Source organism: Stenotrophomonas sp. YJH_SMC_138, assembly GCF_059369855.1.
Genome location: NZ_JCAFTB010000001.1, coordinates 168,089 through 395,118, shown reverse-complemented (window position 1 = coordinate 395,118; position 227,030 = coordinate 168,089). Strand labels below are relative to the sequence as shown.

Genomic DNA, 227,030 nt, shown 5'->3' with positions numbered 1-227,030 from the left:
GGAGCAAGGCACTGATCTTCGTGTGCCTGGGCGCCGGCCTGTTCTTCAGCCTGCGCACGCGCTTCATGCAGATCCGCGGCTTCTTCGAGATGTGCCGCCTCACCGTCAAGGGTGAGAAATCCGACGCCGGCGTGTCCTCGTTCCAGGCCCTGGCCATGTCGATGGCCGGCCGCATGGGCATCGGCAACATCGCCGGCGTGGCTACGGCCATCGCCTTCGGCGGCCCCGGTGCGATCTTCTGGATGTGGGTGATGGGCTTCCTCGGCGCGTCCACGTCGTATGTGGAATGCACCCTGGCGCAGATCTACAAGACCAAGGACGCCGAAGGCCGCTACCGCGGTGGCCCGGCGTACTACATCGAAAAGGCCATGGGCCTGAAGTGGTACGCGCTGGCCTTCGCCATCGCCACGATCATCGCCGCCGGCTTCCTGATGCCGGGCGTACAGGCCAACGCCATTGCCGACAGCATCATCAACGCCTGCCGTGGCACCGCGCTGTGCGGTCCGCTCGATGGCCAGGCCTTCGGCATGGAATCGGTGCAGGCGCTGAAGCTGGGCATCGGCATCGTGGTGGCGCTGCTGCTGGGCGTGGTGATCTTCGGTGGCGTCAAGCGCATCGCCAACTTCGCCGAAGTGGTGGTGCCGTTCATGGCCGCCGGTTTCATCCTGATGGCCATCATCATCATGATCATCAACTACGACCGCGTGCCGGAGATGTTCAACATCATCTTCAGCAGCGCCTTCGGTACCCACGCCGCGTTCGGCGCGATGATGGGCCTGGCGGTAGAGTGGGGCATCAAGCGCGGCATCTATGCCAACGAAGCCGGCCAGGGCTCGGGCCCGCATGCAGCGGCCGCCTCGGAAGTCTCGCACCCGGCCAAGCAGGGCTACGTGCAGGCCTTCGCGATCTACTTCGACACCATGATGGTGTGCACCGCCACCGCGTTCCTGATCCTGGCCAGTGGTACCTACAACGTGTATTCGGCGGCAGGCGCCGGCGCCCCGCCGATCTTCCAGGGCCTGGCCGGCATTCCCGAAGGTGCGGGCTACGCCCAGGCCGGCGTGGAAGCGGTGCTGCCGGGCTGGGGTTCGGCGTTCGTGTCGATCGCCATCTTCTTCTTCGCCTTCACCACCATCATGGCGTACTACTACATGGCCGAGACCAACCTCAGCTATGTGAACCACAACAGGAAGCGCCCGCTGACCGTGCTGGTGCTGCGCCTGGGCATCATCGGCATGGTGGTGTTCGGCGCGTTCCATAATGCGACCCTGGCCTGGGCGCTGGGTGACATCGGCGTCGGCCTGATGGCCTGGCTGAACATCATTGCCATCCTCATCATCCAGAAGCCGGCGATGCTGGCCCTGCGTGACTACGAACGACAGAAGAAGCTGGGCCTGGATCCGGTGTTCGACCCTGATGCCCTGGGCATCAAGAACGCCGATTTCTGGCGCCAGCGCAAGCAGGAGAGTGTGTAAGTGAACAACCCCTGGAACAACCGCCGCCCGTCCGCCCGTCCGCCGCGCGCAACGCCGTTGCCGCGCCCGGAGGTGCCGGCCACGGGCGGTGGTGGGCGCGGTGGCAGCGACGAGCTGCGCCTGTACGGCCTGAATGCCGTGCTGGCCGCGTTCGAAGCGCGGCCACAGGCGCTGCGCAAGCTGTACCTGCTGGAGGCGCGCATTCCGCGCCTGCAGCCGCTGCTGAAGTGGTGCGTGGCCAACCGCGTGGGGTATCGCGTGGTTGAAGACGGCGATCTGAACAAGCTTGCCGGCACCACCCACCACGAAGGCGTGGTGGCCGATGTGCTGCGCGCACCGGCGCTGCCGCTGGCGCAGTGGCTGGAGCAGGTCGGCGACGGCCCGGCGCTGGCGCTGTGGCTTGATGGCGTGGGCAACCCGCACAACCTCGGTGCGATCCTGCGCTCGGCCGCACACTTCGGCGCCAAGGCGCTGCTGCTGCCGGCCGGCAGCACGCTGGCGCTGTCCGGTGCCGCCGCGCGCGTGGCCGAGGGCGGTGCAGAAGCGGTGCCGCTGGTGCAGCTGCCGGAGACCGCCCAGGCGATGACGCAGCTGCGTGCGGCCGGCTTCGGCCTGGCGGCGACCCTGGTGGAGGGCGGTGACGACGTGTTCCGCACCTCGCTGCCGGCCCGCCTGGTGTATGTGATGGGCGCCGAAGGCGAGGGCATGGACCGCAGCCTGGCGGGAGCGTGCGACCAGCAGGTCTCGATTCCCGGCAGCGGCGCGGTGGAGAGCCTGAACGTGGCCTCGGCCACGGCGGTACTGCTGGCGCAGTGGGCGAGTCGCCGCGGCTGATCCGGTATCCCGGGTCGGATCCCTCGCCGCAGGCGAGGGCTCTGACCCCTTCCAGGGTCCGTAATTGCGTCAAGCGCGCATGATGTTTTGAAAGTTTCCTTATTGGTCAGCCGCTTCCGGCAACGCAGGGTGGAACTCCATCCCACGTTGTCCAGAAGAGGCTGCCATGCATCACCCACGCTGTATCCTCATCGCATTGCTGGTCCTGACCAGCGTCCTTGCCAACGGCCGTGCCGCAGCCAGCGAACGCAGCCTGGACGGCGTCAACTTCACCGGGCCGCTGATCACCCCCAACCCGGCTGGCCTGCCGCAGGGCAACTGGTACATCGAACCCTATCTGGTGCGGATCGACAGCCGCGATCATTACGACGATGGCGGCCATCGCCGCCGCAGTGGGCAACGCAGCGGCGCATGGGCAACGGTGGTACCGATCATCTACGGCTTCAGCGACCGGGTGATGGGGCAGGTCAATCTCAGTGCATCGCGTGCTGAACAGGGCGGCGCGCGCAGCAGTGGTTTCCGTGCCGGTGACACCACCGCGCGCCTGCAGTACCTGTTGCAGGCGCCCAATGCCGATGGCACGCGTCCGGCCATCTCGGTCGCGCTGGTGCAGCGCTTCAGCACCGGCAGCCATGACCGCATCACCGGCAATCCGCTCGATGCGCAGGGCGACGGTGTGCAGCGCACCACTGCCGCATTGGGCGTGCAGCAGGTGGTCTGGCTGGGTAACGACCGCCCGCTGCGCTGGCGTGCCCAGCTTGGCGCCGGGCCTGCGCCGTCGCGGACGGCGATCTCCGGGGCCAGCGTCTACGGCACCGACGACAGCTTCCAGGGGCACATCTCCCGGGGGTCGGTGCTGGGCCTGTCGGTCGGCGCCGAGTACAGCTTCAATCCGCGCTGGGTGGGCGTGATGGAAGTGGCCGCCAGCCGCGAGACCGGCCAGCGCCTGAGGGGTTTCGCGCGCAACGCCAGCGGTGGTTTCGAACGCATCGACGAGCATCGCCCGGCCAGCCGCAGCGTCACTCTGGCGCCGGCCGTGGAGTACCACTTCAGCCCGTCACTGGGCCTGATCGCCGGCGTCGAGTTCAGCGTGGCCGGCCGCAACACCGGCCGCATCATCAGCCCCCAGGTCGCCCTGGGCATGTTCTTCTGAGGGGCCGCCGATGAACATCGAATCCATCGTCAACGCGATCCTTGGCGTCGTCTGGAGCCCCTACCTGGTGGTGCTGTGCCTGCTCACCGGCCTGTACTTCAGCGTCCGCACGCGCTTCATCCAGCTGCGTGCATTGCCGGACATGCTGCGCCTGATGTTCCGCCATGAGCGCTCCGATGCCGGCGTGTCGCCGTTCCAGGCGTTGTCCCTTTCGCTGTCCAGCCGCGTGGGCGTGGGCAACATCGCCGGCGTCGCCATGGCCATCGCCTTCGGCGGGCCCGGCGCGATCTTCTGGATGTGGATCGTCGCCTTCCTCGGCGCCTCGAGCGCCTTCATCGAGTCCACGCTCGCGCAGATCTACAAGGAGCGCGACGGCAAAGGACAATACCGGGGTGGCCCGGCGTACTACATCGAAAAGGGCCTCGGCCAACGTTGGTATGCAGTGCTGTTCGCATTGGTGACGGTGCTGGCGGGCGCGATGCTGGCCGGCACGCAGTCCAATGCGATCACCAGTGCGGTGAACGAAGCCTGGGACGTGCCGGTGATGACCACCACGGCGGTTCTGCTGGTGGTGCTGGGTGCCATCCTCATCGGCGGTGTGCGGCGCATTGCGCGCGTGGCCGAATGGGTGGTGCCGCTGATGGCCGTGGCCTACCTGCTGGTCGCGGCGCTGGTGATGGTGCTCAACGCGGACAGGGTGCCGGAGGTGATCATGCTGGTGCTGCGCAGTGCATTCGGCGTGGATGCGGCGTTCGGCGCGATGATCGGCACCGCCATCCAGTGGGGCGTGCGCCGTGGCGTGCTGTCCAACGAGGCCGGCATGGGCAGTGGTGCGCATCCGGCCGCCGCCGCGGAAGTCTCGCATCCGGTCAAGCAGGGCCTGGTGCAGTCGTTCTCGGTCTACATCGACACAATGGTGGTGTGCAGTGCGACCGCCTTCCTGATCCTGTCCACCGGCCTGTACAACGTCTACGACCCGGCGGTGAACAGTATTCCGGATGAGGCGCGCCTGCTGCTGGGCAATCTGCCGGGTATCGAAGCCGGGCCACGCTTCGTGCAGCACGCGGTGGAATCGACGCTGCCGGGCTTCGGCCGTTCGTTCGTGGCGCTGGCGATCCTGCCGTTTGCGTTCACCACCATCCTGGCGCTGTATTACATGGCCGAGACCAACGTCAGCTATCTGTGCCGTGATCGGCCGACGCCCTGGGTGATGGGCGGCTTCCAGCTGCTGTTCCTGGCGGCAACCGGCTACTCGGCGGTGAACAGTGCCACAGTGGCCTGGTCGCTGGGCGACATCGGCGTCGGCCTGATGAGCTGGCTGAACATCATCGCTATCCTGCTGTTGCAAAGGCCTGCCCTGGCCGCACTGCGCGATTACGAGGCGCAGAAGCGCAAGCAGCGTGATCCGCTGTTCAAGCCGCAGACGATCGGGGTAAGCAACACCCGGGTCTGGGAGAGCTAATACGATCAGGGGTCAGATCCCTCGCCAAGGGCGAGGGCTCTGACCCCCTGTGTCACCGCATCACTCGTTCGGCGGCGTGGTCGCCTTGGCCTCGCTGCCAAAGCTGCCGTCGGCTTCCGCCGCCAGGTACGCGAACACGGTATACGCGGCCACGTTCTGCGCCAGCGCCTTCGGGTCGATCTTGTCCAGCGTGTCGTCGGCGGTGTGGTGCAGGTGGAAGTAGTCCGAGCCATCCTGCGCCAGCCACGCCCACGCACCGCCCTTGGCGGCCAGCGGGCCGACGTCGGGGCCCGGGCCACCCTTGTCGGCCTGGTACTCGATGCCCAGCGGCTTCATTACTTCGGCAATCTGCTTCGTCGCTTCACGTGAGCCTTCCGGATTCGGTGAACCAGTATTGAAGGCATAGATGCGGCCTGCGCCGAAGTCGCTCTCGGCGGCCAGCTGGTGCAGGGCCACGTCCTTGGCGTGTGCCTCGGCATAGGCCTTGCCGCCGTAGAGGCCCTGTTCCTCGTTGGCGAAGGCGATCACGCGGATGGTGCGCTTCGGTGCCTGCTTGAGCTGGCCGATCAGGTGGCCGGCGGCCATCGTGATGCCCACGCCCGCGCCGTCATCCACGGCGCCGGTGCCCAGGTCCCACGAATCCAGGTGACCACCGATCACCACCACTTCCTTCGGCAGGCTGCGGCCGGAGATCTCGCCGATCACGTTGTACGAGGTGGCGGTGCCGTCCCAGCCGCAATCCAGTGCCACCTTCACTGTGGTGCTGCCACGCGCCAGCAGGCGGGCCAGCTGGTCGGCATCGGGCACCGACAGCGCGGCCGACGGCACCGGGGTCAGGCCGTCATCGAAACGGGTGATGCCGGTGTGCGGCACGCGGTGCGAGTCGGTACCGGCCGAGCGCATCAGGAAGCCGACCGCGCCCTTGCGGATGGCTTCGGATGGGCCCTTGCTGCGGATCGCACCGCCGCGGCCGTAATCGCGGCCATCGCGGAAGGGCAGCATCTGGTAATCGACGAAGGCGATCTTGCCCTTCAGCGAACCTGCCGGTGCGGCCTGCAGCGCGGCCAGGTCGGCGAAGCGCACCACCTCGGCTTCCACGGTGCCACCCGGGCTGCCGCCCAGTGCGGTGATCTGCAGCGGCTGCGGGTTCCTGCCGGTCACGGCGGCGTGTTCGCTGCGGCGCTCCCATTTCGGGAACGTCACCGGCTCCTTCCAGACCTTGTCGAAGCCCAGGGCCTTGAACTTGGCTTCGGCCCAGGCAACGGCGCGGGCATCGGCTTCGCTGCCGGCGATGCGCGGACCAATCTCGGTGGTGAGCGACTCGACCACCTTCCAGCCGGTGTCATCGGCCAGCGCCTGGTCGCGCAGCTGCGCGGCGGTCGCCAGCGAGGCGGGGGGCAGGGTGGTGGTGCGCGGTGCCGCGAAGGCCGGGGCGGCCAACAGGGCGAGGGAGGATGCGATGGCAAGGACGCGGCGACGCATGGACAACTCCGGGAAGGGACCTAAGCCTTGGAGCTTAACAGTCGTTCAGCCCGGCGCATGGGCGGGAGGTCATGGCTGGCGCGGATGCTGTTTTCCGCCAGATGCAGCAAAGCGAAAGCCCCGCCGGAGCGGGGCTTTCGCCTGCTTCTGTAGAGCCGAGCCCATGCTCGGCTGCCTTTTGCAGATCAGCCGAGCGTGGGCTCGGCTCTACAGGTGGGAGGGGCGCCCATAGGCGCCCGGTATCCTTACTTCTTCAGGCTGTCGCGGATCTCGCGCAGCAGCACCACTTCTTCGGCCGGCGCCGCCGGTGCCGCTTCCTTCTTGCGCGACAGGCGGTTGATCGCCTTGACCACGATGAAGATCGCGAAAGCCACGATCACGAACTGGATGACGGTGTTGATGAAGTCGCCGTAGCCAACCACCACCGCCGGGATCTCCTTGCCATCCGGTCCGAGCCGGGCTGGCGACAGCGTCCAGGCCAGGCTGGAGAAGTCCACGCGGCCGATCAGGTAGCCCAGCGGCGGCATGATGATCTTCTCGACCAGTGCGGTCACGATCTTGCCGAAGGCCGCGCCGATCACCACGCCGACGGCGAGGTCGATGACGTTGCCGCGCATCGCGAATTCCTTGAACTCGGTGAGCATTCCCATTGTTGTTTTTCTCCGGTGGGGAAGTGGACAGCGCGCAGGGTAGCGCAGGTGATGTCAGCCGGCGATCACGCCGTGGCGCTCGGCCACGTTTTCCAGGCGCGCGCTGAAGCGGTCGCCGGGCTTGAGCGCGGCCACGCCGGACGGCGTGCCCATGAACACCAGGTCGCCGGCACGCAGCTGCCACAGCTTGGACAGCTCATGCAGGATCTCCGGCACGTTCCAGATCATCTGGTCGAGCAGAGCCTGCTGACGCACCTCGCCGTTGACCTCCAGCGACAGGTTCAGCGCGGCCAGGTCGGCGACTTCCTCGGCGTGGACGATTTCGCTGATCGGCGCGGAGGCATCGAAGCCCTTGGCCGCGTCCCACGGGTGGCCCTTGTCCTTGGCGGCGGCCTGCAGGTCGCGGCGGGTCAGGTCCAGGCCGACGGCATAGCCGTAGACCAGTGCGTCGGCATCGGCCACCGCCAGCTCGCCGACGGGCGCATCGCGGCCGATCGCCACCACCAGCTCCACTTCGTGGTGCAGGTTGGCGGTCGCTGGCGGGTAGGGGATTGCATCGTCGTGGCCGACCACGATCGCATCGGCCGGCTTGCTGAAGAACATCGGGCGGCCACGGTCATCGGCCGCCGGCACTGCCGCACCCATTTCGCGGGCGTGGTCGGCAAAGTTGCGGCCGACGCAGTAGATGCGGTGCACGGGGAAACTGCCACCACCGGCTACCGGCACACGCGGCAGGGCTACGGCAGGGATCACATCGGAGACATCGGACATGCGGGCATCCAGGAAGGGCGTGCCCGCAGTCTAGAACGCATGGCGCCCGCCGTCAGCGGGCGCGCAGGAGGTGGATCAGCGCGAGGCCGGCAACACCGGCTTGCGTACCACGCGGTACTCGCCTTCGACCACGGTCGGGTCGACCGGGCGGGCAACACCCGGCTTGCGCGAGGCCAGCAGCTTCCACGCCAGGCCGACCAGGATCATCGCCGCACCGACGAACACACCGATGAACACCATCGCGGCCAGGATCGCCAGGCCAAGCAGGCCCACGGCAACGCGCACCAGCGGGTGGCGCGGCTTGCGCGGCGCGAACAGGGTGCGGAACTGGTTGAAGGCGGATGCGCGATTGAACATGGCGGCTCGATAGGCTGGGATCAGCGAAACCAGAGTATCGGGACGCGCCACTGTCATTGAGTGAAAAACTCGTTAAATATAGCCTGTGCTTATTACGGATCAATGACTTGTGTTCATGTCGCAGCCAGTCACCTGAGTGGGCATGCGACAATGCGGGTTTACCGTACGAGCCTTCGCCATGACTGCCGCTGCTGCCCTGATCGCCCTGGATGCCATTGCCGATGGCGCGTTTGCCGAGGTCGAAGCGGTGGTCGATGGCGATGCCGAATCGCTGGTGCTGTACCGCGATGGCGCGCAGGTGCGCGCATTCCTGAACATCTGCCCGCATGCCGGCCGCCGCCTGGACTGGGCGCCGGGGCAGTTCCTGAAGAGCCGCGAGGGCCACCTGGTGTGCGCCGCGCATGGCGCGTCGTTCGCGCTGGACAGTGGCGACTGCATCGCCGGCCCGTGCAAGGGCGACCGCCTGCGCGCGGTGCCGATGGACGTGCGCGACGGGCAGGTCTACCTGGCCTGAGGCCGGCTAGAGGGCGGATCCGTTTTCCGGAGGAAAACGGCTCTGACCCCATCACGCCAGGAGCAGTCGAGCATGGCTCGACGCTACAAAAGCCGTGTCGACCAAGGTCGACACCTACCAAAGCGATGCACGACGCCGTTCTGACAGATCGCGGCAACCTGCCATGCCACCGAATGCCAGCCTTTGACGTTGACGTTGATTCGGCGGGTGCAGGGCGCAGCCCTGCCAACAAACCCCAACCCTCAGAACATCAGGTTGATCATCAGCACCACCACGCAGGTGTAGATCAGCGACAACGGGCCGCCGACCCGCCACATCTCGCGCGGGGTGTAGTTGGCCGGGCCGGTGATCATCGAGATCACCGGGTTGGAGGCCGTCATCAGGTTGTTGGACGCCGACAGCGCCACGATCAGCGCGAACGCGGTCGGGTTGCCACCCGCCGCCAGTGCCAGGTTCACCGCAATGGGGACCATCACGATGGTCGCGCCCACATGGCTGATCACCAGCGAGAACGCCGTGGTCAGCAGCGCCAGCGCCACCTCCAGCACCCACACCGGAATGCCGGTCGGCAGCTTGTCGATGGTATGGCCGGCTACCCACGCGGCCGCACCGCTGGAGTCCATCGCCCAGCCGAGCGGAATCAGCCCGGCCATCATGAACACCGTCTTCCAGTTGATCGAGGCATAGGCCTCGTCCATGCGCAGCACGCCGGTCAGCAGCATGCCGGCCACGCCGGTCATCAGCGTCAGCGCCACCGGCAGCTTGCTGGTCAGCGCGATCAGGATGGTCAACGCGAAGATCGCCATCGCGATCTTGAACTTGTGCGGGCGCTGCTCGCCGGTCGGGTAGTCGGTCACCACCACGAAGTCGCGGCTCTTGGCAGCCTGCGCCAGGTCGGTCCAGATGCTGTGGAACACCAGCATGTCACCGGCGCGCAGCTGCACGTCACGCACGTCCTCGCGGATCACCTGCTTGTCGCGGTTGATCGCCAGCAGGCTGATGCCGCGCTCCTTGCGCAGGCGCAGGTCGGCCGCACTCTTGCCGATCACGTTCGAGGTCGGCGGCACCACCGCCTCGGAAATGCCGGCGCGGCTGGGGTTGAACAGGTCGCCCAGGTGCTTCAGGCGCGAGGACATGCGCAGGAACTGGTTCTGCGCGAAGTCGCTGATCTGCTGGCGCGGGCCCATCGCACCGAGCACGCTGCCGACCCAGATGCGCATCTCCGCCGGCGGCGCCAGGCGGGTGTCATTGCCGGTCTTCAGGGCCAGCAGCAGTGGCGCATCGTGCAGGGTCTCGGCCTCGCCCAGGGTCATGCCGACCAGCGGGCTTTCGGCGCTGACCACCAGCTCGAACACATCGCCTTCGATGCCGTAGGTCTTGGCAAAGTAGCTCTCGGTTCGCGCCGGGGTGACCCCGTCGTTGACCAGGTTTTCTTCCTCGATCAGCTTGCGGTCGCCGTAGTAGCGGAAGTACAGCAGCGAGGCGACCAGCAGTGCCACGCCGATCGGCAGCGGCGCGAACATGCGCAGCGGCTCGATGGTGGCCAGGCCGGAGGGCAGGTTGTTGTTGGCCGAGGCCAGCAGATCGTTCAGCAGGATCAGCGGCGAATTGCCGACCATGGTCAGCGCGCCGCCCATCACGATCGCCGCCGAGATCGGCAGCAGCAGGCGCTGCATCGTCAGCCCGGTGCGCGCTGCCAGTCGCGAGGCGACCGGCAGGTACAACGCCATCACCGACGGGTTCTGCATGAAGGATGAGTTCAGGCCGGCGATGGCCGTGGTCATCATCAGCAGCCGCTGCTCGACACCGTGGCCGCGCCGCAGCAGCCAGGCGGCCAGCCGGTTCAGCGCCCCGGTGCGGTCCAGACCCGCACCGAGGATGGTGGTGGCGATGATGCTCATCACCGCGTTACCGGAGAAACCGCCGAAGATTTCCTCCGGCGCGATCAGTCCGGTGACACCGAGCACCACCAGCACCACCAGCGCGACCACGTCGGCGCGGATGCGCTCGAACAGGAACATCGCCATCGTGAAGCCGACCAGCCCGAGCACGAGCTTCATGTCGTTGGTCAGCGTCAGCGCGGTATCCATGTGGGGCGCGGCGTCCTCAGGCGATCGTCAGGTGCGGTCGTACAGCAGGTCCCAGACGCCATGGCCGAGCTTCTGGCCGCGGGTCTCGAAGTGGGTCTGCGGGCGCCAGTCCGGGCGCGGCACGCTGCCACGCGGGCCGGCACGGTTGACCAGGCCGGCGGTGGCATCGAGCACATCCCACATCTGCTCGGCGTAGTCTTCCCAGTCGGTCGCGCAGTGCAGGCGGCCACCCGGGCGCAGCTTGCGCACCAGCAGTTCGGCGAACGCCGGCTGCAGCAGGCGGCGCTTGTTGTGGCGCTTCTTGTGCCACGGGTCCGGGAAGTAGATGCGCACTTCATCGAGCGCGCCGTCGGCGATCTCGTTCTGCAGCACTTCCACCGCATCGTGGTGGTACAGGCGCACGTGGTCGGCGTTGTCGTCGGCCAGCGCGTTCAGCAGACGGCCCACGCCCGGGGCGTGCACCTCGATGCCGATGTAGTCGCGCGACGGGTCGTGCTGGGCGGCGAAGCGCAGCGCGGCACCGTTGCCGAAGCCGATTTCCAGCACCTTGTGTGCCGGGCGGCCGAAGGTGGCGTCCAGGTCACGCAGCTGGCCGTTGTAATCGATGCCGAAGCGCGGCCAGCGTTCGTCGAACGCGCGCTGCTGGGCAGGGGTGAAGCGGCCCTGGCGCAACACGAAGCTGCGCACCTCGCGGCGGCCCTCGCTCACGGTGAAGGGCTTGGGCGGGGCCTTGGAACCGGCGCTGTCAAAAGGATTGGTCATCAGCCGATCAGCCCATCCACCGGCGAGGAGGCGCTGGCGTAGCGCTTGCGCGGGATGCGCCCGGCAAGGAAGGCCTCGCGACCGGCCTCGACCGCCTTGCGCATCGCACTGGCCATCAGCACCGGGCTGCGCGCACCCGCAATGGCGGTGTTCATCAGCACGCCGTCGCAGCCCAGCTCCATCGCGATCGCCGCATCCGAAGCGGTACCGACGCCGGCATCAACGATGATCGGCACCTTGGCGTCTTCGATGATCTGCAGCAGGTTGTACTTGTTCTGGATGCCCAGGCCCGAGCCGATCGGCGCGGCCAGCGGCATCACCGCAGCGCAGCCGATCTCTTCCAGGCGCTTGGCCAGGATCGGGTCGTCGGAGGTATAGACCATCACCTCGAAACCGTCCTTGACCAGCTGCTCGGCGGCCTTCAGGGTCTGCATCACGTCCGGGTAAAGGGTCTTCTGGTCGCCCAGCACTTCCAGCTTGGTCAGGGTGTGGCCGTCCAGCAGCTCACGGGCCAGCCGGCAGGTACGCACGGCGTCCTCGGCGGTGTAGCAGCCGGCGGTGTTGGGCAGGATGGTGAAGCGCTCCGGCGGCAGCACGTCCAGCAGGTTCGGCTCGCCCGGGTTCTGCCCGATGTTGGTGCGGCGGATGGCCACGGTGACGATCTGGGCGCCAGCGGCCTCGGTGGCCAGGCGGGTTTCTTCCAGGTCCTTGAACTTGCCGGTGCCGGTCAGCAGCCGCGAGCCATAGGTCTTGCCGGCGATCACCAGCGAATCGGGGGAGACATGAACGTTCATGGCGCGATTATCGCTTATCCGCCTGAAGATGGGGTCACGCAGAGGGCGGGGTCGAGCGTGGGGTCAGATCCCTTTGCCATCGGCAAAGGGATCTGACCCCTGAACACCCGCGCAGGCCTCAGCCCCCGCCCAGCGCGTGCACGATCTCCACCACGTCGCCTTCGGCCAGGACGTGCTCGCCATGGCGGCTGCGGCTGACGATCTCGCCGTTGACCTCCACCGCCACCCGGCGCTGCAGCAGCTGCTCGGCCTGCAGCAGGTCGTGGAGGGTCGCCGAAGCGGGCAGGGTACGGGGTTCGCCGTTGAGCTGGATGTTCATCGCCGCATTGTCGCCGATGGCCTGCGCGGATCGGAACCCTTGCAAATTTCGTTGATCGCCAGCCCCGGCACAGCGTGGTCCAGCGCCCTCAGGCGACAATCCATGCGGCGGCGCAGCGTGAGCAAAACGCGGCGCAGTGGAACCATTCACCGTGCGCCGGCGTACGTCCGCCGGGTCCTCAACGATATCCCCACAGGAGTTTTTTACATGCTGCTCAGCAAACGCCCGATCCGCTCCCTGATGGCGGCCGCGATCGCGCTGGCCGCGCTTCCGGCCATGGCAGGCGAATCCCCCTATTCCAAGGCCGTGTTCTTCGGTGACAGCCTGACCGACGCTGGCTATTTCCGCCCGCTGCTGCCGGCCGATGTGCGTCCGGTGACCGGCCAGTTCACCACCAACCCGGGTTGGGTGTGGGCGCAGCAGGTCGCCAACTACTACGGCCTCAACGGCACGCCCAACGGCAATGGCCAGAACGGTGACAACTACGCCGTCGGCGGCGCCCGTGTATCGGCCGACGAAGCGGGTGGCCTCGGAGCCATTCCGTCGCTGAAGTCGCAGGCGACCCGTTACCTTGCTGCGAATGGTGGCAAGGCTGACGCCAATGCCCTGTACACCGTATGGGGCGGTGCCAATGATCTGTTCGCGGCCACGCGCGCAGCGGCCGGTGGTGCCTCGCAGGCCCAGGTGCAGGGCATCATCGGCGCCGCGGTCACCGACCAGATCGCGCTGGTGGGCGCCCTGAAGCAGGCCGGTGCCCAGTACGTGCTCGTGCCGAATCTGCCGGACGTGGGCATCACTCCGCAGTTCCGTGGCCCCAACGCCGCCGCCGCCACTGCACTGTCGGCCGGTTACAACAAGGCCCTGTACGGTGGTCTGAAGCAGGCGGGCATCGAGTTCATTCCGCTCGACACCTTCAGCATCCTGCGTGAAGTGACCGCCAACCCGGGCATGTACGGCTTCACCAACGTCACCAGCACCGCCTGCAAGATCGATCCGGCCAACTCGACGCAGAGCATCCTGACCTGCAACCCGACTAGCTACGTCAGCCCGGATGCGGCCAACACCTACCTGTTTGCCGATGGCGTGCACCCGACCACTGCCGGTCATCAGCTGCTGGGCCAGTACGCGGTCTCGGTGCTGGAAGGCCCGCGCCTGCAGCAGGTGCTGAGCCACTCGGCACAGACCATCGGCCGCTCGCGTGCCGACCAGGTCAGCATGCACCTGGGTGGTCGGCCGGCTGACGGCCTGTCCTGGTGGGGGGGCGTGCGTGGCGACCTGCAGCGCTACGACCACGCCGACCTGTACGACGGCCTGGCCCCGGCCGGCCTGTTCGGTATCGACTGGGCCCGCGACGGCATGGTGTTCGGCGGTTTCGCCGGCTTCGGCCGCCTCAGCGCCGACTTCGGCAACAGCCGTGGCGACTTCACCCAGAAGGACACCACCGCCGGTCTGTTCGCCGGCTGGTATGGCGACCGCATCTGGGTGAACGGCCAGGTCAGCTACACCTGGCTGTCCTATGACGTGAACCGCAAGGTCCAGCTGGGCCCGGCCACCCGTGAGCATGGTGGTTCGCCGGACGGCAGCAACCTGACCGCGGCCCTGAACGCCGGTTACGAGTTCGGCACCGAAGGCGGCTTCCGCCACGGCCCGATCGCCTCGGTGATCTGGCAGAAGGTGAAGATCGACGGCTACACCGAAAGCGCCGCGGCCGGCACCCTGGCCACCGCACTGGGCTATGACCGCCAGAACGTCGATTCGACCGTCGGCCGCCTCGGCTGGCAGGCCCGCTTCGATGGCGGCGCCGTCAAGCCGTACGCGCAGGTGACCTACGATCACGAGTTCGAGGACACCAAGCAGGCCAGCGCCTGGCTGCAGACCCTGCCGGAACTGGGCAACTACCGCGTGCCCGGCCTGAAGTTCGACAAGAACTACGCCACCGTCGTGCTGGGCGCCCGCACCGAGCTGTTTGGCCTGCAGAGCAACTTCGGCCTGAGCGCTTCGACCGGCCAGAAGCGCGCGCAGGACGCTACCCTGTTCGCCAACTTCAGCGGCACGTTCTAAGCAGCACCCGCTGGGGTCGGATCCCTTTCCGCAAGGAAAGGGCCCCGACCTGTTGCGCCGGGGGTCGGATCCGTTTCCGCCAGGAAACGGCTCTGACCCCATTGCGGCATGCTGCCATTGCGCAACACTGGCCCAACCGCATAGACTTTCACCGCGCACTGCGGGCGTAGCTCAATGGTAGAGCTGTAGCTTCCCAAGCTACTGACGTGGGTTCGATTCCCATCGCCCGCTCCAGTTCAACCTCTCAGTTCACAACTGATTGAATGGGTTGAAATTTTAGGCCGATTGATGATTCCGAGCGATGCCCCTTGAGGTATCAATCGAGGTATCAATCTTGCCAAAGCCCTTGATGATTTCGCGCTCAGCGGGTCTGTATGCGCGCTTCTTTGTCCCTACAGATCTGCGAGCCCTGATTGGCTCGCGTTACATTGTCCGCTCGTTGGGAAGCTGTCGTGGGGACCACGCCAGGCTGGCGGCAGCCACGATGGGGATGGCACTATCGATTGCATTCGATGCCATGCGGAAAGGGATGACCGTGGATCTGGAAGAACTGCTGAAGAAGGTTCGCAGCGGAGCGATCAAAGAGCTGATTCTCAGTGACGTGACGCTGCCAGATGGCACGCGTATCGCCCGGGCTCAGTTGGACACGCCAGCGGATGCGGCAATGTTCGCCGACCTGATGGACCGTTCCCGGCAAGGGGAGCCGAGTGAAGTTACGTCTGCGCGGGTGGCCAAGCGGCGCGACCAGATCCGTAGCGCCAGCCAAAGCATCACCAGTCACGCTCCCAACGCTTTGATGCTGTCGAAGGCGATGGTTGATCACTTGAGCGACCTGGCTGGGGCCCGCCTGCATCAGAAGACCGTGCTGGAAAGCCGTCATACCCTGCGTCTGTTCGCTGGGATCATCGGCGAAGACGTGCCGGTGGCCTCGCTGACCCAAGACCACGTCCGGGCCTTCTTCGATGGCGTGCGTTATTGGCCGTCCAATGCGACCAAGCGGCCGACCTACCGCGACCTGTCGGTGCCTGAGGTCATCAAGCTGGCGAAAAGGAACCAAGAGCCGGAGCCGGCCGCTTGGACGATGGCCAAGCACCGTCAGCGCTTGAGCGTCTTTCTGGTGTCCTTGGTCGACGGCAAACATCTGGCAGTGAATCCGCTCGCAGGCATCCGTGCGATTTCCACGCCGGACTCGGAAGACACTGGCTCACCTTTCACCGATACCGAGCTGAAGGCGATCTTTGACCCGGTTGAGTTCCCGAAGTGGGCTTCGAAATATCCGCATCGCTGGTTCGGGCCCATCCTCGGACTTTATTCAGGGGCGCGCGTCAACGAGATCGCGCAGCTTCGGTTGGAGGACATCGACACCATCGATGGCGTGCCCGGCTTCTTCGTTCGCAAAGTTGGGAAGAAGCAGAGCATCAAAAACAAGCACAGCCGACGGTTCATCCCGCTGGCCCAGCCGGTGATTGACTGCGGGTTCTTGGACTACGTGGAAGAGGCCCGGCAAGCCGGGGTCGAACGTTTGTTCCCAGACCTTCCCAACTCGACAGGGCTGGGCTACGGGCGTCAGCTGAGCCGTCAGTTCTCCGTCTACATCAAGCGGCAAGGTGTGTCTGAGAAGGGACAGGGCTTCCACGGGTTCCGCCACACCATCGCTTCAAAGCTCGACGAGGCAGGGGTGTCGGCGTCAGCCATTGGAGCGCTTACGGGCCATGGCACTGGCCAGACCGTCCTGGAGAAGTTCTACATCGACCGAAGGAGTCTGCCGGACCGAGTTGCAACGTTGGCGAAACTGAGTGTGCTCGCTGATCTGCCCTGCTATCAGCCCGGGCAGTTTGAAAACAAGCTGAAGCGGATGAAGTAAAGGTAAGCAACGCCCAATCAGCTCGGCTAGAGGCCAGACTCCGTCCGCGCAAAGAAGAATCCCCAGCGAATGCCGGGGATTCTTCTTGTGGTGCTAGATGCTGTCGAGAGCTCGTTTCAGCTTCTCCGTCGGCCAATAGAGGTCCTTTGCCCCATCGCGGGACGCGCGCAGCACCTGTCCGGGTGTCATTCGATTTAACTTGCGCGTAGTGCTAAGAACGCTCATCTGATGAATCTTCGAAGCAATCTCCATGTCACGTTTATGGAGAGATTCAGTGGTGAATACGTGGATTTCAGGATTTCTGCTCATATTCTTCTCAGTAAGTTGGTAGCTTCACACTTAACCTAACTTATCGCCCAAGACGCTCGCCGTTGATCCATGAGTTTAGAACTTTCGCCGACCAGCGAGGGCTGCGACCCAGCATGATTGTCGGCTCAGGAAATGGCGGCATGCCTGCGAAATCATCACCTGAACCACCTAAACCTAGCGGTGATGATCGAAGTTGTAGCAACGGATTGGATTTTCGTAATCGTTCAAAAGATGAGCGAGAAATCGACAATTTTCTGCACACTGCATCAATGTCGAGTAGCACATCGTCAGAACTGAAATCGAAAGTCATATGTGGTCCGGCGCGGCAACTTGGTGCATCCTGACGCATCCTGACGCATCGGTCAAGCCCGGAATCCTTTCGTTTATTGGAGGCCTTCTTCGGAGGGGGGCTTGAACCCTTTGAAGAGCGACTTCCGGATTGCCCGCTGGTTCCCGGAAGCAAAGGGGGATACCAGCTAACTCGGGGCTGCTTAGCTGGACAACTGGTCCCACATCAGGAGTAAGGCCGTTGGGAGGCACTTCAGTAGGTGATAGAGGCCAAGTCCATGGTTAGGGCCTGCTGAGTCATTGCCCACCATTGCGCAGCGGCAAATCGTTGATTGATTTGCTGAGCAAGGGAAGGGGCCTGCGAGTGACGGCGCGCTGCTTTAGGCGGGCGCACCGGGCCGCCAACGGCCCCTTGATGAAGCCGGGCGATTTCAGGCAGAGCAAGCTGAGTCAGGAAATGCAGATCGTCCTGCCTGACGGAGGCTTTGGCTGGTCAAGCAGTAGCGCGGTCTATTGGATCAGTTGGGCATACATGACGAAGAGAAACATCGGCAGCCCGCTCAGGACAGCAAAGGCCCCCAATGCGCCCATCAGGGTCAGGACGGTCATGACCCACCACTGCCACCATGAGAAACCCGAATCCCTCGCCTGGGCCACGCGGGCTTCTGCGGGATAGAGCCGAGCCGCCTTCCGGCTTGCGCGTCGGGCCATGAGCGGCCCAACGACGAACCCGAAAGGTCCAGTGAGGAGCAGGGCACCCGAATACCACCAGAAAAATCGGTCCCGTGGCGTCATGAGATTGCGGCGGGCGGGCACCGGCTGGTCAAGCAGGGGAGGGGGCACGCTCATTTGGCGTAGGCCCTCCAGCTCCCTGACTCCTTCGCATACCTAAGGTTCTTGCTGACCGGAATGGGCACCTGGCGGCCGCCGATATCGATGGAGACTTTGCCCTTGGTGTCGCAGCGGTAGCCCTCCACGTCTTGGGCCTCGACGCATCCGGTCAGTTCGAAGTCGCGGATGTCGCCAACCCGTCCAGCCCCGCTTTCCTCCAGAAGGGTGGCGAGTGCCCTTTCGGCATCGTTAGTAGACGGCGGGCCACCGCAAGCAGTGAGGGTAAGTGCAATGGCCAAGCCGGCCAGGGGAAACCTTGCGTTCATGGGTCAATCCTTGAGGGTGATGATGGGGCGGCGGTAGGCCGCCCCGGACGGGTAGAGAAAGAGGGGGCTTACCGGTCTCGATTGCCTTCCGGCTTGAACCCCGCGATCCACATCCGGCTGTCCTTGAACGGAGTCAGCATCCCCGACGCGCCCGGGTGCAGGTCGGCGGTTTGGATGAAGGCAGAGACCCACGCCACCCTCAGGGCCACGTCGACGGCCTTGTCGGACACGCCGGGGCGAGACACGTTGACCACGAACGGCTGGCTAGCCGGGTTGGGGCCTGTGGACCGGCTGGCCCCGGTGTTGGGCTTGGCGGCAGGCACCCGAACGCCCATCAAGGTATCCCTGCCTTTCCACAGCGCGGCGCTGTTGAGCTCGGCGGTGTCGCCCAAGTCGTCGGTCTCCGTCAGGGCTGCATTGGCGCACGTCTGGAAGACCTCCGTCGTAGACGAGGTGGCGCTGGTCCAGATTTTTGCCTCGACGGTCCAGCAAGGCAGGGACGCCCCCCATTCCTGGAACGTCAACGCCACGCGGGGCCAGTCCAGCCGGCCTTGTTGTGCGAGCTGGTGGTTATCGGATTTGAACAGCCCCTGGATCTTTCCGGCCCCGCTGACCGGGGTGTAGATCGCTGCATTGCCGGCAGACTGAGTTCCGCTGGCCCCTGTGGGCTTCATCCCAATCATCTGGCCGCCGGCATCCTTCAGGCTCTTCCCCAGCTGCCGGAAGAAGCCGGGCTTCCCTGACTCCGGGCCGGGCTGGGCGGCCTCCTGGGCGTAAGTCCCTTGGACACTCAGCAACAGCGCTGCCGCCAAGGCGGCGGCCATCCTTGTGGTGTTCTTCATTTGCTGCCCCTGTAGACCGCCAAGCCGGCGGCATTTACGATAATCGCAGATGTGCAAACCGGTTCCAACAGTCAGACTTGGGAGGAGTTCAGCTTTGGTGCAAGAATCCGGATGCAGCCCAAAACGCCCACGACGGTCTATGGCAAGCGCCTGCGAAGTGCGCGGCTGGCCAAGCGCTGGACACAGGCACAGCTGGCTGAGCGTATCGGGATGGTGGACTCAGTCTCGGGGGCGACCCGGGTGAGCCGATACGAGACGGGCCAACACGACCCCGACCCGGCAACCTCTCAGGCGCTAGCGAAGGCGCTTGGACTGCCCGTGGCCTACTTTCATGCAACTTCGGACACATTGGCTGAAGTGATTTTGCTGGTGTCAAAACTGCCGGTTGCTAAGCAGAAGGAAGCGCTGAAACGACTGCGAGACATGGTCGAGGCTACCGACCGCTAAGTCCTACAACGCCAATCTCATGCCCTGATACTGGGAGCTGGGAGAATCAGCCTTGCAGGGGCGTATTGGTAGTCGCACCACGGCAATGACTCTACCGAGGACCGGGTAATGTCTGTTGAACAGCGGCGGCGTGCAGTGGAAGCGCATCACAAAGTGATAGCAAGGCTCCAAACGGAAAAGTCACGGGAGGGAGCCAAAGCGGCTGCCGAGCGGAAGAAGGCGCTGGAGGCCTCAGCGGCGGCGAGTCGAGCGACCTCTTTGTCGACTAGGATGACGAAGCTGAAAGACGCGCAGCGGTCTGAAGTGAGCGCCGTTGCTTTTGACAGGAAGGTCGCGGACTTGGAGGCCAAGATTGCGCGTGAGCAGGTAAGATTGGGTGAGGCGAACCGACAGCTTGGTGCTGCGCAGCGGCAAGAAGAGCAGAAGCGGTCCTCCATTCAGAAGCGCGAGCACGCGTCCCAAGTAGCAGAGCTTTCACGCCTCCAGGGCCGCCTCAGCCGTCACGACCAACTTCATCGAAGTACGGCCGCCACCTTGCAGCGCTTGCAGGAACTTCCCGAATATCTGACGGTGCTCTTCCTCGCGTCTAATCCAATCGATCAGAAATCACTCCGGCTGGACGAGGAGGCCCGCTCCATCTTGGAAATGGTGCGAAGATCGGAGCATCGTGACGCAGTGCGGCTTGAGTCTAGGTGGGCGGTTCAGCCTCTAGATGTGCTTCAGGCCATCAACGAATGCAGACCGGGGGTCGTGCACTTCAGCGGGCACGGCTCGGAAGAGGACGAGATTGTATTTCAGGACAGCGAAGGTCGAGCCAAGCTGGTGAGCAAGGAGGCCTTGGTCCAGACAATGATGGCCGCTTCCGGAGACATCCAGCTGGTCTTCTTCAACACATGTTTCTCGAATGGCCAAGCCGAGGCCATTGTTTCCCATGTGCCTTGCGCTATCGGGATGAACACGTCTATTGGAGACCAAGCCGCAAGAGTCTTTGCTGCTCAGTTCTACTCAGCGATAGGGTTCGGGCATTCGGTGGCAAAGGCATTCGACCAAGCCAAAGCGGCCCTGATGCTTGAAGGTATCCCTGAGGAGCGGACCCCAGAGCTATTTACGTCAGTCGGCATAGACGCTGCTTGCCTCTTTCTGGTCAATCCACCTAGTTAAGGACGGCCGCGATCTACAGCCGCTCAACGGAGGTTCTACTCGAACCCTTCAGGCTCCCTCCTGCTGGGTCTACCCAGTTCGATCATCCACTCGATGCGGCTGGAGAGTTCTTCTCGAATCCGCCTCCTCTCCTCAGCTTCCTTGTGCGTGGAGGGAGCGGGCAATGCATCTATAACGTTGATGCCGGAATTCATGTATGGAATCTCCCGGCTGGAAAACGAGCTGCTGACCAAGCGGCTGCCAAGGATGGCGATCACTTCGGCTTTGTCTGTGGCTAGTTCATAGAGCCTGCGTGCCAATGCGAAGGTAGCTTCGCCTTCTACCTCTTGGGGCGAGGAAGCCTCCAGTCGGCAGATTCTCACCGCAAAACTAGCCCTCAGCTCTGGATCCTCCATGACCCAGCTCAGAAGAGCTTCGTCGGAAACGTTGCCGCTCAATCCCCGATCTACGTTAGGACTCTCGAGCAAGAGTAGTTCGGCAGCATCCTCAGGTTGGCTCAACAGTGGGTGGCTGATTAAATAAGTCAGGCACTCACTTGGATACCTGGTCAGGGCGGGACCGATCAAGCGTCCCTTGGAGGTCCGGGCGAAGCGACTGCCTCCACTGCGGTGCTTGATGACCTTATCTATCAGCGCTTTGAGCGAATCGAATCCACTTGCATGCCTTGCGGTGTAAGCGAAGACCTCTTCCAAATCATGTTCGACCATGGTTTGGTCGACCTTCAACTCAGTCCAGTCGTAGCGCAACAAGAAGCTTAGGCAATAAGCCCCAAGTTCGGTCTGCTCAGAGTTCGCCAACTCCTTAGAGCTGTAGACTTGCATATGCAGGGTGTCGAGTGCAGTGTGAATGCCACTTATCCCTCTTGTCGCAAGGGCGTCAATAAGCCTTCCAAACTCAACGACCCGGTGCGGTGCCAGCGTGCGTCCCATGCTAAGCCAAGTGAAATCTTCAACAGGAGCCGCCCCGTGTTCAATCGCCGCTATAGTGCGCACTAAGGCGCGGTCATCAAAGACGACTGCCAACTGGAGTTCCGAATACCAGCGAGCCCAGATATTGCTGTGTATAGAGTTGTCTAAGAACGCGTTTGTCTGGTTCAGGTCGCGCTCCGACCAGCCAGACATTACGCCCCGCAGAAAAAGCGTGCTCAAGAGCGACTCATCGGTGTCGCCTAAAATCCTGCCGATGGCGCTAAGAAGGGAAGGGAAATCCTCAGTTGCGGCCGCGACACCTTGGCCGAGGGAGAAAGGCATTCCGCGGGAGCCTCGGTCCATAAGCCGAGGAAGCATCTCCATAAGTAGCGCTTTATCCTTCCCGAGTTCTCTGCCAACAGATACTGCTTCCAACTGGGATTCCTGCTCCCGCTCGACGTATTGATCTACCTCAAAATCTTCATCGTCAAAGAGCTCTCGGGAGTGAAGTTTTGCCACCACACGTTGGCGCAGCCCGCGAGGGGCAACCGTCTGGGCAAACGTGGCGACCCGTCGGCGCAGGTCTTCACTAATATTTGTTCGGCGTAGCAACAGCTTTGCCGCAGTCCAAGCCTCCGGCCAGCCATCCTCCGTCTGGAAGACAGGCGTGAGCTGAACGAGCGAATCGATAGTCTTGTCGTCCAAGTGCAGAAGGTCCTTGGCGCGCTTTCCAATCGTAGAGCGGACAAGCGCCCCGCGCTCGTTTGCGGAGGAGGCGAAATCGCCCGCAACCGCCAAGAACTCGGCGAACCAGAGCTGCTGATCGTCCAACGATTGTGGCCTCCAGCCGTAGTCTCGACTGCGAGCTCCGAATCGATGGTTACCCGAACTAGACAGCCCAAGTGTCTGGAGCGAAGCATCAAGGCAATGCAGTCCTATATCAAATACATGTTCATCATGTGAACTAAGCATCTCCCGGATCGCGCTAGTGCGCATCCCAATGGGGGCGTGTGTCCCCGAGTGCACAACTTGGAACAGGGTGGTTAGGTTCTTTCTGGTGCCATTGTTGTCGCCCTTTGTGGACTGATCCAGCCCCACCAGCGCTTGCAATGCGGATACGGACCGGCTGAAAAGATTTGGATCGTATGCGATGGCGTTCACCAAGCTAGAGAGATCCGGAATCTCATGTGCCAGGCGAATTCCTAGCTCGCCATCGTGCAAGAAGTCTTCGACTGCAGCGAGTGCCATGGAGGGGTTTATTGGCGCAACCCTTTTGAACGTGAGCATCTCCTCGTTGTTAAGAGACGCTATCTTTGAAAGAGCACCGCCTTTCGATAGCCAAGACGTGACTACCTGACTGCCAACGCTAGAGTTACCTAGGTTGCTTAGGCGATTGCCAAAAGAAGCCTTGACGCGCGATGTGGCGTTGTCAAAAAGGCTGTATGTCACCTTTGATGGACTGATTTCTTGAAGACACTCATTGGCCAGATAGTTTGCGATCGCTTGGGGCAGAATCGCGCGCATCTTTCCTCGCGACTGTAAGAGCCCTCTTCGTTTGAGGTCAGCCATTTGGCGATAGAAGGTGCTGGGCGAGACTTCTGCGAGTTCGGAGAGCACCCTGAGTTCTGAGCCTTCCTCCATGTCCTCTCCGTTGAAGGAGTAGAGCAAGCTGGCAGCACGCGCGCAGCGCAGCAACTCGTCGCCTGTGTCAGCCCGTTGATGAAACAAACGGCGGAATAGTTCGCCATCTTCAAGAGATGAGAGCTGGCCAGATTGAGGAGCCGTCTCGGCAATAGCCATGGCAAGGCGGGCGTTACCATCACTTGCTCGAACAATCACGTCGCGGTCGGGGTAGCTCAGATGCTTATAACGTTCCCGAAGGATCTCATCTATGGTCGCGTCAGATGCACCTTCCAGCTCGTAGGCCCGAGTCGATGGGGCTAGCTTGTCTCTGACGTCATATTCAATGGTAAGGAGGCCCAGGCTGATGGATGCCTTGATGCAAGCCTCCACTAGAGCGTTGTGGGTGTCCTGTCCGCAGTTATCGACGACCAGGACTGTTGGGCCTGCTGACAGGGAAATCGCTCCCAGCATCTCTTCAGGCGAGGGTGAGGGTCGGTCACCGATATCGGTATAGATCGCACTGTTGGGCGACAGGGCTGGCTCATGCGGCTCAATCCGAGGGTCAAACAGAGCTTGGGCGAGCCTCGTTTTTCCCAAGCCTGAAAGGCCCAAGAGCCGGACTGCGCTCCCAGCCCTAAGGTCGCGTCGTATAGCTACAACCGCTTCCGCAACCGTCCCCAGCTCCGTTCTCCCAGGAAGTGAAACTCGGCCTTCCTCGTCCAAGATGAACTCTCGGTCGAGAGTTGTTTCCCTGTATGCCCAGGGCCCATATCCCTTCCAGCCTGACAGTGGCTGACCGAGCACCTCTCTTAGCCAAATCGCTATAGCTGGATGCGATTCGACCCAGCTCGCAACCTCCTGCGCCCCGTAGAAGTCCACTTCTACCTTCTTGGATAGGCCGTTGCTAGCTAGGACACCTCGCATGGCCTCAACTCGAGCCGTCCTGACCTTGAATGAAGGATTCTCTTTCGTTGAGACGATAAGATAGAGGCCATGCTCCTTGGCAAGGCCAGAAATGCACGGTCGCAGGCGACCTTTCGGCTGCATCTCGCCCTTGATTCTCTGTGGCCCGAAAGGCTTCTTCTCCGCTTTAACTTGGACGATCGCTACGCTGCGGGTGAGCTTCTCGTTCAATCGCTTCGTGGGCTTGCAGGTAATCTCGACATCCACTCCATCGTCAGTCGCCCTCTGGTCGCCGCCGTAGAAGACACAGGGAGGCAACCCTGAGCGAGCTATGTCTCTCTCGCAAAGCCTGCCGATCAGTTGCCTGGCAGTCGTGTCATCCAAGCGCTGGATCATTTCTGGTTGGATTCTGAAGAAAGGATGCATGGCTTCAGCCTATAGCGGTCGCATGGATGATCGCAGTCAATCGGCCCCGGCTCAATGCCAGCAGCTCATGGCTCAAAGCAGCCACGGTCTAGGACGCGAAACGAGTCCCCATTTAGAATTGCCTTAAGGTTGAGTTTTCGCAAAGGACTTTGTGTGTTCGAGCGGACATGGCTGCGCGACGAATAGGTGCCGGGGTGCAAGGTTTGGATGTCCTCCCGCACTGGTGCTGACTGTTCGACCACAATAGTTGAAGCTGCGAGAAGTCCCCGGCTCGCGAAGGACTTCACATCTTCTACGGATGACTTAGGGGTAGAACTTGCGAGGGTCCGACAGCGCCGTCTTGAACTGCCCCGCTTGGTAGACCGGAAGCACCACGTCAGGGCGATACTTCTCCAAGACTGCGATCTGCTTCATTCGTGCCAATGCTGGCTTCTTGTGGAAGTAGGCCTCGTGCAGCACTGGGACCCGCTTGCTGATGGAGTGGCCGGTGACCAGGGCAATGTCCTCATCGGCCACCCCCATATGGTGCAGCTCTGTGGCAATCGTGTGCCGGAATGCATGGAATCCGATGCCTTTAGGAAAGCCCAAGTCTTTCATGTATCGACTGAACTGATTGAGGATACCTTGGCTGTAACGGGCGTTGGTGTCGCCATTGTCCCGTCGCACGCCGGCAGACAAATGTGGGAAGAGGCGAGGATGGCCGCAAGCTCGGATGTCCTCCACGAATGCCAGGAACCCAGCGTCGAGCAGCGGTTGGGGAATGGGGATCGTCCGGACGGCTGCTTTGCCTTTTAGGCTTTGGCGGCTCCGGTTCCTGTCTCTGTGGCTAAGGTCCGCGTCTACCGTCTTTTGAATCTTGATGCACCACACGCCGCTCTCCTGTGCGACATCTGCGAGCTTCAGCTGAGCAACCTCGTTTATGCGTGCGCCCGTATAGAGTCCAATCATCGGCACCCACCACCGGTGGGGTGCTTTCATGGCCCAGGGGATGAATGTGTTGGGGGCGAAAATGCGACGCAAATCTTCTTCGTCAAACAAGCGCTCTGCCTTGTCGGGGTCAATGACCAGGTCCTTCTTCGCCTCTGGAAAAAAGTGCATGGGAGAGCCCGCAATGGCTTTTGCTTTTTCCAGTCGGCCAAAGAACGTGACCAGGAACCTTCGGTGCTTCTCTACGGTGGCCGGTGCGGGTGGTTGCACGCAGAGCGCCTTTCCTTGAGCCAGCGCTTGCTCATACGTGTAGTTCCGATACTGCGGGTCCGACTGTAGAAGCGGTGGAGCCCAACGCATCAGCTCCCAGAGTCGGTAGATATGCACATGGTCGACCCGCGACACGGGAATATCCCCGCAGGCCATCTGGAGCAGGTTCAGTGACCGTGCTGTGGCCTCGATGGTGTTGCGGGTCAGGCCCATGCGCTCCCGGTCAGCCAAGTAGTCGCGGATCTCGATCGACAGTAGACGGGCAGGGGCGGCCACGGGGAGCGGCTCTGGGTAGCGCGTTGCGTTCTTGCCCAGGCGTGCTCGCCTGGCGCGTTCGCACGCATCGTTGATGATTTCCTGTGCGTGGATGGCGGCCTCACGGCCGCTGACAATCATCTCGCCGATGCGGACTCGGCCGATACGAACATTGGTGAGCGTGAGCGTGCCGGTGGAGTCCGACAAATACGATTTGAGGTAATGCTGAGCGGGGGAGTTCACTGCGTTGCTTCCATCTGAAGGATGGAAGTAGGGATACGACAGGGACGAAAATCGTCAATGATTTTTGGAGCCTTTTCACAACGCCTGTAGGCACGGAGATGCATGTCCTTTTTTGACGCTTCAAGCGGCGCTTTGTGCTGACCACCTTTTGGCTTCAACGCCCATTAATTCAATGACTTAAGATTATGAGTTGTTGCCTCTTACGGAGTCATTACCGTACTGTTTAACCGGCATAAGCTAACAAAGGGTGCGATTCAACATGAACGCAAGATAAATGACTTTAGATTTTGTTAGTTTGTTAAGTGCAGTTAATCAGTTGGTGACACCTATCGAGGACTGGCAGTGGTTCGTCGCCGTGCCTAGGTATCGGACGCTTTACATTCTGTGATGGCGATCTCAGAATCGATGCGTCAGGAGGGACCTGACGAGTTTTCCCACATTCGACAGAAGGAGTTTGCGATGGCTGGTGGTAAGTATTGGTCCGGGCAGGAGTGCCCGAAGACTGCGACCTATGGGCAGTACAACGATGCAACGGGAACGTATGCGGGCAGCTCGAGCGATCGCCGCGTCGAAAAGGGCGAACGTTTCCCGCCCAGTCAGAACAACCATCACTTCGAAGAGAAGTGACGGATGGGGGGAGGGCTTACGCCCTCCCTCCTTCTTGTGTGGTTAGGAAAGCGAGGGCGCGCCTCCAAGGAGGGGAGTGGCTTTTTGAGTTCAGGGGAGACCGTGGCTGGGGGAGCAGATGACCATCTTTCGGGTATACGACATCATTTGGGACGTGGATGGCGCGTCGGTGATGCTTCCGTCCGAAGTCGAGATCGCCTGTGTTGATAGGGCTTCCCTGCCGGGCGCTCTATCAGACGCCTACGGGTGGCTGGTCACAGACTTCAAAGTAGTTTCGGCAGCAGGGGCCTAGGGTGCTTCCTACAGCTGCGCTTGAACGCTGCGGTCCGGCCTGTGCGCAGGGGAGGGCAGCGACACGGAAACAGGGGGCTTTATGGGTATTACTGCGTATCGCGGCGGAAAGCCGATCACGGACGAGCTTGAGCTGCAGGCTTACCTCGCATCTCTTTTGCGATTGGAGAACGTAGGCCTGCTGTTGGGGGCAGGGGCATCGTGCTCCGCGGGCGGGCAGACGATGAGGACGCTGTGGACATCCTTCCTGAGGGACAGTCCTGCCGATGCGGAATGGCTTCTGTCCCAAAAGTTCATCACCGAGGATGAGCGGAGATTGCCGCTTCCGCCACTTCCGGCTCTGTCTGCGGGAGCTACCACGGCATCGACAAATCCGTTTATCACAGGGCTCACTGCCAGCTTGCCCAACTTTGAAGTGCTGCTGGACAGGCTGGAGATAGCCATCCTTGAGTGGGAGCGCCAAGAGAGCTCGGAAATCACCCGAGCCCAAGCCGCTAGGGCAGCGCTTTTCAGATCTGTAGTTGGTGCCGCGAAGCTGAAGGAAGATTGGTGGACGTCTCCGTTAGGTGCTGATCTAGCCGAAGAGCTGGGAGCACATCGCTCCATACTTCAGAAGCTCACTGCTGCTCGTCAGCCTGGTCAACCGGCTCCTTGGATCTTCACAACCAACTACGACTTAGCCATTGAATGGGCAGCCGAATCGGTCGACCTTCAGGTCATTAATGGGTTCCTGGGCGTGCACAGCCGCCGCTTCTCACCCCAGAGCTTCGACCTCGGGTTCCGCAATGCCCAAGCCAAGGGCGAAGCCCGTTTCGGCGTCTACAACGTCTACTTGGCCAAGCTCCACGGCTCGCTGACCTGGAAAGAGGTTGACCACAGCTTGTATGAGGTGCCGGCGTCTGAAGCTTGGCGCGATATCGATGAGTTCTTGACAGGGTTCGCGGACAAGCTGAGCTACTTGGTCCTCCCCCGCGCTGCCAAGTATCTTCAGACCGTCGGCTATGTAATGGGCGAACTGCTGCGACGATTCGCGGAGTTCATGGCCCGCCCGCAGACGGCTCTGCTGATAAATGGCTATGGCTTCGGCGACGAGCACATCAACCGTCTCATCCGCTCTGCCCTGCTCAATCCCACTCTCCAGGTAGTCGTGTATTTGCCTGAGTTCAAGGGAGACCCCTCAGCGACGGACCTTCCGCAAACCGTGCGAAGACTCCTTGCTCTTCAGACGCCACGCCTGACCATCGTTGGTGGGGGAAGTAGGGCCTTCACCAGCGCCTTAGCAAATGATCTTCCAGACCCAACGGTCTACGATCAGGAGCTGGCAGATCTGCGCAGGCGACTGATGCCTGAGAAGCCAGATGGGACCGAGGACGACGAGCCATGAGGAGCCGCCAAGCCATAGGCTATGTTGTCCAAATCGATGGCGTGGATATCACTCTGAACCTGATGGATGTCCATCGGGGCCAGTTGGCTGCTCACGTCCATGGCGTCTCGGTCGTCACTGAAGTTGGCAGCCTTCTAGGGATTGAATCCGGTGGGCGGCTGCTGGTGATGAAGGTTCAATCCCTGTCGTTCGCTGAGCCCAAAGAGGTTCATCGGGTCGGACTTTCGGGGACTTCGGCTTCCTCCGAACCCTTGCGTCACCTTACGGGCTTGGTGGTTGGTCGACTGCGCCGCGATTCTGGACGACTAACGTTCGTATCGGATTCGCTTTCCTCGCCGGCGCTGGGTGCGGAGGCCTTCCCGCTAACAGACGACGAGCTCTCATCGATCCTGGGTGGTGACGCAGCCACGCCGGCGGACATCCACTTGGGGGATGACCTCCGAGGCGGCGGCCGTCTGACCATTGATCTACAGAGTTTAGTGTCCAGGCATGTGGCGGTGCTCGGCAGCTCAGGGCAAGGCAAGAGCTGCTTTACGGCTGCGGTGCTCCAGCAGATCGCGAAGATGCCTAAGGCGCGCGTCGTCATCTTCGATATCAACGGTGAATACGAAGACGCCTTCCCCGCCAGCAACTACCCTGCGAATGTCATCAAGGTCACTCGGATCGGTGGGTCGGATTCGGACAGCTACCGCATCCCCTACTACGCATTGGGTCGCCTTGGCCTGCAACGTCTTTTGTTGCCAAGTGACAAGACTCAACGGCCCGCCCTGACCTTTGCCTTGGACCATTTGAACAAGATTAAGTGGTTTGCGTCTTCTAAGGGTGCAGGCCTCGAGAGCGACACACAGGCTTCGCTCTTTGATGACTGTAGAGGCGACAGGGTGTTGGATGCTCAAGCCATTATTCAAGGCCTAAGAGCAGGAACGGCTCCCGTCGCCTCAGCATGGCCGCCCATGCAGGCGATGGGGCCGCTAATAGCAGATAGCCACGCCATTTCGCCAAGCAACAAAGGATTGGAGCGCAATGCCTGGAACTACGGCAACATCTCTCCCCTCATCACACGCATTGCCCGCTTCACTGACGATGACATGTTCAAAGATGTCGTTGACGTCGCGGGAGGCGCGGGCTGCGGCGGCCCACTCAGCTGGCGCAACGAGTCAAAGGCGGTCGTGGAACGACTATTTGGCGGTGATGAGGTCGACTGGCGGGTGCACATCGTTGACCTCCGACGTGTATCTCATGACCTGACCCCCTTTGTCCTGGGTGCTGTTTTGGAGCTCTATGCTTTCGAGCTGTTTAGCCGTGGCCAAGAGAACAAGCGGGAGACCCTGTTGGTGCTGGAGGAGGCGCACCACTACCTGCGCCAGATGGGAACCGGCGACGAGGCCGTGAACAACGCCTTGGCATATGAGCGCCTAGCCAAAGAGGGGCGCAAGTTCGGACTGGCGCTCTGGTTGAGCACCCAGCGCCCATCGGAGATCTCTCCAACCGTGCTTTCGCAGTGCAACACCTGGGTGTCCTTCCGGCTGTCGTCGGAGAAGGACCTTTCGGCCATTCAGTCTGCTAGTGAGTGGGCGGACAAACGGGAGGTCCGGCGCATTGCTGGTCTAGCTCGTCAGAACGCCTTGGCCTTTGGTGGCAGCCTACAGATGGCTACCCTGATCCGGGCTCCGGCTGCGGACCCGCTGCCTCGTTCGGAGGACGGGCGGTTCAACCAATGGGCTGATAGTCTCGACGACGGGCTCGACGTAAACGAATTCTTGTAGGGTGGCTAGGTCCAAGTGGCAGTAAGCATCAGAGGTAGGGCAACGTGGATCATTTCGAGGGGGTAGTTCTAGACTTCCTGCGGGCTGACCGCAGGCTTTTCGTCAATCCTCAGTGCTGCATCCAGTTGAATCCGGGCAGTAATCCGGACACCAGCGGGCCCCACTGGTATTGCGACGCGGTCGCTGTGAACGTCCGGGACCGGGCTGCCTATCTGTGCGAAATCTCCTATGCGGCCCGCCTACCAACCCTGCTGAATCGGTTGAGGAGCTGGGATGAACACTGGGAACGCCTGCGGACAGCCCTAGCCAGGGATTGCGGTATCCCAGCCGATTGGACGGTTCGGCCGTGGCTGTTCGTGCCTAACGATCGCTTGGAGCGCTTGCGTTTGGGCACAGCTGCGCTATCACTTATGCCAGAGCCACGGGTTACGGCATTGGAGGAAGTCCTTCCTTGGCGCTACCGATCTTGGGACCGTGGAGACTACCAGGATTTTTTATCATGACCGATGGTTACATTGCTGCTCTCCACCCTACGTTGGTCGGATCATCGTCGAGCTGCTGGAAGCTGGCTTGCGCTCACATCTACACGGATATGTGGTGCGGGAGGCGCGGTTGAAGATGAAAAACCGAGACATTGGAGCGGAGATCGCGGCCGCGCGAGCTGCCTATCGACCGCCAACGCTTCACGCGAGGGTCAATCTCTTCGCTATTCGATGTTTTCGGGACACAGGAGACGGGGACTACATTGCTGCGCGATTGGCGATGAGAGCGAGGCTGTATCCGCAGTATCTGGCGGCAGCCGAGCAGGCGGTCGAGAAGTATCTAAAATGCATCCTTATGCTGAATCGCTGCGACACAAAGCGCCTTGGCCACAGACTGGCGGACGCGTTCGACGACGTTCGAACTAAGCTGTCACTTGATTTAGAGCTGACAGAGGTGGAGCAGGAGACGTTGGACAACCTCGTCCGCTGGGACTTTGATCGCTATCTGGTTCGCTCCTACCAAGTGGAGGATAGCGAGTTGGGTGGCCTAGATTTGCTCGTTTGGCGTCTACGACAGTATTGCGAGCCCCTTGACGTGGCCCACTACGCTGATGCCCCGTCCGCGGTGCTCTTCAGGAAGAATGTGGCTGCGATTGCCGCCCGAAGCATCGCCACACCCAAGGTAGGGCATCTCCCCAACGGTGATTTGGAGAAAATCCTGGCAGACAGGAATCATCCTGCCAGAGAAGGGCTGGTGTGGCGAAATCTCCGATTTAACAATGCCGGCCGAAAGCGCGCACGCGTGTCTGCGGGCTGGCGAGTCGTGAACTCGCCTCTTGATATGACCGATGATCAGGCTGTTGTGGAAGACGCTAAGCGTTGGATGAAGCTGCGCTGAGGGGAGGGCGTTGAGTCCTGCTGGACGGCCACTTCAGAGCGTCGGCCCATGCGACCTACTGGTGGAACACTACACCTTTCACTAACGGCTTAGCTTGAAGGTAATTCTGCGTCGGTCTTCGCTGCGACATAAGAAAGCCCTGAATTTTCAGGGCTTGCCAATACAGCATGGGGCGCCAACTGCAACTAGGGAGCCCAGGTTGCTCAGATCTCGGTTACGCCTGACATTGCCGTCTCCTATTGCTTGTAGTATGTAACGCTAGCAAAGTTCATTCCCTCTGTCAACCTGGTGAGGTCGACTTTTGAAACAAGCGATTTCCAGCCCGGTTTTAGGTGCGGAACTTGCGCGGTGGTCGTGCTCAACTGGTTGGCAGGTCCAACTTCGATGTAGATCGGGGCGTCCGTAGCGCGATTGGGGAGTGCGTCGCCGTAATGAAGTGGAAAGTCTGCATCTCGGAAGTGACTGATGATCTCCATCATTTTCGGTATCTTTCCGGGCGTTAATCTCACGGTCTGCCAGCACATACCCTCCCGCTCGTAGCGCGTCAAACCGTTGTAAATTTGTTCAATCTTCTTGATGGTGATGTCGTCCCCGGCGGAGAGGGGCTTATCTAGGCAAAGGAGCGTCGTGATTCCCCGTGGACAGTCTATACGGAATGGGAGAAGTAACGCCTTCCGGGCGTTTCCGTTCGAGTCTTGCACGGTCACATCAACCTTTCGGAGTGGGGCTATCTCCGAGTCTGGCATGTATTTAAACTCCAGGAACTGGAGCCCTGGGTTATCAATGCCGTCTAGATGGATTTCCAACTGGATAGTGTCGGGGTTGTTTGACTGGAGCGATTCATATGTTATTTGTTGCCTTATTAGTCTGGGGGAGTACTCTTTTGATTTATTTGTAGCAAAGAAATCCAGCGCGTGAACGCGCATCTGTTCGGCGGCAGATGCTACGTCGATCGCATGGGATGAGTGCCAATCGGTTCCGTTGGGCCCGTATCTGGAGCGGGTCCAGTCATGAATGCTTTCTTTCGTGCCCTCAACGTCGACCAGGAAATTTTCATGTGCATCACTTGAGAAAATGCTTTCGAAGTCAAGTGTGGTTCGCCGTTGCTTTAGGAGTAGGACATTATCTTTCTTGATGCCCTGTATCGCGCCTTCTACACGCTCATCAATGAGGCTGTTCAAGATGGCTTTTCCATACTCAAGAAGCGAGAAGCTCTCTTTGGTCGTGCCGTGATTCTTCGCAAATGAAAACGCCAAGACAGTTTGGTGAGGCTTTAGGCCCTCAGCCGCGGCCCAAGTGGGTAGATTTTGAAATAAGCCGCCGTCGAGCAGCTGCGGTTTATTAGTTGTTTTTGGCGTCCGAAAAACAAAGGGTATGGCGGCGGAGTCTACTAGTGCATCTACGAGCGATTCTGAGGAGTTCTCATCGACGTTATCAGAGGAGTTTGCCTTGAGGTCGGATCGTAAGATCCTAAGTTCGTAGCCTTTTTTGACAAGTTCTTTGACCGGCCTAGTGGCGTCTACGCCTCCGATATCGAATATCTCTATTAAGATTTTGCGGACATCAGCTTCGTTATATATGGGAAGCCCTCGTGTAAATCTGAAGAGCACGTGCCACTTTGCCAAGTGCGACGATGGAAAGAAGTCTTCGACCTTTGCCTTGAGCTTAGGTAGCCCCCGAACTATCTTTTCTACATCGCATTCCGTGGCATGCATGGCTGCCGCTATGGCGCCCGCAGACGAGCCGGAAACGCGGCTAACCTTTATTGCTCCGCTCTCGTCTTGAATCGATCTGCACGCTCTGCATGCAGCCATTAGCTCTAATACCCTAGCACCCCCACCTTGGTATGCAACCGAGACCTCCATCCATGATTCCCTTTCGTGAGCTGTGATCGCAATGGTGCGTTCAGTTTCGGCGTTAGTCAACAAGTGCGAGCCAGAGCGCGCAGAATGATTGGGCGGTGGCGCTACCACCTGACGTTTCGACTGATTTATGTGAAAGCGGTTCTCGGATCTCCTTAGCAACAGCGCACTTAGGCATCCTGACGGATGCGTGCGCCAAGGGCTTCGCCCCTGGAACCCCAAGCCGCCTTGCGCCTTGCCAAAAGCAAAAGCTGATCCATAAATGTTCCTGTTTTCAGGAGTTTTTATGGCTATCTTCCACACCTCAATCAAAATATTTAGCCGGGGCAAAGGCCAATCCGCTGTCGCCGCCGCCGCCTACCGAGGCGGCCTGCTGCTCGCGGACTTGCTCACCGGGCAGCAGCATGACTACCGCCGTAGGAGCGGCGTTGTCGAAACCTTTTGCCTCGCACCGCCAGATGCACCCGACTGGGCGCTGGTGCCCGGCGAGCTTTGGGCCGTGGCCGAAGCCGCCGAGCGCCGTAAGGACGCTACGGTGGCTCGCGAGTTCGAGCTGTCGTTGCCCCATGAGCTTTCGGACGAACAGCGCGCACACTTGGCGTTTTCCATTGCCGAGGCGTTGGTAGACCGCTACCAGTTCGCCATTCAAGCCAGCATTCACTCCCCTGGAACCCCGGACGGGCTCAACCATCACGTGCACCTGCTTGCCAGCACCAGGCGCATTGGTCCGGATGGGTTTGGACAGAAAACGCGCGAGCTCGATGGGGGCGTGTCGGGGAAAGTGCAGGTTCAATGGGTCCGGGAAATGGTCGCTGAAACGACCAACGCACATCTTGAAGCCGCTGGCCTGACGGTCACGATTGACCACCGCAGCTTGGCAGAGCAGGCTCGGGCGGCGTCGGACCGGGGAGACGAACTCCAGGCGGTGGCATTGTCTCGAGAGCCGACCAAGCACCTGGGCAAGGCGGCTGCCGCGCTGTCCCGAAAGGGCATGGACAGCCGGCTGGTAGCAGAGAATGACGCCATTGAGGCCGGCAACGCCGAACATCTGGACCATCTCACCATTCAAGCTGGGCGTGAGGGCAGGGCCGTGCCCATGCATCCGTCAGTCGGTCATGGCCAAGGTGGCCGGCCGTCCTCCATGCGGGGCTTGGCTCCTGGCTTGGAGATTCGAGGCGTGTCCGGAATGCGGCTGCCTCAGGTCTTGGGCCGCCAGCACGAAGCGAACGAAGATCAGCGGCCCATCAGCCTCGCCGAGCGCGTGGCTCAGGCCCTGCGAGACCTTCAGGACATCGCGCGCGCCAGGGCAGACCTGGCGACCCAGCGCATCCGTGCTGGTCTCGAATGGGCTCAAGCCGAACTTGGGCGGGCTGGGGAGACCGTCCCGTTACGGCAGTGGATCACCAAGGCGGTTCTCCAGGTCCGGGCACTGCGAGCGGCAATCCTGGGGCGTGCCTTGCGATTGGTGTCGCTGGGCAGGGCTGAACGCCTACATCACCTGGCTCAGCACGAATGGGAGCGCTTCAACACCGACTACCCCATGGGAACCAACGGCTACTCGCGCCCCGAATGGACGCAGCGCCGGGAGCGCCGCCTGTCTGCGCTGGAGCAACGGACCAAGGAGCTGGAGAAGGCGCGGTCGCGGGGCTCCGCCGAGGCATTGGCGGAGGTCGATGCGGATGTTCTTCGTAGAGCGACCGAACTGGAGGCCATGCCTTCGCCGTCACAGTTCGTCCTTGAGTGCCAGACCATGGCTCCGGTTGTCGCCGACTCCCCGGTGCCAGTTTTGAAGCCACGGCCGCCCACCCTCCATTGAACGAAAGAGCCCCGCAGATGCGGGGCTTTGCCTTTCAGTGAATCGTCGGTCCAGAAGGCTTTCGAGGAGCCGGCGCGGGAGCCAGCCCGCGTGCCTTGCGCCATTCGTCGGGCGAAATGAACGTTGGCGGCACCTGATCTCGGCTTACAGTCGCCGCCCGTGGGGCAGGTCGCGCCCCGGCGCTGGGCACATAGGCTTGCTGCGCTTGTCCGGCAGGTGATGCTGCGAACCGGCGCATCAGAGCGGCGGCTACATCCAGAGCGTGTTGAATATCCGCTTCGCGTTCGGCGACGTCTCTGGTCCCGCTTTGCGCCATGAGGGCGGGCAGAAGGCGGCTGGCGATGCGAAGTTCTACGTTGGCAGGCATTGGATCTCTGAAGCTCTCAGTATGAAGGGTCTTCACATCGAAGCACTTCGTCCCAGTTTGGCAAGAGACGGAATCTGCGCTGGTTCACAAATATTGAAGTTGACTCTCAATGCCTAGGGATGACAGAAGCCTGCCGGTAACAAAGTCATGCAGCTGTCGATTCGGGTTGTGGTGCCAGTCTGACTAGCCAATGCCCGCCGGGCGCTTGTGTGGCTGTCAGCAGGTCATATGTCTGGATCATGTCGAGGAGGCCGGAGTGGCCGTAGGCCTTCGGCGAGAAGGATGGGTCAGTCCGCTTCAGATAGTGGCCGAGTGTCCCTAGCACCACTTCCCCGTCCGTGGTCCCATCGGCTAGTAAGGCAACCGCGTCGACAAGGAAGCGAGGGCGGCGTTTGGGAATCGGCTTGGCCACTTCGGCTTTGCTGGGCGCGACTTTAGCAGTCGGAGCAGGCGACTCTTCGCAGGTCGCATTCGACTCCGTTGGTTGCCACTCAAAAAACTGGTCGCAGGCGTTACGCAACGCCTCTGGCGTCTTAGCTTCACCCACGATGCAAACCGTGGCTCCTCGTTCTCGAAGCTTACGACACAGGTAGGCGAAGTCAGAGTCACTGGTGACCAAACAGAAGGTGTCTGCGCGCTGGTCGAACATGGCTTCTAAGGCGTCCAGCGCCAACGCGATGTCCGCCGTGTTCTTGCCAGCGGCGTATTGGTATTGCAGGCATGGGGTAAACGCTTGCCGGACGAGTGTTTCCTGCCAACGCTTGGTCAGCGTGGAGTGGTTGCCGTAACCCCTCCGAACCACCACCCGTCCGAACTGAGCTCCCATCAGTAGGGCATGGTCAACGATCTCAGGATTTACATTGTCACAATCGACCAACACAGCCACTTTGCTATCGTGAGCGGCGGATCCGTTTGCCATTTTGTTGGTCCTTACGCTGCGATACGTGCATCAAGGCCTGCATGCTCCCTCAAGAGGTAGAGCAGGCCGCCTCCATCGATCAACTCGATGGGCTTATCCTTTGCGAACTCGAACGCCGCAGTGCCGTAGCCGCTGGTGCAAACTAGGATGCCTTTGCTGGCACCTTCGTTGAGCATGGTTCCGTAGAGGTCCCGAACCGCGCTGACGCCCACTGTGTCCTTATAGCGCTTGGCTTGAATGACGACCTTTCCACCCAGCACCGGCCGGGTGTCGAAGGCCACCGCATCCACGCCGCCGTCGCGGGAGCTGCGTGTCAGCTTCGTATCCAACCCCATTTGACTAAAGAGATTCGATACCAGCGCTTCGAACTCACCAGGGGTCAGCTCGAGCAGATTGGGCCGCGACTCCAGGCCCGAGAGCACGTCTGTCTGGGCAATGAAGCGCTTATCGACCATGTTGAACTCAACAATCGGCTTGATGGCTTGTAGCTCATCCGGCCGGCTGGATACCTGAGCGCCCAAGTTTCGGAGGCATGGGATTTTTTCCACTCGGTCCAGCCGTAGTTGCAGGAAGGCGGCCTTGGTCGCGCGGACCGAGACCACAGGGACGCGGACCTCTTGCCCAGTGGTGGGGTCGTGTGCATCGACCACGCCATTGAAGGTCACCAACGCTAAGGCATCCGCTTGGTCGGCTTCAAACACCTCGTGCAGTGTGCGCAAGGTGATCGAGGCGATGATGTCCTGGTAGAGCGCTTTGATGTCGCTTGCCTTACGCGCCTTGGCGTCGATAGCATCCCGGGTCTTGACGTAGCGGTAGTCCGATTCGGCAGGAATGACGGACACCTCTGGGAGGTCATACTCTATGACCAGTTCCTTGGATTCCTCTGCGTAGGCCAGCTTGAAGGACTGCGGGAAGCCCTCGGCGGGGTATTCCGAGCGTGTCAGCACCATGTCGTTGTAGGCGACGACGGCGTCTGGCTCGTGCGCGTTGTAAGCCTGCTGAAAGGCATCAACCTCCGCGTTCCGACGAGCCACATCGGCATCGTAGAGGGCGCGAGCCGCCTCATGTTCGGTTCGTAGGTCGGTTAGGCGTTTTCTTTTTTGCGCTTCCGCACTCTGAAACTGCTCCAGAGCCTGTTGATGGGCATCTCGTGCTGCCGTTTGAGCCGCCAAGTGCCGCTTTCCAGCGCCCGGCCAGAACCGTGCAAGGCCGGTGGGGGCGAGCACGTCAACCGGGGCTGGGGCCACGCCTGGCATCAACTCCTTGGGTGTCTTGAAGGTGGGGTGAGGATCCGTGTGCCGCAGGCTGTCGAAGCTGATGGTGTCATTCACCGAGAGGGTGTGAAGGAGCAATCCCTCCAGCTCCTCCAGCCGGTCTTTTAGCTCGGCGTTGAGGTCGTCGGCCTCCGCCTGTCGATCCTGAAGGTATTCGGCCTTGGCCAAACGGGCTGCCGCCTTTTCTTCCTTTTCCATCGCGCGCAGCTCCCGCATCTGCTGAGCGGCTGCCATACGCTGATGGCGCTCCAACTGTCTCAGCTGCGTGGCCTGCATCCGCTCTCGGCGCTTGCTCTCCCGCTGCGCTGCGGCCGCTGCCCGGCCAGCTGCCCGCAAAAATCCTTCCAGGCCGCTCCGTCGTCCCATGGTGTTGCGTCCCCCTGATGAGTGCCCAGAGAGTAGCGCGTTCCCATCTGCCCAAGAACACCGAAAGGGCTAGACGATGGGCTGAAGACATCAGGAAGGCCGTGGGGTATCATCCGAGGCATCATTTTGGATCACCCTCCTGCTGGGATAAGCTAGGGAAATCAATCGGTTGGCGTAAGAGGATTCTGTTCCCTTCGCCCGCTCCATGTCTCCCAACGGTTTGCGCCGTCTCAGGCGCTCCGCTCCCGCTGCGCCGCTTCGCAGTCCATCGCATGGCAGTGGCGTTGCAAGCGTTCTTCTTTCGCACATGCATCCCGGTTGTGGTAGCCGATGGATGGCTTTGCCGTATTCGCCGTTCTACCCCGCCGTCAGGTTCAGTCGTGGCTGGGTTTGAAGTGCTAAAAGATCGTTAGCTGCTGGTTTTCATCACCACGTTGACTGGAGCGTCAATGATCGCTGCACTTGCGCCGCTCGGGCGGTGCCTTGATTTCTCAGGGCGCTCCGACCGCATCGAATTCTGGTCGTTTTCCCTGCTGGGCCTTCTGGTGGCGGGGCTCAGCTACAGCCTGATGAACATCGGCTACTGGCTGATCGGCACTGATCTGTTCGATTGGGAGCTGTCCCGGCAACTTGGGAAACTAGGACAGGTGTTGGCGATCATCGCACTCCTCGTCTTCCTTCCCCCGATGCTGGCATTGGCCGTGCGTAGACTGCACGACATCGACGAGTCAGGCTGGTACGTCGTGATTGCCTTCATTCCATTGGGTGTATTCGTTCTGTTTCCCGTCATGCTGCTTCCGGGCAGCGAAGAAGAGAATCGATTCGGCTGACATCACGTCTGCCAGTGCCGGAATGAAACGCATCACGGCATCTTCTCCGCCAGTCGCTGCGCATAGCCCTCGGTAAACAATTCCGCCAACGCCTGCCGCTGCGATGTGTCGATCGCGCGCGAGGCGCTTGACGTGGGTTCGATTCCCATCGCCCGCTCCACATCAAGTTTCCAGGGGCCTCCACCAACTCCTTGCAAACTAGTGATCTGATTGGGTTTTTCCTCACCCCCTCAGTTCAGTGACTTCCAGCGAAAACCACTGACTACCAGCTCCAACCGGCACATTAAGTGGTACATCAATACGGCAGAGGTGCAGTTCGCATTGTTGCTGGAGGAGGAGCCACGGTACCGGAATGAACATCGCTTCCAACTCGACCTTCCAGGAGTTAGACGCCATGTTCATCGACGTCATGGTCCGCCAGGCCCGGGCCACTGGCAAACCCTACGCCCTCGCTGATTTTGACAGGCTGTCCCTGTTTGTCTCATCTGGCGGAACCAGGAACTGGTACTTCCGCTACACCTGGTTGGGCAAGCGAGCCCGGATCTCTCTCGGGACCTACCCTGAGCTGACGCTGCGCGAAGCGCGTAAGCTGCGTGACTAGGCGCGTGCGCTGGTCGCCAAATGTGTCAACCCACGGCTGGAACGCAATCTTTAACGACAGGCCCCCGGCTTGCCACCGAGAACACATTCAAGGCGGTCTATGAGAAGTGGATGGAACACCGCCGTCTGTCGCTCGAGGGAGGCCGCCAGACCACGGCGCCCATCATCCAGCGGATCTTCACCAAGGACATCTTCTCCTACCTGAAGCGCTACACCGACTACGAGATCACCCGGCCCATGCTGCTGGAGGTGGTCGCCCGCATCGAAAAGCGCGGGTCGCTATCGGTGGCCGAGAAGGTGCGGACCTGGCTCAAGCAGCTGTTCGACTACGCCATGGTGGTCATTCCGGCCATGCAGCCCAATCCTGCGACCGACCTGCGCGTGGTAGCCATCCCACTGCCGCCGGTGGCGCGCCCCCCCTCCTTCTTGCGGATGGCCGAGTTGCCGACGTTTCTTCAGGCGCTGCGCAAGTACCACGATACCCAGAAGGCCTGCTGACCGCCCGCTTGCTCCTGCTGACGCGCGTGCGTACGGGCGAGCTTCGCCTGGCCACGCCCGACCGGTTCGACTTGGAGCGCGGTCTGCGGATCATCCCGGTCGCCTCGCTCAAGTAGCGCAAGTTGCTCACAAAGAAGCGGCGCAAGCGCGTGACGGACATTCCGCCCTACATCGTGCGACTCTCGGCCCAGGCTCGGGAAATCGTCTGTTTCATGTTTGAACAGTTCAAACCCGCCCAGCAGTACCTGTTCTCCGGTGCCAAGCGCATTACCGACCGGATGAGCGAAAATACCGTCAATGCCGGGCTTAACCGCCTGGGCTATGAAGGCCGGCTCACCAGCCATGGCATGCGGGCCACGCTCTCAACGGCGCTCAACGAACTGGGCTATCCCAATATCTGAGTCGATGCCCAGCTTTCCCATTCCGATCCCAACCGCATCAGCGTCACCTACAACCACGCCGAGTACCTCAAGCAACGGGGGATGATGAAGCAGGATTGGACCGACCGACTAGACCTGTTCGAGTAGTATCAGGTCGAGGTCGCCAACATGCACCCGACGATCCACCTTCAGGGCGTACCGATCATTGCGGGGCAGCAGACCCAGCTATTGCATGCACCGGCTGAAAACGCAGCCATCACGCTGGTCACCCCCACCGAGCAGGCGATGACCCTGGCCACTCCCGAGTCCCAGCGGTTGTCAGCCGTGGTGATGCCAGATTACACAAAGCCCAAAATCTCGGACCTGCAGCGCGGGCGGCTGGAACTCCTGGAGACCTTCGAGCATTCCGAAAATCTGGTGGTGGCTGAGTGCGCAAGGATGGTTGGGAAATCGCGGAAGTGGGTCACCTACGAAATCCAGGCGGGGAATCTGCTGGCGCTCCAGTTCGGCAACAAAGGGCAGCGCGTGCCGGAGTGGCAGATGGACCCGCTGAATCGCCGCCTGGTCCAGAAAGTCATCCGACGGACGCCCCGCGCAGATATTGATTTACCACACCCCTCTGGAAGCGGTCGCAGGCCAGGGCCTAGACCTTGTGGCAGACCTGGTGCTTGAACACTGCAGCCGTAGCGAATCTACCGGCTTGCGGCCTGATTTGGGCTACTACAACTAGGCCTTGGCCTGACACACTTCCCAGCCGCTCAGTGGCGACGCGGCTGAGATACACCCCGATGTCACGCCGGGGAAGGCGTTATCGAGTGCTTCGTGCGGTGCGAGGTGAGGCCACCGGCCCGACCTAGCAGAAGAGCCGCAGCACCGCCTCCTTCACACTTGCTCCGGCATCGGGTGAATCCAGCATCCAGGGCTTTCGCAGTCGAAGAAGTCCACCTGGACCGGCCCCAGATCATCTTGAATCGTCTGATAGGCGTAGTTGCAGTAGACCTGGTCGTTGCCAAGCACCGATACCGCAACCCGCTGGATACCACTGTTGCGCATGCGCTGCAGCAAATGCCGGTCATGCTCGCCAATCCCCCAACCGAATAGCGTCAACGCCTGCCGCTGCGAAGTCAGCACCTCTCGATACACCGTCGACAGGTAATAGCTGTTCTGGATCGAGGAAACCTTCTGCGTCTTCGTCCCCTCGCTGACAAACAGCGGGACAACACGCTCGCTTCGCCACTCGTCCAGGATCGCCTCCAGCAGGCGGCCTCCGCCGGCATGAACCTTGAACTCTTGCTCCACGGCATCGCGGCATAGGGCCAGACTGCCATGGGGATAAAACACCAGCGTGTTGGTTTTCTCCTTGTAGAGTTCGCGGTACTTCTGCCAGTCATCATCGAATCTGGCGTGCCTGAGAAAGCAGTCCTTGAAGGTATGGCGATCATCAACGTTGAGCCCAAAGGTCATCGTCCAATAGACCAGCAGGTCGTAATTGAGCGACAGGACCGTATCGAACGACTTGAGGAACTGGTACATGAGCGGGAGATGGGCTTGCACCTCGCCGTGCTCTGGATGGACCGCTCGAACGGCTTCAATCAAGCAGTCCCGAACATGCAGGTAAGCTGCCCGTGTACGCTCGTCGGGAATCTGCAACGACTTGTTGACGGTGGTGGCCTGCCAAACCAGCCGCAGGACCAGCTCGAAATCTTGCGTGCCGAAAAAATCGAAAAGGCGGCCCACATCCTCTGTAAGCAGACCGTCTTGCTGGGCGTGGTCGAGCAATGAGCCGTAAGCAAAGCGGCGCGACACGGCGATACTTGCCCCGTTCCCAAGCACAATCGTGCCACGGTGGTACTGTTCGGCAATCTCGGCCCATCGAGCAACCTGATGCGGCATGTCGGCTCCCTCCTGTTTTTCTGGTGAGGGGATGATATCCGATCGGTTTGCAGCCCACTATTATCGTGCCACCTGCGTATCCAACAAATCCAAGGATGAGTGAATGAAGGACTACTTCAGTGATCGTGAGCACGGAGCCCGCCCCAGAACGGAACAGGAAATGACTCCGACAGCCTGGGCCGGCATCGTTGCGCTCGTGGAAGCCTTGGCCAATGGCGGTGCCTTCGGGCATAGCTATCCGGAGCAATGTGCAGATGGAGGGGTGTGCGGCAACGACATTCAGCTCCTGAACGGCGCCATTGAGGCCGAACTTCATGGTCTGTCGTGGCCATTGCAGACCCAGCACGATCGTGAGCCAGAAAGCTACCGACGCGAAATGGCGCCATGGTGCCCGCCCACACTGCTTGCCCTGGACCTAATTGAGTTCGTCTGGCGCAAGGTCGCCAAGCCCATCCAAATCGGCAAGTACCATGAGTACGCTCGGCATTATCACCTGACGTTCAACCAAGATGGTGGGCGAACCGAGTTTCGCGAGGAAGTGAACCTTATCCTTGCCCGCAACGGATTGGCATATGAGCTGACCGCCTACGGGAGCATTCGTCGCTTGCTACCCGCGGTAATTGGCGAGGCCTTGGCCAGGACGTACTTTCGTACTGGGGAGCGAACTTTGGACGTCCTGTTGGAGGAGAGTTGCGTGAAGTTCTCCGATCCTGATCCACTCATCCGTCGCGAGGCCCTGGAACGCTTATTCGACTCATGGGAGAGAATCAAGTCCATGGCCGACGACAACGACAAGGCGAAGTCCATCGCGATCATCCTAGACCGGTGTGCCACGGAGCCCGAATTTCGGAAGATGCTGGATGCAGAGGCGCGCGAGCTTACGAGAATAGGCAACAGCCATCTGTTCCGTCACCACGAGATGAAGCAGACGCCTGTCGTCGATGTGCAGCAGGTGGACTACCTGTATCACCGCCTGTTTGCGATGGTCGAACTTGTCATTCGTAAGAACGCACCTCGCTAAGGCGCGAGCGCATCACTCAGCTCATCCGTACCTGGACTCAAGAGATTCTGCCTAGGAGCCACTTGTGGGAACCATTATTGACCTGACCGTTGGAGGTCTCGAAGTCGATTGGAGCAAGAACTACAAGGGGATTGATCACGGTGATCTATTCCAAGAGCAGGATCGGGAACCGGATGGGGAGTTCAGACGCCCCTTGCGCACGATCGTCCCCCGCCTGGAGCTTCTCGGCTATCGCATAGAGACGGTCCGCCATCTGTATGAGCAAATGGCAAAGCAATGGGGGGAGGACCAAGCCGATTTCGATGATGCGGATCCAAGGGGTGCGGAGCCTTTGAGTTTTGAAGAGCTGCTCGTATTTGTGAGAGCCCATCCCATCCAGGCATTGGACGACCGGTTTGTTGAAGAGTTGGACGCTGGGAAGATGCGTGGCCGTTTTGACGGCTCCGAGATCGTGGCGCGGATCCCTGCGAATCCTGATCACGCCTCTAATGCTTACTCCGAGCGCAGCTACTTCGGTGTGCTAATCGATTTTTTACCCGCCTACGCCGTCCTAAGGCTGCTTGCCGAAAACCCCGCGAACTTGGATCTGAGCGTCATCTGGCGCTACGGCCCATTGGTTGAGGCCGGCTGGGCCGATGCCTCGGACTTCGTACCCTGTACCCGCCGGGAGCAAACGGTTTTGATTGCCACCGAGGGTTCATCGGATGTGCACATTCTGAAGCTTGCAATTAAGCTGATTCGCCCTGAGGTCGCGGACTTCTTTCGATTCATCGACGTGAGCGAGCGACATCCCTTTTCAGGCACCGGCAGTCTCGTGAAGTTTGCTGAAGGCCTAGCCAAGATCGATGTGCAGAACCAAGTCCTGGTTGTCTTAGACAATGATGCAGAGGGGATGGATGCACTGGAAGCCATAAAGCGCTTCAGACTCCCCAGTAACATGCGTGCATTGTGCCTCCCTGAGCTCGATGAGTTTCGAGACTTCCCCGCTCGCGGCCCAGACGGGGTTACCAATAGCGATATCAATGGCCGAGCCGCCGCGATTGAATGCTATTTGGACCTGTCGCTGCCTAATCACGGTCCCGCGACCGTCGTATGGACCAACTACAAGGAAAAGCGAGAGGTTTACCAAGGGTCTCTGGAATTCAAGGACACTTATACGCGAGCGTTCCTGAATCAGACAGCCGAAAGCCTGCGAACAGGCACTTACGACGTTCGCAAGCTCCAATACGTACTGGATGCTCTCATCGAGGAAAGTAGCCTGCTAGCGGCCTCAGTGAGGACCACCTGCTGAAATGCGCCAATATGTGCCATGGCTTGCGACTAAGGCCGGCACTCTGGCGCGGGCTTTCGGTCGGCCGATAAGCGACGCCAAACGGCGCAGTGCACGCACAGTGTCACTTATCCATCGCATCTTCACTGGTGCGCTCAAGCGCTTCCTTGTATTGCATCAGATCGGCAAACCTCACCCTGCGGTGCTTGCCGGTCCGATGAAATGCCAACACCCCATGTTCGAGCAGCTTGACGAGATGGGGCGGGACACATTGAGCAGATCTGCAGCCTCCAGCGTGGTCAGTTTCGCATTGCGAACTGACCATGTGGCGCATGGGTCGTGGCGCTTCGCGGAGCCATTCGACATCACCCAATGCCGGAGCAAAGAGCGAGAATCAAAGACCCGCCTGTCCGAGGAAGACGGGCCGATCACTGATGTGCCGATGCTGCTGGCGCGGGAACTGTACTTTGCATGGGATCGGGATCAGGCATTGTCCGTCCTAGCCGAGGCGCACGCTGCAGTTTCGCGTTGGCGGGAATCGCCCTAGGTGCCGATGTTGGATTGCGTACAAAACGAACTGGATGAGTTCGTAGCTGGAGTGAGGTTTTCTTTAATTATCATATAGTTGCGTGCGAGTTTAAATTCCCATCGCCCGCTCCAATCACGCCACGCGCGTAGACAGAAGGCCGCTCATCAGCGGCCTTCTTCATTTCTGATTAGTTTCATATCCACGGCCATACGCGCCCGGTTAGCGTTGCCGCATTTCCTACACGGAAGCAGCGCATGGAAACGAAGGACGACGTCGTCGGCAGCCTTCATGAGATCTACAAGAACTCCGGTGCCGGCACCTCCCGCCAGCTGGCGGCAGTGCGCGCACTGGGTCGCGCCGGTGGGCCGAAGGCCGCGCAGCTTCTGTGGCAGATCTATGAGGGGACCTCGGCCGGATCGGTCACGCAGATGGCCTGCATCGCAGCGCTGGGTGAATCCGCGCGCGGGTTCTGAAGCGGACCCAGCCCGCATGGTGATGCGGGCCTGTGGTGTATCCGGCGACGGTTACTCTTTCGCCGGAATCGTCGCCGCAGGAGCCGGCCACTACCGGCGCAGGCGGCACGGGCCAGGCATCATCCACCCGCCACACGCCCGCGCTATGCTTCGCGCCTGCCGACCGATCCCACCGCGATGAAGCTCGCCATCCTGTCCCGCAACAGCTCCCTGTATTCCACCCGTCGGCTGGTCGAGGCGGCGCGCGCGCGCGGCCACACCGTGCGCATCCTGGACCCGTTGCGCTGCTACATGCGCATCGCCGCCGATGGCTTTTCCATGCACTACAAGGGCCGGCCAATGACCGGCGTGGACATGGTCATTCCGCGCATCGGTGCCTCGATCACCCGCTACGGCACCGCGGTGCTGCGCCAGTTCGAGCTGATGGGCGCGCGCACGCCCAATCCGTCCGACGCCATCCTGCGTTCGCGCGACAAGCTGCGCGCGCACCAGCTGCTGGCGGCCAAGGGCATCGACATGCCGGTCACCGTGTTCGGCGACAACCCCGACGACACCGTCGACCTGCTGTCCATGCTGGGCCCGCCGCCGCACGTGGTGAAGCTCAATGAAGGCACCCAGGGGCGCGGCGTGATCCTGACCGAGAAGGCCAGTGCCTCGCGCGGCATCGTCGAAGCGCTGCGCGGCCTGTACGCCAACTTCCTGATGCAGGAATTCATCGGCGAGGCCAAGGGGGCCGACCTGCGCTGCTTCGTGGTGGGCGACCAGGTGGTGGCGTCGATGCAGCGGCAGGCACCGGAGGGCGACTTCCGCTCCAACCTGCACGCCGGGGGTACCGCCGTGGCGGCCAAGGCCAGCCGTGCCGAGCAGCAGGTGGCGGTGCGTTCGGCCAAGGCGCTGGGCCTGTCGGTCTGCGGCGTGGACCTGATCCGTTCCGCGCGCGGCCCGCTGGTGCTGGAGGTCAACTCCACGCCCGGGCTGGAAGGCATCGAAGCGGCCTGCGGGGTCGACGTGGCGACACGCATCATCGAGCACGTAGAGAAGATCAAAAAACCCTGATTATCCATGGGGTTATGATTCTCACCGGCAAATGATCCGGGCCTTTAACGAGGCTTTAATCGGATCGGGCGTAGGCTTCAGCGAACCGCAGCTCTGCCTCTCAGCAGGATCGGTATCGGGATACGACTTCAGGCCCAGGCGGGTGCACCGTCTGGGCCTTTTTTATGCCTGTCGGCCCCATGCCCAAGGTCTCTTGTGGAGGCCGCGTGACGGTCGTAGAGTTGGCCCTTCGTTCCGGGATGGATCGGGAGGTTGGCGATGTACCGCATCATGATGATCGCGTTGCTGCTGGGCCTGTCTGGCGCTGTTGCCGCCAAGCCGGAGAAAGTGGCTGTACAGATGGACCGGCAGGGCTCGGTCGCCGAGCAGATGCGTCAGGTGGAAACCGCCCTGGCCGCCCCCGACTATGCCGAACTGTCCGCCGAGGATCGCGGCCAGGTGCAGCAGTCGCTGTCGCGTATCCGCCAGCACATGGGCGAACGCCAGACCGTGCAGGAGCTGCCGCCGCAGCTGCAGGCCGAGGTCTTCAACGAGCAGGAACGCATCAACACCCTGTTGGCGCGTGGCCATGAAGACAGCCGGCAGATCTGCAGGTACGAACGCACCACCGGCAGCAACATGCCCAAGAGCCGCTGCCTGACCGTGGCCGAACGGCGCCGGATCGAAGAGAAAGGCAAGGCGCTGATCAACGACCAGCGCAGCTACAACACGCTCAGCCCACCGCCCGCCGGGCGTTGACCGCACCGCCCTTCGGCCCATCGAGCGTGCTGTGACGGCGCATCGGTGGCACCGCAGGATCGATGTTCCACTCATGGAAGAACCTGGAGGTAACGATGCAGCGCATGACCCCCTTCGCCCTGATGTTGGGCCTGGCCCTGGCCACCACCGCCCACGCCAAGCCCGAGAAAGGGCAGGTGAAGTTCGACGCCAACGCACCGGTGGCCGAACAGATCCGCAACGTTGAGACGGCGATCAACAGCGAGGACTACAGCGAGATCGGGCTGGAAGACAAAAGCCGCGTGCAGCAGGCGCTGGGCCGCATCAAGATCAAGATGGGCGACCACGAACGCGTGGAGCAGGTCAGTCCGCAGGACCGCACCGAGATCTTCAACGACCAGGAAGTGATCAACACGATCATGACTCGCGCCCACGCCGACAGCCGCATGGTCTGCCGTCGTGAACGCACCACCGGCAGCAACATGCCGCAGAGTGTCTGCCTGACCGTGGCCCAGCGCCGCAAGGCGCAGGAAGACAGCCGCAAGGCGCTCAACGACAACCAGCGCTTCAACAACTACAAGCCCTGATCGCTGCCGGACCGATCGCATGCCGCCATCGGTCACCCTGCCGTGCGTCCCTTGTGGGCGCATCGGCGGAATCGTACAGTCGAGACCCTATTCATGGACGAACATGGAGCTCGTCATGTACCGCAATACGACACTTGCCCTGATGCTGTCGCTCGGCCTGGTAGCCACCGTGCAGGCCAAGGCGCAGAAGGACACCGTGCAGATGGATGCCTTCACCCCGGTGTCCGAGCAGATCCGCCGCGTTGAAACGGCCATGGGCAGCGAGGACTACAGCGAGATCGGGCTGGAGGACAAGAGTCGCGTGCAGCAGGCACTGAACCGGATCCGGATCAAGATGAATGGCCGGGAGAAGGTGGATGAGTTGGCCCCGCAGGAGCGCAACGACCTGTTCAACGAGCAGGAGATCGTCAACACCATCATGACCCGCGCCCAGGCCGACAGCCGCATGATCTGCCGCCGCGAGCGCCTTACCGGCAGCAACATGCCGACCAGCGTCTGCCTGACCGTGGCCCAGCGTCGCAAGGCCCAGGAAGACAGCCGCCGGGCGCTGACCGACCAGCAGCGCATCAGCCGCTGACCGCTCGCCGAGGGGGCTTTTGCCGGTGTCGGCCCTTCGGTACGAAATGTTAAGAATGGAACCTGTATCGTTCAGCAGGTAGACGTCGCGTCCACCCACGCAGGGGCATCCTGAGCGGGTGGGCCTGGCCCCCCGACGACCCTTCAAGAACCAGAGGTCCCAGTGCGCATTCTCGTAATCGAAGACAACAGCGACATCGCCGCCAACCTTGGCGACTACCTTGAGGATCGTGGCCACACCGTGGACTTCGCCGCCGACGGCGTGACCGGCCTGCACCTGGCCGTGGTCCACGAGTTCGACGCCATCGTTCTGGACCTGAACCTGCCGGGCATGGATGGCATCGAAGTGTGCCGCAAGCTGCGCAACGAAGCGCGCAAGCAGACCCCGGTGCTGATGCTGACCGCCCGCGACTCGCTGGACAACAAGCTGGCCGGTTTCGATTCCGGCGCCGATGACTACCTGATCAAGCCGTTCGCGCTGCAGGAAGTGGAAGTGCGCTTGAACGCGCTGTCGCGCCGCGGCAAGGGCGTGCAGACCCGCGTGCTGGAAACCGGCGACCTGGAATACAACCTTGACACGCTGGAAGTGCGCCGCCAGGGCAAGCTGCTGCAACTCAACCCGACCGCGCTGAAGATCCTGCAGGCCCTGATGGAGGCCGCGCCGGCCGTGGTCACCCGCCAGGAGCTGGAAACCCGCGTGTGGGGCGAGGAGCTGCCCGACTCGGATTCGCTGCGTGTCCACATCCACGGCCTGCGTGCGGTGGTCGACAAGCCGTTTGAAGTGCCGCTGATCCAGACCCGCCATGGCATCGGATACCGCATCGCCACCCCGGAAGCCTGATTCCGTGGCAACCAAGGGGGAGCGCCGGCGTTCGCCGTATCGGCGGCGCCTGCGCAGCCGCATCATCGTCTCGTTCGTGTTGTTGGGCTTCTGCCTGACGACACTGTTCGCGTTTGCCACCAACTGGGCCCGCATGCGCGTGGAAAACCAGCTGGTGGAAGACGTGATGAACCGCAACATCAACGAGTACGTGCGGCGGTTCTACGAGAGCCCGGATCGCAACCCCGACCTGCCCGTGCAGCAGATGCGTGCGCGCCTGATCAAGCCTGACAAGTTTGACGCGCTGCGCGAGGAAGAGCCGGACTGGTATGAGTTCAAGGATGGCCTGTACAACATGGGCGGCGTGGACGAGCGCGGCCAGCGCTATTCCTACAAGCTGGCCGTGCGCAAGACGCCCGACGCCTGGGCATTCCTGGCCTACGACATGACCGACAGCGTGCGCGGTGGGCAGCAGCTCAACCGCGCGCTGGTGCTGTCGGTGCTGGTGTTCAGCCTGTTGTCGCTGGTGCTGGGCTGGTGGTCGGCATCGAAGGTGATGAAGCCGGTCTCGGACCTGGCCGCGCGGCTGCGTGCCTATCGCGGCGGCACCAGTGATCCCGAGCCGCTGGCGCCGCGGTTCCCCGACGACGAAGTGGGGCAGCTGGCGCAGGCGCTGGATGATTATTCGTCGCGACTGACCGAAGTGGTGCAGCGCGACCGCGAGTTCAATGCCGACGTCAGCCACGAACTGCGCACGCCGCTGGCGGTGATCCGTGGCGCCACCGAACTGCTGCTGACCCGGCCCGGCCTGGATGAGAAGGTGCTGCAGCGGCTACAGCGCATCCAACGCGCCGAACAGCAGTGCAGCGACCTGATCGGCGCGCTGCTGCTGCTGTCGCGCAACGAGCGCGGGCAGGGCACCAGCAACGTCGCGCGCGTGGCCGAACAGCTGCTGGACGCCCACCGCGCCCAGCTGGGTGGCAAGCCGCTGGAGCTGGCGCTGGAAGGCGAGCGCAACCTGGTGATCGATGCGCCGGAGGCGGCCTTGTCGGTGGCGCTGGGCAACCTGATCGGCAACGCGGTGAAGTACTCGCAGGATGGCGAAGTGCGCGTCTTTGTCGGCAGCAATTCAGTGTCGGTGACTGACAGCGGCCCGGGCCTGAGCGAAGAAGACGCCGCCAAGCTGTTCCAGCGCGGCTATCGCGGCACCCATGCCGGCCATTCGCAGGGTGGTGGCATCGGCCTGTCGATCGTCAGCCGCCTGTGCGATCTGTACGGCTGGCAGGTCAGCGTGCGCCCCGGTGGCGAGCGCGGCGTGATCGCCACGCTGACGTTCTCGCCGAAGCCGTTGTAAGGGCCCCTGCTTGGGTGGGTGCTCCACTTGTAGAGCCGAGCCTGCGCTCGGCTGCCGTGGCTTCCCGAAGCCGAGCATGGGCTCGGCTCCACAGCGGGTTCGTGTCGCGCCCTCTGTCGCTTGTGCCACCGAATTCCCCTCGCAGGAAGGATGGGCCAGAAGCCCAACACGACATCACCGTGACCGTTGCCACGTAGCGCGCGTGTCCGCATGCACGCATTCGTACACCCAACAGCGGCTTGAGAATTTCCTTACAGATCACAGCGCTGCGTGATGGCCAGATGGGGCGGCCGGGGCAGGTGCCCTGGCCGGGATTGGCGTCCTGAAAAAAACCAACATTCAGCTCTCTTCGACGGCCCCTCGGCCAGTCGTTGAAAATGCACCGCGTGCCTTGCTTCGGCGGGCGGTGCGTGGGGATTCATCAGAATCCGCTGGAGTATTTTTGCTGAATGTCGGATCTCCGGTACGCCAACCCGCACCGTCCGCCACCTCGCATCCGCAGGTGGCTCGTCGTCTGCGAGGAGATTCACCATGTCCGCACGCCCCGTGTTCCCCCAACTGTACGCACTGATCGGCGAAGCCGCTGACCTGCTGCCGGCCGACGTCGCCGCGCGCATCGAAACCCTGCTCGATGATCCGAAGGATCTGCTGCCTGCGCTGCTTGCCCGCATGGACGGCCGCGATGCCGCCGACGGCCGGCGACTGGAAGCGCAGGGCCTCAGCCCTGCCCAGGCGGCCACCATGGCCGGTCTCAGCCGCACCCTGGCCGGCTTGAATGCACTCATGCAGGTGCTGCACGCCGCCGAAGCCGCCCGCGAACAGGGCGGTGCCCACCAGCAGCTGAGCCCGGATGTCGTCGACGGCCTGCTGCTCGGCGCACGAGAACTGGCCCGTTATGCCCGCCTGCAGCTGGAGTAGGTCCACGCCACGCGTGAATGCAGAACGCTTTGTAGAGCCGAGCCCATGCTCGGCTTGATGATCGCAGCCGAGCGTGGGCTCGGCTCTACAGCAGTTCCGCGCTGGTGCAGGGTAAATCGCCGCAATGCGTGGATGCGTGTGGTAGTGCCGGCCGCTGGCCGGCAACCAAGCCTCAACCCCCAGCCAACCCCAGATACCGCTCATGCAGCGCTTCCACCTGCGCCTGCAGCTCTTCCGGGTGACCATCGTTGACCACCACATCATCGGCAAGTGCCAACCGCTGCGTGCGGCTGGCCTGGGCGGCGATCATCTTGTCGGCCAGCGCGGCGTCGATGCCGTCGCGCTGCATCAGCCGGGCGTGCTGCACGGCTTCGGGCGCATCCACCAGCAATACCCGGTCCAACCACGGGTAGGCCTGCCGCCCACCGACCTCGGTCAGCAACGGAATGGCGGCAATCGCATAGGGGCTGGCGGCCTGCTCGCACTGCTGTTGCATCAGCAGACGGATGGCCGGGTGGGTGATCGCTTCCAGCGCCGCCCGTTCGGCCGGGTCGGCGAACACGTGGGCCCGCAGGCGTGCCCGGTCCAGGCTACCGTCCGCCTGCAGCATGCCGGCGCCGAAGCGCTCGGCGATACGGTCCAGGGCCGGGCTGCCGGCGGCAACCACCGCGCGGGCGGCCAGATCGGCGTCGGCCACCACGATGCCCAGCGCGTCGAAGCGCCGGGTCACCTCGCTCTTGCCGGCGGCAATGCCGCCGGTCAGGCCAACCACATAGCGGCTCATGGGGATTCCCCTCAGCGCAGTCCGCTCAACACCAGGTACTGCTCCACCACGGGCGCGCCCCACATGAAGTACAGCCAGCCCGCGATCGCCAGGTAGGGGCCGAACGGGATCGGCGTGGCGCGGTCACGGCCCCGGGTGTACAGCCAGATCGAGCCGATGATGGCGCCCAGCACCGACGACAGCAGGATGATCGGCAGGATGCCCTTCAGCCCGCACCAGGCGCCGAGGGCGGCCAGCAGCTTGAAATCGCCGTGGCCCATGCCTTCCTTGCCGGTCAGCTGCTTGAACAGCCACCAGACCATCCACAGCGACAGATAGCCCACCGCCGCGCCGACCAAGGCAGGCTTGGCCGGCATGTACAGGTTGTCGATGTTGCCTATCAGGCCCAGCCACATCAGGGACAGGGTCAACTGGTCGGGCAGCAGCTGGGTGCGCAGGTCGATGCCAGACAAGGCGATCAGGAAGCAGGTCAGCACGATGGCGCCGAAGCCCTGCCAGCCGAAGCCGAACTGCCAGACGCAGGCCAGCACCAGCACCGAGGTCAGGGCCTCGACCAGCGGGTACTGCAACGAGATCGGCGCCTTGCAGTGGCGGCACTTGCCGCCCTGGATGATCCAGCTGAACAGCGGGATGTTCTCGTACCAGCTCAGCTTGTGCTTGCAGTGCGGGCAGTGCGAGGGCTCGACCACGATCCCCGGTGGCGGGGGTTCGTAGAAGTCCGGTTCCTCCAGGACCTCGCGCGCATCGCGCTTCCACTGCCACTCCAGCCGCTTGGGCAGGCGCAGGATGACGACGTTGAGGAAACTGCCCAGCAGCAGCCCCAGGGCGGCCGCGGCGGGGTAGCCGAGGCCGGGATGCTGGTCGAGAAATGCCATGTAGTGATTATCCGACGACGGAAGCGAGCTTGAAGATCGGCAGGTACATGCCGATGACCATGCCGCCGACGATGGTACCAATGATCACCATGATCACAGGTTCCAGCAGGCTGCTCAGGGCGTCAACGGCATTGTTGACCTCCTGCTCATAGTACTCGGCCACCTTGAACAGCATGGCGTCCAGGGCGCCCGCCTCTTCACCGATGCCGGTCATCTGGATGACCATGTGCGGGAACAGGGCGGTCTGCTTCATGGCCATGTTGACCGGGTAACCGACCGACACGTCGTCGCGCATGCGCAATACGGCATGCTCGTAAACCGTATTGCCGGTAGCACCGGCCACGATACTCAGTGCCTCCACCAGTGGTACGCCCGCCTTGAAGGTCACGGCGGTGGTACGGGCAAAGCGGGCGATCGAGCTGTTGTGCATGATCTGCCCAATGACCGGCAGCTTCAGTATCAGCCGATCTATGCTGTGCTGCAGTTTCGGTGAACGCTTATAAGCGGCGATGAAGCCTACTACCGAGCCAATGATGACCAGCAGGATCAGCCACCACCATGAGACCATGAATCTAGACATGTTGACGATCAACTGCGTGAACGCCGGCAAGTCTGCACCGAAGCCTTTGAATACGTCTTCGAACTGCGGTACGACCCAGACCAGCAGGATGCCGCTGACCAGCAGGGCAACCGCAAGTACCATCGCCGGGTAGAACATCGCCTTCTTGATCTTGCCCTTCAGCGCCTCAATGTTCTCTTTATAGTTGGCAACAGTGTCCAGCACCGTCTCCAGGACACCGGCGCCTTCACCGGCCCGTACCAGGTTGCGGTAGAGCTCGTCGAACTGTACCGGGTACTTGCTGACAGCCTCATAGAGCGACGAGCCGCCCTCGATGTCGGTGCGCAGGCCATCCACCATCTTCTTCATGCGCGGGTTCTTGTGCCCGTTCGCGATGATGTCCAGCGACCCCACAATGGGTACGCCTGACTTCATCATGGTGGCCATCTGCCGGCTGAAGAAAGCGATTTCCTTGGGTGTGATCTTGCTCCCGGCCGCGCCAAACAGCGGCTTGGGCTTGGGTTTGACCACGCCGGGATTTATGCCCTGGCGGCGTAGTTCAGCCCGCAGCAGGTTCGCGTTCTTCGCGGCCTGCTCCCCTTTCATCTTCACGCCCCGCTTGTCGGTCCCCTCCCAGACAAACGGCTGCAGTTCCGTGGTGCTGCGCGCCACGGGCTCCTTCTTGATCGCACTGCGACTGACAGACATATCGGCTCCCCAAGACCCGCCATCCCCAGGCGGGCGTCTAGCCGTCGATGGTAGCGGGTTCATGCCCGTCTGGGCAGTTGCCAAGGGGCCCATGATGCGAATTCGTGCCGGTTGCCGGCCAAAGGTGACGCACTGCGTCACATTGCCGCGTCCATCGCAGATTCGCATCCGGGGGGTTCCCATCCGTGAAATAGCTGCCATCATGGGCGCGGGGAAATCCAGGGGGAGGCGTGCCGGGGTTGGCACGCAACCTGCGTTGATCCACCCGCAGGGGGCAGGACCCGCTCAGCTGGCCGCTGGTCAGACCGATCCTGACTTCTGAAATCAACCACCACTTATCTTGGGGATGTACCAAATGAAGAACCAGAAGGGCTTCACCCTTATCGAACTGATGATCGTCGTTGCGATCATCGCCATCCTGGCCGCCATCGCCCTGCCGATGTACCAGGACTACGTGGCCAAGTCGCAGACTGCGGCGGGCCTGGCCGAAGTCACCAGCGGCAAGACCGCTGCTGAGGTCGCACTCAACGAAGGCAAGGATTTCGCTGATCCGGCTGACATCGGTCTGAAGGTTTCGACCCGTTGCCCGACCGTCACCGTGAAGGGCACCGCGTCTTCCGGTGCAGCGTCGATCGCCTGCACCCTGGCTGGTAACTCTCAGGTGAAGGACAAGACCATCACCCTGACCCGCGCCACTGCTGACGGTACTTGGACCTGTGCCACGACCGTACTGAAGAAGTACGCCCCGACGGGCTGCACCGGCGCCTAAAGCGCTCCGGAAGAAGCCCCGCGAAAGCGGGGCTTCTTTCGTTTGGAAGGGCGATAACTCACTCATGAGCTGGGGGAGCCATGAAGCGAACTAGGGGTTTCACACTGATCGAGCTGATGATAGTAGTTGCCATCATTGCCATCCTGGCAGCTATTGCATTGCCGATGTATCAGGATTACGTGGCCAAGGCTGATTTGGCTGCAGCTTTGTCGGATATCCGGCCGGGTAAGACCACGATGGAGTCCGTTGCCCAGGACAACCAGAACGCATCTCTGGTTAACGCGGAATACATTGGGCTCAAGCCGAGTACGAGGTGTTCTGCGGTTTCAGCGGAACTGGCGGCGACGGGCGTGGGCAGTATCACGTGCACTCTCGTTGGAGGGGCGCCAGTATCGGGCAAGAACTTGGTCCTCCGTCGCGCAGCCGACGGCACTTGGACCTGCGACGGCAGCGCCTTCGAAGCGCGCTATCGCCCAACCGGCTGTTGATCACACTTCGGCCTGCCAATGGGATGTTGGCGGGCCGTTGACGGGGCTATCATCCCCGGGGGAGTCAGGATCGTGCCTGCCGGGCTGGGAGTGCCGGGCGAGGCAGTCATGCTGAAGGATTGGCGTCGTCGTCGGCCATCGGGTCGCGGCAGGTTCTGCTGCCCTGTGCGGTGCCTCTGGAAGGCGCGCCGCACTGCCTGACCCATGATGAGCCAAGGATCCATATGAACGCCGTAACCACCGCCAATCTCGTCGGCATCACCGGCCTGGCCCGTCGCCTGGTCCAGGATGGTGCGCTGGACGAGGCTTCCGCCCGCGACGCCATGGCCAAGGCCGCTGCGGCCCGGCAGCCGCTGCCGACCTGGTTCGCGCAGAACAAGGTGGTCGGGGCGGCCCAGTTGGCGGCGGCCAACGCGGTCGAGTTCGGCATGCCGCTGTTCGACGTGTCCACGTTCGACGCCAGCCAGAACGCGATGAGCCTGGTCAGCGAGGAGCTGCTGCGCAAGCACAACGTGCTGCCGCTGTTCAAGCGCGGCGGCAAGCTGTTCGTGGGTACCAGCAATCCGACCCATTCGCTGGACGAGATCAAGTTCCACACCAATCTGGTGGTGGAGCCGATCCTGGTGGATGAAGACCAGATCCGCCGCACGCTCGAGCAGTGGCATGCCAGCCATGACACGCTGGGCGACGCGCTGGGCGGTGACGACGATGGCATGGGCAACCTGGATGTTGCGGCCGGAGACGAGGATCTCGGCGCCGGTGGCGACTCCGGCATCGATGCCAAGGGTGATGACACCCCGGTGGTGAAGTTCGTCAACAAGGTACTGGTGGACGCGATCCGCAAGGGCGCCTCGGACATCCACTTCGAGCCCTATGAAGACGACTATCGCGTGCGCCTGCGCATCGATGGCCTGCTGAAGATGGTCGCGCGCGCGCCGGTGAAGCTGAACCAGCGCATCGCCGCGCGCCTGAAGGTGATGGCGCAGCTGGACATCGCCGAGAAGCGCGTGCCGCAGGACGGACGCATCAAGCTCAACCTGTCCAAGACCAAGCAGATCGACTTCCGCGTTAGCACGCTGCCGACCCTGTTCGGCGAGAAGGTGGTGCTGCGTATCCTGGACGGCAGCGCGGCCAAGCTGGGCATCGACAAGCTGGGTTACGAGCCGGACCAGCAGAAGCTGTTCCTGGACGCCATCCACAAGCCCTACGGCATGGTGCTGGTGACCGGCCCGACCGGTTCGGGCAAGACGGTGTCGCTGTATACCGCGCTGGGCATCCTCAACGACGAGACGCGCAACATCTCCACCGCCGAAGACCCGGTGGAAATCCGCCTGCCCGGCGTCAACCAGGTGCAGCAGAACAACAAGCGCGGCATGACCTTCGCCGCGGCATTGCGCTCGTTCCTGCGACAGGATCCGGACATCATCATGGTCGGCGAAATCCGCGACCTGGAGACGGCCGAGATCGCGATCAAGGCGGCGCAGACCGGCCACATGGTGCTATCCACGCTGCACACCAACGATGCACCGCAGACCATCGCGCGCCTGATGAACATGGGCATCGCGCCGTACAACATCACCAGCTCGGTGACGCTGGTGATCGCCCAGCGCCTGGCGCGCCGGTTGTGCAACAACTGCAAGCGCCCGGCCAACCTGCCCGAACATGCGTTGCTGGCCGAGGGCTTTACCCAGGCGCAGCTGGATGCGGGTATCGAGCTGTACGAGGCGGTCGGCTGTGACGAGTGCACCGAGGGGTACAAGGGCCGCACCGGTATCTACCAGGTGATGCCGATGACCGACGAGATCGCCACGATCGTGCTGGCCGGTGGCAATGCGTTGCAGATTGCCGAGGCCGCACAGCAGATCGGGGTGAATGATCTGCGCCAGTCGGCGTTGAAGAAGGCGGCGGCGGGTGTCACCAGCCTGGCCGAGATCAACCGCGTTACCAAGGATTGAGGTCGATCCACGCCATGCGTGGATGCCGCGATTCATGAGGTTGCCGGCCAGCGGCCGGCACTACCCGTTGGTGGCCCGCGTCGGGGCCCTGACCTTACTCCATCCCCAGCTTCTTCAGCTTGTAGCGCAGCGCGCGGAAGGTGATGCCCAGCTGCGCGGCGGTGCGGGTCTTGTTCCAGCGGTTCTCTTCCAGCGCGCGCTGGATGGCGCTGCGCTCGAGCTGTTCGATGTACGAGGGCAGGGCGGCGCTGCCGGGCTGCAGGTCCACCACGGCCTCGGCGTGTGCTGCGCTGCCGGGCGTGCGCGGGGCATGCTGCGGCAGGCGCAGGTCGTCGGCGCCGATGCGGTCTTCTTCGGCCAGGGCCAGCGCGCGTTCCAGGATGTTCTCCAATTCGCGCACGTTGCCAGGGAAGGCGTACTGGGCCAGTGCGTCCAGCGCCGACGGCGCCAGCAACGGCGTCGGGCGGCCATGGCTGCGGGCCAGCCGTGCCAGTACCGATGCGGCCAGTTCCGGCAGGTCCTGGCGACGCTCGCGCAGCGGCGGCACCCTCAGTTCGATCACGTTGATGCGGTAGTAGAGGTCGTGGCGGAAGCGCCCGTCCTCGACCAGCTCGGCCAGGTCCTTGTGGGTGGCCGAGAGGATGCGCACGTCCACCGGCTCCTCGGTAGCCGCGCCCACCGCGCGCACTGATTTTTCCTGGATCGCGCGCAGCAGCTTCACCTGCATCTGCAGCGGCAGCTCGGCCACTTCGTCGAGGAACAGGGTGCCGCCATGCGCGGCCTGGAACAGCCCGGGCTTGTCGGCGTGGGCGCCGCTGAAGCTGCCTTTGCGGTGGCCGAAGAATTCGCTTTCCATCAGCTCGCCGGGAATGGCGCCGCAGTTGACCGGCACGAACGGGCCGGCCGCGCGGGCGCCCTGGGCGTGGATGGTTCGTGCGACCAGCTCCTTGCCCACGCCGGATTCGCCGAGGATGTAGACCGGCGCCTGGCTGCGCGCGACCTTGCCGATGGTGGTACGCAGCACGTCCATGGCCGGCGAATCGCCGAGCAGGCGTGCGCCCTGTTCGGCGGCGGGGCCGGGTGCAGGGCGCTCGGTGTTGTTCAGTTCCAGCGCGTGCTTGACCAGGCCGCGCAGCACGGCGATATCCACCGGCTTGCTGACGAAGTCGAAGGCGCCGGCCTTCAGCGCTTCCACGGCCAGGTCCATGCTGCCGAAGGCGGTGATCATCGCCACTGGCGTGCGCGGGTAGTGCTGCGCGATCTCGCTGACCAGCTCGATGCCATTGCCGTCCGGCAGGCGCATGTCGGTGATGCACAGGTCGTACGGATTGCTGGCCAGCAGTTCGCGCGCTTCGGCAAGGTTGGCTGCCGTACTGATGCGCAGCCCCATGCGGCCGAGCGTCAGTACCAGCAGTTCGCGGATGTCGCGTTCGTCGTCGACGACGAGGGCGCTGCGGGTTTCGTTCATGGGCGTGAAAGATAAACGAGGGGGCTGGAAGCGACAAATGTTTGACGCACAGAATCGAGATCAGGTGGGCAACAGCGTATGCGGGCCGGGCAGCACCAGGCGGAAGCAGGAGCCTCCAGCGGGAACCGGGATGTAGTCCAGCCGCGCCTGGTTGGCCCGGCACAGCTCGCGGGCGATATACAGGCCCAGCCCGGTGCCATGCTCGGACGTGGTGAAGAACGGTCGGAACAACTGTGCGGCCACACTCTCGGGAATACCGGGGCCACGGTCCATCACGTCGATGACCGCACTGCGCTCGTGCTGCGCCACGCGCAGGCGCACCCGCGCCGGCTGCTGGCCGATGCGGCCATATTTGAGCGCGTTGTGCACCAGTACGGTCAGCACCTGGTAGAGGTGCTTGGTGTCGACCTGGGCCAGCACCGAGGTGTCGTTGATGATCGGCTCGATGCTGTCGGTCTCCAGCGTCTGGCCCTGCTTGTACTCCAGCACGAAGCGGCGCACGAAGGCCGCCAGGTCGACGTTCTCCGGCGTGGCGCGCTCGCGCCGGGCCAGGCCCAGCACGCTTTCGACGATGCCGTTGGTGCGCTGGCACTGCTGGCGGATGATCTGCAGCAGGCGGCGGTCGCTTTCGTTGAAGCCGGTGCCTTCTTCCAGCAGCTGCACCGCGTAGTTGATCGCGGCCAGTGGGTTGCGGATCTCGTGGGCGAGGCTGGCCGAGAAGCGGCCCATCGCCGACAGGGTGAGCGATTCGGCGCGGCGCGAGACCACGCTGGAGTCGTCCAGGAACACCAGGGCCAGGTCGCTGCCGGCCAGCAGGCGGGCAAAGCGCGGCTGCACTTCGGGCTGGTCGGGGTTGAGCTGCAGCGGTAGTTCGTCCTGCGCCCAGCCATTGCGCCAGCGCTGCAGGCGACGGGCGAGTTCCGGGGCGGCGCTGGCCAGGTCCAGGCGGCCGCTTTCGCCGCTGCCATCACTGTCACCGAGCAGCATCGAGGCCGCCTCGTTGGCCAGGGTGACGCGGTTGTCGGCGTCGACCACCAGCACGCCGGTACGCATGCGGCGGATGATCAGCTCGTTGATCTGGAACAGGTTGGCCACTTCATCGCCGCGCTGGTTGGCCAGCTGCTGGTTGCGGCGCGCGCGGCTGCCGACCTGGTAACTGATGAAGGCCAGCGCCAGGTAGCTGGTGGCGAACATGGCCAGTTCGGCCAGGGTACGGGTGGGATCGCCGCCTTCCAGCAGCTTCCAGGTGTACTCCACGCCGGTGGCGAGGCTGGCGGCCAGGGCCAGGCCCAGCCCCAGGCTGAGCGGCAGCAGGGTGGCGGCGGCGGCGATGTTGAACAGCAGCGACATCGAGATGCCGGCGCTGGCACCGGGCAGGGCATGTGACAGCAGGGTGGCGGCGACGATGTCCACCAGCACGCCGCTGACCACGATCGGGCGCAGCCAGCGTTCGTTGCGGCCGATCACCAGGGCCAGCAGGGACAGCACCAGGTAGATGGCGGCGACGGTGTCGGCCAGCCGCGGGTGGTGCGCTTCGCCGACCATGGCCGACAGCGGGCTGTAGAGCAGGGCGGCGATGACCGAGGCGATCAGCACCCGGTACAGCGCGAAGAAATACAGCTCACGCCGCGGAATCGATTCGATGCGGTCGATCAATGAAGCACTGGGTGACACGCCGGAACTCCCCTTCTGGCTGCCTGGGTCTGGAATCTGCGGCAGGCCTGCCCGGCGTCCCCTGAGGCCGGGCGGGCACGTCGCTTCGATGTGGCCTGCGGTGGAAGCAGCAGGGCAAGCCCGACTCTACACACCTTGGTCGGCCAGTATAGGGCCCCGGGCAGGGCGCCGCCGGAGCCGCCCGGATCGCGCATTTGGCCCGGGATGGATACCGGTGGCCAGTGGGCCGCCGGGCGCAACTGCCTGAATGACGGCGGAAATCTGGCCGGGTCTGGCGTTTTGTACAGACTTCTTTGCGCCCCGGCGCCGGCTCGGCCACAATAGTGGGCCCGCCGCGGTCCATGCCGGCGCCCCGCCGGGGCCCTGAGGAATTGCGTGCGGTCGTTCCTATTCCCACGGTGACGCATGAATTTCCACGAATACCAGTCAAAACAACTGCTTGCCGAGTACGGCATCCCGGTCCCGGCCGGCAAGGTCGCTGCGACCCCGGACGAAGCGGTTGCCGCTGCCAACTCCCTGGGCCAGGGCCCCTGGATGGTCAAGGCGCAGATCCACGCTGGCGGCCGCGGCAAGGCTGGCGGCGTCAAGTTCTGCAAGACCACCGACGACGTGAAGGCCGCTGCGGCCAAGATGCTCGGCACCAAGATGGCCACCTACCAGACCGCAGGCGTTGAACTGCCGGTCAACCTGGTGCTGGTGACCACCGCCGGCGAGATCGTCAAGGAACTGTACCTGTCGGTGCTGGTCGACCGTGGCACCAAGACCATCACCTACATCGCCTCTTCGGAAGGCGGCGTGGAAATCGAGCAGGTCGCTGCTGAAACCCCGGAGCTGATCCACTCGCTGAACGTCGACTTCGTCGAAGGCGTGCAGGGTTACCACGGCCGTGATTTCGGCTTCAAGCTGGGCCTGACCGCCAAGCAGGCCGGCCAGTTCGCCAGCATCATGGTGAACCTGTACCGCCTGTTCAACGAAAAGGACCTGGCCCTGGTTGAAATCAACCCGCTGGCCATCCTGGACGACGGCAACCTGTACGCGCTGGACGGCAAGTTCGACAGCGACGACAACGCCGCGTTCCGCCAGAAGGCCCTGGTCGCCATGCGCGACAAGACCCAGGAAGATCCGACCGAAGTGATCGCTTCGGAGCTGGACATCAACTACGTCACCATGGACGGCAACATCGGCTGCATGGTGAACGGCGCCGGCCTGGCCATGGCCACCATGGACGTCATCAAGCTCAACGGCGGCGAGCCGGCGAACTTCCTGGACGTGGGCGGCGGTGCCAACAAGCAGCGCGTCATCGAAGCGTTCAAGCTGATCCTGTCCTCGGACAAGGTCGAAGGCATCTTCGTCAACATTTTCGGCGGCATCGTCCGCTGCGACATGATTGCCGAAGGCATCATCGCCGCCGTGAAGGAAGTGGGCGTCAAGGTTCCGGTCGTGGTGCGCCTGGAAGGCACCAACGTGGAAGAAGGCAAGCAGCTGCTGCGCGACAGCGGCATGGCCATCATCCCGGCTGACAACATCAACGATGGCGCCAAGAAGATCGTTGAAGCTGTCAAGAACGCTGCCTGATTCGACACCAAGGAATTCCCATGTCTGTTTTGATTAACAAGAACACCAAGGTGATCGTGCAGGGCTTCACCGGCCAGCAGGGCACCTTCCACGCCACTCAGATGATCGAGTACGGCACCCAGGTTGTTGGCGGCGTGACCCCGGGCAAGGGTGGCACCACCCACATCGACCTGCCGGTCTTCAACACCGTTGCCGACGCCGTGCAGAGCACCGGCGCCAACGCTTCGGTCATCTACGTGCCGCCGCCGTACGCGGCCGACGCGATCCTGGAAGCCGCTGCTGCCGGCATCAAGGTCATCGTCTGCATCACCGAAGGCATCCCGGTGCTGGACATGCTGCGCGTCAAGAACGTGCTGACCCGTTCGCATCCGGACACCGTGCTGATCGGGCCGAACTGCCCGGGCGTCATCACCCCGGGTGAGTGCAAGATCGGCATCATGCCGGGCCACATCCACCAGCCGGGCAAGATCGGTATCGTGTCGCGTTCGGGCACCCTGACCTATGAAGCGGTCAAGCAGACCACCGAAGTCGGCCTGGGCCAGTCCACCTGCATCGGCATCGGTGGTGACCCGATCAACGGCCTGAACTTCGTCGACTGCCTGAAGCTGTTCAACGAAGACCCGCAGACCGAAGGCATCATCATGGTTGGCGAGATCGGCGGTGACGCTGAAGAAGCCGGCGCCGAGTACATCAAGAACCACGTGAAGAAGCCGGTCGTCGGTTTCATCGCCGGTGCGTCGGCTCCGGCCGGCAAGCGCATGGGCCACGCGGGCGCGATCGCCTCGGGCGGCAAGGGCACCGCGGAAGGGAAGTTCGCCGCCATGGAAGCTGCCGGTGTTGTCACCGTCCGCTCGCCGGGCGATCTGGGCGCTGCCATCGCCAAGCTGGTGAAATAAGATCGACTGCCTCCGGCAGACGATGCTGTAGAGCCGGCCGCTGGCCGGCTGCTTGAACACAGAAAGGCCGCCTCCGGGCGGCCTTTCTGCGTCTGGTGTGGGGCCAGATCCCTTTTGCTACGCAAAACGGATCTGACCCCGGCGTTACAATGGCGGCATTGCAACCACAGGCTGGAATCCCATGGCTTCGATCCGCATCGCGATGGCGCAGTTCGACTTCCCGGTCGGCGATGTCGCCGGCAACACCGAGCGCATCATCGAGATGATCGGCCAGGCGCGCGACGAGTACGGCGCCGAGCTGGTGATGTTCCCCGAGCTGGCGGTGAGCGGCTACCCGCCGGAAGACCTGCTGCTGCGCCCGGGCTTCCTGTACGAGTGCGAGCAGGCGATGGCCCGCATCGCTGCCGCCTGCCGCGGCATCACCGCCGTGGTCGGCTGGCCGCAGGCGGCTGGCGCGGTGGTTTACAACGCCGCCAGCGTGCTGCGTGACGGCCTGGTCGAGCAGACCTACCGCAAGCGTGAGCTGCCCAACTACGCCGTGTTCGACGAGCGCCGCTACTTCGATGTCGATCCGGATGGCGGCAGCTGCGTGTTCGAGGTCAACGGTATTCCGGTTGGCCTGCTGATCTGCGAGGACCTGTGGTTTGCCGAGCCGCTGGCCGACACCATGCGCGCCGGTGCGCAGCTGGTGGTGGTGCCGAATGCTTCGCCGTACGAGCGTGGCAAGCATGCCCAGCGCGACGCCGTGCTGGCTGCACGTACCCGCGAGAGCGGGGCGGCCATCGCTTACCTCAACGTGGTTGGCGGCCAGGACGCGCTGGTGTTCGACGGCGCCTCGGTGGTGGCCGACGGTGATGGCACGGTGCACCCGGCCGCTGCTGCCTTCGTCGACCAGTGGCTGGTGGTGGAGTACGACGGCGCCACCCGCCGCTTCATGCCGCACGTGTGGATGGACGACGGCGACGAGAGCATGGACGCGCTGGCCTGGCGCGCGGTGACCCGTGGCATCCAGGACTACTGCCGCAAGAACGGCTTCAAGAAAGTGTGGCTGGGCCTGTCCGGCGGCATCGACTCGGCGATCGTGCTGGCCATGGCGGTCGACGCGATGGGCGCGGAGAACGTAACCGCCGTGCGCCTGCCGTCGCGCTACACCGCGGGCCTGTCCAACGACCTGGCGGCCGAGCAGTGCCAGGCGCTGGGCGTGAAGCTGGAGGCGGTGTCGATCGAGCCGGCGTTCAAGGGCCTGATGGAAGCGTTGGCGCCGATGTTCGAGGGCACCGCGCCGGACGTGACCGAAGAGAACCTGCAGTCGCGCAGCCGCGGGGTGATCCTGATGGCGCTGGCCAACAAGTTCGGCGGCTTGCTGCTGACCACCGGCAACAAGAGCGAGTACGCGGTCGGCTACGCCACCATCTACGGCGACATGTGCGGTGGCTATGCGCCGCTGAAGGACCTGTACAAGACCGAAGTGTTCGGCCTGTCCAAGTGGCGCAATACCGTGGGCGGCGCGCCGGTGATCCCGCCGGCGGTGATCAGCCGCCCGCCGTCGGCCGAGCTGCGCGAGAACCAGCTGGACCAGGATTCATTGCCGGCTTATGACGTGCTGGACGGCATCCTGTACCGCTACATCGACCAAGAGCAGTCGCGCACGGAGATCGTGGCGGCCGGCTATGACGCGGCCGTGGTCGACCGCGTGCTGCGGCTGGTGCGCATCAGCGAGTGGAAGCGGCACCAGGCCGCGCCGGGGCCGAAGGTCTCGCGCCGCGCCTTTGGCCGCGAGCGTCGTTACCCGATCAGCAACGGCTACAAGGGCTGAGGCAGCGGTTGGCAGGTAGTGCCGGCCGCTGGCCGGCAACGCCCTATAGCGCGTATCCACGCATGGCGTGGATCTACTGCATTCGGTAGTGCCGGCCGCTGGCCGGCAACTTCCTGGATCGCGTATCCGGCATGGCGTGGATCTACCGGGCTTCGTCGAGCCGTTGTTCGAGGCCTGCGATCTCCGCAGCGTCGTTGAAGTGGTCGCCCTCCAGTCGTGCACGCACGAACGCCAGGGCATCCGCCGCCGCCGCATCCAGCGTGCCGCGATGATCGACCGGGTAGCGCCGGAACGCGACCGGCTCGCCTCGCACGGCCAGGCTTGCGGCGTACAGCAGGGTGGTCAGATAGGGCACGTCGCGGTCCTCGCTGCCATGGGCCAGCATCAGCGGCTGGCTGAAGCCGCGGCGCGGTACACCCAGATAGTCGTACAGCACCGCCCAGATGCCCGGCACGCTGGTCAGTGGTGCAGTAAACATGCTGCCGGTATCGGCGCCGTCCAGCGTGGCGGTCAGTTCGCTCAGGCACTGCTCGCGGGCCACTGCCACACGGGCACGGCCTGCGTCGCTGAGGACGCGGTCGATCTGAGGCGCGGCCTGCAGCAGGCCGTCGAGCAGATACGCGTGATATGCGTTGGGTGCGCCAGGATTGGCGGTGCGGTTGCCGGGATTCATCACCAGCGCGGTCAGTTCGACTGCGGTGGGCGTTCCGGCGGTGAAACTGCCGCGGTATTGCAGGGATGGGCCGCCATGGGAGGCGGCCAGATGGCCTGCTGTCAATGCGGCCGCGCCCCCCTGCGAATATCCGACCGAGACCCAGCGCGGCGACAATGTTGCCGTACCCAGGTACTGGCGGCTGGCCTTGACCATGTCGATGGCGTTGCGCGCCGCGGTACGCACGTGCAGGTAGGCATGATTGCCTGGGCTGCCCAGGCCCTGGTAGTCCGCGGCGGCGACGGCATAGCCCTGGGCCAGGAACACGTCCAGGAAGCGTCCGTCGCGTTCGGCATGGGTGGGGCCGGAGACCGAGGGCGCACAGCGATCCGCAATGCCCTGGGTGCCATGTGCCCAGGACACCACCGGCCACCCGCCCGCAGGCGCCGCGCCGGCGGGCAGGTACAGCAGGCCGGTGCCTTCGGCCAGCTGGCCGCGGTGGTCCGGGGTGCGGTAGTGCAGCTTGTAGGCCTGCGCGGCCTTCGACGGCACCCATGACGCGCGATAGGGGGCAGCAGACAGCAGATCGCCCGGCGCGGCCGGTGCAGCAGCCAGGGGGCGCGGGGACAGCGCCAGCAGGGCGGTGGCGATGAGGCAGGACAGGGGACGGAAACTGCAGCGCAGTGGGGCCATGGGACGCTCCGTGATGGCCGGTGTGGCCGTTGCGCCGCAGTGTGGAGCGCCTCGCCCAGGCGGGCTGCGACCGGCGTCGCATCCGCGCTGGATTCGTAGCATTCCTAGGTGCCGGCCCCGGCGCGGGGAGGCGGATGAGGAAAGCAGTCGAGCGTGGCTCGACTCCACAAAGAAGAAGGGCCCCTTTCGGGGCCCTCTCTTACTTCTTCTCCAGTCGCGCGTTGCGCTGGCCCGTGCTGGCGGACTTCTCGCCGGCGAACGGGTTCAGCTTGCGGATCATCCACGGGTACTTCGGCCACTTGCCTTCCAGCCACGGGTGATCCGGCTGGTTCAGCTGCAGGACGCGACGGGCGTCGTCGGCCAGGGTCTTGTTGCCCAGGTGGGTGTAGGAATCGGCCAGCACGGCCACGGCGTCGTACTGGAAGGCGCTCTGCGGGTAGGTTTCCAGCAGGTAGTTGGCGCGGCCCACGGCCGAGACCCAGGCGCCGCGGCGCATGTAGTACAGGGCGTTGTCCAGCTCGTGCTGGGCGAACACGTCACGCAGCTCCAGCATGCGCTGGCGCGCATCGGCGGCGTAGCGGCTGTTCGGGTAACGATCAACCACGATGTTGAAGTCCGAGTACGCCTGGTGCGGCGTGGACAGGTCGCGGCGGCTGGCATCCAGCGACCATACGCGGCGCAGGAAAACCGTACTGCGGTTGGAATTGGCCAGGCCGCGCAGGTAGTACAGGTAGGCGATGTTGCGGTGCGTCGGGTAGGTGCGGATGAAGCGGTCGATGCTGGAGACGGCGTCATCGTGCTTGCCGGCCTTGTACTGGGCGTAGGCGGTTTCGATCATCGCCTGCTCGGTGTACGGGCCATACGGATACTGGGCCACCAGGCGGCGGAAGCTGGCTTCGGCGCCGCTCCAGTTGCCGCCCTGCATCAGCTTGTGGCTTTTCTCGTACAGCTGTTCGACCGGCACGCCTTCGTCGGGGCGATCACCCTTCTTGGCGCCGCGGTGGCAGCCGGTTGCGGCGATGACCAGCACCAGCAGCAGGGCGGTGAGGCGGACGGGCGCGGAGAGCATGGCGGAGCGTCGGATCATGGGGTCGAGGCGGGACGCGGCTGGAATACGAAGGGTCGATGATAGCCTAGTGTCCTGTCCAGCGACTGAAACCGGCCGCCGGGACCCCAAAATTTCAAAGAATGCCCCCTGCCATGTCTGAACAACCCTCTGAATCGGCCCGCCAGGCCATCGTCCCCGACACCGCCGCCGGCCGTCGTTTCGATGCCGTCGTGGCCGAACTGTTCCCCGAATATTCGCGTTCGCGCCTGACCGAGTGGATCAAGTCCGGTGACGTCCTGCTGGACGGCGCCCAGGTGCGCCCGCGCGATCCGCTGCGCGGCGGCGAGGTGGTGACCCTCCACGTGGTGCTGGAAACCCAGACCGACGCCCAGCCGGAGGACATCCCGCTGGACGTGCTGTTCGAGGACGAGCATGTGCTGGTGATCAACAAGCCGGTCGGCCTGGTGGTCCACCCCGGCGCCGGCAACCACAGCGGCACCCTGGTCAACGCGCTGCTGTTCCGCGACCCGTCGGTGGCGGTGCTGCCGCGCGCGGGCATCGTGCACCGCCTGGACAAGGACACCAGCGGCGTGATGGTGGTGGCCAAGACCCTGGAAGCGCAGACTGCATTGGTCGAGCAACTGGCGGCCCGTGACGTGCACCGCCAGTACCTGGCCATCGTGATGGGCGCGCTGGTGGCAGGCGGTACCGCCGATGCCCCGATCGACCGCCACCCGCGCGACCGGCTGAAGATGGCGGTGCGCGAAGACGGCAAGGAAGCGGTGACCCACTACCGCCTGCGCGAGCGCTTCCGTGCGCACACCGCGCTGGAGTGCCGCCTGGAAACCGGCCGTACCCACCAGATCCGCGTGCACATGGCACACGTGCGCCATCCGATCATCGGCGACCCGCTGTACGGCGGTGCGCTGAAGCTGCCCAAGGGTGCCAGCGACGAGCTGGTGGCCGCGCTGCGCGGCTTCAAGCGCCAGGCCTTGCACGCCGAGACCCTGGAGTTCATGCATCCGATCACCGGTGAGCCGGTGCGCAATACCGCGCCGGTGCCGGAGGACATGCTGCACCTGATGAAGGTGCTGCGCGAAGACAGCGAAGCCTTCGCCGCCCGCGAGCGGGATCGCTGGTGATGGCCGCCGCGCTGCCGTTGCTGCAGGCGGACTGGCCGGCGCCGGCAGGCGTCCATGCGCTGACCACGCGCCGGCATGGCGCGGGCATCTCGCCGGCGCCGTTCGCGCAGTTCAACCTCGGCAACCGGCACGCGGCCGATGGTGATACCCCGGCCAACGTGGAGCACAACCGCAAGCTGCTGCAGGAGGGGCTGGCACTGCCCTCGGCACCGCACTGGCTGCGCCAGGTGCACAGCAGCACCGTGCTGCGCTTCACCGCGCCGCCGGTGGCTGGCGCCAGCGAACCGGTGGCCGACGCCGCGGTGACTTCGGTGCCGGGCGTGGTGCTGGCGATCCTGACCGCCGACTGCCTGCCGGTGGTGTTTGCCGCGGCCGATGGCAGCGAGGTGGGCGCGGCCCATGCCGGCTGGCGTGGACTGGCTGACGGCATGCTGGAGGCCACGGTGGCCGCCCTGCAGACGCCGCCGGCGCAGCTGCGGGCCTGGCTGGGCCCGGCCGCCGGGCCGTCCGACTATGAGATCGGCGAGGAGGTCTATCACGCCTTCGTCGGCCATGATCCGGCCGCCGAAGCGGCGTTCGTGGCGACCCGGCCGGGCCACTGGAAGGTGGACCTGTTCGCGCTGGCGCGGCAGCGGTTGCAGGCGGCGGGGATGGACCCGGCGCAGGTGTATGGCGGCACGGTGTCGACCATGGCCGATCCTGACCTGTATTCGCACCGGCGCGACCGTCGTACCGGGCGCATGGCGACCCTGGCCTGGATCGCGCCCTGACCCCGCCGCTGTTTGCGCGGGTGCTGGGGCCGGCCTTCGCCACCCTGGCAGCGCCGGTGCAGGCGCTGCATGCCGCGCCGTTGCCCTGCCGTTACGTGGGGCAGGCGCGCATCGTGAGGGGGCGGCACTGGCTGGTGCCGCTGCTGGCCGCGTTGGCGCGGCTGCCGAAGGACGGCGACGCGCTGCCCACCGAAGTGGCGTTCAGTGCACGCGGGCAGGGCGAGCAGTGGGCGCGACGGTTCGACCGCTGGCCGATGGTGTCGCGGCTGTGGGCGCACGAAGGGCTTCTGCGCGAGCAGCTGGGCGCGGTGCGCTTCGAGTTCGCGTTGCAGGCCCGCGAGGGTGGCATCGACTGGTCGGTGCGGCGGGTCTGGGCGTTCGGGCTGCTGCCGCTGCCGACGCGTTGGTTCGGCGGTGTGCGCTGCCGTGAAGCCTGGCGCGGCGAGCGTTACACTTTCCGGGTTGATGTGAGGTTGCCTTGGGTGGGAGCCCTGATCCGCTATGAAGGCTGGCTCGAACCACAGTGACGGCGCCGCCGGGACTGGCAGCGCGGTGATCGTGTTCGACGGCGTGTGCGCCCTGTGCAACCGCTGGGTGCGCTTCCTGCTGCGTTTCGACCGCAAGGGGCGCTACCGTTTTGCGGCGATGCAGGGGCAGCAGGGCAGCGCGATGTTGCGCGCGCACGGGCTGGACCCGCAGGACCCGATGTCGTTCCTGCTGCTGGACGCGCAGGGCACCTGGACCGATACCGATGCCATCCTGCGTGTACTGGCCGGGCTGGGCGGTGGATGGCGCCTGAGCGGCGTACTGAAGGTGCTGCCGCGCGGCTGGCGGAATGCCGCGTATCGCGCGCTGGCCCGCAACCGCTACCGCTGGTTCGGGCGGCATGATGCCTGTCATCTGCCCGCACCGGAGCAGGCAGCGCGATTCCTGGATTGAAGAAAAAGGGGACGGAGGGGATTAAGTCGTTTGTGCACAAACGACTTAATCCCCTCCGTCCCCTTTTTCCTCAGCCTTCCAGTGCGTCCAGGTAGCTGCGCCGCCAGTGGTTGATGTCGTAGGTGCGCAGGTGCTCCATCATGGCGTGCCAGCGCTCCTTGCGCTTGCGCAGCGACATCGTCGCCGCGGTGGCGATTGCGTCGGCAACGCCATCCAGGTCGTGCGGGTTCACCAGCAGTGCCTGCTTGAGTTCGTCGGCGGCGCCGGCCAGCAGCGACAGCACCAGCACGCCCGGGTCCTCCGGGTCCTGCGAGGCCACGTATTCCTTGGCCACCAGGTTCATGCCATCACGCAGGGGCGTGACCAGCCCCACCGCCGCTGCACGGTAGAAACCGGTGAGGGTGGCATGGGTGAAGTTCTGGTTGACGTAGCGCAGCGGTGTCCAGTCCGGCTCGGCGTGGCCACCGTTGATGTGGCCGGCGATCTGCTCCAGCTGGCTGCGCAGCTGCCGGTACTCGGTGACATCACCGCGCGAGACGGGGGCGATCTGCAGGTAGGTCAGCGACCCGCGCTGGTCGGGATGGCGCTCAAGGTACCGTTCGAAGCCGAGGAAGCGCTCGGGCAGGCCCTTGGAATAATCCAGGCGATCAACGCCGATCGCCAGTTGGCGATCCCGCAGGCTGGCGCGCAGGTTCTTTACGGCGGCCTTGGTGGCGGCGGTACCGGCCTGGCGCGCGATCAGCTCGGTGTCGATGCCGATCGGGAACGCCGCCGCGCGGAAACGACGCCCGCCCGGTGCCTCCAGCTCGCCGTTGGCGAGTACCCGACCGCCGCCGAACAGGCGCAGGTAGGTCTGGAAGCGATCGGCGTCGCGCTGGGTCTGGAAGCCCACCAGGTCATAGGCGTAGAGCGCGGAGAACAACCGCAGGTGGTCGGGCATCGCCTGCAGCAGGTCGGCCGAGGGCATCGGGATGTGCAGGAAGAAGCCGATGCGGCAGCCGATGCCACGCTCGCGCAGCAGTGCGCCAAGCGGGATCAGGTGATAGTCGTGGATCCAGACGATGTCATCCTCGCGCAGCAATGGCGCGAGCTTGTCGGCGAACAGGGCGTTGACCTTGTGGTAGGTCTCGCGGGTGGCACGGTCGTAGTCGACCAGATCCAGGCGGAAGTGCAGCAGCGGCCACAGCGTGCGGTTGGCAAAGCCGTTGTAGTAGCCGTCCACCTCGCGCTTGCTCAGGTCCATGGTGACGTAGTCGATGTCACCGTCTTTCTGCCTGTGCAGCGTGCCGCTGCCGTCCTTTACCGTCTTGCCGCTCCAGCCGAACCACAGGCCGCCGCGTTCCTTCAGGGCGGCCAGCAGGCCGACAGCCAGGCCGCCGGCGCGGTTCTCGCCGGGTACGGCCACGCGATTTGAAACCACCACCAGACGACTCACGATGCCTCCTGCCAGGACCGCGACAGGCGCATCGCGGCAGTGATCAGGCCGACGTGCGAATAGGTCTGCGGGAAATTGCCCCAGGCCTCGCCGCTGTCGAAGGCCAGATCCTCCGACAGCAGGCCCAGGTGGTTGCGCTGCTTCAGCAGCAGCTCGAACATCTCGCGCGCCTCGTCCATGCGCCCGATCGCCGCCAGCGCATCGATGTACCAGAACGTGCAGATGGTGAAGCTGGTTTCCGGCTCACCGAAGTCATCCGGCGCGACATAGCGGTACAGCGAATTGCCATGCTTGAGGTCGCGGCCGATCGCATCGACGGTGGCGATGAAGCGGGCGTCCATCGCATCGATGAAGCCGATGTCGGCCAGCAGCAGGAGCGAGGCGTCCAGGCGATGGCCGCCGAAGGTATCGGTGAAGTGGCCCAGTTCCTCATTCCAGGACTCGGCCATGATGCGCGCATGGATGGTGTCGGCGCGCTCGCGCCAGTAGTGTGCACGGTCATCGCGCTTCAGGCGCACGGCGATCTTGCACAGGCGGTCGCAGGCGGCCCAGCACATCGCGCTGGTGTAGGTGTGTACCTCGGTGCGGCCACGGAACTCCCACAGGCCCGCATCGGGCACGTCATGCAGGGCGAAGGCCTGTTCGCCCAGCGGTTCGAGGCGGGCGAATGTGTGCGCGTCGCCGGGATCCTGCAGGCGGCGGTCGAAGAACAGCTGCGTGGAGGCCAGCACCACGCTGCCGTAGACATCGTGCTGGCGCTGCACCCAGGCCAGGTTGCCACGGCGCACCGGGCCCATGCCGCGGTAGCCGGACAGGCTGGGCACTTCGTCTTCGTCCAGCTTGGCTTCAAAGCCGATGCCATACAGCGGCTGCAGCGTGCCGTCGGTGGTGGCCAGGTTGAAGATGTAGCCGAGGAACTGTTCCATCGTGCGCGTTGCGCCGAGACGGTTCAGTGCCCGCACCACGAAAGCCGCGTCGCGCAGCCAGCAGTAGCGGTAGTCCCAGTTGCGCACGCTGCCGGGTGCTTCCGGAATGGAGGTGGTCATCGCCGCGATGATCGCGCCGCTGTCCTCGTACTGGCACAGCTTCAACGTGATCGCACTGCGGATGACCGCGTCCTGCCACTCCAGTGGAATGGACAGGTAGCGCACCCATTCGCGCCAGTAGTCGCGGGTGCGCTGGAAGGCTTCCTGCACGTAGCCGCTGATCGACCGGTTGAGTGACTCATCCACGCCCAGGATCAGGTGGATGGGATGGTTGAGCACGAACGGCAGGCCATCGCGCACGAAGCGCACCGGCACATCGGTGGTCAGCCGCAGCACGTGCTCCGGCAGGATCCAGCGCACATGGTTGCTGCCCCAGGTCGACTCTGGCACGCGTGCGCCCCAGTCGGCCAGCGGGCGCGCACGCACGGTGATGCGCGGGCTGCCAGCCAGCGGACGCACCTGGCGGATCAGGCTGACCGGCCGGTAGAAGCGGTCGTTCTGCCGCCAGCGGGGGGCGAAATCCAGGATTTCCAGTTCGCCGCCGTGCGCGTCGCGGAGCACCGTGCGCAGGATCGCCGTGTTGGTGAGGTATTCCTGCTCGCTGCTGGCGAAGTCTTCCAGCTCGATGGCGAAGTCGCCACCGGTCTGCTGGTTGGGGCCGAGCAGCGCACAGAAGGTAGGGTCGCCGTCGAAGGTGGGCAGGCAGCTCCAGACAACGCGGGCACGTTTGTCGACCAGGGCGCCGAAGCTGCCGTTGCCGACCACGCCCAGATCAAGATCGGGTTGGGTCATCACGCGGTACATCTCGGTTGCGGCCGTGGGGGTTGGCCGGGTCAATAGGCATTCTCACGCAGCCAGGCGTGCACGCTGCGTATGTCGGGCAGCGCGAACACCGCCGCGCTGGGTTCACGTTCACCCACCAGCACGCTCCAGCCATGCTGGCTGTTGGCGGCGTCGAAGCCGAATTCATCGGTGAGGTCGTCACCGAGAAACACCGGCAGGCGGCCGCGGAAGGGCAGGTACTGCATCATCCGGCGCACGGCACGGCCCTTGTCGGTGCCGACGGGCACGAACTCGACCACATGGTCGCCGGGTTGCAGGCGGTAACTGGCGCGGCCCCGCACGTGGCGATCGGCGAAGGCGCGCACATCACTTGCCGCGTGCGGCGCACCGCGCCAATGCAGGGCCAGGCCGACGCCCTTGTCTTCCACCAGCACGCCGGGATGGCCGTGGGCAAAGCGCATCGCCTGCTGGTGCAGCGCGTGCAGCCACTCGGCGGTGTCGTCGTCGTGTTCGTCGCGCAGCACACGACCATCCTCGCCGCGCAGTTCGTGCCCATGCAGGCCGGCGGCAGGCAGCTGGAGGGGAGCGAACAGCTGGTCCAGCTGTTCAAGCGGTCGGCCACTGACCAGTGCCACGGCGCCTTCCAGGCGGTCACTGATGCGGCCGATGGCTTCGCGCACATCCGGCAGGAGCTGCACGGCATCCGGTCGTGCAGCGAATTCGATGAGGGTGCCATCGACATCGAGGAACAACGCACAGGCGTCGTCCAGCAATGGCGGTGGCGGACGCAGGGGGAGCGGTTCAGCCATGACGACCAGCCTGCCAGCCTGGGCGTGTACGTGGGGTCGAGGGCAGGCTGCGGATCAGCTTCGGTGGGTGCCGACCGTTGGTCGGCACGGCAGGTCAGCCTGCATCCAGCCCAAACAGCGCGGACCAACGGTCCGCACCCACCCAATGCGATCAGAACGTATAGCGGACGCGGCCGTAGTAGTACGCGCCGTTGCTGCCGATCGGCGACAGCACGTCGTACGGCAGGTTGCCGAAGTAGTGGATATCGCTGTTGGATCGATCCGGGTAGTTGTCGGTCAGGTTCTGGCCACCGATCGCCACGCTCCATTGCGGGGTGATGCGGTACTCGACTTCGGCATCCAGCTGCCATTCGGCCTGGTAGGTCTGGCGCGGGATGTAGCCATCACCGAAGTTGAACACCCGGGTGGCGCTGCCGTAACGGTTCACGCGGGTGCTCAGCGACCAGTGGTCGTTGCTCCAGGCGGCCGAGAAGCTGCCACGCGTGCGCGGGGTGGCATCGGTCAGGGTGTTGGTCTCCTCGATGCCGAACAGTACGTAGTCCGGGTTCAGCGCGCGCAGCTGCGCCGGCGTGGCCAGCACATTCTTCAGCGTGGTCTTGGTGTAGGCGTAGGTGCCGGTCAGCAGCAGCTGGCCATCGCCCAGCGACTGCCGCCAGTTGCTTACCAGCTCGGCGCCACGGGTGCGGGTATCGGCGGCATTGACGAAGAAGCTGGCGCTCTGCAGGCCACTGACGCCGTAGCTGGCGGCCACGTAATCGGTCAGCGCATCGCCGGTGATGCTCTCCGACAGCGCGATGCGGTCGTCGATATCGATCTGGAAGAAGTCCAGCGACAGGTCGAAATGCTCGCCGATGCGGCTGGTGAAGCCCAGCGAGGTGTTGATCGACTTCTCCGGCTTCAGGTTCTGCGCACCCAGGCCACGCGCGATCGGATTGTTGACCGACAGCAGCCGGCCCTGCACCAGCTGGCCGCCGACGTTGTAGCCGGTGGAGGTGGATTCGTAGCCGATCTGCGCCAGCGACGGAGCGCGGAAATTGTTGGAGATGGCACCGCGCAGTGCGAACGCCGGGGTGAATTCGTAGCGCAGGCCGAGCTTGCCGGTCAGTTCGCCGCCAAAGTCGTCGTTGTGCTCGTAGCGCGCGGCCAGGTCGGTGGAGAACTTCTCGCCGAACTGGCTGGACAGGCTGGCATAGGCGCTGGCCACGTCGCGCGACAGGGTGGCGGCGTCCTGTGGGGTCAGGCCGCCACCGGCCTGCGAGCCGGTCGGGCGGTCGGTGTACGGGCCCGCCGCATAGCTGGCCGGGTCGCCGGGGCGGGTCTGGTAGCGCTCATGGCGCGCTTCCACGCCCAGGCCCAGCGTGTGGCTGATGCTGTCGCTCTGGGTGAACACGCGGCTCAGATCGAGGTTGCCCACGGTCTGCGCGTACTCGTAGTCGGCGGTCTTGAAGCGGGTCGGGCTGGTCGGGCCCAGCGACGCGTTGAGCGAATCACGCAGGCGGTAGGTGAAGTCGTTCTGGCCGTAATCCAGGCTGCTGTCGTAGCTCCACTCGCCCCACTGGCCGCGCACGCCGGCCACGGCCTGTACGTCGCGGTTCTCGCCTTCGGAGATCGGTCGGTAGCCGTTCGGATAGACCTGCTTCCAGTTGGCCTCGCCATCGGGATAGCGGAAGTAGTTGGCGCCTTCGGTATCGCGCTGGTTGAAGGTGCCGAACGCGTAGAACGTCGAGGTCTGGCCCACCGGAATCTCGGTGTTCAGCCACAGGTTGATGTCCTTGCTCTTGCCATCGCCCAGCACATAGTTGCGCTTGCCCTGCAGCGCCAGGTTGTCCGGCGTCTGGTCCCACGGCGGAATCTGGTCAAAGCCAGCGCGGTTGGTGCCGTTGCGGTGCTTGTATTCCAGGCCCACGCGCAGGAAGCCGCCGTCTTCGCCCAGCGAAGTGCCGACCTTGGCGCTGATGTTGCCGGTCTGGCCATCGGTGAGGGTGCGGCCGATCGGCTTGAGGTCGGTGTGGTTGGCACCGTAGCTGGCCTCGATCTCGCCGCCGTCGCCGCCGTTGTCGAGGATCACGTTGATCACGCCGGCCACGGCGTCCGAGCCGTAAAGCGCACCGGCACCGTCGCGCAGCACTTCGATGCGCTTGATCGCGCTGACCGGGATCGCATTGAAATCGACCGGGGTGGTGCCCTTGCCGATCTTGCTGTCGGTGTTGACCAGCGCGGTGTGGTGGCGGCGCTTGCCGTTGACCAGCACCAGCACCTGGTCGGGGGACAGGCCACGCAACTGTGCGGCGCGCACGTGGTCGGCGCCACCGGAGTTGGATTGGCGCGGGAAGTTGAACGACGGCAGCAGCGCCTGCAGCGCGCTGCCCAGTTCACCGTTGACCACGCCGGCCTTGCGGATGTCCTCGGCGGTGAGCACATCCACCGGCGAGGTGGATTCGAGCACGGTGCGATCGGCGGCGCGGGTGCCGGTGACGATCACGGTGTCCAGGTTGGTGGCGTCCTGGGCCAGGGCCGGGATGGCAGCGGAGGAAAGCGCGAGGGCGATGGCGAGGCCGAGCGGCGACGCGGGCAGGCGGGCGGACATGGAGGGCTCCAGCAACAACGACGACGGGGAAGGGGGAGATAGTTTCACTTACATCCATCCGGATGAAGCGATATATTATCTTCGCGTGATGGCCGGTGCCGATGCAAGTCCCTGCCGGTCCGGCATGAGCTGATGCCCGGTTGGCATCAGCACGCCGGGCCAGTGGCGCTGTACGCTGCCGGCTCGCCCTGTTCCCCTTCCCCGGAGCTGTACCGATGAAACACCTTGGCCTCGTCTTCGCCGTGCTGCTGGCCACCAGTGGCTGCGCCAGCCTCTCTTCGCAGGCGCCCAGCGCCTATGCCACGGCCACCACCGCCGAACTGAAGGGCGATGCCGCGCGTCCGTCCGCCGGCCACGGCTGGGTGCGCAGCGAGCTGTACTTCGGCGTAGGCGAAGAGCAGGGCGCCGGCAACCGCCCGCAGGCCGACACCATCAGCGAGGCGCAGTGGCGCACCTTCCTGGACAAGGAAGTGACCCCGCGCTTTCCGGATGGCCTGACCGTGTTCGATGCCTACGGCCAGTGGCTGTTCCGCGGTGATGCCTCGCCCAACCGTCTGCGCACCAAGGTGCTGGTGGTGCTGCACGAAGACACCCCGCAGCGCCGTGCCGATATCGAGGCGATCCGCCTGGCGTGGAAGCAGCAGACCAAGCACCAGTCGGTGCTGTGGTCGCGGCAGCCGGTCGAGGTATCGTTCTGAGTGGAAGGTGCCGCCGAGGTGCCGCAGGGAGCAATGATGAACTACAGGGAATGCATGCTCGGCCTGGTACTGGCAGGCGTGCTGGCACCGACGGCGCAGGCGGGTGGGGACGGCGGCGAAACGCTGCGCTTCCAAGTGGCCGCGCACGTGCAGGCGCACGCCGATCCCCAGCAGGACGGCAGCATCGCGGTGCAGCTGTCACCGTCAGGCAAGCGCCAGACGCTTGAGGGCGCGGCCGATGCCGACGGCAATTCGCGATGGTCGCTCGAAGATGTCGATTTCGATGGCTACCCGGAACTGGTCGCGCGCGCCTCGGTGGGCATGGTCAACGAAGCGGTGACGGTGTACCGCTTCGATCCGGCCAGTGCCGGGTTCCGCGCGCTGCAGGCCGATACCCACGGCAAGGACAGTTGCGGTGACCTCATGGGGCTTACGGTCGACCGTCCGAGCCGCACGCTGACCAGCAGCTGCCGCAGCGGCCCGATGTGGTACACCGATCAGTACCGGTTTGCAGGCGCGAAGCTCTATCTGTACCGCGCCGAGAGCGTGCTGATGCTGGGCGATACGTTGAACGCCGCGCTGCAGTGGGAACAGACCGGCGAGCAGGGCCCGCTGGCGGTCTGGCGCACCTATGATGCCGCCGGCCGGGTGCTGGAAAGTGCCATCGCCGATGGCCTGGGTGCACCGCCGGATGGACCGTTGCGTGGCCAGCAGGCCACCGTGGTACCCGCGCGGCTGTTCCTGTTCGATCGACCCGGCGCATCCAGCACCAGGCGTTACCTGGTGCAGGGAGACCGCGTGGAGATGCTGGATGAACAGGATGGCTGGGTGAAGCTGCGCTACCGCAACCCGAAGCAGGGCGCGGTGGAGGGCTGGATCAACGTCAACGATTGACTCGATCTCCGCCGGTAGTTTGCCTATCGAGGTGATGTGCGCCTTGCCCACGGAGGCATCACTTCTTCGGGTCTAGCCTCGGATGCTCTCCCCTCGAGGATGTATCCGATGAGCAAGCGCGTTGCCGAGATCGTTGTCGATACCCTGCAGCAGGCGGGCGTCCGCCGCTGTTACGGCATCGTTGGCGATACCTTGAATCACGTCACCGATGCCCTGCACCGCAGTGAAATCGACTGGGTACATGTACGCCACGAAGAAGTGGCCGCCTTCGCTGCCGGCGCCGATTCGCTGGTGAGCGGCGAGTTGACCGCCTGTGCGGGTTCTTGTGGTCCCGGTGGCCTGCACTTCATCAACGGCGTCTTCGAGAGCAATCGCAACCGTGCACCGATGGTACTGATCGCCAGCCAGGTGGTGACCAGTGAGCTGGGCATGGAATTTCCGCAGGAAGTGGACTTCAAGGCGGTGTATGCCAGTTGTTCGGTGTTCTGCGAGCAGGTGCACAGCCCGGAGCAGGCGCGGCGCGTCGTGGCCCTGGCCTGCCAGGCCGCGATCAGCCGCCGTGGCGTGGCGGTGGTGATCCTGCCGGCCGACATCAGCCAGGCCGAGGTGAAGCACGATGTGCCGTTCTCGGTGCACTACACCCAGCCGGTGCTGCGCCCGTCCGATGCCGAGCTGCAGCGCATCACCGAACTGCTGGGGCAGGGCAAGCGCATCGGCATCTATGCCGGTGCCGGTTGCCAAGGCGCGCACGCGCAGCTGCTGGAGCTGGCCCGGCGCCTGCAGGCGCCCATCGCGCATACCTCGCGCGCCAAGGATTTCGTCGAGCCGGACAACCCGTACAACATGGGCATGACCGGCATCTTCGGCATCGAATCCGGCTTCCACACGCTGATGGAGTGCGACACGCTGCTGCTGCTCGGCGCCGATTTCGCCTGGGGCCAGTTCTACCCGGACAAGGCCACGATCATCCAGGTCGACCGCGATGGCAGCCACCTCGGCCGCCGCCACCCGGTGAACCTCGGCGTGGTCGGTGACATCGCACCGACGCTGGACGCGCTGCTGCCGATGCTGCCGCCGCGCGAGGACAGCAGTTTCCTGGACGAGTGCATCGGGCATCGCGACAAGGCGCTGAAGAAGCGCGAACAGGAAGAACAACCGGGCGAGGGTGAACTGATCCATCCGCAGCACCTGACGGCATTGCTGTCGAGGCATGCCAGCGACGATGCGCTGTTCACCGCCGACGGCGGTTCGCCGATGGTGTGGGTGCTGCGCCATATCCGCGTCAACGGCCGCCGCCGCACGCTGACCAGCCTGCTGCACGGCACGATGGCCAACGCGATGCCGCAGGCGCTGGGCCTGCAGAAGGCCTTCCCCGGCCGGCAGGTGATCTCGCTGTCCGGTGATGGTGGCCTGGCGATGCTGCTGGGTGACCTGCTCACGGCAGTGCAGGAGAACCTGCCGATCAAGGTGGTGGTGTTCAACAATGGTTCGCTGAACTTCGTCGAGCTGGAGCAGAAGGTGGAGGGCCTGCTGGACAACTACACCGACCTGAAGAACCCGGACTTCGGCCGCCTGGCCGAGGTCATCGGCTTCCACGGCCGCACGGTAACCCGCAGCGAGGACCTGGAGGAGGCGGTGCTGGATTTCCTGTCCCAGCGCGGCCCGGCGCTGCTGGACGTGCATACCAGCCGCGCGGAGCTGGTGATGCCGCCGCAGATCGAGGCCAAGCAGGTGGCCGGTACGGCGTTGTACGCCGCCAAGGCAGTGTTGAACGGCCGCTTCGACGACGTGAAGCATCTGCTGGTGGACAACTTCCTGAAGAAGTAACGGGGTGGGTTTGATGCAGGGCTGCGCCCTGCACCCGCTACGAGCCGGAGCCAGAGCAGAAGCGGCCTTCCTGAGGGATGGCGGGGTGGGTCCGGTTGCGGGGGACGCCGTAAACCCGTCCCTGGGGGCTTGGCCGCGGCATCCATGCCGCGGACACCCCCGCAACCGGACCCACCCCACCTTCGACAGTTTCCTGCGATCTGTCGGTAGATCCACGCCCTGCGTGGATAGCGTGGAAATGATCGAATTGTTCGTGTAGAGCCGAGCCATGCTCGGCTCAGAGCGAAGCGACCCGCTTTTGCTTTTGATCCTTTGATTCCTTTCCGTGGCTGGCACGCGCAAGGAATTATCAGGGGCCGGTCGGGATGGGCTGCGCAGGACCGTTGGCGCCATGGATGGCGCCATCGAGCCCCCAGGGATGGGTTTACGGCGTGTCCTGCGCAGCCCATCCCGACCGGCCCACTCCGATAAAGCTGCTTTGACGACCCCCCCCAGCCACGAGGGGCCCCGCCGTTGGCTGGAACCCATCATTCCACGACGGAATTGGCGCGCCGGCCCCGCTGGGCCTACCATCGGCGCTCCCCACCCCCACCGCCCCTTCCATGTCCGCTCCCGCTTCCGCCGTACCGCGTCGCTGGTTCGTCGCCGGCGACTTCAACGGCTTCTTCGGCCTGGTCGTCGACAACCTCTCCATCCTCGGCTTCATCGCCATGGCCCTGGTCGGGATCTTCCAGTTCCCCGCCGACGTGGTGTTCGGCCGAATGTTCCCCGGCACCGCCTTTGGCGTGCTGGTCGGCAACCTGCTGTACACCCTGATGGCGCGCCGGCTGGCGGCGCGTACCGGCCGCGACGATGTCACCGCCATGCCGCTCGGCCTGGATGCCCCCACCAGCATCGGCATGGCCCTGCTGGTGCTCGGCCCGGCCTTCCTCGCCTTCAAGCAGCAGGGCATGGATCCGCATGCTGCGGGCATCGCCACCTGGCAGCTGGGCATGGCCGCGCTGGTCATCATGGGCGTGCTCAAGTTCGTGCTGTCGTTCTTCGGTGAAGCAGTCACCCGCGCGCTGCCGCGAGCTGCGCTGCTGGGTTCCATCGCCGGCATCGCGCTGGTGCTGATGGGCCTGCTGCCGCTACTGGAAACGCTGCGCTCGCCGCTGGTCGGCTTCACCACGCTGGGCCTGCTGCTGTATGTGCTGATCGCCAAGGGCAAGCTGCCGGTGCGTGGCCCGGGCGTGCTGCTGGCCTTCGTGTTCGGCACCGTGCTGTATTACGGGCTTGGACTGGCCGGGCTGGGCGCGCCCGGCTTCCATGTGCCGGAATGGGTGCCGCCGCAGGTGGTGCTGCCGCTGCCGACGCTGGGCTTCCTTGAGGGCCTGCCCACGGCGATGACCTACCTGCCGCTGCTGCTGCCGTTCGGCCTGCTGATGGTGGTGGGCGGCATCAATGTGTCTGAGAGCGCACGCGCGGCTGGCGATGACTACCGCACCCGCGACATCCTGCTGGTGGAGGCGGTGGCTACGCTGGTGGCAGGCGTCTGTGGCGGCGTCGCGCAGACCACGCCGTACATCGGCCAGCCGGCCTACAAGCACATGGGCGCGCGCAGCGGCTACACGCTGCTGACCGGCCTGTTCGTCGGCATCGGCGGCATGCTCGGCATCATCTCCGGGCTGGTGCAGTGGCTGCCGCTGGCGGTGCTGGCACCGATCATCGTGTACGTGGCCATCGACATCACCACCCAGGCCTTCCAGGCCACGCCGCGCCACCATACCGGCGCGATGGTGTTCGGTTTCCTGCCGTCGGTGGCCTACCTGCTGGCGATCAAGGCGCCCGGCTGGATCGCGCCGGACCAGCTGCCGCAGCTGCTGACCAAGCTCGACGGCCATGGCCTGCCCGAGCTGGCGGTGATTTTCACCCTCGGCAACGGCTTCATCATCACCTCGATGCTGTGGATCTCGGCAGTAGCCGCGATGGTCGATGGCCGCCTGCGCCGTGCCTGCGGCTTCCTGCTGGTGGCGGCGGGGCTGACCCTGTTCGGCCTGATCCACTCGGTGGATCCGCGCGGTGGCATCTACCTGCCGTGGGACCTGGAAGGATTGGCGCGCATCATCAGTTTGCAGTTTGCCGGCGCCTACGTGGCATTGGCGCTTCTGCTGGGCCTGCTGTCGCTGCAGAAGCAGCCGGTGAAACCGCTGGATGATCGCACCGATCATTGACCGGTGACGCCGGGCATGGCCCGGCCTTACCGCTCCTTCCACTTCTGGTGCTCTGTAGAGCCGAGCCTGCGCTCGGCTGCTCTGAGCCGAGCATGGCTCGGCTCTACAGGGGCGTGTTGCAGGCGGCGAATGATCACAGCGCGCTCTGCCGGCCAGCGGCCGGCACTACCGTTCGGCGTCCAGTTCCGGGTAATGGCGGAAGATGCCGTTGGTGTTGAACGGCAACCGCCGCTCAGACGCCAGATAGGCGGCGATGTTGGTTCGTTTCGCCACTCGTTCCTGCAGCGCGCGCAGCCGGGGCAGGGTGGGGCCGAGCGCCTGCATGCGGCGCGGAAACATGTAGTCCAGCCCGCTCAGCAGCTGGAACAGTGACAGATCCACATAGGAGTGCTCGCGCAGTGCATGGCGGCCACCGTTGGCGGCCATCACCTGCTCGAAATAGCCGAGGAACTTGGGCAGGCGCTCGCTGCGCAGTGACGCGGCTCGTGCCCTGGCCTCGGTCTTCTGCTGTTCGTAGTACTTCGATGCGGCGATCGGATGGTGGGTGTCGTGCACCTCGGCTACCAGGTCGGCGATGGTCAACTGCAGTTGCAGCGCCTGCATGCGCCGCGATGCGGCCTGCGGCACCAGGTCCAGCGTCGGGCCGAGGAAATCCAGGATCGCCGCGACCTGCGCGATGACCTGGCGGCCGGCCTTCAGGAACGGCGGCGCAAAGGGCTGTGCCCCTTCGTTGCGACCCTCCAGAAACGGCTGCATCACCGCATCGCCGTGCACCCGCGCCATGTCGATGTAGTCGGCGCCGGCATCTTCCAGCGCCAGGCGCACGAACTCGCCACGGCCCTGGATGCCGGTCCAGTAGTACAGCGCGTACTGCATGGCAGAGTCTCCACGGGACAGGACTCCTAGCCTCGCGCGGGTGGCGCAAAGCAGACGTGAGCGTGGACGACGCGTGCCTGAACCCGAACGGCAGCGGAACAGGCGGGGAACCGGCTGCAATCGATGGGGTCACACCTTCTCCATTGCGTGTGAAACGAGGTGCTGCATCATGCAGAGTGGAAAGGCGGTCTGGCCCTGGGTGTTGGGTGTGGTGGTGATCGGTGGCGCGGGCGGCTGGTTGTTCCGCGATCAGCTGAAGAGCCTGGCCGACGGTGTCCCGGTGCCGGTGCAATCAAACCCTGCCAGTACCAGTGCACCGGCACAACCGCAGGCGGCCGCAGAGCCCGCGCCAGCACCACCATCGATCAGGCATCCGCTGGATACCGAGGCCGCCGCCGACCCGGCGCTGCCGAAACTGGCTGACAGCGACGCCGCGGCCTGGGGCGCACTGAGCCAGCTGTTCCAGGGCGAGGGGCCGCTGACCCTGCTGCTGCGTGATCACCTGATCCAGCGCCTGGTCACCCAGGTCGACAACCTGGACAAGCCCAGCGTGCCGCCGACCACGCTGGCCGCGCGGCCGCTGCCGGGCAACCTGCAGGTCGATACGGGCGAAGGCGGCGAACGCATCGCCGCCAGCAATGCGGCACGCTATGCGCCTTACGTACAGGCGTTCACTGCGCTGGACCCGGCGGCAACGGCTACCGCTTACAAGCGCTTCTATCCGCTGATCCAGCAGGCCTATGCCGACCTTGGCCGGCCCGAGGGCTATTTCAACGACCGCCTGGTCATGGTGATCGACCACCTGCTGGACACCCCGGAACTGGCCCAGTCGCCGCTGGTGCAGCGCGATGAGCGCGGCCGCTATCGCTTCGTCGATCCCACCCTGCAGTCACGCTCGATCGGGCAGAAGGCCCTGCTACGCATGGATCCTGCACAGGCGCGGGCGATCAAGCAGCAGCTGCGGGCGATCCGCAGCGCGATCACCCGCTGAGTCCGTCCACCGTGCGGAACTGATCGGGATCAACGCGCCGACCACACGCGCTCCGGCATGCTGGCCGCAGGCTGACTGGCCCCGGGGTGCAGTCGCAGCCACCCTTGAAACCGGGTGGGGCAACCGCATCTTTCCAGCATTGCCGGCCCAGGCCGGCCCTGAAGACCGATGAGGATTCGCAATGCGGATGGACAAGCTCACCTCGCGTTTCCAGCAGGCGCTGGCAGACGCACAGTCGTTGGCCGTGGGCCGCGACAACAGCATCATCGAACCGGTTCACCTGTTCAGCGCGCTGCTGGACCAGCAGGGTGGCAGCACGCGCCCGCTGCTGGCCCAGGCCGGGGTGAACGTGCCGGTGCTGCGCGAGCGCCTGACCGAGGCGCTGGACGCACTGCCCAAGGTATCCGGCCAGGCCGGCAACGTCTCGATGGGCAACGATCTGGGGCGCCTGCTGAACCAGACCGACAAGCTGGCGCAGCAGCACGGGGACGCCTTCATTGCGAGCGAGTGGTTCGTGCTGGCGGCGCTGGACGATGGCGGCACGCTGGGCATGGCGCTGCGCGCCGCTGGTGCCGACAAGACGCGCCTGCAGGCGGCGATCGACAAGCTGCGTGGCGGCGAGAACGTGCAGTCGGAGAATGCCGAGGAGCAGCGGCAGGCGCTGGAGAAGTACACCATCGACCTGACCGCGCGGGCCGAGAGCGGCAAGCTCGACCCGGTGATCGGCCGTGACGAGGAAATCCGCCGCACCATCCAGGTGCTGCAGCGCCGGACCAAGAACAACCCGGTGCTGATCGGCGAACCCGGCGTGGGCAAGACCGCGATCGTGGAAGGGCTGGCCCAGCGCATCATCAACGACGAAGTACCCGAGGGCCTGCGCGGCAAGCGCGTGCTGTCGCTGGACATGGGCGCGCTGATCGCCGGGGCCAAGTTCCGCGGCGAATTCGAGGAGCGACTGAAGGGTGTACTCAACGACCTGGCCAAGAACGAAGGCCAGATCATCCTGTTCATCGATGAACTGCACACCATGGTCGGCGCGGGCAAGGCCGACGGCGCGATGGATGCCGGCAACATGCTGAAGCCGGCGCTGGCACGCGGCGAGCTGCATTGCATCGGTGCGACCACGCTGGACGAATACCGCAAGTACATCGAGAAGGACGCTGCGCTGGAGCGCCGCTTCCAGAAAGTCTTCGTCGGTGAGCCGTCGGTGGAGGACACCATCGCGATCCTGCGCGGGCTGAAGGAAAAGTACGCCGTGCACCACGGGGTGGAGATCACCGACCCGGCCATCGTGGCCGCCGCCACGCTGTCCAACCGCTACATCACCGATCGCCAGCTGCCGGACAAGGCCATCGACCTGATGGACGAGGCTGCCTCGCGCCTGCGCATGGAGATCGACTCCAAGCCGGAGGAGCTGGATCGCCTGGAACGCCGGGTGATCCAGCTGAAGATCCAGCGCGAGATGCTGAAGAAGGAAAAGGACGAAGCCTCGCGGCAGCGGCTGGCCGACCTGGAGAACGACATCGACGGGCTGGAGCGCGAGTTCTCCGACCTCAATGAAATCTGGAAGTCGGAGAAGGCTGCGCTGCAGGGCGCCACCAAGATCAAGGAGCAGGTCGAGCAGGCCAAGCTGGAACTCGAAGCCGCGCAGCGCCGCCAGGATTTCGCCAAGATGAGCGAGATCCAGTACGGCCTGTTGCCGCAGCTGGAAAAGCAGCTGGCCGCGGCCCAGGAAGCCGAGCACAAGGACTTCAAGCTGGTGCAGGACCGGGTCACCGACGAGGAGATCGCCGAGGTCGTGTCGCGCTGGACCGGCATTCCGGTCAACAAGATGCTCGAAGGCGAGCGCGACAAGCTGCTGCGCATGGAAGAAGTGCTGCACAACCGTGTGGTCGGCCAGGAGGAAGCGATCAAGGTCGTCTCCGATGCCGTGCGCCGTTCGCGTGCAGGCCTGTCCGATCCGAACCGTCCGGCCGGCTCGTTCCTGTTCCTCGGCCCGACCGGCGTCGGCAAGACCGAGCTGTGCAAGTCGCTGGCCGAATTCCTGTTCGACAGCGCCGACGCGATGATCCGCATCGACATGAGCGAATTCATGGAGAAGCACAGCGTCGCCCGCCTGATCGGCGCCCCCCCGGGTTACGTGGGCTACGAGGAAGGCGGCTACCTGACCGAGGCGGTGCGCCGTCGCCCGTACTCGCTGATCCTGCTGGACGAAGTGGAGAAGGCGCATCCGGATGTGTTCAACATCCTGCTGCAGGTGCTGGACGATGGCCGCCTGACCGATGGCCAGGGCCGCACCGTGGACTTCCGCAATACCGTCATCGTGATGACCTCGAACCTGGGCTCGCACCAGATCCAGGACATGAGCGCCGACGACAGCCCGGAGGCCTACACGCAGATGAAGGCAGCGGTGATGGGCGTGGTGCAGGCGCACTTCCGTCCGGAGTTCATCAACCGCCTGGACGACATCGTGGTGTTCCACCCGCTGGACAAGCAGCAGATCAAGCAGATCGCGCGCATCCAGATGCGCGGGCTTGAGAAGCGGCTGGCCGAGCGCGGGTTGAAGCTGGCGGTCTCCGATGCGGCGTTCGACCTGCTCGGCAACGTCGGCTTCGATCCGGTGTACGGCGCGCGCCCGTTGAAGCGTGCGATCCAGTCGCAGCTGGAAAACCCGCTGGCGCAGCAGATCCTGTCCGGCGCCTTCGTCAACGGCGATACCATCGAAGTCGGCAACGACGGTGGTCGCCTGGTGTTCGCCAAGGCTTGAACCGGTGGCGCCCCAGCCATGGCTGGGGCGCCATCAGAGCCTTGGCAGCGCACGATGGTCCTGTTTCACTTTCGCAAGGATGAGGAGAACCGCATGGACGTTGCCCGCAGGGCTTCACTCTGCATGACGCTGGCGTTGGCTGCTGTTTGTGGACACGCCGCGGCCGCCGAACAGGTCCAGCTGCCGCCGATGAAGGGCTACCAGCAGGCCCACCAGAGCACCGACGCGCAAGGCAACCGCATCACCGAGTACGTGCCACAGGGCCAGACCGTGCACGACTGGACCGACATGGTCACCGTCAACGATGCGCCGAACAGTGGCCATGTGAGTCCGCGTGAGTTCCTCGGCATCATCGAGGCGGGGTGGCGCATCGCCTGTCCGGCGGCGCAGAGCCACTGGATCCGCGAAGGTGAAGAAGGGGGACGGCCCTTCGCCCTGCTGATGCTCAGCTGCCCGCGGAATCCGGGGACAGGCAAGCCGGAGTTCACCTGGATCAAGGGCGTGCAGGGCAGGCAGGGCTTCCACACCGTGCAGAAGTCGTTCCGCTCCGAGCCGGAGAAGGAGGACGTCGTGCAGTGGATCGGCTGGCTGCGCGAGGTCGGGTTGTGCGGCAACGGCGACGCACCGGCCTGCCGCTGACCGCAGAGGGAAAGGGCGCCCAGCGGCGCCCTTCATGCATCAGAAGCGGTGGGTGTAACCGCTCATCAGCCCGAACTGGTCTGCCTTCTGCACGATCGGGCTGTTGGCCGCATCGCCGAGCAGGCGCGTGCCTTCGGCCGAGATGTACCAGTTGCCGTTGCGGCCCACGCGGTGGCTCCACTTCAGGCCGACACCGGCACTGACCAGGCCGGCCTTCGGCCTGTGCTCGGCGAAGCCCGTGCGTTTGGCCTGTTCCGGGCTGACGCCGTACCAGGTCTGCATGTAGCCGCGGTTGCCGTAGTCGGTGGAAACACTGCCGCTGACCACGCCACCGGCCAAGTCGAACAGCGGCATGCTCAGGTTCAGATGGATCTGCTGGGTGGCCAGGCCGTTCTCGGCCTTGTCCTCGTCCTTGCGGGTGAACTGCCAGGAGCCGCTCAGCACGGCTTCGCCCAGCGTATAACCAGCCGAGACGCCGACCAGGGGACGGGTATCGATATCACCCATGCCGCGCAGGAAGTCCGAACCGCCCAGCAGCGAGTCCTTGTCCTTGCGGATGCCGCTGGCGCCGACATAGGCACGCACGCGCGTGTGCTCGCCGAGGGAGGTGCCCCAGCCGATGCCACTGGTGCCCAGAAACCATCCCCCCGGCGAGGTGACATCAAATGACAGCGACGGCGTCGCACGATACTCCTCGCTGCCGCTGTAACGCGGTGCCACGCCGCCACCGGCGGCGAGCTCGAAGGTCCAGTGGTCATCCTTGGCGTGGGCGATCGGGGCGGCGAACAGCGGCAACACGGCCAGGCAGAGCAGGGCGGGGGAACGGCGAAGCTGGGACATGGAAACTCTCGGCAATGGGAGGAAAGCAGCGCGCGCATCCGGCGAGTGCTGCAGGGTTGCCAGCGTGGCGATATGCCGGCGACCGATCCGTCCGCAGTTGTGCGGGAGTTGTAATCAACTGTAATCGCGCCGTTGGGAGTTCAGCTGGCAGCCAGCGGCCAGTGCATTTCCAGGCGCGCGCCGCCCAGCGTGGCGCGACTGATGCGCAGCTCGCCGCCGTGGCGGGCTGCAATGCGGCCGACAATGGCCAGGCCCAGGCCGAAGCCGCCGGTATCGCGGCTGCGGCTGTCGTCCAGGCGGGTGAACGGGCGCATCACCTTCTCCCGATCGGCTTCGGCGATGCCCGGGCCGTCATCGTCCACGCGCAGGCAGGCGCGGCCGCTGATACCGACCAGCGAGACCTCCACCTGCGAACGCGCGTGGCGCAGCGCATTGCCGACCAGGTTGCTCAGCGCCAGCTGCAACAGGCGTGGCTCGGCATCCACTCGCGGCAACGCGCTGGGCTGCACGCGCAGGACAATGCCGGCACGTTCGGCATCGCGGCGGGCATCGGCCAGGCAGGCCTGCAGCCAGTCGTTGGCTTCGATGCGCTGCATCGGTTCGCCCTCGCTGGGATGCTCCAGCCGTTCGTAGGCCAGCAGTTCGCTGACCAGCCGGTTGAGCTCGGCCAGGTCGCCGTGCAGGCCCTGCGCCAGCCGTTCGCGGCGTTCGCGGTCATCGCTGTCCAGCATCAGGTCCAGGCCGAAGGCCACCCGCGCGATGGGCGTGCGCAGTTCGTGCGAAATGGCATGGGTCAGGTCGCGCTGGCGCTGCACCAGTTCGGCCACGCGTGCCGCCATGCGGTTGGAGTGTTCGACGATGACCCGGATCTGCGAGCGGGGCGAAACCTGCGCGCGTGCCTGCAGGTCGCCGGAACCGATGCGGTCGGCGTGCCGGCGCAGTGCTTCCAGGTCGCGCCAGAGCAGGCGCACCCAGGCATACAGGCTGGCGCCCACCAGCAGCAGGATGCTGAGGTAGGCGGCGATGGTCATGTACGTCGTCATCTGCACCGCGCCGGGCAGGCGCAGGTGCAGCCAGCGGCCGCCGATGCCGTCGATGGGCAGCAGCACCTGCTGGTACTGATCGCGCACGATGAAGCCATCGGCCTTCACGGCCTCCTGTTCCTGCGCGTCGAGCGCGGGAGGTTTGTCGAGCAGGGTCAGGGCGATGCCGTAGTGTGGCTGCCACTGTTGCAGCCGCTCACGCTGCTGGACGGCGTCCAGGCCGGCCAGGCCACTGCGCAGGGCGTACACCTGCCCGCGCACCTGCTGCACGAACACGCGATCCTGCACGGGCGTGTAGATGCCATCCAGGATGTGGTTGAGAAAGAACACCGACACCAGGAAGCAGGCGCCGGTGATGAACCACAGCCACAGGAACAGCCGCTTCATTCCGACCAGGCCGCAGGATTGAACTGGTAGCCGCGCCCCCACACGGTCTTGATCCGCCGCGGTTCGCGCGCATCGTCGCCGAGCTTGCGGCGCAGCTTGCCGATGCAGACGTCGACGCTGCGGTCCAGACCGTCGAAGCCGATGCCGCGCACCGCCTGCAGGATCTGGTCGCGCGACAGGATCTGCCCCGGCTGGCTGGCCAGCAGCCACAGGATCTCGAATTCCGTGGTGCCCAGCTCGACCGGCTGGCCGTGCAGGTGCACCTCGCGCTGCATGCGATCGATCAGCAGCTCACCATGCATCAGCCGGCTGGGCGTGCCGGTATTGCTGCTGCCGTGGCGGCGGCGCAGCAGGGCGCGCAGGCGGGCCAGCAGCAGGCGTGGCTCGATCGGCTTGTGCACATAGTCATCGGCACCCGATTCCAGGCCCAGCACCTGCTCGATGTCGTCCTCACAGGCGGTCAACATCAGGATCGGCACATCGGAGAAGCTGCGGATCTGCCGGCACACATCGATGCCCCCCAGGCCGGGCAGCATCAGGTCCAGCACCACCAGTTCCGGTGCATGCTGGCGGCAGGCGGCGCTGGCGAGGTCGCCGCGTGCCACGTGCTGCACGGCGAAGCCATGTTCGTGGAGATAGTCGCTGACCAGTTCGGCCAGGCGACGGTCGTCCTCCACCAGCAGGACCGACGTGGGCGAACTGCTGGCAGGGGGAGTCCAGGGGGATGGCTGCATGCGTGGGGCCTCCGTTCCCAGGCAGGAGCGCCCGGCGGCGCAGCCTAGCAACGCCCCATGACGACTGCCTGAATCGCGGCCAACCTGATAACCGCGGGTACGGACGTCATCGCCAGCGGCTTTCAGCGGGCGGCCCCGGCTGGCCTATGGTGGCGGTTTCCCGGATGGAGCCTGGTGCAATGAGCGACCCGCAGTGGCAACTGGAAACCCTGGCCGTGCACGGCGGTTACCGTCCCGACCCGACCACCCGCGCGGTGGCGGTGCCGATCTACCAGACCGTGGCGTATGCCTTCGATGACACCCAGCACGGCGCCGACCTGTTCGACCTGAAGGTTCCGGGCAACATCTACACGCGCATCATGAACCCCACCACCGACGTGCTGGAGCAGCGCCTGGCCGCGCTGGAAGGCGGCATCGGCGCGCTGGCGCTGGCCTCGGGGCAGGCCGCGATCACCTATGCCATCCAGACCATCGCCGAGGCCGGCGACAACATCGTCGCCTCCAGTGCGCTCTACGGTGGCAGCCTCAACCTGCTGGCGCACACGCTGCCGCAGTACGGCATCCAGGCGCGCTTCGCCGACCCGGCCGACCCGGCCGCGTTCGCCGCGCTGATCGACGAACGCACCAAGGCGGTGTTCGTCGAATCCATCGGCAACCCGCGCGGCAATGTCACCGACATCGCCGCCATCGCCGAGGTCGCGCATGCCGCCGGGGTGCCGCTGATCGTCGACAACACCGTGGCCACGCCCTTCCTGCTGCGCCCGTTCGAGCACGGCGCCGACATCGTGGTGCATTCGCTGACCAAATACCTCGGGGGACACGGCAACAGCCTGGGCGGCGCGATCATCGATTCCGGCCACTTCGACTGGACCGCACAGCCCCAACGCTTCGCACGGCTCAACCAGCCCGACCCCAGTTACCACGGCGTGGTCTATACCGAAGCCCTGGGGCCAGCGGCCTACATCGGCCGCGCGCGGGTGGTGCCGCTGCGCAATACCGGCGCTGCGTTGTCGCCGTTCAACGCGTTCCTGATCCTGCAGGGCATCGAGACCCTGGCCCTGCGCATGGAACGCATCAATGCCAATGCGCTGGCCGTTGCGCAGTTCCTGAAGGCGCATGCCAAGGTCGCCTGGGTGCGCTACGCCGGACTGGCCGACGACCCCGAGCATGCCGCCGCGCAGCGCTATCTGGGTGGACACGGCTCGGGCGTACTGACCTTCGGTCTGCCCGGTGGGCGCGAGGCCGGCGCCCGCTTCCTCGATGCGCTGAAGCTGTTCACCCGCCTGGTCAACCTGGGGGATGCGAAGTCACTGGCCACCCATCCGGCTTCGACCACGCATCGCCAGCTGGATGCAGCGGAGCTTGCCAAGGCCGGTGTCAGCGAGGACACCGTGCGGCTGTCGATCGGCATCGAGCACATCGGCGACCTGCGCGCGGACCTGGAACAGGCCCTGGCCGGCGCCTGATAGCTGCGCGCTTGGTCGTCATCGCCACAGGCGATCACCGCCGGCACCGCGATGGGTTACGGTGGAACTACCTCTCCAAGGCATGGCAACGTGGCGATCCAGATCCCCGGTCGATGCGGGTCGACCGGGGATTTTTTGTTTCCGGGGTCAGATCCGTTTTCCTGTGGAAAACGGATCTGACCCCGCGCGCCGCCGTGTCGACCAAGGTCGACATCCACCAACAGCAGCAGGGAACTGTCGAAGGCGGGGTGGGTCCGGTTGCGGGAGTGTCCGCGGCATGGATGCCGCGGCCAAGCCCCCATGGAAGGGTTTACGGCGTCTCCCGCAATCGGACCCACCCCGCCATCCCACGCTATGCCCGCTTTTGCCGTTGCCGTTGTTTCGGCAGGTGCAGGGCTGCAAGCCCTGCCGCACGCATACCCCTCACACCACCGGAATGCTGTGCTGCCCCAGATTCCGGTACGGCGGCGTGGACATGATCATCTCCGCCAGCGAATACGCCAGCTCGCGCTCGGCCATCACCGTGCCATCGGCGCCGTGCTCCAGCAGATGCTTCACCTCGGCATCGCTGTGCGCGCGCGCCAGCAGGGTCAGGTCCGGATTGATCGCCCGCAGCTTGGCCAGCGCCTCACCGGCTTCCAGCGGCTGCGGAATCGCCAGCACCGCGATCTTGGCGCGCTCCGGATGGGCCTCGGCCAGCACCCGGTCGGCGGCGGCACTGCCGCGGATCGCCGCCAGGCCCTTGGCATGTGCCTGCTCGACGTGTTCCTTGTTGTCATCGATCACCAGCACCGGCACGCCACGGTCGCGCAGCACCTGCGCCAGTTCGCTGCCGACGCGGCCGTAACCGATCACGATGGCGTGGTCATGCAGGTCGCGCGACGGGCCGATCGCTTCGGGCGGCTCGGGTACCTGCGGAGACTGCTCCTGCTTGGCCTGCCAACGGTCCAGCAGGCCGAACACCAGCGGGTTGAGCATGATCGACACCAGCGCGCCGGCCAGCACCAGCGACTGGCCTTCCTTCGGCAGGATCTGCAGCGCCACGCCGAGGCCGGCGATGATGAAGGCGAACTCGCCGATCTGCGCCAGGCTGGCCGAGATGGTCAGCGCGGTGCTGGTCGGGTGGCCGAACGCACGCACGATGAAGAATGCCGCCGCCGACTTGCCGAACATGATGATGGCGACGGTGGCCAGCACCTGCCACGGATGCTGGACGAGGATGTTGGGGTCGAACAGCATGCCGACCGACACAAAGAACAGCACTGCGAACGCATCGCGCAGCGGCAACGAATCATGCGCGGCCTTGTGGCTCAGCTCCGATTCGTTGAGCAGCATGCCGGCGAAGAACGCGCCCAGCGCGAACGAGACGCCGAACAGCATCGCCGAGCCGAACGCCACGCCCAGCGCGATCGCCAGCACCGACAGGGTGAACAGCTCACGCGAACCGGTACCGGCGATGCGCTCGAGGATCCACGGGATGACCCGCCGACCGACCACCAGCATCACCGCCACGAACAGGCCCAGCTGCACGAAGGTCCAGCCGATGTCGGCCAGCACGCTGCCGAGCGAGTGCGATTCCTTGGCCGCGTCAGGACCGAACACACCGGCCATCACCGGCATCATCACCAGCGCCAGCACACAGGCCAGGTCTTCCACGATCAGCCAGCCGACCGCGATCTTGCCGCGCATCGTTTCCAGCAGGCGGCGTTCCTCCATCGCCCGCAGCAGCACCACGGTACTGGCGGTGGCCAGCGAGAAACCGAAGATGACGCCATGGATGGCCGGCCAGCCCATCAGCGAGGCCACGCCCCAGCCGAGCAGGGTGGCCACCGCGATCTGGCCGATGGCGCCGGGAATGGCGATCGCCTTGACCGCCATCAGGTCCTTCAGCGAGAAGTGCAGGCCGACGCCGAACATCAGCAGCATGACGCCCAGTTCGGCCAGCTGGTTGGCCAGCGCCTGGTCGGCGACGAAGCCGGGAGTGAACGGGCCTACGCAGATGCCAGCAACCAGGTAACCGACCAGGGGAGACAAGCGGAGCTTGTTGGCCAGCGCGCCGAAGATGAAGGCGAGCCCCAGGCCAACGGCAACGATGTTGATCAGGTCGGTGTCATGGTGCATCGGCACTCGCAGGAAATCGGGGGATGCCCCGATTTTCACCGATGCGGTCACATACGGCAAACCTGGCCAGCGTATCGGATCGTTGCGTGGGCGGCTTGTACGGGCGAGATATCAAGCCTTGTTGAGAGATGGCAGGCCCTGACGGGCCGAATGGTGCCTACCTATGGGGGGCTCCAGGCGTAGCCGTCGATGATCACACCATCTGCCGGCGCTGGGTCTCTTCCAGGGCAGGCTCGGCCTGCTGCGGCGAGGCGGCCAGCTGCTTGTCCAACTGATGAATCTGCCGCAGCGACTCCGCAACGGGTGGCTGAAGGGCCGTTTCAATGTTGATGTGGGCACGCAGATGGCCCGGGTCATCCAAGGCTCCTTGAATGACGAAGATGTTCTCCGGCCTTGGGGGCTGACCAGCCGGCAAGCCCAATACCACATGGTCGATCCGTTCCAGACCTTGTGCCCGGGCAAGTTGGGTGAGGCTGGCCGCCATGCGTTGGCTGGATTCATCAGATGCGCGACCCAGCGATGCGTCCAGCGCGTGGACGCCGGCGTGTGCCTGCTGGTGAAGCGATGCCGAGGCATCGCTCAGCGATGGGATGCTGGTTTCCGGCCGTTCGGCTGCCGGTTGCGGCTGCGAAGGACTGGTGGGCCGCACGCGCTCTGCCTTGCGAATGGACTCGATCAGCTCCCGCGGTGTATCGGTGAACAGCAGTTCGCCTGCATCCAGGGACTGCCCGGTAACCTTGTTCACGGTACTGGTCGCCCACGATGCGCAGGTATTGCCATATGACCAGGTGACATTTTCGCCCAAGGCCTGGTCAAGTCGCTTGACCTGCTCGGGAGTCAATTCGTAATAGCGTGAGGCCGAAGGTGTGGCCCGCGCTTCCATGCCTTCGCGGATGTCCGAACCTGGGCCATTGTCCTCAACGAGTAGATGGTTGTCTGGCCACAGGCCATGGAACGTCGTATGGCCGTTTCGCGTCACCGAGATCCAGGCGTGGCCGTCCACGAACTGATTGAACGACCCCTGTGTATTGGGGTCTACGTGACTATGGATGCCGAGGACGACCTTGTCGCTCATGGGATGCCCTTACGGAAAAATCTGTGTTTCGCCATCGGCGTACAGCATCACCACGCGCGGCGCCATCAAGGGAATTTCCTGACGGGCCGGGCCAGCAGGTCCGGGCTTCACGTCGCGCCGCAGCATGGTTGTGCATTGGCCGGATATGGGGCAGCGATCAACAACGACTTTCATGGTGTCCCCTTCCACGACATAGCTCATCCCTGCCGCGTAATACATGCTTTCCATCGGTTCATTGAACTGGACCTGGAGCTTCGACGCGGAGAGCTGGGTGACGACGACCGGCTCAAGGCTCGATTTGGAATAGCTGGGTTTCACGTGATCTCCTGAACACCCTGACAGGGGGGCCGCCAGCGCAACCCACGCGAGCGCAGCGTACACATGGCGGCGAGTGATGCAGGCTCTCGTCACGGAGCGGCTCCTTCGTTGGTCCGCTGATTATGCACGGGACGACCTATGAGGCGCGTGCAACAGCGCACAGCCTGGAAACCGGGTGCAGGAGCTGGCAACGGTATACGGTCAGGGCCGCGCCTGCCCCGAGGCCGCGGGCGGGTGTGTGGAGCAGCGCCGGGCAGGGCCCGGCGCACCCATTACCCCTTACCAGGTGTACTTGATCCGCCCGTACACATACGCGCCGTTGAAGCCGAACGGCGAGTAGTTGCTGTACGGCAGCATGCCGAAGGTGGAGTTCTGCAGGTCTTCGGTGCGGTCCGGGTACTTGTCCAGCAGGTTGTCGGCACCCACGGTCAGGGTCCAGTTGCTGCTGGGCTTGTAGCTGGCCGAGGCATCCACCACCCAGGCGTCGCCGTAGGTCTGGTCACGCAGCGCGGTGGCCGAGTTGCGCACGGTGAATTTGCCGTAGCGGGTGGCGGCCAGGCCCAGCTCCCAGTGGTCCGAACGCCAGGTGCCGCTCAGGATCGCCTTGTCGCGCGGGTAGCTGTCCTCGATGCGACCGATCTCATCACGGCCGATCAGCGACTGGGTCAGGCCCAGCGTGCCGAACACCGGCGGGGTGCCGCCAACGCGGCGCACTTCGGTGTCGTTGTAGCTGTATGCCGCGGTCAGCTCCAGGCTGCTGGCGCTGAACGGTACCGTGTAGCTGGAGACGAAGTCGACACCGCGGGTGCGCGTATCCAGGCCGTTGGTGAAGTAGGAGAACGCGGTCACCTGCGGCAGGCCCAGGGTGCCCAGCAGCGCGCTGGTCGCGGCATTGGTGGTGATGCTCGACGACAGCGCGATGCGGTCATCGATGTCGATCTGGTAGGCATCGACGGTGATGTACAGGCGGTCGACCGGCTGCAGCACCAGGCCCAGGCTGTAGGAGGTGGAGGTCTCGGCCTTCAGCGGCGAGGCGCCCAGCGCCTGCGCGGCCTGGCTGGTGGTCGGGAAGGTGCCGCGCTCGACGAATACGCCATTGAGGAACTGGCTGGTCACCGCCTGGTAGCCCTGCTGCGCCAGCGAGGGCGCGCGGAAACCACTGGAGGCGGTGGCCCGCACCGCCACCTTGTCGGTGAACGCGTAGCGCGCCGACAGCTTGCCCGAGAAGCGGTCGCCGAAGTCCGAATAGTCTTCGTAGCGGCCGGTGATGCCGGCCGAGAACTTGTCGGTCAGGTCCGCTTCCAGGCCGGCGTAGACCGCGTAGTTGTGGCGGTCGGCATGCACTTCATTGGTCGGGGTGAAGCCCGCGAAGCCCTGCGCGCCGCTGCCGGTGTACGAGTTCAGTTCGCCCGGGTTCTGGTCCCACTTCTCCTTGCGGTACTCACCGCCGAAGGACAGCGTGACCGGGTAGGCCAGGCCCCAGTCCAGCGACTTGGTCAGGTCGGCATTGAAGATGTCCTGCTGGTACTTCAGCGTGCCGTCGTAGAACGAGCGCGGGCTGGTCGCACCCAGGCTGTAGTTGATGCTGTTGCGGGTGTGGAAGTCCAGGGTGTTCTCGCCGTGATTCAGGCTCAGGTCCCAGGTCCAGCCGTTGTCGGTGTTGCCCTTGACCCCGGCCACCAGCGAGCGGTCCTTGGAATACTGGTTGATCTCCGGCACGTAGCCGTCCGGGTAGGTCTGCGCCAGCAGCGCGCTCTGCCCGCTGTGGTTGCGCGAACGGTAGAACGCGAACGAGGTGATGTCGCGGTTGCTGAGCAGCGCGCTGGCGTAGCCGGTCACGTGGTCGCTGAAGTCGAAGCTGGCGTTGGCCGAGGCCGCGGTGGCATCCACGCGCGGGTCGCCGACGATGAAGGTCTTCTGGCCGATGCTGGGGAAGTTGCCGGTGTTCGGCGTGGTGCCGCGGTACGGGCCGGCGCGGTTGCTCTCGTCCTGCTGGCTGATCTGGCCGGCCACGTGCACGCGGCCGCGGCCGTTGCCGAACTCGACGCCGGTGTCGCCGGACAGCTGGTACTTGTTGCCGTCGCCGGCCGAGTACTGGCCGTAGTCCACTGCCAGGCTGCCGCCACTGCCGCTGCCCTTGAGCACGATGTTGATGACGCCGGCGATGGCATCCGAGCCGTACTGCGCCGACGCGCCGTCGCGCAGCACTTCCACGCGCTCGATGGCGGCGATCGGGATCGCGTTGATGTCCACCGCCGACGAACCACGGCCGATGCTGCCGTTGACGTTGATCATCGCCGAGGTGTGGCGGCGCTTGCCGTTGACCAGCACCAGCACCTGGTCCGGCGACAGGCCGCGCAGCTGCGCCGGGCGCACGCCGCTGGTGCCGTCGGTCAGCGCCGGGCGCGGGAAGTTCAGCGAGGGCAGGGCGCGCGACAGTGCGGTGGCCAGTTCACTGGTACCGGTGGACTGCAGCACTTCGGGGGTGATGATGTCGATCGGCGACTGCGATTCGGCGACCGTGCGGTCGGCCACGCGGGTGCCGGTGACGATCACCGTGTCCAGGGTGTTGGCGGCGGTGCCGGCCTGCTGTGCAGCGGCGACGAACGGAGAGCCACCGAGTGCGACAGCGACGGCGGCGGCGATCAGGCGGGTCTTGCGGGTCATCGGGATGGGCTCCGGTTGGCGGGGGCGGCACCGGAATCGACATCACGAGCGTGAGGCGGACGGCGGTTGTTGCGGTGCGCAATACAGCAATTAACGGGATATTCAGTGCCTGTCAAATGCCAGGCTTCAGAAAAAACGTTGCAGCAGCAACCATTTAGCCCGGATCAGCGCTGGCAGGAAGGGACCCCGGGACGCGCGCGGCGGGGACGTGGGAGAGAGGAACGTCGGCCACTGCGCATCCCGGGACGCGTCAAGTATTCGTTAACGCTAGAATTGCGTCGCAGGAACAGTGCTCACCAGCACATTCCATCCGGTTATATGGACCCCTCCCCCGATGATCTCCCTTCGTAATTTCGCCTTGCGCCGCGGCGAGCGGCTGCTGTTGTCCAATGTCGACCTGACCCTGCACGCCGGTTACCGGGTAGGTGTGGTCGGCCGCAACGGTGCTGGCAAGTCCAGCCTGTTCGCGGCGGTGAAGGGCGAGCTGGAGGCCGACAAGGGTGACGTCGACCTGCCCGGCAAGGTGCGCATCGCCAGCGTGGCCCAGGAAACCCCGTCGCTGCCGGATCCGGCGCTGAGCTTCGTGCTGGGCGGCGATACCGAGGTGGCCGCGGTGCTGGCCGAAGAGGCCGAGGCGACCGCGCGCGAAGACTGGGAGGCGGTGGCCAACGCGCACACCAAGATGGCCGAGATGGGGGCCTACGACGCCGAAGCGCGTGCCGGCAAGCTGCTGCACGGCCTCGGCTTCCCTGCCGAGACGCACCACCGTGCGGTGTCCTCGTTCTCCGGCGGCTGGCGCGTGCGCCTGAATCTGGCCCGCGCGCTGATGATGCCCAGCGACCTGCTGCTGCTCGACGAACCGACCAACCACCTGGATCTGGACGCGGTGTACTGGCTGGAACAGTGGCTGCTGAAGTACCCGGGCACCCTGCTGCTGATCTCGCATGACCGCGAGTTCCTCGACAACGTGGCCACCCACACCCTGCACCTGCATGGCGGCGGCGCCAAGCTCTACCCGGGCGGCTACACCGATTTCGAGCGCCAGCGCGCCGAACAGCTGCGCCAGCAGCAGATCGCGCATGAAAAGGAACAGGCCGAGCGCGCCCACCTGCAGAGCTTCATCGACCGCTTCAAGGCGCAGGCCAGCAAGGCCGCGCAGGCGCAGAGCCGCATGAAGCGCCTGGCCAAGCTGGCCGGCACCGAAGCGGTGCGCGCCGAGCGTGAGTTCCGCATCGAGTTCGCGCCGCCGGCGAAGCTGCCGTTCTCGCTGATCCGCCTGAACCACGTCGAGGCCGGCTACGGCAAGGACGCGGTGATCCTGCATAACGTCGGTTTTGGCCTGGAAGCGGGCCAGCGCATCGGCCTGCTCGGCCCGAACGGTGCCGGTAAGACCACCCTGGTGAAGACCCTGGTGGGCGAGCTGGCGCCGATCGTTGGCGAGCGCATGGCGCATCCGGACCTGAAGATCGGCTACTTCGCCCAGCACACGGTGGAGTCGCTGCACGAAGGCCAGTCGCCGATGGAGCACTTCCGCGAGATCGCCCCGGACGCACCGAACCAGTCGTTCCGCGATTTCCTCGGCAAGTGGAACTTCCCGGGCGACCGTGCATTCGAGCCGGTCGATGGGTTCTCCGGTGGCGAACGCGCGCGCCTGGCGCTGGCGCTGATCGCCTGGCAGCAGCCGAACGTGCTGCTGCTGGACGAACCGACCAACCACCTTGACCTGGAAATGCGCGAAGCACTGGCCGAAGCGCTGGCCACCTTCGAAGGCGCGATCGTGATGGTCTCGCATGACCGCCACCTCATCGGCCTGGTCTGCGATACCTATTGGCGCGTGGCCGATGGTGTGGTCGAACCGTTCGATGGCGACCTGGACGCGTATGCCGCGTGGCTGCGCACCCGCCCGCAGGCGCAGGGCACCAAGGCGCGCATGGAGCAGGTGGAAGAGCCGGTGGTGGTCAAGACCGCGCCGGTGGCGCAGGTGGTGCAGAAGAAGCCGGTGAACCCACACAAGCTGGCGGCTGCCGAGGCCAAGGTGGCCGAACTGGAGGGCGCGCTGGCCGAGCTCGACCGCCAGCTGGCCGACCCGGCCAACTATGCCGATGCCACCCGCATGGCGGTGATCGGCCGCGACCGCGAAACCACCGCCGCGCAGCTGGAGAAGGCCGAAGCGGCGTGGATGGAGCTGCTGGAGTCCTGATCACGCAAAAAAAAGGGGACGGAGGGGATTAAGTCGTTTGTGCCACAAACGACTTAATCCCCTCCGTCCCCTTTTTTGTTACGTGCCCTGCGCCTGCAGCCATTCGCGGAACCGCTTGGCCGGTTCACGCTCGGCGCGCGAGCGCAGCCGCGTCAGCCAGTAGCGGCCCAGCTCCAAGGTGGTGCCGAAGGGCTGCAGCAGGCGGCCTTCGGCCAGTTCCTGCTCGAACATGCGCAAGGGCAGCAAGGCCACGCCGGCGCCCCCGGCGGCGGCCATCGCCACTGTCAACGACGAATCAAACACCGGCCCGCGGGCTTCCACGCCGCTCACCCCGGCCGCCTGCAACCAGCGCGGCCATTCGTCGCTGCGGTAGGAACGCAACAACGGCAGTGTGGCGAGGTCGCGCGGTTGCTTCAGCCGCCGCGCCAATGCGGGGGCGCACAGCGGTGCGAAGGGCGCATCGAGGATTGCCGTGCAGGCCTGGCCCTGCCAGTCGCCATCGCCGAAGCGGATCGCCAGGTCCAGCCCTTCGCCGGCCAGGTCGATACGGTTGTTGTGGGTCTGCAGGCGCAGCTCGATGTCCGGGTGCGCGGCTTCGAACGCCGCCAGCCGTGGCAGCAGCCAGCCGGTGGCGAAGGTACCGACCACGCCCAGCGTCAGCACCTCGCGTGCCGGGCCACCGGTATAGCGCGCGATGCTGGCGGAAATGCGCTCGAACGCTTCGTTGAGCACCGGGTACAGCGCTGCCCCTTCATCGGTGAGCGCCACGCCGCGTGGCAGGCGATGGAACAGGCGGATGCCAAGCCGGTCCTCCAGCCCACGGATCTGATGGCTCAGCGCGGCCTGGCTGACACACAGCTCGAGCGCGGCACGGGTGAAGTTCTGGTGGCGGGCGGCGGCTTCAAAAGCGCGCAGCGCGTTCAGCGGCAGGGTAGGGTGCAACATCGAAAAGCCGTGAGCCAGGGTGATGGCTGATCCTACCCGTTCAATGAGGAATTTCGTAAATCTCAAACATTTGATCGCGTCAGGCATGAGTTCAACTTATGGCTTGCCCTGATTTTTCGCGCTGGTCGGTCGCAGGGGAGGCGCCAATAATCGAGCGGTCACCAGGAGAACCCCTATGCTCGCCCGTCGCCGATTCCTGCAGTTCAGTGGTGCTGCCGTTGCGTCCTCGCTGCTTGCCCCGGCGCTGGCGCAACCGGTTTCCGCCTCGTCTGGCATACCCGCCGCGAACGCCGCCATTGCCGGCGCCGCCGATTTCGCCGCGCTGGAGAAAGCCAGCGGTGGCCGCCTGGGTGTCACCGTGCTGAACACCGGCAACGGCCGTCGCATCGGCGGGCATCGGCAGGATGAGCGCTTCCCGATGTGCAGCACGTTCAAGTCGATGCTGGTCGCCCATGTGCTGGGCCTTGCCGATGCAGGCCGCGTTTCGCTCGACACCCGTGTGCCCATCGCCGGGAAGGATCTGCTGTCCTACGCTCCGGTGGCGCGCCGCCACGTGGGCAAGGATCTGACCGTGCGCGACCTGTGCCGGGGCACGCTGACCACCAGCGACAACACGGCGGCCAACCTGCTGCTGGAGGTGGTGGGCGGGCCGTCGGCGCTGACGGCATTCCTGCGCGGGCAGGGCGACAGCATTACCCGCAATGACCGCAACGAGCCGGACGTGAATCTGTTCGCGAAGGGAGACCCGCGCGATACCACCAGCCCGGCCGCGATGGCCACCAGCCTGGCCCGCTTCGCGGTGGGCAATGGCCTGCAGCCTGCATCGCGCCGGCAGTTCGCCGATTGGCTCATCGACAACCAGACCGGCGATGCCTGCCTGCGCGCCGGGCTGGGCAAGCGCTGGCGGGTGGGGGACAAGACCGGCAGCAACGGTGATGACACGCGCAACGACATCGCCGTGCTGTGGCCGCATGCGGGCGGCACCGCGTGGGTGGTCACCGCCTATCTGCAGGGCGCATCGGTCGATGACGACCAGCGCGCAGCAGTGCTTGCACGGGTGGGGGCGCTGGCCGATGCGATGATCGGATGAGGTAACCGGGGTCATTGGGAAATGGCTTGCCGGATCGGTCGGGCACGCGCATCCTGCGCGCGTTCGAACCCCACGGAAGACCCCGATGAGCCATGAGTTGATCTACCTGCTGCTGATCTTCGCGCTGCTGGTGATCCCGCGCGCACTGCAGCGCTTCAGCCTGCCGGCGCCGTTGACCTGCCTGCTGTTCGGCATCATCGGCATGCTCTGGCTGGGCGACCAGGCACACGACGCGGTGATCGGCCTGCTGGCCACGCTGGGCATTTCCTCGCTGTTCCTGTTCGCGGGCCTGGAAGTGGATCTGCAGGCGCTGCGGCGTGGCATGTGGCCGCTGCTGGCGCACCTGGTGATCCGTACCGGCACGCTGTTCGGCGTGGGCTGGCTGGCCTGGCGCTATGCGGGGCTGCCATGGCAGGCCGCTGGGCTGCTGGCGCTGGCGCTGCTGACGCCCTCCACCGGCTTCATCATGGATTCGCTGTCGCGGCTGGGCCTGAGCGAGGACGAGCGGTTCTGGGTCACCAGCAAGGCCATCGCCGGCGAACTGCTGGCGCTGGCGGCGTTGTTCATCGTGCTGCAGGCCGGCGACCCGGGCCACATGGCGCTGTCCAGCCTGGCCCTGCTGGCGATGATGATCGGCCTGCCGCTGCTGTTCATCGCGCTGGGCCGCTGGGTGGCGCCGCACGCGCCGGGCTCGGAGTTCTCGCTGCTGGTGATGGTCGGCATGGTGGCGGCGTACATCACCTATCTGCTGGGCGTGTATTACCTCGTGGGCGCGTTCATCGCCGGCCTGGTCGCGCGCCTGCTGCACCAGCGCATGCCGCTGCTGGCCTCGCACGAGAACCTGCACGCGCTGCGCCTGTTCGCCTCGTTCTTCGTGCCATTCTATTTCTTCAATGCCGGCACCAAGGTGCCCAGCGAAGCCCTCAGTTTCGAGGCGCTGGGGCTGGGCATCGTGATCACCCTGGTGGTGCTGCCGCTGCGCATCGGCGTGGTCTGGCTGCAGCGCCGGGTGATGTTCGGCGAGAGCTTCCGCAGCAGCCTGCGCGTCTCGCTGGCGCTGGCCCCGACCCTGATCTTCACCCTGGTGCTGGCGGCGATCATGCGCGAGCGTTTCCAGATTCCGGCGGTGCTGTTCGGCGCGCTGCTGCTGTACGCCGCACTGACCACACTGTTGCCGTCGCTGGTATTCCGCACACCCTTCGACGTCGATCCGGTGGAGCAGGAGCCGGCGGGCAAGGGCGAGTCCGCGCCGGTAGCGGCCACCGAGACGCGGCCGGAACCTCACATCGCCGAACGCTGACCGGTTGCCGCGCGCGGTTTGCGCCCGTCGGCCATGGCCGTTAGGGTTGGGGCATGAAACTGCCTGCCGTTGTCACCGCTTCCGCCCTCCTGCTCAGCCTCGCTGCCTGCTCGCAGCGTTCCGATACGGTCGCGCATGATCTGGCGACCGCACCGGCCGATGCCTTCATGGCTGCCATCGCCGCGCATTGCGGCCAGGCCTATGAGGGCCTGGTGGTGGAGGACACGCCGGCACCGACCGGCAAGGACCCGTTCGCCGGCCAGCGCCTGGTCATGCATGTGCGCGGCTGTGCCGACCCCGCCCATGAACTGCGGATTCCCTTCCATGTGGGGGATGACCATTCGCGCACCTGGGTGCTGACCCGCACCGAAAACGGCCTGCGCCTGAAACACGATCATCGCCACGAAGACGGTAGCCCCGACGCGATCACCCTCTATGGCGGCGACAGCACGCCACCGGGCACCGCCGAGCGCCAGCGGTTCCCAGCCGACTCCGATTCGGTGGCGATGTTCCGTCGTGCCGACATGCTGGCCTCCACGCACAACACCTGGGCGATGGAGATCGACCCCGACCAGACTTTCGTCTACGAACTGACGCGCCCGGAAGGCCGCCGTTTCCGCGTGAAGTTCGACCTGAGCAAGCCGGTCGAGCTGCCGCCCGCACCGTGGGGCGACGAGAAGGCGCCGGCACCCTGATCTTCGGGTCGGATCCCTCCTGCGGAGGGTCCGACCCGGTCACTGCATGAACCCACGGGTCAGAGCCCTGGCCGTCGGCCAGGGATCCGACTCCGGGGCTCAGCGCGCGCTGAAGCGTGCACGGCAGCCGTTGCTCACCCACACCTGGCCGCGTGCATAGCCCCAGCTGCGGCCTTCCTGGCAGGCACTGCCGGACAGCTGCTGCTGCAGCACCGGCCGGCCCTGGCGCTCATCCCAGTCGCAGTTCTGCGTGCGGTTGTTGTTGCTGCTGCAGGTGATCGAATAATTGCTGTTGCCGCCGCCCCAGCCACCGCCGCCGCCCCAGCCGCGGGCCTCGGCGAACTCGGCGCGGCAGCCGTTGCTGACCCAGACCGCGCCGTTGCGCACGCCCCAGGTGCGTCCTTCGTCGCAGGGGCTGCCGGACAGCTGGCGGACCAGGCGGGCGTTGCGCCAGCCGACCGGGCAGCTGCGCTCACGGTTGCTCTGGCTCTCGCAGCGGATGGTTTCGCCGGGACGGCCGTTGTTGCCGCCCCAGCCACCGCCATTGCCACCGCCCCAGCCGCCGCGGGCTTCAACGAACTCGGCGCGGCAGCCATTGCTGACCCAGATGCTGCCGTTGCGGCTGCCCCAGGTGCGGCCCTCGTCGCAGGCGCTGCCGGACAGCTGGCGGACCAGCTGCGCATTGCGCCAGCCGGTGCTGCAGACACGTTCACGGTTGTTCTGGCTTTCGCAGCGGATCACCCCGTCCTGCGCAGCGGCCGGAGCAGGGGGCAGGGCGAGCACGGCCAGAGTGCTCAGGGTCACGGCCAGGCTGGCCAGGGACAACGATTTCATGGCGGCATCCCATACGGTGGCAGGTGCCCGACTATAGGGACCGGGGCGATCAAGCCGGCGTGACTGCCCGGATTTGCCCCGGCCGGGGCCTCGGCCGCAGAATACGAGGCTTTCCGGCCCCCATCCGGTGCCGGCGTTCTCCAGCGGAGCTTCCCCCCATGCGTACCCACTTCTGCGGCCTGGTCGACGAGACCCTGATTGGCCAGACTGTCACCCTCGCCGGCTGGACCGACGTGGCCCGTAACCAGGGCGGCGTCTGCTTCATCGATCTCCGCGATCATGAAGGCATCGTGCAGGTGACCGTGGAGGTCGACAACGCCGACGTGTTCGCCGTGGCCGCGTCGCTGGGCTATGAGGACGTGCTGCAGGTGGAGGGCGTCGTGCGCGCCCGCCACGCGGTGAACGACAAGATGCGCACCGGCAAGGTGGAAGTGATCGCCACCGCCATCACCGTGCTGAACAAGGCCGCCCCGCTGCCGTTCCACGCCCACGAGAACCCGGGCGAGGAAACCCGCCTGAAGTACCGCTACCTGGACCTGCGCCGCCCCGAAATGCAGCGCATGCAGCGCACCCGCATCAAGCTGGTGCAGGCGCTGCGCCGCCACCTGGACGAAAAGGGCTTCCAGGACATCGAGACCCCGATCCTGACCAAGGCCACTCCGGAAGGCGCGCGCGACTTCCTGGTGCCGGCGCGCATGCATCCGGGCGAGTTCTACGCCCTGCCGCAGAGCCCGCAGCTGTTCAAGCAGATCCTGATGGTGGCCGGGTTCGACCGCTACTACCAGATCGCGCGCTGCTTTCGCGACGAGGCCCTGCGTGCCGACCGCCAGCTGGAATTCACCCAGCTGGACATGGAGTTCGCCTTCGTCCGCGAACGCGATGTGCAGGACTTCGTCGAGGACATGATCCGCGCCATCTTCAAGGAAGTGGTCGATGTCGAGCTGGATGCCAGCTTCCCGCGCATGACCTGGGCCGAGGCGATGCGTCGCTATGGTTCGGACAAGCCGGATCTGCGCATCGCGCTGGAACTGGTCGACGTGGCTGAACTGGTCAGGGACAGCGAGTTCCCCGTGTTCACCGGCCCGGCCAACGATGCCGAAGGCCGCGTCGCCGCGCTGCGCATCCCGGGCGGCGCGGCGCTGAGCCGCAAGCAGATCGACGAGTACGCCGCGCATGCCGCCAAGTACGGCGCCAAGGGCCTGGCCTACATCAAGATCGCCGACAACGGCGAAGTCAGCTCGCCGATCCAGAAGTTCTTCAGCGAAGAGCGCTTCGCGGCGCTGGTGGCCCATGTCGGTGCCGGCAACGGCGATATCGTGTTCTTCGGTGCCGGTGGCTACAACAAGGTCTCCGACTTCATGGGCGCGCTGCGCCTGAAGGCCGGCAAGGACTTTGGCCTGGTCGCCGACGGCTGGGCACCGCTGTGGGTCACCGACTTCCCGATGTTCGAGTGGGACGAGGAAGAACAGCGCTACGTCGCCCTGCATCACCCCTTCACCGCACCGGCCGTGGACGACATCGCCGACCTGCGCGCCAATGCCCGTACCGCCGTCTCGCGCGGTTACGACATGGTGCTCAACGGCAATGAAATCGGCGGCGGTTCGATCCGTATCCACCGTCCGGACATGCAGAGCGCGGTGTTCGAGCTGCTGGGCATCGGCGCCGAAGAGGCCCGCGCCAAGTTCGGCTTCCTGCTCGACGCGCTGAACTACGGCGCGCCGCCGCACGGTGGCATCGCCTTCGGCATCGACCGCATCGCCGCGCTGATGGCCGGAACCGAGTCGATCCGCGACGTCATCCCGTTCCCGAAGACCACCGGTGCACAGGATCTGATGACCGACGCGCCGTCGCCGATCGTCGACGCGCAGCTGGCCGAAGTGCACATCCAGGTTCGCCCCAAGACCAACTGATCAGGAGATCCAGGCAATGACCGAGTTTGCGTTTTCGCTGGAGTGGGAAAAGCTGGGCAATGAAGGCTCCGAGGCCACCCTGGTCACCGAGCGTGCACGCGTGTTCGGGGGTTGGCTGGTCCGCGTCGGTACCAATCCGGCCGCGATGGCCCTGACCTTCGTCGCCGACGGCGAAGGTCGTTGGGACGGTGAAGACTTCGGCGTCGAGGACTACGAGGACGACGAAGAGGAAGAAGAGTACGACGAGGACGAGGAAGGCGAGGAAGAAGAGGACGAGGACGAAGAGGAATACGAGGAAGAGGACGAGGAAGAAGAAGCGGAATCGCCTGGAAAGGCTTGACCCGCGCTTCGCCCTGACGTCAACTTCCTGCATGTATTCGATCCGCCGCGCCACTGTGGACGACGCGCCGACCCTGTCGGCGCTGGCCGCACGCACGTTCACTGAAACCTTCGGCCATCTGTACCCGCCGCAGGACCTGCAGGCCTTCCTCGAGGAGGCCTACACGGTCGAGCGCCAGCGCGTGATCCTGTCCCACCCCGATTACGCGGTGTGGCTGCTGGAACTGGATGGGGAGGCGGTCGGCCATGCCGCCGCCGGCCCCTGTGGCCTGCCGCATCCGGATGTGAAACCTGGTGACGGCGAACTCAAGCGCCTGTACCTGGTCAAGACGCAGCAGAGCTGCGGCTGGGGCAGCCGCCTGCTGGAAACCGCGCTGGCCTGGCTGGAACACGAAGGCCCGCGCACGTTGTGGCTGGGCGTGTGGTCGGAGAACTTCGGCGCGCAGCGCTTCTACGCCCGCTACGGCTTCGAGAAGGCCGGCGAGTACCTGTTCCCTGTCGGCGACACCCAGGACCTCGAATTCATCCTGCGCCGCGCGCCGCGCGCGGCCTGACGTTCACCGCCGCTTGCCGCGCGCGCGTGTTCAATCACCTCACGTTCCTGCCCCGCTGACCGCCAGGCTGTTTGCATGACTCCCCCCGTATTGCTGCTGCATGGCATCTGGAATGCCCGCGCCTGGGTCGGGCCACTGGCCTGGCGCCTGCGCGCGCGTGGTTTCCAGGTACACGCGTTCGGCTATCCCTCGGTGTTCGGTGGCCCCGATGTGGCAGTGCCGCAGTTGCTGGAACGTCTGGCCGACGCCGGGCCGTTGTCGCTGGTCGGTCACAGCCTGGGCGGACTGCTGGCACTGGAGGCGCTGCGCCGCGATCCGCAGCTGCCAGTGCAGCGCGTGGTCTGCCTGGGCTCGCCGCTGCGCGGCAGTGGTACCGCGCGCTCGTTGTCCGATCATGGCTGGGGGCTGGCGCTGGGGCGCAGCAGCGAGCTGCTGCTGGACGGCCTGCCGGACTGGCAGGGCAAGGCCGAGGTTGGCCTGATCGCCGGTTCGGTACCGCACGGGCTGGGCAGCCTGCTGGGCGCGATCGACGATGCGTCCGACGGCACCGTGGCACTGGCCGAGACCCGCCTGCCGGGCCTGGCCGACCATTGCGTGGTGCGTACCAGCCACAGCGGCCTGGTGGTGTCGCCCGACGCCGCGCGGCAGACCGCGCATTTCCTGCGCCACGGCCACTTCGACCACAGCCGCGACGCGGCGGCGGCATAGGGGCAGGGGAGGCGGGGCCGCCTTGTAGCGCCGAGCCCATGCTCGGCTGCATTCCGTCGGGCCCATTGAGCCGAGCATTGGCCCGGCGCTACAACAATACGGGCCTAGACACGGTTGCAGCGCCCGATCAGGTAGAATCCGCGCCTTGATCCTGAAGCAGCCAGACGGTAGCACCCATGGGTAGAGGCCCCTCCATCGAAGCCCGCAAGAACGCGTCCGACGCGAAGCGCGGCAAGATTTTCACCAAGATCATCCGCGAGATCGGCGTTGCCGCGCGCGGCGGTGGAGGCGACCCCAACAACAACCCGCGCCTGCGCGTGGCGGTGGACAAGGGCCTGGCCGTGAACATGTCCAAGGACGTGATCGAGCGCGCCATCAAGAAGGCCACCGGTGAACTGGAAGGCGTCGATTACGAGGAAATCCGCTACGAAGGCTATGCCCCGGGTGGCGTGGCCGTGATCGTCGACTGCCTGACCGACAACCGCGTGCGCACCGTGGCCGACGTCCGCCATGCGTTCAGCAAGTGCGGCGGCAACATGGGCACCGAAGGCTCGGTGGCCTTCATGTTCAAGCGCCTGGGCGTGCTCAGCTTCGCCCCGGGTGCCGACGAGGAAGCCATCACCGAAGCAGCCATCGAGGCCGGCGCCGACGACATCGTGGTCTACCCCGATGACGGCTCGATCGACGTGGTCACCAGCCCTGACGCGTTCAACGCAGTCAAGGACGCAATGGTCGCCGCCGGGCATGTCGCCGACCACGCCGAGATCACCTTCCGCGCCGACAACGACATCAAGGTCGAAGGCGAGGTCGCCCTGCAGGTCAAGAAGCTGCTGGACATGCTCGAAGACCTGGACGACGTGCAGGACGTGTATTCCAACGCCGAACTCGGCGCCGACGCCTACGCCTGAGCCGTCCTCGACGGCCTGGGCGCGGGCCGTTGAACGGTCACCGCGGACAGTCATGAGCCCATACGCCTGCCAGCGCCCCCCGTTCCGCCCCGCCAGGAGCGCGGCATGACCCGCATCCTCGGCATCGACCCCGGTTCGCAGCGGACCGGGGTCGGCATCATCGATGTCGACGCCGCCGGCCGCGTCAGTTACGTGCACCACCAGCCGCTGGTGCTGCTGGGCGCCGACGACTTCCCGCAGCGCATGAAACTGCTGGTGCTGGGCCTGGCCGATCTGTGCCGCGAGTACCAGCCCAATGAAGTGGCCATCGAAAAGGTGTTCATGGCGCGCAATCCCGATTCGGCGCTGAAGCTGGGCCAGGCCCGCGGCGCGGCGATCTCGGCCGTGGTGCTGCGCGACCTGCCGGTGCACGAATACGCCGCCAGCGAGATCAAGCTCGCGGTGGTCGGGCGCGGTGGCGCCGAAAAGCAACAGGTTCAACACATGGTCGGGCTCATGCTCAACCTGAAAACCAAGCTGCAGGCCGACGCGGCCGACGCGTTGGCGGTGGCGATCACCCATGCCCACGTAAGGGCGACGGCCAACCGCCTGGGGCTCAGTGCCCGCCAGGCGTGGGGCCGCAAATGAGGAGCTGCACGCAATGATCGGTCGACTGCGCGGCATCGTCGCCTACAAGGCGCCGCCGTGGCTGGTGGTGGACGTGAACGGAGTGGGCTACGAACTGGAGGCGCCGATGAGCACCTTCTACGACCTGCCCGAGCTCGGCCGCGAGGTCACCCTGTACACCCATTACTCGCAGAAGGAAGACAGCGTCTCGCTGTACGGCTTCCTGCGCGAGGGCGAGCGGCGCCTGTTCCGCGACGTGCAGAAGGTCAGCGGCATCGGCGCGAAGATCGCGCTGGCCGTGCTGTCCGGTGTCAGCGTCGAAGAATTCGCGCGCATGGTCCAGGCCGGCGACATCACCGCGCTGACCCGCATCCCGGGTATCGGCAAGAAGACCGCCGAACGCATGGTGCTGGAACTGCGTGACCGCGCGGCCCAGTTCGGTGCCGGCGGCGCGCTGCCCACCGGCAGTGGTCCGGCCCCGGCCGATCCGCTGTCCGATGCCACCGTGGCCCTGCAGCAGCTGGGCTACAAGCCGGCCGAAGCGGCCCGCATGGCCCGCGATGCCTTCAATGAAGGCGACGAAGTGGCCACCGTGATCCGCAAGGCGCTGCAGTCCGCGCTGCGCTGAACCGCGTCCCTTTCCCCCAACCTACCGCCTGAGCTTCGCCAGGAGTCCCATGTCCAGCAGTCAAACCCCGCACGCAGCCGCCCCCGGCGGCCATGGCCACGCCCCCTCCGCTGGAGGACTGGCGCTGGTCATCGGTGCGATCGGCGTGGTGTTCGGCGATATCGGTACCAGCCCGCTGTACACCCTGAAGGAAGCGTTCTCGCCACACTACGGGCTCAACAGCGACCACGACACCGTGCTGGGCGTGCTGTCGCTGGCGTTCTGGGCGCTGAACCTGGTGGTGACCCTGAAGTACGTCACCATCATCATGCGCGCCGACAACGATGGCGAAGGCGGCATCATGGCGCTGATGGCGTTGACCCAACGCACGCTGCGCAACGGCTCGCGCTCGGCTTATGTGGTGGGCATCCTCGGCATCTTCGGCGCCTCGCTGTTCTTCGGCGACGGCGTGATCACCCCGGCCATGTCCGTGCTCAGTGCGGTCGAAGGCCTGGAGGTGGCCGCGCCCGGACTTCATGTCTTCATCGTGCCGGTCACCCTGGTGGTGCTGCTGGCGGTGTTCGCCGCGCAACGCTTCGGTACCGAGAAGATCGGCAAGGCGTTCGGCCCGATCATGGCAATCTGGTTCGTGTCGCTGGCGGCAATCGGCATCTACAACATCGTCGATGCGCCCGAGGTGCTGAAGGCCTTCAACCCCTGGTGGGGCATCCGCTTCTTCATGGAGCACGGCTGGCACGGCATCTTCATTCTCGGTGCAGTGGTGCTGGCGGTGACCGGCGGCGAAGCGCTGTATGCGGACATGGGCCACTTCGGGCTGCGCCCGATCCGCCACGCCTGGTACTTCTTCGTGCTGCCGTGCCTGGTGCTGAACTACCTGGGGCAGGGCGCACTGGTGCTCAACCACCCCGAGGCCCTGAAGAATCCGTTCTTCGAGGCAGTGCCGTCGTGGGCGCTGTACCCGATGATCATCCTGGCCACCATGGCGGCGGTGATCGCCTCGCAGTCGGTCATCACCGGCGCATTCTCGGTCTCGCGCCAGGCCATGCAGCTGGGCTACATCCCGCGCATGCGCATCAAGCACACCTCGCACGACACCATCGGCCAGATCTACATCCCGGGCATCAACTGGGGCATTGCGGTGATGGTGTTCGGGCTGGTGCTGGCGTTCCGCAGTTCGTCCAACCTGGCCGTGGCGTACGGCATTTCGGTGTCGGCCACGATGCTGATCGACACCCTGCTGCTGGCCGTGGTGGCGCGGACGTTGTGGCCGAAGTCGCGTGGCTGGCTGCTGCCGCTGTGCGTGGTGTTCTTCATCATCGACCTCGGCTTCGTCATCGCCAACGGCGCCAAGCTGCTGCAGGGCGCCTGGTTCCCGGTGGTGCTGGGCATCTTCCTGTTCACCATGATGCGCACCTGGCGCCGTGGCCGCGAGCTGCTGCGCGACGAGATCCGCAAGGACGGCATCCGCCTGGATACCTTCCTGCCGGGCCTGATGCTGGCCCCACCGGTGCGCGTGCCGGGCACCGCGGTGTTCCTCACCGCCGACCCGACCGTGGCGCCGCATGCGCTGATGCACAACCTCAAGCACAACAAGGTGCTGCACGAGCGCAACGTGTTCCTGCACGTGGAAACCCTGCCGATCCCGTATGCGATGGAAGGGCAGCGGCTGAAGATCGAATCGGTGGGTGACGAGTTCTACCGCGTCTACGTGCGCTTCGGCTTCATGGAGACCCCGGACGTGCCGCTGGCGCTGATGCGCTCGTGCGACCACGGTGGCATCTATTTTGATCCGATGGACACCACCTTCTTCGCCAGTCGCGAGACCATCGTCGCCACCGCCAACCGCGGCATGCCGATCTGGCGTGACAAGCTGTTCGCGCTGATGCACCGGAATGCCGCTCCTGCGACCGGCTTCTTCCGGATTCCGGGCAACCGCCTGGTCGAACTCGGGGCCCAGGTCGAGATCTGACGCGCGCGGGGTCGGATCCCTTTTCCGCAGGAAAAGGGCTCTGACCCCATGTTCCCGGTGTTCCGGTTCGGGGTCAGAGCCGTTTTCCTCTGGAAAACGGATCCGACCCCATACGCTTTTGCCGCATAATCAGCACATGACCGACGACCGCATCATCGGCGCCGGCGCCACCCGCGAGGATGACGCCGCCGACGCCAGCATCCGCCCCAGGCGCTTGGCCGACTACCTCGGCCAGGCCCCGGTGCGCGAGCAGCTGGAGATCTACATCGAAGCGGCCAAGGCCCGTGGCGACGCGCTCGACCATGTGCTGATCTTCGGGCCGCCCGGCCTGGGCAAGACCACGCTCAGCCACGTCATCGCCAACGAGCTGGGCGTGGCCCTGCGGGTGACCTCCGGCCCGGTGATCGAGAAGGCCGGCGACCTCGCTGCACTGCTGACCAACCTCCAGCCGCACGACGTGCTGTTCGTGGACGAGATCCACCGCCTGTCGCCGGTGGTCGAGGAAGTGCTGTACCCGGCGATGGAGGACTTCCAGATCGACATCATGATCGGCGAGGGCCCCGCCGCCCGTTCGATCAAGATCGACCTGCCGCCATTCACCCTGATTGGTGCCACCACCCGCGCCGGCCTGCTGACCGCGCCGCTGCGCGACCGCTTCGGCATCGTCCAGCGCCTGGAGTTCTACAGCGTCGAAGAGCTGACCCGGATCGTGCGCCGTTCGGCCACCATCCTCGGCATCGACTGCACCGCCGATGGCGCCGGCGAGATCGCGCGCCGCGCGCGCGGCACCCCGCGTATCGCCAATCGCCTGCTGCGCCGCGTGCGCGACTACGCGCAGGTGAAGGCCGGCGGCCACATCGACGAGGCCGTGGCGCAGGCGGCGATGAAGATGCTCAAGGTCGATCCGGAGGGCTTCGACGAGCTCGACCGGCGCCTGCTCAAGACCCTGGTCGACTACTTCGACGGCGGCCCGGTCGGCATCGAATCGCTGGCCGCGGCGCTGTCCGAAGAGCGCGGCACGCTGGAAGACGTGGTCGAGCCGTACCTGATCCAGCAGGGCTTCCTGGTGCGTACCGCGCGCGGCCGCATGGCCACCCACAAGGCTTACCGGCACATGGGCCTGAAGCCGAAGAACCCGCCGCAGGACCTGTTCGCGGAGGTTCCCGATGTCGGTTGAGCCCCGATTCAGTTGGCCGACACGCATTTACTGGGAAGATACCGACGCAGGTGGCGTGGTCTACCACGCCCGCTACGTGGCCTTCATGGAACGGGCCCGGACCGAATGGATGCGTGCGCTCGGCTACGGCCAGGAGCGCATGCGCGCCGAGCACGGGATGGTCTTCGCGGTGCGCTCGATGCAGATGGATTTCATCAGGCCGGCACGGCTGGATGACACCCTGCAGGTGACTGCCCGCCTGGTCCAGCTGAAGAAGGCCAGCATGGTCTTCGACCAGCAGATCCTGCGCGACGGCGAGCTGCTGCTGTCCGCGCAGGTCCGCATCGCCGCACTGGAAGCGGCCAGTTTCCGCCCGCGTGGCATGGACGATGCCGTCCTTGCCGTGCTGCAACCCCACCTCCACCCCGAATCCGAACATTGAGGAACAACGGATGATCGCAACGCTCCTGGCCCTGCAGGCCACGGTCACCGAGGCACTGCCGGCCGACGTCAGCAACGCCGCGACACAGACCCTTGCCCAGGCCACCACCGGCGGCGGCATCAACTACCTCGAACTGATGGCCAAGGCCAGCCTGCCGGTGAAGATCATCGTGCTGCTGCTGCTGGTCGGCTCGTTCGTCAGCTGGGTGATCATTTTCCGCAAGGCCCGCGTGTTCAAGCAGGCCACCCGCGAAGCCGACGAGTTCGAGAACCGCTTCTGGTCCGGCGCCGACCTGGGCAAGCTGTACAGCGCAGCCACCGACCGCAGCCGCAGCGTGACCGGCCTGGAAGCCATCTTCGAAGCCGGTTTCCGCGAGTACACCCGCCTGCGCGACAAGCGCCGGCTGGATGGCCGTGCGCAGCTTGAAGGCGCGCAGCGCGCCATGCGCACCACCTACACCCGTGAAGTGGACCAGCTCGAGCGCAACCTGGAGCTGCTGGCCAACATCGGCTCGACTGCCCCGTACGTGGGCCTGGTCGGTACCGTGTTCGGCATCATGGTGACCATGCACGACATGATCAGCAGCGGTGCCCAGGCCGGTATCGCCGCCGTCGCGCCGGGCATCTCCGAGGCACTGTTCGCCACCGCCATCGGCCTGTTCGTGGCGATCCCGGCGGTGTGGGCCTACAACCGCTTCACCACCCGCGTGGAGCGCATGTCGGTGCGGTTCGAGACCTTCGCCGAAGAGTTCAGCTCCATCCTGCAGCGCCAGAGCGCTGGCGACGAGTAAGCGCCTGACCCGGGAGTCCAAGCCATGTCCGCTGCCATCGGTCGCCGCAAGCGCCGCAAGCTGAAATCGGAAATCAACGTCGTTCCCTACATCGACGTCATGCTGGTGCTGCTGATCATCTTCATGGTCACCGCACCGCTGCTCACCCTGAGCTTCGACGTCGACCTGCCGCAGTCCAACGCCAAGGCGCTGGAGAGCAAGCAGGACCCGGTGATCGTCTCGGTGCGCCAGGACGGCCAGCTCAGCCTGAAGCTGCCCGACGCCAAGGAGCCGGCCGCCGTGTCGGCCGAGGAACTGGAAGGCCGCCTGGCCGGCATCGCCGCCCAGGACAAGGGCGTGCGCGTGATCGTCGCCGCCGACCGCGCCGTGGCCTATGAGAAGGTCATTGCCGCGATGGACGTGATCAAGCGCGCCAAGGTAGACAAGGTAGGCCTGGCCACCGATGCACGCTGACGCCCTGCCACCCCCGCATCAGCGCGAACCCGGCTGGGGTCTGCCCCTGGCGCTGGCGTTGCTGGTGCACCTGCTGGTCGCGCTGGTCTTCATCGTGGCCTGGCTGTGGTCGCCCCAGCGCAACACCGATGCCGCCGCTGGCGACCCCTCGGTCGAGGCCAGCCTGGCGCTGTCCGCCTCCGAGGCGTCCGCCGCACGCCAGGCGCTGCGCCAGTCAGAGAAGCTGGAGGACCTGCCGCCGCCGGTCGCCGAGCCGATCCCGGTGCCGGAAGACACCATTCCGCCGCCGCAGCCGATTCCCGAGCCGCGCCCGCAGGACGCGCCCACGCCCCAGCAGCAACAGGCGCAGGAGCGTGTTGCGCAGCCGGACACCAAGGACCAGGAAGCGGTGAGCGCACTGGCCATCTCGCAGGAGAAGGCCAAGCAGGAACAGGAAGCCAAGCGCCGCCAGGAGCAGATCGACCTGACCGAACGCAAGCGCCAGGAAGAAGCGGAGCAGAAGCTGCGCCTGGCCAAGCAGCAGGAAGCGGACGAGAAGAAGAAGCAGGCCGAGCAGGAGCGCGTCGCGGCTGACAAGGCCGAGGCCGAGAAGCAGAAGAAGATCGCCGAGATCCGTGCCCGCCGCGAGCAGGCCGAGAAGGAAGCCAAGCTGGCCGAGCGGAAGCTGCGCGAGGTCGCCGCCGCGCGCAATGCTGCCGGCAGTGCCGCTGCCGGCTCCAGCGGCGCTTCCCAGCCGGCGGCCGGTGGTGGTGGCAACAGCGACGATCTTTCAGCCAAGTACGCCGCAGCGATCCAGGCCAAGGTGCTGTCGCAGTGGGTGCGCCCGGATACGGTGCCGCTGGGCCAGCGTTGCCAGATCACCATCACCCAGATTCCGGGCGGCACGGTGATGCAGGCCAAGGTCAGCCCGAACTGCCCCTATGACGAGGCCGGCAAGCGTTCGATCGAGGCCGCGGTGCTCAATGCGCAGCCACTGCCGTACCGCGGCTTCGAGTCGGTGTTCGCGCGTACGCTCAACTTCACCTTTACCGCCCAGGATCGCTGAGGCGGGCAGGGCAGGGGTGGCCTCGGGCCACTCCTGCCCACGGATGTCGCGCTTGCCTCTGGCGTGCTCGGTTTCGGCCGGGCAGGCTGCAGGCTGCTGTCGAACACCGCCCCGAGGGGCGGCGTGACCGGGGCAGGCAGGTGCGATGTTAGCCACGACGTTAACGGTGCGTGAGAGGACGGGCTGGAACTGACCCGGAATTCACGTACCCTTGGTTCATGATTGCGAAGCGGTTCACTCCCGCTTTGTTATCCCTCGTTCCGGTTTCCCCCTATTGAGCGCTCCATGAAAAAGATGCCTCGCTGGCTTGCCGTGTTTGCGGCCCTGTTGCTGCCCTTTGCTGCCGTCGCGCAGCAGAAGGGGCTGGATATCGACATCATCGGCGGCAATGCCTCCGCCCTGCCGATCACCATCGTGCCGATGCCCTACCAGGGTTCGTCGGCCGCTCCGCAGACCGACGTCGCCGGCGTGGTCCGCGCCGACCTGGAGCGTTCGGGCCAGTTCCGCACGCTGCCGGAAGCGCAGATCGTCGAGAAGCCCGTGCGTGGCGGTGACATCCAGTTCGCCACCTGGCGCGCGCTGAAGCAGAACTACATCGTGGTCGGCCGCGTGCTCGATGCCGGTGCTGGTGCCTACCGCGTCGAGTACGAACTGTTCGACGTGCCCAAGGGCGAGCGCCTGCTGGGCCTGGCGATGACCGCCCGTGGCAACGCCATGCGCGACGTCGCCCACCAGATGGCCGACGCCATCTACGAGAAGATCACCGGCGTGCGCGGCGCCTTCTGGACCCGCATCGCCTACGTGACCGCCAGCGGCAAGGGCGATGCCATGCGCTATGCGCTGATGGTGGCCGACTCCGACGGCTACAACCCGCAGACCATCGTGCGTTCGGCCGAGCCGCTGCTGTCGCCGTCGTGGAGCCCGGATGGCAGCAAGCTGGCCTACGTCAGCTTCGAGCGTGGCAATTCGGCGATCTACATCCAGAACATCGGCACCGGTGCGCGCGAACTGGTCACCAGCTTCCGCGGCATCAACAGCGCCCCGGCGTTCTCACCCGATGGCCGCAAGCTGGCCCTGACCCTGTCGCGTTCGGGCAACCCGGAAATCTACGTGATGGACCTGGGCAGCAAGCAGCTGACCCAGCTGACCAACCACTTCGCCATCGACACCGAGCCGACCTGGGCGCCGGATGGCAGCGCGGTGTACTTCACCTCCGACCGCGGCGGCCGCCCGCAGGTCTACAAGGTCGGCGCAGGTGGCGGCAGTGCCGAGCGCGTGACCTTCCAGGGCAACTACAATGCCAAGCCCTCGGTGTCCTACGACGGCAAGAAGATCGCCGTTGCGCAGGGCTCGGGCAACAGCTACAAGATCGCGATGATGGACAGCTCGCTGGGTTCGCCCCGCTGGAGCACGCTGTCCCCGGGTTCGCTGGATGAATCTCCGAGCTTTGCGCCCAACGCAAGCATGGTGTTGTACGCCGCCCGCGAGGGTGGCCGTGGTGTGCTGTACGCCGTTTCCGCCGATGCGCGCGTGCGCCAGCGGTTGGTTCTGGCTGACGGAGATGTGCGCGAACCGGCATGGTCCCCATACCGTACCCAGCGCTAAAAGAGTGTTAATATTTTCGCTGTCTTGAACCCCTCATCGGCCTAGGAGCCACAAAGGTATCGCCATGAACAAGTCCACCCGCGTTCTGCTTGTTTCCCTGCTGTCTGTGGCCGTCCTGGCCGGTTGCTCGAAGAAGGTGAAGGAAGAGCCGGCAACCCCGGTCGACACCGGCACCTCCACCACCACCCCGACCGGTCCGTCGACCTCCGGCCTGTACGGCCCGGGCGACCTGGACACCGACGCTTGCCTGCGCCAGCGCGTTGTCTACTTCGACCTGGACAAGGAAGACGTGAAGCCGGAATTCCAGGCCATCATGGCTTGCCACGCCAAGTACCTGCGTGACCGTCCGTCCTCGCGCATCACCCTGCAGGGCCACACCGACGAACGCGGTTCGCGCGCGTACAACCAGGCCCTGGGTGAGCGTCGTGGCAACGGCGTCAACTCGGCCCTGCAGGCCAACGGTGGCTCGGCTTCGCAGCTGACCGTCGTGTCCTACGGTGAAGAGCGTCCGGTCTGCACCGAGTCGAACGAGTCCTGCTGGTCGCAGAACCGTCGCGTCGAAATCGTCTACACCGCGCAGTAATCCATGCGCATTGGCATCAAACTGATGCTGGTCGTTGCGGCAGCCCTCGTGGCTGCCGCACCGGCGCATGCACAGCGACAGAGCCTGGCCGACCGTGTCGGCGCGCTCGAGCAGCAGATGTACAACAACAGCGCCAACCAGGACCTGTTGAACCAGATCAATCAGCTGCGGCAGCAGGTCACCAGCCTGCAGGCCTCGATCGAGCAGTTGCAGCACGACAACGCCCAGCTCAAGCAGTCCGCCCAGGACCAGTACCTGGATCTGGACAGCCGCCTGAACCGGTTGGAAGGGGGCAATGCCGCCCCGGCCCTGCCGCCCGTTCCGGCGAGCGCGCCGAAGGCCGCACCGGCCCCGGCAAAACCCGCAGCGGCGGCCACTTCCGAGCGGCCGCCTTCCGTCCACGGTGATGCCGGCAGTCTTGCCGCCACCGGCGACGAGCGCACCTCCTACAACGTCGCCTTCGATTCGCTGAAGGCCGGCAAGTACGATGATTCGGCGCAGTTGTTCCTGAGCTTCCTGCAGCTGTACCCGAACGGCGTCTACGCGCCGAACGCGCTGTACTGGCTGGGCGAGAGCTACTACGCCACCCGCAACTTCCCGATGGCCGAGACCCAGTTCCGCGAACTGCTCTCGCGCTATCCGACCCACGACAAGGCCGCCGGCGGCCTGCTCAAGGTCGGTCTCTCGCAGTATGGCGAGGGCAAGGTCGACCAGGCCCAGCAGACGCTGGAGGCCGTCGTGGCGCAGTACCCCGGCTCGGACGCCGCGCGCACCGCGCAGGACCGTCTGCAGTCCATCCGCCTCGGCAAGCAGATCCGCTGATCCGCTGACCCGGCGTACAATAGGTGCCCTGTAGAGCCGAGCCCACGCTCGGCTGCTTTCGTTTCCGGTTCGGCAAACCCGCCCGGATCCGGCAGCGCCGGGCCCTGTCTGCCCGGTTGTTTTCGTAGAGCCGAGCCATGCTCGGCTGCGTTCGTTACCGGCCACGGTAGCCCACCCGCCACGTGTCTCACCAAGAAGTACCCGCCATGACCGCCGTTACTCCGTCCAGCGCCGCCGCCACGCCCAGTGAGATCGTGCAGTCGCCCCTGCCACGCCTGAAGATCACCGAGATCTTCACCTCGCTGCAGGGCGAAGCCGATACCGCCGGCTGGCCAACCGTGTTCGTGCGCCTGACCGGCTGCCCGCTGCGTTGCCAGTACTGCGACACCGCCTATGCCTTCCACGGCGGCACCTGGTGGGATATCGACGACATCGTGGCCGAGGTGCTGGCCCAGGGCGTGCGCCACGTGTGCGTGACCGGTGGCGAGCCGTTGGCGCAGAAGCGCTGCCTGGTGCTGTTGGAAAAGCTGTGCGATGCCGGCATGGACGTCTCGCTGGAAACCTCCGGTGCGCTGGACGTCAGCGCGGTGGACCCGCGGGTGTCGCGCGTCGTCGACATCAAGACGCCGGGTTCGGCCGAAGCCGCCCGCAACCGCCTGGAAAACCTGCCGCTGCTGACCGCCCGCGACCAGATCAAGTTCGTCATCTGCAACCGCGAGGACTACGACTGGGCCAAGGCGATGGTCGCCGGGCACGGCCTGGTGCAGCGCTGCACCGTGTTCTTCTCGCCCAGCAAGGGCGAGATCACCGCGCGGCAGCTGGCCGACTGGATTGTCGAAGACCGGCTGCCGGTGCGCTTCCAGATGCAGTTGCATAAAATCCTGTGGAACGACGAGCCGGGCCGATGAGCCGGCGCAGCGTTCCCTGATGTAACTCCGGCGCGGGACAGCGTGCTGGCTTTCCCCTCCCAACCGGATGTTTTTCCCATGAAGAAGGCAGTCGTGCTTCTCTCCGGCGGCATGGATTCAGCCGCCGTCATCGCCATGGCCCAGGAACAGGGCTTCGCCGTGCATGCCCTGAGCGTGCGCTATGGCCAGCGCCATACCTCCGAACTGGACGCTGCCGCCCGCGTGGCCAAGGCCCAGGGCGTGGTCGCGCACAAGACCGTGGACGTGGACCTGCGCAGCATCGGCGGCTCGGCACTGACCGACGACATCGACGTGCCGGAGGCCGGCGGTGCCGGCATTCCGGTCACCTATGTGCCGGCGCGCAACACCATCATGCTGTCGCTGGCCCTGGGCTGGGCCGAAGTGCTTGGCGCCAACGACATCTTCTGCGGCGTCAACGCCGTGGATTACTCCGGCTACCCGGACTGCCGCCCCGAGTTCGTGGCGGCGTTCCAGGCGCTGGCCAACCTGGCCACCAAGTCGGGCGTGGAAGGTGCGGGCATCAAGGTGCACGCACCGCTGCAGTTCCTCAGCAAGGGCCAGATCGTCAGCGAAGGCGTGCGCCTGGGCGTGGACTTCGGCCTGACCGTGTCCTGCTACAACGCCGACGCTCACGGCGCCGCCTGCGGTCATTGCGATGCCTGCCGCCTGCGCGCGCAGGGCTTTGCCGAGGCCGGCGTGCCCGACCCCACGCTGTACGCCTGACCGCGTCCGGTAGAGCCGGCCGCTGGCCGGCTTCACTGCAGGTGCGAACCGCCCCTTCTTGGTGTGTGCAAGCCGCCCCTCTCGGTGGGTGCGCCCCCCCTCTCGGTGGGTGCGAACCGTTGGTTCGCACTCCTTGACCTACCGGGCCTGCAACCATCCCGATGCCTCGATGAAGCCGCGCACCGCGTCCGGATCGGCGTAGTCCAGTTCGATCATCCGCGCGATGGCGGCCCCCTCGTCGGTCTGTTGGCGCATGTACTCCTGCGCGATGCGGTATCCGGCGTAGTAGCCCAGATCACTCACCCCGAACGGATTGCGCGCGCTGTTGTACAGCCAGTTGTCCAGGCTGTCACCGTGCATCTCGGCAAGGAAGCGCGTGCGGATTTGTGCCTCGTGCGCGGGCCCATAGGCGTACAGCGGCAGTGCCGGACGGCGACCGCTGATGCGCTCTGCCACGTATTCGGCCACGCCTTCGCGTACTGCGTACTGGGCCAGGCTGCCGGTGGTCTCGCGCTGCTGGGTATGCACGTACTCGTGCAGGTTGTTCTGCGCGTTGTTCGCACCGGGGCGGCTGTCGTAGAAGATCCGCAGGCGGCCGCGCATCGGCGCGGGCAGCTCGCTGACGTCCACGCGCTCATCGCCCAGCGCCATCTCCGCCCCGATCAACACCTTGTCGCCCAACGTGGTGCCGCCGGTACGCAGCACGCCCATCGCGTAGGTGATGGTGGCCGGACGCAGTGCAGGGTAGAGCGCGCGGAACGCGTCCAGGTCCCGGTCCAGCGTGGCGCTGGCCTGCTGCGCGTTCGCAGTCAACGGCCGTACCGAAGTCCAGAAGCGTGGCCATGACTGCATGGCCTCGGCGTATTCGCGGGCCGTGTAGTTGCGGACCTGCATCAGTGCATGCAGTCCGGGGCTGCCGGGATCGATGTAGCGTTGCTGGACCAGCACCACGCGGCGTTCGGCATCAGGTTCGGCGCGCACCGCGTCATAGGTGGCCCAGAAGCGGGCGATGTCGTCAGTGACGACCTGGGACGTCGAGGCCACTGCTGTGCAGGGCAACAGCAGGATGGCGATCAGACAGCAGGTGAGGCGCATCCGTGGCTCCGGGTGGTGAACATGGATGGGATGCGTGGAAGGCCCGGAAGGTTTAAGCGGGCTGACCCGACCGGGTAGTGCCGGCCGCTGACCGGGACACGCAACACCCCTGTACTTCGCGCGACCCGGCAAAGTAGGGTAGAATGCGGACCCCGCCGAAAGGCCGGGCGATGCATCGGGCCGTTAGCTCAGTCGGTAGAGCAGAAGACTTTTAATCTTTTGGTCGAAGGTTCGAATCCTTCACGGCCCACCATTGCATTGACGATCAAGAAGGCGCCCAAGGGGCGCCTTTTTTGTTGCTTCCTTCAAAGCACTTCCGCAATGGGGGAAGCGCCGCTGCAACGATGCGGTGTTGCAGGTGCTATCGACTCCCGGCGCCCGCTGGCAGCGGGTGCGGGGAAGCGGCGCTCCGCGCACCTGCTTCCATCGCTGCTACCCCCACGTCGCTCACCTTAAAAAATTACCTTTAAGGTAAAAATATTGGTAATTTCAGGTAATTGATCTCATCAGAACCGGCCGTTTCCGGCCGGCCAGGGACGCTGTCAGCCGTAATGCGCGCGCAACAGCCCGGCATCGTGGAAGGAAATGCCCTCGCGGATGCACTCCTCCGCGCGCTCCATGTCCTTGTGCAACTGGATCAGTGCGTCGTCGGCGAGCTGCTCGATGTTGACCACACCGCAACATGCCTGATCGATCACATGCTGCATGGGTTCGCCCCAGCGTCGGCGTACGTTGCGGATCATGCGGCAATGCCACTCGCGCATGATCGCGTCCATGCGCCTCTCCCCGCGGACCACATGTGCGTCTCCCGCCACCACCCGCAATGCCGGCGCCGGGGTGCGCTCGCCGCGCAGTTCCTGGGTCCTAGCGGCCAACCGCTGTGCGAGCTCCTCGAGTCGCGTGTGAGTCATCCTTTGCCTCCCTGATCCGTCTTGCCAGAAGCTTCGTCAGGTCGAGCACATTGTCCGGTGCAGACGGCTGACCGAACTCGTCCACGACCATGAATGCGGTCTCCAGCAGCACGGGATCGTAGATCCATTCCGGTGGATCGCCGACCAGCTCCAGGTAGTGCGAAAGCACCTTGACCGCAGCGCTCATTTTCTCGAAATCCAGTCCCGTAGATTGAGACTGAAGCGACACGTCTCCGTCCTGATCGACGCGATCCAGCGTTCCATGTGGAAGCTGCATCACTGATTCAAGATCGCGCGCAAGCCGATGGCCGATGCTCTTCGGGTTGCTCTCGGAAATCCACTGGCTGACCTGGGGCTGGGCCCAGCGGGTGCCACCGTACAGGCGGGCCCACTCGGCCGGGCCGCCGGCGGCGGCCACGCGGAGGCGCATGTTGAGGGTGCGAGCGGTACTGGCGTCCATCTGTAGATGGTGCGCTGCATTACCAATCCAGCAAATGACCAAAACGGTATTGACTATCCATTACCGTGGCAGTAATGTGTGGCCCATGAACCTCATCGACTACGCCATCTCCCAAGGGGGCTACGGCACCCCCAGCTGTCCCGTCATGCGCCGCCTGGCCCACCAGACCGGTTGCGCGCTGCGGACCCTCTACATGATCGCCCGCGGCCACAAGCTGCCCGGCGCGCGCCTGTGCCGGCGCATCGAGCTGGCCACTGCGGGCGCCGTGCGCCGCGAATCCCTGCGCCCGGATGTGTTCGGTCCGGCCCCGTCGCCCGTCAAAGGAGAAGCCACCCATGCAGCTTGATACGTTCGGTGAGTATGTCCGCAGCCGCCTGGAGCACTGGGGCGGCGAATATGCGCTGCATCGCGACTGCGAATACCTCGGCTTCCAGTCGCGCAACCTGCTGGCGGTGCTGATCGAGCATCGTGGTGACATGCCAGGGCGGGCCCAGGGCTACAAGCCTCTGGAAACCGATCAGCTGGCGCAGCAGATCGAAGACATCATCACGGCGGTCGCGCGTGACAACGTGGCGATGGCCTGTGCGCTGCGCGGCTACTACTGCGGGCGTGGTCGACGCAAGGTCGAACGATTCGAAACGGCGAATCTGCTGCTGGCCAACAGCGGGCAGCGGCCGGTATCCAACCGGCATTACCTCAACCTGGTCGAACTTGGCTTCCAGCGCGTACGTGGCTGGATGGAGGGCATCGCCCAGGCCGCATGAGCGGCGGAACCGATCTTCCGCCCGCCTCCCGACCGGAACAACCCTCGTGCCGAGCCGGCAGCGGGGCGGGCACCTCTTCGGGCCACGTCGATGCGACGCGGCCTGCATTCCCTCCAGGACCCATCATGAAAGAAGAAATCATCAGCACGGCCGGCGCGGCGGCCATCAAGTCGGCGCCGCCGGTTACCGTCGCCGGTGCGCTTGCAGCCGGCATCACCCTGGACCGCCTGGTCGTGGTCCTCACCATCATCTACTTGGCGGCGCAGATTGCCTATCTGGGCTGGCGCTGGCTGCGCGAATGGCGCCGCAGGGAGCGCGAATGAGCCGGCCCGGCAGTACATTGCCGGTACGCAGCCTGGTCGCCGCGCTTGCGCTGAGTGCTGCGGGCCTGATCGCCATCGTTGACCGCGAGGGATACACCGACGCCGCAGTGGTGCCCACGCGCAATGACCGGCCCACCTATGGCTTCGGCTCGACCGTTCGCGAGGATGGCACGCCGGTGAGGCTGGGCGACCGCACCACGCCGGTACGCGCGCTGCATGCCGTGCAGGCTCATCTGGCCAGGGAGGAAGGGCAGTTCCGCGCGTCGCTGCCCGGTGTGGCGCTCAGCCAGGGCGAGTACGACGTCTATGTCGATTTCCTCTACCAGTACGGCATCGGCAACTGGCGCGCGTCGTCGATGCGCCGGCATCTGCTGCAGGGTGAGTATCACCAGGCCTGCGATGCCTTGCTGCTGTGGAGGCGGGCAGGGGGCTACGACTGTTCAACCCGCATCGACGGCCGCCCCAACACCGTGTGCTGGGGAGTGTGGGAGCGCCAGCAGCAGCGCCATGCGCGTTGCCTGGCGGAGCAGTGACCCATGCCGCGCATGCTGGTGGTGATGGCGTCGCTGCTGCTGTGGTCGTTACTGATGTTCATGACTGGCTGGCGTTGGCGCGGTGATCGCAGCGACCTCGCGATGGCGCGTGCCGATGCGGAGCAACAGGCCGGCGCGGTGCAGTCCGAACGGCGGTTGCGCCGGGATCAGGAAGAACGGAGCGAGGCGATGGCCTCACTGGGGGAACAACATGAACAGGATCGTGAGCGCGCGGCCGAGGTGGATGCCGATGTGGTGGCTGCCCTGCGCGCTGGCACTCTCCGCCTGCGCGACGACCTCGCCGCGTGCCATACCGGCCGTCTGTCCGAAGCCGCCGCCCGCACCGGCGAACGTGATGCGGGCGCCCAGTTACGAGCAGAGGTTGCGGCAGCGCTTGTTCGAATCGGACGCGATGCCGACGACCAGCTCCGTGCCTGCCAGGCCGTGATCGAACTGGATCGCCGTTGAGGGCGCCGGCGCAGTTATGCTGGCCGTCCTCTCGAAAATGGAAGTTCGCATGCGCGTCGTCGCTCTCTCCGCCCTGATCCTGCTGGCCGCCGCAGGGCCGGGCCTCGCAGCTGTTCCCACCGTGCCGGCAGCACCGCCGGCATCGACCGCTGCGGCCGCACCACTGGTCATCGGCGAGACCTTCACCGTGCAGTCGAAGGCACTGGGCGAGACCCGCCGCATCAATGTCTATCGTCCGCAGCCCTGGGGCCTGGATCCGAAGGCGCCGCTGCCGGTGCTGTACATGGCCGATGGCGGCATCGGCGAGGATTTCCTGCATGTGGCAGGGCTGGTGCAGGTGCTGACCGGCAATGGCAGCATGCGTCCGTTCCTGCTGGTCGGCATCGAGAATACCGAGCGCCGCCGCGACATGACCGGCCCCAGCAGCGACCCGCAGGACCAGAAGATCGCGCCACGCATCGGTGGCTCGGCGGCCTACCGCAGCTTCCTGCGCGATGAACTGATGCCGCAGGTACGCCAGCGCTACCCGACCACAGACGAGCGTGCGCTGATCGGTGAGTCGCTGGCTGGCCTGTTCGTGGTCGAGACGCTGCTGCAGGAGCCGACGCTGTTCAACAGCTATATCGCGCTGGACCCCAGCCTGTGGTGGAACCGTGGTGCGATGCTGGCCGGAGCATCCCGGCAGCTGCCGGCGGTGACGCGTGCACAGCCGCACGTGTTCCTGGCCAGCAGCGGGCAACCGGAACTGGCCGCCTCCACGGCACGACTGGCCGCGCTGCTGCAGCAGGCCTCGCCGTCGCCGCTGGTGAAGTACCTGCCGCTGCCGGAGGAAACCCACGCGACCGTCTACCACCCGGCCGCATTGCAGGCGCTGCGCACACTGTTCCCGGCGCCGCCGCCGGCCTCGCCCTGACCGCGCGTGGCGCGGCGCCGCGCGACGTGTGAGGATGCGGTAGCGACGCCACCCGGGTGCGTCGCCCGCAACGGGAGAGTGTGGATGCAGCGTGTGCGTGGATGGAGTGTGGCGGCCTGCCTGGCCATGGGGGGCTGTGCGATGTCGGTGGCGCCACCGGCAACTCCGGATGAAGCGAAGGAAAGCGCGGCCACCGCCGCGCAGGGCGTGGTGCTGCCGGATACCGAGGCGCTGCGCGTGCACGACCCGGTGGGACGCGATTACCCGATCTGGGTGGCGTTGCCGGCCGACTACGCCGCACATCCGGAAAAGCACTATCCGGTGCTGTACGTGACCGATGCGCTGTACAGCTTCCCGCTGGTGCGCAGCGTGCGCAACCTGGTCGGGCAGAAGGGCGTCAACATCGAGGATTTCATCCTGGTCGGGCTGCCGCCGCAGGAAGGCCTGACCTCCAGGCAGAGCCGCTCGCGGGATTACACGCCGAGCGATCCGGCGCGCACCGATCCGCGTGACTACAGCGACGACGTCAGCTACGGCGGCGCCGCGCATTACCGCGACTTCCTCGCCGAGCGCGTACTGCCGCTGATCGATGCGCGCTACCGCACCGATCCGGCGCGGCGAGCCTATGCCGGTCATTCCTATGGCGGCCTGTTCGGCGCCTACGTGCTGACCACGCGCCCGGACATGTTCCGCAGCTACATCCTGTCCAGCCCGTCGCTGTGGTTCGACAACCATCGGGTGCCGCGCATGTTGGCCGAAGCCAAGGCGCCTGCGCAGCCGACCACGGTGGTGCTGTCGATCGGCAGCTTCGAAAAGGTCAAGCCGGAGCCGCGCTATTTCACCCGCAACGACATGCTGCGCCACAACGCCGAGTTCGCCGAGCAGCTGCGCAGCAGCGGGCGATCATTGAAGGTGGAGAACATGGTGATCGACGGCGAGGACCATTTCACCGTCTACCCGGACATGATCACCCGCGCGCTGCTGAAGGTGTTCCCGGGTACCGGGCCGTACAGCAGCGGTTGATGAGTGCCTCAGGCCGCCTGTGCGTCCGGCCCGGTCAATACGCCCACATCGGCGTGCCGGAAGCACAGCCGGATGGCGTCGAGCAGCTCGCTCATGTTGTAGGGTTTGGGCAGGAAATGGATGCCGTCGCGGAGCTGCGGCAGCACCTGGTGCTGGTCCATGCCCGACGTCACCAGGATCGGCAGCTGGGGATACAGGCTGCGGACCCGGTTGGCGGCTTCAATGCCACTGATCGCACCCAGATTGACGTCGGTGAACAGCAGGTCGAAACGCTCACCGGCCGCCAGCAGGCCCAGCGCCGCTTCGGCAGAGCTCACGCCCACTACGTGGCAGGCCTGGCTTTCCAGCGCCAGTCGGCTCAGCTCGCGGGTTTCCTCGGCGTCCTCGATGAGCAGGACGCGGGGTTCAACGTGGCGCTTGGACAGCAACATGACGCGACAACTCCGGACAGCAACGGTGAAAAGGCGCGCAAGTATGCGCAAGCCGGTAGTGATCCCGACGTGCACGGCAAGCTAAGCGGGCGTTACAGGCCTCTCTGGCGCCTGAGCCGCACGTGCCAGGCCAGCACCGCCACTGCGAGCAGGGCGGTGCCGATGCGCAGGCCGGTGGCCTGCCAACCCAATGCGATGGCGTCATCGAGGCTGAACACATTCCAGGCCAGGTTCATCGAAACATGCAGGATCAGGCCGCACCACAGGGTGTCGCCGTCGAGGTGGTCGAGCCAGGCGAAGATGAAGCCGCCCAGCGCGATCACCGCGCCAATGAACAGTGCGATGCCGCCGCCGTCGAACCCGCCGAAGCCGAGCCAGTGCACCATGCCGAACAGCAGTGCCTGCGGCAGCGCGAGCAACGGCCACGGACCGCGCACGATCTTCACCAGCAGCACGAAGCCGAGGCCACGGAACAGCACTTCCTCGGCCAGCGGGAACAGCGCGGCCAGCATCGTGGCATCCAGCGCAGTCAGCGCCGTGTTCGGAGTTCCGAGCAGCGCCAGTCCCAGCCAGCAGGGCAGGCTGGCCAGCAGCACCCACAACGGGCCGCCCCAGCCGTTTCCGCGCAGTCCCAAGCTGGCCATCAGGCCCATGTCACGGGGCCGCAGCAGCGCGGCCAGCAGCAGTGCCACCAGTACCGCCAGCGCGTTGTCCAACAGGCTGCCGCCATAGGGGATGGGCAGTGCGGGAACCGGTGTGCCGATGGCCGCGGCGATATCCCGCAGGTTCAGGCCAAGGCCGACACCCAGCAGCACCAGCAACAGGCGCGCGGTGGTGGGCAGGCGGGACAACACGGTCATGTACGCATTCCCTGCGGGACAAGGGCGCAGTGTGCCGCGCGGTACGCATGTGGGCACGCGCCGGAAGTCCCTGTGCCATCGGTCACGCGTTGCCGCACAGTCATCGCGGTGCAGGTACAGTCGAAACCAGACCGACAGGAGCAATACCGATGCTGTGCCCCGTGTGCAAGACCCAGACGCTGCAGATGGCCGAACGCCACGGCATCGAGATCGATTACTGCCCAAGTTGCCGCGGCGTGTGGCTGGATCGTGGCGAGCTGGACAAGATCATCGAGCGCGCAGGCGCCGGTGCGGCCGTACCGCCGCCAGCGCCCGTGCAGGCTCAGCCGGCCTCGCCGCCACCGGTGATGCACCGTGATACCCGCCACCTCGGCCAGCGCTACGAGGACAACCGGGGCCAGGGCTACAAGAAAAAGAAGAAGGACAGCTTCCTGTCGGAACTGTTCGATTTCTAGTTTGTAGCGTCGAGCCATGCTCGACTGGATATTGCGGCCCCTGGCCAAGCATGGCTCGACGCTACATGGGCTGCATGATCACGGCCGCCGCAGGATGAACTCGCGGTCGTGGGTATCACCGACGATGAAGTCGTACTCGCCGACCTTGCTGCAGCCATAGCGCGCGTAGAAGCGCTGCGCGCCGAAGTTTTCTTCCCATACGCCCACCCACAGGGTGCGGCGCTGCGGCTGGTCCAGCCAGGCCATGAACGCGTCCATCAGGCGTGCACCATGGCCGCCGTTCTGGTGTGCGGCCAGGATGTAGAACCGCTTCAGTTCGATGTCGCCCTCGCGTGCATCGGCATGCGGCAGGGTGTTGGCACCGGCGGCCAGGTAGCCGACCACGGCGTCGCCGTCCATCAGCAGCCAGATGGCGCTGCGCGGGTCGGACAGTTCGCTGCGCTGCGGTTCGCTGCTGTAGTGCGCCTGCAGGAAATCATGCAGCTCCTGCGGCGGATAGGAATCGCCCCAGGTTTCGTTGTAGGTGGCGATCGCGATCGCCGACAGGGCGTCGACATCGGCAAGGGTGGCGCGGCGGATCTGCAACGACATGGTGGTGCCTGCACTGGAGCGTGGCGCAGTGTAGCCGGCCCCGGCGGCTGCCGGGGCTGGCCATTGCTCACGAACCGCTGCTCAGAACCACATGCGTACGCCGGCGACCCAGCGCGTGTCGCGCGCGTGGTCACCGGCATAGTCGGCGGTGTCGCCAAACGTGCGCTCGTGGCTGATGCCGATGTATGGCGCGAAACGGCGGCTGAACTCATAGCGCAGGCGTAGCCCGGCTTCGACCTTGTTCAGTCCGCGACCAATGCCGTACTCCGGTTCATCCTTGGCCGCGATGGTGGCTTCCAGCAGCGGCTGCAGGATCAGGCGGTTGGTCAGCAGCACGTCGTACTCGACCTCGGCCTTGGCCAGCACTTGGCCGCCGGAACCCATATACAGCGTGGCCGAGCTCTCGAACTTGTACGGTGCCAGCCCCTGGATGCCGATGGCCGCCCACGTGCGCGAGTCGGCCGGGCGGAAGTCCTGGCGCACGCCGACCAGCACGTCCCACCACGGCGACACGCTGCGGCCATACAGTGCTTCCAGCGACGATGACTCGGTGCGGCCGCGGCTGCGTTCGCCATCGGTGCGCAGCCACAGGCGGTTGATGTTGCCACCGATCCAGCCGGTGGCCTCCCAGGCCTGGCCGTTGCTGCTCTTGCCGTCCCAATGTTCGAGGCGGTCGATCAGCAGCAGGCTGTTGATCTCCGGCGCATGCTCCATCGCGCCGTGCGCGATCGGTGGGAATGCAGCGGCACGATCGGCATCGGACGGCACCGGGATGGGGTCGCGCGGTTCGGTGGGCGCGGGCGTGGCATGGCCCATTGCCCCGTGGTCCATCTGCGAATGGTCCATCGCCGCCGGTTGCATCGCGCCATGGTCCATCTTCGAGTGATCCATGCCGGCATGATCTGTGGCGCCCGAATCCATCTTCGAATGATCCATCTTCGAATGATCGGCCTGTTCGACCGGCGCGTTGGCGGTCTTTGCGGGCGGATCCATCGCGGCCATGTCATGCCCGGCGTGCGACTGCGCGAACACCGGCAATGCGGCGGCCAGGCCCAGGGCCAGCAGGCTGGGGGAAAGCAGTGAGCGGCTCATTCTTCGATCCTCACTTCGCGCATCATGCCCGCTTCCATGTGGTACAGCAGATGGCAGTGGTAGGCCCAGCGGCCGAGCGCATCGGCGCGCACGCGGTAGCTGCGGCGGGTGCCGGGCGGCATGTCGATGGTGTGCTTGCGCACCTGGAATTCCTCCTGCGCGTTCTCCAGATCGCTCCACACGCCATGCAGGTGGATCGGGTGCTGCATCATGGTGTCGTTGACCAGCACGATGCGCATGCGCTCGCCGTAGTTCAGCCGCAGCGGTTCGGCGCTGGCGAACGGAATGCCATCGAACGACCAGGAGAATTTCTCCATGTGCCCGGTCAGGTGCAGTTCGATCTCACGGCTGGGCTCGCGGCCATCGGGGTCCTCGAACAGGCTGCGCATCGCGCCATAGGTCAGCACCTGGCGGCCGTTGTCGCGCAGGCCGATGCCGGGGTCGTCCAGCTTCGGTTCGGTGGCCGAGCTCTGCATGTCCACCAGCGGGTTGTTGCGCTCGCTGGCCGGGTGCTTCGGCGCCTTGCTGGCGGTATCGCCACCGGCAGGCGCGCCGTGGCCCATGCTGGCGCCGCAGCCGCCCTCCATGCCCTTCATCGCGGCCATGTCGTGGCCGCCGTGGCCACCACTGCCCATGTCGTGGCCCATGTCGCTCATCGTCAGCAACGGGCGTGGGTCGCGCTCGGGAATCGGCGCCTGCAGGCCATGGCGCACCGCCAGCGTGCCGGCGGCGAAGCCGGTGCGGCCCATGTCCTGGCAGAAGATGGTAAACGCGTCCTGGCCGGTGGGCTCGACCAGCACATCGTAGGTTTCGGCGGGAGCGATGCGGAACTCATCGATGCTGACCGGATGGATGTACTGGCCATCGGCGGCGACCACGGTCATCTTCAGGCCGGGAATGCGCACATCGAAGTAGGTCATCGAGGCGCCATTGATGAAACGCAGCAGCACCTTCTCGCCGCTGCGGAACAGCCCGGTCCAGTTGCCGGCCGGGGCGGTGCCGTTCATCAGGTAGGTGTAGGTGTGGGCGTTGATGTCGGAGATGTCGGTCGGCGTCATCCGCATCCGCCCCCACATGCCACGGTCGGACAGCGCGGCTGACCAGCCCCCGCGCTTCACGTCACGCAGGAAGTCAGGCAGGGTGCGCTTGTAGTAGTTGTCATGCTCGGCGAGCTTCTTCATGCGCCGGAACAGCGCACCCGGATCCATGTCGGTCCAGTCGGACAGCATGATCACGTGCTCGCGGTCGTGCCTGTACGGCGCCGGTTCGGCCGGATCGATGATCAGCGCGCCGTACAGGCCGGCCTGCTCCTGGAACATCGAGTGGCTGTGGTACCAGTAGGTACCCGACTGCTTCAGCTGGAAGTGGTAGTGGTAGGTCTCGCCGGGGCCGATGCCGTTGAAGCTCAGGCCGGGCACGCCGTCCATGTTGGCCGGCAGCAGGATGCCGTGCCAGTGGATCGAGGTCGGGTGGCGTTCCAGCGTGTTGCGCACGAACAGGTCCACGGTCTGGCCTTCGCGCCAGCGCAGGATCGGCGCCGGCAGCGATCCATTGACGGTGATCGCCGGGCGGGTGCGGCCGGTGAAGTTGGCCAGTGATTCGCCGATGGCCAGTTCGATGCGGGTGTCGCTGAGCACGGCTGGGGCGCCGGCCAGGCGCGGGGTGGCCGTGGCGGCGGCGAGCGCGCGCTGTGGTACGCCGACGGCGGCGATGCCGGCAACCACGCCGCCGGCGGCCAGGCCCTGCACGAACAGGCGGCGCGACGGCATGGGCACGGCGCCCGGACCGGGGGGAATGCGGGTATTCATGGTGGTGACTCCAGACACGTAAAGACGCCGGCAGGTGGCCGGCTACGGTGCGCAGGGCGCACGGTGCATGTGGAATCAGCCGATGGGAGGGCGTGAGATCGGCGGCAGCGGCGGCGCCGGACGGCCGGTGGCCGGCATCGGCTGTGGTGCCAGCGACAACGCCGGGCCGGCCATGAACGGCAACGGCTGCACCACCAGCAACGGGTGCTGGGCACAGCTGCGCACGCAGTCCTTGATCTGGCAGTGGGCGTCGTGGGCGGGGGCCTTGGCCTGCGGGGCCGGGTCGGCCTGCATGCCGGCGTGGTGGCAGTCGGCGTCACCGCCAGCTGCGGCGGCCGCGACGGCGTGTGCCATCCGCCCCATTTCTTCATGACCGCTGGCCATGGCCGCGTTCAGCCCGTTGAGCAACAGGCTGAGCATGAGCACGACACGAAGCAGGGTCGAAGCCAGGGACATGGCGCTAATCTAGCCGCAAGCGGGCGCGGATGCACTTCCGGCTGAATGGCCGGTTCAAGGTTGGAGCTGCACCAAGGTGGAGCCGGGCCCGCGCTCGGCTGCTGTTCGCGCAGGGGCAGCCGAGCGTGGGCTCGGCTCTACCGGGGCGCCCGCGCGCCGTTGGGACCATGCCCGGCGGCCGCGCAGCGCGGCAACGCGATACCGTCAGCCCTCTTCGCGCACGATCTCGACCAGGCGCGGGCCGTAACGGCTCAGCTTGGTGCCGCCGATGCCGCCGACCCGTGCCAGTGCATCCAGGCTGGTCGGGCGCTGTTCGGCGATGTTGCGCAGGGTGCTGTCGTGGAAGATCACGAACGCCGGCACGTTCTGTTCGCGGGCCAGTTCGGCACGCAGGCCGCGCAGGGCGTTGAACAGCGCCAGATCCTGGGGCAGTACCGACAGCCCGGTACGCTGCGCACTGCGCTCGCGCCCGCTGGTGCTGCTGGCCGGGTCGCGGCGCATGCTGATCTGGCGGCGGCCGGTCAGTACGTCGCGGCTGGCGTCGGTCAGGCGCAGGCCGCCGTGGCCCTCGCTGTCCACTTCCAGCAGGCTGGCGGCGACCAGTTGGCGGAACACGCTGCGCCAGGTGCGCGCATCCAGATCGCGACCGATCGCATAGGTGCTGAGCTTGTCGTGGCCCTGCTGCTTCACCTTCTCGTTCTCGCTGCCACGCAGGATGTCGATCAGGTGGCCGACGCCGAAGCGCTGGCCGCTGCGGTAGACGCAGCTCAGCGCCTTCTGTGCCGGAATGGTCGCGTCCCACGAGGCCGGCGGTGTCAGGCAGTTGTCGCAGTTGCCGCAGGGCTGGGGGTAGGTCTCGCCGAAACCGGCCAGCAGCACCTGGCGGCGGCACTGCATGGATTCGCAGTAGCCCAGCAGATGGTCGAGCTTGGCCCGCTCCAGCTGCTTGCGCTCTTCGCCGGCCTCGGACTGCTCGATCATCTGCTTGAGCAGCACCACGTCGCCCAGGCCGTAGCACAGCCAGGCCTCGGCGGCCTCGCCATCGCGACCGGCGCGGCCGGTTTCCTGGTAGTAGCCTTCCATCGACTTGGGCAGGTCGGTATGCGCGACAAAGCGCACGTCCGGCTTGTCGATGCCCATGCCGAAGGCGATGGTGGCGCACATCACGATGCCGTCCTCGCGCAGGAAGCGGCGCTGGTTGTTCGCGCGCACGTCCGGCGGCAGGCCGGCGTGGTAGGGCAGGGCGTTGAAGCCCTGGCCGCAGAGGAATTCAGCGGTCTCCTCGACCTTGCGCCGCGACATGCAGTAGACGATGCCGGCCTCGCCACGGTGGCTGCGCAGGAAGTCGGTCAGCTGCTTGCGGGCGTTGTCCTTCTGCACCACGGTGTAGCGGATGTTGGGGCGGTCGAAGGAGCTGACGAAGTGGCGTGCTTCCTGCAGATCCAGGCGCTCGGCGATCTCGCGCTGGGTTGGCGGATCGGCGGTGGCGGTCAGCGCGATCCTCGGGATCTGCGGCCAGCGCTCGTGCAGCACGGTCAGCTGGCGGTATTCCGGGCGGAAGTCGTGGCCCCACTGCGACACGCAGTGTGCTTCGTCGATGGCGAACAGGGCGATCTGGCTGCGCGACAGCAGCGACAGGAAGCGACCGGTCAGCAGCCGCTCGGGAGCGACATAGAGCATGTCCAGCTCACCGGCGAGCAGTTCGCGCTCGACGCGGCCGGCAGTCTCGGCATCCAGGGTGGAATTCAGGTACTCGGCGCGCACGCCGAGCTGGCGCAGGGCTTCGACCTGGTCCTGCATCAGCGCGATCAGCGGCGAGATGACGATGCCGCAACCGTCACGCAGCAGGGCCGGGACCTGGTAGCACAGCGATTTGCCGCCGCCGGTGGGCATCAGCACCAGGGCATCGTGACCGGCAGCCACATGCTCCACGATGTCCTGCTGCGGACCACGGAAATCGTCGTAACCAAAGACGCGTTGGAGCAGGTCGTGCGCGGGACGGGAAGCCATCCGGTTAGTTTACCCCGGAGGGAGGGGTAGGGGTTCGGCAGGGCTGCGCCCTGCACCTGCTGCAAGCCAGTGCAACGTCAAAGGCAACAGCCGGCTCTGGGCTGTCTGCTTATTGGGCGGGGCGGTGTGGGCTTGCAGGACACGCCGTAAACCCGTCCTTGGGGGCTCGATGGCGCCATCCATGGCGCCAACGGTCCTGCAAGCCCACACCGCCCCACCCCCGACAGTTTCCCGGTGACGGGGGCCAGATCAATCCACGCCATGCGTGGATGAAAACTGTCAGAACTCGACAAACAAAATGGGGTCAGATCCGTTTTCCTGGGGAAAACGGATCTGACCCCAATGGCTTTGCCGGCAGATCGCGGAGAACTGCCGAAGGCGGGGTGGGTCCGGTGGCAGGGGTGTCCGCGGCATGGATGCCGCGGCCAAGCCCACAAGGACGGGTTTACGGCGTCCCCTGCCACCGGACCCATCCCGCCTACCCACAGGAGGCCAGCTTTTGCTCTGGCTCTGGCCTTGGCTTTAAGGCCTCTGCGGGTGCAGGGCGCAGCCCTGCCGGGCCCCCCAACTCTTACTGCAGCAGCGAGCGCAGCATCCAGGCGTACTTCTCGTGGGTCTGCAGCCGCTGGGTCATCAGATCCTCGGTCGGGGCGTCGTCTCCCTTGGCCGCCACCTCCAGCACTTCACGTGCCGTACGGCAGACTGCTTCGTTGGCGACCACCAACTGGCGTACCATTTCACGCCAGTCCGCGCTGTCGGTCAGGCCCGGTTCCTCGGCGATCGAGGTCAGCGCAGCGAATTCCCGGTAGGAGCCCGGGGCATTGAAGCCCAGCGCGCGGATGCGCTCGGCCACGTCGTCCAGTGCCGCCCACTGCTCGGTGTACTGCGTCTCGAACATGGTGTGCAGCGAGTTGAACATCGACCCGGTCACGTTCCAGTGGAAGTTGTGCGTCTTCAGGTAGAGCGTGAACGCATCGGCCTGGAAGCGCGACAGACCGTCGGCGATCTTCTTGCGGTCGCCCTGGGTGATCCCGATATCGATGTTCGGCGCCGACGGTGCCGCCGCTGCAAGCTTCTGCTTGCCGGTCTTGGCCTTGGTCGTGCTCTTGGTCTTCGCCATGGGGTTCCTCCTTGTGGAATCGTTGGCCTTCACAATAAACCGGTCGTGATGACTGGTCGCTATCAAAGTTTTGAACGAACCGATTGATGAACTCTATCGATAAAAATCCATCGTCCCGCCTGCGCCAACAGCGCGCCGCCATCGACGGCGCCATGAGTCGCGACCGGGGCCGTTTGCTGGGGATGCTCTCGCGTTGCCAGGCCAAGCCACAGGATGCGGCGTTGGCCGCTACCTTCGAGCAGGCCTTGCAGGCGTCGGTGCAGCGCCGGCAGGTCCGGGCGCAGCAGCAGCCGTCCATTACTCTGGACCCGCAGCTGCCGATTGCGCGTGAAGCCGACGCCATCATCGGGCTGATCCGCGACCATCAGGTGGTGGTGATCGCTGGTGAAACCGGCTCGGGCAAGACCACCCAGCTGCCGAAACTGTGCCTGGCCGCAGGCCGTGGCCAGGCCGGCATGATCGGCTGCACCCAGCCGCGACGGATTGCCGCACGTGCGGTGGCAAGCCGCGTGGCGCAGGAACTGCAGAGCGAACTGGGCCAGTTGGTCGGCTACCAGGTGCGCTTCAACGACAAGGTCAGCGACGACAGCCGCATCAAGTTCATGACCGACGGCATCCTGCTGGCGGAGATCGCCAGTGACCGCTGGTTGTCGAACTACGACACGATCATCGTCGACGAGGCGCACGAACGCAGCCTCAACATCGATTTCCTGCTGGGCTACCTGAAGCAGCTGCTGCGCAAGCGCCCGGACCTGAAACTGATCGTCACCTCGGCCACCATCGATACCGAACGCTTCGCCCAGCATTTCGACAATGCGCCGGTGATCAGCGTCGAAGGCCGCACCTACCCGGTGGAAGTGCGCTATCGCGCGCTGGAAGGCGAGGGCGAAGACCAGGGCGAACGCACCGTCAACGACGCCATCGTGTCGGCCATCGACGAGATCACCCGCCTGGATGCGCGCGGCGACGTGCTGATCTTCCTGCCGGGCGAACGCGAGATCCGCGATGCGCACCAGTCGCTGGAGCGCCGCAAGTACCGCAACACCGAGGTGCTGCCGCTCTATGCGCGGCTGTCCAACCAGGACCAGGACCGGGTGTTCAATCCCGGGCCGAACCGGCGCATCGTGCTGGCCACCAACGTCGCGGAGACCTCGCTGACGGTGCCGCGCATCCGCTACGTGGTCGATCCGGGCTTTGCCCGCGTCAAGCGCTACAGTCCGCGCAACAAGCTGGACCGCCTGCACATCGAGCCGATCTCGCAGGCCAGTGCCAACCAGCGCAAGGGCCGCTGCGGCCGTATCGCCGAGGGCATCTGTTACCGCCTGTACGCCGAAGCCGATTTCCAGGCGCGGCCGGAGTTCACCGATCCGGAAATCCGCCGCTCCAGCCTGGCCGGGGTGATCCTGCGCATGCTGCAGCTGGGCCTGGGCCGCATCGAGGAGTTTCCGTTCCTGGAAGCGCCGGACGAGCGTGCGGTGGCCGATGGCTGGCAGCAGCTGACCGAACTGGGTGCGATCGACGCCGAGCGGCGCATGACCACCATCGGCAAGCAGATGGCACGCCTGCCGGTGGACGTGAAGCTGGCGCGCATGCTGGTCGCCGCGCAGGCCGCCGGCTGCCTGCGGCCGATGCTGGTGATCGCCTCGTTCCTGGGCATCCAGGACCCGCGCGAACGTCCGCCCGAAGCACGCGGTGCCGCCGACAGCGCGCATGCGCAGTTCGCCGATGGTCGTTCCGAGTTCGTTGGCGTGCTGCGCCTGTGGGATGCCTACCGGCAGGCCCATGAAGACCTGACCCAGTCCAAGCTGCGCGACTGGTGCGGCCGTCATTTCCTCGGCTTCCTGCGCATGCGCGAGTGGCGCGAGCTGCACCGCCAGCTGCGGCTGCTGTGCGAGGAACTGGGCTGGAAGGAAGAGGCCAGCGAGGCGTCGATGGCGCCGTTGCTGGCCGGCAGCAGTGCGCCGGCGGCAGCGCGTGATGATGCCGCCGCAGTGAAGGCCACCCGTGGCCAGCTGCACCGCGCTGCACGCCTGGCCCGCGAAGGCAAGGCCGAAGCGGTGCCGACGCCGGTGGCCGTACGTGCACAGAAGGAGCAGGCACCGGCGGGCGGCGGCTTCAGCGAACGCGTGCGCGCGGCTGCCTACCAGACCCTGCACCGGGCGTTGGTGGCGGGCCTGCCGACGCAGATCGGGCACCGCACCGAGAAGGGCGATTTCCAGGCGCCACGCCAGCGCCGTTTCCTGCCGTTCCCCGGTTCGGCGCTGTCCAAGCGCCCGCCGCCGTGGTTGCTGGTGGCCAACCTGCTGGACACGCAGAAGGTCTGGGGCATGACCCTGGCCGCGATCGAGCCGGACTGGGTCATCGCCGAACTGCCGCACCTGCTGCTGCGCAAGCACTTCGACCCGCACTGGTCGCGCGCGCAGGGCCAGGTGCTGGCCTCCGAGCAGATCAGCCTGTTCGGCCTGGTGCTGGCACCGAAGAAGCCGGTGCACTACGGCCGCATCGCACCGGGCGAGGCGCACGACATCTTCGTGCGCCAGGCGCTGGTGACCGGCGAGATCAACACCCGCGCCAGCTTCGTGGCCGACAACCAGAAAGTGCTGGAGGTCGCCCGCGAGGAGGAAGCGAAGCTGCGCCGCGCCGGCATCGTGGCCGACGAGGACTGGCAGGCGCGCTGGTACCTGGACCGGGTGCCGCCGCAGATCCATTCGGCCGCAGGGCTGGATACCTGGTGGAAGGGGCTGGCGCCGGAACAGCGCAAGACCCTGCACTGGTCACTGGTCGACCTGTTGCCGGGTGAGGGCAGCGAACAGGAGCGCTACCCGAAGTACCTGCCACTGGGCCAGGCGCGCCTGCCACTGCACTACCGCTTCGAGCCGGGTGCCGATGATGACGGCGTGACCCTGGACGTGCCGCTGCACCTGCTCAACGCGCTGGACCCGGTGCAGCTGGGCTGGCTGGCGCCTGGCTTCGTCGCCGACAAGGCTTCGGCACTCATCCGCAGCCTGCCCAAGGCGATGCGCCGCAACTACGTGCCGGCGCCGGACTTCGGTCGTGCGTTCTTCGAGGCATTCCCGCAGCCCAGCGCCGATGCCATCACTGGCGAACTGGCGCGCTTTTTGTCACGTGCCACCGGCGCGACGGTGACGGCGCTCGATTTCGAACCCGCTTCGATCGAACCGCACCTGCACATGAACCTGCGCCTGCGCGACGAGCACGGCAAGGTGCTGGCGACCTCGCGGGATCTGGATGCGTTGCGCGCGAAATTCGGCGGCCGTGCCGGCGATGCCTTCGCTGCACGGGCGGGGCGCGAGATGGCGGCCGATGGCCTGCGCACGTTCCCGGCCGCGCCGATTCCGCTGCAGGTGCCCGGTGAAGCCGGCGTTCCGGCCTATCCGGCGCTGCTGGACGAGGGCGACAGCGTGGCGCTGCGCATCTTCGCCGATCGCCAGCAGGCGCAGGAGGCCCACCCGCTGGGTGTGCGCCGGCTGCTGGAGATTGCCCTGGCCGAGAAGGTCAAGCAGGCGCGCAAGCAGCTGCCGGTGGGTGCCAAGACCGGCCTGCTGTATGCCGCGATCGAATCGCAGGAACGCCTGCGTGGAGACCTGGTGGATGCGGCGATGAACGCGGTGCTGGCCGAAGGCCTGGAAGACATCCGCGATGCGGCAGCCTTCGAGCAACGCCGCGAGCATGCGGCCAAGGCCCTGTTCGGCGAGGCGATGTCGCGGCTGAAACTGGCCGAGTCCATCCTGGCGCTGGTGGCGGAACTGAAGCCGTTGCTGGAGGCGCCGTTGATGGGCTGGGCGCGTGGCAACCTGGACGACATGGAAGCGCAGCTGGCCGGGCTGATCCACCCCGGCTTCCTGCGCGACACGCCGGCCGACGCGCTGGCGCAGTACCCGCGCTACCTGAAGGCGATGATCCTGCGCACCGAGCGTGCCAAGCGTGATCCGCCGCGTGACCAGGCGCGCATGCTGGAATTGCACCCGTTCCTGGAGGCGCTGGAAGCGGGCGAGCAGCAGGGCCTGCGTGATCGCCCGCAATGGCAGGCGCTGCGTTGGGATCTGGAAGAGCTGCGGGTGTCGTTGTTCGCGCAGGAGCTGGGGGCACGCACCGGCATTTCGGCGAAGAAGCTGGCGCAGCGGGTGGCTGCACTTCGCCAGGCGTGAACGCGCGCCATGGTCGCCCCATCGGGCGACCATGGCCGCCGGGCATGGATCCGGCACGGCCGGAATGCCCGGGCGTTACTTGGTGCGACGAACCTTCGGTTGCACGTTCACCCCGTCCACCTTCATGTACCAGGCGCCCATCACGCCTGGGCGCATGCTGACGTTCGGCGCTTCCTTGCGGCCACCGGAATAGTGCGTGGCGTCTATCTGCTCCCACTCCTGGCCGTTCTGCAGCACGTAGCGGCGGCCCTGGCCGAAGCCACGGAATTCGCCCTGCAGGGTGCTTTCGATCGGTTCGCTGCTGCCGAAGTCCAGGAAGCCGCGGTTCTTCTTGATCACTTCCTGGCGGCCTTCTTCGCGCGCTGCGGCGACGGCCTGGGTGGTGGCCGCCTCGACCTTGCCCTGCAGCCAGCGGTTGAGCGTGGCCAGTTCAGCGGCGCTGAGCTTGTCCAGGCCGGCGGCCTTGAACTCGGTGGGCGACATCTGCTGCTGCAGGTCGCCCTCCACCACGCGCTGGGCCAGCGCAGGCGCGGACAGGGACAGCAACACGGCGGCACAGGCCAGCAGCCGTGGACGGACGCGCAGGGCAATCGAAGGCATGGCGGGTCTCTCCTGGATGTGTTGGCGAGTGTAGCGGCATGTCTTCATGCCGGGTGATGGTGGCCGCAGTGATTGTCCCTGAACGACGCCGGCGCTAGTGTAGGGGCCTCTGTCTTGCCTGCTCGATGCTGTGAACCGCGCTTCCGTCCCTGGCCTGGATGCCTTGTTGAACCGTCCCTCGGCAGCGGTGCTGCCTGCTCCGCTGCGCCAGGCCCTGCGCGAGCATTGGGAAGCGCCGGATTGCGACCACCAGATGCGTGCCACATGGTCGGTGCTGGGCGATACCCTCGATGCGCTGGCGATGCTCTCGGCCGACGAAGGCGCGGTGGTGGCAGCATTGCTGTTCGACCTGCCGGGCCTGCGTGCCAGCCTGGACCAGCTGCCGCTGGGCAACCACCAGGCGGCGGTGATCGGCCTGCTCGACGGCCAGGATGCCGCCGACCCGGTGTGGGCGCTGCACGCCGGCCGTGAGGCCGGACGCAACAGCGAGGGCCTGCGCCGGCTGCTGCTGGCGATCATCCGCGACCTGCGCGTGGTGCCGATCCTGCTGGCGCGCCAGCTCGCGAGGATGCGCGCGGCCGACAAGCTGGACGACGAGCAACGCCGCGCGCTGGCCCAGCTGACCCGCGACATCCACGCGCCCCTGGCCAACCGCCTGGGCATCTGGCAGCTGAAGTGGGAGCTGGAGGACCTGGCGTTCCGCCACCTGGAACCGGAAACCTACCGCCGCATCGCCCGCGAGGTGGACGAAACCCGCATCGCCCGCGAGCGTTACGTCGAGAACGTCAAGAAGGTGCTGTCGCGCGAGCTGGTCGCCCAGGGCATCAGGGCCGAAGTCAGCGGCCGCCCGAAGCACATCTACAGCATCTGGCGGAAGATGCAGAAGAAGCGGCTGGCCTTCGACCAGCTGTATGACATCCGTGCGGTGCGCGTGATGGTCGACGACGTCGCCGCCTGCTACGCCGCGCTGGGCGTGGTGCACGCGCTGTGGGCGCCGGTACCAAGCGAGTTCGATGATTACATCGCACGCCCGAAGGCCAACGACTATCGCTCGCTGCATACCGCCGTGGTCGGCCCGGAAGGTCGCACCATCGAAGTGCAGATCCGTACCCATGAAATGCACTCGCAGGCCGAGCTGGGCGTGGCCGCGCACTGGAAGTACAAGGAAGGCGGCAAGGGCGCGGAGAAGTCCTTCGATCGCAAGATCACCTGGATGCGCCAGCTGCTGGAGCAGGCGCAGGACGGGCAGGGCAATGAACTGGCCGGGGCGCTCGATGCCGAGCTGACCGAGGACCGGGTCTATGCGCTGAGCCCGAAGGACGAGGTGCTGGACCTGCCGCAGGGCGCTACGCCGCTCGATTTCGCCTACCAGGTGCACACCATGGTCGGGCACCGCTGCCGCGGCGCCAAGGTCAACGGCCGTATCGTGCCGCTGACCTATCGCCTGCGCAGTGGCGACCGCGTCGAGATCCTGACCGGCAAGGAGGCCGACCCGCGCCGCGACTGGCTGATGCCGGCCAATGGCTTCCTGGCCAGCAACCGCTCGCGCGAGAAGGTGCGCAGCTGGTTCCACAAGCTGGACCGCGCGCGCAACGTGCAGGCCGGTCGCGAGCTGCTCGAGCGCGAGCTGAAGCGGCTGGGCCTGCAGCACTCGGACCTGGCCGTCGCGGCCAAGAAGTTCCATGCCGACAGCGTCGATGACCTGTACATCCAGGTGGCGCTGGGCGATACCGGCCCGAACCAGGTCAGCCGGACGTTGCTGGAGGCGGAACGTGCCGCCAGCCAGCCCGCGCCCGCGCCGACCCTGCCGCGGCCGACCGCGCGCCGCGAGAACCTGGGCAAGTCCAAGTTCACCGTGCAGGGCGTGGGCAACCTGCTGGTGCAGCTGGCACGCTGCTGCCAGCCGGTGGCCGGCGAGCCGATCGTCGGCTACCTGACCCGTAGCCGTGGTGTCACTGTGCATCGTGCAGACTGTGCCGCGCTGGCCCGGCTGGCCGCCGCCAGCCCGCAGCGCATCCTGCCGGTGGAGTGGGGCCAGGCCGGTGGCGGCTACGAAGTGGACGTGGTGGTCGACGCGGTCGACCGCCGCTGGCTGCTGAAGGACATCACCAACCTGATCGCCCAGGAAGACGCTTACGTGCTCGACATCCACAGTGACAACGTGCGCAACAGTGGCCGTGCCCATCTGCGGCTGCGGCTGAAGGTCAGCGACTACGGGCAGTTGTCGACGCTGCTGGGCAAGCTTGATGCGCTGCCGGGCGTGAGCGAGGCACGTCGCCTCGGCTGAGCTTCACGCTGCCCCGGCTACCCTGCACGCATGGAACGCGAGCCCCCGCATCGCCCGCATGGCGCTGAACATCCTGCGCTGGACCGCGTCCGTCGCGAGGGTCGCTGGTGGTGGCTGCAGGCACGCCATGCGCGCCGGGTCTGGCGCTGGGCGCTGCTTGCGGCGCTGGCCGTGTTCGTGCTGCTGGTCCTGCTGCGCAAGCCGCTGGCCGACTGGTTCTGGGATGAGCCGCAGATCGAACAGCTGCTGGCCGAGGGGGATCGTGCGCTGGCCGCCGGTCGTTTGAGCGATGCCGATGGCAGTGGTGCGCGCGAGCGCTACCAGGCGGTGCTGGCGCTGGACGGTGATCGCCCGCAGGCGCGCCAGGGCCTGGCCAATACCGGCGCGGCAGCGCTGCAACAGGCGCGCGATCGCCTGCACGCCGGTGACCTGGACGGCAGCGCGCAGGCACTGGCACTGGCCCGTGAGCTGCAGGTGCCGCAGGGCGAAGCCGATGCGGTCGCCCGCCAGCTGCAGGCGCGACGCAGTGCCGGAGCCGGTATTGGTGCGTTGTTGGCCCAGGCGCGCAACGCGTTCGCGGCCGGACGCCTGGATGATGGCGACAGCAGTGCGTTGCCCTTGTTCCAGCGCATCCTTGCCCTGCAGCCGGACAACCTGCCGGCGCTGGAAGGTCGCGAAGATGCGCTGAGCGACCTGCTGCTGCAGGCGCGCACGCTGGCAGGGCGCGGAGAGCTGGCCGAGGCGGCCGCGATCCTGCGTCGTGCCCGCCAGTTCGATGCCGGTCATGCCGATCTGCCGGCCAGCGAGGAAGCCCTGGCGCGCGCGGTGGACCAGCGCCTGCGGCAGGCGCAGCGGGCACTGCAACGACAGCAGCTGGACGCCGCAGCCCAGGGTTTCCTGGCAGTGCTTGCGGTGGCGGCCGACGATCCCAATGCCCAGCGGGGGCGTGAGCAGGCGCTGCAGGCGGTGGTCGTGCGCAGCCAGACATCCGCCGACGACTTCCGGTTCGATGCGGCGCAACGCGATGCAGCCCTGGCGGCGGAGCTGGGCGCTTCGCAGGCAATCCGGCAGCAACTGGCACAGCGCCTGCAGCGTGCGCGCCAGGCGCAACAGGCCCTGCAGCAGCCCGCGATCAGTACGGCGCAGCGCGAACGCCAGCTGCGCGACCACCTGCGCAAGATCGAGCGTGCCGAACGTGCAGGGCAGTGGATCAGCCCACCGGGGCACAGCGCGTTCGACGCACTGCGCGAAGCCCAGTCACTGGCCCCCCGCGACACGCGGGTGAAGGCTGCCGCAGCACGCCTGCTGCCCGCCAGTCGCCGCTGCTTCGACGACAATCTGCGGCAGAACCGGGTACAGGCGGCGGGTGCCTGCCTGCAGGCCTGGCAGACGCTGTCACCGACCGCAGCGGGCCTGCCCTCGGCGCGGCTGCGGTTGGCCCAGCGCTGGCTGGCGATCGGCAGCGAACGGCTCGGCAATGGCGACCTGGCCTTTGCCGCGCACGCTGCCGAACAGGCGCGGTTGCTGCAACCGGACCTGGCCGAACTGCCGGCGTTCGAAGACCGCCTGCGTCGCGCCGGTGGACGGGCGGACTAGGCGAAGAACACCCGCTGCACGGTCGCGCGGGCGGCATCAAGTGAGAAATGCTGGGCGACGTTGGCCAGGCCGGCATCGGACAACTGCTGCCACAGCTGTGGATCCTGGTACAGGCGGATCACCGCATCGGCGAATCCGACAGCGTCATCGGCCACCAGCACGTCCTGGCCGGGATGCAGGTGCATGCCTTCCACGGCGCAGGTGGTACCGACCACCGGCTGGCCGTGGGCCATGCTCAGGTTGATCTTGCCCTTCACGCCGGCGCCGAACCGCAGCGGCGCAATGGCGATGCGCGCGCCGTCCATGTAGGGCGTGATGTCTTCGACGAACCCGTGCATCTGCACACCGGGCTGGCGTGCGGCCAGTGCCAGCAGCGACTCCGGCGCCGCGGCGCCGATGCAGTGCAGGCGCACTTCCGGCAACCGGGCGCGGATGCGGGCAAAGACCTCGCCGATGAACCATTCCATGCCGTCCAGGTTCGGCGGATGACGGAAGCCACCGACAAACACCAGGTCGCGCCGCTGCTCGAATACGGCGCCGGCACCGGCGACCTCATGCAGGTTGGAGATCAGCTCCACCCGCACCTGCGGCGCATCGGACTGCAGCTGCTCCCGTTCGGCCGCACTGACCAGCACGGTGATGTCGCACTGCTCCATCACGGCCAGTTCGCTGCTGCGGGTACGTTCCGCTGCACGCAGCAGGGTTGCGTCGCCGGCGACTTCGGCACCGCGGCGTTCGCGCAGGTAGTGCAGGTCAACGGTGTCGAACACGGTCCGTGCCTGCGGTGCATAGCGCTTGAGCAGCGGCAGGCATTCGTGGGCGACGTGGTGACGCACCAGCATTGCCACGTCGAAACGCGATCCGTGGCTGCGCAGCCAGCCGGCTACGCCGTCCAGGAAGGGCGCGTACCAGACTTCCACGCCCATCCGTTGCAGCGCTTCGGTGGCCGCACCGGCGTGCTCGCGCCGGGTCGGTACGAACACAACGTGGGCGCCGCCCTGCAGCAGCAGGCGGATCAGATTGACCTGGCGCAGTGACCCGGAATCGCGATCCGGCTGCGGTACTTCCTCGTCCAGGATCAGCACCTGGCGCCGGCCGCGCAGCAGCAGCGTCGGAGACGGCACTTCGCCGACCGCCGGATGACGGCCCAGTTCGGTGGCCCAGCGGGCGGCGAAGATGGCCTGGTTGCGTACCTGGTAGGCCTTCACCCCGCTGCCGGTGTCGGTACCGTTGCTGGTGCCTTCGTCGTGGATCACCCGGCTGGCCGGCTGCACCAGCACGCGCAGGCCGTGTGCACGCACGCGGAAGGCCAGGTCGGTGTCCTCGTAGTAGGCCGGCTTGTAGCGGGTGTCGAAGCCGTCCAGCTGCTGCCAGAGGGCGCGTGGCAGCATCAGCGCCGCGCCCGAGCAGTAGTCGACGTCGCGCAGGCTGGCAAAGCGCGGATCATCGGCGGCCTCGAAGCGGCCGTAGCTCCAGCCACTGCCATCGGCGAAGATCACCCCGCCCGACTCCTGCAGGCGGCCATCCGGGTACAGCAGCTGGCTGCCGACCAGGCCGGCGTCGGGCACGCTGCCGAAGGTGTCCAGCAGGGCGTCGAGCCAGCCCGGCTGCGGCACCGTATCGTTGTTCAGCAGTACCACGTAGCGGCCGCGTGCGCGCGATACACCGTCATTGCAGGCTTCAATGAAGCCGCCGTTGTGCGCGCGCACTTCATAGCGCAGCCCGGCCACCTGCGGCATCCACTGCACGGTGGCATCGCTGCTGCCGTCATCCACTACCAGGATCTCGCACGCGGCGGCCGGCGGGTGCGCCGCCAGGGCGCGCAGGCAGGCCACGGTGTGGGCGACGTGGTTGTAGACCGGGATGACGATGCTCACCTCCGGCGACTCGCTGAACGGCACCGTGAAGGGGGCGAAATCCTGCGCTGGCGGCAGGAACAGTGGCGTGCGCGGGGCGGGGACGGCGCGCTGGGCATGCACGCGGATGCGTTGCCAGGTGGCACGCCAGCCACGGGTGCGCAGGCTTGCCAGGCTCCGGCGGGCCAGGCCCGACAGGCGGTTGATCAGGTATCGGATCTCGGCCAGGGACATCGCCATCCGGTTGCAACTCCAGCTTAAGCAGGGGAACCCGGGAGAATTCGCCAGCCGCAGCGGCTGGGGTAGACTCGCCAGACCCTACATTCTCGCATTCCCGTGCCCCGACGCTACGATTCCGACGACATCGACGATTCCGACGACGACCAGCAGGACAACGGTCCGCTGTGGCGGCGCCGGCTGATCACCTGGAGCATGGCTGCGGTCGCGTTGGGATTGGGTTTCCTCATTCCCTATACGCTGTACCTGAACCAACAGGTGACCCAGCGTTTCGGTGAACTGCGCTGGCAGATCCCGACGCGCGTGTACGCGCGCCCGCTGGTGCTCACCCCCGGCAAGGCGATGGATGCGTCTACGCTGAAGACCGAGCTGGCCGCCTCTGCCTACCGCGATGACGGGCAGGGCAAGGAGCCGGCCACCTATGCGGTGAACGGCGGGCGCTTCGTCATCTCCAGCCGCGGCTTCAACGACGTTGACGGCCGGGTGGCCCCGCGCCGGGTGGAGCTGTCGCTGGCCGATGGCGGCGTGGCCTCGCTGCGCGACGCCGACAACCGCAAGGCGCTGAAGGCCGCGCGGCTGGATCCGGCGCGCATCGCCACCCTGTACGGCCAGAAGCAGGAAGAGCGCCGCCTGATCCGCATGGACGAGGCGCCGGACCTGCTGGTGACTGGCCTGCAGGCGGTGGAGGACAAGGACTTCAACCGCCACCACGGCATCGACCTGTCCGGCATCGCGCGCGCGGTGTGGGTGACGATCCGTTCCGGTGGCCAGAGCCGCCAGGGCGCTTCGACGCTGACCCAGCAGCTGGCCCGCAGCGGCCTGCTCGGCATCGGCAAGGAGCAGACGGTCACCCGCAAGTTCAATGAGGTGCTGTACGCACTGATCATGGAAGCGCGTTATGACAAGCGCACCATCTTCGAGGCCTATCTCAACCAGGTGTACCTGGGCCAGCGCGGCAGCCAGGCGATCCATGGCATGTCCTCCGGCGCCGAGTTCTGGTTCGGCCGTGACCTGCAGTCGCTGGAGACCGAGCAGATCGCACTGCTGATCGGCCTGGTCAAGGGGCCGTCCTTCTACGACCCGCGGCGCAACCCGGAGCGCGCGCTGGATCGCCGCAACTTCGTGCTGGGCAAGCTGCACGAGGCCACGCTGATCGACGATGCCGAGTACCAGCGCGCGCTGAAGGCACCGCTGGGCGTGCCCAAGACGCCCGGCCTGGTGGCAGCCAACCGCTTCCCGGCCTACGTTGACCTGGTCCGCCGCCAGCTCGGCCATGACTATCCGGAATCGGCGCTGCAGGGCGCGGGCCTGAGCGTGATGACCGGCATGTCGCCGTCCGCGCAGGCCTATGCCGAAGGCGCGGTGACCCGCACCATCAAGTCGCTGGAAAGCAAGCGCCGCCCCGAGCTGCAGGCCGGCATGGTGCTGACCGACGTGCACAACGGCGACGTGCTGGCGGTGATCGGCAGCCGCGAGGTGTCCGAGGTCGGCTTCAACCGCGCGATCGAGGCGCAGCGTCCGGTCGGTTCGCTGCTCAAGCCGTTCGTCTACCTGCTGGCCCTGGCGCAGCCGGACCGTTACTCGCTGGCCAGCTGGGTGGATGATTCGCCGGTGACGGTGCAGCTCGGCCGCGGCCGCAACTGGAGTCCCGGCAACGCGGACAACCGCAGCCACGGCACGGTGCGCCTGATCGACGCACTGGCGCATTCCTACAACCAGGCCACGGTGCGCGTGGGCATGCAGGTTGGCCCGGAGCGCGTGACCCAGCTGATCCATGTCCTGGCCGGCATCAAGGCTGACGCCAACCCGGCGGTGATCCTCGGCTCGACCGACCAGAGCCCGTACGCGATGGCGCAGCTGTACCAGTTCCTGGCGTCCGGCGGCGAGATCCAGCCGCTGCACGCGGTGCGTGGCGTGCTCGATCCGCAGGGCAAGCTGCTCAAGCGATACGACAAGACCCCGGCACCGGCGCAGGAAGGCGACTCGATTGCCGCCAACCTGATCAGTGTCGGCCTGCAGCAGGTGGTCGCCAGCGGTACCGCGCAGCGGCTCAATGCCGATGGCCTCGGCCGCCTGCAGCCCGCCGGCAAGACCGGCACCACCAACGATGGCCGTGACAGCTGGTATGCCGGCTACACCGGTGATCACCTGGCAGTGATCTGGATCGGCAACGACCAGAACGCGCAGGCCGGCCTGTATGGCGCCACCGGCGCGATGCGGGTCTGGTCGGGCATCTTCCAGCGCCTGCCGAGCGCGCCGCTGCGGGTCAGCAACAAGGGCCTGGACTGGCAGTCGGTGGCCCCCACCGGCCTCAACAGCACCGATGAAGGCTGCCCCGGCGCGCGTCGTTTCCCGTTCGTGGTGGGCTATGCGCCTGCTTATGCGCCGTGCGCGCCGGCCGCGTCGCCGGAGGGGCAGGGCGAGGCCGACGGCGAGGGCGGTGGCTGGCGCAGCTGGTTGGGCCTGGACCGCAAGCCGGAAGCGCCTGCCGAACCTGCCGCGGCACCTGCCGCCGCCACTCCTCCCCCGAGCCGATGATACCGATGAACATGCGATCCCTGATGCAGCCCCTGGCCCTGACCGGCCTCAGCCTGGCCCTGGCCGCCTGCGTGAGCAGCGCACCACCGGTGGTCAAGCCGGTCGATACCACCACGCCGGCGCAGCGCCTGGCTGCGGTGGATGCTGCAGCGGGTCCGGACGACAAGGAATTGTCGGTACAGCCGCTGCGTGATTCGCAGGTGGAAGATCTGCGGGTAACCGCACTGGCACAACGCCAGGCGAACGACCTGGCCGGCGCGGCCAGCAGCCTGGACCACGCGCTGGAGATCGTGGCGGGTGACCCGGCAGTGCTGCAGGAACGTGCCGAACTGGCGCTGCTGCAGGGCCAGTGGGCGCAGGCGGAGACGTTCGCGCGCAAGGCGGTGGATCTGGGCTCGAAGACCGGGCCGCTGTGCCGCCGGCATTGGGCGACGATCGAGCAGTCGCGCCTGGCGCGGGGCGAGAAGGAGAATGCGGTGTCGGCGCATGCGCAGATTGAGGGCTGCACGGTGCCGGGGATCAAGCGGTACTGAATTTCCAGCCAACGGCGCAGCCCCTCGTGGCTGTGGGTTGGTCGCTGAAGCCAGAAGCAAAAGCCGCGCTTGGCCGGGCGGGGTGGGTTCGCGGGGGACGCCGTGAACCCGTCCCTGGGGGCTTGGCCGCGGCATCCATGCCGCGGACACCCCCGCGAACCCACCCCGCCCAACCTCTGACAGTTTCCGTGTGCGTCCAGCCACGGAAAAGAAAAAGAAAATCAAAAGCGGGTCGCGCGCTGCGCGCACTCGTTGTGGGGTCGTATCCGTTTTCCGCAGGAAAACGGATACGACCCCTTCTTGTTTCCGTTCCACCCACCGCTTCTGAAAGGGCAGTCGAGCAAGCTCGACGCGACGCCGCGCGTGCATCCGTCACTGGGAAACTGTCGAAGGCGGGGCGGGAGGGGCAGGCAGGACCGTTGGCGCCATGGATGGCGCCATCGAGCCCCCATGGACGGGTTTACGGCGTGTCCTGCCTGCCCCTCCCGCCCCGCCAAACACGCAGCAACCCAGAGCCATGAACCACGCTGTTGCTGTTGCCGTTGCTGTTGCCCTGGCTTGAAACGGGTGCCGGGCAGCGCCCGGCCGGGTATCCTCTCCCTCTGATGTCCGACCTTGTCCATGCCAGCCGCGAAGCCCTCAGCGAAGGCGGCGCGCTCGCCTCGCATCTGGATGCCTTTGTCCCGCGTCCGGCACAGCTGCACCTGACCGACGCCATCGCCGAAACGCTGCAGCAGCGCGACCTGCTGCTGGCCGAGGCCGGTACAGGCACCGGCAAGACCTTCGCCTATCTGGTGCCGGTGCTGCTGTCCGGGCTGCGCACCATCATCTCCACCGGTACCCGCGCGTTGCAGGACCAGCTCTACCACCGCGATCTGCCGCGCGTGCGCCAGGCACTGGGCGTTGGCCTGCGCAGCGCGCTGCTGAAGGGGCGCGCGAATTACCTGTGCCGCTACCGCCTGCAGCAGGCGCGGGGCGAACCGCGTTTTTCCAGCCCGGAGCAGGCTGCGCAGTTCCAGCGCATCCTGGCCTGGTCCGGCCGTTCGGAGTTCGGTGACATCGCCGAACTGGAAGGCTTGGCCGATGACTCGCCGCTTCTGCCGATGGTCACTTCCACGGTCGACAACTGCCTGGGTACCGATTGCCCGTTCTGGGACGACTGCTTCGTGGTGCGCGCGCGCCAACGTGCGCAGGCTGCCGACGTGGTGGTGGTCAACCACCACCTGCTGCTGGCCGACCTGGCACTGAAACAGGACGGCTTCGGTGAGTTGCTGCCGGGGGCGCAGGCCTTTGTCATCGACGAGGCGCATCAGCTGCCCGAGTTGGCCGCGCAGTTTTTCGGCGAAGGCTTCGGCATGCGCCCGTGGCAGGAACTCGGCCGCGACTGCCTGGCCGAGGCGCGCGGCGTAGGCGGCGCGCAGTCGGCCCTGCAGGAACCGGTCGACCAGTTGCAGCAGGCGTTGCTGGCGCTGCGCTCGGCGATGGAGGGGCTGCCGCCACGGGGTACGCAGTGGCGTGCGCTGGCGATGCCACAGGTGCGCGATGGATTCGATACGGTGATGGCCGGCCTGGTGACGCTGGAGCAGGCACTGCAACCGCTGCGCGAGGCGGCGGCGGGTCTGGATGCCTGTCATGCGCGGGCACGCGAGGCGGTGTCGCGGCTGCAGCGCTGGCTGGGCGATGATGAGCCCACCCTCGATTTCGATACCGATCCGGCGGAGACCCCCCGTGCCGCCGATGTGCTCTGGTATGAGCTCACCCCGCGTGGTTTCCGCTGCCAGCGCACGCCGATGGATGTGTCCGGCCCGCTGCGCGAGCATCGCGAGCGCAGCCGCGCGGCATGGATCTTCACCTCGGCCACGCTGACCGTGGGCGGTGGCTTCGACCACATCGCCACGCGCCTGGGCCTGGACGATCCGCACACGCTGGTCCAGCCGAGCCCGTTCAACTGGCCCGAGCAGGCGTTGTGCTACCTGCCCGAAGGCCTGCCCGATCCGGCGGCGCGCGGGTTTGGCACCGCGCTGATCCAGACCTTGCGGCCGGTGTTGCAGGCCTCGCAGGGCAGGGCGTTCCTGTTGTTCGCCTCGCACCGTGCATTGCGCGAGGCCGCCGAGGCACTGCGCGACGGGCCGTGGCCGTTGTTCGTGCAGGGCGAGGCGCCACGCGCGGCGCTGCTGCAGCGTTTCCGCGAATCGGGCAATGGCGTGCTGCTGGGCTCGGCCAGTTTCCGCGAGGGCGTGGACGTGGTCGGCGAAGCGCTGAGCGTGGTGATGATCGACAAGCTGCCGTTCGCGGCACCGGATGACCCGGTATACGAGGCGCGGCTGGAGGCGATCCGCAGCCAGGGGGGCAACCCGTTCCGCGACGAGCAGCTGCCGCAGGCGGTGATCGCCCTGAAGCAGGGCGTTGGCCGCCTGATCCGCAGCGAAAGCGACCGGGGCGTGCTGGTCCTGTGCGATCCGCGCCTGCTCAACCGTGGCTATGGCCGGGTCTTTCTTGAGTCGCTGCCGCCGTTCCGGCGCACCCGCAGCCTGGCCGATGTGCAGGCCTTCTTTAGGCCACAATGGCTGCCCGTGGCCGATGATGCGGCTGCCCCGGCCGCCGTTGCGGCGGGCCCGGAGCCTGCTCCCGGTGCCACGTTCCCCTTGTTCTGACCTGATCCAATGAAACTGCTTGCCTTTGAAACCGCCACCGAAGCCTGTTCCGTTGCCCTGCATGTCGATGGGCAGGTGCTGGAACGCTTCGAGCTCGCCCCGCGCCGGCACGCCGAGTTGAGCCTGCCGTGGGCCGAGGCGCTGCTGGCCGACGCCGGCATCAGCCGTCGCCAGCTTGATGGCATCGCCCTCAGTCGCGGTCCGGGTGCGTTCACGGGCGTGCGCCTGGCGATTGCCATTGCCCAGGGCATCGCACTGGCACTGGACCGCCCGCTGCTGCCGGTCTCGACGCTGCAGGTATTGGCGCTGCGCGCACCGGCGGAAGAAACGCAGATCCTGTCGGCCATCGATGCGCGGATGGGCGAATTCTACGTCGCCCGCTTCGAGCGCGTGGACGGCCTGCCGGTCGCGCGCGATGCCGAGCGCGTCTGCGCGCCGGCAGCGGTGGCGCTGCCGGAAGGGCTGTCGGCCTACGGTGTCGGTACCGGGTTCGCCGCAGCCGAGGGTGCGCTGGTCGCGCAGCTCGGTACTGGCCTGCGCGGATTCGACGCCACGGCATTGCCGCGTGCGTCGGACGTGCTCGCACTGGCGGTGCCGGCGTTCGCGCGCGGCGAAGCCATTGCACCGGAGAAGGTCGAGCCGGCCTACCTGCGCGACAACGTGGCACTGACCCTGGTCGAGCAGCAGGCCGCGCGCGAGGCGAAGGCGAAGGCCAACGGCTGAGCCCCTCGTGGCGGGGTTGGTTGATCGCATAAACCCAAAGCCGCGCTTGGCCGGGCGGGGTGGGTTCGCGGGGGACGCCGTAAACCCCGCTCCGCGGTCCGGCCCAGCCGCTGGCGGCTGGGCGTTCGGGCGCTTGCGAAGCAGTGCTTCGCAAGCAAAGCGCCCTCACCCATGGGGGCTTGGCCGCGGCATCCATGCCGCGGACACCCCCGCGAACCCACCCCGCCCGACCTCTGACAGTTTCCGTGTGCGTCCGCCACGGAAAATCAAAAGAAAATCAAAGTCAACAGCGGATCGCTTCGCTCGCATCCACGCGTAGCGTGGATGTGTGTCGACCAAGGTCGACACCTACCAACAGCAATGATGCGTCGGGATCTGTCAGAGGCGGGGCGGTATGGGCTTGCAGGACCGTTGGCGCCATGGATGGCGCCATCGAGCCCCCAGGGACGGGTTTACGGCGTGTCCTGCAAGCCCATACCGCCCCGCCAAACCCAATATCCCGACCGCTGCTGTTGATGTTGACTTTGACTTTGCTTCCAGCGGGTCCCGGGCCGCAGGCCCGGGCAACAAACCCCTACCGGTCGTCGTGCAGGGTGCCACCCGGCAGGAACATCCAGGTGCGGGTGACCTGCAGGATGTCGATCTCGTCCTCGGTCTTCGGCAGCGGCGGGAATGGCTGCGCAAGCTGCACCACCCGCAGCGCCGCCTCATCCAGCAACGGCGTCCCGCTTGAACGCAGGATCCGGCTGCTTTCCACGCTGCCATCGCGGCGCACGCCCACGCTGATCACCACCTGGCCGCCGAGCCGGCGCTGCCGGGCCTCGTCCGGGTAATTCAGGTTGCCGACGCGCTCGGCGCGGTCGACCCAGGCGCGCAGGTAATTGGCGTAGGCATATTCGCGCGTGCTGGCCGACACGAACTTGCGGTTCGGGCGCTTGGCGTACTGCGCCGAGCGCAGATGCACCTCGGCCGCCAGCCGCGCCATCTCGGCATCACGCTGCTCGCGTGCCGTCAGCGGTGCATCCGGTTCGGGCTGCTCCGGTGTCGGGCGCGCCTGCGCCTGGGCCACTGCCTCTTCGCCGTTGCGGCTGCTGACCACCCGCGCCTGCGGCGGGGGCGCCGGCGCGGCCGATTGCTGCTGTTGCGGCACCGGGCTCAGCCCCGCCTGGGCCTGCGGAACGATGCCGGCCTGGTTGTCGCGCGGGCGCTGCGCACGGTCGTGCTCGCCGCCACCTTCCTGGCTGGCGGCGGCAAGGAAATCGGCCTGCTTCGGGGTCAGTGCGGTGCGGGTCTGGCTGAAGATCACCTCCAGCGTCGGCACCAGTGGTGCGTCGCCTTTCACCGCAAAACCCACGCCCAGGATCAGCAGGGCGTGGACCACGATCGACAGCGCGATGGTCGCGCCCAGCCGTTGCGCTTCGCGCGCCGGCGGGGGCAGGACGGCAGGTGCGGCCGCCATCAGCGCAGGCTGGCCTCGAGCGCGTCGAACAGGGTGCCGGCGATGTTCAGGCCGTACTGCGCGTCGAGCTCGCGCACGCAGGTCGGGCTGGTCACGTTGACCTCGGTCAGGTAATCGCCGATCACGTCCAGGCCGACGAAGCGCATGCCACGGCGCTTCATCTCCGGGCCAACCTGGCCGGCGATCCAGCGGTCACGCTCGCTCAGCGGGCGCCCTTCGCCACGGCCGCCAGCCGCCAGGTTGCCGCGGAACTCGTCACCCTGGGGAATGCGCGCCAGGCAGTAGTCGACCGGTTCGCCGTCGACCAGCAGGATGCGCTTGTCGCCGGCCGTGATGTCGGGAATGAACTTCTGGGCCAGCGCCAGCTTGCGGCCGCCGTCGGTCAGGGTTTCCAGGATCACGTTCAGGTTCGGATCGCCCTGGCCGCTGCGGAAGATCGAGCGGCCGCCCATCCCATCCAGCGGCTTCAGCACGGCCTGGCCGTGCTCCAGCGCGAAGGCCTTCAATGCCTTGGCATCGCGGCTGACCAGGGTCGGCGGGCAGCACTGCGGGAACAGCAGGGCGGCCAGCTTCTCGTTGTAGTCGCGCAGGCCCTGCGGGTTGTTGACCACGCAGGCGCCGGCAGCGGCAGCCACGTCCAGCACCTGCGTGTCGTAGATGTACTCGGCGTCGACGGGCGGGTCCTTGCGCATCAGCACGATCTGGCCGCGACCGAACGCGGTACGGCTGAACGCGCCCAGCTCATACCAGCCGGCCGGGTCGTCGCGCACCTGCAGCGGTGCGGTCTGGGCCACCGCCACGCCACCTTCCAGGGCCAGCCCGCCGGGCCGCACGTAGTGCAGGGCATGGCCACGGCGCTGGGCTTCCAGCAACATGGCGAAGGTGGTGTCCTTGGCGATCTTGATGTGGGCGATGGGGTCCATCACCACGATGACGTTCAACGGCATGGGCGCACCTGTCAGGCAAGGCGTTGATGGTAGCGGCAACGCCGGCCGTGTGCCTCCCCGCCGTAGTGCAACGCAGCGTCCGCCTGCCGGCAGCGCAGTCATTGCGAACCCGGTCACGTTCAGCCCGGTGCTACCCCCTGCGCGGCAGGCCGGCCTTGAAGCGGGCGCGGGAAGTGCGATATAGATACGCTTTCGCAGCGGCTCCCGCCAGAGATTGGGCCGTGCGCTTGGGGATAGGCAATGACTGAAAACACGACTGCGGGCGGGGAACTCGCAGGACTCCGGGTGATGGTCATCGATGATTCGAAGACCATCCGCAGGACTGCGGAAACGCTGCTCAAGCGCGAAGGCTGCGAGGTGGTCACCGCCACCGACGGCTTCGAAGCGCTTGCCAAGATCGCAGACCAGCAGCCGCAGATCATCTTCGTCGACATCATGATGCCGCGCCTGGATGGCTACCAGACCTGTGCGCTGATCAAGGGCAACCAGCTGTTCAAGGCGACCCCGGTGATCATGCTGTCGTCCAAGGATGGTCTGTTCGACAAGGCGCGGGGGCGCATCGTCGGCTCGGAGCAATACCTGACCAAGCCTTTCACGCGCGAAGAACTGCTGGGTGCCATCCGCACATACGTCAACGCCTGACCAGGGGGGAAAGGCACAATGGCTCGTATCGTCCTGATCGAGGATTCACCGACCGACCGCGCGGTGTTCACCCAGTGGCTGCGCCGTGCCGGCCACGAGGTGCTGGAAGCGGACAACGCCGAGGATGGCCTGCAGCTGGTCCGCGACCAGGCGCCGCAGCTGGTGCTGATGGACGTGGTCCTGCCCGGCATGAGCGGGTTCCAGGCCACCCGGGCGATGGCCCGCGATGCGGCGATCAAGCACATCCCGGTGATCATCGTCAGCACCAAGGCGATGGAAACCGACAAGGCCTGGGGCCTGCGCCAGGGCGCAGCCGATTACATCGTCAAGCCGCCGCGCGAGGATGAACTGATCGCGCGGATCAACGAACTGGTGGCCTGATGCGCTCGCCCTTCGACATCCTTGAAGCCTACGAACGACGCAGCCTGGCCCATGCAGTGCAGCTGCCCGGGCGGCAGTTCGCCCAGGACCTGTGGCGTGGCGTCGGTTACCGGGTCGGCCAGCGCCGGCTGGTGTCCGATTTCCGCGAAGTGGTGGAAATCGTGCCGATGCCGCCGGTGACCCCGGTGCCCTGCGCGCAGCCCTGGCTGCTGGGCGTGGGCAACCTGCGTGGCAACCTGTTTCCGGTGGTCGACCTGAAGTACTTCCTGGAAGGCACGCGCACCGTGCAGCAGGAAGGCCAGCGCGTGCTGATCATGCGCCAGGCTGGCGGCGACGTCGCACTGACCATCGATGAACTGTTCGGCCAGCGCAGCTTCGAGCTGGACCAGCAGATCGACGCGGGCACGTTGGCCGAAGGCCGCTACGGCCATTTCGTTGACCGTGCCTTCCATGCCGACGGCCATGACTGGGGCGTGTTCTCGCTCTCGCTGCTGTCGCGCACCCCTGAATTCCGGCAAGCCGCGGCCTGAGGCCGGGCATCGCCCCCTGCATTGAAGATCGAGGTTGAACGATGAGTACTGCTTCGGACGCCACCAAGACCGGCAAGCTGCGGCTGGGCGGCAGCAACCTCTGGCTGTTCCTGCTGCTGGCATCGATGATCCTGTTCGGCGTCAACACCGGCGTCGCCACCTGGCAGGGCAGCCGCCTTGCCGACGCCGGCTCCAAGGCCGCCGACCTGCAGGTGCTGTCGCAGCAGCTGGCCAACCAGGGACGTGACGCGGTCGGCGGCAACGCCCAGGCCTTCACCGCCTTCAAGGCCACCCGCAACGCGATCGAACAGAACGTGTCGACGCTGCAGGGCCGCTATGGCAAGGAGCCGGGCGTGTCCGGCGCCATCGCCACCCTGGGCGAAACCTGGGCGCCGCTGGGCAAGCAGGCCGGGCAGCTGGTGGCCAGCGAGCCGGCGGTGCTGGCGCTGGCCGGCAATGCCAACAATTTCACCGGCGCGGTGCCGGGCCTGCAGGCCCAGCTGAACGAGCTGGTGCGCGCGATGTCCGCCTCCGGCGCCCCCTCGTCGCAGGTGTACAGCGCACTGCAGCAGGTCGTGGTGGCCGGTTCGATGGCCCGTCGGGTGACCGAAATGCGTGCCGGTGGCAGCGCCGCGGCGACCTCCGGGGATGCGCTGGCGCGTGACATCACCGTGTTCTCGCAGGTGCTCGACGGCCTGCGCAACGGCAACGAGGAACTGGGCATCACCGCCGTGCGCGGTGCTGCCGCCGTGGCCGCACTGGAGCAGTCGCAGCAGAAGTGGGAAGCGATGAAGCAGGACGCCGATGCGATCCTGGCCAGCTCGCGCCAGCTGTTCGCGGCGCAGTCCGCCGCCACCGCGCTGGGCCAGGGCTCGGCACACATGCTGGACGACAGCCGCAAGCTGTTCGATGCGTTCTCCTCGTTCGGCTCGGTGTCCGACACCCGCCTGTTCCCGAACTTCTGGATCGGCGTGGTGTCCGGCGCGCTGTCGCTGATCGCGATCATCGGCTTCGTCTCCACCAACGTGCGCAGCCGCTCGCGCGAGCAGGAACTGCGTTACCAGACCCAGGTGGAATTCAACAGCCGCAACCAGCAGGCGATCATGCGGCTGCTGGACGAAATCTCCTCGCTCGGTGAGGGTGACCTGACGGTGAAGGCCTCGGTGACCGAGGACATGACCGGCGCGATCGCCGACGCGATCAACTATGCGGTGGACGAGCTGCGCCACCTGGTGACCACCATCAACGACACCTCGGCCAAGGTCGCGATGTCCACCCAGGAAACCCAGGCCACCGCGATGCAGCTGGCAGAGGCGGCGGGCCACCAGGCCAACCAGATCACCTCCGCCTCGGACCGCATCGGTGAAATCGCAGCGAGCATCGAGCAGGTGTCGCGCAACTCGGCCGAGTCGGCCGACGTGGCACAGCGCTCGGTGGTGATCGCCGCCGAAGGCGCCGGCGTGGTGCGCGAGACCATCCAGGGCATGGACCAGATCCGCGACCAGATCCAGGAAACCTCCAAGCGCATCAAGCGCCTGGGCGAGTCGTCGCAGGAAATCGGCTCGATCGTGGAACTGATCAATGACATTTCCGAGCAGACCAACATCCTGGCGCTGAACGCGGCGGTGCAGGCGGCGTCGGCGGGTGAAGCGGGCCGCGGTTTCGCGGTCGTGGCCGACGAAGTGCAGCGCCTGGCAGAACGTACCTCGGGTGCGACCCGACGCATCGAAAACCTGGTCCAGGCCATTCAGGCCGATACCAACGAAGCGGTCACCTCGATGGAGCAGACCACGGCCGAAGTGGTGTCCGGTGCGCGCCTGGCCGAGGACGCCGGTACCGCGCTGACCGAGATCGAGCGCGTGTCCAACGCCCTCAATACCCTCATCAAGAACATCTCCATCGCCGCCCAGCAGCAGTCGGCCGCGGCCTCGGACATCACCCGCACCATGGGCGTGATCCGGCAGATCACCGGCCAGACCTCGCAGGGTGCCGGGCAGACCGCAGAGTCGATCGGCCACCTCGCGCAGCTGGCGGCGGACCTGCGCCGTTCGGTCGCCGACTTCAAGCTGCCGGCGTGACGCGGGCAGGGCGGCGAGCAAGGAACCAGTCGATGAAGCATTTCCATTCCCCACGCCAGAATCCGCGCGGCCACCGAGCGGCGGCGAACGGAGCGCGTCCATGAGCAGTCTGCGCGATGCGATGAGCCACGCAGCGCTGGGCTGGGTCAAGCCCGAGCTGGACGAGACCCTGCGCCAGGTGCGCAACGAGGTCGAGTACTACGCGGAAGACCCGAGCGATGCCAGCCGCATGCGCATCTGCGCCGGCTACCTGCACCAGGTGCAGGGCACCCTGCGCATGGTTGAACTGTATGCCCCGGCGATGGTGGCCGAAGAGCTCGAGCAGCTGGCCAATGCCATCGGCGCCGGCCAGGTGGCCGACCGGGATGAAGCCTGTGCGACCCTGATGCGTGGCAGCGTGCTGCTGCCGGACTATCTGGAGCGCCTGCAGAACGGCCATCGCGACATTCCGATCGTGCTGATGCCGCTGCTCAACGAGATCCGCGCGTCGCGTGGCGAAGAAGGCGTCAACGACAGCGTGCTGCTGGCCTTTGCGCCGGACAGCATCACCGCCACCGAGGCCGAACTGGACCATGCCCGGGGCAGCCTGAGCGGGCGCAACCGCGAGCTGCTCGATACCGTCGGCAGCGCAGTGAAGGAAGAACTGCTGCGCATCAAGGATGCGCTTGACCTGCACCTGCGCACCGGCGGTGCACCGGAACAGCTGCAGACCCAGGCCAACGAACTGGGCGCCGTGGCCGACACGCTGGGCATGATGGGCCTGGGCGTGGCCCGCGGCGTGGTCGTGCAGCAGCGCGACGCGCTGCGTGGCGTGGTCGAGGGGCGCCAGCAGATCGACGAGAACCTGCTGCTGGATATCGCCGGTGCGCTGCTGTACGTCGATGCCTCGCTGGACGACCAGGTTGCCCATCTGGGCGCCGGCGGCAGTGGCGAGGACGATCCGAGCGCGGTGGAGAACCGGCGCACGGTGGAAGTGCTGGCCCATGAAGCCATCGCCAACTTCGCTGCCGCCCGCGAGCATTTCGTCGCCTTCATCGAAACCAGCTGGAACCATGCCGAGCTGCAGGATGTACCGCGCCTGCTGGGCGATGTGTCCGGCGCGCTGCGCATGCTCGACCTGGGTACCGCCGCCGATTACCTGCGTGGCGTGCAGCAGTACATCGAGGCCGAGCTGATCGGCCGCCAGCGCGTGCCCAGCGGCCGCCAGCTGGACACCCTGGCCGATGCCATGGCCAGCCTGGAGTACTACCTGGAAGCCCTGCGCGATCGTCGCCCGGGCCGCGAAGACATCCTCGAAATCACCCGCAGCAGCCTCGAGGCACTGCGCTACTGGCCACTGCCCGAACGCAACGCCGCCGCACCGGAAGCGCCGGCAGCGCTTGCGATCGAACGTGAGCCGCTGCCGGTGCAGGTCGAGCCGCTGCAGCCCGAGCGCATCGAGGTACCGGTGCAGCCTGCTGCGCCCGCGGCCGGCGACGTGCCGGTATCGCTGCCGGACTTCACCTTCGATCCGCCGCCGGCCACACCGGCACCGAGGGTGCCCGACAACAGCCTGATGTTCGGCGCGCTGGGCACCGCGGGCGTCGTGGCCGCCAGCCCGTTGGATGCTGGCGCCTCGCCGCTGCCAACACAGGATGATGCCGAGGCATCGCTGGTCTTCGCCGCGTCCAGCGCACCTGCGCCTGATGTCCCGCAGTGGGAGCTGGCGCCGTTCTACCCCGAAGCCGAGGCGGCCGCGCCCGCCGGCGACGAACGCGCGCCGACGTTCGCCAGTTTCGATCCCGTCAGCTTCGAACTGGCCGACAGCGATCACGCCGATGCACCGCAGTGGTCGCTGTCCGAGGCGCCGCAGGTGCTCGAGGAAAGCGCAGCGCCTGCGATCGACGAGACGACGGACAGCATGGTTTCGCCCGTGACCGGATTCGATGCTGCGCCGGTGTTCGATCCGGTAGCGGCCGAACGGGGCGCGGTTGCCGAGGCCGACGACGTGGTGTTCCGCTTCGACGCCGATGCATTGGACAACGCTGACGACGTGCTGTCGCTGCATGCGATGGAAACGTTGTCGCTGGACGATGACGCCGGGTTGCATCCGTCGCTGGAGATCGTCGATGCCGTGGCGCCGCCGCTGGCCGATGCATCGCCTGCGGCGGAGGTCAGGGTGGACGAGGCTCCGGATGACCTGCCGGCATCGTCGATCACGCCGCCGTCGATCGAAGCGCCCGCCCCGGCAGCGGAAACGTCGGCGCCGGCCGTGTCGGTGATCGATATCGACACCATCGCGCCGATCGATTTCAGCGAAGCCGATGCCCAGTTCTTCGCCGAGCTGAGTGCAGCCGCTGCCGGCTTCAATCCGCAGGCGATGCCCACCGCGACGGCACCGGAGGCGGTCGTTGCGACCGGCGCCGACGCCAATGCCGACGCGACTACGGGCTTTGACGCCGGCTTCGACGACGACGCCGAGAACATCGACGAGGACATCCGCGAGGTGTTCCTGGAAGAGTTCGACGACGAGCTCGCCAATCTGGGCACGCTGCTGCCGGCGTGGCGCATGCAGCCGGACAACATGGACCGGCTGCGCCCGATCCGCCGCATCTTCCATACCCTCAAGGGCAGTGGCCGCCTGGTTGGCGCACGTACGCTGGGCGAGTTCGCGTGGAAGATCGAAGGCATGCTCAACCGCGTGCTGGATGGCAGCCGCGCCGCCTCGCCGGCGGTGCTGGCGATGGTCGACAACGCACATGCGGCGCTGCCACAACTGAACGCAGCGCTGCGCCACGGCCAGCGCATCAGCGTCGACCTGCAGGCCATGCAGGCCATTGCCGACCGTGTCGGCGCAGGCGAGGAAACCTACTACGTACCGCTGCCGGGTGCGGCTGCGCCGGTTGTACCGGTTGCTGAAGCTGACGGCGAAGACGAGATCAGCCGCATTCTCGATGTGGAGGCTGCCGCCTCGGCGCCGGCCGATACCGACGTGGAGGCCGAAGTGGCCGGTACGCCGGCCAACATCGACAGCGTGCTGCGCGAGATTCTCGAGGCCGAGGTGGAAGTCCACCAGGCCACCCTGCAGGACTGGCTGCGTTCGGCGCAGCAGGCGCCGCAACCGGTCAGCGATGCACTGCTGCGCGCGGTGCACACCATGAACGGCGCCTTCGCGATGACCGAAGTGCCCGAGATCACGGCGGTGACCGGCGGCGCGGAGTCCTACATCAAGCGCGCACTGGCCGCCGAGGTGGTCCCGGGTGATGAAGGCGTAGCCGCCCTGGATGCGACTGCGCAGGCGATCACCGCCACCATGGAAGCGTTGCAGGCCGAACAGCCGCGCATCGCGCCGCAACAGGTACTCGCGCAGCGCCTGCAGGCGCTGGCTGGCGCGTTGCCGGAAGCGCGCTGGCCGATGGTGGGCCTGGAAGACGAAGAAGACGATCTGGCGCTGGATGACGAACCGCCGGTGGAACTGGACGCGGATGCATCGACAGCCGTCGCGCTTGAATCCGATGCGGTGCCGCATTCGTTTGCCGCACCGGAGCAGGACGCGGAAGCACGTGCCGATACTGCCGAAGCCCCGGTCGCCGACGTGGCGATCGAGGCCGGGCTGGAGGTCGGTGAGCTGACGGCCAGCGATGATCTTTCGCGCTACTTCGATGCCGGATGGCCGTCCGTACCGGGTGAGGAGGATGCGTCGCTGCCGGTGGTCGAATCGATCCAGGTGGCCGACGACGTTCCAGCCGTTGCCGTAGCCGGTGTCGAGGCGGAGGCCGAAGGCGTGCTGCGGTTGTCCGACGATGCCGGTTTGACCGTCGTGGATGATCTGTCGCCGTACCTGGATGCCAGTGCGCTGCCGGTTGACGACCGCGACGCCGAAGAGACTCCGGCCGCTGTCGAAGCCGTCGCATCTGACCTGAATGCGCCCTCGGCCGATCACGCGCACGTCGCTGATGCCACGGCGTTCGAAATGCCTGCTGCACTGCCACTCGACAGCGAGCTGTCGAGCCTGCAGGATGAAATGGCTGCGCCGGGGTTTGCAGAACCGGTCTCGCTGGAAGCCGCGCTCGAGGCCGGCCTGCACGTGATCGACGAACAGCAGCCCCTGGCCGATGACGGGCAATGGCCCGTGCTCGGCCTGCAGGCCAGCGAACTCGCGCCGGGCGAGGCGGAAGCCTTTGCCGAGGATGCGGACGTCGGCGGGGAGGCGGCGATCGGTGAAGGAGAGAGCGCCGATCAGCCGTCCCCGGCGACGGTGAATGAGGAGATCGCGGAGGCCGCAGCGCAGGCCACCGCCGAACCGGTACGCTTCTTCGAACTGGAAGACGCGCCGGGCCAGGCGGAGGTCCACGCCGAAGCTGCCGGCGTCGATGCGGTTGCGGTGTCGGATGCCGTGGCAGCCAGCGCGTCCGAAGCCGACGTGCCTGAAACCGTGACACCTGACATCCTTGCCATGCCGGTGCCGGAAGACAGCACCGATACGCTCGACTTCAGCGTCTACGATCGCGAGCTGGTCGACATCTTCGTCGAGGAAGGCAAGGACCTGCTCGACCACTGCGATGGCCTGATCAGCGAGCTGCGTGATGCACCGCAGGACCGCGAGGTGCTGGCCGGCCTGCAGCGTGACCTGCACACCCTGAAGGGTGGCGCACGCATGGCCGGCATCAACGCCATCGGTGATCTCGGCCACAGCATCGAATCGTTGCTGGAGGCGGTCGCCGCCGGTCGCACCGAGATCGAACGCCGCGATGTGCAGTTGCTGGAGCGCGGATTCGATCGCCTGCACCAGCTGCTGACCCGCACCGGTAACCACCGCGTGGTGGAACCGGCGCAGGATCTGGTCGATGCGTTCGAAGTGCGTACCACCACCGATATTGCCGCAGCAGCAGCGGCTGCCGCAGGCGCAGCGGACGTGGCGAGCGTTGCAGAAACCGCGTCGGCAGCGGTCGCCGGCCCTGCGCCGGCACTGCTCGATGCGCCGTTGTCGGCACCGCTGCCGGCCGAAGGCGTGATCGATGAAGATTCGCTGGCGCGCCCGCAGCAGGAACAGGTGCGCGTGCGCGCGGATCTGCTCGACCGCCTGGTCAACCATGCCGGTGAAGTGGCGATCTACCGCTCGCGCCTGGAACAGCAGCTTGGTGCCTTCCGCGGCGCGATGGGCGAGCTGGAGCGCACCAATGCGCGACTGCGCGACCAGCTGCGCCGACTCGACCTGGAAACCGAGGCGCAGATCGTCGCCCGCTACCAGCGTGAGCAGGACCAGGCCGATCAGAAGTTCGATCCGCTGGAACTGGACCGCTTCTCCACGCTGCAGCAGCTCAGCCGTGCACTGAACGAGTCGGCGGCCGATCTCGGGGGCCTGCAGGGCGTGCTCGACGATCTGTCACGCCAGTACGATTCGTTGCTGCAACAGCAGTCGCGCGTCAGCTCCGAGCTGCAGGATGGCCTGATGCGCGCGCGCATGGTGCCGTTCGATGGCCTGGTGCCGCGCCTGCGCCGCGTGGTCCGCCAGTCCGGAATGGATACCGGCAAGCAGGTGCACCTGACCCTGGAGGGCACCCACGGCGAACTGGACCGCAATGTCCTCGATCGCATGGTCGCGCCGCTCGAACACATGCTGCGCAACTCCGTGGCCCACGGCCTGGAAGCGCCGGAACAGCGTCGCGCCGCCGGCAAGCCGGAAGAGGGCGAAGTCGCCATCCGCCTGCACCGTGAAGGCTCGGAAATCGTGCTGGAAGTGGCCGATGACGGTGCTGGCCTGGACCGCGAAGCGATCCGACGCCGCGCCATCGATCGTGGCCTGTTGGCCGCCGACGCGCAGCCCAGCGAGCAGGAACTGGACAACCTGATCTTCGCCTCCGGTTTCTCCACCGCCGACCAGGTCAGCCAGCTGGCGGGTCGTGGCGTGGGCATGGACGTGGTGCGCAACGAAGTGCGCCAGCTCGGCGGCTCGGTCGACATCCAGTCGGTGCGTGGCCAGGGCGTGCGCTTCACCTTGCGCCTGCCGCAGACGCTGGCCGTCACCCAGGCGGTGTTCGTGCAGATCGGTGAAACCACCTTCGCCGTGCCGGTGGCCTCGGTCAGTGGTATCGGCCGCCTGTCACGCGAACGCTTCGAGGCCGCCGACAGCAGCTACCGCTACAGCGGCGAAGACTATCCGCTGTATGACCTCGGCAGCCTGGTCGGGCAGGCCCCGGCACGCGCCGATGGCCAGGACCAGGTGCCGCTGCTGCTGGTGCGTGCCGGTGACCTGCGCGCTGCCGTGGCGATCGACCAGGTGCTGGGCAACCGCGAAATCGTGGTCAAGCCGGTCGGCCTGCAGATCGCCTCGGTACCGGGCATCTACGGTGCCACCATCACCGGCGATGGCCGCGTGGTGGTGATCCTGGACGTCGCGCCGCTGGTGCGCCGTTTCCTCGCCAATCCGACCGCACCGGTGCTGGCCAATGCACCGCGCGACGAACGCCAGGTGCCGTTGGTGATGGTGGTCGATGACTCGCTGACCATGCGCAAAGTGACCGGACGCATCCTGGAACGCCACAACTTCGAAGTCAGTGTTGCCCGTGACGGCGTGGAAGCACTGGAGCGGCTGGAAGAGCGCGTGCCGGACCTGATGCTGCTGGATATCGAGATGCCGCGCATGGACGGCTACGAGCTGGCCACGGCGATGCGCGCCGACCCGCGCTACAAGGATGTGCCGATCGTGATGATCACCTCGCGCAGCGGCGACAAGCACCGCCAGCGCGCCTTCGAGATCGGTGTCCAGCGGTATCTGGGCAAGCCGTACCAGGAACTGGACCTGATGCGTAACGTGTACGACCTGCTGGGGATCGCCCGTGTCCGTGAGTGAAACCCATCCGGCCCCGGCCGTCGCCCTGCTGGCCCGCCCCGGTGCGGCGCGCGAACGCCTGCGCGAGGCGCTGTCGCATGCAGATGTGCAGCTGGTCCTGGAAGATGACCCGAACGGCCTGGAGCCACAGGTCCTGCAGGCTGCGGATCCGCAGTTCGTGGTGATCGCGCTGGAAGCGGCCATCGAGGACGCACTGGAACGGCTGGACGCCGTGCTCTCGGCACCGGGGCTGACCCTGGTGTTCGATGAGGCCGAGCTGGCCGCGCGCCGCGACGGCTGGGAGGCGCAGCGTTGGGGGCGCCATCTGGCCGCCAAGCTGCACGGCCACCAGCAGGTGTTGCCGCCGGGTGCCGAGGAAGAGCCCAGCCTGCAGCTGGAGCCCGGCCATCCGGCGCCCGCGCCGGCGCCGCAGGAAGAAGCCCTGCAGCCGCATCTGGCGCAGGCGCTGAGCTGGGCCGATGACGTTCCGGCCGACGGTCTGTATTCGCCGCCGGCACACCTGCACGAACCGATCGCGCTGGAGCAGGCCCTGGCGGCACTGCAGCCGGACGTGCCCGAACCACGGGATCCGCCTTCGCCGCCGCAAGCGCCGGCCGAACCGGCGGCGCCTGCGGCACCGCCGATCTCCTTCGATCACACCGCCTGGTCGCTGGTCGAGGAATCGATCGAAGCGCCGGCACCGGCAGAAGTGGCGGCGCCGGCCGCTGCGCCGCAGCCCTCCTTCGATACCGATCATTTGACCCTGGTCGATCTGGATGCCGCCGCCCCGGCCGGTGCGCGCGCCGCATCAGTGCTGGTGCTGGCCGGCATCGGTGGCCCGGATGCGTTGCGTCGCCTGCTCGGCGCACTGCCCGCGTCGTTGAGCGTGCCGGTCCTGGTGCACATGCGCCTGGACGGTGGCCGCTACGGCAACCTGGTCAAGCAGATGTCGCGTGTTTCGCCGTTGCCGGTGCAGCTGGCCGAGGCCGGCCAGCGCGCCGCGCCGGGCGAGGTCCACGTGCTGGCTGATGATATCGGCGTGCGCGCGGCCAGCGATGGCCTGCATTTCCAGAGCGATGCCACCGGTATTTCGCTCGCTGCATTGCCGGCCGCACACACTGCGCTGGTGCTGCTCAGCGGTGCCGACCTGGCCCATGTCGGCCCGGCGCTGGACCTGGCGGCCGCCGGTGCGTGGGTGGCCGGGCAGGTAGGCGAGGGCTGCTACGACCCGGCTGCGGCCACCGCCGTGGTTGCTGCCGGCATGGTGGCCGGTGAACCGCAGGAGCTGGCGCAGGCAATTGCCGCGCGCTGGGGTGAGCAGGACGACAACGGAGAGGCACCATGAGCTACGCCAGCAACGACGAAATCCGCGGCGTCCTGATCCAGGCCGGCAACGAGCGCGTACTGCTGCCCAATGCCACCGTGGCCGAAATGATGTCGCGCGTACCGGTGCAGCCGGTCTCCGATGCGCCGCGCTGGCTGGTTGGCGAGATCGGCTGGCACGGCTGGCAGGTGCCGCTGGTGTCGTTCGCACGCCTTTCCGGGCTGGGCGAAGAGACGGTGGCCGGCCACAACAAGGTGGTGGTACTGAAGTCCCTCAGCGGCAACGCGCAGCGCCCGTACTACGCGCTGCTGACGCAGAACTTCCCGCAGCTGATCTCGGTGCCGCGCGACGGCCTGCTGGCCGACGCCTCCGAAGAAACCCTGCCGCAGATCGTGCACATGCGCGTGCTGCTGGGTGAGCAGAGCGCGCTGCTGCCGAACCTGGATGCACTGGAAGCGGCGCTGGATTCGCTGGCGGCCTGATCGGCAATCCGCCGGTCGGGTAGCTGGTAGTGCCGGCCGCTGGCCGGCAACCCCATGATCCCGTGGATGCCGGCCAGCGGCCGGCACTACCACGAATCAGCCTCACCCCAGATCGCCCAACCGCGCCTGCAACGCCGCGATCGCGGCCAGTCCGGCCGTTTCCGTGCGCAGGATCCGCGGCCCCAGTTGCAGCCCCTGGAATCCTGCCGCGGCCAGTTGATCGCGGTCGCGTGGCGACCAGCCGCCTTCCGGGCCGATTGCAATCACGATGCCGCCAGCGGGAGCGGCTTCCAGCGTCGACAGGCGATGTGCTCCCTGCGGATCCAGGGTCAGCCGCAGCGAATCGGCTGGCAGCGCCGCCGCAGCCTGCGCCAGCGACAGCGGCGAACCTACCGGCGGAATGCGCGCGCGCCCGGACTGGCCGCAGGCCGAGGTCACCACGTTGTTCCAGTGCGCCACGCGCTTTTCCGCCCGTGCCGCGTCCAGCTTCACCTCGGTGCGCTCGGCGTTGACCGGAATGATCGCGGCCACGCCCAGCTCGGTGGCCTTCTGCAGGATCAGGTCCATCTTCTCGCCACGGGCGATGCCCTGCAGCAGGGTGATCGCCAGCGGGGATTCGTTGTCGATGGCCTGCACGGCGTCGATGAGGACCTGCACCTCGCGCTTGCCGGCCACGGTCAGCGTCGCGCTGTAGTCGTGGCCATCGCCGTTGAACAGCACGCAGGTATCGCCTTCGCGCAGGCGCATCACCCGCACCAGGTGGTTGGCGGTCTCTTCCGGCAGGGTCACGGTCTGGCCGCTGTGCAGCGCCAGGTCGATGGGGCAGCGGGTCACGCGCATGCAATCGCCTCGTCGATGGCCGCCAGCGTGGTGTGCGCCAGCAGCTCCAGTTGTTCGTCGTCCACGCAGTAGGGTGGCATCCAGTACAGCACGTCGCCCAGCGGGCGCAGCACCACGCCGCGCTTGAGGGCGGCCTTGTAGGCCTGCAGGCCCAGCCGCAGGCCCGGGTCGAACGGCGTGCGCTTGTTGCCGTCGCGCGACAGCTCGAACGCCACCACCATGCCGGCCTGGCGCACGTCGGCCACGTGCGGGTGGTCGGCAAACGGTGCCGCCAGCGTGCCCATCACCGAGGCGATGCCCCGGTTGCGCGCGATCACATCGTCGTCGCGGAAGATGTCCAGCGTCGCCAGTGCCGCGGCGCAGGCCAGCGGGTTGCCGGTGTAACTGTGCGAATGCAGGAAGGCGCGCTCGCGCGAGTCGTCGAGGAAGGCGTCATACAGCGCCTGCGTCGCCAGTACGGCGGCCAGGGGCAGGAAGCCGCCGGTCAGGCCCTTGGACAGGCACATCAGGTCCGGCATCACCCCGGCCTGCTCGCAGGCGAACAGGGTGCCGGTGCGGCCGAAGCCGGTGGCGATCTCGTCGGCGATCATGAACGCGCCATGGGCATCGCACAGTTCGCGCACGCGCTGCAGGTAGACCGGGTCATGCATGCGCATGCCGCCGGCACACTGCAGGCGCGGTTCCAGGATCACCGCGCAGACCTCGCCCGGGTGCTGGTCGAACAGCGTGGCCAGGCCATCGGCCGCCTGCCGTGCGCGATCGGCCGCGCTCTGGCCCGGTTCGGCCAGGTAGGCATCGGGCGACGGCGCGAACAGGCCCTCGGCCAGCAGCGGCGCATAGACGCGGCGGTACAGCGGAATGTCACCCAGCGCCAGCGCGCCCAGGGTTTCGCCGTGGTAGCCGTTCTCGAGCGCGATGAAGCGCGTGCGCCGGGGCTCTCCGCGGTTCTGGAAGTACTGGAAGGCCATCTTCAGCGCCACTTCCACGCCGGCGGACCCGTTGTCGGCGTAGAACACCTTGGCCAGCGGTTCGCGGCCGGCCTGGCGTGGCGCCAGTGCCAGCAGGCGTTCGGCCAGGGTGATCGCCGGCTCGTGGCCGAAACCGGCGAGCATCACCTGTTCCAGCTGCCCGGCCTGGGCAGCGATGGCACCACCGATGCGCGGTTCGGCATGACCGAACAGATTGGTCCACCAGCTGCTGACCGCGTCCAGATAGCGGTTGCCGTCGTGGTCGATCAGCCATGCGCCTTCGCCACGGGCAATCGGTACCAGCGGCAGGGTGTCCGGATGCTCACGCATCTGCGTGCACGGGTGCCACAGCACCTGCAGGTCGCGCTGCCGCCAGTGGCGGGCCAGCGGGGAGGGGGTTGGGTCTGCTAGCATTTCGGGCTCATGAACATGTTGCTGCCTGCACATTCTATCGGCCCCGGCGCAGCCGCCGGTCGCCGCGGAGATTCCGCATGAACGATGACCGTGCCGGCCGTCGCTTGCCGATCATCCATCGGATCACCGATGAGGAGAACGGCCCCTTCCAGCGCCAGCACCTGGACCTGGAGTTCTCCAACGGCGAACGCCGCCGCTTCGAGCGCCTGGTCAGCCGTGGGCACGGTGCGGTGGTGGTGGTGCCGATGCTCGACGACGAGACCGTGCTGCTGGTACGTGAATACGCCGCTGGCATGCACCGTTACGAACTGGGGCTGGTGAAGGGCCGGATCGATGCCGGCGAGACGCCCGAGCAGGCGGCCGACCGCGAACTGAAGGAAGAGGCCGGTTATGGTGCGCGCCGGGTCGACGTGCTGCGCGCGATGACCCTGGCCCCGACCTACATGAGCCACCAGTCGTGGCTGGTGGTGGCGCGCGACCTGTACCCGGAAAAACTGGCCGGCGACGAGCCGGAGGAGCTGGAAGTGGTGCCGTGGAAGCTGGCCGAACTGGACCAGCTGATGCTGCGCGAGGACTTCTCAGAGGGACGCTCGCTGGCGGCGCTGTTCATTGCCCGCCAGTGGTTGCAGGGAACGCGATGATCAAGCTGACGACGGACCTGCGCGAGACCGCCATCGCCATCGCCCAGGAAGCCGGACAGGCCATCATGCAGGTGTATGCCGATGGCGTCGACGTGCAGATCAAGGACGACAACAGCCCGGTCACCGCAGCTGACCTGGCCGCCAACCAGGTCATTGAACTGGGCCTGCGCCAGCTGACCCCGGACCTGCCGATCCTGTCCGAGGAATCGGCGCAGGTGGGCTGGGAGCAGCGCCGCCACTGGGGCGCCTACTGGCTGGTGGACCCGCTCGACGGCACCCGCGAGTTCGTCAAGCGCAACGGTGAGTTCAGCGTCAACATTGCCTTGATCTACCAGGGCGCACCGGCATTCGGCGTGGTGCTGGCGCCGGTCACCGGCATTGTCTGGCATGCCATGCGCGGGGAACTGGCCTATCGGCGGCAGGGTCTGCACGACACCGTGCTGCGCACCCGCACGCCGGCCACTGCTCCGCTGCGCGTCGCCGCCAGCCGATCGCACCGTTCGCCGGAAACCGAGGCGCTGCTGGCGCGCATGGGCCGCATCGAGACCATCGCGCAGGGATCGTCGCTGAAATTCTGCCGGATCGCCGAAGGCGGCCTGGATGTCTATCCGCGGCTCGGCCCGACCTCTGAATGGGATACCGCCGCCGGCCAGTGCGTGCTGCATGCGGCGGGTGGCGCGGTGCTGTCGGCCGCGACCGGCAAGCCGTTCCGTTACAACCGCCGCGAAACGCTGTTGAACGGCGATTTCATTGCCCTTGGTGATACCAGCCTGCCGTGGCGCGACTGGTTGTCCGACTGAACCTGGAGGCCGCATGAGCGCGCATGACACCCCTGCCACCGGCAGCGAGGCAAGCCATCAACTGGAACGCCTGCTGGTCATCATGGCGCGCCTGCGCGACCCGCAGGGAGGTTGCCCATGGGACCTGGAGCAGGACTTCTCGACCATTGCCCCGTACACCATCGAGGAAGCCTACGAGGTGGCCGATGCGATCGACCGCGGCGACCTCGACGATCTCTGCGACGAGCTCGGCGACCTGCTGCTGCAGGTGGTGTTCCACGCACGCATGGCCGAGGAGCAGGGGGCATTTGCCTTCGCCGATGTCGCACGTGCGATCAGCGACAAGATGCAGCGCCGTCACCCGCATGTGTTTGCCGATGTCAGCGTCGACGATGCCGACGGAGTGATGCGCAACTGGGACGCGATCAAGCGCGCCGAGCGTGCCGCCAAGGGCGAGCAGGACACCTCCGCACTGGCCGGTATCTCGCGTGGCCTGCCGGAATGGCAGCGCGCCGTGACGCTCCAGTCGCGCGCGGCCAGGGTCGGTTTCGACTGGCCGGGCCCGCTGCCTGTGCTGGACAAGGCGGCCGAGGAGCTGCAGGAGCTGCGAGAGGAATTCGAGCGCGGCGATATCGCGGGCAACAAGGCGCGCCTGCATGAAGAACTGGGCGACCTGCTGTTCGTCTGCGCCAACCTGGCCCGGCACGCCGATATCGATCTGGGCGCCGCACTGCGCGGGGCCAACCACAAGTTCGAGCGGCGCTTCCGCGCGATGGAAGCGCAGGCCGAGGCGCAGGGGGAGGCGTTGGCGGCACTGGACCTGGATGCGCAGGAAGCGCTGTGGCAGCACGCCAAGGCAGCAGAAAAAGCGTGAAGACGCTTGGCCTGTTCCTGCTGACCGCGCTGGCCGAGATCGTCGGCTGTTACCTGCCATGGTTGTGGCTGCGCAAGGGAGGCAGCGTCTGGTTGCTGCTGCCGGCCGCGGCCAGCCTGGCCCTGTTCGCCTGGCTGCTGACTCTGCACCCGACTGCCAGTGGACGGGTCTATGCCGCCTACGGTGGCGTGTACATCGGCACCGCGCTGTTCTGGTTGTGGCTGGTCGACGGCATCCGCCCCAGCCGCTGGGACCTGTTCGGTGCAGCCCTGTGCCTGGCCGGCATGGCGGTGATCATGTTCGGTCCGCGCACGCCCCCGGTGTAGCGTCGAGCCAGGCTCGACCGCGCCCACCCTTTTGTAGAGCCGAGCCATGCTCGGCTGCTTCTCCGGGGAGCAGTCGAGCAAGCTTGGCGCTACAAAGGCCAAGGCAGCCGAGCATGGCTCGGCTCTACAACGGCCGCCGGGCCATGCCCCGCAAGCGCGCAGCGCTGCATCCCGGTAAGGCGCATGATGGCAGTGACCACGGCCCCCGGAGCACGCGCATGTCCCGCTTCGCCAGCTTCCGCGAGTTCTATCCGTTCTATCTCAGCGAGCACCGCCACCCGGTCTCGCGGCGCCTGCATTTCATCGGCAGCTGCGGAGTGCTGCTGCTGGCTGCGGCTGCCGTGTTGCGCGGCCAGCCGACGCTCCTGCTGGCCGCGTTGTTCTGCGGTTATGGATTCGCCTGGGTCGGCCACTTTTTCTTCGAGAAGAATCGCCCGGCCACCTTCCGGCATCCGCTGTATTCATTCATGGGTGACTGGGTGATGTTCGTCGACATCCTGCGTGGGCGGGTGCGCCTGTAACAGGCGGTTGCGGGGAGCGCAGCCATTGCCTCGCCCGAAAGGGAAAGGGCGCGGCGGACCGCGCTTCCGCTTCCACGAACCGCTGCGCTGCGGCACGCCTGCGGGCGACCGATCTGGGATAATGGGAATTCCTGTTTCCTCTGCTGCCGGACCGGTCATGACCCAGAAGACGCTGCTCAACGATACCCACCGCGCCCTTGGCGCCAAGATGGTCGATTTCGGGGGTTGGGACATGCCCATCCACTACGGCTCGCAGCTGGACGAACACCACCTGGTGCGTCGCGAAGCCGGCGTGTTCGACGTCAGTCACATGACCGTGGTCGACCTGCGCGGTGACCAGGTCAAGCCGTTCCTGCGCCGCCTGCTGGCCAATTCGATCGACAAACTGAAGGTGACTGGCAAGGCCCTGTACTCGTGCATGCTGAATCCGCGCGGCGGCGTCATCGACGACCTGATCGTCTATTACCTGGGCGACGATTTCTTCCGCATGGTGGTCAATGCCTCCACCCGCGAAAAGGACCTGGCCTGGCTGCGTGAGCAGGCGGCACCGTTCGGTGTTTCCGTCGAGCAGCGCCCGGACCTGGCCATCCTCGCCGTACAGGGCCCGCAGGCGCGCGACATCGTGATCGGCCTGGCCCGCGAAGCCGACCGTGCAGCACTGACCAAGCTGGGCCGCTTCGCCGCCCTGCAGGCGCAGTCCGACGACGGCGTCGAGTTGTTTGTCGCCCGCACCGGCTACACCGGTGAAGACGGTTTCGAGATCCTGCTGCCGCAGGATGCCGTGGTCGCCTTCTGGAACCGCCTGCTGGCGGCAGGCGTGAAGCCGGCCGGCCTCGGTGCGCGCGACACCCTGCGCCTGGAGGCCGGCATGAACCTGTACGGCCAGGACATGGACGAAGAGATCAGCCCGTATGAAGCGGCACTGGCCTGGACCGTGTCGCTGGACGAAGGCCGCGACTTCATCGGCCGCGACGTGCTGGAGGCGCAGAAGGCCGCCGGCACCGCGCGCCAGATGATCGGCCTGGTGATGGACGAGAAGGGCGTGCTGCGCCACGGCCAGGCGGTGACCACCGCTGGCGGCCAGGGCGAGATCCTGTCCGGCACCTTCTCGCCGACCCTGGCCAAGGGCATCGCCTTCGCCCGCGTGCCGGCCGGTGAACTCGGCGAGGTCACCGTCGACATCCGCGGCCGGCAGGTGCCGGTGCGCGTGGTCAAGTTCCCGTTCGTGCGCGAAGGCCAGGCCCAGCCCGGCGTGCTCGCCGACGCCTGATCCGAACGTGCCGGTCGTCACTGACAGCAGTGGCGGCCGGTTGGTTACACTAGCCCCGTTTTTTCCACCCCTGCATATCTCTGGAGCAGTCCCATGAGCGAGATCCCCGGCGACCTCAAGTTCCTCAAGTCCCATGAGTGGGCCCGTGTCGAAGGCAATGGCCGCGTCACCGTCGGTATTTCCGACCACGCCCAGGGCCTGCTGGGTGACCTGGTCTACGTCGAACTGCCGGAAGTCGGCGCCGACGCCAAGGCCGGCGAACAGATCGCCGTCGTCGAGTCGGTGAAGGCCGCCTCGGACGTCTACAGCCCGATCAGCGGCAAGGTCGTCGAGGTCAACTCGGCCCTGTCCGACAAGCCGGAAACCATCAACGAAGATGCCTACGGCGAAGGCTGGATGTTCGTGATCGAACTGACCAACGCCGAAGAGGTCAACGAGCTGCTGGACCCGGACGCGTACGCCGAAGCCCTGGAGAACGACGACCACTGAGTCGTCGTTTCCGGATTCTGGAACGGCCACCTTCGGGTGGCCGTTTTTGTTTTGGCGACCGCGTCGGACTCATGACGCGGGGTTCGCTGCGCACCCTCGGCGTGGCATCAGCCGACAGGCGAACGGTGCCGATGGGCGTGCGCAGTTTTGCGCAAATCCGCGTTTCAGCCCCGCGCCGAAGCGTTCGAATGTGAAAACTTTTCGCCCCCCGTTGCGGCGCCGTTGTGCTGGCGTTGGCGGCGGTGCCGGTGACCACCGACGATGCGCGTACGCCGTTGTGCCTTGCCTGCGCCTGTCTACGCGGAGTGCTTATTTCAAGTGTTTTTTGATCAACGCCTGCATTGGCATCGATGCAGGCAACGTGCGTGCGCGCCGCTTCCACCGTCGTTGCAGGCCGTGCAGAGTGGTGGCGCCGGCGGCGCCCGGGAAGGCGCGGATGTGAAAATTTTTCGCGGGGGTTGTTGACAGTAAAAAAAACCGTGATTAGGTTTCGCCTCAGCAGACCTTGCCTGCCCAACCGAGTGCGCAGAATCAATCGTCCGATGCGAAGCAGCCCCTTCAAGACCACCGCGACCCTGATGACGGTGGACATGGCCCCGCTTCCCCCGGAGAAATGCAAGGCAACTCCCGTTCCGATGCCCGCTCCGCCGATCGAGGCGGGCATTGCCGCATCCGTAACGGCGCGCCTGACGCGCCGGCGGTCCCCGCACGCAGCATCCGCGGGTTTGATCCAACTGGGCGTTTCAACTCCCTATCACTGACGAGGAGCCATCCCATGGCAACCAAGAAAGCTGCGAAGAAGAAGCCCGCCGCCAAGAAAGCGGTGAAGAAGGTCGCGAAGAAGGCCGCTGCCAAGAAGGCAGTGAAGAAGGTCGCGAAGAAGGCAACCGCCAAGAAGGCAGTGAAGAAGGCTGCGAAGAAGGTCGCCAAGAAGACCACTGCGAAGAAGGCAGTGAAGAAGGCGGCGAAGAAGGTAGCCAAGAAGTCCGCTGCCAAGAAGGCCACCAAGAAGGTAGCCAAGAAGGCCACCAAGAAGACTGCCAAGAAGGCCGCGGCGCGCAAGCCGGCCAAGAAGGTCGCGAAGAAGGCCACTGCCAAGAAGGCCGTCAAGAAGACCGCCAAGAAGGCAGTGAAGAAGACCGCGAAGAAGGCCACCAAGAAGGCTGCCCCGAAGAAGGCAGCGAAGAAGGTTGCCAAGCGCAAGCCGGCCGCCCGCAAGAAGAAGGCCGCTCCGGTCGCTCTGCCGGCAACCCCGGCGCCGCTGATCTAAGTACTTCCCGATAGCCGCATCCTGAAACCCCCTTCCCTGGCTGCCCAGCGGGGAGGGGGTTTTTTTATGGGCCACTTGTAGCGTCGAGTCGAGCCAGGCTCGACCGCTTTGCTGACGGTCGGCGCTAGCCGTGCGGCGCCGCTGGAAAGCGCTCCATCAGGAAGTCGAGGAAGCTGCGCAGGCGGGTGGAGTGGTAACGGTCGTGCGCATAGACCACGTGCATCGGCCGACCGGCCTGACCGTATTCCGGGAACAGCTGCACCAGACGCCCCGCCTCGACATCGGCGGCCAGCAGCAGCGTCGATTGCAGGACGATGCCAAGGCCGTGCAGCGCCGCCGAACGCAGCGCTTCGCCATTGTTGATCTGCAGTCGGCCGTCGGGCACGTGGTCGAGCTCGCCAGCGTCGTGCTGCAGCCACTGGGCAAGCGCACTCGGTTCGAACGACAGGCATTGATGGCCGGCAAGTGCGTGCACGCTGCGTGGCGTGCCGTGCCTGGCCAGATACGCCGGCGATGCGCACATCATCAAGCGATAGGGGGCCAGTGCTCGGGCCACCAGCACGCTGCTGTCGGCCAGCGTGCCGATGCGCAGTGCCGCCTCGAAGCCCTCTTCGGCCAGGTCGACCACACGATCGGTCAGCGTGGCTTCGACCCGGACATCCGGATGACGGGCCATGTACTCGGCCAGTGCCGGTACCAGCGCGTGTGTACCGAAGATCACCGGTGCGCTGATGCGCAGCGTGCCCGCCGGTGAGAGCTGCTGGTGCTGCGCCTGCGCGTCGGTTTCCTCCACCAGGCGCAGGATCTCCTTGCAGCGCGCGTAGTAGTCCTCGCCGAACGGTGTCATGTGCTGGCGCCGGGTGGTACGGCTCAACAGCTGCATGCCCAGCCGGGCTTCCAATGCGCGCAGGTGCTTGCCGGCCATCGTTGCCGAGATATCCATCGCCGCGGCTGCCGCACTGAGGCTGCCCTTGTCCACGATCAGCACGTAGACCTGCATGCTCTCCAGCAGGTTCATCTGACACCCCGGGTGTTGAATGCTGAAACCTGCGTGGAGTTTATCAATCAGGGGTGATCAAACAGCATGTCGTGCACGGACCGGATTCGCCGGCCACGCTGACAGGAGAACACCATGGACTTGAATCTTGCTGGCCGTACCGCGTTGGTGACGGGCGCGGCCAGCGGCATCGGTGCCGCCGTCGCCAGGCAGCTGGCGGCCCAGGGCGTGCGCATTGCCATCACGTCGCGGCAGCGGGCACCGCTGCAGGCGCTGGCGGCGCGGGTCGAAGCCGAAGGCGGCGCTGCACCGGTCATCGTGGCCGGCGATGTCACGGTTGCCGGCGACCTCCGGTACATCGCGGACGCATCCCGTGAGGCATTGCAGCGTGTCGACATCCTGGTCAATGCCGCAGGCGGTTCCCGGCCGACCACGGTCGATGCCGATGACGATATCTGGGAGGAAGCGATCGCCCTGAACTTCTCCGCCGCACGACGGCTGACCCAGGCGCTGTTGCCCGGCATGCAGGCGCAGGCATGGGGACGGGTGATCAATTTCAGCGGTTCGATGGAACCGCGCGCGGTGAACGCGGCCACCGCGGCGAAGGCGGCATTGCACCTGTGGAGCAAGGGCCTGTCGTCGGAGGTGGCGGGGCAGGGCATCACGGTGAACGCGATTGCACCGGGGCGCATCAACAGCGCGCAGATCCTGGACCGCCTGCACCCCACCGAGGAAAGCAGACGCGCGTTCATTGCCCGCAACATCCCGATCGGACGCTTTGGTGAACCGGAGGAAGTGGCGCCGCTGGTGGCGTTCCTGGCCTCGCCGCTGGCGGGTTACATCACCGGTGCGGTGATTCCAGTGGACGGCGGCATGCACTACTTCGCGCACTAGCGCTGCGGAACTGCAGAGCCGAGCATGGGCTCGACGCTGCAACGGCCAACAAAAAGGGCGACCGATGGGCCGCCCTTCGCACACACGGTCGAGCCCGCCTGGTCAGCGCGGCGAAGCCACCGCGCGGTTGCCCGAGGCGCCCTTGCCCTTGCGCTTGTCCTGCTGCGCCGGGCTTGCGCCCTCGGCCATCAGGTTGTCGCTGCCGAAGTCGGTGTCCACGTCCAGCCAGCGCTGCGCCGGCAGGCCGAGCGCCGAGTCGAGCACGGTCGGCAGCAGGCCGCTGGGCAGGCCGCTTTCGCCATTCCAGAGGATGGCGATGCCGAGGTCACGTTCCGGCACCAGCGCGACCAGGCCGCGATAGCCCTGCACGGCACCTGCATGGAACACCACGTCGTGGCCGGCGTAGTCGAAGGTACGCCAACCCAATGCGTAGCCCGCCGAGTGCAGGCGCTCACGGCGCCAGCCCGAACGCATCTCGCCCGGCGTGTTGATCAGGCTTGAATGCAGGGTGGCCAGCAGCGGTGCCGGCAGCACGTCGGGGCGATGGCCGGTGTGGGCCAGCAGCCACTGCGCCATGTCGCTGGCGCTGGCGTTGACGCCAGCCGCCGGAGCGACGCGGTAATAGGTGGGCTTGGGCGTCAGCGAGACCCAGCCGTTGCGGCTGCGCACGTGCGGACGCGCCCAGCGCGAGCTGGCCTGGATGCCGGCCAGGCCGAGGCTGGCATCATTCATGCCCAGCGGCTTGAAGATGCGGCGCTCGACCGACTGCTCGTAGAAGCTGCCCGAGGCCGCATAGACCACGTCGCCGATCAGGCTGAAGGCCACATTCTGGTAGGCGTAGCAGTCGCCCGGCAGGCATTTCAGGCTGGTGTTGGCCAGCTTCTGGGTCAGCGCGTAGTACTCGGCGTTGCCTTCGATGTCGCGGTCGTAGGCGTTGTACGGCAGGCCGACGCGATGGCTGAGCACGTCGGCCACGGTCAGGCGGTCGGTGGCTTCGGGCGAATTGAGGCGGAAGCCCGGCACGTAGTCGGTGACCTTGCTGTCCCAGCGCAGCGTGCCGTCGTTGACCAGCAGGCCGGCCATGGTGCCGGCGAAGGCCTTGGACAGCGAGGCCAGGCGGAACACGGTGTGCGCATCGACCGGCAGCGGGTTGTTGACGTCGGTGACGCCATAGCCACGCGCGCTGAGAATGCGGCCGCCCTGCACGATCGCCACCGCCATGCCTGGCACGCGCTCGCCATAGGTCAGCTGCTGCGCCATCGATTCGATGTTGGCGACGTTGAAGCCAGCCGCCGGCGCCTGGACGCGCGGCACCAGACCGGTGCGGTAGGCCGCAGGCTGGGTGTGGGCGACGGTGGCAGCCGTCGCGGATTCGATGTTGGTCGGCATCGGCGGCAACGCCGGCGGTGTCTGCGCGGTGGTGGACAAGGCAACGGGCATCAACATGCCCAGCAAACCGGTGGTCGCCGAACGGATCGGACGACGCAGGCTGTTCTTTTTCATCGGTTGGACCCGTGCGCGACTGCTGATGGCGATTCTAGCGCCGCTTTTCCCCTGTGCACAAACAAAGCGAAGATGAATGCGCATCTTGTTGAAAAAGTTGGAATTTTGACGCCCCGAAAGTGTGTATCGGAACGTGTCGTCCAGGCCGGTCGTCGCGTCCGTCCGCAGGCGCGAGGGCGCGTCACGCTGGCGATGTTGCAGTGCATTGGCTAACGTACGCGCTTCACCGCCCCGGAGCCCGCCATGCTGCTGTCCAACCGCCGTCTGTGGGCGAGGGGCGCTGCATGAGCGCTGCATCGGGCAAGGGGCCGCTGCAGGGCCTGGCGGCGGCGCTGCGCGAGTCGCCGGCGCTGTGGTGGTCGTTCCTGTACTTCTTCTGCCTGCTCAGCGGCTACTACGTGCTGCGCCCGGTGCGTGAGGCCATGGCCGCCTCGGCGGACCTGGAAACGGTGTTCCCGCCCGTGCTGATCACCTGGTTCGCCAGCCATGGCATCGCGTTGAAGGACTTCGTCCTGCAGTTCCTGTTCTCCTGCGTGTTCGTGATCATGCTGGTGCTGCAGCCGGTGTACGGCTGGCTGGTCAGCCGCTTCCCGCGCCGTGTGTTCCTTCCCGTGGTGTACGGCTTCTTCATCGTCACCCTGCTGGGGTTCTACGCACTGTTCGACAGTCACGTGCCAGGGCGGGGCATGGCCTTCTTCCTCTGGGTGATGGTCTTCAACCTGTTCGCGGTGGCGGTGTTCTGGAGCTTCATGGCCGACGTGTTCTCCAACGCACAGGCGCGTGCCTACTACGGCTACATCGGTGCGGCCGGCACCGTTGGCGCGTTCCTCGGCCCGTTGATCACCAGCGCGCTGGCGCAGCGCGTGGGCATCGCCAACCTGATGCTGGTCTCGGCAGCATTCCTGGTCGTGTGCCTGTTGTGCATCTGGCGGCTGCGGCATTGGGCGGTGCTGCGCGAACGCGAGCAGCAACTGGTGTCCGGCGAGCAACCGATGGGCGGCAGCGTGCTGGACGGCCTGAAACTGATCGTGCGCGAGCCGCTGCTGCGCTGGTTGGCGGTGATGGTGGTGTTCGGCGTGGGCGTCGGCACGCTGCTGTACAACCAGCAGGCCAGCATCGTGCGCGCGGCGTTTACCGACCCGGCGGCCAGTACCGCGTTCTTCTCGCGCATCGACCTGGCGGTGAACGCGCTGGCGCTGCTGATGCAGGTGGGCCTGACCCGCTGGCTGCTGTCGCGCCACGGCATCGCGCCGGCGCTGCTGATTCCCGGTTTCGCGATCCTGATCGGCTTCTCGGTGCTGGCAGCCTCGCCGATGCCGTTGATGGTCGCGGTGGTGCAGGTGATGACCCGCGCCAGCGAATTCGCACTGGCCAAGCCGGCGCGCGAGACCATCTACACGCGCGTGGACCGGCAGTGGCGCTACAAGGCCGGCGCGGCGATCGACACCGTGGTGTACCGCGGCGCGGACCTGGGGTTCACCTGGATCCACAAGGCACTGACCCTGTTCGGTTCGCACGTGGTGTTCATCGGCGGCGTGCTGGTGGCCGGCTTCATGACCCTGGCTGCGTTCGGCGTGCTGCGCGAAGAAAAGAAGCTGCCGCGCGACCGTTGATTTGCCGGGGTCAGGGCCCTTTCCCGCGGGGAAAGGGCGCTGACCCCATTCTCCTTCCCTGTCCAAGGAACCGCACATGTACTGGATCGCACTCGCCCTGACCTTGCTGGTCGCACTGCTGCACGTCTATTTCCTGGTGCTGGAGATGTTCCTGTGGACCCGCCCGCTGGGCCTGAAGACCTTCCGCAACACGCCGGAGAAGGCCGGGGCCACGCGCGTGCTGGCGGCCAACCAGGGCCTGTACAACGGCTTCCTGGCGGCAGGCATCGTGGTGGGGCTGGTGATCGATCAGCCGGTGCTGGTGACGTTCTCGCTGGCCTGCGTGGTGGTGGCGGGGTGCTATGGCGCGTACAGCGTGAGCCGCCGTATTTTCATGATCCAGGCGATGCCGGCGATCCTGGCGTTGGTGTTTCGCGCGCTGGCGTAGTTTCCAGCCAACGGCGCAGCCCCTCGTGGGTTGGTCGCGTGGAGCGGGTCATGTGTTGGGTGTGGCGGGTGGGCCGTGCAGGGGACGCTGCAAGTACGTCCATGTAAGCTCGATGGCGCCATCCATGGCGCCAACGCCCCTGAACGGCCCACCCGCCACACCCCTGACAGTTTCAGGGCGCGGCCAGCCCACGGAGAAGAAAAAGAAGTTCAAGAGCAACAGCAACAGCAAAAAGCGGCCGGTGGGCCGCTTTTGCTTTTGCTTCTGCCCTTCTTTTTTCTCTTGCGTGGGTGGACGCCGCAGAGATGCGTCCGAGGCTGGGGGCGGTGGGTTCGCGGGGGTGTCCGCGGCATGGATGCCGCGGCCAAGCCCCCAGGGATGGGTTCACGGCGTCCCCCGCGAACCCACCGTCCCCAGCCCAACCAGGGCTTTCCGCGATCAACCGTCCACCCACGAGGGGCTGCGCCGTTCGCGGGGACCTACTTCGCCGGCGACAACCACATGTCGATCACCGCGCTGAACACCTCCGTGCCCGCACGGTCGCGCACGCTCACCGTCACCGGCAGCGCATAGCCCTCGGCCGCGACGACAATCGGCTGTGCCGGCAACGCCACCGCCTGCAGCGTGCCACGTGCCTTGGCCAGGTACTGCACCTGCATCCCCTTCGGGATCCAGCGCATGCCCTTCGGCAGCGATGCATCGACCATCAACCCGGCGGTCAGTTCGGCCAGGTTGCACATCGCGATCGCGTGCACCGTGCCGATGTGGTTGCGCACCCTGCGGCGGTCGGCCAGCGTGCCTTCGCAGCGGCCGTGTTCCAGGCGGGTGATGCGTGGCGCGATGCTGGCGAAGTAGGGCGCCTTGAAGCACACCGCGCGCGAGAACAGCCAGGTGCCGGCGGGCCAGCGCTGCAGCCGGTGGTAAAGCGAGAGCAGGGGCGTGGACATGGTGGGTATTCCGGTCGGCGGATAAAGCGACGGCGGGCCGAGGCCCGCCGTCGAAGCAACGCGTGTCGCGGGCGATCAGGCTGCCTGCGAATGCGGGTCCTTGTGCTGGCGGTCGTAGTAGCTGGCCGCGCGCAGTTCGTGGGTGTCGAAGTCGTCCACGGTGATGGTGTCCAGGGTCAGCGTGCGCAGCTCTTCCAGCAGGCTGCGCTCATCCTGGGTGATCACGCCCTCGGCCACGGCTTCGTCCAGCTGCGCCTTGAAGTCCAGCGCCTCGATGCCCTTGCTCTTCAGCGCCTTCAGGAACTTGCGCTCCACCGGCTCGGCCATGATCGCCTTGCTCAGGTAGCTGTTGATACGGCCGCCCGGGTTGTTCTCGCACGGGGTCAGGAACACGCCACTGGCCAGACGGTCGCGGGCTTCATTCGGCGCCATCAGCAGGGCGGCGACACGACGGCTCAGGCGATCGCCCGGAGCCTCGGCACGACGGCCCAGCGGGAAGATCAGTGCCCACATCAGCCAGCCGATCGGACGGATCGGGAAGTTGCGCAGTGCGGCCGACAGCGACTCTTCGATCTTGTGCACGCTGTCATGGAAGGCCCAGGCCAGCAGCGGCTGGTCGGCCTGCGGTGCGCCTTCGTCGTGGTAGCGCTTGAGCATGGCGCTGGTCATGTAGACGTGGCTCAGCACATCGCCCAGGCGGCCGGACAGCGATTCCTTGAACTTCAGCTTGCCGCCGAGGGTCATCATCGAGATGTCGGCCATCAGCGCCAGGTTGGCCGAGTAGCGGTCCAGCTTGCGGAAGTAGCGGCGGGTATAGGCGTCGCCCGGGGCGGCACCGAAGCGCGCGCCGGTCAGGCCGAACCAGAACGAACGCACGGCATTGGAGATGCCGAAGCGGATGTGGCCGAACAGGCTGCGGTCGAAGTCCTGCAGGCCGGCGCGGGTATCCGGATCCTGCGCGGCCTTCATTTCCTTCAGCACCCACGGGTGGCAGAGGATCGCACCCTGGCCGAAGATCAGCAGGCTGCGGGTCATGATGTTGGCGCCTTCCACGGTGATCGCGATCGGCGCGGCCTGCCAGCTGCGGCCAGCGAAGTTGCGCGGCCCCAGGATGATGCCCTTGCCGCCGATCACGTCCATCATGTCCGAGATCACTTCGCGGCTCATGGTGGTGCAGTGGTACTTGGCGATCGCCGACGGCACCGACGGCACGTCGCCACGGTCAACCGCGGCGGCGGTGGCCTGCGACAGCGCACTGATCTTGTACGCCTTGCCGCCGATGCGGGCCAGCGCTTCTTCCACGCCCTCGAAGCGGCCGACCGACAGGCCGAACTGCTTGCGGATGCGCGCATAGGCGCCGGTCACCGCGGCACCGGCCTTGGCACCACCACTGGCGGTGGACGGCAGGGTGATCGAGCGGCCCACGGCCAGGCACTCGTTGAGCATGTTCCAGCCCTTGCCGGCCATGGCCGCGCCACCGATCAGCTGGGTCAGCGGAATGAACACGTCCTTGCCGCGGATCGGGCCGTTCTGGAACGTCGAGTTCAGCGGGAAGTGGCGACGGCCGATTTCAACGCCGGCGGTGTCGCGCGGCAGCAGGCCCAGGGTGATGCCGATGTCGCGGGTATCGCCGATCAGGCCATCCGGGTCGTACATGCGGAACGCCAGGCCGATCAGCGAAGCGACCGGGGCCAGGGTGATGTAGCGCTTGTCGAAGGTGAGCTTGACGCCGAGCACCTGCTCGCCGTTCCACTCGCCCCTGCAGACGATGCCGTAGTCCGGGATCGAGGTGGCGTCGGAGCCGGCGAACGGACCGGTCAGGCCGAAGCAGGGCACTTCGCGGCCATCGGCCAGGCGCGGCAGGTACTGGTCCTTCTGTTCCTGGGTGCCGTAATGCACCAGCAGTTCACCCGGGCCCAGCGAGTTGGGCACGCCGACGGTGGAGCTGACCACCGAAGACACCGACGCCAGCTTCTGGATCACCTTGTGGTGGGCCAGTGCGGAGAAGCCCAGCCCGCCATATTCCTTCGGGATGATCATGCCGAAGAACTTGTTCTTCTTGATGAAGGCCCACAGTTCCGGCGGCAGGTCCGCATGGACATGGGTGATTTCCCAGTCGTTGACCATCGCGCACAGCTCTTCCACCGGGCCATCGAGGAAGGCCTGTTCCTCGGCGGTCAGCTGCGGCTTGGGATAGTTGAGCAGGATGTTCCAGTCCGGATCACCGGTGAACAGTTCGCCCTCGAAACCGACCGAACCGGTTTCCAGTGCGATGCGCTCGGTCTGCGACAGCGGCGGCAGCACCTTGCGGAACACCTTCATCATCGGGCCGGTCAGCAGCGGCTTGCGGATGAACGGCAGCAGCAGCGGCACGGCGATGACGGCCAACACGGCGGCCGCGACGATCGTGGCGGTCTGGTTGACGTAGGGAATGAACCAGCAGGCGGCCAGCAGGGCCACGCTGATCAGCGTCCAGGTAACCAGCCGCATGCGGTGGTAGGCGACGAACGCGCCTGCCAGCAGCAGGGCGAGGAAGGGAAGAACGATGCTCATGAGCGTGCTCCGGTGACGTGCTCGTTTGTGGCGGACGAAGCCGCAGCGTCCGCTGCGGGCAACACGTCCAGATAGTCCAACACAGTAGCGGTAAAGGCGTCGTTGTCATCGCCGGCGACCATATGGGTGGCCTGCGGCAGCTGCACATGGCGCGCATGCGGCGCCAACGCCAGGAACTCGGCCACGGTCTGCGGCGTGACCAGGTCGCTGCGTCCGCCGCTGACCAGCAGCAGCGGGCACTTCACCTGGCGCGCGGCCTCGGCCAGTGCGTCCTGGTGCTGTTCGCTGTCGCGGGCCAGTTCGGCCACCAGGCGCGGATCCCAGTGCCAGCGCCAGCGGCCGCGGCCGTCCTCGCGCAGCAGCGCACGCAGCGACTGCTCGGATTTGCGCGGACGGTGCGGCATGTACGCCGAGATCACGTCGGCGGCCTGGGCCAGCGAAGCGAAGCCGTCGGGATGGGCGGTCATGAAGGCGAGGATGCGCTCGACGCCGGCGGTATCCCAGCGCGGGGTGATGTCGACCAGCACCATCGCCGAGAACAGGCCGGGCCAGCGCGACTCGGCCAGCAGGCCGAACAGCCCGCCCATCGATGCGGCAACCAGTACCGGCGGGCGCGGCTGCTCGCCGGCCAGCACGATCAGGTCATCGGCGAACTGTTCGCCGTGATAGGGCAGGTTGGCGGCATTCCAGTCCGAATCGCCGTGGCCGCGGGCGTCGTAGGCCAGCGTCTGCAGGCCGGCGGCATTCAGTGCGCGGGCAGTGGCATTCCAGGCGTGGCGGGTCTGGCCGAAGCCATGCGCGAACAGCACCCGGCCGCGCCGGCCATGGTCGCTGGCGGTGGCGGCCAGGCGAGCGCCATGGGCGGCGTCCAGGCGCAGGTCATGGAACGCAGCGGGAGGTGGGGACGTAACCATACTTGCTAGTATGGATCGGTTCGGGGGGAAGTCAATACTGCACGGTATGGTGCGCTGCGGAAGTCCCCTGAATGGACCTCGCCTGGGAGGCTGCGACGGTTTCGACCGCAACCGCGTACTGCAACGAACCCCGGCGTATGGTTAAATCAGCCCATGAATCAACCTGACGCTTCCGCCGGCGAACCGCGCGCCGGCCGCAACAGCCGCCTGAGTGCCGAAGACTGGGCCCAGGCGGCCCTCGATCTGATTGCTGAACAAGGTGTCGGCGCCGTCGCGGTGGAGCCGCTGGCACGGCGGCTCGGCGTCACCAAGGGCAGTTTCTACTGGCATTTCCCTTCGCGCGATGCATTGCTGCAGGCGGCGCTGGAACGCTGGGAACTGTTCGAACAGGAACAGGTGTTCGGCAGCCTGGAAGACGTACCTGATCCGCGCGTGCGCCTGCGCCAGCTGTTCCAGATGGTGGCGCATGAAGTGCAGCCGCACATCATCTACAGCGAGCTGCTGAAGGCACTGGATCATCCGATGGTGCGGCCGGTGATCGACCGCGTCTCGCAGCGCCGCCTCGATTATCTGGTCGCCTCGTTCCGCCAGGCCGGCCTCAGCTCGACCGATGCACGCCATCGCGCGCGCCTGGCCTATGCCGCCTATGTCGGCTTCCTGCAGTTGTCGCTGCAGCTGCAGCAGCCCAAGCAGGCGCGCGAGGATTTCGAAGCGTACGTCGAGCATCTGATCGAGACGCTGATTCCGAACGGATGAGCGCCCGGGAATGATGTCGAAGGAAGGCCGCGGCGACACCGCGGCCTTTTTTGTTGCGCGCCGGCCAGCCTCCGTCCATGGCGCACAAAGAACAACGGCCCCTTGCGGGGCCGTTGCTGCATCAGCTGATCAGAGTGCCGATCAGAACTTCTGCTTGTACTGCATGTACATGAAGCGACCGATGTCGTAGCCACCGTAGTAGGAGAACTGCGAGTTCGGTGCCGAGTACATCTGCGGGCCGTAGTGGTCGAACACGTTACGTGCGCCGACGGCGATGGTCGCATTCCACGGTGCGTTCCAGGAAACCTGGACGTCGTGGAACATGGTCGAACCACGCTTGTTCATCGGCTGGTCGCGCACCGGATCCGGCGAACCGAAGTCCGGCAGGCTGCACTCGTCGCTGTAGTAGCAACGCTCCTTGACGCTGGAGAAGTAACGGGTGCCCCAGGTCACGCCCCAGTCGCCACGCTCCCAGCCCAGCACCAGGTTCGAACGCAGGCGGAAGTTGCTGCCGAAGCCATTGAGGATCGACACAGGCACCTGCTGCGCATTGGTGGTCTTCAGCACGTTCTTGGTGACGTAGCTGTTCTGCAGGTTGGCGTTGAAGGTACCCCAGCTGTCGGTCTCGAAGCGGTACGCCACGTCGAAGTCGAAGCCTTCGGTTTCCTGGTAACCGGCGTTACGCGGTGCGTAGGTCAGGTTGATCACGTTGTGACGGTTCGGATCACGGGTGAACGAGTTGCAGCGCTCGGCGATGCCAAGCACGTAGCAGTCATTCAGCTGGTCATCCGGGCTGTCGGTGACGATCGTGTTGGTGATCTTGATGTTCCACCAGTCCAGGCTCATGTTCAGGCCCTGGGCGAAGGTCGGGCTCCACACCAGGCCAACGGTCTTGGACTTGGACTTTTCCGGAGTCAGGTTCGGGTTGGAGACGGCGTTGAACGGGTCCGGCGTCTGCTCATCCGGACCGCTGGCCGGCACGTAGCCCTGGCGCAGCTGGCGGAAGGTGCTGGCGGTCGGGCCGATGGCCGCGGCGCAACGGGCAGCGACGCCCGGCTGGCCGGTCGAACCGAAGTCGGTATCGCACGGATCGGTGAAGTACGCGAAGGTCTGCGAGCTGCCACCGTACAGATTGTCGATGGTCGGCGCACGGAAGCCTTCGGCGTAGGTCGCACGCACCAGCAGCTGGTCGATCGGCTTCCACTTCAGGCCGAACTTGTTGTTGGTGGTGTTGCCGAAGGTGCTGTACTTCGAGTAGCGCGTCGCGGCGTTGAAGCTCAGTTCCTTGGCACCCGGCAGGTCGGCCAGGATCGGAACATTCAGCTCCAGATAGACTTCGTTGACGTCGTAACCACCACCGGTCGGGCCGGCGGCCAGGTCGGTCGAGTAGCCGGTCTGCGACAGGGCGTCCGGATTGTACGAACCCTTGTCCTCGCGGTACTCGTAACCCAGCGCGAAGCCCAGGTCGCCGGCGGGCAGGGTGAACAGGCTGCCGGCGATGTTCGCGTAGTAGGTCTTGGTGGTGACTTCACCGGTGTTCTTGGTGGTCGGGAACAGGAACTGCTGCAGATCCGGGTTGCCGGTCAGGCCACCGTCACCGGTACGGCCGTACGGAATGGCCGGGTTCCACGGCAGGCAGCCGCCGGCGCCCGGGCCATAGATCGGGTTGGAGCCATCGACCAGGCCTGCTGCCGTGCCGCACTCGACGCGGCCGGTGGCCGGGTTGTAGAACGACGGGCCGGTGGCGGCATTGACCGCCAGCACGTTGTAGTTGCCGGTCTGGCTCTGCTGGTTCTCCGAGTTCTGGTAGATGTAGCCGGCTTCCCAGTCGAAGTACTTGTCATTGAACTGGAAGCTGCCCTGCAGGGCGCCGGTGAAGCGGAAGGTGGTCAGCTTGTTGGTCGACAGGCGCGGCACTTCCCAGCCACGGCGCATGAAGCCCATGTCCTTGCCGAAGGGGTTGTAGTAGCTGTCGGCATCCCACTTGGCACCCAGGCGCTCATACGACGCAGACTGCAACGGATAGCCTGCGACCTGGGCCTGCGACTCACGACGGGTGTACAGCAGGTCGGAGACGAAGCGGATGTTGTCGGTCAGGTCGTACTGGACGTTGGCGAACACCGAGCGACGCTTGGTCGGCGTCAGCAGGTGCATCTGCGTATTGGAGTTGCTGGTGTCACCGGTGATGCCGGCGAAGTCCTGGTCGTGGTACTGGTTGACGTCGCGGTAGTCGCCACCGCGGTTCAGCACCAGCCAGTCATCGGTATCCGGATCGATGATGGTGCCCCACTGGCTGACCGGGCTCCAGTTCTGGGCCGGGTGGAAGGTGGTGCGCGGATAACGGCTGAACCAGCGATCCTTGGCCCACACTTCCTTTTCTTCGGCGTACTCGGCGCCGATGGTGATCGAACCGCGGTCACCGGTGAAGCCGGCCACGAAGTCGTAGCTGGTCTTCTGGCCGTCGCCTTCGCCGTACTGGCCGACGTAGGCGTTGGCTTCCAGGCCCTGGAAGTTCTTGCGGGTGATGATGTTGATCACACCGGCGATCGCGTCGGAGCCGTAGATCGACGACGCGCCGTCCTTCAGGACGTCGATGCGCTCGACGATGGCCGACGGAATCTGCGACACGTCCTGCAGGCCGCTGACGCTGGCGCCGAGGCGCTTGCCGTCGACCAGCACCAGGGTGCGTTCGGCGCCGAGGTTGCGCAGGTCGATGTAGAAGCCACCGACGGCTTCACCGGAGGACAGCGGCTCGGAACGGCTGATGGCCGGGCTGCCGGCTGCGGCGATGTTCTGCAGGACGTCGGCGACCGTCTTGAAACCGCTCTTCTCGATTGAAGCGCGGCTGATGCTCAGAACGGGCTGGGCGGTTTCGGTATCGACCTGACGGATGCGCGAACCGGTGACCTCGATGCGGTCGAGGTTGGTGGCTTCCTGGGCGTGCGCCGTCGCGGTGGTGGCACCGGCGACAAGCGCGATCACAACTGCGTCACGCAGCTGGCTGGACTTGAGTTTCATTGGCTCTCTCTCTCCAAGAAATCTTGGCTGGGGTTAATGCCCGGCGGGGGAGCGAAAAAGCGCTCCCAAATCGCGAGGCTGACCCGATAGTAACGGGCGTTCGCCAAGAATTAAAGCTGTGTTAATCAAGCCTGTGATTTTGGTAAAGATGCGCTTTTCCCATGCCACTCAATAGTTTACGGGCATGGTCAGAGCGCTCTGCCTCGTTTGTTAACGCAGAATGATGAAAAAAGTTTCGATTGAAATGTATCTCACTATGTCGGTGCGCAGCGTTTCATTGCCCAGCGGCGATACCGGTTACGCAAGTGCGCGGCAGGCTTGCACATGCAAAAGGCGCCTTTCGGCGCCTTTGGGAATATCGTTGCTGAGCCTGTTTACCGGGATCAGAGATCCTGTTCGTAGCGCACATACGGCACGGTGCCGTCGTCGTTGCTTTCGTTGCGCGGGGAGAACGGATTCTTGCCGCGGCTGATCACATTCTCGGCGCCGACGGTGAGCTGGCCGGACCACGGGGTACGCCAGGTCAGGCCGATGCCCAGGCCTTCCCACTTGCCGGGCTTGCCCGGGACGTCGACCACGCGGCCGATGATGCTGCCGGTGAAGTTGCCGTAACCGGCGCCGATGCTCAGGCTCTTGCTGTCCCAGCGATCGACGATGGCCGGCGAGGCGTCGGCCAGCGGAACCAGGCGCGCCTTGGCGTAGGTACCGGCGATGGAGACGAAGCCTTCGCGACCGATGTTCTTCTGCGCGAACACGGTCAGATCGTTCTGCTCGGCACGCAGCGAGGGCGTCTTGTTCGGGCCCGACAACCAGGCGGGCAGGGTTTCACGGCCAGTGCCGGCGGTGATGCCCAGGCGGCTGTTGCCGCGGTTCAGCGCGGCGGTACCGCTGAAACGACGGCTGTTCAGATCATCCTCGTCGCCCAGGCTGGCCAGCATGCAATGGCTGGCCAGACCGCTGATGCTGGTGCCGCTGCTGCTGTTGCAGAGCAGGCCCAGCGAATCGCCGGAGGACAGGCCAAAGGCCGCGTCCAGCGAGTTGCGGCCGAAATGCCAGCGGGCGCCGGCCGCCTGTTCGCCGGTCGGCTCAAGGTACAGCAGCGCCTCGACCTTGCCGCTGCCCTTGTTCCAGACCGGCAGCACGGTGCGGGTGTCCTTGCTCTGCGCATGCACGCCCGTGATCGCGCCAAGGGCGATCAGCAGGGCCAGCGGTAGACGCAGGAAGGTACGCATCGGACCAGTTCAGACAGGGACAGACAACGGAAGTTCCCGTGGGGACGGGAACTCGATCCTAGGGTGTTTATGAATTCTTAACAAGCCTTGATCCTCCCCAGGTACAAGACTGCCGTTCACTGAAGTCGTTCAGGCGCCGGTACAGCCCCCTGGGCGCCGTGGAACAGTATGCCGAACTCCGTCAATGGAAAGTGATACTCGCGTCCGCAGAATTCGCAACGCACCTCGACGGCGCCAGTGTCCTCGGCGGCCGCTCGGGCCTCCTCTTCCCCCAGCGACTGCAGCATGCCGGCCACCCGCTCGCGCGAGCAGGAGCAGGCGAAGGAGAGCGGCTTTTCACCCAGCAGCTCCGGCCGCTCCTCGTGGAACAGGCGGTGCAGCAGCTGCTCGGCCGGGGTCGCCAGCAGTTCGGCCTTGCCCAGGGTCTCGAACAGGGCGCTGGCGCGCGCCCAGCCATCTTCGTCGCCTTCGTCGCCCGGCAGTTTCTGCAGCAGCAGGCCGGCGGCACCGTTGCGGTCGGCCGCCAGCAGCAGGCGGGTGGGCAGCTGCTCCGACTGGCGGAAGTAGTCCTCGAAGGCCTCGTCCAGTTCCGGCGCGGTCAGCGCGACCAGACTCTGGTAGCGCTGCGGCTCGCGCGGGTCCAGGCCGGGGTTCTCGATGGTGATGGCGAGGATGGCGTCATCGCCGAGGCTGGACAGGTCACGCGGCGCGTCGGCGCCTTCGCTGAGCTGGGCGATGCCACGCAGGGTGCCGCCCGCGGTGCATTCGGCGAACAGGGTGCGCAGGGCAGTGCTGCTGCGCAGCTGCACTGACAGGCGGCCGTCGATCTTGGTGTGGCCGGTGAACAGGGCCGAGGCGACACAGGCCTCGCCGAGCAGCTCGGCAGCGGCGTCCGGGTACACGGCGTGGGACAGGATTTCCTGCCAGGTGGCCTGCAGGTGCACATGCACGCCGCGGACGCCGGCGTCGGGGAGCAGGAAACGGATCAGGGAATCGGAGTTGGCGGTCATCGGCTCACATCGCGCGTAAACGGGGGCGGTTGCCGGATAATGCGCCGACAACCAGACAGAAGAAGGATGCACCAGTAATGGGGGCAGCGGGAGAGCAGCACAAGGTAGTGGCGGAGGTGGCCGCGCCGCGCCGGCGGTGCTGGCGCTGGAAGCGGCTGCTGTGGCTGCCGGTGCTGCTGGCTGCTTTCAGCTGCCTGCAGGTGCTGGTGCTGCGCTTCATCGACCCGCCGGTGTCCACGGTGATGCTGTGGCGCTACGGCGAGGCGCTGGGCGAGGCGGACTGGTCCTATCGGCTGCATTACCAGTGGCGCGACCTCGACCAGATGGCGCCGAGCCTGCCGATCTCGCTGGTGGCGGCCGAGGACCAGCGCTTCCCCGACCACAATGGCTTCGATCTGCAGGCCATCGAAAAGGCCCGCGACCATAACGCCAGGGGAGGGCGCCTGCGTGGCGCCAGCACGATCAGCCAGCAGGTGGCCAAGAACCTGTTCCTGTGGCAGGGCCGCAGCTGGATCCGCAAGGGCCTGGAAGTCTGGTACACGGTGCTGATCGAGGCGCTGTGGCCGAAGGAGCGCATCCTGGAGATGTACGCCAACATCGCCGAGTTCGGTGATGGTGTGTACGGTGCGCAGGCGGCAGCCCAGAAATACTGGGGCAAGGACGCGGCCCGGTTGAGCCCGGCCGAGAGTGCGCGACTGGCGGCGGTACTGCCGGCACCGCGACGCTACAACGCGGCCGCACCGGGGCCGTATGTGCAGCGGCGCGCCGCATGGATCCAGCGCCAGGCGCGCCAGCTGGGAGGCGCGTCATACTTGTCGGAGGACTGAGGCAGGCGTGGCGTGAGCGGCGGGCGACGGGTCGTGCGCCTGGCCGGCAATGTACAATCCGGGCATGACCCGCGAACGGCTCACTTTTGTCATCGCCGCCTACAACGAGGCCCTGGCATTACCGCTGCTGCATCCACGGCTGTGCGCGGTGCTGGACGGCATGCCCGACATCGACGGCCACATCCTCTATGTGGATGACGGCAGTCATGACCGCACATGGGAGGTGATCGCGGGGTTGGCCCAGGCTGATGCGCGCGTCTCGGCGCTGAAGCTGTCGCGCAACTTCGGCAAGGAGGCGGCGCTGACCGCGGGCCTGGATCTGGTGCACGAGGGGGCAGCGATGATCCTCGATGCCGACGGCCAGGACCCGCCGGAGCTGGTGCCGCAATTCGTCGCGCGCTGGCGCGAGGGCCATGACAACGTCTACGGCACGCGCATGGCCCGCGATGGCGAGTCCTGGATCAAGCGCGCCACGGCAGCGATGTTCTACCGGGTGATGGGTCGCCTGTCGCGTACGCCGATTCCGGCCGATACCGGAGATTTCCGCCTGCTGTCCCCGCGCGCGCTGAGCGCCCTGCGCGGGATGCGTGAGCGCCACCGTTTCATGAAGGGGCTTTTCAGCTGGGTAGGCTTCAAGCGGATTGCCGTGCCCTATCACCGCCACGCGCGCGTGGCCGGCACCAGCAAATTCAGCCTGTGGCGGCTGTGGAATTTCGCCCTCGAAGGCATCACCGGCTTCTCGACTGTGCCGCTGCGGGCTGCCACCTACCTGGGACTGGCAACCGCCGCAGTCGCGTTCGTGTTCGGCCTGTGGGTGATCGTGAAGGCGGCGCTGTATGGCGACCGGGTGGCGGGTTGGCCGACGATGATGGCGGTGATCCTGTTCCTGGGGGGAGTGCAGTTGATCGCGCTGGGGCTGGTGGGAGAGTACCTGGGGCGGCTGTACGAAGAGTCCAAGCAGCGGCCGTTGTACCTGGTTGACGCGTGGCTAGCATCCGCCGTGGCAGACTCGGCCCTGCAACCCACCCTCGGAGGGCAGGCAGATGACGACGGTACGACAACTGTTGGATGGCAAGTCTCCTGAAGTACATGCGGTCGCGCCGGACGCGGCGGTGATCGATGCGATCCGGTTGATGGCGGAAAAGGGCATCGGTGCGGTACTGGTGATGGACGGGCCGCGGCTGGTCGGGATCCTGTCCGAGCGTGACTACGCACGCAAGATCGTGCTGCGTGATCGTTCATCGCGCGATACCGCGGTGGCGGAGATCATGACGGCGCAGGTGGTGACGGTGTCGCCCGGTGAGCAGGTGGAGCATTGCCTGCAACTGGTGACCGACTACCGCATCCGCCATCTGCCGGTGGTGGAGGGCGCGCAGGTGCTGGGGGTGATCTCCATCGGTGACCTGGTGAAGTCGGTGATTGATGCGCAGCGGCGCGAGCTGGACCAGCTGCAGCAGTACATCGTGGCGGGGTGAGGTGTTCACCGGCGGGCCTGCGGCCCGCCGGCCCGCTTTTCGAAGCTCAAAGCCAAAGCCAAAGCCAAAGCCAAAGCCAAAGCAGCGCCTTCCTGATGCGGGGGAGGCGGAGGGCATGGCCATGCAGGACACGCCGTAAACCCCGCTCCGCGGTCCGGCCCAGCCGCTGGCGGCTGTGCGTTCGGGCGCTTGCGAAGCAGTGCTTCGCAAGCAAAGCGCCCTCACCCATGGGGGCTCGATGGCGCCTTGCTCGTGTGCGCTGTCCTGCGCACACGGCAAGACCGGGGTTGGGCGTCCTGTCCAACCCGCCCGAGGCATGCCTCGGGCCCATGGCGCCAACGGTCCTGCACGGCCATGCACTCCGCCTCAGGACTCGTCCCGCGAGTGCGGTGGGTTGCCGCGTCGGTTGACTGCCTTTGGTAGCTGCCAACCTTGGTTGGCAACAGCTTTTGACTTTGCTTTTTTCTTTTGACTTTGAATTTCCGCTCTCGTTCCGCGCGCGCAGGAAACTGTCACTCGTCCCCCTCAAACCACGATCAGTCCAGGCGCCACGAACGAACGCTCCTACTTCGCATACTGCCCCCCGCAGTCGGCATCCTTGCCCGGCCCCAGTTCGATGGTTGCCAGCAATGCCGCCGGCGGGGCGATGCTGCCCAGTGCCAGGGCCACCGCGCCGCGGATGCCCAGCGCCTTGAAGTCCGGGCGGAACGACGGGTCCTTGAAAGTGCCGGCGATGTGCAGTGGCGAGCGCAGCACCAGGATGCTCTTGTCCTTCGGGCGTGGCTTCAACAGCAGGTCCAGGCTCTCGTCGCGCAGGCTGACCGTGCCTTCGCCGATGAGGATCGTGTCGGTGGTATCCACCGCCAGCGCCTGGCTGGTCATCAGGCCGTCGCGCACGCCGAAGTCGGCGAAGGCGCAACGCAGGGGAATCTGCTTGTCGCCGGTCACCAGGAATTTCAGCGACTCGGTGATGTCCAGGCCGGCCAGTTCCATCACCAGGTTGCCGACATGGCCACGGCCCATCGCCAGGCCGACCTTGCCGCTGCTGCTGCCGAGCATCGCGGCGATCGAATTGCCGCGGCCACTCAGGTCCACCTCGCCGCCGATGCCGCCCTTGGCCTGTTCGGCCAGCTTGGCGTCGGGGAACAACTGGCCAAGCTGCACACCGCGCACACTGGCCTTCAGCGCGGTACTGATCTGCGGCTGGCGCGCGTCCATGCGGATCGTGCTGCGGATGTCGCCGCCGGCGACGCCGAAGTTCAGTGGGTCCAGCCGCAGCACACCGTCATCCAGCAACAGGTGTGCATCCATGTCGTCCAATGGCAATGACGGCGCGTTGATGCGGTGGGCTTTCCAACGCACGTCGGCATCCATCGCACGCAGCTTGCCGAGGTTGTAGGGCGTGTCCGGCAACACACGCGCACGCGCGGCGACCCGTGCGGCCTCGGCCTTCTGCTCTGCATTGGCGGTTTCGCCGCCGCCGGTCTTCGGTGGCGCACCGACGAAGCCGGCCAGGTCATCGAAGTCCAGGCGTCTGGATTCCAGCGTGGCGGTCAGTCGCGGGCGCGCGCCTCCCACTTCGAACTGCAGGTTGCCACCGAGGTCGCTGTCGCCGACCTTGCCGGTGAACTGCTCGTAACGCCAGAGGTCGTGGTCACGCTTGAGCCGACCGTTCAACGCGTAGGGCGGGGACGGCGGAATGGCGATGCCGAGCAAGGGGTAGAGGTCGGCCAGGTCCTGGCCGCTGAGCGCGAACTGCAGGTCGAACACGCGCAGCTGGAAGGGATTGGTCAATGTGCCGCTGGCGACGGCGTGGGTGGCGCCAGCGCGACCGTCGAGGTGGATGAGGAACGGGTGGCCGCTGTCGGTCAGCTCCAGCGGTGATTCAGTACCACCGCGCAGGGTGAACGGATTGCCCTGCCAGCGTCCCTTGCCCTGCACCAGCAGCGGTGGCGCCGCGTCGGCCTGTTTCGGCTGGCCGCTGCGCACGTCCACGCGGATATCGGTGCGGCCGAGCGCATCGAGGAACTGCAGGCGACCGTCATCGACGCGCAGCCGTTTGAGCTGGGGGCTGGTCCTGCCGGCGCTGTCACCGAGGAAATCCCAGTTGCCCGGTTCGCCTTTGCGCGGGGCGGTTTCCAGCAGCACGTCCGGCCGGGTCAGGCGCACTTCGGGCAGCTGCACGCTGCCGCGCAGCAGGGGCCAGACCCGCACGTCGATCTCGACGCGGTCGGCGCTGGCCATATCGGGTTGTTTCGCCCAGCTGGCATTGGCGAAGGTGACCGCATCGGCGCGGATCGTGCTGGTGCGGCCGAGGTCGACATCAAGGTTCCCGATGTGCAGCACGCGGCCGGTGCGTGCCTGCACCGCGCGCTCCACCGGCCCCTTGAACCAGTTCCAGTCCCACAACGCGATCAGTACCAGGATCGCCGCCAGCAGGAAGATCAGGATCGTGAGCCAGCGCCGGCCTCGTGGGCCGGGGCGGCGGAGGCGCCAGCGGGGCGTGCGCTTTGCGGCAGGGGAGGCGGCAGCATTCACGCTGCCATGGTTGCCCCCTCTTCGTGGACAGGGCGCGAAGCGACCATGTGCATGGTGTGCACGCGCTGCCGTCGAGCGGCCGTTACAGCACCTGCATGGTGACCGCGACGAAGTGGCAGACGCTGCCGCCGATCACGAACAGGTGCCAGATGGCATGCGAGTACGGGATCGATTCACGGTGGTAGAAATAGGTCCCCAGCGTGTACGACAGGCCGCCGGCGAACAGCCAGGTGAGGGTGCCGCCATCGATCGAGGCCCACATCGGCTTGATCGCCACGACCACCAGCCAGCCCATGGCGATGTAGATCACCGTTGAGAGCACCTTGAAGCGGCCGGTGTAGAACAGCTTGAACACCACGCCGCCCAGCGCCAGCGCCCAGATCGCGGTGAACAGGCCCCAGCCCCACGGACCGCGCAGGCCGATCAGGGTGAACGGGGTATAGGTGCCCGCGATCAGCACATAGATCGCGCAATGGTCGAACACCTTCAACCGGCCCTTGGCGACCGGATGCTGGATGGCGTGGTACAGCGTGGAGGCGGTGTACAGCAGCAACAGCGCGATACCGAATACGATCGCGCTGGCCAGCTGCCAGCCGTCGCCGTAGATCGCCGCCAGGGTGATCAACACCGCGCTGGCTGCCAGGGCGAATACCGCGCCCAGGCCATGGGTCAGGGCGCTGGCGATTTCTTCACGGATCGAAGCAATGGACGTCGTGGACATGGCGTAGGCATTGTTCGCGGGGAGGGGGACCCGCACCCCCCTATCATCGCCGCGATGGGCGATGCGTGCACGCCTGTCACCGTATGGTGGGTGAATGCCTGCCTTGCCTTGGCTGGGGTCAGAGCCCTTTCCTGCCGGAAAGGGATCCGACCCCGTGGCATCAGCCTGCCGAAACGGTATGCGCCGCTTCGCGGGTGGCAGAGAAGCGCACGTCCGGCGAGCGTTCCTGGGCCAGCTGCAGGTTGACCCGGGTCGGCGCCAGGTAGACCAGGTGCCCGGCGGCATCCAGCGCCAGGTTCAGCGCGTTCTTCTCGCGGAACTCTTCCAGCTTCTTCTCGTTGCTGCAGTGGACCCAGCGCGCAGTGGTCACGCTCACCGGCTCGAAGGTGGCTTCCACGCCGTACTCGTCCTTCAGGCGGTAGGCGGCCACATCGAACTGCAGCACGCCGACGGCACCCAGGATCAGGTCGTTGCTGGTGAGCGGGCGGAAGAACTGGGTCGCGCCTTCCTCGGACAGCTGGGCCAGGCCCTTCTGCAGCTGCTTGAGCTTGAGCGGATCGCGCAGGCGGGCGCGGCGGAACAGTTCCGGGGCGAAGTTGGGGATCCCGGTGAAGGTGACCGCTTCGCCTTCGGTGAAGGTATCGCCAATGGAGATGGTGCCGTGGTTGTGGATGCCGATCACATCGCCCGGCCACGCCTCGGCGGCGATCTCACGGTCGCTGGCCATGAAGGTCAGCGCGTTGGCCAGCTTCATTTCCTTGCCGGTACGCACGTGGAAGGTCTTCATGCCGGCGCTGAAGCGGCCCGAGCAGACCCGCATGAAGGCCACGCGGTCGCGGTGCTGCGGGTCCATGTTGGCCTGGATCTTGAACACGAAGCCGGTCAGCTTGTTTTCTTCCGGGGCGATCTCGCGGCCGGTGGTGGAGCGCGCCTGCGGTGCGGGTGCGTGTTCGACGAAGAAGTCCAGCAGCGGCTGCACGCCGAAGTTGTTGACGCCCGAGCCGAAGAACACCGGCGTCTGCTTGCCCTCGCGATAGGCCTGCAGGTCGAACGGGTGGCTGGCGCCCTGCACCAGTTCCAGCTCGTCGCGCAGGTCGGCCAGCATCTGTGCACCGATCTTCTCGGCCAGGCCGGGAGCATCGATGGACGGGAAAATGGTCGAGTCCTGGCGGGTGAAGTTGCGGCCCGGTTCGTACAGGTGCACTTCGCCGGTCAGCAGGTGGACCACGCCCTTCAGGCGCTGGCCCATGCCGATCGGCCAGGTGACCGGCGCACACTGAATGCCGAGCACGGTTTCCACTTCATCCAGCAGCTCGATCGGGTCCTTGCCCTCGCGGTCGAGCTTGTTGATGAAGGTCATGATCGGGGTGTCGCGCAGGCGGCACACTTCCATCAGCTTGATGGTGCGCTCTTCCACGCCCTTGGCCACGTCGATCACCATCAGCGCCGAGTCCACCGCGGTCAGCACGCGGTAGGTGTCTTCGCCGAAGTCGGCGTGGCCGGGGGTGTCGAGCAGGTTGACGATCTTGCCTTCATACGGGAACTGCATCACCGAGGAGGTGACGGAGATGCCGCGCTCCTTTTCCAGCGCCATCCAGTCGGAGGTGGCGTGGCGGGCAGCCTTGCGGCCCTTGACCGAACCGGCCATCTGGATCGCGCCCCCGAACAGCAGCAGCTTTTCGGTCAGCGTGGTCTTGCCGGCGTCAGGGTGGGAAATGATGGCGAAGGTGCGGCGACGCGACGCTTCGTTGGCGACTTCGGACATGGCAGTGGCGCCCGCCCGGGGCGCTCTTCAAAGAGATAAGCGCCCGATTATACCGGCCTGGGGCGGTCAGCGCCCGGTACCGCCTTCGGCCTCGCCCTGGCGGGCGAACTGCAGCTGGCCCTGCTCGGCGAAGATGCGCACCGGCACCGAGCGCAGGCCCATGCCGCGATTGACCTGCACCACGAAGTGCAGGTGCGGGGCACTGCTGTAGCCGCTGTTGCCAGACAGGCCGATCGGCTGTCCGGCCCCTATCGCCTGGCCACGACGCACGCGCATGCCGCCGGCCTGCAGGTGGCCGTACAGCGCCATGCTGCCGTCGCTGTGCAGCACGCGGATGAAGTTGGCGCGGGCACCATCGCGTTCGCGGTCCTGGCCGTTGCCACGGAAGCCATCCTGGATCTGCATCACCGTACCCTCGCGCGCGGCCAGCACCAGGGTGCCCTCCGGCAGTGCGAAGTCGACCGCGTCGCGGTTCTCCTCGTCGTCATGGCTGAATCGTCCCTGCGGCGCCTGGTCCACGCGCAGGCGCGCCGCATCGAATGGCAGGCGGTAGGCGACATCTTCGGCCTGTGCGGCCGGGTTGCCCGGCACCGACTGCAGGCGCAGATCCAGCATGCGGCCATCGATCGGGGCGGGCAGGTGGCCGACTACCAGGCTGCTGTCGCCCTGGATCAGCGACTCGACCGGGAGGCCTTCGACCGGGTGCCCGGGGGCGGCGCGCAGCTGGATCTGCAGCGGCCCTGCCAGCCCGTTGTCGATCCGGGCCTGCCATTGCGTACCGACCGGCTGCAGGCGCAATTGGGCCATGGGGGCGGCGCCCTCGGCACTGCCTGCGCGGGTGGCCGGGGCGGAAGGGGGAGCCAGTCCCCAGCCCTGGCGCCAGTCGCCGGCGTGTGCGGTCGCGCTCGCCAGCAGAGGCAGCAGCAGGCAGGACAGGGGCAGGCGCGACATCGGCGTTTCCAGCGGAATGGACCGCCCGGACTGTACCCGATCCTGAACAGGGCGACCGGGACGGCCTTCGCATAGCTGTCCCAAGAATATTCATCGCTTTATCCGCATGAAGGGATTGACAGTGCCGGAAAGGGCTGGCATCGTGGCCCCACCATCGAGACCGGCAGAGGGACAGGCCCTTTGAAGCCGGGGCAGCCCGCAGGCGCGCAAGCGTCTGCGTAGGTGCCAAATCCTGCGGGGACCGTGGCGTCCACCGAAAGATGGTTCGAACCATGCACCACACGTGCATCTCGAACGCGGGCCCCGCGAAGGCTCGATGGCCGATTCCCCAACCGGATCCCGCCATGAGCTTCGCCGCCAGTACCGCCATTCGCCCCGAACCCTTTGTCCCCGTCAGCGTGCCGGTCGAAGACCGCGTGCATGCCGAGCGCGGTGAGTTCGCCGCGGTGCTGTCGATGCGCCACGCCGGCCCCAGCCCGGTGCGCCTGCGCTATGAGTGGGTCGGTCCGGCCAATGCACCGGTGGTGGTGCTGGCCGGCGGCATTTCCGCCCATCGCCACGTGGCGTCCAACACGCAGTTCCGCGAGAAGGGCTGGGCCGAAGACCTGGTGGGCAGCGGCCGCGCGCTGGATCCGCAGCAGCTGCGCGTGCTGGCCTTCGACTTCATCGGCGCCGACGGTGCACTGGATGTGCCGATCGATACCGCCGACCAGGCCGATGCCTTGGCGCTGCTGCTGGACCATCTCGGCATCCGCACGCTGAAGGCCTTCGTTGGCTATTCGTATGGCGCGCTGGTCGGCCAGCAGTTCGCGATCCGTCATCGTGCCCGCGTGCGCCAGCTGGTGCTGGCCAGCGGTGCGCACCGACCGCATCCGTATGCCGCCGCCTGGCGCGCATTGCAGCGCCGCGCGGTCGCGCTGGGCCAGCTGCAGTGCGGCGAAGACCACGGCCTGGCCCTGGCCCGGCAGTTCGCCATGCTCAGCTACCGCACCCCGGAAGAGTTCGGCGAGCGCTTTGATGCTGCGCCGGAGGTCATCAATGGCCGCGTGCGCGTGGCTGCCGAAGACTATCTCGACGCGGCCGGTGCGCAGTACGTCGCGCGCACGCCAGTGACCGCTTACCTGCGCCTGTCCGAATCAATCGACCTGCACCGCGTCGATCCCACCGCGATCCTGCCGCCGACCGTGGTGGTGGCCGTGGAGGGCGACCGCCTGGTGCCGCTGGCCGACCTGGTCGGCCTGGTCGAAGGGCTGGGCCCGCGCGGCAGCCTGCGCGTGCTGCGCTCGCCCTATGGCCACGATGCCTTCCTCAAAGAAACCGATCGCATCGATGCGATCCTCGCCACCGCCTTCCGCACTTCTGGAGAGTCCGCATGAGCCTGCACGCCAACGAGCCGTCCTGTAGTCGTACCACTGCCGCCGTCCGTGCCGGCATCGATCGGGACACCGCGCATGGCGCGGTCACGCCGCCGATCGTGCTGTCGTCGAACTTCAGTTTTGAAGGCTTCGGCAACAAGCGCCAGTACGATTACACGCGCAGTGGCAACCCGACCCGCGACCTGCTGGGTGAAGCGCTGGCCGAACTGGAATGCGGCGCCGGCGGCGTCATCACCGCGACCGGCATGGGCGCGATCAACCTGGTGCTGAACGCGCTGCTGCAGCCGGGCGACACCCTGGTGGTGCCGCACGATGCCTACGGCGGCAGCTGGCGGCTGTTCAACGCGTTGGCAAAGAAGGGGCACTTCGAACTGGTCACCGCCGACCTGACCGATCCGCGAGCGCTGGCGCAGGCGCTGGCCACGCAGCCAAAGCTGGTGCTGGTGGAAACCCCGTCCAACCCGCTGCTGCGCATCACCGACCTGCGCTTCGTCATCGATGCCGCGCACAAGGCCGGTGCCCTCGTGGTGGTCGACAACACCTTCCTGTCACCGGCGCTGCAGCAGCCGCTGTCGTTTGGTGCGGACCTGGTGCTGCATTCCACCACCAAGTACATCAATGGCCACAGCGATGTGGTGGGTGGGGCGGTGGTCGCGCGCGATCCGGCGCTGCACGAGCAGCTGGTGTGGTGGGGCAACGCGCTGGGCCTGACCGGTTCGCCGTTCGATGCCTTCCTGACCCTGCGCGGCCTGCGCACGCTGGATGCGCGCCTGCGCGTGCACCAGGAAAACACGGCGTCGATCGTTGCCCTGCTGGACCAGCATCCGGCGGTCGGCGCGGTGTACTACCCGGGCCTGGCCGATCACCCGGGCCACGCCATCGCCGCGCGCCAGCAGAATGGCTTCGGCGCGATGCTGTCATTCGAACTGGCGCACTGCGCCGGTGATGATCCGCATGCGGCGGTGCGTGCATTTGTGGACGGGCTACGCTGTTTCACCCTGGCCGAATCGCTGGGCGGCGTCGAAAGCCTGATCGCACATCCGGCCACGATGACTCATGCGGCGATGACCGCCGAAGCGCGTGCAGCCGCCGGCATCAGCGAAGGGCTGCTGCGCCTGTCGGTCGGCATCGAGGCCGAGCGTGACCTGCTGGCCGATCTCGGCGCCGCGCTGCAGCGCGCCGAAGCGGTGATCGATGCGGCCGCCCGCCGCAAACAGGTGGTGGACGCATGAGCGCACTCGCCGCTGACATTCCTGCGCTGGGGGCGGGACGCCTGGCGCTGCTCGGTACGGGCACGGTCGGTTCGGCCTTCGTACAGCGCTACCAGGCGCTGCAGGCACGCGGGTTGGAACTGCCCAGCGTGCAATGGCTGGCCAACTCGCGCACCGCGCTGGAGATCGATCGCGACCTGGCGCTGCCCTTGGAACTGGCACGTCGAGCCCCCCGCGATGGCCACAGTTCGCCACCATGGGCGAGCGCCGAAGGGCTGGAGCGTGGCGACGTGGTGGTCGATGCCACGGCCAGTGAAGACGTGGCCGCCCGTCACGTGCAATGGCTGGCGCGCGGCGTGCATGTGGTGACCGCCAACAAGCTGGGCCGGGGCGCGCAGCTCGCCCGCGCGCGGGCCATTGCCGAAAGCTGTGCCGACAGTGGCGCGCGTTATGGCGACAGTGCCACCGTTGGTGCCGGGCTGCCGCTGTTGAGCAGCCTGCGCGCGCTGGTGGCCGGTGGCGATCACATCCATGCCATCGAGGGCGTGCTGTCCGGCTCGCTGGCGTGGCTGTTCCATCGCTATGACGGCCAGTCGCCGTTCTCGGCGGCGGTGCGCGAGGCGCTGGCGGCCGGTTATACCGAGCCAGACCCGCGCCTGGACCTGTCCGGCGAGGACGTGCGCCGCAAGCTGCTGATCCTGGCGCGCAGCAGCGGGCTGGCGCTGGATGCGTCGCAGGTACAGGTGGATTCACTGGTGCCTGAAGCGCTGGCAGCGTTGCCGCTGGAGGATGCCGTGGCTGCCTTGGAGCAGCTGGATGCGCCGCTGCAGGCGCGTTGGCAGCAGGCACGTGACAACGGCCGCGTGCTGCGTTTCGTTGGCCGTGTTGACAGCGAAGGTGCGCAGGTGGGCCTGCGCGAACTGCCGGCCGATCATCCGCTGGCGCAGGGTGCCGGCACCGACAACCGCGTGGCCATCCACAGCGATCGCTACCGCCACCAACCCTTGTTGATCCAGGGGCCGGGTGCCGGCGCGGAAGTCACTGCGGCTGCGTTGCTGGATGACGTGCTGCGGATCGTGGGTTGATCGCATTGTTCCTGTAGCGCCGAGCCCACGCTCGGCTGCTCCTGACAGAACCCCGGTCCTGCCGCATGAGCCGAGCGTGGGCTCGGCTCTACAGAGGGCACGCCTGCCGGTCAGCGGGACTTCAGGGCCTTCAACAACGCGCTGTTGAACTGCTTGGGGTCCTGCACCTGCGGCGAATGGCCCAGTTCGGCGAACTCGACCAGCGTCGCGCCGGGAATCGCTGCGGCCGCTGCTTTGCCCAGCACCGGATAATTGCCCAGCGTCGCCTTCACCGCAGGCGGCGCCAGGTCGCGCCCGATCGCGGTGCGGTCCTTCTGGCCGATGAACAGCGTGGTCGGCACCTGCACGTGCTTCAGTTCGTAGACCACCGGCTGGTTGAACACCATGTCCGAGGCCAGCGCCTGGCTCCATGCAACGGCCTGCTTGCCCGGGCCTTCGTACATGCCCGACTGCATCCGCGCCCACGGTTCGTAGGCCGGTTTCCATTTGCCGTCGTAGTACACCTCCAGCTGGTAGCGGCGGATGCTGTCATAGCTGATGTTCATTTCGCCGGCGTACCACGCGTCGACGCTGCGCCAGGGGACGCCCAGCGCCTTCCAGTCCTCCAGCCCGATCGGATTGACCAGCGACAGGCTGCGCAGGTCCTGCGGGAACATCAGCGCGTAGCGCACCGCCAGCATGCCGCCCATCGAATGACCGACCAGGTGCACCGGGACGTCACCCAGTTGCAGCTGTTGCAGCAGGGCATGGGTGTTGGCGGCCAGCTGCGCGAACGAATACTGGTAACGCTCGGGCTTGCTGGATTTGCAGAAGCCCACCTGGTCCGGGGCGATCACCCGATAGCCGGCGGCGACCAGTGGCTTGATCGATTCCTTCCAGGTGGCGGCACAGAAGTTCTTGCCGTGCAGCAGCACCACCACGCCGATGGGTGCCTTCTTCGGCGCGATGTCCAGGTAGGCCATCTCCAGCGGCTGCCGCTGCGATTCCAGCGCGAAGGTCTTCACCGGATAGCCGTAGTCGAAACCCTCCAGCCGAGGCCCGTAGGTGGGGGCGGCCAGGGCGGCCAGCGGAAGGCAGGCAAGCAGGGCGGCAGCGATCACGCGCATGGGGCAATCCGGGGTGGGGAAGCCCCGAGCCTAACCGGAACGCGGTGACGGTGTCGCCCGTACGGGCAAGGGTGACCGGGTAGAGTCGACTGTTGGTCGACTGCTCTTCCCTCAGGCCGCGGAAATCCCGCGCTGCGCGCGATGGTCGACTGACGGTCGACTCTACCTGTGGCCCGTCGCCATCGCGCCGGAGCCGGTCGCCCTCAGCACTCGATGACGTTCACCGCCAGGCCACCGCGGCTGGTTTCCTTGTACTTGTCCTGCATGTCGCGGCCGGTATCGCGCATGGTCTTGATGACCTTGTCCAGCGACACCTTGTGCTTGCCGTCGCCACGCATCGCCATGCGCGAGGCATTGATCGCCTTCACCGCGCCCATTGCATTGCGCTCGATGCAGGGAATCTGCACCAGGCCGCCGATCGGGTCGCAGGTCAGGCCCAGGTTGTGTTCCATGCCGATTTCCGCGGCGTTCTCGATCTGGCTCGGGTTGCCCCCCAGCGCCGCGACCAGGCCACCGGCCGCCATCGAGCAGGCCACGCCCACTTCGCCCTGGCAGCCCACTTCGGCACCGGAAATCGAAGCGTTTTCCTTGTACAGGATGCCGATCGCCGCCGAGGTCAGCAGGAAATCGAACACGCGCTGTTCGTTGGCGCCGGGGCAGAAGCGGTCGAAGTAATGCAGCACCGCCGGCAGTACGCCGGCCGCACCGTTGGTCGGTGCGGTCACCACGCGGCCACCGGCAGCGTTCTCTTCGTTCACTGCCAGTGCGTACAGGTTGACCCAGTCCAGCGTCGTCAGCGGATCGCGCATCGCCGCTTCCGGCTTCGACGACAGCTCGCGGTACAGCGCCGGTGCACGACGGCCGACCTTCAGGCCACCCGGCAGCACGCCCTCCTCGCGGATGCCGCGGGTGACGCACGACTGCATCGCGCTCCAGATCTCGCGCAGCTGGGCGCGGATCTCGTCTTCGCTGCGCCAGCACTTTTCGTTCTCGAACATCAGCTGGGCGATGCTCAGGCCGCTGCGTGCGGTCTGTGCCAGCAGCTCGTCGCCGCTCTTGAACGGGTAGGGCAGCGGGGTTTCATCGGGCACGATGCGGTCATCGGCCGCGTCGTCCTGGTTGACCACGAAGCCACCACCGACCGAGTAGTAATCGCGGGTCGCGATCACTTCGTCGTCGGCGTTGTACGCGGTGAAGCGCATGCCGTTGGTGTGGTAGGGCAGCTTCTGGCGCTTGTTCATGCCGAGATCGCGCTTCTCGTCGAAGGCGATCTCGTGCTGGCCCATCAGCTGGATGCGCTTGCTGCTGCGGATGCGCTCCAGGGTGGCCGGAATGATGTCCGGGTCGATCAGGTTAGGCCGTTGGCCTTCCAGGCCCAGCAGGATCGCCTTGTCGGTGCCATGGCCGCGGCCGGTCAAGGCCAGCGAGCCGTAGACATCGGCGCGGATGCGCGCGACCTCGTGCAGGCGGCCCGGGTCGAGCAGCCAGCGATGGATGAATCGCTCGGCGGCCTTCATCGGTCCGACGGTGTGCGAGGAGCTCGGGCCAATGCCGATCTTGAAAACGTCGAACGTGCTGACAGCCATGGATGCCAAACTGCGGGTACCGGACAAGCGGCTATTCTAGCGGCTTGCCGGGCCATCCGATGGCTGCGGCGCAGCATTTCCGCCACGGGAGCCTGACTGATGCTGACCCTGATCCAGCGTGACGATTGCCACCTGTGCGACCTGGCCCTGGCCGAGCTGGCCAAGGCGCGGGCGCCGGAGTTCGAATCGGTGTTCCTGGATGACCAGCCGGCGCTGGAAGCGCGCTATGGCACGCGGGTGCCGGTGCTGCGCGACGAGCGCGGCGAGCGCGAGCTGGACTGGCCGTTCGATGCGGCCACGGTGCAGGCCTGGTTGGCCGTCGATCAGTAGTGCCGGCCGCTGGCCGGCAACCCCTCTGTTCCCGGTGATGCCGGCCAGCGGCCGGCACTACCGGATTTGTTGCGATGCCCGGTGATGCCGGCCACGGGCACGGCATCACCGGATGGTCTTATTTCGCGTCGAACTTCACGATCGTGCTGATCGCGGTGTCGTCCGGAATGGTCTTGGTATCGGCCCAGTCACCGCCGCCGACGCCGAAGTCCAGGCGCTTGACCGTGGCCTTGCCGGTCAGTACCGGCTGGGTGCCCGGCTTCCAGGTGAAGGTCAGGGTGACCGGCTTGCTGACGCCGCGCAGTTCCAGGGTGCCATCGGCGGCGAACTGGTCGTTGCCCACGGCGCGGAAGCCCTTGGCGGTGTAACGCGCGGTGGCGAACTTGCCGACATTGAAGAAGTCGGCGCCCTGCAGGGTCGAGTCACGGTCGCTGTTGCCGCTCCTGGCGCCTGCCAGCGGAATCACCACATCCAGCGAACCGGCGGCCGGGTTGGCCGGGTCGAAGCTGAGCTTGGTGGCGAAGCCCGGGAAGCTGCCGGTGAACACTTCGCCGTCGTACTTGCTGGCGAACACCAGGATCGAGCCGGCACCGGGGGCCTGCGCATACTCCGCAGCGAGCGCCGGGGCGGTGGCCAGCATGCCGGCCAGGGCGGCAGCCACGGCGGCCGGAGTGGTCAGTTTCAGGTTCATCGGTCAGTCCTTCTGAGGGGAGGCGAGCCAGCCGCGCGGCAACATGCGGGACAGCGTTGCATCGCGCTGGAACAGGTGGTGGTAGAAGGCAGCGCCGGCATGGGCCAGCACTACCGCGATCAACAGCCAGAAGCCGTATTCGTGGAGGGCATGGGACACCGCGACGACCTGCGGGTCGGGGCCGCTCAGCTTGGGCACGTCGACCAGGCCGAACCAACGGAACGGGCGCAGGCCACTGGCCGAATCGTACAGCCAGCCCGACAGCGGAATGGCAAACATCAGCACGTACAGCAGCACGTGGGTGGCACTGGCGATGCGTTCCTGCCAGCTGGGCACGCCCGGCACCGGCTTCGGCGCACCGGCATACAGGCGCCAGCCGAGACGGAACAGCACCAGCGCCAGCACGGTGATGCCGATCGACTTGTGCGCGGTGTAGACCCAGAAGTACTTGGGCGTCTTGGGCAGTTCGCCCATGGTCAGGCCGACCACGCCCAGGGCGAGGATCAGCAGTGCGATCAACCAGTGCAGGAGCTGGCTGACACTTCCCCACGCGGCGGGGGTGTTCTTGGCGGTCATGAAGGGTCCTTGGGGGCCGTCGTGTGGTCGGAGTGTGGAACGGGAGCGGGAGTTCCCGGGGCGTCGCTGCGGTCGAGGGTGGCTTCGGCCTCGATCCGCACCTGTACCGCATCACCGATGACCCCCGGCCAGGCGGTGATGCCGAACGCGCGCCGGCTCAGCGTCGTGCTGGCGGAAAACCCGGCGGTGCGTCGGAATGGAGGGAGCGGGTAGCGCTTGAGCGCGTTGAGGGTCACGTCCAGGGTGACTTCCTGGCTGACCCCGCGCAGGGTCAGCGTGCCGATCACATGCGCACGCTTGGCGTCGATCGGTTCGACCCGGCTGGAGACGAAGCGTGCGCTGGGGAATCGCTCGCCATCGAGCAGGCTGCGGGCCAGCGTGGCCTGGTTCCACTTGGCGTCGCCAAGGTCCAGACGCGACACCGGAATGTCCACTTCCAGGGTGGCGTCGCGCCAGTTGTCGGGATCGAACAGCACGCGGCCCTCGCTGCCGGACACGGTGCCCATGGCCTGCGAGTAGCCCGCGTGATCGATGGAGAACAGCACCCGCGTGTGCACCGGATCGAGGCGATAGGTGTCGGCGGCCGCCCAGGCAGGGGCGGTGGCAAGCAGCATCGGCAGCAGGGCCAGGCAGGGACGCATCGATGGCGGGCTCCGGAAGGTGACGCTGTGATCATACGCACAGCCCCCTGCCAACGTTGCGTGCATGGCTGCAACAGTTCGTGGTGGTGCCGCCGCTGGAAACAGCCTGTTGCAGCCATGAACCCGGCCCTGTGTGACAATCGGCCCAGGACAGGGGGTTCAGGATGACGAGCGGCTGGCGCCGGTGGTGCCGTGGCATCGCAGGTATGGGACTGCTGCTGATGGCGATGGCCACGGCGGCTGCGACCCTGGACATGGCAGAAACACCGCGCCTGCGCCGCTTCGGTGCCGCCGAAGGCTTGCCGTCACGCATGGTGGTGGCGCTGGCCGAGGATCGCCAGGGCCACATCTGGGCCGCCACCGATGGTGGACTCGCCCGTTATGACGGCAACAGCCTGCGGGTCTGGGAGCACGATCCGGAACAGCCGGGCTCGCTGCCCGGCAACGAGATCGAGACCCTGCTGATCGATCCGCTGGACCGGGTCTGGGTGGGCATCAACGGCAAGGGCGTGGCCCGCCTGGATGCCGACCGCGAGCGCTTCCGGACCTTCGACACGGTCAATTCCACCTGCCAGGGGCAGTTCTGGGCGCTGGCCTATGTCGACAACGCCTTGTGGATCGGGACCAACAACCATGGCGTCTGCCGGCTTGGCGAGGACGGCAGCGTGCGCCTCTACACCCATGACCCGGCGCAGCCGGGGGGCCTGCCCAGCAACAGCATCTTCACCAGCCTGGTCGATGCGCAGGGCCGCCTGTGGCTGGGCACCGAAGCGGGCGTGGCGCGTTGGAACGGCAGCGGATTCGAGCCGGTGGCCGCGCGGGAACTGGGCACGCTGAGCGTGCTCCGGTTGAGCCGGGATGCGGAGGGTTCGATCTGGGTCGGCAGCCAGAACGATGGCCTGTACCGCATCGATGGGCAGGACCGGGTCAGTCGTCCGCGATGGGCCGACAGCGCCCAGCTGCGCTCGGCCCTGGTCCTGGCCGATCGCCAGGGGGGCTACTGGGCTGGCACCTCCGATGGCCTGTTGCGGGGGGATGCGGCGGCGCTGCGCCGGCTGGAGGGCGACCGCGGCAGCGGCTTCCTGACCGCGCACAGCGGTGTGCTCGATCTGCTGCAGGACCACGAGGGCGGATTGTGGGTGGCGCTGCTGACCCAGGGCCTGGCCTATCTGCCACCGGACTGGCGGCGCTTCTCGATCTGGAACCAGCTCGACGGCAAGCCGCTGGACAGCCAGTACCTGTTGAGCGCGGCCAGCGATGGGAAGAACTACTACGTCGGCTCGGCGCGAGGGGTGTACCAGCTCGATGCGCAGGGCACCCTGCGCCTGCTGGCCAGCGACCGGCAGCTCGGCAGCGGCGTGGTGTGGTCGGTGCTGCCGCGCCCGGATGGGCGCCTGTGGCTGGGACGCGGCGGCCGCATCACCGTCTACGATCCGGCTACCGGCGCGCTGCGCGATCTGCGGATCGATGGCAGTGCCGACCTGCGCCAGCGCATCGACCTGATGCGGCAGGCGCCTGATGGCACGGTGTGGGTGTCGGTGATGGGCCTGGACCTGCAGCAGCGCGATGCAGAGGGCCGGCTGCTGCACCGCTATCCGCTGGAGCATTTCCGCGGGACCGCCGATGCGCCGATCGAGCAGATCCGCTTCGACGCCCATGGCCGGCCCTGGGTGATGGGTGACATGGGCATCTGGCGCGAGCAGGCTGGACGCTTCGAGGCAGTACCGGGCGTTTCGCGCGGGCCCATCTACGACCTGGTGTGGATCGATCCGCAACAGTTGTGGCTGGCGCGCCAAGGCGCGTTCGAGCGCTACCAGTGGGATGGCATGAGCCTGCGCCTGATCCAGCGCATCGATGGCAGTGCAGGCGTGCCGCCGGTCACCATGGGCGGGCTGGCGCTGGCCGGCAACGGCCAGCTGTGGGCGACGACGCCGCGCGGCCTGCTGCGTTGGGACCCGAAAACGCGGCGCCTGCAGCAGTTCAACGAGCGCGATGGACTGTCCGATGCGGAGTTCACCGGCCGGCCACCGGCAGTGAATGCAGATGGTCGCGTGCTGGCCGTCACCCAGACCGGGTTGGTTGCCTTCGATGTGAATGCCGACGACACGGTGCTGCCTTCTTCATCGCTGGTGATCGCCGAAGTGCGCGTACGCCGCGACGACGCGCGCGGCTGGCAACCGTTGCCGCTCACCGGCACCCTGTTGCTGGGACCGGATGACCGCGATCTGCAGATCGATGCGCGGCTGCTGTCCTATGCCAGCCCGCAGGGCAACCGTTACCGCTTCCGCGTGCAGGGCTATGACCAGGACTGGGTGGAGCAGGGGGGCGATGGCCAGCGCACCCTGTCGCGGCTGCCGACCGGCAGCTACGTCATCGAGGTGCAGGCAGCGACCGCCCGGGGCGCGTGGACGCCTTCGCAGCAGTTGCAGGTGAAGGTGCTGCCGCCGTGGTGGCGCAGCGGCATGGCGATCTTCGGTTACATCCTGCTGGGGTCGCTGCTGCTGGTGGTCCTGGTCTGGTCGGTCCGCGCGCGGCTGCGCCGTCGCCAGCAATGGCAGCTGACGGTGCACAAGCAGCAGCTGGCCGAGCAGGCCTCGCAGGCCAAGAGCCGTTTCCTGGCCACGCTGGGCCACGAAGTACGCACGCCGATGACCGGCGTGCTGGGCATGAGCGAACTGCTGCTCGCGACTCCGCTGGATCCGGTGCAGCGTGGCTACGCGGGGTCGATCCAGCAGGCCGGCAGCCATCTGCTGCGGCTGGTCAACGATGCGCTGGACCTGGCCCGCATCGAAGCCGGGCGGCTTGAGCTGGATCTGCGTCCGTTCGACCTGGAGGAACTGCTCGACCAGGTGCAGGGCCTGATGCAGCCGATGGCGCAGCAGCGCCAGCTGGAATTCCGGCGCGGTGAAAACCCGGCAGGGCCGGTCAGTGTCAGCGGCGACGAGATGCGCGTGCGCCAGATCCTGCTGAACCTGCTCGGCAACGCCATCAAGTTCACCGAGCGCGGCCACGTCGGCCTGGCCGTGCGCCTGGAAGAGAAGGGCGGCCTGTGTTTCGAAGTGCATGACAGTGGCCCGGGCATCAATGCCGAGCAGCAGCAGCGCCTGTTCCATCGTTTTGAACAGGCCGACGGTCCGCGCACCGCGTCGCGCTACGGCGGCAGTGGCCTGGGACTGGCGATCTGCCAGGAACTGGCGGTGGCGATGGGGGGGCGTATCGAAGTGGACAGCCAGCCTGGCAAGGGTGCGCGGTTCCGCGTGCGCCTGCCCCTGCCCTGGACGCGCCAGGCCGCCGGCACCGCGGGCGAGGTGGCGGCCCTGCCGGAACTGCCGCCGCTGCGCATCCTGCTGGTCGAGGACGACGCCACGGTGGCCGAGGTCATCGCCGGCCTGCTGCGGGTGCGCGGGCATGAGGTGGTCCACGTGCTGCATGGCCTGGGCGCGCTGTCGGAGATCGCCACCGATGGTTTCGACGTCGGCCTACTCGATCTCGATCTGCCCGCGCTGGACGGTACGGCCATCGCCCGCCAGCTGCGCACCATGGGCTATGAACTGCCGCTGGTGGCAGTGACCGCCCGTTCCGATGCCTACGCCGAAACCCAGGTGCTGGCCGCCGGCTTCGATGGCTTCCTGCGCAAGCCGGTGACCGGCGACCTGCTGGTGGCGGCCATCGCCCAGGCGCGTGCGAAACGGCAGGCAACTGCGTGACTGTGCCGGCGCCGGGCGTGAACGGCGCGACTTTCGGTTTACCATGCCGACGCCCGCAGCGCGGGAATCATCAGGACCAGCGTGAGGAGGCAATCGGTGGTGTATCTGCGGGCGGCGATGCTGCTGCTGGTCCTCCTGTGCGGCGCGTTGCCCGCTGCGGCACAGCCGGTGCCTCCGAGCCCGCGGCAGGTGACGGTGTTCGATGGCCTGCCGTCCAATACCGTCAACCGCATGGCCGAGGACCGGTACGGCTACCTGTGGATCGCCACCAACGATGGCCTGGCCCGCTATGACGGCCGCACTTACCGCGTGTGGCGTTCCGAGGATGGACTGCGTGACAACCGCATCTGGACGGTGCTGGTCGATGCCCGCAACCAGTTGTGGATAGGCACCGAGAGCGCTGGCCTGGTGCGCATGTCGGCCGACCGCCGGCAGCTGCACTTCTACGACCGCAGCAGCCAGCCGTTGATGGGCACCAACACGGTCTGGAGCCTGTCCAGCACGCCTGATGGCTCGATCTGGTTCGGTACCCACGAAGGCGGCCTGTACCGCCTGGACAGCCAGGACCGCCTGCAGCGCTTCCTGCCCGAGCCGAACAATCCGCGCAGCCTGCCTTCGTCGTCGGTGCCCTACCTGGCCACGCTGGCCGATGGCAGCCTGTGGATCGGCACCAAGCATGGCGTGGCACGCTGGACCGGGACCGACTTCGAGCGTGTCGGTACGGACATCATTCCCAGCCTGCTGATCAACGGGTTGACCGCCGAGCCCGATGGCAGCCTGTGGATCAGCACGATGGCCGGGGCCACCGTGCGCCGCCCGGATGGCCGCTTCGAGGCACCACCGTGGAAGCTGCCGCCAGGCGAGCAGGTGCTGGGCATGATGCTGCGCGACGAGCAGGGCGGGCATTGGCTGGATACGCGCACCGGGCTGGGACGTGCGGTCGACGGCCAGTACCAGACCGTGCCGCTGTACAGCGCGATCGCACGCGGTCCGGTGCGGCCGAACTGGACCGGTGCCTATGAGGACCGCGAAGGTGGCATCTGGCTGGCCAGCACCAATGCCGGGTTGTGGCACCTGCTGCCACGCTGGTGGCAGTTCTCGGTGCTGTCGCGGCTGGAGGACGACCCCAGATCGCTGCGCAATGCGCTCGTGCTGGGCACCAGCCCGTCCAGCAATGGCGGTGTCTGGACCGTGGGCAGCCATGGCGCGCTGGACCGCTTCGATCCGAAGACCGGCAGGATCGAGCAGCACCGCACCTGGGTCAACGGCATGCACTGGCTGACCTCGGTGCGCGAGGACCGGCGTGGCCAGGTCTGGATCGGATCGACCGATGCACTGGTGCGCTACGACCCGCAACGGCGCGAACTGCGTCGTTGGGGCCGTGATGCCGGTACCGATGCGGCGATGGAAGGGGTCATCGAAGCGATGATGACCTGCGACGGCGACAGCCTCTGGTTGATGCTTCCCGCGGGCCTGCAGCAACGTGATCTCGACGGACGCCTGCGGCGCCAGCTGGACAATGGCCAGCGCGGCCTGCAGCAGGGCCAGCTCAACCTCGATGTGGAATGCGGTCCGCAGGACCATATCTGGCTGGCCAGCAGCCGTGGCCTGCTGCAGTGGCTGCCGGAAAGCGAACGCTTCCAGCCGGTGCCGGGTGCGCCGGCAACGGCCATCCATGCGTTGCATGTGGGCCGTGACGGCCAGGTCTGGTTGTCCGAGGACGGGCGCCTGTCGCGATACCGCTGGAGCCAGGGGCGGCTGGAACGGCAGGCGGTGGTCGGTGCCGAACAGGGCTATCCGGCGATCTCCGCCTCTGGCCTGGTGGTGGATGCGCAGGGCGTGGCCTGGGCGACCAGCGCACGCGGCCTGGTACGTGTCAGTGCCGATGGGCAGAGCGTGCGCCTGTACGGCGTGCACGACGGCCTGCCAAGCCAGGAATTCCGCGAGCACACCCTGATCGCAGCGGCCGATGGCCACCTGGTGGCCGGAACGGCAGCGGGCGCGGTGGTGTTCGACCCGGAGCAGGTACGGCCTTCGGTACGTCGCGCGCCACTGGTGATCGAGCGGGTGGAAGTGCGCCGCAACGAACAGGTGCTGGACATGACCCACGATGCGCCGTTGCAGATCGCCGATGGCGATCGCGACCTGCGCATCGTCGCGCGATTGCTGTCCTTTGCCGACTCGGCGTCCAATACCTACCGTTATCGCCTGGCCGGCTACGACCCGGATTGGGTTGAAGTCGGTCCGGCGGGCGAGCGCCTGTTCTCGCGCCTGGCGCCGGGCAGCTACCGGCTGGAAGTGCAGGCACGCTCGGCCGACCATGTGTGGTCGCGGGTGCAGAGCCTGGAGTTCCGCGTGCAGCCGCCGTGGTGGCGCAGCCTGTCCGGCCTGCTGGTACTGGCGTCGGTCGGGTTGCTGCTGACCAGCTGGTTCGCCTGGTTGTACCGACGCCGCCTGCAGCGGCGCCACGCCTACCAGCTGGCGCTGCACAAGCAGGAACTGGCCGAGCAGGCCTCGGCGGCCAAGACCCGCTTCCTGGCCAACCTTGGCCATGAGATCCGTACGCCGATGACCGGCGTGCTGGGCATGAGCGAGCTGCTGCTGGCTTCGCCACTGGACCCGCAGCAGCGCGGCTACACGCAGTCGATCCGGCATGCGGGCGAGCACCTGCTGCATCTGGTCAACGATGCGCTGGACCTGGCGCGGATCGAGTCCGGGCGCCTGGAGCTGCAGTCGCAGTCGTTTGCGTTGAATGGCCTGCTGCAGGATCTGGCGGCGCTGATGGGCCCGCTGGCTGCACAGAAGGGCCTGCGCTTCGTCCTGGACAACCAGCTGCCGCCGGGCCTGCAGGCGACCGGTGATGCCATGCGCGTGCGGCAGATCCTGCTGAACCTGCTGTCGAACGCAGTGAAATTCACCAGCCGCGGCACCATCACCCTGCATGCACGTTGCGATGGCGAGCTGCGCGCGCTGCATTTCGAGGTACGTGATACCGGCCCGGGCATCAGCCAGGAACAGCAGCAGCGCCTGTTCCGACGCTTCGAGCAGGCCGATGGTGCACGTACGGCAGCGCAGTACGGTGGCAGCGGCCTGGGCCTGGCGATCTGCCGCGAGCTGGCACAAGCGATGCAGGGGCGGATCCAGGTGGAGAGCCAGCTGGGCCGGGGCACCTGCTTCGGCGTCACCCTGCCGTTGCCACTGGTGGTGGACGGTGACGCCGAGGTGTCCGCCGAGGGGCATCGCGACGATGCGGCGAACATGCCACCGCTGCGGGTGCTGCTGGTCGAGGACGATGCCACCGTGGCCGATGTGGTGCGGGGGTTGTTGAGCGCACGCGGCCACGAGGTGGTGCATGCCGGCCATGCGCTGGCGGCGCTGCGCGAGATCAGTGCCGGCGATTTCGACGTCGGCCTGCTGGATCTGGACCTGCCCGGCCTGAGCGGCTTCGAACTGGCCCAGCACCTGCGTAACCAGGGCTACATGCTGCCGCTGCTGGCGGTGACCGCGCGGACTGATCCGGACCTTCAGCAGCAGGTGGAAGCGGCCGGCATCGGCGGCTTCCTGCGCAAGCCGGTGACCGGTGAACTGCTGGTGGAAGCGATCGCCAGGGCAATGGGCAGGTAGGGTTTATTGCAGGGCTTGCAGTCCTGCACCTGCAGAATCAATGTCAACGTCAAAAGCCCGCCTTCGACAGTTTTCCGCGATCTGTCGGAGCTCGGGGTCGGATCCCGTTGCTGCGCAACGGGCTCTGACCCCAATCTGGAATTCGATATCTGACAGATGTGTCGACCAAGGTCGACACCTACCAACAACCGCGCGTTCCAACAGTCGCCGTTACCCACAGCCGCGTGAACCTGTCAGAGGTGGGGCGGTGTGGGCTTGCAGGACCGTTGGCGCCATGGATGGCGCCATCGAGCCCCCATGGGTGAGGGCGCTTTGTTTGCGAAGCACTGCTTCGCAAGCGCCCGAACGCGCAGCCGCCGGCGGCTGGGCCGGACCGCGGAGCGGGGTTTACGGCGTGTCCTGCAAGCCCGCACCGCCCCGCCAACTCACGGAATGCTCGCTGTTGCTGTTGCCGGCCAGCGGCCGGCACTACCGCAGGTGCAGGGCCGCAGGCCCTGCCGAACCCCCTTCACTCCGCGACGTGCTCCACCTGCCGCGGTTCGGGCTTGGTGTCGGGCAGCTGCCAGAAGATCATCGTCGAGGTCAGCGTGATCGCGCCCACGCACAGGAACGTGGCATGCAGCGCGGCGGTGGCGCTGTTGCTGTCCAGGTGGTTGCCGAACGCGGCCAGCAGGCTGCCGGCCGCAGCAGCACCAAAGCCGGCGGCCAGCATCATCACCATCGACAGCAGGCTGTTGCCGGAACTGGCGAACTCACGGTCCAGATCGCGCAGGGTCACGGTGTTCATCACGGTGAACTGCAGCGAATTGACCGCGCCGAAGAACGCCAGCTGCAGCAGGCGCCAGGCCAGGTGCTGGCCGGGTGTCATCAGGATGAAGCTGGCCATCGCCAGGCCGACCAGCACGGTGTTGACCATCAGCACGCGGCGGTAACCGAAGCGCTCGACCAGCCTCACCGCCAGCTGCTTGGAGACCATGCCGGCGGCCGCTACCGGCACCATCATCAGGCCGGCATGCATCGGGCCCAGGCCGAGGCCGACCTGCAGCAGCAGCGGGATCAGCATCGGCATCGCGCTGCTGCCGATGCGCGAGAACAGGTTGCCGAGAATGCCGATGCGGTAGCTGGGCACGCGGAACAGGGCCAGCGAGAACAACGGTGCGGTCGAGTTGGCGGCGTGCAGCCAGTAGCCCACCAGCGCGGCCAGGCCAGCCACGGTCATCAGCATCACCAGTGCGTGTGGCGTACCCAGGCCGGAGATGCCGTCCAGTGCCAGCGACAGCACCACCATCGCGAAGGCCAGCATGACGTAGCCGCGCAGGTCGAAGCGGGTGCGGTGGCTGGCGTAATGGTCGGGCATGATCTTCATCGCGGCGATGAAACCGATCACGCCGATCGGCAGGTTGATCAGGAACACCCAGTGCCATGAGGCGATCTCGACCAGCCAGCCGCCCAGCGTGGGGCCGATCAGCGGGCCGACCAGCGCGGGGATGGCGATGAAGCTCATCGCGCGCAGGAAATCCTCGCGGGGCACCGAGCGCATCACCGCCAGCCGGCCGACCGGCAGCAGCATCGCACCGCCGATGCCCTGCAGCACGCGCGCACCGACCAGCTGGTGCAGGTGCTGGGCCAGCGCGCAGGCCAGCGAGCCGAGGGTGAACAGGATGATCGCCACCAGGAAGGTGCGCCGGGTGCCGTAGCGGTCGGCGATCCAGCCCGAGGCGGGAATGAAGGTGGCTACCGCCAGCGCATAGCTGAACACCACCGACTGCATCTGCAGCGGGCTCTCGCCCAGGCTGGCCGCCATCGCCGGCAACGCCGTGTTGACGATGGTCGAGTCCAGCATCTGCATGAAGATCGCCAGGGACACCAGCCACAGCAGGGGACGCTGGCGGTTGTAGGTCGATGGCGATGTGGACATGGGGTGCGGCCGGTGCAGCGTGGGGGCCGCCATGATCGCGCACTGCGGGTCACGGCGCGATCAAGGTCGCGCCGTACCTGCATGCGGAATGCTCAGCGTTGGCTGTGCGCGTGCACTGCGTCGACCAGCACCTGTACATGTGCCGGGTCCATGTCCGGCGACATGCCATGGCCGAGGTTGAACACATGGCCCTCGCGCGAGCCGCCGTTGCCGGCGGCATAGGTGTCGAGCACGCGCGCCGCGGCCGCGGCGATCGCATCCGGCGAGGCGTACAGCGTGGTCGGGTCGAGGTTGCCCTGCAGGGCGACGCGGCCACCGGTGCGGCGCATCGCCTCGTCCAGGTCCAGCGTCCAGTCCAGGCCGAGTGCATCGGCGCCGGTCTGCGACAGCGCTTCCAGGTGCAGGCCGGTGCCCTTGCCGAACAGGATCAGCGGCGTGCGCTCGCTGCCTTCGCCGCGCTCCAGCCCCTCGGCAATGCGCTGCAGGTAACGCAGCGAGAATTCGCGGTACATCGCCGGCGACAGCACGCCGCCCCAGGTGTCGAACACCTGCAGCGCCTGCGCACCGGCGGCGCGCTGCGCGCCGAGGTAGGCGATCACCGCGTCGGTGGTGACCTCCAGCAGGCGGTGCAGCGCCTGCGGGTGGTTCAGTGCCATGGCCTTGATGCGCGCAAAGTCCTTGCTGCCACCGCCTTCCACCATGTAGCAGGCCAGTGTCCACGGGCTGCCGGAGAAGCCGATCAGCGGCACCTGGCCGTCCAGCTCGCGGCGGATCAGCCGTACCGCATCCATCACGTAGCCCAGGTCCTGTTCCATGTCCGGCACCGCCAGCCGGGCGATGGCGGCTTCGTCACGCACCGGGTGCCGGAACTTCGGGCCTTCGCCTTCGACGAAGTACAGCTCCAGGCCCATCGCATCGGGAATGGTGAGGATGTCCGAGAACAGGATGGCCGCATCCAGCGGGAAGCGGCGCAGCGGCTGCAGGGTGACTTCGCAGGCAATCTCCGGGGTCTTGGCCATGGCCAGGAAGCTGCCGGCCTTGGCCCGGGTCGCGCGGTATTCCGGCAGGTAGCGGCCGGCCTGGCGCATCAGCCAGACGGGGGTGCAGTCCACCGGTTCGCGGCGCAGGGCGCGCAGCAGGCGATCGTTGCGGAGAGGGCTGGTCACGATGGGCATTCCTTGGACGGGAGGAGCAGCGGCGTCAGTCGCCGTGCGAAAGGATCTGGAAGCCGCGATGCAGTTCGGCATCACGGGCCTTCTCGAAGGCGTGGCGGGCGTCGTCGGCCTGCAGGAACAGCTCGCGCCGCAGCTGCGAGCGGCTGCCGACACGGCCGCTCTCGCGCAGCAGCTCCCAGCCGCCGAACAGGTCCGGCAGCAGGCTCAGGCGCAGGAAGCGCGGTGCCTGCGCACCGGCGTCGGGATGTTGCAGGTAAACGTGCATGGCGCCGATTGTATCGCCCCGGGGCGGCACGGACCTGTAGAGCCGAGCCCACGCTCGGCTGCGCTTCATGCCGCAGCACAATCCGTCAGCGCCGGGCCATGCCCGGCGAACGCGGAAAGGTCAGCCCGCGCCCAGCACCTTCAGCACCGCCGCCTCATCCACGTCCGGCACCACTTCGGCGCGGCCCATCCCGCGCCACAACACCAGGCGCAGGCGGCCGGCCACGTTCTTCTTGTCCAGGCGCATGCGGCCGAGCAGGGCCTGCGGCTCCAGCCCGGCCGGGATCGCCACCGGCAGGCCGAGGCGTTCCAGCAGGGCCTGCAGGCGCGCGCGGTCGGCATCGTCGGCCAGGCCCAGGTCGGTGGACAGCTTCGCCGCCAGCACCATGCCCACCGCCACCGCCTCGCCGTGGTTCAGCGCATCGCGGCCCGGGGCCGAATAGCCCTGTTCGGTCTCGATGGCGTGGCCGAAGGTGTGGCCGAGGTTGAGCAGGGCACGCTCGCCCTTTTCGAACGGGTCGCGCTCGACGATGGCGGCCTTGTGCCGGCAGCTGCGCGCGATGGCCTCGGCCAGCACCGCATCCTCGCCGGCCAGCAGCGCATCGGCATGCTGCTGCAGCCACTCGAAGAACACGGCATCACCCAGCGCGCCGTACTTCACCACTTCGGCCAGGCCGGCACGCAGCTCGCGTGGCGGCAGGGTGGCCAGCACGCGGGTATCGGCGATGACCGCACGCGGTGGATGGAAGGCACCGACCAGGTTCTTGCCGGCCGGAATGTCGACTGCGGTCTTGCCGCCCACCGACGAATCGACCATTGCCAGCAGGGTGGTCGGCAGCTGCACGCAGTCCACGCCGCGCATCCAGCAGGCGGCAGCGAAACCGGCGAGATCACCGACCACGCCGCCGCCGAGGGCGAAGACGCAGGCGTCGCGGGTGGCGCCGAGCGCGGCCAGCGCTTCGATCGCGCGGCCGAACTCGGCCAGCGTCTTGGAGGCTTCGCCCGCGGCCAGCACGTGCTCGCCGATGACCAGGTCGGGGCGAGCGGCCAGCAGCGTCTGCTTCACCGGCGCCAGATAGCGCGGGGCGACTTCACTGTCGCTGAGCAGCAGCACATGACGGCCGCGCACGTGCGAGGCCAGCGCGGTGCCATCGGCCTGGGCACCGGCGCCGATGGTGATGGAGTAGGGGCGGTCGCCGCCAACGGCGACCTGCAGCAGGGCGGGGGAGGTCATGCGGTCAGGTCCTGGCGCTGCCATTGCGTGGCCAGCTTGACCACCAGTTGGGCGGTCGCATCGGCAGCGGTATACGGGTCGGTGTCGAGGGTGAGGTCGGCCAGTTCGCGGTACAGCGGGTCGCGGTGTGCGGCCAGATCGTGCAGCACCTGCTCGCGGTCCGGGCGCTGCAGCAGCGGCCGGCCCTTGTCGCGGGCCAGGCGCTCGAGCTGTTCGGCCACGCTGACCCGCAGATAGACCACGAAGCCGCGCCGGGCGATCAGTGCACGATTGTCCGGATCCAGCACGGCGCCGCCACCGGTGGAGACCAGCTGGCCATGGCCTTCCAGTACCCGCGCAAGCGCCTGGCGTTCATGGCTGCGGAAGCCGGCTTCGCCGGAGTGCTCGAAGATGGTCGGAATGCTGGCGCCGGCGGCATCGACGATGGCCTGGTCGACATCGACGAAGTCCAGCGTGAAACGCTCGGCCAGGCGGCGGCCGATGCAGGTTTTGCCGGCGCCCATCGGGCCGATCAGGATCAGGTTCGGAGCAGGATTCATGCCTTCTGATGCTAACACCTCCGTGCCCTGGCCTTTACGTTCTTCACGTCAGGGTGGGCGTTCCTGCGGGGTCTCCCGCGCCAGACGGAGTACAGGCCATGACGGTCGCCAAGGTCATCGAAATCACTGCGTCCTCGCCGAAAAGCGTGGAAGACGCCGTGCGCAGCGGGCTGAAGAAGGTCTCCGAGACGGTCAAGGGCATCCAGGGCGCCTGGGTGAACGAGACCAAGGTAGTCACCAATGGCAGCGGCGAGATCACCGAATGGCGGGTCAACCTGCGGGTGACTTTCCTGGTGGAATAGGGGCGCGTTCAGCGCACGTCCTGCACCTGTCGCTGGCCGTCCAGCACCACCACGTGGTCGGCCAGGGCGGGCAGGGCGCTCAATGCCTGCCGGCTGACCCGCTCGTAGTACTGCACGAAGCGCTCCAGCTGTGGCCGGCTCATGCCGTGCCGGCCCGGCTGCGCGGCCTGCAGGTTCTGCTCCTGCTGCCAGCGCCAGCGTGGTACCACCGAGAAATCCGGCGGCTGCAGGAACCACAGGCGGTCGCAGCGCTGCCACAACGCCGGGTAGTCACGGGCCAGCGCCTGGTTGCACCAGCGCCGCCAGCGGCCATCGGCGTCGGCTTCGCGTTCCAGTGCGTTCAACGGGCTGTCCAGCGCGTCGTCATCCTGCGCGGGCGTGCCCAGGAACCAGCCTTCGAATACCAGCAGGTCCAGCGGTTGCTGCAGCTGCGGCCAGTGTGCTTCGGGCAGGCGCTCGTCGGCCAGCTTGTCGAAGCGCGGCATTGCGAAGGGCTGGCGTGCGGCCACGGCGTTCAATACCGCATGGGCCAGCGGCAGGTCGTGGGTGCCGGGCGGGCCGCGGGTGATCAGCAGTGGGTGCACCTGGCGGGCCAGCCGTTGGCGCTGTGCGCGGGTCAGGTAGACATCATCGATCGACAGCGTGGCTGCGTTCAGGCCGCGTGCCTGGGCACGGGCCACCACCTGCGCCGCCAGCGTCGATTTGCCGCTCCCCTGCAGGCCGCTGATCGCCAATACTGGAACCGCTGCGCCGCTGCCCAGCGCATCATCCAGCGCCTGTTCGGCCAATGTTTCGGGGAATCCTTTCACCTGGGGCATATACGCAGCAGCGGCCATGCAGCCACAATAGCCCAATCCGTGTGAGAAGAACGCAATCATGAGCGACCTGTACGCCGAAGCCCTGTCCACGTTTGCCGGCCTGTTCGACGAGGCCAAACAGAGCCGCGAGGTCGAGCCGAACGCGATGACCGTGGCCACCGCCGATACGCAGGGTCGTCCCTCGGCGCGCACCGTGCTGCTGAAGGCGTTCGATGAGCGCGGCTTTGTGTTCTACACCCATCTGGACAGCCACAAGGGCCGGGAGCTGCAGGCCAATCCGCAGGCTGCACTGCTGTTCCTGTGGCGCAGCCTGCGCGAGGCCGGCATCCAGGTGCGCATCGAAGGCCGTGTCGAGCAGGTCGCCGATGCGGAAGCCGATGCCTATTTCGCCAGCCGCCCGCGGATGAGCCAGATCGGCGCGTGGGCTTCGCAGCAGTCGAAGACGCTGGCCACGCGCGAGGAATTCGATGCGCGCGTGGCCGAGGTCGAAGCCCGCTTCGAGGGCAAGGACGTGCCGCGCCCGGAGGGCTGGAGCGGCCTGCGCGTGGTGCCTGACCGCATCGAGTTCTGGTATGGCGCGCAGTTCCGCCTGCACGAGCGCTGGTGCTATGAAGCCGGCGCCGAAGGGCGCTGGAGCAAGCGCCTGCTGTACCCGTAAGGCGGGGTGGTGCTGGGGCTGCTGTAGAGCCGAGCCCATGCTCGGCTGATGTTCTCGCAGGAGCAGCCGAGCATGGGCTCGGCTCTACAGCAACCTGCGTTTGTCGCGAACGGACTGGTCCGCTTCATGCACGAGCAGGTCGGCGACGGGCACACTCGCTGCGATGCCCTCGATCTGCGGAGTTGCCGTGCCCTCCTGGCGTTGCCTGTTTGCCGTGCCGCCACCACGCCGCGGCGTGGAAGCGTTGTTGTTGCTGCTCGCCCGCATCGTCGCCGGTGTGATGTTCTGCGTGTCCGGCTGGAACAAGGTGTTCACCGACGCCGGGCGCGAGCGCATGGTGCATACGCTGGTCGATGCCGGTATCCCATTCCCGGTGTTCAGTGCGCCGGTACTCGGTGCGATCGAGTGGATTGCGGGTGGTCTGCTGGTGCTGGGCCTTTTGAGCCGCCCCTCGGCCCTGCTGCTGGCGGCGATCTGCGTAGTGGCTGCGCTGACCGATGGCATCGCGCGCATTCCTGCGGGACTGAGCGTGCCGGATTGGCTGAGCTGGTTCTTCTACCTGAGCGAAGTGCCGCTGGGCGTGCTGCTGTTGTGGATTGCCGCAGTGGGTAGTGGACGGTTCGCCATCGAAGCGCGCTGACGACACGCATCCTGTAGAGCCGAGCCCATGCTCGGCTGCTTCTGCGGGGACATCAGCCGGGCATGGGCTCGGCTTTACAGGTCCTCCGCGCGCAGCCAGCGCCACAGCGTGGTGCGTGACACGCCCAGCGCCTGCGCCATGCCCTCACGATCATGCCGGTGTTCCCGCAGCAGTGCTTCCAGCTTGGCCCGCGGCGGGCGCCTGCCGTTGCTTTCCACCGGCAACGCCGCGACACCTTCATGCACCAGCTCGGGTGCCAGCTGCAGCAGCCGCGCCGTATCGATCAGCCCTTCACCGGGCTGCCAGTGGATGCGCAGGCGATCGACCAGATTGCGCAGCTCGCGCACGTTTCCCGGCCACTCGGCCGCGCACAGTAGCGCCAGCGCCGCCTCATCCAATGGCGCGTCGATGCCACGCAGCTGGCGGAAGAAATGCTGCACCAGCAACGGGATGTCACCGCGTCGGGCGCGCAGCGAGGGCAGGGCAATCCGCAGCGCGGCCAGGCGATAATACAGGTCGCGGCGGAAGCTGCCGGCTGCCGCGCGCTGCTCCAGCGACTGCAGGGTGGCGGCGACCACGCGCAGGTCCACCGGCGTCGGTTCGGTGGCACCCACGCGCAGCACTTCACGTTCCTCCAGCACCCGCAGCAGGCGGGTCTGCAGCGGCAGCGGAAGTTCGCCGATTTCGTCCAGGAACAGGGTGCCGCCATCTGCAGCTTCCACCAGGCCAACGCGGCCGCCACGCCGTGCGCCGGTGAAGGCGCCATCGCTGTAGCCAAACAGCTCCGCTTCCAGCAGCGATTCGCTGATCGCGCCACAGTTCAGCGCGACGAAGCGGCCACGGCGTCCGCTGGCGGCGTGCAGCTGGCGCGCCACCAGTTCCTTGCCGGTGCCGGTTTCGCCGCTGACCAGTACGGTGCTGTCATGCGGGGCGTACAGCGCGATCTGCGCGCGCACCTGCGCCATCGCGTCGCTGTCGCCGCGCAGTTCATGCGCATCGGCACGCGCTGCCGTGCGCCGGCGCGGTGCAGCGCGGTTGCTGCCGGAACGTGCCAAGGTCTGGGTCAGTTCCAACGCGTGCTCGAACGCCTGCCGTACCGAATCTGCCGAGTACAGCAACACGCCGGGCAGGCCGGCCTGTTCGGCGTGGTCGATGGCCATGCCGGTGCCGACGATCACCTCGATGCCGTTGGCGCGCAGGTCGGCGATGCAGTCGCGGGCGTCCTCGCGGGTGACGAAGCGGCGATGCTCGATGTCCAGGCCGAAGCTCTGCTGGAAGTTGCTGAACACCGGTACGTCGCTGGCGTGGGTGACCAGGCCGATGCGGCTGGCGATACGCCGTGCCCGGGCCAGCGCTTCCATCAGGTCGAAGCCGTTGGCCTGGATCGGCACCAGCGGCAGCTCCAGCCGGCCGCGCAGCCAGGCCGCGTTGGAGCCGCCGGCGATGACCACGTCGCAGTGCTCGCGACGCAGGCGTTGGCCGATCACCTCCACCGCTTCTTCGAAGCCGAGGTTGATCTGTTCGATACGCGCGCGGCGGTCGAACTCGGGGATCACGTCGCCGAGCAGGCCGGTCAGCCGCGAGACGCTGACCGTCCAGATCACCGGACGGCCGGGGTCGGCATCGGCATGGCGCAGGGGGGAGCGGGGCAGATACATGGCGGCGGGTTCGGGGAGTGTGTTTCATGATACATCCGTTTCAATGTTTCATATGTTTCACTGCTGCGTGCCGGTC

The 227,030-nt window shown here is 66.2% G+C and carries 196 protein-coding genes, 2 tRNA genes and 1 riboswitch (1 of these 199 cut by a window edge); of the genes, 118 read left to right on the top strand and 80 right to left on the bottom strand.

Translation table 11 applies throughout. The annotated features are described in order from the left end of the window. The 4 genes from AC5P7I_RS01755 to AC5P7I_RS01740 all read left to right on the top strand — a co-directional run. On the top strand, nt 1-1,475 hold the 3' portion of the coding sequence (locus AC5P7I_RS01755; RefSeq protein ID WP_262088095.1) for an alanine/glycine:cation symporter family protein. It extends 37 nt beyond the left edge of the window; 1,475 of the gene's 1,512 nt are visible here — the last part of the coding sequence; its start codon lies beyond the left edge, outside the window; the stop codon is at nt 1,473-1,475. Continuing rightward, nucleotides 1,476-2,309, top strand: a complete 834-nt coding sequence (locus AC5P7I_RS01750; protein ID WP_046432259.1) for a TrmH family RNA methyltransferase — start codon at nt 1,476-1,478, stop codon at nt 2,307-2,309. A 166-nt stretch (nt 2,310-2,475) separates the two neighbouring features. Continuing rightward, entirely contained in the window at nt 2,476-3,462 is a 987-nt protein-coding gene (locus AC5P7I_RS01745; RefSeq protein WP_262088094.1) for a hypothetical protein, read from the top strand. A gap of 10 nt (nt 3,463-3,472) precedes the next feature. Next, complete coding sequence (locus AC5P7I_RS01740) at nt 3,473-4,924, top strand: alanine/glycine:cation symporter family protein (protein ID WP_262088093.1); 1,452 nt, start codon at nt 3,473-3,475, stop codon at nt 4,922-4,924. A gap of 60 nt (nt 4,925-4,984) precedes the next feature. Here the strand turns inward: AC5P7I_RS01740 and AC5P7I_RS01735 are convergent, their stop codons facing one another. The 4 genes from AC5P7I_RS01735 to AC5P7I_RS01720 all read right to left on the bottom strand — a co-directional run bounded on the left by AC5P7I_RS01735 (nt 4,985) and on the right by AC5P7I_RS01720 (nt 8,184). After that, a complete protein-coding gene (locus tag AC5P7I_RS01735) occupies nt 4,985-6,406 on the bottom strand; it encodes a M28 family peptidase (protein WP_075076062.1) in 1,422 nt (473 codons plus the stop codon). Nucleotides 6,407-6,651: 245 nt separating this feature from the next. Then, on the bottom strand, nt 6,652-7,056 hold the full coding sequence (gene mscL, locus AC5P7I_RS01730; RefSeq protein WP_005418809.1) for a large-conductance mechanosensitive channel protein MscL: 405 nt from the start codon (nt 7,054-7,056) through the stop codon (nt 6,652-6,654). Nucleotides 7,057-7,110: 54 nt separating this feature from the next. After that, nucleotides 7,111-7,827, bottom strand: coding sequence for a fumarylacetoacetate hydrolase family protein (locus AC5P7I_RS01725; RefSeq protein ID WP_075076063.1), 717 nt, complete (start codon nt 7,825-7,827; stop codon nt 7,111-7,113). Nucleotides 7,828-7,902: 75 nt separating this feature from the next. Continuing rightward, the gene (locus AC5P7I_RS01720) at nt 7,903-8,184 is read right to left on the bottom strand and encodes a hypothetical protein (RefSeq protein WP_005410817.1); all 282 of its coding nucleotides are present in this window, start codon (nt 8,182-8,184) and stop codon (nt 7,903-7,905) included. Nucleotides 8,185-8,362: 178 nt separating this feature from the next. Between AC5P7I_RS01720 and AC5P7I_RS01715 the strand changes: the two genes are divergently transcribed. Next, a complete protein-coding gene (locus tag AC5P7I_RS01715; protein WP_049440406.1) occupies nt 8,363-8,698 on the top strand; it encodes a Rieske (2Fe-2S) protein in 336 nt (111 codons plus the stop codon). 242 nt (nt 8,699-8,940) lie between these two features. Here AC5P7I_RS01715 and AC5P7I_RS01710 read toward each other — a convergent pair whose 3' ends face one another. The 4 genes from AC5P7I_RS01710 to thiS form a co-directional block, all read right to left on the bottom strand. Further along, nucleotides 8,941-10,788, bottom strand: a complete 1,848-nt coding sequence (locus AC5P7I_RS01710; protein WP_032957191.1) for an SLC13 family permease — start codon at nt 10,786-10,788, stop codon at nt 8,941-8,943. 27 nt (nt 10,789-10,815) lie between these two features. Then, complete coding sequence (gene trmB / locus AC5P7I_RS01705) at nt 10,816-11,550, bottom strand: tRNA (guanosine(46)-N7)-methyltransferase TrmB (RefSeq protein ID WP_075076064.1); 735 nt, start codon at nt 11,548-11,550, stop codon at nt 10,816-10,818. Beyond that, on the bottom strand, nt 11,550-12,344 hold the full coding sequence (locus AC5P7I_RS01700; protein ID WP_075076065.1) for a thiazole synthase: 795 nt from the start codon (nt 12,342-12,344) through the stop codon (nt 11,550-11,552). Before AC5P7I_RS01700 ends, trmB begins: the two co-directional genes overlap by 1 nt. Nucleotides 12,345-12,462: 118 nt before the next feature. Next, a complete protein-coding gene (gene thiS / locus AC5P7I_RS01695; RefSeq protein ID WP_005418796.1) occupies nt 12,463-12,663 on the bottom strand; it encodes a sulfur carrier protein ThiS in 201 nt (66 codons plus the stop codon). Between the two features lie 207 nt (nt 12,664-12,870). Between thiS and AC5P7I_RS01690 the strand changes: the two genes are divergently transcribed. From AC5P7I_RS01690 to AC5P7I_RS01680, 3 genes are all read left to right on the top strand, one after another. Further along, nucleotides 12,871-14,724 carry an autotransporter outer membrane beta-barrel domain-containing protein gene (locus AC5P7I_RS01690; protein ID WP_197557077.1) on the top strand — a complete coding sequence of 618 codons (1,854 nt, stop codon included), beginning with the start codon at nt 12,871-12,873 and terminating at the stop codon, nt 14,722-14,724. Nucleotides 14,725-14,884: 160 nt separating this feature from the next. After that, a tRNA-Gly gene (locus tag AC5P7I_RS01685) sits at nt 14,885-14,958 on the top strand. A 67-nt stretch (nt 14,959-15,025) separates the two neighbouring features. Further along, a complete protein-coding gene (locus tag AC5P7I_RS01680) occupies nt 15,026-16,588 on the top strand; it encodes a tyrosine-type recombinase/integrase (protein ID WP_262088091.1) in 1,563 nt (520 codons plus the stop codon). 349 nt (nt 16,589-16,937) lie between these two features. Here AC5P7I_RS01680 and AC5P7I_RS01675 read toward each other — a convergent pair whose 3' ends face one another. The 4 genes from AC5P7I_RS01675 to AC5P7I_RS01660 form a co-directional block, all read right to left on the bottom strand. Next, nucleotides 16,938-17,207 carry a hypothetical protein gene (locus tag AC5P7I_RS01675; protein WP_262088090.1) on the bottom strand — a complete coding sequence of 90 codons (270 nt, stop codon included), beginning with the start codon at nt 17,205-17,207 and terminating at the stop codon, nt 16,938-16,940. A gap of 488 nt (nt 17,208-17,695) precedes the next feature. Then, nucleotides 17,696-18,034, bottom strand: a complete 339-nt coding sequence (locus AC5P7I_RS01670; RefSeq protein ID WP_262088089.1) for a hypothetical protein — start codon at nt 18,032-18,034, stop codon at nt 17,696-17,698. Continuing rightward, nucleotides 18,031-18,342, bottom strand: coding sequence for a hypothetical protein (locus AC5P7I_RS01665; protein WP_088429177.1), 312 nt, complete (start codon nt 18,340-18,342; stop codon nt 18,031-18,033). Before AC5P7I_RS01665 ends, AC5P7I_RS01670 begins: the two co-directional genes overlap by 4 nt. Nucleotides 18,343-18,410: 68 nt before the next feature. After that, on the bottom strand, nt 18,411-19,184 hold the full coding sequence (locus tag AC5P7I_RS01660; RefSeq protein ID WP_262088088.1) for a hypothetical protein: 774 nt from the start codon (nt 19,182-19,184) through the stop codon (nt 18,411-18,413). A 111-nt stretch (nt 19,185-19,295) separates the two neighbouring features. Here AC5P7I_RS01660 and AC5P7I_RS01655 point away from each other — a divergent pair, with 111 nt between their 5' ends. Continuing rightward, nucleotides 19,296-19,631: a helix-turn-helix domain-containing protein gene (locus AC5P7I_RS01655; RefSeq protein ID WP_099475619.1), complete on the top strand. Its 336-nt coding sequence runs from the start codon at nt 19,296-19,298 to the stop codon at nt 19,629-19,631. A gap of 108 nt (nt 19,632-19,739) precedes the next feature. Beyond that, on the top strand, nt 19,740-20,792 hold the full coding sequence (locus tag AC5P7I_RS01650) for a CHAT domain-containing protein (RefSeq protein ID WP_262088086.1): 1,053 nt from the start codon (nt 19,740-19,742) through the stop codon (nt 20,790-20,792). A 35-nt stretch (nt 20,793-20,827) separates the two neighbouring features. Here the strand turns inward: AC5P7I_RS01650 and AC5P7I_RS01645 are convergent, their stop codons facing one another. Both AC5P7I_RS01645 and AC5P7I_RS01640 read right to left on the bottom strand, forming a co-directional pair. After that, the gene (locus AC5P7I_RS01645) at nt 20,828-24,610 is read right to left on the bottom strand and encodes a hypothetical protein (RefSeq protein ID WP_262088085.1); all 3,783 of its coding nucleotides are present in this window, start codon (nt 24,608-24,610) and stop codon (nt 20,828-20,830) included. 345 nt (nt 24,611-24,955) lie between these two features. Next, complete coding sequence (locus AC5P7I_RS01640; protein WP_262088084.1) at nt 24,956-26,347, bottom strand: site-specific integrase; 1,392 nt, start codon at nt 26,345-26,347, stop codon at nt 24,956-24,958. 387 nt (nt 26,348-26,734) lie between these two features. On the opposite strand from AC5P7I_RS01640, the gene AC5P7I_RS01635 reads away from it, so the two are divergent. The 4 genes from AC5P7I_RS01635 (at nt 26,735) to AC5P7I_RS01620 (ending at nt 31,795) form a co-directional block, all read left to right on the top strand. Beyond that, a complete protein-coding gene (locus AC5P7I_RS01635) occupies nt 26,735-26,974 on the top strand; it encodes a hypothetical protein (RefSeq protein ID WP_164207768.1) in 240 nt (79 codons plus the stop codon). A gap of 373 nt (nt 26,975-27,347) precedes the next feature. Then, nucleotides 27,348-28,649 carry an SIR2 family anti-phage-associated protein gene (locus AC5P7I_RS01630; RefSeq protein ID WP_164207804.1) on the top strand — a complete coding sequence of 434 codons (1,302 nt, stop codon included), beginning with the start codon at nt 27,348-27,350 and terminating at the stop codon, nt 28,647-28,649. Further along, nucleotides 28,646-30,415, top strand: coding sequence for an anti-phage-associated helicase HerA (gene herA, locus AC5P7I_RS01625; protein ID WP_321212202.1), 1,770 nt, complete (start codon nt 28,646-28,648; stop codon nt 30,413-30,415). Before AC5P7I_RS01630 ends, herA begins: the two co-directional genes overlap by 4 nt. Nucleotides 30,416-31,027: 612 nt before the next feature. Then, complete coding sequence (locus AC5P7I_RS01620) at nt 31,028-31,795, top strand: HEPN domain-containing protein (protein WP_262088082.1); 768 nt, start codon at nt 31,028-31,030, stop codon at nt 31,793-31,795. A gap of 236 nt (nt 31,796-32,031) precedes the next feature. On the opposite strand, the gene AC5P7I_RS01615 is transcribed toward AC5P7I_RS01620, so the two are convergent. After that, on the bottom strand, nt 32,032-33,660 hold the full coding sequence (locus AC5P7I_RS01615) for a patatin-like phospholipase family protein (RefSeq protein ID WP_262088081.1): 1,629 nt from the start codon (nt 33,658-33,660) through the stop codon (nt 32,032-32,034). Between the two features lie 283 nt (nt 33,661-33,943). Here AC5P7I_RS01615 and AC5P7I_RS01610 point away from each other — a divergent pair, with 283 nt between their 5' ends. Then, nucleotides 33,944-35,473, top strand: coding sequence for a MobA/MobL family protein (locus tag AC5P7I_RS01610; RefSeq protein WP_262088080.1), 1,530 nt, complete (start codon nt 33,944-33,946; stop codon nt 35,471-35,473). A 512-nt stretch (nt 35,474-35,985) separates the two neighbouring features. On the opposite strand, the gene AC5P7I_RS01605 is transcribed toward AC5P7I_RS01610, so the two are convergent. Together AC5P7I_RS01605 and AC5P7I_RS01600 are read right to left on the bottom strand one after the other, a co-directional pair. Further along, nucleotides 35,986-36,759, bottom strand: coding sequence for an NYN domain-containing protein (locus AC5P7I_RS01605; RefSeq protein WP_049450268.1), 774 nt, complete (start codon nt 36,757-36,759; stop codon nt 35,986-35,988). Nucleotides 36,760-36,770: 11 nt separating this feature from the next. Beyond that, nucleotides 36,771-38,309 carry a restriction endonuclease gene (locus AC5P7I_RS01600; RefSeq protein WP_197735275.1) on the bottom strand — a complete coding sequence of 513 codons (1,539 nt, stop codon included), beginning with the start codon at nt 38,307-38,309 and terminating at the stop codon, nt 36,771-36,773. A gap of 539 nt (nt 38,310-38,848) precedes the next feature. On the opposite strand from AC5P7I_RS01600, the gene AC5P7I_RS01595 reads away from it, so the two are divergent. The 5 genes from AC5P7I_RS01595 (at nt 38,849) to AC5P7I_RS01575 (ending at nt 41,379) form a co-directional block, all read left to right on the top strand. Continuing rightward, nucleotides 38,849-39,229, top strand: a complete 381-nt coding sequence (locus tag AC5P7I_RS01595) for a DUF805 domain-containing protein (RefSeq protein ID WP_075076067.1) — start codon at nt 38,849-38,851, stop codon at nt 39,227-39,229. Nucleotides 39,230-39,581: 352 nt separating this feature from the next. Then, nucleotides 39,582-39,830, top strand: coding sequence for an Arm DNA-binding domain-containing protein (locus AC5P7I_RS01590; RefSeq protein WP_075076068.1), 249 nt, complete (start codon nt 39,582-39,584; stop codon nt 39,828-39,830). A 110-nt stretch (nt 39,831-39,940) separates the two neighbouring features. Further along, the gene (locus AC5P7I_RS01585; RefSeq protein WP_075076069.1) at nt 39,941-40,327 is read left to right on the top strand and encodes a phage integrase central domain-containing protein; all 387 of its coding nucleotides are present in this window, start codon (nt 39,941-39,943) and stop codon (nt 40,325-40,327) included. Between the two features lie 122 nt (nt 40,328-40,449). After that, complete coding sequence (locus AC5P7I_RS01580) at nt 40,450-40,728, top strand: hypothetical protein (RefSeq protein WP_230374556.1); 279 nt, start codon at nt 40,450-40,452, stop codon at nt 40,726-40,728. Between the two features lie 147 nt (nt 40,729-40,875). Further along, nucleotides 40,876-41,379: a hypothetical protein gene (locus AC5P7I_RS01575; RefSeq protein WP_075076071.1), complete on the top strand. Its 504-nt coding sequence runs from the start codon at nt 40,876-40,878 to the stop codon at nt 41,377-41,379. Nucleotides 41,380-41,589: 210 nt separating this feature from the next. Here the strand turns inward: AC5P7I_RS01575 and AC5P7I_RS01570 are convergent, their stop codons facing one another. Beyond that, complete coding sequence (locus AC5P7I_RS01570; RefSeq protein WP_075076072.1) at nt 41,590-42,600, bottom strand: DUF4917 family protein; 1,011 nt, start codon at nt 42,598-42,600, stop codon at nt 41,590-41,592. A 103-nt stretch (nt 42,601-42,703) separates the two neighbouring features. Here AC5P7I_RS01570 and AC5P7I_RS01565 point away from each other — a divergent pair, with 103 nt between their 5' ends. The 11 genes from AC5P7I_RS01565 (at nt 42,704) to AC5P7I_RS01515 (ending at nt 51,921) form a co-directional block, all read left to right on the top strand. After that, the gene (locus AC5P7I_RS01565) at nt 42,704-43,621 is read left to right on the top strand and encodes an AbiJ-NTD4 domain-containing protein (protein ID WP_075076073.1); all 918 of its coding nucleotides are present in this window, start codon (nt 42,704-42,706) and stop codon (nt 43,619-43,621) included. A gap of 64 nt (nt 43,622-43,685) precedes the next feature. Then, nucleotides 43,686-44,912 (top strand): HEPN/Toprim-associated domain-containing protein, encoded by a 1,227-nt coding sequence (locus AC5P7I_RS01560; RefSeq protein ID WP_075076074.1) that lies wholly within the window; start codon nt 43,686-43,688, stop codon nt 44,910-44,912. Nucleotide 44,913: 1 nt separating this feature from the next. Further along, nucleotides 44,914-45,438, top strand: a complete 525-nt coding sequence (locus AC5P7I_RS01555; RefSeq protein ID WP_425604941.1) for a hypothetical protein — start codon at nt 44,914-44,916, stop codon at nt 45,436-45,438. 236 nt (nt 45,439-45,674) lie between these two features. Further along, nucleotides 45,675-45,893, top strand: a complete 219-nt coding sequence (locus tag AC5P7I_RS01550; protein ID WP_046432239.1) for a hypothetical protein — start codon at nt 45,675-45,677, stop codon at nt 45,891-45,893. Between the two features lie 177 nt (nt 45,894-46,070). Then, nucleotides 46,071-46,949: a 30S ribosomal protein S6--L-glutamate ligase gene (gene rimK, locus AC5P7I_RS01545; protein ID WP_005418651.1), complete on the top strand. Its 879-nt coding sequence runs from the start codon at nt 46,071-46,073 to the stop codon at nt 46,947-46,949. A 258-nt stretch (nt 46,950-47,207) separates the two neighbouring features. Then, nucleotides 47,208-47,687, top strand: coding sequence for a hypothetical protein (locus AC5P7I_RS01540; protein WP_032957208.1), 480 nt, complete (start codon nt 47,208-47,210; stop codon nt 47,685-47,687). A 95-nt stretch (nt 47,688-47,782) separates the two neighbouring features. After that, nucleotides 47,783-48,253 (top strand): hypothetical protein, encoded by a 471-nt coding sequence (locus tag AC5P7I_RS01535; RefSeq protein WP_014648207.1) that lies wholly within the window; start codon nt 47,783-47,785, stop codon nt 48,251-48,253. A 115-nt stretch (nt 48,254-48,368) separates the two neighbouring features. Continuing rightward, nucleotides 48,369-48,830, top strand: a complete 462-nt coding sequence (locus tag AC5P7I_RS01530; RefSeq protein ID WP_014648206.1) for a hypothetical protein — start codon at nt 48,369-48,371, stop codon at nt 48,828-48,830. A 162-nt stretch (nt 48,831-48,992) separates the two neighbouring features. Further along, nucleotides 48,993-49,670, top strand: coding sequence for a response regulator transcription factor (locus AC5P7I_RS01525; protein ID WP_005410804.1), 678 nt, complete (start codon nt 48,993-48,995; stop codon nt 49,668-49,670). Continuing rightward, nucleotides 49,633-51,003, top strand: coding sequence for a sensor histidine kinase (locus AC5P7I_RS01520; protein ID WP_032957212.1), 1,371 nt, complete (start codon nt 49,633-49,635; stop codon nt 51,001-51,003). The genes AC5P7I_RS01525 and AC5P7I_RS01520 overlap by 38 nt, the downstream gene beginning before the upstream one ends. Nucleotides 51,004-51,534: 531 nt before the next feature. Then, nucleotides 51,535-51,921 (top strand): hypothetical protein, encoded by a 387-nt coding sequence (locus tag AC5P7I_RS01515; RefSeq protein ID WP_075076075.1) that lies wholly within the window; start codon nt 51,535-51,537, stop codon nt 51,919-51,921. 172 nt (nt 51,922-52,093) lie between these two features. Here the strand turns inward: AC5P7I_RS01515 and coaE are convergent, their stop codons facing one another. From coaE to AC5P7I_RS01500, 3 genes are read right to left on the bottom strand one after another with little or no spacing between them, the layout of a single operon-like run. Continuing rightward, nucleotides 52,094-52,705, bottom strand: a complete 612-nt coding sequence (gene coaE, locus AC5P7I_RS01510; RefSeq protein ID WP_075076076.1) for a dephospho-CoA kinase — start codon at nt 52,703-52,705, stop codon at nt 52,094-52,096. Between the two features lie 11 nt (nt 52,706-52,716). Beyond that, a complete protein-coding gene (locus tag AC5P7I_RS01505; protein WP_075076077.1) occupies nt 52,717-53,580 on the bottom strand; it encodes a prepilin peptidase in 864 nt (287 codons plus the stop codon). Between the two features lie 7 nt (nt 53,581-53,587). Beyond that, entirely contained in the window at nt 53,588-54,847 is a 1,260-nt protein-coding gene (locus AC5P7I_RS01500; RefSeq protein WP_075076078.1) for a type II secretion system F family protein, read from the bottom strand. A gap of 355 nt (nt 54,848-55,202) precedes the next feature. Here AC5P7I_RS01500 and AC5P7I_RS01495 point away from each other — a divergent pair, with 355 nt between their 5' ends. The 3 genes from AC5P7I_RS01495 to pilB all read left to right on the top strand — a co-directional run bounded on the left by AC5P7I_RS01495 (nt 55,203) and on the right by pilB (nt 58,059). Further along, nucleotides 55,203-55,616 carry a pilin gene (locus AC5P7I_RS01495; RefSeq protein WP_075076079.1) on the top strand — a complete coding sequence of 138 codons (414 nt, stop codon included), beginning with the start codon at nt 55,203-55,205 and terminating at the stop codon, nt 55,614-55,616. A gap of 80 nt (nt 55,617-55,696) precedes the next feature. Beyond that, entirely contained in the window at nt 55,697-56,104 is a 408-nt protein-coding gene (locus tag AC5P7I_RS01490; RefSeq protein ID WP_075076080.1) for a pilin, read from the top strand. Between the two features lie 224 nt (nt 56,105-56,328). Then, on the top strand, nt 56,329-58,059 hold the full coding sequence (gene pilB, locus AC5P7I_RS01485; RefSeq protein WP_014648200.1) for a type IV-A pilus assembly ATPase PilB: 1,731 nt from the start codon (nt 56,329-56,331) through the stop codon (nt 58,057-58,059). Between the two features lie 94 nt (nt 58,060-58,153). On the opposite strand, the gene AC5P7I_RS01480 is transcribed toward pilB, so the two are convergent. Beyond that, nucleotides 58,154-59,527: a sigma-54-dependent transcriptional regulator gene (locus AC5P7I_RS01480; protein WP_014648199.1), complete on the bottom strand. Its 1,374-nt coding sequence runs from the start codon at nt 59,525-59,527 to the stop codon at nt 58,154-58,156. Nucleotides 59,528-59,587: 60 nt separating this feature from the next. Continuing rightward, a complete protein-coding gene (locus AC5P7I_RS01475) occupies nt 59,588-61,201 on the bottom strand; it encodes a sensor histidine kinase (RefSeq protein ID WP_014648198.1) in 1,614 nt (537 codons plus the stop codon). Between the two features lie 405 nt (nt 61,202-61,606). Between AC5P7I_RS01475 and sucC the strand changes: the two genes are divergently transcribed. The 3 genes from sucC to AC5P7I_RS01460 all read left to right on the top strand — a co-directional run bounded on the left by sucC (nt 61,607) and on the right by AC5P7I_RS01460 (nt 65,488). Next, nucleotides 61,607-62,776 (top strand): ADP-forming succinate--CoA ligase subunit beta, encoded by a 1,170-nt coding sequence (gene sucC / locus AC5P7I_RS01470; protein ID WP_004154430.1) that lies wholly within the window; start codon nt 61,607-61,609, stop codon nt 62,774-62,776. 20 nt (nt 62,777-62,796) lie between these two features. Beyond that, complete coding sequence (gene sucD, locus AC5P7I_RS01465) at nt 62,797-63,672, top strand: succinate--CoA ligase subunit alpha (RefSeq protein WP_005410793.1); 876 nt, start codon at nt 62,797-62,799, stop codon at nt 63,670-63,672. A gap of 181 nt (nt 63,673-63,853) precedes the next feature. Continuing rightward, complete coding sequence (locus tag AC5P7I_RS01460) at nt 63,854-65,488, top strand: NAD+ synthase (RefSeq protein WP_262088078.1); 1,635 nt, start codon at nt 63,854-63,856, stop codon at nt 65,486-65,488. A 142-nt stretch (nt 65,489-65,630) separates the two neighbouring features. On the opposite strand, the gene AC5P7I_RS01455 is transcribed toward AC5P7I_RS01460, so the two are convergent. Beyond that, nucleotides 65,631-66,833 (bottom strand): lipase family protein, encoded by a 1,203-nt coding sequence (locus tag AC5P7I_RS01455; protein ID WP_262088077.1) that lies wholly within the window; start codon nt 66,831-66,833, stop codon nt 65,631-65,633. 199 nt (nt 66,834-67,032) lie between these two features. Further along, entirely contained in the window at nt 67,033-67,920 is an 888-nt protein-coding gene (locus tag AC5P7I_RS01450; RefSeq protein ID WP_032960726.1) for an outer membrane protein assembly factor BamD, read from the bottom strand. 113 nt (nt 67,921-68,033) lie between these two features. Between AC5P7I_RS01450 and rluD the strand changes: the two genes are divergently transcribed. From rluD to AC5P7I_RS01430, 4 genes are read left to right on the top strand one after another with little or no spacing between them, the layout of a single operon-like run. Beyond that, nucleotides 68,034-69,023, top strand: coding sequence for a 23S rRNA pseudouridine(1911/1915/1917) synthase RluD (gene rluD, locus AC5P7I_RS01445; RefSeq protein WP_014038257.1), 990 nt, complete (start codon nt 68,034-68,036; stop codon nt 69,021-69,023). Beyond that, nucleotides 69,023-69,793, top strand: a complete 771-nt coding sequence (gene pgeF, locus AC5P7I_RS01440) for a peptidoglycan editing factor PgeF (RefSeq protein ID WP_262088076.1) — start codon at nt 69,023-69,025, stop codon at nt 69,791-69,793. The genes rluD and pgeF overlap by 1 nt, the downstream gene beginning before the upstream one ends. 20 nt (nt 69,794-69,813) lie before the next feature. Continuing rightward, a complete protein-coding gene (locus AC5P7I_RS01435; protein ID WP_227864456.1) occupies nt 69,814-70,320 on the top strand; it encodes a DUF4166 domain-containing protein in 507 nt (168 codons plus the stop codon). Further along, nucleotides 70,295-70,732: a thiol-disulfide oxidoreductase DCC family protein gene (locus AC5P7I_RS01430; protein ID WP_262088075.1), complete on the top strand. Its 438-nt coding sequence runs from the start codon at nt 70,295-70,297 to the stop codon at nt 70,730-70,732. The genes AC5P7I_RS01435 and AC5P7I_RS01430 overlap by 26 nt, the downstream gene beginning before the upstream one ends. Nucleotides 70,733-70,802: 70 nt before the next feature. Here the strand turns inward: AC5P7I_RS01430 and otsA are convergent, their stop codons facing one another. From otsA to AC5P7I_RS01410, 4 genes are all read right to left on the bottom strand, one after another. Beyond that, nucleotides 70,803-72,167 carry an alpha,alpha-trehalose-phosphate synthase (UDP-forming) gene (gene otsA / locus AC5P7I_RS01425; RefSeq protein ID WP_014648191.1) on the bottom strand — a complete coding sequence of 455 codons (1,365 nt, stop codon included), beginning with the start codon at nt 72,165-72,167 and terminating at the stop codon, nt 70,803-70,805. Then, a complete protein-coding gene (locus AC5P7I_RS01420) occupies nt 72,164-73,945 on the bottom strand; it encodes a glycoside hydrolase family 15 protein (protein ID WP_032960733.1) in 1,782 nt (593 codons plus the stop codon). The genes otsA and AC5P7I_RS01420 overlap by 4 nt, the downstream gene beginning before the upstream one ends. A 41-nt stretch (nt 73,946-73,986) precedes the next feature. Beyond that, entirely contained in the window at nt 73,987-74,745 is a 759-nt protein-coding gene (otsB, locus tag AC5P7I_RS01415; protein WP_014648189.1) for a trehalose-phosphatase, read from the bottom strand. Nucleotides 74,746-74,896: 151 nt separating this feature from the next. Further along, nucleotides 74,897-77,332, bottom strand: a complete 2,436-nt coding sequence (locus AC5P7I_RS01410) for a TonB-dependent receptor plug domain-containing protein (RefSeq protein ID WP_495222137.1) — start codon at nt 77,330-77,332, stop codon at nt 74,897-74,899. A gap of 215 nt (nt 77,333-77,547) precedes the next feature. On the opposite strand from AC5P7I_RS01410, the gene AC5P7I_RS01405 reads away from it, so the two are divergent. From AC5P7I_RS01405 to AC5P7I_RS01390, 4 genes are all read left to right on the top strand, one after another. Next, on the top strand, nt 77,548-78,030 hold the full coding sequence (locus AC5P7I_RS01405; protein WP_005410781.1) for a DUF3574 domain-containing protein: 483 nt from the start codon (nt 77,548-77,550) through the stop codon (nt 78,028-78,030). A gap of 36 nt (nt 78,031-78,066) precedes the next feature. Further along, nucleotides 78,067-78,924: an SH3 domain-containing protein gene (locus tag AC5P7I_RS01400; RefSeq protein WP_262088074.1), complete on the top strand. Its 858-nt coding sequence runs from the start codon at nt 78,067-78,069 to the stop codon at nt 78,922-78,924. Between the two features lie 108 nt (nt 78,925-79,032). After that, nucleotides 79,033-80,751, top strand: coding sequence for a thiamine pyrophosphate-dependent enzyme (locus tag AC5P7I_RS01395; RefSeq protein WP_169410659.1), 1,719 nt, complete (start codon nt 79,033-79,035; stop codon nt 80,749-80,751). Nucleotides 80,752-81,353: 602 nt separating this feature from the next. Beyond that, complete coding sequence (locus AC5P7I_RS01390) at nt 81,354-82,964, top strand: SulP family inorganic anion transporter (RefSeq protein WP_262088073.1); 1,611 nt, start codon at nt 81,354-81,356, stop codon at nt 82,962-82,964. A gap of 165 nt (nt 82,965-83,129) precedes the next feature. Here AC5P7I_RS01390 and AC5P7I_RS01385 read toward each other — a convergent pair whose 3' ends face one another. Continuing rightward, complete coding sequence (locus tag AC5P7I_RS01385; RefSeq protein WP_142235254.1) at nt 83,130-83,840, bottom strand: glutathione S-transferase; 711 nt, start codon at nt 83,838-83,840, stop codon at nt 83,130-83,132. 169 nt (nt 83,841-84,009) lie between these two features. Here AC5P7I_RS01385 and AC5P7I_RS01380 point away from each other — a divergent pair, with 169 nt between their 5' ends. The 3 genes from AC5P7I_RS01380 to AC5P7I_RS01370 all read left to right on the top strand — a co-directional run bounded on the left by AC5P7I_RS01380 (nt 84,010) and on the right by AC5P7I_RS01370 (nt 88,237). Next, the gene (locus AC5P7I_RS01380) at nt 84,010-84,831 is read left to right on the top strand and encodes a DUF3014 domain-containing protein (RefSeq protein WP_262088072.1); all 822 of its coding nucleotides are present in this window, start codon (nt 84,010-84,012) and stop codon (nt 84,829-84,831) included. Between the two features lie 181 nt (nt 84,832-85,012). Then, on the top strand, nt 85,013-87,598 hold the full coding sequence (clpB, locus tag AC5P7I_RS01375) for an ATP-dependent chaperone ClpB (RefSeq protein ID WP_012481080.1): 2,586 nt from the start codon (nt 85,013-85,015) through the stop codon (nt 87,596-87,598). A 93-nt stretch (nt 87,599-87,691) separates the two neighbouring features. Continuing rightward, nucleotides 87,692-88,237, top strand: coding sequence for a hypothetical protein (locus tag AC5P7I_RS01370; RefSeq protein ID WP_227864321.1), 546 nt, complete (start codon nt 87,692-87,694; stop codon nt 88,235-88,237). Nucleotides 88,238-88,276: 39 nt separating this feature from the next. Here the strand turns inward: AC5P7I_RS01370 and AC5P7I_RS01365 are convergent, their stop codons facing one another. The 3 genes from AC5P7I_RS01365 to AC5P7I_RS01355 all read right to left on the bottom strand — a co-directional run bounded on the left by AC5P7I_RS01365 (nt 88,277) and on the right by AC5P7I_RS01355 (nt 91,241). After that, on the bottom strand, nt 88,277-89,077 hold the full coding sequence (locus AC5P7I_RS01365; RefSeq protein WP_014648180.1) for a MipA/OmpV family protein: 801 nt from the start codon (nt 89,075-89,077) through the stop codon (nt 88,277-88,279). Nucleotides 89,078-89,217: 140 nt separating this feature from the next. After that, nucleotides 89,218-90,507: an ATP-binding protein gene (locus tag AC5P7I_RS01360; RefSeq protein WP_262088071.1), complete on the bottom strand. Its 1,290-nt coding sequence runs from the start codon at nt 90,505-90,507 to the stop codon at nt 89,218-89,220. Further along, nucleotides 90,504-91,241, bottom strand: a complete 738-nt coding sequence (locus AC5P7I_RS01355; RefSeq protein WP_014648178.1) for a winged helix-turn-helix domain-containing protein — start codon at nt 91,239-91,241, stop codon at nt 90,504-90,506. Before AC5P7I_RS01355 ends, AC5P7I_RS01360 begins: the two co-directional genes overlap by 4 nt. A 179-nt stretch (nt 91,242-91,420) precedes the next feature. Here AC5P7I_RS01355 and AC5P7I_RS01350 point away from each other — a divergent pair, with 179 nt between their 5' ends. Further along, complete coding sequence (locus tag AC5P7I_RS01350) at nt 91,421-92,707, top strand: O-acetylhomoserine aminocarboxypropyltransferase/cysteine synthase family protein (RefSeq protein ID WP_164111335.1); 1,287 nt, start codon at nt 91,421-91,423, stop codon at nt 92,705-92,707. A gap of 423 nt (nt 92,708-93,130) precedes the next feature. Here the strand turns inward: AC5P7I_RS01350 and ybaL are convergent, their stop codons facing one another. The 4 genes from ybaL to AC5P7I_RS01330 all read right to left on the bottom strand — a co-directional run bounded on the left by ybaL (nt 93,131) and on the right by AC5P7I_RS01330 (nt 98,888). Next, complete coding sequence (gene ybaL, locus AC5P7I_RS01345) at nt 93,131-94,828, bottom strand: YbaL family putative K(+) efflux transporter (RefSeq protein WP_041863753.1); 1,698 nt, start codon at nt 94,826-94,828, stop codon at nt 93,131-93,133. Between the two features lie 193 nt (nt 94,829-95,021). Further along, on the bottom strand, nt 95,022-95,903 hold the full coding sequence (locus tag AC5P7I_RS01340; RefSeq protein WP_262088070.1) for an XVIPCD domain-containing protein: 882 nt from the start codon (nt 95,901-95,903) through the stop codon (nt 95,022-95,024). 9 nt (nt 95,904-95,912) lie between these two features. Then, nucleotides 95,913-96,221: a hypothetical protein gene (locus AC5P7I_RS01335; protein WP_005418535.1), complete on the bottom strand. Its 309-nt coding sequence runs from the start codon at nt 96,219-96,221 to the stop codon at nt 95,913-95,915. A gap of 279 nt (nt 96,222-96,500) precedes the next feature. Continuing rightward, nucleotides 96,501-98,888 carry a TonB-dependent receptor plug domain-containing protein gene (locus AC5P7I_RS01330; RefSeq protein ID WP_262088069.1) on the bottom strand — a complete coding sequence of 796 codons (2,388 nt, stop codon included), beginning with the start codon at nt 98,886-98,888 and terminating at the stop codon, nt 96,501-96,503. Nucleotides 98,889-99,222: 334 nt separating this feature from the next. Between AC5P7I_RS01330 and AC5P7I_RS01325 the strand changes: the two genes are divergently transcribed. Further along, a complete protein-coding gene (locus AC5P7I_RS01325) occupies nt 99,223-101,088 on the top strand; it encodes an ABC-F family ATP-binding cassette domain-containing protein (RefSeq protein ID WP_014648175.1) in 1,866 nt (621 codons plus the stop codon). Between the two features lie 78 nt (nt 101,089-101,166). Here AC5P7I_RS01325 and ampR read toward each other — a convergent pair whose 3' ends face one another. After that, a complete protein-coding gene (gene ampR / locus AC5P7I_RS01320; protein ID WP_046432167.1) occupies nt 101,167-102,033 on the bottom strand; it encodes a LysR family transcriptional regulator AmpR in 867 nt (288 codons plus the stop codon). Nucleotides 102,034-102,208: 175 nt separating this feature from the next. Here ampR and blaL2 point away from each other — a divergent pair, with 175 nt between their 5' ends. From blaL2 to AC5P7I_RS01305, 3 genes are all read left to right on the top strand, one after another. Further along, nucleotides 102,209-103,123, top strand: coding sequence for a L2 family extended-spectrum class A beta-lactamase (blaL2, locus tag AC5P7I_RS01315; RefSeq protein WP_197621346.1), 915 nt, complete (start codon nt 102,209-102,211; stop codon nt 103,121-103,123). Nucleotides 103,124-103,208: 85 nt separating this feature from the next. Further along, nucleotides 103,209-104,423 carry a cation:proton antiporter gene (locus AC5P7I_RS01310; protein ID WP_014648172.1) on the top strand — a complete coding sequence of 405 codons (1,215 nt, stop codon included), beginning with the start codon at nt 103,209-103,211 and terminating at the stop codon, nt 104,421-104,423. 53 nt (nt 104,424-104,476) lie between these two features. Then, a complete protein-coding gene (locus AC5P7I_RS01305) occupies nt 104,477-105,118 on the top strand; it encodes a hypothetical protein (protein WP_197621347.1) in 642 nt (213 codons plus the stop codon). A gap of 99 nt (nt 105,119-105,217) precedes the next feature. On the opposite strand, the gene AC5P7I_RS01300 is transcribed toward AC5P7I_RS01305, so the two are convergent. Continuing rightward, on the bottom strand, nt 105,218-105,952 hold the full coding sequence (locus tag AC5P7I_RS01300; RefSeq protein ID WP_014648170.1) for a DUF3011 domain-containing protein: 735 nt from the start codon (nt 105,950-105,952) through the stop codon (nt 105,218-105,220). Between the two features lie 158 nt (nt 105,953-106,110). On the opposite strand from AC5P7I_RS01300, the gene aspS reads away from it, so the two are divergent. The 18 genes from aspS to queC all read left to right on the top strand — a co-directional run bounded on the left by aspS (nt 106,111) and on the right by queC (nt 122,122). Then, nucleotides 106,111-107,862, top strand: coding sequence for an aspartate--tRNA ligase (gene aspS, locus AC5P7I_RS01295; RefSeq protein ID WP_014648169.1), 1,752 nt, complete (start codon nt 106,111-106,113; stop codon nt 107,860-107,862). 16 nt (nt 107,863-107,878) lie between these two features. Beyond that, the gene (locus AC5P7I_RS01290) at nt 107,879-108,202 is read left to right on the top strand and encodes a hypothetical protein (protein WP_014648168.1); all 324 of its coding nucleotides are present in this window, start codon (nt 107,879-107,881) and stop codon (nt 108,200-108,202) included. A 31-nt stretch (nt 108,203-108,233) separates the two neighbouring features. Next, a complete protein-coding gene (locus AC5P7I_RS01285) occupies nt 108,234-108,755 on the top strand; it encodes a GNAT family N-acetyltransferase (protein WP_014648167.1) in 522 nt (173 codons plus the stop codon). Nucleotides 108,756-108,830: 75 nt separating this feature from the next. Continuing rightward, entirely contained in the window at nt 108,831-109,463 is a 633-nt protein-coding gene (locus AC5P7I_RS01280) for an esterase/lipase family protein (RefSeq protein WP_032958946.1), read from the top strand. A 176-nt stretch (nt 109,464-109,639) separates the two neighbouring features. Next, nucleotides 109,640-110,371 carry a YebC/PmpR family DNA-binding transcriptional regulator gene (locus tag AC5P7I_RS01275; protein WP_014648165.1) on the top strand — a complete coding sequence of 244 codons (732 nt, stop codon included), beginning with the start codon at nt 109,640-109,642 and terminating at the stop codon, nt 110,369-110,371. A 105-nt stretch (nt 110,372-110,476) separates the two neighbouring features. Next, nucleotides 110,477-110,998, top strand: coding sequence for a crossover junction endodeoxyribonuclease RuvC (gene ruvC, locus AC5P7I_RS01270; protein ID WP_014648164.1), 522 nt, complete (start codon nt 110,477-110,479; stop codon nt 110,996-110,998). A gap of 13 nt (nt 110,999-111,011) precedes the next feature. Next, on the top strand, nt 111,012-111,605 hold the full coding sequence (gene ruvA, locus AC5P7I_RS01265) for a Holliday junction branch migration protein RuvA (RefSeq protein ID WP_014648163.1): 594 nt from the start codon (nt 111,012-111,014) through the stop codon (nt 111,603-111,605). A 49-nt stretch (nt 111,606-111,654) separates the two neighbouring features. After that, nucleotides 111,655-113,574 carry a potassium transporter Kup gene (locus AC5P7I_RS01260; RefSeq protein ID WP_014648162.1) on the top strand — a complete coding sequence of 640 codons (1,920 nt, stop codon included), beginning with the start codon at nt 111,655-111,657 and terminating at the stop codon, nt 113,572-113,574. 136 nt (nt 113,575-113,710) lie between these two features. Further along, nucleotides 113,711-114,751, top strand: coding sequence for a Holliday junction branch migration DNA helicase RuvB (ruvB, locus tag AC5P7I_RS01255; protein ID WP_014648161.1), 1,041 nt, complete (start codon nt 113,711-113,713; stop codon nt 114,749-114,751). After that, the gene (gene ybgC, locus AC5P7I_RS01250; protein ID WP_014648160.1) at nt 114,741-115,172 is read left to right on the top strand and encodes a tol-pal system-associated acyl-CoA thioesterase; all 432 of its coding nucleotides are present in this window, start codon (nt 114,741-114,743) and stop codon (nt 115,170-115,172) included. Before ruvB ends, ybgC begins: the two co-directional genes overlap by 11 nt. A 10-nt stretch (nt 115,173-115,182) precedes the next feature. Beyond that, on the top strand, nt 115,183-115,962 hold the full coding sequence (gene tolQ, locus AC5P7I_RS01245) for a protein TolQ (RefSeq protein WP_005410752.1): 780 nt from the start codon (nt 115,183-115,185) through the stop codon (nt 115,960-115,962). 24 nt (nt 115,963-115,986) lie between these two features. Further along, the gene (gene tolR / locus AC5P7I_RS01240) at nt 115,987-116,415 is read left to right on the top strand and encodes a protein TolR (protein ID WP_006438804.1); all 429 of its coding nucleotides are present in this window, start codon (nt 115,987-115,989) and stop codon (nt 116,413-116,415) included. Continuing rightward, on the top strand, nt 116,405-117,460 hold the full coding sequence (tolA, locus tag AC5P7I_RS01235; protein WP_014648159.1) for a cell envelope integrity protein TolA: 1,056 nt from the start codon (nt 116,405-116,407) through the stop codon (nt 117,458-117,460). Before tolR ends, tolA begins: the two co-directional genes overlap by 11 nt. Before the next feature lie 285 nt (nt 117,461-117,745). Further along, nucleotides 117,746-119,065, top strand: coding sequence for a Tol-Pal system beta propeller repeat protein TolB (tolB, locus tag AC5P7I_RS01230; RefSeq protein WP_014038220.1), 1,320 nt, complete (start codon nt 117,746-117,748; stop codon nt 119,063-119,065). 64 nt (nt 119,066-119,129) lie between these two features. Continuing rightward, nucleotides 119,130-119,648 carry a peptidoglycan-associated lipoprotein Pal gene (gene pal, locus AC5P7I_RS01225; protein ID WP_014648158.1) on the top strand — a complete coding sequence of 173 codons (519 nt, stop codon included), beginning with the start codon at nt 119,130-119,132 and terminating at the stop codon, nt 119,646-119,648. Nucleotides 119,649-119,651: 3 nt separating this feature from the next. Continuing rightward, complete coding sequence (gene ybgF, locus AC5P7I_RS01220) at nt 119,652-120,470, top strand: tol-pal system protein YbgF (protein ID WP_049406165.1); 819 nt, start codon at nt 119,652-119,654, stop codon at nt 120,468-120,470. 206 nt (nt 120,471-120,676) lie between these two features. Further along, nucleotides 120,677-121,378 carry a 7-carboxy-7-deazaguanine synthase QueE gene (gene queE / locus AC5P7I_RS01215; protein ID WP_032958953.1) on the top strand — a complete coding sequence of 234 codons (702 nt, stop codon included), beginning with the start codon at nt 120,677-120,679 and terminating at the stop codon, nt 121,376-121,378. A gap of 78 nt (nt 121,379-121,456) precedes the next feature. After that, on the top strand, nt 121,457-122,122 hold the full coding sequence (gene queC, locus AC5P7I_RS01210; RefSeq protein WP_032958954.1) for a 7-cyano-7-deazaguanine synthase QueC: 666 nt from the start codon (nt 121,457-121,459) through the stop codon (nt 122,120-122,122). Nucleotides 122,123-122,260: 138 nt separating this feature from the next. Here the strand turns inward: queC and AC5P7I_RS01205 are convergent, their stop codons facing one another. Continuing rightward, complete coding sequence (locus AC5P7I_RS01205; protein WP_046432155.1) at nt 122,261-123,217, bottom strand: DUF2268 domain-containing putative Zn-dependent protease; 957 nt, start codon at nt 123,215-123,217, stop codon at nt 122,261-122,263. 177 nt (nt 123,218-123,394) lie between these two features. Here AC5P7I_RS01205 and AC5P7I_RS01200 point away from each other — a divergent pair. Then, a tRNA-Lys gene (locus AC5P7I_RS01200) sits at nt 123,395-123,470 on the top strand. A 289-nt stretch (nt 123,471-123,759) separates the two neighbouring features. On the opposite strand, the gene AC5P7I_RS01195 is transcribed toward AC5P7I_RS01200, so the two are convergent. Both AC5P7I_RS01195 and AC5P7I_RS01190 read right to left on the bottom strand, forming a co-directional pair. After that, the gene (locus tag AC5P7I_RS01195) at nt 123,760-123,993 is read right to left on the bottom strand and encodes a hypothetical protein (protein ID WP_032958956.1); all 234 of its coding nucleotides are present in this window, start codon (nt 123,991-123,993) and stop codon (nt 123,760-123,762) included. Between the two features lie 88 nt (nt 123,994-124,081). Continuing rightward, nucleotides 124,082-124,588: a hypothetical protein gene (locus AC5P7I_RS01190; RefSeq protein WP_041863715.1), complete on the bottom strand. Its 507-nt coding sequence runs from the start codon at nt 124,586-124,588 to the stop codon at nt 124,082-124,084. A gap of 85 nt (nt 124,589-124,673) precedes the next feature. Here AC5P7I_RS01190 and AC5P7I_RS01185 point away from each other — a divergent pair, with 85 nt between their 5' ends. The 7 genes from AC5P7I_RS01185 to AC5P7I_RS01155 all read left to right on the top strand — a co-directional run bounded on the left by AC5P7I_RS01185 (nt 124,674) and on the right by AC5P7I_RS01155 (nt 128,612). After that, nucleotides 124,674-124,934 (top strand): helix-turn-helix domain-containing protein, encoded by a 261-nt coding sequence (locus tag AC5P7I_RS01185; RefSeq protein WP_032958958.1) that lies wholly within the window; start codon nt 124,674-124,676, stop codon nt 124,932-124,934. Then, nucleotides 124,924-125,352: a hypothetical protein gene (locus AC5P7I_RS01180; RefSeq protein WP_014038211.1), complete on the top strand. Its 429-nt coding sequence runs from the start codon at nt 124,924-124,926 to the stop codon at nt 125,350-125,352. Before AC5P7I_RS01185 ends, AC5P7I_RS01180 begins: the two co-directional genes overlap by 11 nt. Nucleotides 125,353-125,477: 125 nt before the next feature. Further along, nucleotides 125,478-125,675, top strand: coding sequence for a hypothetical protein (locus tag AC5P7I_RS01175; protein WP_014038210.1), 198 nt, complete (start codon nt 125,478-125,480; stop codon nt 125,673-125,675). Then, nucleotides 125,672-126,208, top strand: coding sequence for a glycoside hydrolase family protein (locus tag AC5P7I_RS01170; RefSeq protein ID WP_014648117.1), 537 nt, complete (start codon nt 125,672-125,674; stop codon nt 126,206-126,208). Before AC5P7I_RS01175 ends, AC5P7I_RS01170 begins: the two co-directional genes overlap by 4 nt. A 3-nt stretch (nt 126,209-126,211) precedes the next feature. Beyond that, nucleotides 126,212-126,676 carry a lysis system spanin subunit gene (locus AC5P7I_RS01165; protein WP_134809199.1) on the top strand — a complete coding sequence of 155 codons (465 nt, stop codon included), beginning with the start codon at nt 126,212-126,214 and terminating at the stop codon, nt 126,674-126,676. A gap of 49 nt (nt 126,677-126,725) precedes the next feature. Then, the gene (locus tag AC5P7I_RS01160; RefSeq protein ID WP_100450488.1) at nt 126,726-127,589 is read left to right on the top strand and encodes an alpha/beta hydrolase; all 864 of its coding nucleotides are present in this window, start codon (nt 126,726-126,728) and stop codon (nt 127,587-127,589) included. Nucleotides 127,590-127,673: 84 nt separating this feature from the next. After that, complete coding sequence (locus tag AC5P7I_RS01155) at nt 127,674-128,612, top strand: alpha/beta hydrolase (RefSeq protein WP_262088067.1); 939 nt, start codon at nt 127,674-127,676, stop codon at nt 128,610-128,612. 8 nt (nt 128,613-128,620) lie between these two features. Here AC5P7I_RS01155 and AC5P7I_RS01150 read toward each other — a convergent pair whose 3' ends face one another. Together AC5P7I_RS01150 and AC5P7I_RS01145 are read right to left on the bottom strand one after the other, a co-directional pair. Beyond that, on the bottom strand, nt 128,621-129,043 hold the full coding sequence (locus tag AC5P7I_RS01150) for a response regulator (protein WP_014648113.1): 423 nt from the start codon (nt 129,041-129,043) through the stop codon (nt 128,621-128,623). A gap of 92 nt (nt 129,044-129,135) precedes the next feature. After that, the gene (locus AC5P7I_RS01145) at nt 129,136-129,903 is read right to left on the bottom strand and encodes a CPBP family glutamic-type intramembrane protease (protein WP_053496107.1); all 768 of its coding nucleotides are present in this window, start codon (nt 129,901-129,903) and stop codon (nt 129,136-129,138) included. Between the two features lie 149 nt (nt 129,904-130,052). Here AC5P7I_RS01145 and AC5P7I_RS01140 point away from each other — a divergent pair, with 149 nt between their 5' ends. After that, the gene (locus AC5P7I_RS01140) at nt 130,053-130,358 is read left to right on the top strand and encodes a TFIIB-type zinc ribbon-containing protein (RefSeq protein WP_014648111.1); all 306 of its coding nucleotides are present in this window, start codon (nt 130,053-130,055) and stop codon (nt 130,356-130,358) included. A 78-nt stretch (nt 130,359-130,436) separates the two neighbouring features. On the opposite strand, the gene AC5P7I_RS01135 is transcribed toward AC5P7I_RS01140, so the two are convergent. The 6 genes from AC5P7I_RS01135 to AC5P7I_RS01110 form a co-directional block, all read right to left on the bottom strand. Beyond that, nucleotides 130,437-130,949 carry a GNAT family N-acetyltransferase gene (locus tag AC5P7I_RS01135; RefSeq protein ID WP_046432078.1) on the bottom strand — a complete coding sequence of 171 codons (513 nt, stop codon included), beginning with the start codon at nt 130,947-130,949 and terminating at the stop codon, nt 130,437-130,439. An 81-nt stretch (nt 130,950-131,030) separates the two neighbouring features. Further along, nucleotides 131,031-132,041: a copper resistance protein B gene (locus AC5P7I_RS01130; protein ID WP_197557293.1), complete on the bottom strand. Its 1,011-nt coding sequence runs from the start codon at nt 132,039-132,041 to the stop codon at nt 131,031-131,033. After that, complete coding sequence (locus tag AC5P7I_RS01125) at nt 132,038-133,849, bottom strand: copper resistance system multicopper oxidase (RefSeq protein ID WP_262088066.1); 1,812 nt, start codon at nt 133,847-133,849, stop codon at nt 132,038-132,040. The genes AC5P7I_RS01130 and AC5P7I_RS01125 overlap by 4 nt, the downstream gene beginning before the upstream one ends. A gap of 75 nt (nt 133,850-133,924) precedes the next feature. Then, nucleotides 133,925-134,305, bottom strand: coding sequence for a CopL family metal-binding regulatory protein (locus tag AC5P7I_RS01120; protein WP_014648107.1), 381 nt, complete (start codon nt 134,303-134,305; stop codon nt 133,925-133,927). A 204-nt stretch (nt 134,306-134,509) separates the two neighbouring features. Then, nucleotides 134,510-136,315, bottom strand: a complete 1,806-nt coding sequence (gene recQ, locus AC5P7I_RS01115; protein ID WP_032958973.1) for a DNA helicase RecQ — start codon at nt 136,313-136,315, stop codon at nt 134,510-134,512. A gap of 571 nt (nt 136,316-136,886) precedes the next feature. Continuing rightward, entirely contained in the window at nt 136,887-137,435 is a 549-nt protein-coding gene (locus AC5P7I_RS01110; RefSeq protein WP_005410730.1) for a Dps family protein, read from the bottom strand. Nucleotides 137,436-137,521: 86 nt separating this feature from the next. Between AC5P7I_RS01110 and hrpA the strand changes: the two genes are divergently transcribed. Further along, complete coding sequence (gene hrpA / locus AC5P7I_RS01105) at nt 137,522-141,604, top strand: ATP-dependent RNA helicase HrpA (RefSeq protein ID WP_180835144.1); 4,083 nt, start codon at nt 137,522-137,524, stop codon at nt 141,602-141,604. Nucleotides 141,605-141,679: 75 nt separating this feature from the next. On the opposite strand, the gene AC5P7I_RS01100 is transcribed toward hrpA, so the two are convergent. Further along, the gene (locus tag AC5P7I_RS01100; protein WP_014648104.1) at nt 141,680-142,204 is read right to left on the bottom strand and encodes a hypothetical protein; all 525 of its coding nucleotides are present in this window, start codon (nt 142,202-142,204) and stop codon (nt 141,680-141,682) included. A gap of 130 nt (nt 142,205-142,334) precedes the next feature. On the opposite strand from AC5P7I_RS01100, the gene AC5P7I_RS01095 reads away from it, so the two are divergent. Both AC5P7I_RS01095 and AC5P7I_RS01090 read left to right on the top strand, forming a co-directional pair. Beyond that, nucleotides 142,335-144,491 carry a RelA/SpoT family protein gene (locus tag AC5P7I_RS01095; RefSeq protein ID WP_180835145.1) on the top strand — a complete coding sequence of 719 codons (2,157 nt, stop codon included), beginning with the start codon at nt 142,335-142,337 and terminating at the stop codon, nt 144,489-144,491. A 30-nt stretch (nt 144,492-144,521) separates the two neighbouring features. Then, entirely contained in the window at nt 144,522-146,087 is a 1,566-nt protein-coding gene (locus AC5P7I_RS01090) for a hypothetical protein (RefSeq protein WP_241887042.1), read from the top strand. On the opposite strand, the gene AC5P7I_RS01085 is transcribed toward AC5P7I_RS01090, so the two are convergent. After that, the gene (locus AC5P7I_RS01085; RefSeq protein WP_262088065.1) at nt 146,084-148,183 is read right to left on the bottom strand and encodes a glycosyltransferase; all 2,100 of its coding nucleotides are present in this window, start codon (nt 148,181-148,183) and stop codon (nt 146,084-146,086) included. The two genes, AC5P7I_RS01090 and AC5P7I_RS01085, sit on opposite strands and share 4 nt — an antisense overlap. 96 nt (nt 148,184-148,279) lie before the next feature. On the opposite strand from AC5P7I_RS01085, the gene mrcB reads away from it, so the two are divergent. The 4 genes from mrcB (at nt 148,280) to tsaB (ending at nt 154,628) form a co-directional block, all read left to right on the top strand. Beyond that, nucleotides 148,280-150,718, top strand: coding sequence for a penicillin-binding protein 1B (gene mrcB, locus AC5P7I_RS01080; protein WP_495222136.1), 2,439 nt, complete (start codon nt 148,280-148,282; stop codon nt 150,716-150,718). Next, nucleotides 150,715-151,251 carry a hypothetical protein gene (locus tag AC5P7I_RS01075; RefSeq protein ID WP_262088064.1) on the top strand — a complete coding sequence of 179 codons (537 nt, stop codon included), beginning with the start codon at nt 150,715-150,717 and terminating at the stop codon, nt 151,249-151,251. The genes mrcB and AC5P7I_RS01075 overlap by 4 nt, the downstream gene beginning before the upstream one ends. Nucleotides 151,252-151,856: 605 nt before the next feature. After that, complete coding sequence (gene yoaA, locus AC5P7I_RS01070; protein ID WP_262088063.1) at nt 151,857-153,905, top strand: DNA repair helicase YoaA; 2,049 nt, start codon at nt 151,857-151,859, stop codon at nt 153,903-153,905. Between the two features lie 9 nt (nt 153,906-153,914). Next, nucleotides 153,915-154,628, top strand: a complete 714-nt coding sequence (gene tsaB / locus AC5P7I_RS01065) for a tRNA (adenosine(37)-N6)-threonylcarbamoyltransferase complex dimerization subunit type 1 TsaB (protein WP_262088062.1) — start codon at nt 153,915-153,917, stop codon at nt 154,626-154,628. A 574-nt stretch (nt 154,629-155,202) separates the two neighbouring features. Here the strand turns inward: tsaB and AC5P7I_RS01060 are convergent. Continuing rightward, entirely contained in the window at nt 155,203-156,087 is an 885-nt protein-coding gene (locus AC5P7I_RS01060; protein ID WP_262088061.1) for an energy transducer TonB, read from the bottom strand. After that, entirely contained in the window at nt 156,087-157,034 is a 948-nt protein-coding gene (gene gshB, locus AC5P7I_RS01055; protein WP_262088060.1) for a glutathione synthase, read from the bottom strand. Before gshB ends, AC5P7I_RS01060 begins: the two co-directional genes overlap by 1 nt. A 240-nt stretch (nt 157,035-157,274) precedes the next feature. Between gshB and pilG the strand changes: the two genes are divergently transcribed. The 7 genes from pilG (at nt 157,275) to AC5P7I_RS01020 (ending at nt 169,282) form a co-directional block, all read left to right on the top strand. Continuing rightward, entirely contained in the window at nt 157,275-157,676 is a 402-nt protein-coding gene (gene pilG / locus AC5P7I_RS01050; RefSeq protein ID WP_005418455.1) for a twitching motility response regulator PilG, read from the top strand. Between the two features lie 18 nt (nt 157,677-157,694). Continuing rightward, nucleotides 157,695-158,057 (top strand): response regulator transcription factor, encoded by a 363-nt coding sequence (locus AC5P7I_RS01045; protein WP_014648093.1) that lies wholly within the window; start codon nt 157,695-157,697, stop codon nt 158,055-158,057. Then, nucleotides 158,057-158,587 (top strand): chemotaxis protein CheW, encoded by a 531-nt coding sequence (locus tag AC5P7I_RS01040; protein ID WP_014648092.1) that lies wholly within the window; start codon nt 158,057-158,059, stop codon nt 158,585-158,587. Before AC5P7I_RS01045 ends, AC5P7I_RS01040 begins: the two co-directional genes overlap by 1 nt. A 41-nt stretch (nt 158,588-158,628) precedes the next feature. After that, nucleotides 158,629-160,665, top strand: coding sequence for a methyl-accepting chemotaxis protein (locus AC5P7I_RS01035; protein ID WP_014038185.1), 2,037 nt, complete (start codon nt 158,629-158,631; stop codon nt 160,663-160,665). Nucleotides 160,666-160,765: 100 nt separating this feature from the next. Continuing rightward, complete coding sequence (locus AC5P7I_RS01030; RefSeq protein WP_262088059.1) at nt 160,766-167,497, top strand: Hpt domain-containing protein; 6,732 nt, start codon at nt 160,766-160,768, stop codon at nt 167,495-167,497. Beyond that, nucleotides 167,484-168,821, top strand: coding sequence for a chemotaxis protein CheB (locus tag AC5P7I_RS01025; RefSeq protein ID WP_032959096.1), 1,338 nt, complete (start codon nt 167,484-167,486; stop codon nt 168,819-168,821). The genes AC5P7I_RS01030 and AC5P7I_RS01025 overlap by 14 nt, the downstream gene beginning before the upstream one ends. Beyond that, nucleotides 168,818-169,282 carry a chemotaxis protein CheW gene (locus tag AC5P7I_RS01020; protein ID WP_014648089.1) on the top strand — a complete coding sequence of 155 codons (465 nt, stop codon included), beginning with the start codon at nt 168,818-168,820 and terminating at the stop codon, nt 169,280-169,282. The genes AC5P7I_RS01025 and AC5P7I_RS01020 overlap by 4 nt, the downstream gene beginning before the upstream one ends. Before the next feature lie 102 nt (nt 169,283-169,384). Here AC5P7I_RS01020 and AC5P7I_RS01015 read toward each other — a convergent pair whose 3' ends face one another. Next, nucleotides 169,385-170,122 carry a 16S rRNA (uracil(1498)-N(3))-methyltransferase gene (locus AC5P7I_RS01015; RefSeq protein WP_262088058.1) on the bottom strand — a complete coding sequence of 246 codons (738 nt, stop codon included), beginning with the start codon at nt 170,120-170,122 and terminating at the stop codon, nt 169,385-169,387. Further along, nucleotides 170,113-171,504, bottom strand: a complete 1,392-nt coding sequence (bioA, locus tag AC5P7I_RS01010; RefSeq protein WP_032959099.1) for an adenosylmethionine--8-amino-7-oxononanoate transaminase — start codon at nt 171,502-171,504, stop codon at nt 170,113-170,115. The genes AC5P7I_RS01015 and bioA overlap by 10 nt, the downstream gene beginning before the upstream one ends. Nucleotides 171,505-171,581: 77 nt before the next feature. Between bioA and nudE the strand changes: the two genes are divergently transcribed. From nudE to AC5P7I_RS00970, 8 genes are all read left to right on the top strand, one after another. Further along, complete coding sequence (nudE, locus tag AC5P7I_RS01005) at nt 171,582-172,145, top strand: ADP compounds hydrolase NudE (protein ID WP_005418435.1); 564 nt, start codon at nt 171,582-171,584, stop codon at nt 172,143-172,145. Beyond that, nucleotides 172,142-172,945 (top strand): 3'(2'),5'-bisphosphate nucleotidase CysQ, encoded by an 804-nt coding sequence (cysQ, locus tag AC5P7I_RS01000; RefSeq protein WP_262088057.1) that lies wholly within the window; start codon nt 172,142-172,144, stop codon nt 172,943-172,945. The genes nudE and cysQ overlap by 4 nt, the downstream gene beginning before the upstream one ends. A 13-nt stretch (nt 172,946-172,958) precedes the next feature. Further along, nucleotides 172,959-173,798, top strand: coding sequence for a nucleoside triphosphate pyrophosphohydrolase (mazG, locus tag AC5P7I_RS00995; RefSeq protein ID WP_262088056.1), 840 nt, complete (start codon nt 172,959-172,961; stop codon nt 173,796-173,798). Beyond that, nucleotides 173,795-174,124: a YnfA family protein gene (locus AC5P7I_RS00990; protein WP_014648085.1), complete on the top strand. Its 330-nt coding sequence runs from the start codon at nt 173,795-173,797 to the stop codon at nt 174,122-174,124. The genes mazG and AC5P7I_RS00990 overlap by 4 nt, the downstream gene beginning before the upstream one ends. A 218-nt stretch (nt 174,125-174,342) precedes the next feature. Next, the gene (locus tag AC5P7I_RS00985; RefSeq protein WP_014648084.1) at nt 174,343-174,645 is read left to right on the top strand and encodes an Mpo1-like protein; all 303 of its coding nucleotides are present in this window, start codon (nt 174,343-174,345) and stop codon (nt 174,643-174,645) included. A gap of 157 nt (nt 174,646-174,802) precedes the next feature. Beyond that, nucleotides 174,803-175,915: a glycine cleavage system aminomethyltransferase GcvT gene (gene gcvT, locus AC5P7I_RS00980; protein WP_014648083.1), complete on the top strand. Its 1,113-nt coding sequence runs from the start codon at nt 174,803-174,805 to the stop codon at nt 175,913-175,915. Nucleotides 175,916-176,008: 93 nt separating this feature from the next. Continuing rightward, on the top strand, nt 176,009-176,404 hold the full coding sequence (gene gcvH, locus AC5P7I_RS00975; protein WP_014648082.1) for a glycine cleavage system protein GcvH: 396 nt from the start codon (nt 176,009-176,011) through the stop codon (nt 176,402-176,404). 775 nt (nt 176,405-177,179) lie between these two features. Further along, nucleotides 177,180-177,674, top strand: a complete 495-nt coding sequence (locus AC5P7I_RS00970; RefSeq protein WP_014648081.1) for a hypothetical protein — start codon at nt 177,180-177,182, stop codon at nt 177,672-177,674. A gap of 124 nt (nt 177,675-177,798) precedes the next feature. Here the strand turns inward: AC5P7I_RS00970 and AC5P7I_RS00965 are convergent, their stop codons facing one another. Then, nucleotides 177,799-178,692 (bottom strand): LysR family transcriptional regulator, encoded by an 894-nt coding sequence (locus AC5P7I_RS00965; RefSeq protein WP_014648080.1) that lies wholly within the window; start codon nt 178,690-178,692, stop codon nt 177,799-177,801. 114 nt (nt 178,693-178,806) lie between these two features. Here AC5P7I_RS00965 and AC5P7I_RS00960 point away from each other — a divergent pair, with 114 nt between their 5' ends. Then, entirely contained in the window at nt 178,807-179,565 is a 759-nt protein-coding gene (locus AC5P7I_RS00960) for an SDR family NAD(P)-dependent oxidoreductase (protein WP_262088055.1), read from the top strand. Nucleotides 179,566-179,667: 102 nt separating this feature from the next. Here AC5P7I_RS00960 and AC5P7I_RS00955 read toward each other — a convergent pair whose 3' ends face one another. Further along, on the bottom strand, nt 179,668-181,068 hold the full coding sequence (locus AC5P7I_RS00955; RefSeq protein ID WP_014648078.1) for a serine hydrolase domain-containing protein: 1,401 nt from the start codon (nt 181,066-181,068) through the stop codon (nt 179,668-179,670). A gap of 284 nt (nt 181,069-181,352) precedes the next feature. Between AC5P7I_RS00955 and AC5P7I_RS00950 the strand changes: the two genes are divergently transcribed. Both AC5P7I_RS00950 and AC5P7I_RS00945 read left to right on the top strand, forming a co-directional pair. Continuing rightward, entirely contained in the window at nt 181,353-182,681 is a 1,329-nt protein-coding gene (locus tag AC5P7I_RS00950) for an NTP/NDP exchange transporter (RefSeq protein WP_014648077.1), read from the top strand. A gap of 76 nt (nt 182,682-182,757) precedes the next feature. Beyond that, a complete protein-coding gene (locus tag AC5P7I_RS00945) occupies nt 182,758-183,108 on the top strand; it encodes a DUF1304 domain-containing protein (protein WP_032960857.1) in 351 nt (116 codons plus the stop codon). A gap of 479 nt (nt 183,109-183,587) precedes the next feature. Here AC5P7I_RS00945 and AC5P7I_RS00940 read toward each other — a convergent pair whose 3' ends face one another. The 3 genes from AC5P7I_RS00940 to AC5P7I_RS00930 form a co-directional block, all read right to left on the bottom strand. Then, entirely contained in the window at nt 183,588-184,055 is a 468-nt protein-coding gene (locus AC5P7I_RS00940) for a hotdog fold domain-containing protein (protein ID WP_014648075.1), read from the bottom strand. Nucleotides 184,056-184,130: 75 nt separating this feature from the next. Then, complete coding sequence (locus AC5P7I_RS00935) at nt 184,131-186,608, bottom strand: acyl-CoA dehydrogenase (protein ID WP_046432033.1); 2,478 nt, start codon at nt 186,606-186,608, stop codon at nt 184,131-184,133. After that, nucleotides 186,605-187,522: an alpha/beta fold hydrolase gene (locus AC5P7I_RS00930; protein WP_014648073.1), complete on the bottom strand. Its 918-nt coding sequence runs from the start codon at nt 187,520-187,522 to the stop codon at nt 186,605-186,607. The genes AC5P7I_RS00935 and AC5P7I_RS00930 overlap by 4 nt, the downstream gene beginning before the upstream one ends. Nucleotides 187,523-187,675: 153 nt before the next feature. On the opposite strand from AC5P7I_RS00930, the gene AC5P7I_RS00925 reads away from it, so the two are divergent. Beyond that, on the top strand, nt 187,676-188,278 hold the full coding sequence (locus AC5P7I_RS00925) for a TetR/AcrR family transcriptional regulator (protein WP_005418411.1): 603 nt from the start codon (nt 187,676-187,678) through the stop codon (nt 188,276-188,278). A 141-nt stretch (nt 188,279-188,419) separates the two neighbouring features. Here the strand turns inward: AC5P7I_RS00925 and AC5P7I_RS00920 are convergent, their stop codons facing one another. The 3 genes from AC5P7I_RS00920 to hslO all read right to left on the bottom strand — a co-directional run bounded on the left by AC5P7I_RS00920 (nt 188,420) and on the right by hslO (nt 193,538). Beyond that, nucleotides 188,420-191,296: a TonB-dependent receptor plug domain-containing protein gene (locus AC5P7I_RS00920; protein WP_014648072.1), complete on the bottom strand. Its 2,877-nt coding sequence runs from the start codon at nt 191,294-191,296 to the stop codon at nt 188,420-188,422. Nucleotides 191,297-191,679: 383 nt separating this feature from the next. Then, on the bottom strand, nt 191,680-192,528 hold the full coding sequence (locus tag AC5P7I_RS00915) for an XOO1806 family protein (protein ID WP_014648071.1): 849 nt from the start codon (nt 192,526-192,528) through the stop codon (nt 191,680-191,682). 116 nt (nt 192,529-192,644) lie between these two features. Beyond that, nucleotides 192,645-193,538 (bottom strand): Hsp33 family molecular chaperone HslO, encoded by an 894-nt coding sequence (hslO, locus tag AC5P7I_RS00910; RefSeq protein ID WP_014648070.1) that lies wholly within the window; start codon nt 193,536-193,538, stop codon nt 192,645-192,647. A gap of 77 nt (nt 193,539-193,615) precedes the next feature. On the opposite strand from hslO, the gene mtgA reads away from it, so the two are divergent. The 3 genes from mtgA to AC5P7I_RS00895 all read left to right on the top strand — a co-directional run bounded on the left by mtgA (nt 193,616) and on the right by AC5P7I_RS00895 (nt 195,840). Then, the gene (gene mtgA / locus AC5P7I_RS00905; protein ID WP_262088054.1) at nt 193,616-194,365 is read left to right on the top strand and encodes a monofunctional biosynthetic peptidoglycan transglycosylase; all 750 of its coding nucleotides are present in this window, start codon (nt 193,616-193,618) and stop codon (nt 194,363-194,365) included. A 64-nt stretch (nt 194,366-194,429) separates the two neighbouring features. Then, nucleotides 194,430-195,449, top strand: coding sequence for a glycosyltransferase family 2 protein (locus AC5P7I_RS00900; RefSeq protein WP_046432038.1), 1,020 nt, complete (start codon nt 194,430-194,432; stop codon nt 195,447-195,449). Beyond that, entirely contained in the window at nt 195,409-195,840 is a 432-nt protein-coding gene (locus tag AC5P7I_RS00895; protein ID WP_012511858.1) for a CBS domain-containing protein, read from the top strand. The genes AC5P7I_RS00900 and AC5P7I_RS00895 overlap by 41 nt, the downstream gene beginning before the upstream one ends. Before the next feature lie 564 nt (nt 195,841-196,404). On the opposite strand, the gene AC5P7I_RS00890 is transcribed toward AC5P7I_RS00895, so the two are convergent. From AC5P7I_RS00890 to AC5P7I_RS00875, 4 genes are all read right to left on the bottom strand, one after another. Beyond that, nucleotides 196,405-198,378, bottom strand: a complete 1,974-nt coding sequence (locus AC5P7I_RS00890; protein ID WP_262088053.1) for an AsmA family protein — start codon at nt 198,376-198,378, stop codon at nt 196,405-196,407. 82 nt (nt 198,379-198,460) lie between these two features. Further along, the gene (gene trhA, locus AC5P7I_RS00885) at nt 198,461-199,099 is read right to left on the bottom strand and encodes a PAQR family membrane homeostasis protein TrhA (protein WP_005410682.1); all 639 of its coding nucleotides are present in this window, start codon (nt 199,097-199,099) and stop codon (nt 198,461-198,463) included. A gap of 160 nt (nt 199,100-199,259) precedes the next feature. Then, nucleotides 199,260-200,864: a peptide chain release factor 3 gene (locus AC5P7I_RS00880; protein WP_014648065.1), complete on the bottom strand. Its 1,605-nt coding sequence runs from the start codon at nt 200,862-200,864 to the stop codon at nt 199,260-199,262. 66 nt (nt 200,865-200,930) lie between these two features. Then, a complete protein-coding gene (locus AC5P7I_RS00875; RefSeq protein WP_046432023.1) occupies nt 200,931-201,815 on the bottom strand; it encodes a M23 family metallopeptidase in 885 nt (294 codons plus the stop codon). 148 nt (nt 201,816-201,963) lie between these two features. After that, a riboswitch (SAM riboswitch) is annotated at nt 201,964-202,082 on the top strand. A gap of 77 nt (nt 202,083-202,159) precedes the next feature. Between AC5P7I_RS00875 and metX the strand changes: the two genes are divergently transcribed. The 3 genes from metX to AC5P7I_RS00860 are packed head-to-tail and all read left to right on the top strand — an operon-like array spanning nt 202,160 to nt 205,487. Beyond that, complete coding sequence (metX, locus tag AC5P7I_RS00870; protein WP_014648063.1) at nt 202,160-203,191, top strand: homoserine O-succinyltransferase MetX; 1,032 nt, start codon at nt 202,160-202,162, stop codon at nt 203,189-203,191. Then, on the top strand, nt 203,188-204,423 hold the full coding sequence (locus tag AC5P7I_RS00865; RefSeq protein ID WP_262088052.1) for an O-succinylhomoserine (thiol)-lyase: 1,236 nt from the start codon (nt 203,188-203,190) through the stop codon (nt 204,421-204,423). The genes metX and AC5P7I_RS00865 overlap by 4 nt, the downstream gene beginning before the upstream one ends. Further along, complete coding sequence (locus tag AC5P7I_RS00860; protein ID WP_262088051.1) at nt 204,420-205,487, top strand: homoserine dehydrogenase family protein; 1,068 nt, start codon at nt 204,420-204,422, stop codon at nt 205,485-205,487. The genes AC5P7I_RS00865 and AC5P7I_RS00860 overlap by 4 nt, the downstream gene beginning before the upstream one ends. A 110-nt stretch (nt 205,488-205,597) precedes the next feature. Here the strand turns inward: AC5P7I_RS00860 and AC5P7I_RS00855 are convergent, their stop codons facing one another. Together AC5P7I_RS00855 and AC5P7I_RS00850 are read right to left on the bottom strand one after the other, a co-directional pair. Continuing rightward, the gene (locus AC5P7I_RS00855; RefSeq protein ID WP_014648060.1) at nt 205,598-206,593 is read right to left on the bottom strand and encodes an alpha/beta fold hydrolase; all 996 of its coding nucleotides are present in this window, start codon (nt 206,591-206,593) and stop codon (nt 205,598-205,600) included. A gap of 203 nt (nt 206,594-206,796) precedes the next feature. Then, nucleotides 206,797-208,179 (bottom strand): L-serine ammonia-lyase, encoded by a 1,383-nt coding sequence (locus AC5P7I_RS00850; RefSeq protein ID WP_006464040.1) that lies wholly within the window; start codon nt 208,177-208,179, stop codon nt 206,797-206,799. 99 nt (nt 208,180-208,278) lie between these two features. Here AC5P7I_RS00850 and AC5P7I_RS00845 point away from each other — a divergent pair, with 99 nt between their 5' ends. After that, nucleotides 208,279-208,509, top strand: a complete 231-nt coding sequence (locus AC5P7I_RS00845) for a glutaredoxin family protein (protein ID WP_014648059.1) — start codon at nt 208,279-208,281, stop codon at nt 208,507-208,509. A 118-nt stretch (nt 208,510-208,627) separates the two neighbouring features. Here AC5P7I_RS00845 and AC5P7I_RS00840 read toward each other — a convergent pair whose 3' ends face one another. From AC5P7I_RS00840 to AC5P7I_RS00830, 3 genes are read right to left on the bottom strand one after another with little or no spacing between them, the layout of a single operon-like run. Then, a complete protein-coding gene (locus AC5P7I_RS00840; protein ID WP_014648058.1) occupies nt 208,628-209,200 on the bottom strand; it encodes a YceI family protein in 573 nt (190 codons plus the stop codon). Between the two features lie 3 nt (nt 209,201-209,203). Beyond that, entirely contained in the window at nt 209,204-209,776 is a 573-nt protein-coding gene (locus AC5P7I_RS00835) for a cytochrome b (RefSeq protein WP_032957065.1), read from the bottom strand. After that, nucleotides 209,773-210,417, bottom strand: coding sequence for a YceI family protein (locus AC5P7I_RS00830; protein WP_014648056.1), 645 nt, complete (start codon nt 210,415-210,417; stop codon nt 209,773-209,775). Before AC5P7I_RS00830 ends, AC5P7I_RS00835 begins: the two co-directional genes overlap by 4 nt. A 164-nt stretch (nt 210,418-210,581) precedes the next feature. Between AC5P7I_RS00830 and AC5P7I_RS00825 the strand changes: the two genes are divergently transcribed. Together AC5P7I_RS00825 and AC5P7I_RS00820 are read left to right on the top strand one after the other, a co-directional pair. Next, the gene (locus AC5P7I_RS00825) at nt 210,582-214,124 is read left to right on the top strand and encodes a sensor histidine kinase (RefSeq protein WP_075077169.1); all 3,543 of its coding nucleotides are present in this window, start codon (nt 210,582-210,584) and stop codon (nt 214,122-214,124) included. 96 nt (nt 214,125-214,220) lie between these two features. Further along, nucleotides 214,221-217,748, top strand: coding sequence for a hybrid sensor histidine kinase/response regulator (locus AC5P7I_RS00820; RefSeq protein ID WP_262088050.1), 3,528 nt, complete (start codon nt 214,221-214,223; stop codon nt 217,746-217,748). Between the two features lie 508 nt (nt 217,749-218,256). Here AC5P7I_RS00820 and mdtD read toward each other — a convergent pair. The 5 genes from mdtD to AC5P7I_RS00795 form a co-directional block, all read right to left on the bottom strand. Further along, nucleotides 218,257-219,666: a multidrug transporter subunit MdtD gene (gene mdtD / locus AC5P7I_RS00815; protein ID WP_014648053.1), complete on the bottom strand. Its 1,410-nt coding sequence runs from the start codon at nt 219,664-219,666 to the stop codon at nt 218,257-218,259. A gap of 92 nt (nt 219,667-219,758) precedes the next feature. After that, entirely contained in the window at nt 219,759-220,841 is a 1,083-nt protein-coding gene (hemE, locus tag AC5P7I_RS00810) for a uroporphyrinogen decarboxylase (RefSeq protein WP_134809182.1), read from the bottom strand. Between the two features lie 25 nt (nt 220,842-220,866). Beyond that, nucleotides 220,867-221,106 (bottom strand): WGR domain-containing protein, encoded by a 240-nt coding sequence (locus tag AC5P7I_RS00805; RefSeq protein ID WP_014648051.1) that lies wholly within the window; start codon nt 221,104-221,106, stop codon nt 220,867-220,869. A 120-nt stretch (nt 221,107-221,226) separates the two neighbouring features. Beyond that, entirely contained in the window at nt 221,227-222,339 is a 1,113-nt protein-coding gene (gene aroB, locus AC5P7I_RS00800; RefSeq protein ID WP_262088049.1) for a 3-dehydroquinate synthase, read from the bottom strand. Further along, a complete protein-coding gene (locus tag AC5P7I_RS00795) occupies nt 222,336-222,878 on the bottom strand; it encodes a shikimate kinase (RefSeq protein ID WP_075676887.1) in 543 nt (180 codons plus the stop codon). The genes aroB and AC5P7I_RS00795 overlap by 4 nt, the downstream gene beginning before the upstream one ends. Nucleotides 222,879-222,976: 98 nt before the next feature. On the opposite strand from AC5P7I_RS00795, the gene AC5P7I_RS00790 reads away from it, so the two are divergent. Next, a complete protein-coding gene (locus AC5P7I_RS00790) occupies nt 222,977-223,180 on the top strand; it encodes a dodecin family protein (protein WP_005410663.1) in 204 nt (67 codons plus the stop codon). 8 nt (nt 223,181-223,188) lie between these two features. Here AC5P7I_RS00790 and AC5P7I_RS00785 read toward each other — a convergent pair whose 3' ends face one another. Next, on the bottom strand, nt 223,189-224,016 hold the full coding sequence (locus AC5P7I_RS00785) for a kinase (protein ID WP_046432003.1): 828 nt from the start codon (nt 224,014-224,016) through the stop codon (nt 223,189-223,191). Nucleotides 224,017-224,056: 40 nt separating this feature from the next. Here AC5P7I_RS00785 and pdxH point away from each other — a divergent pair, with 40 nt between their 5' ends. Both pdxH and AC5P7I_RS00775 read left to right on the top strand, forming a co-directional pair. Continuing rightward, the gene (pdxH, locus tag AC5P7I_RS00780; RefSeq protein ID WP_262088048.1) at nt 224,057-224,656 is read left to right on the top strand and encodes a pyridoxamine 5'-phosphate oxidase; all 600 of its coding nucleotides are present in this window, start codon (nt 224,057-224,059) and stop codon (nt 224,654-224,656) included. Between the two features lie 187 nt (nt 224,657-224,843). Further along, nucleotides 224,844-225,296: a DoxX family protein gene (locus tag AC5P7I_RS00775; protein ID WP_014648046.1), complete on the top strand. Its 453-nt coding sequence runs from the start codon at nt 224,844-224,846 to the stop codon at nt 225,294-225,296. A gap of 74 nt (nt 225,297-225,370) precedes the next feature. On the opposite strand, the gene prpR is transcribed toward AC5P7I_RS00775, so the two are convergent. Next, the gene (gene prpR, locus AC5P7I_RS00770; RefSeq protein WP_262088047.1) at nt 225,371-226,954 is read right to left on the bottom strand and encodes a propionate catabolism operon regulatory protein PrpR; all 1,584 of its coding nucleotides are present in this window, start codon (nt 226,952-226,954) and stop codon (nt 225,371-225,373) included. Nucleotides 226,955-227,030: the final 76 nt, after the last annotated feature.

Excerpts from the sequence above, each read along its gene's own strand:
- AC5P7I_RS01745 (WP_262088094.1), top strand. The coding sequence starts at position 2,476 with ATGCATCACCCACGCTGTATCCTCATCGCATTGCTGGTCCTGACCAGC.
- AC5P7I_RS01740 (WP_262088093.1), top strand. The coding sequence starts at position 3,473 with ATGAACATCGAATCCATCGTCAACGCGATCCTTGGCGTCGTCTGGAGC.
- AC5P7I_RS01735 (WP_075076062.1), bottom strand. The coding sequence starts at position 6,406 with ATGCGTCGCCGCGTCCTTGCCATCGCATCCTCCCTCGCCCTGTTGGCC.
- mscL (WP_005418809.1), bottom strand. The coding sequence starts at position 7,056 with ATGGGAATGCTCACCGAGTTCAAGGAATTCGCGATGCGCGGCAACGTC.
- AC5P7I_RS01725 (WP_075076063.1), bottom strand. The coding sequence starts at position 7,827 with ATGTCCGATGTCTCCGATGTGATCCCTGCCGTAGCCCTGCCGCGTGTG.
- AC5P7I_RS01720 (WP_005410817.1), bottom strand. The coding sequence starts at position 8,184 with ATGTTCAATCGCGCATCCGCCTTCAACCAGTTCCGCACCCTGTTCGCG.
- AC5P7I_RS01715 (WP_049440406.1), top strand. The coding sequence starts at position 8,363 with ATGACTGCCGCTGCTGCCCTGATCGCCCTGGATGCCATTGCCGATGGC.
- AC5P7I_RS01710 (WP_032957191.1), bottom strand. The coding sequence starts at position 10,788 with ATGGATACCGCGCTGACGCTGACCAACGACATGAAGCTCGTGCTCGGG.
- trmB (WP_075076064.1), bottom strand. The coding sequence starts at position 11,550 with ATGACCAATCCTTTTGACAGCGCCGGTTCCAAGGCCCCGCCCAAGCCC.
- AC5P7I_RS01700 (WP_075076065.1), bottom strand. The coding sequence starts at position 12,344 with ATGAACGTTCATGTCTCCCCCGATTCGCTGGTGATCGCCGGCAAGACC.
- thiS (WP_005418796.1), bottom strand. The coding sequence starts at position 12,663 with ATGAACATCCAGCTCAACGGCGAACCCCGTACCCTGCCCGCTTCGGCG.
- AC5P7I_RS01690 (WP_197557077.1), top strand. The coding sequence starts at position 12,871 with ATGCTGCTCAGCAAACGCCCGATCCGCTCCCTGATGGCGGCCGCGATC.
- AC5P7I_RS01680 (WP_262088091.1), top strand. The coding sequence starts at position 15,026 with ATGCCCCTTGAGGTATCAATCGAGGTATCAATCTTGCCAAAGCCCTTG.
- AC5P7I_RS01675 (WP_262088090.1), bottom strand. The coding sequence starts at position 17,207 with ATGACTTTCGATTTCAGTTCTGACGATGTGCTACTCGACATTGATGCA.
- AC5P7I_RS01670 (WP_262088089.1), bottom strand. The coding sequence starts at position 18,034 with ATGAGCGTGCCCCCTCCCCTGCTTGACCAGCCGGTGCCCGCCCGCCGC.
- AC5P7I_RS01665 (WP_088429177.1), bottom strand. The coding sequence starts at position 18,342 with ATGAACGCAAGGTTTCCCCTGGCCGGCTTGGCCATTGCACTTACCCTC.
- AC5P7I_RS01660 (WP_262088088.1), bottom strand. The coding sequence starts at position 19,184 with ATGAAGAACACCACAAGGATGGCCGCCGCCTTGGCGGCAGCGCTGTTG.
- AC5P7I_RS01655 (WP_099475619.1), top strand. The coding sequence starts at position 19,296 with ATGCAGCCCAAAACGCCCACGACGGTCTATGGCAAGCGCCTGCGAAGT.
- AC5P7I_RS01650 (WP_262088086.1), top strand. The coding sequence starts at position 19,740 with ATGTCTGTTGAACAGCGGCGGCGTGCAGTGGAAGCGCATCACAAAGTG.
- AC5P7I_RS01635 (WP_164207768.1), top strand. The coding sequence starts at position 26,735 with ATGGCGATCTCAGAATCGATGCGTCAGGAGGGACCTGACGAGTTTTCC.
- AC5P7I_RS01630 (WP_164207804.1), top strand. The coding sequence starts at position 27,348 with ATGGGTATTACTGCGTATCGCGGCGGAAAGCCGATCACGGACGAGCTT.
- herA (WP_321212202.1), top strand. The coding sequence starts at position 28,646 with ATGAGGAGCCGCCAAGCCATAGGCTATGTTGTCCAAATCGATGGCGTG.
- AC5P7I_RS01615 (WP_262088081.1), bottom strand. The coding sequence starts at position 33,660 with ATGGAGGTCTCGGTTGCATACCAAGGTGGGGGTGCTAGGGTATTAGAG.
- AC5P7I_RS01610 (WP_262088080.1), top strand. The coding sequence starts at position 33,944 with ATGGCTATCTTCCACACCTCAATCAAAATATTTAGCCGGGGCAAAGGC.
- AC5P7I_RS01605 (WP_049450268.1), bottom strand. The coding sequence starts at position 36,759 with ATGGCAAACGGATCCGCCGCTCACGATAGCAAAGTGGCTGTGTTGGTC.
- AC5P7I_RS01600 (WP_197735275.1), bottom strand. The coding sequence starts at position 38,309 with ATGCAGGCCACGCAGCTGAGACAGTTGGAGCGCCATCAGCGTATGGCA.
- AC5P7I_RS01595 (WP_075076067.1), top strand. The coding sequence starts at position 38,849 with ATGATCGCTGCACTTGCGCCGCTCGGGCGGTGCCTTGATTTCTCAGGG.
- AC5P7I_RS01590 (WP_075076068.1), top strand. The coding sequence starts at position 39,582 with ATGAACATCGCTTCCAACTCGACCTTCCAGGAGTTAGACGCCATGTTC.
- AC5P7I_RS01585 (WP_075076069.1), top strand. The coding sequence starts at position 39,941 with ATGGAACACCGCCGTCTGTCGCTCGAGGGAGGCCGCCAGACCACGGCG.
- AC5P7I_RS01575 (WP_075076071.1), top strand. The coding sequence starts at position 40,876 with ATGCACCCGACGATCCACCTTCAGGGCGTACCGATCATTGCGGGGCAG.
- AC5P7I_RS01570 (WP_075076072.1), bottom strand. The coding sequence starts at position 42,600 with ATGCCGCATCAGGTTGCTCGATGGGCCGAGATTGCCGAACAGTACCAC.
- AC5P7I_RS01565 (WP_075076073.1), top strand. The coding sequence starts at position 42,704 with ATGAAGGACTACTTCAGTGATCGTGAGCACGGAGCCCGCCCCAGAACG.
- AC5P7I_RS01555 (WP_425604941.1), top strand. The coding sequence starts at position 44,914 with ATGCGCCAATATGTGCCATGGCTTGCGACTAAGGCCGGCACTCTGGCG.
- AC5P7I_RS01550 (WP_046432239.1), top strand. The coding sequence starts at position 45,675 with ATGGAAACGAAGGACGACGTCGTCGGCAGCCTTCATGAGATCTACAAG.
- rimK (WP_005418651.1), top strand. The coding sequence starts at position 46,071 with ATGAAGCTCGCCATCCTGTCCCGCAACAGCTCCCTGTATTCCACCCGT.
- AC5P7I_RS01540 (WP_032957208.1), top strand. The coding sequence starts at position 47,208 with ATGTACCGCATCATGATGATCGCGTTGCTGCTGGGCCTGTCTGGCGCT.
- AC5P7I_RS01535 (WP_014648207.1), top strand. The coding sequence starts at position 47,783 with ATGCAGCGCATGACCCCCTTCGCCCTGATGTTGGGCCTGGCCCTGGCC.
- AC5P7I_RS01530 (WP_014648206.1), top strand. The coding sequence starts at position 48,369 with ATGTACCGCAATACGACACTTGCCCTGATGCTGTCGCTCGGCCTGGTA.
- AC5P7I_RS01520 (WP_032957212.1), top strand. The coding sequence starts at position 49,633 with ATGGCATCGGATACCGCATCGCCACCCCGGAAGCCTGATTCCGTGGCA.
- AC5P7I_RS01515 (WP_075076075.1), top strand. The coding sequence starts at position 51,535 with ATGTCCGCACGCCCCGTGTTCCCCCAACTGTACGCACTGATCGGCGAA.
- coaE (WP_075076076.1), bottom strand. The coding sequence starts at position 52,705 with ATGAGCCGCTATGTGGTTGGCCTGACCGGCGGCATTGCCGCCGGCAAG.
- AC5P7I_RS01505 (WP_075076077.1), bottom strand. The coding sequence starts at position 53,580 with ATGGCATTTCTCGACCAGCATCCCGGCCTCGGCTACCCCGCCGCGGCC.
- AC5P7I_RS01500 (WP_075076078.1), bottom strand. The coding sequence starts at position 54,847 with ATGTCTGTCAGTCGCAGTGCGATCAAGAAGGAGCCCGTGGCGCGCAGC.
- AC5P7I_RS01495 (WP_075076079.1), top strand. The coding sequence starts at position 55,203 with ATGAAGAACCAGAAGGGCTTCACCCTTATCGAACTGATGATCGTCGTT.
- AC5P7I_RS01490 (WP_075076080.1), top strand. The coding sequence starts at position 55,697 with ATGAAGCGAACTAGGGGTTTCACACTGATCGAGCTGATGATAGTAGTT.
- pilB (WP_014648200.1), top strand. The coding sequence starts at position 56,329 with ATGAACGCCGTAACCACCGCCAATCTCGTCGGCATCACCGGCCTGGCC.
- AC5P7I_RS01480 (WP_014648199.1), bottom strand. The coding sequence starts at position 59,527 with ATGAACGAAACCCGCAGCGCCCTCGTCGTCGACGACGAACGCGACATC.
- sucC (WP_004154430.1), top strand. The coding sequence starts at position 61,607 with ATGAATTTCCACGAATACCAGTCAAAACAACTGCTTGCCGAGTACGGC.
- sucD (WP_005410793.1), top strand. The coding sequence starts at position 62,797 with ATGTCTGTTTTGATTAACAAGAACACCAAGGTGATCGTGCAGGGCTTC.
- AC5P7I_RS01460 (WP_262088078.1), top strand. The coding sequence starts at position 63,854 with ATGGCTTCGATCCGCATCGCGATGGCGCAGTTCGACTTCCCGGTCGGC.
- AC5P7I_RS01455 (WP_262088077.1), bottom strand. The coding sequence starts at position 66,833 with ATGGCCCCACTGCGCTGCAGTTTCCGTCCCCTGTCCTGCCTCATCGCC.
- AC5P7I_RS01450 (WP_032960726.1), bottom strand. The coding sequence starts at position 67,920 with ATGATCCGACGCTCCGCCATGCTCTCCGCGCCCGTCCGCCTCACCGCC.
- rluD (WP_014038257.1), top strand. The coding sequence starts at position 68,034 with ATGTCTGAACAACCCTCTGAATCGGCCCGCCAGGCCATCGTCCCCGAC.
- pgeF (WP_262088076.1), top strand. The coding sequence starts at position 69,023 with ATGGCCGCCGCGCTGCCGTTGCTGCAGGCGGACTGGCCGGCGCCGGCA.
- AC5P7I_RS01430 (WP_262088075.1), top strand. The coding sequence starts at position 70,295 with ATGAAGGCTGGCTCGAACCACAGTGACGGCGCCGCCGGGACTGGCAGC.
- AC5P7I_RS01420 (WP_032960733.1), bottom strand. The coding sequence starts at position 73,945 with ATGACCCAACCCGATCTTGATCTGGGCGTGGTCGGCAACGGCAGCTTC.
- otsB (WP_014648189.1), bottom strand. The coding sequence starts at position 74,745 with ATGGCTGAACCGCTCCCCCTGCGTCCGCCACCGCCATTGCTGGACGAC.
- AC5P7I_RS01410 (WP_495222137.1), bottom strand. The coding sequence starts at position 77,332 with ATGTCCGCCCGCCTGCCCGCGTCGCCGCTCGGCCTCGCCATCGCCCTC.
- AC5P7I_RS01405 (WP_005410781.1), top strand. The coding sequence starts at position 77,548 with ATGAAACACCTTGGCCTCGTCTTCGCCGTGCTGCTGGCCACCAGTGGC.
- AC5P7I_RS01400 (WP_262088074.1), top strand. The coding sequence starts at position 78,067 with ATGAACTACAGGGAATGCATGCTCGGCCTGGTACTGGCAGGCGTGCTG.
- AC5P7I_RS01395 (WP_169410659.1), top strand. The coding sequence starts at position 79,033 with ATGAGCAAGCGCGTTGCCGAGATCGTTGTCGATACCCTGCAGCAGGCG.
- AC5P7I_RS01390 (WP_262088073.1), top strand. The coding sequence starts at position 81,354 with ATGTCCGCTCCCGCTTCCGCCGTACCGCGTCGCTGGTTCGTCGCCGGC.
- AC5P7I_RS01385 (WP_142235254.1), bottom strand. The coding sequence starts at position 83,840 with ATGCAGTACGCGCTGTACTACTGGACCGGCATCCAGGGCCGTGGCGAG.
- AC5P7I_RS01380 (WP_262088072.1), top strand. The coding sequence starts at position 84,010 with ATGCAGAGTGGAAAGGCGGTCTGGCCCTGGGTGTTGGGTGTGGTGGTG.
- clpB (WP_012481080.1), top strand. The coding sequence starts at position 85,013 with ATGCGGATGGACAAGCTCACCTCGCGTTTCCAGCAGGCGCTGGCAGAC.
- AC5P7I_RS01370 (WP_227864321.1), top strand. The coding sequence starts at position 87,692 with ATGGACGTTGCCCGCAGGGCTTCACTCTGCATGACGCTGGCGTTGGCT.
- AC5P7I_RS01365 (WP_014648180.1), bottom strand. The coding sequence starts at position 89,077 with ATGTCCCAGCTTCGCCGTTCCCCCGCCCTGCTCTGCCTGGCCGTGTTG.
- AC5P7I_RS01360 (WP_262088071.1), bottom strand. The coding sequence starts at position 90,507 with ATGAAGCGGCTGTTCCTGTGGCTGTGGTTCATCACCGGCGCCTGCTTC.
- AC5P7I_RS01355 (WP_014648178.1), bottom strand. The coding sequence starts at position 91,241 with ATGCAGCCATCCCCCTGGACTCCCCCTGCCAGCAGTTCGCCCACGTCG.
- AC5P7I_RS01350 (WP_164111335.1), top strand. The coding sequence starts at position 91,421 with ATGAGCGACCCGCAGTGGCAACTGGAAACCCTGGCCGTGCACGGCGGT.
- ybaL (WP_041863753.1), bottom strand. The coding sequence starts at position 94,828 with ATGCACCATGACACCGACCTGATCAACATCGTTGCCGTTGGCCTGGGG.
- AC5P7I_RS01340 (WP_262088070.1), bottom strand. The coding sequence starts at position 95,903 with ATGAGCGACAAGGTCGTCCTCGGCATCCATAGTCACGTAGACCCCAAT.
- AC5P7I_RS01330 (WP_262088069.1), bottom strand. The coding sequence starts at position 98,888 with ATGACCCGCAAGACCCGCCTGATCGCCGCCGCCGTCGCTGTCGCACTC.
- AC5P7I_RS01325 (WP_014648175.1), top strand. The coding sequence starts at position 99,223 with ATGATCTCCCTTCGTAATTTCGCCTTGCGCCGCGGCGAGCGGCTGCTG.
- ampR (WP_046432167.1), bottom strand. The coding sequence starts at position 102,033 with ATGTTGCACCCTACCCTGCCGCTGAACGCGCTGCGCGCTTTTGAAGCC.
- blaL2 (WP_197621346.1), top strand. The coding sequence starts at position 102,209 with ATGCTCGCCCGTCGCCGATTCCTGCAGTTCAGTGGTGCTGCCGTTGCG.
- AC5P7I_RS01310 (WP_014648172.1), top strand. The coding sequence starts at position 103,209 with ATGAGCCATGAGTTGATCTACCTGCTGCTGATCTTCGCGCTGCTGGTG.
- AC5P7I_RS01305 (WP_197621347.1), top strand. The coding sequence starts at position 104,477 with ATGAAACTGCCTGCCGTTGTCACCGCTTCCGCCCTCCTGCTCAGCCTC.
- AC5P7I_RS01300 (WP_014648170.1), bottom strand. The coding sequence starts at position 105,952 with ATGAAATCGTTGTCCCTGGCCAGCCTGGCCGTGACCCTGAGCACTCTG.
- aspS (WP_014648169.1), top strand. The coding sequence starts at position 106,111 with ATGCGTACCCACTTCTGCGGCCTGGTCGACGAGACCCTGATTGGCCAG.
- AC5P7I_RS01290 (WP_014648168.1), top strand. The coding sequence starts at position 107,879 with ATGACCGAGTTTGCGTTTTCGCTGGAGTGGGAAAAGCTGGGCAATGAA.
- AC5P7I_RS01285 (WP_014648167.1), top strand. The coding sequence starts at position 108,234 with ATGTATTCGATCCGCCGCGCCACTGTGGACGACGCGCCGACCCTGTCG.
- AC5P7I_RS01280 (WP_032958946.1), top strand. The coding sequence starts at position 108,831 with ATGACTCCCCCCGTATTGCTGCTGCATGGCATCTGGAATGCCCGCGCC.
- AC5P7I_RS01275 (WP_014648165.1), top strand. The coding sequence starts at position 109,640 with ATGGGTAGAGGCCCCTCCATCGAAGCCCGCAAGAACGCGTCCGACGCG.
- ruvC (WP_014648164.1), top strand. The coding sequence starts at position 110,477 with ATGACCCGCATCCTCGGCATCGACCCCGGTTCGCAGCGGACCGGGGTC.
- ruvA (WP_014648163.1), top strand. The coding sequence starts at position 111,012 with ATGATCGGTCGACTGCGCGGCATCGTCGCCTACAAGGCGCCGCCGTGG.
- AC5P7I_RS01260 (WP_014648162.1), top strand. The coding sequence starts at position 111,655 with ATGTCCAGCAGTCAAACCCCGCACGCAGCCGCCCCCGGCGGCCATGGC.
- ruvB (WP_014648161.1), top strand. The coding sequence starts at position 113,711 with ATGACCGACGACCGCATCATCGGCGCCGGCGCCACCCGCGAGGATGAC.
- ybgC (WP_014648160.1), top strand. The coding sequence starts at position 114,741 with ATGTCGGTTGAGCCCCGATTCAGTTGGCCGACACGCATTTACTGGGAA.
- tolQ (WP_005410752.1), top strand. The coding sequence starts at position 115,183 with ATGATCGCAACGCTCCTGGCCCTGCAGGCCACGGTCACCGAGGCACTG.
- tolR (WP_006438804.1), top strand. The coding sequence starts at position 115,987 with ATGTCCGCTGCCATCGGTCGCCGCAAGCGCCGCAAGCTGAAATCGGAA.
- tolA (WP_014648159.1), top strand. The coding sequence starts at position 116,405 with ATGCACGCTGACGCCCTGCCACCCCCGCATCAGCGCGAACCCGGCTGG.
- tolB (WP_014038220.1), top strand. The coding sequence starts at position 117,746 with ATGAAAAAGATGCCTCGCTGGCTTGCCGTGTTTGCGGCCCTGTTGCTG.
- pal (WP_014648158.1), top strand. The coding sequence starts at position 119,130 with ATGAACAAGTCCACCCGCGTTCTGCTTGTTTCCCTGCTGTCTGTGGCC.
- ybgF (WP_049406165.1), top strand. The coding sequence starts at position 119,652 with ATGCGCATTGGCATCAAACTGATGCTGGTCGTTGCGGCAGCCCTCGTG.
- queE (WP_032958953.1), top strand. The coding sequence starts at position 120,677 with ATGACCGCCGTTACTCCGTCCAGCGCCGCCGCCACGCCCAGTGAGATC.
- queC (WP_032958954.1), top strand. The coding sequence starts at position 121,457 with ATGAAGAAGGCAGTCGTGCTTCTCTCCGGCGGCATGGATTCAGCCGCC.
- AC5P7I_RS01205 (WP_046432155.1), bottom strand. The coding sequence starts at position 123,217 with ATGCGCCTCACCTGCTGTCTGATCGCCATCCTGCTGTTGCCCTGCACA.
- AC5P7I_RS01195 (WP_032958956.1), bottom strand. The coding sequence starts at position 123,993 with ATGGACGCGATCATGCGCGAGTGGCATTGCCGCATGATCCGCAACGTA.
- AC5P7I_RS01190 (WP_041863715.1), bottom strand. The coding sequence starts at position 124,588 with ATGGACGCCAGTACCGCTCGCACCCTCAACATGCGCCTCCGCGTGGCC.
- AC5P7I_RS01185 (WP_032958958.1), top strand. The coding sequence starts at position 124,674 with ATGAACCTCATCGACTACGCCATCTCCCAAGGGGGCTACGGCACCCCC.
- AC5P7I_RS01180 (WP_014038211.1), top strand. The coding sequence starts at position 124,924 with ATGCAGCTTGATACGTTCGGTGAGTATGTCCGCAGCCGCCTGGAGCAC.
- AC5P7I_RS01175 (WP_014038210.1), top strand. The coding sequence starts at position 125,478 with ATGAAAGAAGAAATCATCAGCACGGCCGGCGCGGCGGCCATCAAGTCG.
- AC5P7I_RS01170 (WP_014648117.1), top strand. The coding sequence starts at position 125,672 with ATGAGCCGGCCCGGCAGTACATTGCCGGTACGCAGCCTGGTCGCCGCG.
- AC5P7I_RS01165 (WP_134809199.1), top strand. The coding sequence starts at position 126,212 with ATGCCGCGCATGCTGGTGGTGATGGCGTCGCTGCTGCTGTGGTCGTTA.
- AC5P7I_RS01160 (WP_100450488.1), top strand. The coding sequence starts at position 126,726 with ATGCGCGTCGTCGCTCTCTCCGCCCTGATCCTGCTGGCCGCCGCAGGG.
- AC5P7I_RS01155 (WP_262088067.1), top strand. The coding sequence starts at position 127,674 with ATGCAGCGTGTGCGTGGATGGAGTGTGGCGGCCTGCCTGGCCATGGGG.
- AC5P7I_RS01150 (WP_014648113.1), bottom strand. The coding sequence starts at position 129,043 with ATGTTGCTGTCCAAGCGCCACGTTGAACCCCGCGTCCTGCTCATCGAG.
- AC5P7I_RS01145 (WP_053496107.1), bottom strand. The coding sequence starts at position 129,903 with ATGACCGTGTTGTCCCGCCTGCCCACCACCGCGCGCCTGTTGCTGGTG.
- AC5P7I_RS01140 (WP_014648111.1), top strand. The coding sequence starts at position 130,053 with ATGCTGTGCCCCGTGTGCAAGACCCAGACGCTGCAGATGGCCGAACGC.
- AC5P7I_RS01135 (WP_046432078.1), bottom strand. The coding sequence starts at position 130,949 with ATGTCGTTGCAGATCCGCCGCGCCACCCTTGCCGATGTCGACGCCCTG.
- AC5P7I_RS01130 (WP_197557293.1), bottom strand. The coding sequence starts at position 132,041 with ATGAGCCGCTCACTGCTTTCCCCCAGCCTGCTGGCCCTGGGCCTGGCC.
- AC5P7I_RS01125 (WP_262088066.1), bottom strand. The coding sequence starts at position 133,849 with ATGAATACCCGCATTCCCCCCGGTCCGGGCGCCGTGCCCATGCCGTCG.
- AC5P7I_RS01120 (WP_014648107.1), bottom strand. The coding sequence starts at position 134,305 with ATGTCCCTGGCTTCGACCCTGCTTCGTGTCGTGCTCATGCTCAGCCTG.
- recQ (WP_032958973.1), bottom strand. The coding sequence starts at position 136,315 with ATGGCTTCCCGTCCCGCGCACGACCTGCTCCAACGCGTCTTTGGTTAC.
- AC5P7I_RS01110 (WP_005410730.1), bottom strand. The coding sequence starts at position 137,435 with ATGGCGAAGACCAAGAGCACGACCAAGGCCAAGACCGGCAAGCAGAAG.
- hrpA (WP_180835144.1), top strand. The coding sequence starts at position 137,522 with ATGAACTCTATCGATAAAAATCCATCGTCCCGCCTGCGCCAACAGCGC.
- AC5P7I_RS01100 (WP_014648104.1), bottom strand. The coding sequence starts at position 142,204 with ATGCCTTCGATTGCCCTGCGCGTCCGTCCACGGCTGCTGGCCTGTGCC.
- AC5P7I_RS01090 (WP_241887042.1), top strand. The coding sequence starts at position 144,522 with ATGGAACGCGAGCCCCCGCATCGCCCGCATGGCGCTGAACATCCTGCG.
- AC5P7I_RS01085 (WP_262088065.1), bottom strand. The coding sequence starts at position 148,183 with ATGGCGATGTCCCTGGCCGAGATCCGATACCTGATCAACCGCCTGTCG.
- AC5P7I_RS01075 (WP_262088064.1), top strand. The coding sequence starts at position 150,715 with ATGATACCGATGAACATGCGATCCCTGATGCAGCCCCTGGCCCTGACC.
- yoaA (WP_262088063.1), top strand. The coding sequence starts at position 151,857 with ATGTCCGACCTTGTCCATGCCAGCCGCGAAGCCCTCAGCGAAGGCGGC.
- tsaB (WP_262088062.1), top strand. The coding sequence starts at position 153,915 with ATGAAACTGCTTGCCTTTGAAACCGCCACCGAAGCCTGTTCCGTTGCC.
- AC5P7I_RS01060 (WP_262088061.1), bottom strand. The coding sequence starts at position 156,087 with ATGGCGGCCGCACCTGCCGTCCTGCCCCCGCCGGCGCGCGAAGCGCAA.
- gshB (WP_262088060.1), bottom strand. The coding sequence starts at position 157,034 with ATGCCGTTGAACGTCATCGTGGTGATGGACCCCATCGCCCACATCAAG.
- pilG (WP_005418455.1), top strand. The coding sequence starts at position 157,275 with ATGACTGAAAACACGACTGCGGGCGGGGAACTCGCAGGACTCCGGGTG.
- AC5P7I_RS01045 (WP_014648093.1), top strand. The coding sequence starts at position 157,695 with ATGGCTCGTATCGTCCTGATCGAGGATTCACCGACCGACCGCGCGGTG.
- AC5P7I_RS01040 (WP_014648092.1), top strand. The coding sequence starts at position 158,057 with ATGCGCTCGCCCTTCGACATCCTTGAAGCCTACGAACGACGCAGCCTG.
- AC5P7I_RS01035 (WP_014038185.1), top strand. The coding sequence starts at position 158,629 with ATGAGTACTGCTTCGGACGCCACCAAGACCGGCAAGCTGCGGCTGGGC.
- AC5P7I_RS01030 (WP_262088059.1), top strand. The coding sequence starts at position 160,766 with ATGAGCAGTCTGCGCGATGCGATGAGCCACGCAGCGCTGGGCTGGGTC.
- AC5P7I_RS01020 (WP_014648089.1), top strand. The coding sequence starts at position 168,818 with ATGAGCTACGCCAGCAACGACGAAATCCGCGGCGTCCTGATCCAGGCC.
- AC5P7I_RS01015 (WP_262088058.1), bottom strand. The coding sequence starts at position 170,122 with ATGCGCGTGACCCGCTGCCCCATCGACCTGGCGCTGCACAGCGGCCAG.
- bioA (WP_032959099.1), bottom strand. The coding sequence starts at position 171,504 with ATGCTAGCAGACCCAACCCCCTCCCCGCTGGCCCGCCACTGGCGGCAG.
- nudE (WP_005418435.1), top strand. The coding sequence starts at position 171,582 with ATGAACGATGACCGTGCCGGCCGTCGCTTGCCGATCATCCATCGGATC.
- cysQ (WP_262088057.1), top strand. The coding sequence starts at position 172,142 with ATGATCAAGCTGACGACGGACCTGCGCGAGACCGCCATCGCCATCGCC.
- mazG (WP_262088056.1), top strand. The coding sequence starts at position 172,959 with ATGAGCGCGCATGACACCCCTGCCACCGGCAGCGAGGCAAGCCATCAA.
- AC5P7I_RS00985 (WP_014648084.1), top strand. The coding sequence starts at position 174,343 with ATGTCCCGCTTCGCCAGCTTCCGCGAGTTCTATCCGTTCTATCTCAGC.
- gcvT (WP_014648083.1), top strand. The coding sequence starts at position 174,803 with ATGACCCAGAAGACGCTGCTCAACGATACCCACCGCGCCCTTGGCGCC.
- gcvH (WP_014648082.1), top strand. The coding sequence starts at position 176,009 with ATGAGCGAGATCCCCGGCGACCTCAAGTTCCTCAAGTCCCATGAGTGG.
- AC5P7I_RS00970 (WP_014648081.1), top strand. The coding sequence starts at position 177,180 with ATGGCAACCAAGAAAGCTGCGAAGAAGAAGCCCGCCGCCAAGAAAGCG.
- AC5P7I_RS00965 (WP_014648080.1), bottom strand. The coding sequence starts at position 178,692 with ATGAACCTGCTGGAGAGCATGCAGGTCTACGTGCTGATCGTGGACAAG.
- AC5P7I_RS00960 (WP_262088055.1), top strand. The coding sequence starts at position 178,807 with ATGGACTTGAATCTTGCTGGCCGTACCGCGTTGGTGACGGGCGCGGCC.
- AC5P7I_RS00955 (WP_014648078.1), bottom strand. The coding sequence starts at position 181,068 with ATGAAAAAGAACAGCCTGCGTCGTCCGATCCGTTCGGCGACCACCGGT.
- AC5P7I_RS00950 (WP_014648077.1), top strand. The coding sequence starts at position 181,353 with ATGAGCGCTGCATCGGGCAAGGGGCCGCTGCAGGGCCTGGCGGCGGCG.
- AC5P7I_RS00945 (WP_032960857.1), top strand. The coding sequence starts at position 182,758 with ATGTACTGGATCGCACTCGCCCTGACCTTGCTGGTCGCACTGCTGCAC.
- AC5P7I_RS00940 (WP_014648075.1), bottom strand. The coding sequence starts at position 184,055 with ATGTCCACGCCCCTGCTCTCGCTTTACCACCGGCTGCAGCGCTGGCCC.
- AC5P7I_RS00935 (WP_046432033.1), bottom strand. The coding sequence starts at position 186,608 with ATGAGCATCGTTCTTCCCTTCCTCGCCCTGCTGCTGGCAGGCGCGTTC.
- AC5P7I_RS00930 (WP_014648073.1), bottom strand. The coding sequence starts at position 187,522 with ATGGTTACGTCCCCACCTCCCGCTGCGTTCCATGACCTGCGCCTGGAC.
- AC5P7I_RS00925 (WP_005418411.1), top strand. The coding sequence starts at position 187,676 with ATGAATCAACCTGACGCTTCCGCCGGCGAACCGCGCGCCGGCCGCAAC.
- AC5P7I_RS00920 (WP_014648072.1), bottom strand. The coding sequence starts at position 191,296 with ATGAAACTCAAGTCCAGCCAGCTGCGTGACGCAGTTGTGATCGCGCTT.
- AC5P7I_RS00915 (WP_014648071.1), bottom strand. The coding sequence starts at position 192,528 with ATGCGTACCTTCCTGCGTCTACCGCTGGCCCTGCTGATCGCCCTTGGC.
- hslO (WP_014648070.1), bottom strand. The coding sequence starts at position 193,538 with ATGACCGCCAACTCCGATTCCCTGATCCGTTTCCTGCTCCCCGACGCC.
- mtgA (WP_262088054.1), top strand. The coding sequence starts at position 193,616 with ATGGGGGCAGCGGGAGAGCAGCACAAGGTAGTGGCGGAGGTGGCCGCG.
- AC5P7I_RS00900 (WP_046432038.1), top strand. The coding sequence starts at position 194,430 with ATGACCCGCGAACGGCTCACTTTTGTCATCGCCGCCTACAACGAGGCC.
- AC5P7I_RS00895 (WP_012511858.1), top strand. The coding sequence starts at position 195,409 with ATGACGACGGTACGACAACTGTTGGATGGCAAGTCTCCTGAAGTACAT.
- trhA (WP_005410682.1), bottom strand. The coding sequence starts at position 199,099 with ATGTCCACGACGTCCATTGCTTCGATCCGTGAAGAAATCGCCAGCGCC.
- AC5P7I_RS00880 (WP_014648065.1), bottom strand. The coding sequence starts at position 200,864 with ATGTCCGAAGTCGCCAACGAAGCGTCGCGTCGCCGCACCTTCGCCATC.
- AC5P7I_RS00875 (WP_046432023.1), bottom strand. The coding sequence starts at position 201,815 with ATGTCGCGCCTGCCCCTGTCCTGCCTGCTGCTGCCTCTGCTGGCGAGC.
- metX (WP_014648063.1), top strand. The coding sequence starts at position 202,160 with ATGAGCTTCGCCGCCAGTACCGCCATTCGCCCCGAACCCTTTGTCCCC.
- AC5P7I_RS00865 (WP_262088052.1), top strand. The coding sequence starts at position 203,188 with ATGAGCCTGCACGCCAACGAGCCGTCCTGTAGTCGTACCACTGCCGCC.
- AC5P7I_RS00860 (WP_262088051.1), top strand. The coding sequence starts at position 204,420 with ATGAGCGCACTCGCCGCTGACATTCCTGCGCTGGGGGCGGGACGCCTG.
- AC5P7I_RS00855 (WP_014648060.1), bottom strand. The coding sequence starts at position 206,593 with ATGCGCGTGATCGCTGCCGCCCTGCTTGCCTGCCTTCCGCTGGCCGCC.
- AC5P7I_RS00850 (WP_006464040.1), bottom strand. The coding sequence starts at position 208,179 with ATGGCTGTCAGCACGTTCGACGTTTTCAAGATCGGCATTGGCCCGAGC.
- AC5P7I_RS00845 (WP_014648059.1), top strand. The coding sequence starts at position 208,279 with ATGCTGACCCTGATCCAGCGTGACGATTGCCACCTGTGCGACCTGGCC.
- AC5P7I_RS00840 (WP_014648058.1), bottom strand. The coding sequence starts at position 209,200 with ATGAACCTGAAACTGACCACTCCGGCCGCCGTGGCTGCCGCCCTGGCC.
- AC5P7I_RS00835 (WP_032957065.1), bottom strand. The coding sequence starts at position 209,776 with ATGACCGCCAAGAACACCCCCGCCGCGTGGGGAAGTGTCAGCCAGCTC.
- AC5P7I_RS00830 (WP_014648056.1), bottom strand. The coding sequence starts at position 210,417 with ATGCGTCCCTGCCTGGCCCTGCTGCCGATGCTGCTTGCCACCGCCCCT.
- AC5P7I_RS00825 (WP_075077169.1), top strand. The coding sequence starts at position 210,582 with ATGACGAGCGGCTGGCGCCGGTGGTGCCGTGGCATCGCAGGTATGGGA.
- mdtD (WP_014648053.1), bottom strand. The coding sequence starts at position 219,666 with ATGTCCACATCGCCATCGACCTACAACCGCCAGCGTCCCCTGCTGTGG.
- hemE (WP_134809182.1), bottom strand. The coding sequence starts at position 220,841 with ATGCCCATCGTGACCAGCCCTCTCCGCAACGATCGCCTGCTGCGCGCC.
- AC5P7I_RS00805 (WP_014648051.1), bottom strand. The coding sequence starts at position 221,106 with ATGCACGTTTACCTGCAACATCCCGACGCCGGTGCGCAGGCACCGCGC.
- aroB (WP_262088049.1), bottom strand. The coding sequence starts at position 222,339 with ATGACCTCCCCCGCCCTGCTGCAGGTCGCCGTTGGCGGCGACCGCCCC.
- AC5P7I_RS00795 (WP_075676887.1), bottom strand. The coding sequence starts at position 222,878 with ATGAATCCTGCTCCGAACCTGATCCTGATCGGCCCGATGGGCGCCGGC.
- AC5P7I_RS00790 (WP_005410663.1), top strand. The coding sequence starts at position 222,977 with ATGACGGTCGCCAAGGTCATCGAAATCACTGCGTCCTCGCCGAAAAGC.
- AC5P7I_RS00785 (WP_046432003.1), bottom strand. The coding sequence starts at position 224,016 with ATGGCCGCTGCTGCGTATATGCCCCAGGTGAAAGGATTCCCCGAAACA.
- pdxH (WP_262088048.1), top strand. The coding sequence starts at position 224,057 with ATGAGCGACCTGTACGCCGAAGCCCTGTCCACGTTTGCCGGCCTGTTC.
- prpR (WP_262088047.1), bottom strand. The coding sequence starts at position 226,954 with ATGTATCTGCCCCGCTCCCCCCTGCGCCATGCCGATGCCGACCCCGGC.